Genomic DNA, 226840 nt, shown 5'->3' with positions numbered 1-226840 from the left:
GGTCACGCCGTCGAGATCGAGCGTGGTGACCGGCACCGGCGCGAACACCGCGCCGGTCGGGATCGTCGCGGTCAGATCATCGACGCCGAACCCGTGACGGCTAACGCTCGCCGCCCCGCGCAGCGGCCGCGGATCGGTCTCGGGCCCGGCCAGCACGATCCGCGCGCGCCCCGCGAGCAGCGGCAAGGGCGCGAGCCGGGCATGGAGGTCGCCGAGCGACAGTTCGCCGAACCGCGCATCGGTCAGCGTCGCGCCCCAGATCGTGCCCGTCACGCGGCGCGCGACGAGGCCGGCATCCTCGATCCCGACCCAGCCGAGCGCGGCGCGCATCGGCAAAAACACGATCAGCGCGAGCAGCAGCATGCCGCCGAACATCGCGGTCGGGCCGGTCCGCAACCGGATCCGCGTGACGCGGCGTGCGCCGACGCCCACGAAGCGTGCGCTGTCGCTCATGCGGCGCGCGCCTTCAACGTCATCGTCACGCTCACCGTACGGTCACCCTTGTCGGTCATGGTCAGTGCGTCGACCAGGATGCCCGCGCGCTCGAGCCGCGCCAGCCATGCGGTCAGCGCGCCCGGCCGCGCCGACGGCATCACGATCCGCACCCGGTCCGCGCCCTCCTGGTCGAGGCTGGTGATCGCGAACCCCGCCAGGTCCGCCTGGGTCCGCACGATGGCATCGAGCGATCCGGTCAGCGGCGTGGGCCGCGATCGCTGCGCGTCGCGGAGCAGCGCGACCATCGCCTGCGTCTCGCCGAGCCGGGTCACGGCATTGGCATGGCGTTCGCGCGCGCTCGACAGACCGTCGCCGACCGGGCGGATCACCGCGCCCCAGAGCAGCGTCAACACCGCGAGCGCCGCCATCACCAGCAACAGCCGCTTCTCGCGCAGCGATCGCCCCTCGAACCAGTGCCGCAACCCGGTCATGCGCCCTCGCTCCCGCCTGCACGGCCCGCCGTGATCGTGAATTCGCCCGACACGCGCCCCGCCGCCGCCTGGAAGACGCCCGCCTGTACCGCAAAGCCGGCACGCTCGAGCGCACTCCTGAGATCGGTCGCCAGCGCCTCGCGCTCGACCGCTACGCCCAGCCGGACGGTCCCGTTCGGCTGGAAGTCGAGCGCGGTGATTTCGCTGCCCGGCGTCGCCTGGACCACGGCGAAGATCGTGGCGGTGGTCGTGCTGAAGCCCAGCCCCGGCCCGCGCACGCGCGACAGCCGTTCGCCAAGCTGGCGCCCGGCATCGTTCACCGTCTCGCCGCGTGGCAGGCCGGAGCGGGCGACCTGTTCGGTCTGCGCCTCGATCATGTCCGCGCCGAAGCTGTATTTCGCGATCCGAACCAGCGTGATCGCCAGCGTCACCGCGAGGATCAGCCCCGACAGCACCGCCAGTCGCCGGATCAGCGCCCAGTCGAGCGCGAATCGCCGCCGCCGCGCGAACATCCCCTGCCGCAGGTCGAGCGGCCATGTCGCGACCGCCGCCGCCAGCGCCGCCTCGAGCGCGTCGGGCTCGACGGCCACCGGCGGCGTGTCGCCCGTCACCAGCGCGGTCAGCCCCGGCTCGTCGCCAAATCCGGTCGATGTCCCGCGCACGACGGGGTCGCCGGCAAGCTCGGCGCGGACATAGCCCTCGGCCGGGCGCGGCAGCAGCATCGGTGCGGGGAGCATCGCGACCGGGTCGACGCCGGCCGCCGCGAGCATCCGCAGCCAGCCCTGCATCGCCTCGATCCCGACCACGCCGATCGGCCGGTCGCCCTGCCCCTCGTCCCCGACCGCGACATGGAGTTCGCCGAGCGGCGCCGCGCTCGCCTCTGCCGCGAGCAGCCGGGCAGCGGCGGTCGCCTGTGCGGCGCTGCGCGACGGCAGTTCGGCCCAGTGCAAGGTCACCGCCTCTGCCGGCGCCACCGCGATGATGCCCGTGTCCGCGCCGAGGTCACTTCGATCATCGGCGGTCGGGATCCCCTCGCCCTGCGCGACGATGCGCTGGTCGGCGATCCGCATCCAGCGAAAGCCGGTCGCGCCGGAGGGAAGGAACAGGAGCGTGGTCATGATGGCTCGCCCCATTGCCGCGATACGAGCCGCGCGGGAAGCGTCGTCGCGTCCATCAGTGCCTGTTCCTGCAAAACCGTCGTCCCCACCGTCACGTCGATATCGAGCGTGAACCATTTCGACACCACTGCCGTCCCCCGTTCGCCGTCCGCATTGGAATTGCCCTGCAACGCCGCGCTCTTGAAGAACACGTCGGTGGTCGCGACCCCTTGCGGCGGGCGTTGCAGGATCATCTGGCGCGCGCCCGCGATCGACATCGTGTCGGGAAACAGCATCGCCAGGATCGGCGCCTGTTCGGGGAGCAGCGTGTTGACGTTGATCGGCGCGGCCTGCGCGACCGGCAATGTACAGATCCACGGCCTGAGCGTCGCATAGATTTGCGGCGTCATGCCGACCACCGCGCGGAGTTCGCTCGGGTCGGTCATCAGCGTGCCGGCGGTGCGATAGGGCGTCTCGCGGTTCAGATAGGCGCCGTCCTCCGCGCCCATCGCCTGCTGGTCCTGATCACTGTCGATCCAGTCGGCGGCGCCCGCGGCGATCTGCTCGCCGACCTGCGCGGGGATATCGAGCAGCCGCATCAACCGGACGAATTGCGGCCGCATCAGCGGGTCGGTGACATAGGCGCCGGCACGTCCGCTCACCAGGCTGTTGAGATTGAAGCAGTTTCCCCCGTCGCGAACGCGCGCGGTCGCAAAGCCGCCGCCGGGCAGCGGCATCCCGAACGGCTTGCCGCTCCAGTCGCCCTGCAACGTCACGCGTTTCACATTGGGGCCCAGCATCGCGTCGATCCGCGTCAGCGCGAGCGTCTCGGCGGCCAGCGCATAGGCGCGCGCCTGCTCCCCCGCCGCGGCATTGCCCGCCAGCCGCGTCGACAGCCGCAGCTTCTCGAGCGCCGCCCCCGCCATCACCGCGACGATCGCGACGAGCATGAGGACGGTCAGCAGCGCGGCGCCCCGCTCTTGTTCAGGGGGCTTCATTCTGGACCTCCCGCGCGGGCGGCGCATAGCCCGATCCGACGAGAAACAGCTGGCGATAGACCAGGCCGTCGGTGCGCTGGACGCTCAGCTCCATCGCCTCGGGCAAGGGCACGCCCTGCACGCCGTCCCAGCGGTCGCTCCACGCGCCGCCGAGCCGGTAGCGCAGCCGGACCTGGCGGACATTGGGCAGCAGCACGGCGGGCGGCAGCGGCGGCGCACCGTCGACCATCGGATAGGCGATCCGCTGCAGCGCGCCGTCCGCGACGCGGTACGCGACCTTCTGCGTGCTCGACCGGGCTGCGCCGTCGATATTGGTCCAGCCACCGCGGACGAGGCGGAGCATCGGTGCGACGTCCGACCCGCTTTCGCCGACGAAGGCGGGCACCGGGGCGCCGGATTCGTCGCGCGTGCCCCGCAGCGCCGCCTGGCCGAGATCGGCGGACAGGATCGACATCGTCCGCGTCAACGCGCCGAGATCGTCGAGCTTCGTCCCCGTCGCACTCTGCGCCTTCACGCTGAACGACAGGATCGCCACCCCCGCCGCCGCGATCATGCCGAAGATCAGCAGCGAGACCATCACCTCGACCAAAGTGAAGCCGTGTTCGGCGGAGCGCCTCACGGGGGTGAAGCCGTGTTCGGCGGAGCGCCTGCCCACTCCGTCATCCCGGGCTCGACCCGGGACCCAGAGCCCAGCAGCGCCGCGCCCGCGACCCTGGGTCCCGGCGTTCGCCGGGATGACGGCAAGAGAGATCACGCCCCCACCCACCCCGTCATGTGCCACTCGACCCGCGACCCCGAGCCTGACAGCGCGCCGCGCGGTCATGACGTCGTCACCGTCGTCGCGGACTGGCGCGGGGCGGGGCGGATCATCGTGAGGCGGCCGAGCACCGCGCCGCCGCGATCCGCGACCGCCACGTCGATCCGCAAGACGGACGATCCGCCCATCGCGCGCACCGAGCGCGTCCAGGCCCAGCGGCGCCCGCCATTGGTCTCGGCGCCGGTGACGGTGCCGGCGGTGGGCGGCTGCGCCTGCGTCACCGCGTCGATCGCGACGTTGCGCGCGACCATCTGGGCGACCAGCGTGTCGTCGAGGATCGACGCACCGCGGATCGTCGCGCTCTCCAGCCGGACGAGTGCCATCGCCGCGAGGCTGAACACCGCGAGCGCGACCATGATCTCGATGAGCGTGAACCCGCGATCGGTTTCAGCGCGCATCGGCGCGCATGTATGAGGATCAGCGCGCATCGGCGCGCACGGTGCCATCGGCGTCGATCGTCACGGTCGCGTTCGCCCCGCCGCGGCTGAGCGTCACGACCGCGGGCCGGTCGACCAGCCCGGTCGGGTCGAAGGTCACGCGGACGCGCCCGCTCATGTCGCCGATCACCGCGCGCGTGCCGTCGTTCCAGCGTTCGACGCGCATCGGTTTCTCGCTGATCGGCGTCCAGCCGCCCGCGAGCCGCTGGTCGAAGCCATAGCCGCCGCCGGTGATCCAGACGCTGACCGGGCGTGCCTCGACGATCGCCGAATCATGCGCCGCGCGCGTCCGCGCCGCGAACCGCGTCGCCTCGTCGAACACGCGGCCGCGCGGGTCGGGCATGACGAAGACCGCCACCGCCGATGCGAGCCCGATGATCGTCACCACGACCATCAGCTCTACCAGCGTGAAGCCGTGTTCGGCGTAACGCCTCGCGGGCGTGAAGCCGCGGTCGGCGTGACGCCAGGACCTACTGCCAGCTGCCAATATCGGCATCGATCCCCTCGCCGCCTTCCTTGCCATCGGCGCCGAAGGTCCAGACGTCGGCCTCGCCATGCGTGCCGGGCGAGGCATAGAGATACGGGCGACCCCAGGGGTCGTTCGGCAGCTTCTTCAGATACCCGCCACGCTGATAGCGCGACGGATCGGTCAGCCCGGCGGGTGCGGTGACGAGTGCATTCAGCCCCTGCGACGTGTTGGGGAAGGTCATGTTCTGCAGCTTGTAGAGCTCCAGCCCGCCCTCGATCTGCGCGATGTCGGCCTTCGCCTTCTGGATCCGCGCGGTATCGCCCGAGGGCAGCACGTTGAGCGCGACGATCGTCGCCAGCAGGCCGATGATGACGATGACCACCATCAGCTCGACGAGGGTAAAGCCGGCCTCGCGGCGCTTCTTCTTCTCTTCCGGACGCATACAAAACCTCATTGGCCTGCCAGCGTATTGAGCTGGAGGATCGGGAGCAGGATGGATAGCACGATCGTCGCGACGATGCCGCCCATCACGACGATGATCAGCGGTTCGAGCAGCGACAGAGCGGTAGCGGTGAAGCGGTCGAATTCGCGTTCGAGATAGTCGGCGGCGCGTTCGAGCATCTCGTCGAGCCGCCCCGCCGCCTCGCCCGACGCGGCGAGATAGGTCAGCAGCGGCGGGAACACGCCCGCACGCCGCATCGCCGCGGACAGGCTGCCGCCGCTGCGGATCGCGTCGACGATCTGGTCCGACGCGAGCCGCAGCCGACGGTTGTGGATCGTGCTGGCGGTCAGGTTAAGCCCTTCGAGCAGCGGCAAGCGGCTCGCGACCATCGTCCCCAGCGTCCGCGCCATCCGCGCCGCATGAAGGTCGCGCAGCAGTCGCCCGAGCATCGGGATCCTGAGCAGCCAGCTGTCGAAGGCGAGCCGGAAGCCCGGATCCTTCAGCGCGCGCCACAGGATCAGTCCCGACAGCAGCAGGACCAGCGCGATCACCCACCAATAGCCGACGAGGAAGGCCGAAAACGCCATCACCATCCGGGTCAGCAGCGGCAGCTCCTGCCCGACCGTGTCGAACTGTTCGACCACCTGCGGCACGACGAACATCATCAGCGCGGTGACCACCCCCATCGCGACGAGCGCGAGGATCGACGGATAGGCGAGCGCGGTGATCAGCTTGCCGCGGATCTCCGCCTGGCGTTCGAGCAAAGCGGCGAGCCGGTCGAGGATCGTCGGCAACGACCCCGAACTCTCGCCGGCCGCGACCATCGCGCGGTAGAGCGGCGGGAAGCTCTTGGGCTCGCGCGCCATCGCATCCGCCAGCCGCCGGCCCTCGACGACGCCCGCATGGACGTGCTGGACGATGGCGCGGACGCTGTCCTGTTCGGTCTGACGGGTGATCGTGCGCAGCGATTCCTCGAGCGGCGACACGCGGTTGAGCGTGGCGAGCTGGCGCGTGAACAGCGTCAGATTCTTGCCCGACATCTTGGGCTTGCCGAGCTGCAACCCGAACAGCGGCCGCCCCTTGGTCGCCTGCGGCGGCGCGCCCGGGCTGATCTTGACGACGTAGAATTTACGCGCGTCGAGCGTCGCGCGCGCGAGGTCGATGTCCGCCGCGGCGACATGGCCGCGGCGCTCGGCGCCCTTGGTGTCGATCGCGACATAGTCGAAATCAGCCATGCGGGTTGCCCGGTTGCCGCATTATCCCGTTCGTTTCGAGCGAAGTCGAGAAACCGTTGCCGCGCGCGCGGACAGGCGTTTCTCGACTGCGCTCGAAACGAACGGAAGGCCAGAGGGGCGTCATGCCGCCGCCACCTCGACGACTTCGGTCGTGTCGCGGCGCGAGACGCGGACCGCCTCCTCCGCCGTGGTCTGTCCCGACAGCACCAGTTCGCGCGCCGACTGTGCCATGTTCGGCGACTTGGCAAAGGCATGCGCGGTGATGTCGGATTCGGCGCCGTCGGTGTTGATCAGGCGACGGATCGTGTCGTCGATGCGGACCGCCTCGAACACGCCGATCCGGCCCTTGTAGCCCGTCTGGTTGCAGTCGTCGCACCCTTGCGCGACGTAGACCACCGCGTCCGGCGCGATGCCGAGCAACGGCGCGACGGTATCCGATGCCGGCACAGCCTTGCGACAGGTCGGACACAGCCGCCGCACCAGCCGCTGCGCGATCACCGCGCGCAGCGTCGAGGCGAGCAGGAAGCTTTCGACCTTCATGTCGCGCATTCTCGTGATCGCGCCGATCGCGTCGTTGGTGTGGACGGTCGACAGCACCAGATGCCCGGTCAACGACGCCTGCACCGCGATCTCGGCGGTTTCGCGGTCGCGGATTTCGCCGACCATCACCACGTCGGGATCCTGACGCAGGATCGCGCGCAGCCCCGCCGCAAACGTCAGCCCGACCTTCGGATTGACCTGGGTTTGTCCTACCCCGTCGACCGCGTACTCGACCGGATCCTCGACCGTCAGGATGTTGCGACTGCCGTCGTTGAGCAGGCGCAGCGCGGCGTAGAGCGAGGTCGTCTTGCCCGAGCCGGTCGGCCCGGTGACGAGGATGATACCGTTCGGCTCGCTCAGCGCCTCGTTCAGCAGCGCGAACAAGGCGGGCGGGAGGCCCAGCGCCTCGAGGTCGATGCCGGCATTTTCCTTGTCGAGGATACGCAGCACGACGCGCTCGCCCGCGCGGCTCGGCAGCGTCGAGACGCGGACGTCGAGCAGCTTGCCACCCAAAGTCAGCCCCATGCGGCCGTCCTGCGGCACGCGGCGCTCGGCGATGTCGAGCCGCGCCATGACCTTGATCCGGCTGACGACGACCGGCGCGACGTTGGGCGGCATACGCAACGTCTCGCGCAGCACGCCGTCGATGCGCATCCGTACGACGAGGCCGGTCTCGTACGGCTCGATATGGATGTCGGACACGCCGTTGCGCGCGGCGTCGGCGATGATCCCGTTGATCAGCCGGATCGCGGGCGCGTCGTCGGCGGTGTCGAGCAGATCCTCCGCGGTCGGCATGTCGCCTGCGAGCAGATCGAGCTCGTCGCCCATCCCGACCGCGGCGAGCGCATTGGCCTGGCCGTCCATCGCATAGACGTTGGAAAGCAGCCGGTCGAACGCGGGCGCCTCGACCGTGCCGATCGCGAACGGGCGGCCGAGATAGCGGCGCAGTTCGAGCAGCACCTTCGGGTCCGCGCCCGCGCGCATCGCGATCGTCAGCGGCGAATCGGGGTCGGTGTGGTCGACGACGACTCCGAACTTGCGTGCGAAGGCGTAGGGGATGGTGATCTGGGGGAGTGCGACCTCTTCGACCTCCGTTCCCCGGCGAAGGCCGGGGTCCAGTTGGGCAGCGGTCGCGATCGACGGGACAGGATCACCCAACTGGGCCCCGGCCTCCGCCGGGGAACGCGCAATGTCATGCCCCTCGCGGATGATCATTTCTTCACCGGCCGGAAGACCGTGCTCGTGCTGCGCACCGGTACCGCGATCCGCGGATCCTCGATGCTGCCGGGGATCGGCCCCGACGGGATCGGCGGCGCCGCGCCCATGTAGTCGCGCACCAGCTGGTCGATCGACGGCTCGCGCTCGGGCTCGGCGAGCCCCTGCTGCAAACGCAGATAGCCGTAACGCTGTTCGGTGATCCGCCGGCTGTCGCCCGCGGTACGCAGGATCGTCGGCCGGATGAAGATCATCAAATTGGTCTTCGACCGCTGCTTCGCCTTCGAGGTGAACAGGTGGCCGAGCACCGGCAGGTCGCCCAGCAGCGGGATCTTCTCGATCGTCCGGCGCTCGTTGTCGTCGAGCAGGCCGCTGATCACCGCGATCTGGCCGTCGTCGACGGTCCGCACCGTCTCGACCTCGCGCTTGTTGAGGATCAGGTCGCTATTGTCGCTCGACACCGGACCGGCGATCGAGCTGACCTCGAGCCGGAGGTTGAGCTTGACCGTCCCGCTCGAATTCACCTGCGGGCGGACGGTCAGCTCGATCCCGACATTCTGGCGCTGCGTGGTGCGGAACGCGTTGTCGAAATTGTTCGACAGCGCCTGCCCCGTGGTGATCGGGATCTCCTGCCCGACCAGGCTGTGCGCTTCCTGGTTGTCGAGCGTGACGAGGTGCGGGACCTGGAGCAGGTTGGACGTCGTGTCGCTCTTCACCGCGTTGATGATCGCGCCGAAAAAGGTGCTGCCGATCTTGCCGCCAAAGCCACCGAACCCGCCGGTCGCGGCGAGGATCGAGCTGATCGCGGATTGCTGGAGCGTGTCGGCGGCGCTGCTGGTGTTCTTCGTCACCGTCGTGCTGCCGTCGGTGTTCGTCGTCGTCGTGGTCGAGGTATTGAGCTGCGTCGCGCCGATCGCACCCGCAATCTGCAGGATGTTCGGCGCGGAGTTCGAAAAGGTCGACGCGCCGAACGCGCCGCCGCTGGGATCGCCGACGATGAACTGCGCACCCAGCGTCCGTGCGGTGGTGTCCGACACCTCGGCGACGATCGCCTCGACGAGCACCTGTTCGCGGCGCGTATCGAGCTGGCGGACCACCTCGGCGAGCTGACGCTGGATCTCGGCGGGCGCGGCGATGACGATCGCGTTGGCGCCGATGAAGCGCGTGACGACCGCGGCGGTGCGGCCCCCCGCGGCGGTGATCGCGGGCTGGCCAGAGCCCGATCCCGACGATCCGCCGCTCGACTGGACCGGCTGGCTCACCTGCGCCTGCTGGGTGCCGCCAAAGCCCGATCCGCCGCCATTGCTGCCACTGCTGCTGTTCGCGCCGAAATTGGAGCGCGACAGCGGCTGGCTGCTCGGCTGGGTCGGGGTCTGGCCGACCAGTTCCTGCAGCACCGGCAGCAATTGTTCGGCATCGGCGTTTTCGAGGAACACGACCTTGATCTCGGTGCCGTTGCGCGCCTTCTGGTCGAGGTCGGCGGCGACCTGCGCCAGCCGCGCGACCGTCGTCGGATCGCCGCGCAGCGCGACCGCGTTCGATCCCTCGACCGCGACCACCGACGCGGTCGGTCCCGATCCCGCGCCGCCGCCCTGCGCGCCGCCCGCGGCCCCGCCGGTGCCGATCAGGCCCTGCAGCGCGGTCGCGATGTCGCGCGCGCTCGCATTCTTGAGCGCGACGACGCGCGTCGACGAGGTGTCGGTGTCGACCCGGCGGATGACCTCGCGGATGCGGCGGATATTGTCGGCGAAATCGACCACCACCAGGCTGTTGCCGCCGCGGTTCGCGGTGACCGACCCCTGCGCGCTGACCAGCGGCCGGACGGTGTCGACCGCACTCGCCGCGTCGGTCGCGCGCAGCCGGATGATCTCGGTGACATAGCTGTTGCGCGCCGCCCCCGCGACGCCGATCCGGCTCGGCTGCGACGCGGCATTGTCGAGCGGCTGCACGCGGAACGCCCCGTTCGAGGTCGGCACCGCGACTAGCCCGTTGGCGCGCAGCGTGGAGAGGAACACCTCGAAATATTCGGACCGGCTGAGCGGCCGGTCGGTGACGACGGTCACCTTGCCCGACACCCGGTTGTCGATGATGAAGGTGCGCCCCGTGACCTTGGCGGCATCGGCGATGAACGCGCGGATATCGGCGTCGCGGACGTTGAGCGTCGTCTGCGCGCGCACTTCCGCCGCCAGCGTCAGCGCCAGCACCGGAGCAAGGACCGAGGCGAAAACCAGATTCTTCATTGCAGCCTTGGTCTTGGAAAGGGGAAGGGAAGCGAGAGCCATGCCGGAGATCATTGCGGAGGTGCGATCGTGATGGCGAGCGGCAGCGTGTCCTTGCCGCGTTCGACGGTGATGGGCACGTTGCCGCCCTGCGCGAAGTCGGCGGCGATGCGGTCGAGATCGCCCGGCCCGGTGACGGGACGCCCGCCGATCGAGGTGACGATGTCGCCGTCGCGCAGCCCCGCCTGGCGGAAGGCGTTGCCCGAGCCCTGCGACCGGACCGTCAGCCCGCTGACGCGGCCGCCGTCGATCCGCGGGATGAAGCCGATCTCGCTGCGCAACTGGCCGATCGCGATGCCCGCGCCGCCCGGCGGTGGCGCCGCGCCCGGCGCTGCGCCGGTCGGGGATACCGGCGCGACCGCGTCGGACTGGTCGAGGAACAGATCCTCGTCGACGCCGCCGCGATCGATCGTGACATGGTCGAACGCGACCGCCTTCAGCCGGACGCCGGGCTGGATCTCTTCGCCGACGACGATGCTGGTCTGGACATTGTCCGCGCCCGCGATGATCGCCGAGCTCCGACCGGTCGCATCGTCGATCCGCGTCCCGAACAGCGTCAACTGCAGCGCGGTGACGGTCGCGGGTCCGGCGCCGGCGGGCGCGCCCAGCCGGAAGAACGGATCGAAGCTGCGCAGGATGTCGCCATTCGCCCCCGCGGGTGCGATCGCTGCCGGGCGCCACGCGCCGAGCGGCGTCACCGGCGCCACCGCGACCCAGATCAGCCGCGCACACTGCACCGCCAGCCCCGCCATCAGCGCGAGCTCGGCGGCGGAATATACCGTGATCACGGGCAGCCGCCGCAGGATACGGCGCGCACGTGCGTCGATCGTCAATCGCATGAGCGAACCCCCTCCCGACGCGGTGCCGCCGCCATTGGCGCCCCCAATGGCGCTAGGCATGCCATGTTACAGTTACGCGTCAATCTGGCGATAGATTTATGCCGCGCTGGCGCAAGCGCGGATTGCCCGGCAAAACAGCATCATGGTCATTACCTCCGCCGACACGCCGCCCGCCCCCTCTCCGGTCTCACTCGGCAGCGGCCTGCCCGCCGAGCCGGTTGTCGCGCGGCTGACCGCGGCCCCCGGCGTCCAGCGCGTGCCGAGCCCCAAGCTGACGCTCTTCCTCAACCGCGGCTTCCTGTCGCCCGCGCTGTGCGCCGCGCTGCTCGAGCGGATCGACGCCGTCCGTCGCCCGTCGACAATTTCCGATTCGAACGGCGATGCGAGCTACCGCACGAGCGAGACGGGCGACCTCGACCCCGCCGATCCGGTGGTGATCGACGTCGAGGCGCGGATCGCTGCGCTGACCGGGCTCGACGGCATCTATGGCGAACCGCTCCAGGGGCAGCGTTATGCGGTGGGGCAGGAGTTCAAGGGACACACCGATTATTTCGAGCCGACCGGTGTCGACTATGACCGCTATTGCAGCGTCGCGGGCAATCGCACCTGGACCGTGATGGTCTATCTCAACCAGCCCGAGGCGGGCGGCGCGACGCGGTTCAAGGCGATCGACAAGATCGTCCAGCCCGAGACGGGCAAGCTGCTCGCCTGGAACAACCGCCGGCCCGACGGCACGCCCAACCCCGCGACGCTCCACCACGGCATGAAGGTCCGCAGCGGCGTCAAATACGTCATCACGAAATGGTACCGCGAGCGCCCCTGGAGGTAGCTACCCCTACCCCGGTACCCGGGATTCAGAGCCACGCAGCGGTCCGCCCGTGACCCTGGGTCCCGGCTTCCGCCGGGATGACGGGGCGGTGCTAGCCCCCCCGGCCCAGCCCCGCCGCCGCCCAGCTTCAGAACGTCGTGCTCAGCCCCAGCGTGAACACCCGGCCCAGATTATAGCGGTTGATGAACACCTGCGCGCCATTGTCGAAGGTCTGGCCCTCCTGGAACCGCGTGCCGGTCAGGTTGCGCGCTTCGGCCTTCAGTTCCCATTTGCCGCCGACGAGTTCGAAGCCCTGCCGTGCGACCAGGTCGAGGCGGATGCCGGGCTTTTCGATGATGTCGGGCTGGAAGCCGACGCCGCTGAGGTTCGACGGGCCGCGATTGGTCACGCGGTTGCTGGCATAGTTGAACAGCAGCGTGATCGCCGACAGCGACGCCGTATCCTCGAGCCCGACCTGGACGTTGACCAGATGGTCCGACTGGCCGGTCAGCGACGCGCCATCGCGGAACTGGAGCGAGGCCGGACCGAAGCCCGCCTGGCACCCGCCGAGCGTCTGGTTGAGCACGTTCGGGACGCAGCTATTGTCCGCGGTGATCGACGACTTCGAATAGGTGTAGTTGGCGATGAACAGCGCGCGGCGCGTCGCGAAGAAGTCCGAGTTGAGGAAATCGAGGTCGAAATATTTCTGGAGCTCGACCTCCGCGCCATAGAGCGTGGCCTCGGGCAGGTTGGTGAAGCCGGTCTGCAGCCGGTCGTCCGCGCCGGTGTAGAAGCCGACCTGCTCGACCGGGTTCTTGATCTCCTTGTAGAAGCCGCCGAGCGTGAAGCGCTGGTCGCGCGCGAAGAACCACTCGTAGCGGCCCTCGAGATTGTAGAGTTCCGAGTCCTTCAGCAGCGGGTTGCCGAAGAACAGACGATCCGATTCGGGATCGCGGAACTGCTGCGGCGCGAGCTCGCGGAACTGCGGGCGCGAGATCGTCTTCGATGCGCTTGCGCGCAGCTGCATGTTGTTCGCGAAGTTGTAGGTGAGCGTCGCGGCGGGCAGGAAATAATCGTTCTTCAACCGCGTCGTCGTCGTACCGATCGGCGTCACCTGCTCCTCGGCGGTCTCGTAGCGGACGCCGATCGTCGCGCGGACGCCGTCGGTCGCCTCGGCCTCGGCCTGGACATAGCCCGCATGGATGCGCAGCGACGCGTCATAGGCATAGGCGCCGAGCGGCGTGCTGAACTGCAGCTGGATCTGGTTCGCGTTGAGCGAATCGATCCCGAGCAGATAGTCGGGACGCAGCAGGTTGTAGGGATAGCCCGGCGCGGTGCCGCCGCCCGCTGCGGTCTGGTAGTTGAACTGGAGGCGCGTCGAATTGCGCTTCGTGTCCGAATAGAAATAGCCGGTCGACAGCGTCATCGGCCGCTCGGTGTCGAGTTTGTACGACAGGTCGCCCTGCCCGGTGTAGAGATCCTCGTTCAGTTCGCTGAAGATGATCGAGGCGAACGGCGTGAAGCGCTGGGTCACCTGATAGGCGCCGTTGCACTGCGCGCCGTCCGAGCCATTGGGTGCCTCGACGCTGATCGGCAGGCCGGTCGTGGTGGTTGCCGAGCACAGATAGTCGAACTGCCGCTCGTACGGCGCGTTGCGCTTCGAATTGGCATAGGCGCCGCGCGCGTCGAATTTCAGCACGTCGGTCAGCTTGAACTCGCCAACCAGCTGGCTCTCGAACAGCTGGCGTTCGAACCAGTTTGTGTTCTGCTGGAAACGCAGCCCGCTCGAATTGTTGTAGACGGTCGCCGACGATCCGCGCGCCTGCTTCAGCGTGTCGTGGATATAGACGGTGGTCGAGCGGATCGTGTTCGGGCCGAACTCGTAACCGAGCCCGATCAGCGCGTTGGTGACGATCCGGTTGTCGGTCAGCAGCGTCTGGAAATCGTTGCGCAGCGTGCCGTCGGTCGACACCGAATCCTGCTGCGTCGACGAGCGCGTGCGGAAGGTGTTGCTCGCGCTCAGCGATGCGATGATGCCCAGCCGGTCGGAGCCGAAGTCGAACACCGATCCGCCGCTCAGCTCGCCCGACCAGTTGGCCGGCAGCTGGTTGTTGCGCTGGAGCAGCGTCGTGTTGGCGTTCGTCAGCTGCGCGACCTGATCGGTCGGGATGATCCCGGTGCCGCCGGGCGCGTTCTTGATGAAGGCGGGCACCTTGCGCGCGCCGTCGTCGAAGCCGATCCAGTCCGCATCGCCGCCATAATAGGTATAGCCGAGCTCGCTGGTCGTCACGGTGTCGGCAGAGATCGACCCGCCGATGCTCAGGAAGTTCTTCTCCGGGATCGCCTTGGTCGTGAGGTTGATCACGCCGCCGCCGAATTCGCCGGGATAGTTCACCGAATAGGTCTTCTGGACCAGCGCCGAGCCGACGATCGCGGTCGGGAAGATGTCGAGCGGAACCGAGCGGCGGAGCGGCTCTGGGCTCGGCAAGGGCGAACCGTTGAGCAGCGACGACGAATAGCGATCGCCGAGGCCGCGGACATAGACGAAGCCGCCGCCGACGACGCTGAGGCCGGTGACGCGCGTCAGTGCGCCGGCGATGTCGCCCTCGCCCGTCCGCGCAATGTCCGCGCTCGACAGCACCGAGACGATCTGTGCGGTCGCGCGCACGGTGTTCGGGATGTTGCGCCCGACGACGACGATGTCCTCGCCCGCCGCGGCGTCATAGCCCGGGCTCGAGACCTCGACGCCGGCTTCGGGTGCGGCCTGTGGTGTGGCCTGCTGTGCGGTCTGCTCTTGGGCCGTCGTGCCCGGCGTCGCGGCATTGGTCTGGTCCGCCTCGGCCTGCGGCGTCGCGGCGGGCCGCGGCGGTGCGGCCGGCGCGGGCGCGGTCTGCGCGAGCGCGGCGGGCGCGACCAGCGTCGAGGTGAGGAGGAGCAGTGTTCCGTAGGCGCGGCGCTTGGACATGGCCTGTAATCCCGATTCGTAAAGTCATAGGCGAATGCCGGGCCGGTCCCCCAAGGACCGCCCCGGCATCACGGCGCATTCAAATGGCGCCCGCCTCAGCGGCCCTGGCAGGCGAAGTAGACCGAGCTGAACGCCGGCGGTCCGACGTCCTGCAGCGCTGCATCCGCCGGCCGGACCGTCGTGCGGCCGCCCGTCGTCTGTTCGCCCGCGATCATGTTGACGCAGGCAACGTTGGCCGGAGTCTTCACCACGCCGTTGACGAAGGTCATGTCGGCACCACCACGCAGACGGATCGCGGCCGGGGCCAGCGCGGTCTGGATGAAGGTGAAGTTGGCGTAGCGGCCGAACGTGCGCGGCAGCAGGTCCTCGGCATTGTTCGAATCGATCTCGGTCGAGAAGGAGTCGGCGGTCGCACCGAGCGTGCGCTGGGCGGCGATCATGAACTGGATGAAGCCGCGATAGCCATTGTCGATATCGAAGCCGTCATCGTCCGCGCCGGTGATCGCGATATACTTCAGGTTGCTCGTGCCGCCGAAGATCTCGATGCCGTCATCCGCCGAATTGTGGCTCTGGATGTGGTTGAGCGTGGTGCCCGAGCCGGTGCCGCCGAGCGTCAGGCCCTGCAGCTCGTTGCCGTCGCTGATCGCGATGCCGCTGTAGCGGATCTGGACGTACTGCATCGTGCCGCTGCTGTCGGCGGCCGTCGGGCCACCATAGAAGCGCCCGGTGACACCCTCGATCGCCTGCTGGCAGGTCGTGCTGCTGCCGGCGGCATTGTTCGGGCCGGTGCCCGTGGCGCAGACCGCGACCGGTGCGCGGCCGAGCATGACGATCCCGCCCCACTGGCCCTGCGTCGCGTCGCTGACGCCGTTCGACGCCAGGTTCTGCTGCGAGGTGAAGACGATCGGCGCGGTGGCGGTGCCGACTGCGTTGATCTTCGACCCGCGGTTGACGATCAGCAGGTCGTTGGTCGTCTCGCTCGAATCCGCTGCGATCACGACGCCGGCCTCGATGTTGAGGATCGCGCCATTGTCCGCACCGGTCGTGCCGACATCGGTGCCGATCTCGGTCTGGCCGCGCAGGCGATAGAAGACGCCCGCGATCTTCGGCAGCGTCAGCGTGCCGCTGATCACGGTCGGCAGGCGGCAGGCGCGGAACGTCGCGACCAGGCCGTCATCGGTCGTACCGGTCGGGCAGACGCTCGTCGCGGTGACCGCGCCAACCGAAGGCACTGCGGTGCAGCGTGCGCCCGAGCCGCCGAATTCGGCCGAGGTCGAGTTGCAGGTCCAGCCCTGGAACGCGGTGTCGGTCGGGCCGTTGAGCGCGCCGACGAAGTTGGTGCTGGTGAAGAAGCTGTTGAGCGTCGACGGATCCATCGGCGTGGTGAGCGACGTCGCCGAGGTCGGATACAGGCCGTTCAGGCCGGTGCTGACGCCGCTGACATTGTTGTTCGTGCCGGCGTTGACGACCGCGAGCTGCTCGTCAGGCGTGATCGTGATGGTGTTGACCGTGGTCGGGGCAGCGAACTGTGCCGCGGTGATCGCGCTGGGCGTCGGCGTCGGCGTGGGGGTCGGCGTCGGGGTCGGCGTTGCCGGCGGGATCACGATGGTGCCCGCACCCGGCGACGCGACGCTGTCCGCGCCTCCGCATGCCGACAGCGCCGCACAGGCGGTGCTGGTCAGCAGGATAAGGCCGATGCGCTTGAAGCTGGTCATTCACGGAACTCCCGGTCGATCATTGATTGCGTGGATCGACTCGGGTCCCCCTGCCGATCTCTCAACGGCGGTTAGGCGGCGTAGATGACAGCGAGATGCGGTTTCGATGACGGCCGGATGACGGCGGTGTTTCAGCAATGTGACACCCGGGCGGAGATGCGCGCGTTGAGCCGGGGCGGGACGACGACGGACGGTATCGCGGGGGCCCGGGGTGCATCACCCCGCTTTCGCTGCGCGGCACAATGATTTAAGGGGCACGGACGCTAGCAAGGCCCTTATCCGGGCAATCCCGCGGATTTCACCGCGATTACAGGAATTTTCGACGAGTATGGCCTCTTTCAAGGACCCCGGTTTTCAGGAACGTACCGCCTCTGCAAACGACGCGAAGCTGAAGGCGCTCGAGAAACTGCGCGCCAAGCCTGCGATCGATCCGGCGGTCGCCGCCGAGCGCGCCGCCGCTCGCGCCGCCAAGGAGGAGGCCGAGCGCGCCAAGCGCCAGGCCAAGCGCGATGCCGAAGAGGAGGCCAAGGCCGCCAAGAAGGCCGCCGCCGCCGAAGCCGCAGCCCGCGCGCTCGAGGCCGAAGCCAAGTCGCAAATGTCCGACGCCGACAAGAAGGCACTCCGCGACGCCAAATATGCGGCGCGCAAAGCCAAGAAGAAGTGAGGAAACGGCCGGGGAATTCCCCGGCCTTTTTCTTATACGCCGCCAAGATTTTCGGCCGCTGCCTCGCCTCACCGTCATCCTGACGAACGCGAGGATCCAGAGCCACAAGCGCCAACGCCTGCAACTCTGGATCCTGGATCAAGTCCAGGATGACGGAGGCGGGTGACGCTTACCCCACACACATCGTCGTCCTGACGAAAGTCAGGATCCAGAGCCACGGACGCCAGCGCGCGTGACCCTGGGTCCCGGATGACGGACGGGGGAGAAGCCCCCCGCCCTCAGGCTGCGAGCGCGTCCTGCTCTTCGGGCGCGAGCCGGATCATGTAGTCGAATGCCGCCAGCGCCGCCTTCGAGCCTTCGCCCATCGCGATCACGATCTGTTTGAACGGGACGGTCGTCACGTCGCCGCCCGCGAACACGCCGGGGATCGACGTCTCGCCGCGGTGATCGACCTCGATCTCGCCGCGCATCGTCAGCGCGACCGTGTCGGTCAGCCATTCGGTGTTCGGCACGAGCCCGATCTGGACGAAGATCCCCTCCAGCTCGACCTGATGCAGCGTGTCGTGGTTGCGATCCTTGTAGCTGAGCCCCGTCACCTGCTTGCCGTCGCCGAGCACCTCGGTGGTCATCGCCGAGGTGACGACCTTGACGTTGGGCAGGCTGGCGAGCTTGCGCTGGAGCACCGCGTCGGCGCGCAGATCGCTGTCGAACTCGATCAGCGTGACGTGCGCGACGAGGCCCGCCAGGTCGATCGCCGCCTCGACGCCGCTATTGCCGCCGCCGATCACCGCGACGCGCTTGCCCTTGAACAGCGGGCCGTCGCAATGCGGGCAATAGGTCACGCCCTTGTTGCGATACGCTTCCTCGCCCGGCACGTTCATCTGGCGCCAGCGCGCGCCGGTCGACAGGATCACGGTCCGCGCCTTCAGCGACGCGCCGCTCGCGAGCTGCACCTCGTGCAGGCCGCCGACCTGCGTCGCCGGGATCAGCTTGCTCGCGGTCTGCAAGTTCATCACGTCGACGCCATATTCGGCGACATGCTGCTCCATGTGCGCGACGAGCTTGGGCCCCTCGGTATGCGCGACCGAGATGAAATTCTCGATCGACATGGTGTCGAGCACCTGACCGCCGAAGCGCTCGGCGGCGATGCCGGTGCGGATGCCCTTTCGCGCGGCGTAGATCGCCGCTGCCGCGCCGGCGGGGCCGCCACCGACGACGAGCACGTCGAACGGATCCTTGCCCGCAATCTTCTCGGCCGCCCGCGCGGTGCTGCCCGTGTCGAGCTTCGCGACGACCTGCTCGACGCTCATCCGCCCTTGCGCGAACGGCTCGCCGTTGAGGAAGATCGCCGGCACCGACAGGATGTTGCGGTTCGTGACCTCGTCCTGGAACACGCCGCCCTCGATCGCGACATGGCTGATCCGCGGGTTGATCACGCTCATCAGGTTCAGCGCCTGCACCACCTCGGGGCAGTTCTGGCAGCTGAGCGAAAAATAGGTCTCGAACGCGAAATCGCCATCGAGCCCGCGGACCTGCTCGATCACCTCCTGTGTCAGCTTCGACGGATGCCCGCCGACCTGGAGCAGCGCGAGCACGAGCGAGGTGAACTCATGCCCCATCGGGATGCCGGCGAAGCGCACGCCGATATCGGTGCCGGCACGCCGGATCATGAACGACGGGCGACGCTTGTCGTCGTCCTTGCGAACCATCGTCACCGAATCGGACAGCGCCGCGATCTCGGTCAGCAGGCCCTCGAGTTCGCGCGACTTGGCGCCGTCGTCGAGCGAGGCGACGAGTTCGATCGGCTGGACGATATTCGCCAGATAGGTCTTGAGCTGCGCGGTAAGGTTCACATCGAGCACGGACGCTCTCCTGTCTGGTGAAAGGGACGCGCGGCAGACTGCCGTCGCAAAAATCGTCACCCCGGACCGGGTCCGGGGTCCACCGTGCCGCACGACATCGGGGCGTCATGCAGCAGGGTGGCTGCCAGACCGAAGTCCGGCAGGCCGGGGAAGGAGCGAACCCCTTCCCCTTGGGTGACGAAGCCGGGCGACCGGCTCTGTCAGTGGCTCAGATCTTGCCGACGAGATCGAGCGACGGGGCGAGCGTGGTCTCACCCTCTTCCCACTTGGCGGGGCAGACCTCGCCGGGGTGCGCTGCGATATACTGTGCGGCCTTGACCTTGCGCAGCAGCTCCATCGCGTTGCGGCCGACGCCTTCCGAGGTGATTTCCATCAGCTGGATCACACCCTGCGGGTCGACGACGAAGGTGCCGCGATCGGCCAGGCCCTGGCCTTCGCGCATCACGTCGAAGTTGCGCGTGATGGTGCCCGACGGATCGCCCAGCATCGTGTAATCGATCTTGCCGATCGCCGGCGACGTGTCGTGCCAGGCTTTGTGCGAGAAATGGGTGTCGGTCGACACGCTGTAGACCTCTACGCCCATCTTCTGGAACGCCGCATAATTGTCGGCCAGATCCTCGAGCTCGGTCGGGCAGACGAACGTGAAATCCGCGGGGTAGAAGAAGAAGACCGCCCACTTGCCCGTGACGTCGGCATCCGACACCTCGATGAACTTGCCCTGGCGATAGGCCTGGGTGGTGAACGGCTTCAGCTGCGTGCCGATGATCGACATGGGGTAGCTCCTTAGAATTGTGCGACGCATCATATATGGGATGCTGCGGCGCAGCGTGAAATGCAGAATGCCGATCTAGTACATTCACGCAGTCGATCACAGAGGCACCAAAGATCGAATAAGGCACTGAAACAACCCCGAAAACAGAAACGCCGGCCCGCTCGCAATGGAGAGGACCGGCGTAAATCTGGTGGGCGCGACAGGGATTGAACCTGTGACCCCACCCGTGTGAAGGGTGTGCTCTACCGCTGAGCTACGCGCCCGAAACTGGTTCGGAAGCGGGCCTTTAAGCGCGGCGTGCCGCGCTGTCCAGCCCTGTCGGTCATGATCGGTCGATCAGTTGACCGAATCCTTCAGCCCCTTGCCCGCCTTGAACTTGGGCTGGGTCGACGCCTTGATCGTCATCGGCTCGCCAGTGCGCGGGTTGCGTCCCGTCGAGGCCTTGCGCTTCGAGACCGAGAAGGTGCCGAACCCGACCAGCCGGACTTCCTCGCCCTTTTTCAGCGCGGCCGAAATCGCGTCGAAAACGGCTTCGACGGCCTTGACCGCATCGCCCTTGACCAGCCCCGACGTGTCCGCGACCGTCGCGATCAGTTCCTGCTTGTTCATACAGTTAATCCCCCAAACAAATACCGAATCGGCAGCGATGGAATCGCGGCGCCAATCTCCAGGCAGTAACGCGGCGGTATCGTCTGCTGTCAAACGAAACCGCCGCGCGACGCTCTAACCGCGCGGTTCGGTAACGGCCATCGTGACGCGGCGAAATACCGCGCCGGATGCGCTCAGTGGTGAAGACCGCCCCCGACCGGCGGGATCGGCGCGGGCGGCAAGGCCGCCAGTTCGTCCGCGTCGGTCCACTCGATCGCCTCGAGCGGCTCGGTCAGGGCAAGCCGCAACACCTCGTCGACATGGCTGACGGGGATGATCTTCAGCCCCTCCTTGATGTTCGCCGGAATGTCCGCGAGGTCCTTTTCATTCTCCTGCGGGATGAGCACGGTGGTGATCCCGCCGCGCAGCGCCGCGAGCAGCTTCTCCTTCAGCCCGCCGATCGGCAGCACGCGACCGCGCAGCGTCACCTCGCCGGTCATCGCCACCTCGCGCCGGACCGGCACGCCGGTCATCGTCGAGACGATCGACGTGACGATCCCGACACCCGCCGACGGTCCGTCCTTGGGCGTCGCGCCTTCCGGCAGATGGATGTGGATGTCCTTGCGGTTGAACAGCGACGGCTTGATGCCATAGCTCGGCGCACGCGCCTTGACGTAGCTGAACGCGGTCTCGATCGACTCCTTCATCACGTCGCCGAGCGTCCCCGTCAGCTTCGCCGCGCCCTTGCCCGACACGGTGACGCTTTCGATCGTCAGCAATTCGCCGCCGACCTCGGTCCAGGCGAGCCCGGTGACCGCGCCGATCTGATTCTCCGTCTCGGACAGGCCGTGGCGATATTTCTGCACGCCCGCGAATTCGGCGATGTTGTCGGGCGTGATCGTCACGCTCGTCGCCTTGCCCTCGAGGATCCGGCGCAGCGCCTTGCGCGCCAGCTTGGCGATCTCGCGCTCGAGCGTACGCACGCCCGCCTCGCGGGTGTACTGCTGGATCAGCGTACGCAGCCCCTCCTGCGTCAGGACGAACTCGCCGTCCTTCAGGCCATGCGCCTCGATCTGCTTGGCGATCAGATGCCGCTCGGCGATCTCGACCTTCTCGTCCTCGGTATAGCCCTCGAGACGGATGATCTCCATCCGGTCGAGCAGCGCCTGAGGCAGGTTGAGCGTGTTCGCGGTCGTCACGAACATCACGTCCGACAGATCGAGGTCGATCTCCAGATAATGATCCTGGAACTTGCCGTTCTGTTCGGGGTCGAGCACCTCGAGCAGCGCCGACGCCGGATCACCGCGGAAATCCTGGCCGAGCTTGTCGATCTCGTCGAGCAGGAACAGCGGGTTCGACGCCCCCGCCTTTTTCAGGTTGGTGACGATCTTGCCCGGCAGCGAGCCGATATAGGTGCGGCGATGCCCGCGGATCTCGGCTTCGTCACGCACGCCGCCCAGCGACTGGCGGATGAACTCGCGACCCGTCGCCTTGGCGATCGACTTGCCGAGCGAGGTCTTGCCGACGCCCGGCGGGCCGACGAGGCACAGGATCGGCCCCTTCAGCTTGTTGGTGCGCGCCTGGACGGCAAGATATTCGATGATCCGGTCCTTGACCTTCTCGAGCGCATAATGATCCTCGTCGAGCACCGCCTGTGCCGCCGAGATGTCCTTCTTGATCTTCGACTTCTTGCCCCAGGGAAGCCCGAGCAGCACGTCGAGATAATTGCGCACGACGGTCGCCTCGGCGCTCATCGGCGCCATCGTCTTCAGCTTCTTGAGCTCGGCGGTCGCCTTGGAGCGCGCTTCCTTGCTCATCTTGAGCGTCGCGATCTTCTGAGTCAGCTCGGCGATCTCGTCGCCTTCGCCTTCGTCACCCTCGTTACCGAGCTCGCGCTGGATCGCCTTCAACTGCTCGTTGAGGTAATATTCGCGCTGCGTCTTCTCCATCTGGCGCTTGACGCGGCTCTTGATCTTCTTCTCGACCTGCAGGACGCCGAGCTCGCCCTCCATCGCCGCAAACGCCATTTCGAGGCGCTTGGCGGGGTCGGTCTGCATCAGCATCGCCTGCTTGTCGGCGACCTTGATCTGGATGTTGGCGACTACGGCATCGGACAGCCGGGCGGCCTCGGTGATCTCGGACAGCTGGGTCGCGGTCTCGGCCGGCAGCTTGCGGTTGAGCTTGGCGTAATTCTCGAACTGGTCGACGACCGAGCGCATCAGCGCCGCGATCTCGGGACCCTCGACCTCGGCATCGGCCACCGTCGCGACTTCGGCGGTGAGGAAGTCGCCGCTCTCGTCGAGCGTCTCGAGCGTCGCGCGGACCTTGCCCTCGACCAGCACGCGTACCGTGCCGTCCGGCAGCTTGAGCAGCTGGAGCACGGTCGCGGTCACGCCCATCGTGTAGAGATCGTCGCGCGCGGGATCGTCCTCGGCCGGGTCGAGCTGCGCGACCAGGAAGATCTCCTTTTCTGCCGCCATCGCCGCCTCGAGCGCCGCGACCGATTTCTCGCGGCCGACGAACAGCGGAACGATCATGTGCGGAAACACGACGATGTCGCGCAACGGAAGAACGGGATAGTGGGTCATGCAAGCTCCGGTACCGGACCGAACAAGGTCGGCGTCAGCTCATTATATGGTGAGGATGGCGGATCCATCAATCGCCGGGCTACGTAATCGCCGAACCGCCCCCACACACCGTCCGGGACTCCGTCACACCGTGCCGTCCTATCACGGGTGCGCCTATCGCTCTTGTATCGATCCGAACGCCGCGCAACAACGCGCCGCATGATCCCGCGCCTCCTCCTCGCCGCCAGCTGCACCGCGCTGCTCGCCATCCCCCCGGCCTCCGCGCAACTGCCGCGCAAGGGCGAACCCGCGATCACCGCGCAGACGCAGCGTTCGGGGGGCGTGCTCACGCCCGAACAGACCGCGCTGCAGTTCGACCATGCCGATCTCGCCTTCGAGGTGCTGCCCGATGCGCAGCGGCTGAACGGCGTCGCGACGCTGCGCTTCACCGCGCGGGCGCCGGTCGCGCGGCTGCCGATCGATCTCGACCGCAACCTGCCGGTGAGCGCCATCGCGATCGACGGCGTCGCGCTGCCCGCCTCCGCCTGGACCAATCCGGAGGGGCGGCTGACGATCACCCTGCCCCGGCCGGTGCCGGCGGGCGGGAAGGTGACCGCGACGATCACTTATGGCGGCACGCCGCATGTCGCGGTGAAGGCGCCGTGGGACGACGGCATGGTCTGGTCGAAGACCCCCGACGGGCGCACCTGGTTCGCGACGACGGCGGAGGGCTATGGCTGCGACCTGTTCTGGCCGTGCCTCGATTTCCCGACCGGCGAACCTGCGTTGGTCGATCTTCACATCACCGTGCCCAAGGGGCTGAAGGCGCCGTCGAACGGCGTGCTGGTCGGCGTCGACACGTTCGCCGACGGCCGCACCACCTGGAACTGGCGCGCGAAGCACCCCAACACGTACGGCATCGCGCTGAATGTCGGGCCGTATGAGGAGGTCCGCGGCACCTATAAGAGCCGCTTCGGCAACAGCATCCCGATGTTCTACTGGTATCTGCCCGGCGAGAAGCCGCAGGCGGAAAAGCTGTTCGCCGAATTCGCCCCAACGCTCGACTTTTTCGAGAGCATGATCGGCCCCTACCCGTTCGGCGACGAGAAGCTGGGCGTCGTCGAGACCCCGCACAAGGGCATGGAGCACCAGACGATCAACGCCTACGGCAACGACTATGCCAAGGCGCCCGAGGGGTTCGACTGGCTGTTCCAGCACGAGTTCGCGCATGAATGGTTCGGCAACCAGCTGACCGCCGCCAACTGGGACGATTACTGGCTGCACGAGGGCTATGGCACCTATATGCAGCCGCTCTACGGCCAGTGGCGCGAGGGGCGCGCGCGCTATGCGACGATGCTGCAGGGTGAACGCGGGGCGATCATGAACCGCATGCCGATGACCCAGCAGCGGATCACCACCGAGGAGGAGGTGTACGAGCTCGACAAGGGCGGCGCCGGGCAGGACATCTACAACAAGGGGTCGTGGATGCTGCACACATTGCGCGGCCTGATCGGCGACACCGCCTTTTTCGACGTGACGCGCCGCGCGGTCTATGGCCGCCCCGATCCGAAGCCCGGCAACTTCACCCCCCGCTTCGGCTCGACCAAGGAGTATGAGGCGATCGTCCGCCGCGTTACCGGCAAGGATTATGGCTGGTTCTTCGACGTGTATCTCCGCCAGGCGGCACTGCCCGAGCTGATCGAGACACGCACCGGCACCACGCTGACGCTGGCGTGGAAGGTGCCGGGCAATGGCCGCTTCCCGCTGCCGGTCGAGGTGCAGATCGACGGCAAGACGCGGACGCTGCCGATGACGACGGGCACCGCGACGCTTGCCGTGCCGAAGGGCGCGCATGTCGTGATCGACCCCGATGCGCTGGTCCTGCGCCGGAGCATCGCCCTCGAGGCGGTGGCCGCATGGAAATCCGCACAGGCAGCGAAGGCGAAACCGCAATGACCGACGCACCCCCGGTCCCCCTCGAAGGCGGGGGCCCAGCAGCCACAAGCGTCGGCGCGCCTGACCCTGGGCTTCTGCGTGCGCAGGAGAACCTGTGGCCCGCCCGCGCCGCGGAAATGGCGGCGATCTTCATGGTCGGCGACGGGCTGCTCGGATTGCTCCAGCCTAGCCGCCACGTCGATCTGTGGAAGGACGACGCGCTCGGCACCGAGGCGCTGGTCCATCCGTTCGTCGACCGCCCGGGCCGCCGCCGCCTCTATGCCGTCGTCCAGATCGCGGCGGGCCTCGCGCTCGCCGCCCGGCAACGCGCGCGCTGACGCGACCGGCGGCGAAACTGGCGCGCGGTCTCAGGGGAGCGTGAAGCTGGTCGTCGTGATCCGGTGGAGCGTCGTCACGGGCCCGCGCGGCAGGCTGTGCTCGGTCATATCCTTGGCGGCGGCGGACAGCAGATAGCGGCCCTTCTCGACGAGCGGCGGCGTGATCGCACCCGCCGCATCGGTGACCAGTTCGGTCGAGACGCGCGTCGGCGAGATCAGCGTGACCTTCGCGCCCGCGACCGGCTTCCCCTCGCGCGTCAGGACGAAGCGCGTCCCGTTGGCGGTTGCCGGTGCGATCTCGAACGGCAATTTGGTGCGCGGATCGGCACGACCGGCGCGCGCGTAGTAGATGATGCCCTCGCGCTTGCCCGGATCACCCCAGGGCGCGAACACGTCGTCGTCCCAGACATGCACGTCGCCCGCGGGCAGCTGAGCCTCGAGGAACCCGGCCTTGCGAACCAGCGCAGGCGCGGCGGGCGCGACGATTCGCGGCGTCTTCAGATTGGCGAATTCGGGATCGCCGCCCGCGGGCATCGGTTCGGCAGGCTCGCCGAGATAGATCCGCGCGGGTCCTGTGCCGTCGCGTTCGACCCAGACCTCATGCGCATCCGCCGCGCCTGCTGCCATCAGCGCGAGCATCGCTGCGCCCATCCATGCCGTCTTCACATCCGCTCTCCCGCTTATTGGGTCGAAACCCGCTGAGGCGATGCTAATGCAAGTCACTCGCGGATACCACCCCAGCCGTCGTCCTGAAGAAAGTCAGGATGACGGAGTGGGTGACGGATACGCTTCCTAGGGCACGACCGTCGTGAACAGATAGGCGGCGAAGATCACGAGGTGGAGGACGCCCTGCAGCACGGTCGTGCGTCCGGTGCCGAGCGACAGCGTCGCCACGAAAAGCGACAGCGCGAGCAGCGTCATCCCCTTGGCGTCGATCCCCAGCGCAAGCGGCAGGTCGAGCACGAGTGAGACGATCGCGACGCTCGGAATCGTCAGCCCGATCGTCGCCAGCGCGGAGCCCAGTGCAAGATTGAGGCTGGTCTGCAACCGGTTGCGCCGCGCCGCCTTGTACGCGGCGAGGCTCTCGGGCGCGAGCACCAGCGCGGCGATCACCACCCCGACGACTGCGAGCGGCAGGCCCGCGCCGAGCACGGCGGCCTCGATCGTCGGTGACAGCGTCTTGGCAAGCAGGACGACCGACACCAGAGCCGCGAGCAGCATGCCGAACGCGATTCCCGTCGCGCGCTGTGATGGCGGGGCGGCGTGCGCGTGTGTCTCAAGGTCCTCGGCGGAGGGCAGGAAATAGTCGCGATGCCGGACCGTCTGGACCAGCACGAACGTACCGTAGAGCACCAGCGAGACGATCGCGACGAACACCAGCTGCGACGGCGCATAGGTCGGCCCGGTCGTCGACGAGGTGTAGTTGGGCAGGATGAGCGACAGCACCGACATCGCCGCCAGTACGCCCAGCGCCGCGCTCATCCCCTTCAACGTGAAACGCTGTTCGTGATGTCGCACCGCGCCCGCGAGCAGGCAGAGCCCGATGATGAAGTTGAGGATGATCATGATCGCGGCGAACACCGTGTCGCGCGCGAGCGCCGCGGCGTCCCCGGCATCCGACAGCATGAGCGACACAATCAGCGACACCTCGATCACCGTCACCGCGATCGCGAGCACGAGCGTGCCGAACGGCTCGCCGACCTTGTGCGCGATGACCTCGGCATGGTGAACCGCGGCGAGCACGCTGGCGATCAGCACCACGATCGCCGCCGCCGTCCCGATCGACCCCATCTTGGCGAGGCCGAAGAGCACCGCGACGAGCCCCAGGCCGGGTGCGATCAGCGTCCAGACCGGCAATGCCAGCCGGTCCGGCATCGTCTCCACCACCGTTACCTTCGGTTGTTCAGCCACTTCGATCGTCATGCGGTCTCCCTCGTTGCACTAAGACAACGAATGCCCGACGCCCCGATAAGGGTCCGTCCCGCTGACGATCCACCGCCCACGCGGCAGCGCGCCCCGTCATCCTGACGAAAGTCAGGACCCAGGATACCAAACGCGACGCTCAGCGGCTCTGGGTCCTGACGTTCGTCAGGATGACGGACAATGAAGCGCCGTAACGAAACAAAAAAAGGGCGCCGATCGCTCGACGCCCCTTCCTCACCAGTATCGCCGCGGATCAGGCCGCGTCGCCGGCCTTCTTCTTCTCGGCGTAGACGCGGATCGGTTCCTTGCGGCCCTCGATCACGTCCTTGTCGATCATCACCTCGTCGACGCCATCCATGCCGGGCAGGTCGAACATCGTGTCGAGCAAGATGCTCTCGAGGATCGAGCGAAGCCCGCGTGCACCGGTCTTGCGTTCGATGCCCTTCTTGGCGACCGAGACCAGCGCGTCGTCGGTGAAGCCGAGCGCGACGTCCTCCATCTCGAACAGCTTCTGGTACTGCTTGACCAGCGCGTTCTTCGGCTCCTTCAGGATCTTCACCAGCGCGTCGACGTCGAGATCCTCGAGCGTCGCGATCACCGGCAGACGACCGACGAACTCGGGGATGAGCCCGAACTTGAGCAGATCCTCAGGCTCGACCGACTTCAGCGTCTCGCCCGTCTTGCGCTCGTCCGGTCCGGCGACATAGGCGCCGAAGCCGATCGACTTGCCCTGCAGACGGTCGCCGATGATCTTCTCGAGACCCGAGAATGCACCGCCGCAGATGAACAGGATGTTGGTCGTATCGACCTGCAGGAATTCCTGCTGCGGATGCTTGCGACCACCCTGCGGCGGAACGCTCGCTGTCGTGCCTTCCATCAGCTTGAGAAGTGCCTGCTGAACGCCCTCGCCCGACACGTCGCGCGTGATCGAGGGGTTCTCCGCCTTGCGGCTGATCTTGTCGATCTCGTCGATATAGACGATCCCGCGCTGCGCCCGCTCGACATTATAGTCGGAGGCCTGGAGCAGCTTGAGGATGATGTTCTCGACATCCTCACCGACATAGCCGGCCTCGGTCAGCGTCGTCGCATCGGCCATCGTGAACGGCACGTCGAGGATGCGGGCGAGCGTCTGCGCGAGCAGCGTCTTGCCGCAACCCGTCGGCCCGACAAGCAGGATGTTCGACTTTGACAGCTCGACATCGGCACCCTTGGCGCCGTGGTTGAGCCGCTTGTAGTGATTGTGCACCGCGACCGACAGGACGCGCTTGGCGCGCTTCTGGCCGATCACATAATCGTCGAGGACGTCGCAGATCTCCTGCGGAGTCGGCACGCCGCCGTCCTTCTTGGACACCAGCGCCGACTTCGTTTCCTCACGGATGATGTCGTTGCATAGCTCGACGCACTCGTCGCAGATGAAGACCGTCGGCCCGGCGATCAGCTTGCGCACCTCGTGCTGCGACTTGCCGCAGAACGAGCAATAGAGGGTGCTCTTCGAGTCGCCACCGCTCAGCTTCGTCATTCAATCACCTCTCGCGCATGTCGGTGCGCGTGCCGTTTCCGGGGCGGTCATCGTAACGCACCCCGGATATCCTACAATCAAATAAACCCGCTAGGCTTACGATTCGCCTTATGCAGGCTTCGCCGCGTCGTCCGCGGGGGCGGGACGCTTGTCGAAAACCTCGTCGACCAGACCGAAATCCTTCGCTTCATTCGCTTCGAGGAACGTGTCGCGGTCCATGCGACGCTCGATCTCCTCGATCGGCTGACCGGTATACTGCGAATAGAGCTCGTTCATCCGCTTGCGGATGCGCAGGATCTCGCGCGCCTGGATCTCGATGTCGCTCGCCATGCCCTGTGCACCGCCCGATGGCTGATGGATCATGATCCGTGCGTTGGTCATCGCGACGCGCATGCCGGGCTCACCGCTCGCGAGCAGGAAGCTGCCCATCGAGGCGGCCTGGCCGATGCACACCGTGCCGACGCGCGGACGGATATACCGCATCGTGTCATGGATCGCCATGCCCGCCGTGACGACACCGCCCGGCGAGTTGATGTACATGAAGATGTCCTTCTTCGGGTTCTCGGACTCGAGGAAGAGGAGTTGCGCGGTGATCAGCGAGGCCATGCCGTCCTCGACGCCACCGGTCACGAAGATGATACGCTCGCGGAGCAGGCGCGAGAAAATGTCGAACGAGCGCTCACCGCGGTTCGACTGCTCGATAACGATGGGAACAAGGCCTGCTTGCGTCTGCTGCAGGCCGAGCCCGGCGCTGGCCAACGGGCTCGCGAAATCGCCGGTCTCGAACGGATTGTGCATGGAAATCTCTCTTATGCCCCAGTGAACCGCCAACATCGGCGCTCGCACGGGGGAGTTCAAGCCCTGCTACCCGTCAGGAGAACCACCTACCCCCCGCCCCTTCCGAGAGCGGGAGTCAGACGCCAGGCGCGGGGTAGGCCAGGTAGGCCAGCCGCCGTACCTCGCGGCGGCCGCGGACGACGGTGTCGAGGATCAGCCCCGTGAACACGTTCAAAGCCGCGAAGATACCGAGCCCGGTGATCAGGATCGCGGTCGGGAAGCGCGGCACCTGGTGGATTTCGAGATAGGTGAGCACCAGCGGGATGCCGAGCAGCAGCGCGAGCAGCGCGAACGCCCCGCCGATCGCGCCGAAGAACCACAAGGGCCGCTCGATCCGGTACAGCGTCATGATCGTCCGCAGGATCCGCCAGCCGTCGGCATAGGTGCTCAGCTTCGATTCGGACCCCTCGGGGCGCGCGAAATAGGGCGTCTCGACTTCGCCGATCGGCATCTTGAGCTCGAGCGCGTGGACGCTGATCTCGGTCTCGATCTCGAACCCCGCCGACAGCGACGGGAAGCTCTTCACGAACCGCCGCGAGAAGACGCGGTAGCCCGACAGGATATCGGTGAAGCTGCGCCCGAAGAGCCGCGCGAGCATGCCCGTGAGCAGCGCGTTGCCGAAGCGGTGTCCGCGGCGATAGCTTTCCTGGACCTGGCTGATCCGCGAGCCGACGACCATGTCGAGCTGCTCGTCGAGCACGCGCGCGACCAGCGCCGGCGCGGATGCCGCGTCATAGGTCGCGTCGCCGTCCGCCATGACGTAGATATCGGCATCGATGTCCGCGAACATCCGCCGGACGACCGCGCCCTTGCCCTGGATCCGTTCGGTCCGGACGACGGCCCCCGCCGCGCGGGCGACCGCGACCGTGCGGTCGGCGCTGTTGTTGTCGTAGACGTAGATCGTCGCGCCGGGCAGCGCGGCGCGGAATCCCGCCACCGTCTGCGCGATCGCGGCCTCTTCGTTGTAGCAGGGCAGCAGGACGGCGATTCTCGGTTCGGTCATGCCCTGCCCTGTACAGTCGAAGACGGCGTAACGATCAACGCGTCTTCCAATCAACGCAAATCCCCGGCGGCGGCAGGGGCCCAGTTGGGGAAGGTCCATAACGAAGCTTTGCGCGCCGTCACAGCAACCTTTCCAACTGGACCCCGGCCTCCGCCGGGGAAGTGGCCCGAAAACGGGGGGAGTGCCTCAGCGACGAGGCACTCCGATCGGCTTACGCCTCGGTCTTGGTCGGCGCCTTCTTGGCGCGCGGCTTCTTGGCCGGCGCGTCGGCAGCTTCGGTGCCCTCGGCATTTTCAGCCGCGGCCGGCGACGATTCCGTTACCGCCGTCTCGGCCTCGACCGGAGCCGCCTTCTTCTTGGCAGGAGCCTTCTTGGCAGGCTTGGCCTCGTCCGCGGCGTCCGAAGCGGGCGCCTCGTCCGTCACCGCTGCGTCGTCGGCAGGTGCTGCCTTCTTCTTGGCGGCGGCCTTCTTCTTCGGCTTGTGGTTGTCATGGTCGTGCACGTGCGTGCCGCTGGCGAAACCGTCCTCGCTCTCGATCGCGGCTTCCAGCTCCTCGCGGGTGGCTTCGCGGTCGGTGATCTCGGCCTTCTCGAACAGGAAGTCGACGACCTTGTCCTCGTACAGCGGGGCGCGCAGCTGAGCGGCGGCCATCGGCTCGGACTGGACATACTGCATGAACTGCTGGCGCTGCTCGGCGGGATACTGCTGCGCAGCCTGTGCGAGCAGACGCTGCATTTCCTGGTTGGACACCTCGACGCCGTTCGCCTGGCCGATCTCGGACAGGAGCAGGCCGAGGCGCACGCGACGCTCGGCGATCTTGCGGTAATCGTCGCGCTCGCCTTCCATCTCGGCCATCGCGGCCTCGGGATCGGCTTCGTGCGTGGCTTCATGCTGGAGCTGCGACCAGATCTGGTTGAACTCGGCTTCCACCATCGACGGCGGAACCTCGAAGTCGTGACCCTCGGCGAGCTGGTCGAGCAGCTTGCGCTTCATGTGCGTGCGCGTGAGCCCGTTATGCTCCTGCTCGATCTGGCCCTTGAGCAGGCCCGAAAGCTGCTCGAGGCTCTCGAGACCCAGCGACTTGGCAAGATCCTCGTCGATCTTGCTATCGCCCGCGGTCTTCACCGACTTGACGGTGATGTCGAACGTGGCCGGCTGACCCGCGAGCGACTTCTCCTGATACTCCTCGGGGAAGGTCACGTTCAGGACCTTCTCCTCGCCGGTCTTCACGCCGACGAGCTGATCCTCGAAACCGGGGATCAGACGCCCGGCACCGAGCTCGACGCCCATGTCGGTGCCCGTGCCGCCGTCGAACGCGACGCCATCGGCGGTCTTGCCGACGAAATCGACGGTGACGAGGTCGCCCATCGCCGCGACGTAATCGTCAGCGGCGTCGTCCCACTTCTTCTGCTGGTCGGCGAACTTCTGGAGCTGCTCGGTGACCGCCTCGTCGGCGACGGGCACGGTCAGGCGCTCGAGCTTCAGGCCGTCGATCGCGGGTGCGGGGACCTGCGGCAGGACCTCCATCTCGACCTTGACGACCGCGTCCTTGCCGAGGTCATAGCCGTCTTCCAGCTCGACCGAGGGCTGCATCGCGGGACGCAGCTGCTTTTCGGCGACGAGGCTCTGCACGCCTTCCTGGATCGCGGCGTTCAGCGCGTCCTGCGTCAGCGCGGGGCCGTGCATCTTGCGGATGAGGTTTGCCGGCACCTTGCCCGGACGGAAGCCCGGCATCTTCATCTGCGGCGCGAGGCGCTTCAGCTCGACATCGACCTTCGAATCGATATCCTTCGCAGTGATGGTGAGGGTGTAGGCGCGCTTGAGGCCCTCGTTCAACGTCTCGACAGTCTGCATGTCCGGCCTTTGTCTAAAAGAGCATTCGGGAAAAATTCATCTGGCGGTCGCCCCGCCAGTGCGGCGGAGTGGTGCGGGCGAAGGGACTCGAACCCCCACATCTTGCGATGGCAGGACCTAAACCTGCTGCGTCTACCAGTTCCGCCACGCCCGCACAGGACATCGCCGTAGCGGGCGCGTCTATACCAACGTTGTATCCCGGGGCAAGCACGCAAGGTAAGTCGGTGGGCAACTCGATACGATCGTGCGCGTTGATGCAGAAGAAGGAGAGAGCATCATGGCTACCCAACCCCCTGCAGAATTCCCGACGCCCTCGTCGCCTGCCGAGCCGACGACGCCGCCGCCCGAGTTCAATCCGCCCGCGCCGGACATCGACGTTCCCGATCCGGGCGCGCCCTCGACCGATCCCGCTCCCATCCAGCCAGAGTTCTGATCATGGCCGATCCCCATGCGGGCACCAATCCCGAAACCCGCCCCGAGGACCGTGACGCGGACACGCGCAGCGACATCGAGCAGGCGGTGCAGTCGCGCTCCGACGCGGTCGAACGCGGTGAAGGCGGCGACGAGCCCGAGACGTTCACCAAGACGGGCATGCCCGACGGCGTCGGCGGCACCGGCGGCGTGATCAAGAACCAGGATTCGGACGCGCAATAAGCCGCGCCGGTCAGCAACCATAAATACGGGGGTGGATAGCACAGGCTGTCCACCCCCTTCTTGCAGGAACCGCCCATTTCCACGCCCGCCAGCACCCCGCTTTTCGGGCTGCTCCCCGACCTGGCCCAGCATCCGACGCTGTACGTGGCACTCGGGGTCGCGGTGGTGGTCTTCGTCCTTGCGCAGCGGATCCCGATCCTGCGGACGGTCGTCAATCTCGTGATGACGCTGGCGCTGGTCGGCCTGCTGTTCGTCGCGATCGGCCAGCGCAGCCAGTTCGATCCCTATCTCGGCAAGATCGCCAAGCTGCTGCGGATTGAGGACCAGACGGTCGTCGGTGGCGAGGTGCGGATCCGCATGTCGCCCGACGGCCATTTCTGGGCGCGGGCGCGGATCGACGGGGTCGAGCGCCGGTTGCTGATCGACAGCGGTGCGACGATCACCGCGATTTCGACGAAGACGGCCGACGCCGCTGGGATCGATGCGCGGACGAGCGTGGTGCCGATCGTGCTCCAGACCGCGAATGGTGCGATTCCCGCGCAGTCGGGCCGGATCGGCGAACTGAAGCTCGGCGCGATCGTCGCGCGCGACCTTCAGGTGGTGGTGTCGCCGGCGTTCGGCGACACCAACGTGCTGGGGATGAACTTCCTGTCGCGACTCGCATCGTGGCGGGTCGAGGAGAATGTACTGATCCTGGTGCCGCACCATCCGCAGAAGGTGGCGGCGTAACGCTTCCGACCTGGGCTCATGCTCTCGCCCCTAGCCTCCCAATTATTACCACCACCCCGGCGAAGGCCGGGGTCCAGTTGGGAGGTCGAGGTAACGGAACGCAGCGCCTGATCAGCGACGTTTGCCAACTGGACCCCGGCCTTCGCCGGGGTGGTGCCGAGGGGGAAGTTACTCACTAGTTCATCGTTCCCCCGCGGAGGCGGGGGCCCAAGAGTCCAGCAGCGTCGCGCGCGGTTACCCTGGACTCCCGCCTTCGCGGGAGAACAGAGGCCGGGAGAATAGGGCTTACGGCGCCACCGACTCCCCAAGCGCGGTCTTCAGCACCTCGTTCACCACCGCCGGGTTCGCCTTGCCGCCCATCGCCTTCATCGTCTGCCCGACGAAGAACCCGAACAGCTTGTCCTTGCCGCCGCGGTAATCCGCGACCTTGTCCGCGTTCGCGGCCATCACCTCGGCGATGACCTTCTCGATCGCGCCGGTGTCGCTGGTCTGCTTCAGCCCGCGATCCTCGACGACCTTGGCCGCGCCGTCGCCGGTCTCGAGCATCACCTCGAACACCTGCTTGGCGAGACTGCCCGACAGCGTACCGTCGGCGATTAACCCGAGCAGTTCGGCTGCCTGCGCGGGCGACACCGGCGAGTTGGCGATGTCCCTGCCGGTCCGGTTGAGCGCACCGAACAGCTCCGACGTCGTCCAGTTCGCCGCCGCCGCCGGCTTCACGCCCGCATCGAGCAGCGTGTCGAACCAGCGCGCCGCCTCGACCTCGGCGGTCAGCACCGTCGCCTGATAGGCGGTGATGCCGAGCGCCTCATAGCGCGCGCGCTTTGCGTCGGGCAGTTCGGGCAGCGACGCCCGGCATTCCTCGAGGAACGCGTCGTCGAGCACCAGCGGCAACAGATCCGGATCGGGGAAGTAGCGGTAATCATGCGCGTCTTCCTTCGACCGCATCGACCGCGTCTCGTTGCGATCGGGATCGTAGAGCCGCGTCTCCTGGACGATCTTGCCACCGGCCTCGAGCACCTCCACCTGGCGCCTGGCCTCCTGCTCGACCACCGCCATCACGAAGCGCACCGAATTGACGTTCTTCGTCTCGGTCCGCGTGCCGAGTTCGTTGCCGGGCTTGCGGACGCTGACATTGACGTCGGCGCGCATCGAGCCCTCTTCCATGTTGCCGTCGCACGATCCGACATAACGCAGGATCGACCGCAACTTGCGCAGGTACGCGCCCGTCTCGGCCGGCGATGCGAGATCGGGCTTCGACACGATCTCCATCAGCGCGACGCCCGAGCGATTGAGATCGACATAGGACTGGGTCGGATGCTGGTCGTGCATCAGCTTGCCCGCATCCTGCTCGACATGGATGCGCTCGACGCCGATCCGCTTGCCGGCGGCATCGGGGTTCTTCTCGTCGAGGCTGATGTCGATCGCGCCCTCGCCGACGATCGGATGATAAAGCTGGCTGATCTGATAGCCCTGCGGCAGATCGGCGTAGAAATAATTCTTCCGGTCGAACCGCGACCATTTGTTGATCTGCGCTTCGATCGCCATGCCGGTACGCACCGCCTGGCGGATGCACTCGCGGTTCGGCACCGGCAGCATGCCGGGCATCGCCGCGTCGACGAGGCTGACCTGTGTGTTGGGCTCGGCCCCGAACGCGGTCGCCGCGCCCGAGAACAGCTTGGCGTTCGACGTCACCTGCGCATGGACTTCGAGGCCGATCACGACCTCCCACTCGCCCGTGTCGCCCTGAATGCGATAGTCGCTCATATCCGGTTCCGATGATGAATATAGTTGATCGCGGTCAGTGCCGCGTTGCTGCCGAGCAGGCCGACCACCCAGCACGCCGAAAGAATACGCAGGATCGCGCCCTCGAAACCGAGCACCAGCGCCTCGTGATGCGCGGCCGCGGCGGCACCGCCGGCCAGCACGAGGAACACCGCGCCCAGCCGGTAATCGCCGCGCAAAATCACGCTGTTGCCGACGCACAGGCACAGGATGAACACCGCGAGCCCGAGAAAGAAGCGTGCGAGTACGGCGTGATCGAACGGCCGGTTGTCGATCTCGGTCAGCGACACGCCGACATAGGCGCTGAGGATCGCCCCGAACGCGACGTTGAGCGCGTTCTGCGCTTCGCGCAGCACGGCGACGTTGCGCGTGACGAAGGCGCGATCGGTTACCACCACGCCTCGGGCCGGGCAGTGAACCCCGCCCGCTGCTCGATCGCGAGCCCGGCGTTCAGCACGCCCTGCTCGTCGAGCGGCTTGCCGATGATCTGAAGCCCAAGCGGCAGCCCCTGCTTGTCGAGACCACCCGGTACCGACATCGCGGGCAGACCCGCGAGCGACGACGGCACGGTGAAGACGTCGTTCAGATACATTGCGATCGGATCGGACGACTTTTCACCAAGCGCGAACGCCGCCGAGGGTGCGGTCGGGGTGAGCAGGACGTCGCACGTCTCCCACGCCTTTTCGAAATCGCGCGCGATCAGCGTCCGGATCTTCTGCGCCTGCGTATAATACGCGTCGTAATAGCCGGCCGACAGCACGTAGGTGCCGATCATGATGCGGCGCTTCACCTCGGGGCCGAAGCCGTCGGCGCGCGTCGCGGCGTACATGTCCTGCAGCCCCGAGCCGGCCGGCAGGTCGCGGATGCCGTAGCGCACGCCGTCATAGCGCGCGAGGTTCGACGACGCCTCGGCCGGCGCGATGATGTAATAGGCAGGCAGCGCGTATTTGGTGTGCGGGAGCGAGACCTCGACGATCGTCGCGCCGGCATCCTTCAGCCAGTCGATGCCCTTCTGCCAGAGCGCCTCGATTTCCTCGGGCATGCCGTCGACCCGGTATTCCTTGGGAATACCGACACGCAGGCCCGCGAGGCTCGCCGACAGACCCGCTTCCCACTTGGGCACGTCGAGCTGGAGCGAGGTGCCGTCCTTCGAATCGAACCCGGCCATCGCCTCGAGCAGGATCGCGCAGTCGCGGACGTCACGCGCCATCGGCCCCGCCTGGTCAAGCGACGAGGCGAACGCGATCGTCCCCCAGCGCGAGCAGCGGCCATAGGTCGGCTTGATGCCGCTGATGCCGGTGAAGGCGGCGGGCTGGCGGATCGAGCCGCCGGTGTCGGTGCCGGTCGCGCCGGGGCACAGCCGCGCGGCGACCGCCGACGAGGAGCCACCCGACGACCCGCCCGGCGCGAGCGAGGCGTTACCGCCGTCATTGCGCTTCCACGGCGAGATGACGTTGCCGAACGCGGACGTCTCGTTCGACGATCCCATCGCGAACTGGTCCATGTTCAGCTTGCCGAGCATCCCCGCACCCGCATCCCACAGATTCTGCGAGACGGTCGACTCATAGGTCGGCGTGAAGCCTTCGAGGATATGGCTCGCCGCGGTCGTCGTGACGCCCTTGGTGCAGAACAGATCCTTCATGCCGATCGGCACGCCGGCCAGCGGCTTGAGCGTCTCGCCAGCGGCGCGCGCGGTGTCGGCCGCGGTGGCGGCGGCGATCGCGTGGTCGGGCGTCTCGACCAGGAACGCGTTGAGCGCCTTGGCCTGGCTCACCTTGACGATGAACGCATCGGCGACGTCGCGCGCCGAAAAGCTGCCGTCGCGCACGCCGTCGCGGATGCCGGCGATGCCGAGATCGGTAAGGTCGGTCATTATTCGATCACCTTGGGCACGGCGAAGAAGCCGTGCTCTGCCACGGGGGCGTTGGCCAGGACCTGCTCGCGGATATTGCCGCCGGTCAGCGGATCGGCGTTGACGACGTCGTCGCGCAGCCGCAGCGTGTTGGGGATGACGGCGGTCATCGGCTCGACGCCGGTCGTATCGACCTCGCCCAGCATCTCGATCCAGCCAAGGATGTTTCCGAGTTCGGGCGCGATACGCGCGGCGTCCTCGTCGGTGATCGCGATGCGCGCAAGGCTCGCGATCCGCTTCACGGTTGCAGTATCTACGGACATGGCGCTCGGCTAGCACCGCGCGGCGCGAGCGCGCAACACCCTTCGTGTTCCCCCGCGGAAACGCACCCGTTGCAACCGCGCCGCGCATGCGGCACGGGGACGCCACCGCCTGCACGGAAGGTCCCGCTTGGCCCGCAAGTTTCTCTATTTCGTCACCGCGATGATCGTCCTCGCGATCGCCGCGCTGCTCGCCTATCGCCTGTACGGGACCGAGCTGATGCGGATCGCGATGGTCCCGAGCGAGACATTCCAGGCGCAACGCAAGGCGCCGGCGAACATTTATGCGCGCAAGATCCTCTGGCTCGCGCGCCCCGATCGTCCCGGTAACCCCGCGCTCTGGACACCCGAAGGCTATGCACCCGGCACCCCGGGAACGGGCGCGGCGATCTTCTTCATCCACCCGACCTCGTACATCAGCCGCGACCACTGGAACGCGCCGATCGACGATCCCGAGACCAATGCGCGCGCGGAACTGTTCCTGCGCGGCCAGGCGAGCGCGTTCAACGGTGCGGGCGACATCTGGGCGCCGCGCTATCGCCAGGCGACCTTCGGCGCGTTCCTGACCAGCGAGGCCGACAGCGAACGCGCGCTCGCGCTCGCGTACGGCGACGTCACCGCCGCGTTCGACCGGTTCCTCAAGGAAGCCGGCCCGACCCGCCCGATCATCCTCGCCGGACACAGCCAGGGCGCGCTCCACCTCACCCGACTGCTGCGTGACCGGATCGCGACCGACCCGAAACTGAAGGCGCGGATCGTCGCCGCCTATGTCGTCGGCTGGCCGGTCTCGCGCGTCACCGACCTGCCGCGGATGGGCCTGGCCGAATGCCGCAGCGCCGACCAGACCGGCTGCATCCTGTCATGGGAAAGCTTTTCCGAGCCCGCCGATCCGTCGCTGGTCGTCGAGACCTATGACCGGACCACGGGGTTCGACGGGCAACCGCGCAAGGGCACGCCGATGATCTGCACCAACCCGCTGACCGGCACCGCCGATGCGAGCGCGCCCGCGACCGCCAATCTCGGCACGCTCGTCCCGTCCGCCGACCTGTCGAGCGCGACGCTGTCGGTCGGCAACGTGCCCGCGCGCTGCGGCGACCGGGGTATCCTGCTGATCGGCGAGGGCCCCGATCTCGGGCCTTACGTGCTCCCCGGGAACAACTACCACGTGTACGACTATCCGCTGTTCTGGGCGAATGTGCGTGCGGACGCCAACCGCCGTCTTGCGGCGTTCACGCGATGATCACCCTCTCCCCCGCGCAGTTTCGTGATGCGCTCCCGAATGGCGGACGGCTGATCGGCCTCGACGTCGGTACCAAGACGATCGGCACCGCGCTGTGCGATGCCGGCTGGTCGTTCGCGAGCCCCGCGCTGCTGATCCGCCGCACCAAGTTCCAGAAGGACAAGGCCGCGCTTGCCGAGATGATCACGGCGCAGAAGGTCGTCGGGCTCGTCATCGGCCTGCCGATCAACCTCGACGGCAGCGAAAGCCCACGCTCGCAATCGACGCGGGCGTTCGCGCAGAACCTGAAGGACATGGGGTTGCCGATCCTGCTGCAGGACGAACGCTGGTCGACCGTCGCGGTCACCCGCACGCTGATCGAACAGGACGCCAGCCGCGCCAAGCGCGCCGAGCTGGTCGACAAGATGGCGGCGGCGTACATCCTCCAGGGCGCGATCGACGCGCTGGTGACCGCGCAAATCTAGCGGACGACGCGGTAGAGTGTCGACGTGCCGTTCGTCCACACGACGCGCAAGTCCGCGGCCTGCGCAGCCCCCGGTGGATACCCGATCGTCCAGACATGCGTGAACGCCGCGCGCGGGAAGCCGGCGATCGCTGCGCTGAAGTTGGACCCGATATCGGAACATTGGGCAGGAAAAACGCTCTGACTCGGATCGGCGAGATAGGGGGCGGCGGCCTGATGCCGGATGCTCAGCAGTTGCTGGCCCTCGATCACCCACTGAACGTTGGTGAAGACGTCGCGCCGGACGATCGCCAGCCCGGGCAGGTGATCGCGCCGCAGATCGGTCCATGCGCCAAAACAGGGCCGTGCGACCAGCGACAAAACCGCCGCGCCGCGCGGGATTGCAGCAATGGCGGAAAGCTCGCTCTGCTGCTCGGCAGAGCGCTCGACAAAACTCAATGTCGTGCCGCCCAGTCGGACAACGACAAACAGCATCGCCAGCCACGCGGTCATCCGCGTCGTCTTCCCGGTCACCGGCGGCGCGATCGCGATCAGCGCGAGCATTACCATGGCGGGCGCGATCCGCATGTCGACATAGGCGCCCCCCATCAGCAACCTTGGCAGTAAAGCGAACGCCCCCAGACACGCCAGCGCAGGCCAGCCGAGAATTTGCGAAAACCGCCAGTCATGGCTGCGCGCCGCGGCATAAAGGACGAGGACAGGCGGGATCAGCGACAGAAGGTCGAATGCCTGCCACCGGTCCCTGAAGATCGACAGGATCCACCCCGCCTTGGCAGGCATGTTGAACCAGTCCGACGCACCGAGCCCGGCTTCCCCGTGCCCAAACCCAAGCCCCGCTTGGAAGGCCATGATACCCAGCGGCCCCGCGAGCGGCAGGCACTGGACGATGGTCCCGCCGAGCGCTGCGCCCCAGCCCTTTCCCGCCGCCCGCAACCGCGCGAGTTCGGCGGCCGCCGCCATCAACCCGAACATCCCCCAGCCGAAGCTGTGCGCCACCCACAGCACGGGCGCGATCGCGGCGAATGCCACCGCGCGCACCGCAGACCGCCCCTCACGCCCCCAGCGGATCCACACGGCCAGCGCGCAAAAGGCCAGCGCCTGCGACAGCGCGAAATTGACGAACCCGAACTGGAACGGCCAGGCATAAACGAGCGGCACCGCAAGGATCGCGGTCGGCGGCACGCGCCCGTGCGCCTCGCGCGCGGTCCATAACAGGCCGGCGACCGTCACCACCGGAATCGCGATCACCGCCAGCTTCGTCGCGGACTCGAATCCGAAGATACGGGCGAGCGCAGGCACCAACAGGTCCATCCCCAGATTGGGGATCAGTGCCCAGTGAAACGTATAATAGCGCGTTAGATCGGGCGAATCCCCCAGCGCCATCGCGATGTGCCACCGCCCCATATGCCCCGGCAGATCGCCCAGCGGCGGCAGCGCGGGCCACAACAACGGCACCGCCGCCGCGACGACGAGCGCGACCAGAAACCAGCCCCGCTCCCACCACCGTGCACGCTGCGCGATCACGCTAGTCTTGTCATCCGTGCATACCATCCGCCCCTGATCGCAGGCCGCGCCTAAAACCGGGTTAACCACCCCGCGTCGAGCGACGAACCTTGCCCCCGCCGCCGCAGCCCACTACCCAGCGCGCTTGATGCAACGTTCAGATCACCGCCCCGCCACCCTCATCGAGGGCGGCGCCGTCTTCCCGCACCGGCACCTGACCGGGATCGACGGGCTCCAGCCGCACGAGATCGCGTTCCTGCTCGATGAGGCGGAAACCTGGGTCGAGGCGAACCGTACCCATGCGACGCCCGACAAGCGGCTCGCCGGGCTCACGCAGATCAACGCGTTCTTCGAGAACAGCACGCGGACTTTGCTGTCGTTCGAGATCGCGGGCAAGCGGCTCGGCGCCGACGTCGTCAACATGCACGCCGCGCAGTCGAGCGTGAAGAAGGGCGAGACGCTGATCGACACCGCGATGACGCTGAACGCGATGCGCGCCGACGTCATCGTCATCCGCCACATGGCGAGCGGTGCGGTGCGGCTGATCGCCGACAAGGTCGACTGCCCCGTCCTGAACGCAGGCGACGGCCGCCACGAACATCCGACCCAGGCGCTGCTCGACGCGCTGACGATCCGCCGCCGGCGCGGATCGATCGCGGGGCAGCGTGTCGTCATCTGTGGCGACGTGCTGCACAGCCGCGTCGCACGCTCGAACATCCTCGCACTCACCGCGCTCGCCGCCGAGGTCCGGGTCTGCGCACCCTCGACGCTGATGCCCGCGGCGATCCACAAGATGGGGGTCACCCCGTTTACCGATTTCGATGCCGCGCTGGAGGGCGCCGACGTGGTCATGATGTTGCGCCTGCAGAACGAGCGGATGGACGGCGCGTACGTGCCCTCCACGCGTGAATACCGGATGCGCTACGGCCTGACGCTCGAACGGCTCGCGCGCGCGGCGCCCGATGCGCTGGTGATGCACCCCGGGCCGATGAACCGCGGCGTCGAGATCGATTCGGCGGTCGCCGACCATGCCCGCTCGGCGATCACCGAGCAGGTCGAGATGGGCGTCGCGGTCCGCATGGCGTGCCTCGACGTACTGACCCGCCGGGCGCGCGGCGTGGAGGGCTGGGCATGATCCTCGCGCTCACCAATGCGACGCTCGTCTGCCCGGTCGGCGGGATCACCAAGGGCAATCTCCTGATCCGCGACGGCGTCGTCGTCGCGACCGGGCTGGTCGAGATCCCCGCCGATGCGCAGACGATCGACTGCGCGGGCAAGACGCTCGCCCCCGGCATCGTCGATCTGGGCGTGGCGCGGATCGACCGCGCCGCGTTCCGCGCAGGCGGGATCGTCCGCGTCGGGCTGATGCCCGACCAGTCGCCGGTGCTGGACGATCCCGGCATCGTCCAGCGCGCCGCGCTGATCGGCAAGCCCGACCTGTGGATCCACCCGATTGCCGCCGCGACGCAGGCGCTGGCCGGGCATGACCTTGCCGAGATGGCGGTCTGCCTGTCGGCGGGCGCGCGCGCGGTCGGCACCGGCAAGGGCTGGATCGCCGACAGCGGGGTCATGCACCGCGTACTCGCCTATGCGCGCGACCTCGACATCGCGGTCGTCACGCATGCCGAGGATGGCGGATTGACCGCGGGCGCCGTCGCGACCGCGGGCGAGACCGCGACCCGGCTCGGCCTGCCCGCCGCCCCCGCGATAGCCGAGGCGCTCGCGATCGCGCGCGACCTGATGCTGGCCGAGGACACCGGTGCGCGGCTTCACATCCGCCAGGTGACGACGGCGGCCGGCTTCGACCTGATCCGTGCAGCCAAGCGCCGCGGCGTGGCAGTGACCTGCGGCATCACGCCCGCGCATCTCCATTTGTCCGACATCGCGGTCAGCGACTTCCGCAGCTTCGCGCATCTCTCGCCCCCGCTCAGGAGCGAATCGGATCGCCAGGCGGCGCTGGCGGCGGTCGCCGACGGCACGATCGACGTGATCTGCTCGGCGCATGATCCGCGCGGGCCCGAGGAAAAGCGCCTGCCCTTCGCCGATTCGAGCGCCGGGATGGCGGGAGCCGAGACGCTGCTGCCGCTCGCGCTGATGCTGGTGCGCGACGAACGGGTCACGCTGTCCCGGCTGTTCGCGCTGCTGAGCCGCAACCCGGCCGCCGTGCTCGGGCTCGACACCGGGACGCTTGAGGTCGGCAAGCCCGCCGATCTCCTGCTGTTCGATGGTCAGGCGCCGTGGCAGATCACCGGCGACGCGTTCGCCGCCAGCGCGAACAACACGCCGTTCGACGGCCTGCCCGTGCAGGGCAAGGTACTGCGCGTCTGGAAAGGCGGCCGCGAGATCTGACGGGCATTGCGCGCCGGATTTCGCCTGTCATTCAGCGGGTCGCGACCTCGACGCCGCCGCCGCGCAGCCACTGCGCCATCTGGTCGCCGGCCCCCTGCCGGACGAAGCACGCGCCGCCGGTCGCGCGGTAGCGCCGGCAGACCTGGTCCGCCTCGTCGCGACCGAACCCGCCAACCGACAGGCGGTAATAGGCCTCGCCATTCGTCCTGAACGCCATGCCGTTGGGCTGGCGGCCGGAGAAGCCGTCGAAGCGACGCGTGGCCTGGCTCCAGGCGGCCTTGGCGACGCCGGCATTGTCATAGGCGCCGATCTGGACATACCAGTCGCCCGTCCCCGCCGGGATCGCGCGCGCGCCGCGTTGCGCACGCGCGGCTAGCACAGCGCCCTGGCTGCGGCTGGCGAGCATCGTCGGCGTGCCGCCGGGTAGGGCCTGGACGACCTCGCGCGGCGCGGCGAAGGTGATCCTCGACGGGGCCAGAGCCGATCCCGCTTCGGCCAGTGCGACGGGACGCGCGGTGCGTTCGACCGCGGCCAGCGCCTCGATCGGCGAGACCGTCGGCATGAGCGGTGCGCGGTTGAGCGCGAGCGCGGCGGGCTGGCCGGCATCGGCGATCGCGCGCACGCCGAGCAGGCCGGCGACCTGATCATACGACGTCGTCGGTTGTGCGAAACGGGCCCATTGTTCGAGCCTCGCATCGACCTCGGTCGGCGCGAGGTCGGCGGCGGCGACGACGCGCGCGGCCTGCCACTGGCCCGCCAGCGCGAGCGCGAGCGCGAGGTTCTGCCGGGCCTTCGCATTGCTCTCGGACGAGCGTGCGACCTCGGTCAGCAGCCCGATCGCGCCGCCTGCATCGCCCGCCAGCGCCAGCGCCAGGCCCCGATCGCTCGGCGGCATGATCGATGCGTTGCGTTCGAGCGTCTCCCGCGCGCCCTGCGTGTCGCCACCGGCGATCTGCGTCAGCGCCAGGTTGAGGGCCGCCTTCCCGTCCGCCGGCGACAGCGCCAGCACATCGGCAAACCCCTGCCGCGCCGAGGTGAACCGCCCCGCCTGGAGATAGCCCTGTGCGAGCAGCAGCCGATACGCCGCCGATTGCGGCATCATCGCCACCGCCGCCTCCGCGAAATAGACCGCGGCGCCGCCATCGTGCCGGGCCAGCGCGACCTCGGCACGGTGCGCGTTCACCGCGCCCGCCTTGGCCTCGAGATCGGCGTTGCGATCGCTCGCCGAGGCGAGACCGCGGCCGGTCTCGCCCGCACTGCACCCGACCATCGTGCCGCCCAGTACAAGGGCCGACAGCCCCATCGAAAGAAGGATTCGTGTCGTCATCGGCTATGATCCCACCGGTTCATTTCGGGGCCCTGGTCACGGGAAGCTGCGCAACGAGCGCGTCGACCTCGGGCAGATTTTGAAGAAAGGCATCGAGCGCGAGCGTCACGAGGTGCTGCGACGAATGCCGCGTCATCGCACTCGCCAGCCGCAGCCGGACATGCCGGTCGCTGTCGAGGCGGAGCGTGAAGGCGGCCTTGCCGTTGCGCGTTCTGGTTGCGCTCTCGCGCGCGATCCGGCGTGCGGCCGCAACCGTCACCGACGTGACAGAAGCAGCATCATCCTCGACCGCTACGACAGCGGCCGTACCAAGCGCGAGCGGCCGCATCGCCGGGCGGGCGTCGCCCTTGCGCGCCAGCAGCGACGCCGACAGCGAGCCCAGCGGCTTCGGCACGTCGGCCGATTCGGGATGCGACTGGACGGGCGGGCGGGCGGGCATCGCGCTCATCCGACCACCCGCCGGCCGAAGCCCGGCGCGGGCCCGCGCTGCCCGAACCCCGCGCCTGCATTGGGCACGCTGAACACCGTGCGCCGGAAATTCTTTTCGAGCCGGTCAGTGACATAGGTCCAGAGCGCTTCGATCTCCGCCGCGGACTTGCCCTTGGGATCGACCTCCATGACCGTGCGGCCGTCGATCATCGAGGCGGCGAAATCGGTGCGCTGGTGGATCGTCATCGGCGCGACGGTGCCGTGCTGAGAGAGCGCGACGATCGCCTCGGCCGTGATCCGCGCCTTGGGGGTCGCTGCATTGACGACGAAGATCAGCGGCTTGCCCGCGCGATCGCACAGATCGACGGTCGCGCCGACCGCGCGCAGGTCATGCGGGCTCGGCCGGGTCGGCACGACGATCAGCTCGGCGATCTGAATCACCGTCTGGATCGCGACCGTGATCGACGGCGGCGTGTCGATCACCGCCAGCTTGAACCCCTGCTGGCGAAGGATTTCGAGATCGGCAGCGAGTCGCGCGACCGTGGTCTGCGCCAGCGCCGGCGCCTCCGCCTCGCGCTCGTTCCACCAGTCGGTCAGCGACGCTTGCGGATCGATATCGATCAGCACGACCGGCCCCTGCCCGGCGCGCTCCGCCTGGACCGCGAGATGCCCGGACAGAGTCGTCTTTCCCGACCCGCCTTTCTGCGATGCCATCGCCAGAACGCGCATAAGCCCCCTTACGTCTCGTCAACCAAGGCCCGCGATGCCATGCCAGCGGATAAGAAGCGGTTAACGCGTGGTTCCCAAGCCGTTACGACGACGTGCCGCACCCCCGCACCCGACCGGCGCACGGCTTAACCCGATCTTTGCCTTCGCCGGGCTATCGCGACATGACGATCATCATTTGGCTTTAACGAGGTACTCGATGCGCAACCTGATTCTGGGCGCGGCGGCGACGATGGCGGCGCTGGGCGCGGTGCCGGCCGCGGCGGACGTGAAGGCCGGCGTCGATGCCTGGAGCCGCGGCGACTATGCGACCGCGATCGACCAGTGGCGTCCGCTCGCGATCGCGGGCGACGCCGATGCGCAGTTCAATCTCGCCCAGGCCTATAAGCTCGGCCGCGGCGTCACGCTCGACCCCGCGCTCGCCGAAAGCTGGTTCCGCAAGGCGGCGCTGCAGGGTCATGTCCAAGCGCAGGACAATTACGGCCTCGCGCTGTTCCAGGCCAACAAGAAGGCGGACGCGCTGCCCTGGCTCGAAAAGTCGGTGGCGCGCGGCGAACCGCGGACGCAGCTCGTGCTCGGGACGATGTTGTTCAACGGCGACGCGGTCCCCCGCGATTATCCGCGCGCCTATGCGCTGATGTCGCGCGCGAGCACGTCGGGATTGCAGTCGGCCTCGCAGACGCTGGCGCAGATGGACCAGTATATCTCCCCCGAAGACCGCCAGCGCGGCACGGCGCTCGCCGAGCGCTATGCCGCGCAGGAAAAAATTGCGCGGTCGGGCCTGTCGCCCGCGTCGCCGCCGCCGATCTCGGCCACCGGCCCTGCCCGGCCTACGCCCCGGCCGGTGACGCCGGTCGCGCGCACCACGGTCCCCGCCTCATCCGTGTCCCCCGCGCCGGTGCCCCCGCGCGCTGCGCCGGAGCGTGCTGCCTCGCAAGCCGCGACCAGACCCGCATCGGTCACCCCGCCCCGGCTCGCGTCCGCGCCCAAGCCGGCGCCGAAGCCCGTGCCGAAGCCAGCAGCGAAGCCGGTGGCCGGGTCGGGGAAATGGCGGATCCAGCTTGGCGCGTTCCGCGATCGCGGCAATGCCCAGACGCTGTGGGGCAAGGTCAAGGGCAGGCTGGGCGGCGCGCAGCCCAGCTATGTCACGGCGGGACCGGTGACTCGGCTGCAGGCGGGCGGGTTCGCCAGCCGGGCGGACGCGACGCGCGCCTGCGCCGCGTCAGGCCAGCCCTGCGTCATCGTCGCCCCCTGACGCATCCCGACACGCCCGGCGTTCAGCCGCGCCGGCTCGGGATCCAGCTCGTGTCGCGTTCCGGACTCTGCGGCAACGCGGCGAGGACCGCCAGCGCGTCGCGGTCGTCGATCGTGATGACCCCGCGCCGCCACGTCGCGATCCCCGAGGTCCGCAGCTGGCGCAGCGTCCGGTTGACATAGACCGGGGTCAGCCCGGTCATGTCGCCGATATCCTCCTGCGTCAGCGGCACCGGCACGACATTCTCGATCGTCGGGTCGTTGCGCCGCAGCCGGGTGCGCAGTTCGAGGATCAGCGCGGCGATCCGGCTCGCCGCGCTGGTCCGCCCGATCGACGCGAGCCGCTCCATCAGCAAAACGCGCTCCTGCTGCGAGACGAGGAACAGCAATGCCGCGAGCCGCGGGTTGCTGCTGAACACCTGCCCGATCGCTGCGGTCTCGATCACGCCGAGCTTCGCCGCCGAGACCGCTTCGATCGTGTCGCACGCGGTCGGGGCGGCAAGGCTCGGCATCCCGACCAGATCGCCGGGCAGATGAACCTTCACAATCTGCCGCGCGCTCTCGCCGACGATGATGCTGCACGCGACCCAGCCGCTCAGCAGCATATAGACCTGCGGGTCAGGCGAGCCCTGCATCCGCAGGGTATCACCACGCTTCAACCCGATCGTCGGCCCGGCGAGCCGCCGGAAGGTATCAATGTCGTCGTCGTCCGCACAGGTGAACGCCTTGAAGCGCTCATAATCCCAGCCAGCATCCATTCTTCTCAGCCAATCGATCGTAAGTCTTTGGCGCGACCCCTAAATTTTGCGCGTGACTTGGCAAGGTCAGATATGGTGCACGGCCTTAACCTGGATCACCAAAGTGGGACTCGGCGGCCTACGGACGCAATCGACGGGGGTTAATCGATTACCCACGCCGCCCGGGGCAGCCCTTGTGCGTAGAGCAGCGTGGTCAGATCGCCATGGTCGATCCTCGCCGCCGCCGCCGCCGCGACGATCGGCTTGGCGTGATACGCGACGCCCAGGCCGGCCGCTTCGATCATCGCCAGGTCGTTCGCGCCGTCGCCGACCGCCAGCGACTGTCCCTCGACCAGCTGCCCGTCAGCGATTGCCGCGCGCAGCGTCGTCAGCTTGGTCTGCGATCCGACGATCGGCTTTTCGACCGCCCCCGTCAGCACGCCGTGCTCGACCTTCAGGACATTGGCGATCGCGCGGTCGAAACCGATCTCGCGCGCGACCGGCTCAGCAAAACGCGTGAACCCGCCCGAGACGAGCACCGTCGCGGCCCCTTGGGCGCGCATCGTCCGCACCAGCGCCTTGGCGCCCGGCATGATCCGGACCCGTTCGGAAAGGCAGCGTTCGATGTCGCTCTCAGCCAGCCCCTCAAGCAGCGCGACGCGCGCATCGAGTGCCGCCTCGAAGTCCAGTTCGCCGCGCATCGCGCGCTCGGTGATCTCGGCGATCTGCGGCTTTATTCCCGCATAGTCGGCGAGCTCGTCGATGCACTCGACGGTGATCATCGTCGAATCCATGTCCGCGATCAGCAGCGTCTTGGTCCGGGTCAGGCTCGACTGCACGACCACATCGGTTTTGCCGAACGCCCCCTCGAGCGCGGTCCGCGCCGCGTCGGGCGCCATGCCGAAGATCAGGTCGGCGGCGTCGCCTTCGTCGATCCAGCCGCTCGCACCCGGCGCGCAGCCCGCATCGCGGAGCCGGTCCATCGCGGTCGAAATATCGCCTGCGGTCAGCGTGCCCGAGGCTATAAGCGTTGCCGTGAACATAGAACATCTCCCGAAGGTCGCGCTCATCGCAGGGCCGACCGCGAGCGGCAAGTCCGCGCTCGCGCTCGCCATTGCCGACGCCCATGACGGCGTCGTCATCAACGCCGATTCCGCGCAGGTCTATGCCGATCTCCGCATCCTCACCGCGCGTCCTTCGGCCGAAGAGGAAGCCAGCGCCCCGCACCGCCTGTTCGGCCATGTCGACGCCGCCGACGCGACCTATTCCGCCGCACGCTGGGCCGCCGAGGCGACGCGCGCAATCGACGAAGTGGTGGCGGAGCGCAGACTGCCGATCCTGGTCGGCGGCACCGGGCTCTATATCCGCACGCTGCTCGACGGCATCGCCCCCGTCCCCGCGATCGACCCCGACCTTCGCGAGCAGGTCCGCGCACTTCCCGTCGCCGAGGCGCATGCCGCCCTCGCTTTGCTCGACCCGCCCGCCGCCGCACGGCTCAACGCCGCCGATACCACACGCGTCGCGCGCGCACTGGAGGTGGTCCGCGGGACCGGCCGCACGCTCGCCGACTGGCAGACCGAACGGGTGGGTGGGATCGGCGACCGGCTGGACGTCCGCGCGCTGATCCTGATCCCCGACCGCGACTGGCTGAACGCGCGCATCGACCAGCGCTTCGCCGAGATGGCCGAGACCAGCCAAGCGGAAGTCACCGCACTCCTCGCCCGCACCGACATCCCGCAGGACGCGCCGATCCGCCGCGCGATCGGCGTTCCCGAGATCGCCGCGCTCGTTCGCGGAGAGATGTCGAAAACCGACGCGATCGCGGCGGGATCGCTTGCCACGCGGCACTATGCCAAGCGGCAATATACCTGGCTTCGCCACCAACCGCCGGCCGCCTGGACGCGCACGGACGCGCTCGATTTTTCAACGCGCTTGCAGCAATTTGAAACTATATTGCTAAAATGATGTTTGACACGCATCTTTTATATCGGTAGCCGCCCCCTCCACGAGGCGCTAAAGGCGGCGCATTCGAAAGGATTTTGACGTGATGACCGAGAAGAGTGGAGCCGATATCCTGATCGAGGCGCTGTGCGATCTCGGCGTGGAGGTCGTGTTCGGCTATCCGGGTGGCGCCGTGCTGCCGATCTACGACGCGCTGTTTCGCAGCGGCCGGATCAAGCACATCCTGGTGCGCCACGAACAGGCGGCGACGCATGCGGCGGAGGGCTATGCCCGCTCGACCGGAAAGCCCGGCGTGGTGCTCGTCACCTCGGGCCCCGGCGCGACCAATGCGGTCACCGGGATCACCGACGCGCTGATGGATTCGATTCCCATGGTCGTGATCACCGGACAGGTGCCGACCGCGCTGATCGGTACCGACGCGTTCCAGGAGGCCGATACCGTCGGCATCACGCGCCATTGTTCGAAGCACAATTATCTCGTGAAGGATCCGGCCAAGCTCGGCGGGGTGATCCACGAGGCGTTCCACATCGCCACCTCGGGTCGTCCGGGGCCGGTGGTCGTCGACATCCCCAAGGACGTGCAGGTCGCCACCGCGCGCTATGCGAAGCCCGGCCCGATCCAGCACAAGACCTATCGCCCGCAGGTGAAGGCAGACCAGTCGCAGATCGAGCAGCTGGTGGACATGCTCGCCGCGGCCGAACGCCCGATCCTGTACACCGGCGGCGGTATCATCAATTCCGGCCCGGCCGCGAGCCAGCTGCTGTGTGAGCTGGTCCGCATCACCGGCGCACCGGTGACGTCGACGCTGATGGGTCTCGGCGCCTATCCGGCGAGCGGCGAGCAGTGGCTCGGTATGCTCGGGATGCACGGCACCTATGAAGCCAACATGGCGATGAACCAGGCCGACCTCGTCGTTGCGCTCGGCAGTCGGTTCGACGACCGCGTGACCGGACGGCTCGACGCGTTCAGCCCGAATTCGCGGAAAGTGCACATCGACATCGATCGCTCGTCGGTGAACAAGACGGTGCGCGTCGATCTCGGGATCATCGCGGACGTCGGCCATGCTCTCGAGGACATGGTGCGGATCTGGAAGAGCCGTCAGCATCCCAAGCCCGACACCACCGACTGGCAGCGGCGGATCGCCGGCTGGCGTGCGGTCAAGTGCCTGGACTTCCCCGAGAACGACCCGAACGAGATCATGCCGCAGCGCGCGATCCGGGCGCTGTTCGACGCGACCAAGGCACGCAACCCGATCATCACGACCGAGGTCGGCCAGCACCAGATGTGGGCAGCACAGCATTTCGGGTTCGAAAAGCCGAACAAGTGGCTGACCAGCGGTGGTCTCGGCACGATGGGTTACGGCCTGCCCGCCGCGATCGGCGCGCAGCTCGGCAATCCGAACGCGCTGGTGATCGACATCGCCGGCGAAGCGTCGATCCAGATGAACATCCAGGAGCTGGCGACCGCCACCCAATACCGGTTGCCGGTGAAGATCTTCATCCTCAACAACCAGTATATGGGCATGGTCCGCCAGTGGCAGGAACTCACCTATGAGAGCCGCTACGCCGAGAGCTATTCGGATTCGCTGCCCGATTTCGTCCGGTTGGGCGAGGCTTATGGCTGGAAGGGCATCCTGATCGAGACGCGCGACCAGCTCGACAGCGGGATTGCGGAGATGCTGGCCCATGACGGCCCGGTGATCGTCGATTGCCGCGTGTCGCAGCTGACGAACTGCTTCCCGATGATCCCGAGCGGTGCGGCGCATACCGACATGATCCTTCAGGCGAACGAAGTGTCGGGCACGATGGACGACGAAGCGAAGGCGCTGGTTTGATGCATATTTCCCAGGAAAAGGCCGAGCGGCACACGCTCGCCGTGATCGTCGACAACGAGCCGGGCATCCTTGCCCGGATCGCCGGCCTGTTCACCGCGCGCGGCTATAATATCGAGAGCCTGACCGTGTCGGAGATCACCGCCGACAAGGCGGTCAGCCGCATCACGATCGTCACCAGCGCGTCGCCGGCGACGATGGAGCAGATCCTCGCACAGCTCGACCGGCTCGTCCCCGTCCACAAGGTCACCGACCTGACCGCGCAGGGCGCGCATGTCGAACGCGAGCTGGCGCTGGTCAAGGTGCGCGGCACCGGCGACCGCCGGATCGAGGCGCTGCGCCTGGCTGACGTCTATCGCGCCCGCGTCGTCGATGCGACGACGTCGAGCTTCGTGTTCGAGGTGACCGGCGGGATCGACAAGATCGACAAGTTCGTCGAACTCATGGGCGAAGTCGGCCTGATCGAAGTCGCCCGCACCGGTATCGTCGCGATCGCCCGCGGCAAAGAGCCGGCCTGAATTTACCTGTCATCCTGACGAACGTCAGGACCCAGAACCACGAACGGCGCCGCCTGGAACCCTGGGTTCCGGCGTTCGCCGGAATGACGAAAGAAGGAACAATATAATGCGTGTCTATTACGATCGCGACGCCGACCTGAACCTGATCACCGACAAGAAGATCGCGATCGTCGGTTACGGCTCGCAGGGCCATGCGCACGCGCAGAACCTGCGCGATTCGGGCGTCAAGGACGTCGCGATCGCGCTGCGCGAGGGCTCGCCGACCGCCAAGAAGGCGATCGAGGCGGGTTTCGCGGTCAAGTCGAACGCCGAGGCGGCCGCCTGGGCCGACATCGTCATGATCCTCGCCCCCGACGAGCATCAGGCCGCGATCTACGCGACCGACCTGCACGACAATCTGAAGCAGGGTGCAACGATCGCGTTCGCGCACGGCCTGAACGTCCATTTCGGCCTGATCGAGCCGCGCGCCGATCTCGACGTCATCATGATCGCACCCAAGGGCCCTGGCCACACCGTGCGCAGCGAATATGTCCGCGGCGGCGGCGTCCCCTGCCTGATCGCGATCGACCAGGACAAGTCGGGCAACGCGCACGACATCGCGCTCGCCTATGCATCGGGCGTCGGCGGCGGTCGCTCGGGGATCATCGAGACCAATTTCCGCGAGGAATGCGAGACCGATCTGTTCGGCGAGCAGGCGGTGCTCTGCGGGGGCATCACGCACCTGATCCAGGCCGGGTTCGAGACGCTGACCGAAGCCGGCTACGCCCCCGAAATGGCCTATTTCGAGTGCCTGCACGAGACCAAGCTGATCGTCGACCTGCTCTATGAGGGCGGGATCGCCAACATGCGCTATTCGATCTCGAACACCGCCGAATATGGCGACATCACCACGGGTCCGCGGATCATCACCTCGGAGACCAAGGCCGAGATGAAGCGCGTGCTGGCCGACATCCAGTCGGGCCGGTTCGTGAAGAACTTCATCCTCGACAACCGCGCCGGCCAGCCCGAGCTGAAGGCGGCGCGCAAGCAGGCGCTGGCGCATCCGATCGAAAAGATCGGCAGCGAGCTGCGCGGCATGATGCCGTGGATCGGGAAGAACGCGCTGGTGGATAAGGCGAAGAACTAAGCGCGAGCGCGGCCGGCACGACGGAGCCCGCCCATAGGGCGCGGCTTCGCCGTGGCCGACGGGCGGGCGTGGGGATTGCGCGTCGCTCGCCCCAACACCCCCTACCCCACCCCGGCGAAGGCCGGGGCCCAGTTGGGAAGGCCGGAGTAACGAAGCGCCGTCTTCCGGTATCACCGTCCCCCAACTGGGCCCCGGCCTTCGCCGGGGTGGTGGTGTTTAGGATAAGCTCTCCTCTTCCCCAGCCACCCGTTCCCCCGCGAAGGCGGGGGTCCAGGGTCTCGGGCAGTGTCCGTGGTTTAGCTGGGCCCCCGCGTCCGCGGGGGAACAGCAGCGAGTGTGCCTTCCCCCCACCCCCCACCGACCCAAATCCGAAACACAGCGTTGGCATAACGTCATTTGACGCGCTCCCTCCGCTCGGCCAGCATCGCGCGTTCAACAGGAGACCCCGCATGCGCCTAGTCCTAGCCACCATCCTCGCCCTCACCGCCGCTCCCGTATTGGCGCAGACTGCCGCCGTCCCCGGCGCCCCCGTCAAGGCGCGTGTCGCCGCGGGTACCTATGCGGTCGATGCCAACCACACGCAGGTGACGTGGCAGCTCAACCATATGGGCTTCTCGATGCTCGAGGGGCAGCTCGGCGCGTCGGGTGGCAGCATCACGATCGATCCGGCCAAGCCCAACGCGACCAAGGTCGAGGTCAATTTCGCGATCGACCAGTTGTCGGTCACGTCCGCGCCGTTCGCGGGCCATCTGAAGTCGAAGGACTTCTTCGACGCCGCGACCTACCCGACCGCCAAGTTCGTCGCGACCAAGGTCGTCGCGACCGGTGACAAGGCGACCATCACCGGTGATCTCACGCTCAAGGGCGTCACCAAGCCGGTCGTGCTGCAGGCGACGTTCGTCGGTGCGGGCGCGAACCCGATGAACAAGAAGCTGAACTTCGGCTTCCGCGCGACGACCTCGATTAAGCGCAGCGACTTCAACATCGGCGCCTATGCCCCCGTCGTGTCGGACAAGGTCGACCTGACGATCAACGCGGCGTTTGCTGCGCAATAATACGTACGCCGACCCTATCGCGCTGGACATTTACCGTGTCCGCGCGATAGGGAAGACGCAATGTCTCACGGTCGCCTCCTGCTGCTTCGACTTACGCGCCCTTAGGCGCGCCGATCGTTTGCGTGGTGGCCAGCCCCCGCGCCTCGCGCCTAAGGGCTGACCCGAACGCTCCCGATCACGAGAGACACGAGCCATGCTGCGCGACCCATCGACCAAATACCGACCCTTCCCGCAAATCGACCTGCCCGACCGCCAATGGCCGTCCAAGACGATCGTCAAGCCGCCGCGCTGGCTGTCGACCGATCTTCGCGACGGCAACCAGGCGCTGATCGACCCGATGGATGCCGAGAAGAAGACGCGGTTCTTCGACCTGCTCTGCAAGGTCGGCTTGAAGGAGATCGAGGTCGGCTTCCCGAGCGCCGGCGCGACCGAGTTCGATTTCATCTCAGGCCTGGTGAAGACCGGCCGCATCCCCGACGACGTGTCGATTCAGGTGCTGACCCAGTCGCGCCGCGACCTGATCGAGACGAGCTTTGCCAGCCTCGTCGGCGCGAAGACCGCGATCGTCCACCTCTACAATGCCGTATCGCCCGCATGGCGCAAGATCGTGTTCGGGATGGATCGCGCGCAGGTGAAGCAGATCGCGATCGACGGCGCCAAGGTGCTGCGCGACGAGGCCGCCAAGCAACCGAACGTCCACTGGCAGTTCGAATATTCCCCTGAGACCTTCTCGACCGCCGAGCTCGAGTTCAGCCTCGAGGTCTGCGAGGCGGTGATGGACGTCCTGATGCCGACGCCCGACAATCCGATCATCTTCAACCTGCCCGCCACCGTCGAGTGCGCGACGCCGAACATCTATGCCGACCAGATCGAATGGTTCGGCCGCAACATCCGCAACCGCGATGCGGTCGCGATCAGCCTGCACACGCATAACGACCGCGGCACCGGCGTCGCCGCGGCCGAGCTCGGCATGATGGCAGGCGCGGACCGGGTCGAGGGCTGCCTGCTCGGCAATGGCGAGCGGACGGGCAATTGCGATCTCGTGACCGTCGCGCTCAACATGTACACGCAAGGCGTCGACCCGAAGCTCGACCTGTCGGACATCGACGCGGTCGTGAACACGGTCAACTACTGCACCAACATCCCCGTCCATCCGCGCACGCCCTACGCGGGCGACCTCGTCTTCACGGCGTTTTCTGGCAGCCATCAGGATGCGATCAAGAAGGGATTCGCTGCGCAGGAGGCGAAGAACGACACATTGTGGGAGGTCCCCTACCTGCCGATCGACCCCGCCGATCTCGGTCGCAGCTACGAGGCGGTGATCCGCGTCAATTCGCAGTCGGGCAAGGGCGGCGTCGCCTGGGTGATCGAGCAGGACAAGGGGCTGAAGCTGCCCAAGCGTCTCCAGGCCGATTTCAGCCGCCATGTGCAGGCCTATGCCGACGAGACGAGCCGCGAACTGAATGCGGCAGATATCTGGAGCCTCTTCGAACGGACCTACCTGCCGCACGCCGACGATCGCGTGGAGCTGCGCGACTATGAGGAAAGCGGCACCGCGGGCCAACGCGTCTTCATCGGTCGCGTCGCGATCGATGGCGAGGAGCGGTCGATCTCGGGGCGCGGCAACGGGCTGATCTCGGGCGTGATCGCGGCGATCGCGGAGTCGACCGGGCCGACGCTCGATGTGGTGGACTATAACGAGCATGCGATCGGTCATGGCGCGGACGCGCAGGCGGCAGCCTATGTCGAATGCCGGACCGCGGCGGGCAAGACGGTGTTCGGCGTCGGCATGGACACCGACATCGCCACCGCCTCGGTTCGCGCCGTCCTCAGCGCCGCCAACCGCGCCTGACGCCCATAAAGGCGGCCACCGGCAGGGCCGGTGGCCGTTCTTTCAGGCGAGCTTCGCCAGCAGCATCTGTGCCGCCTTTTCCGACGAGGCGGGGTTCTGCCCGGTGATCAGCAGGCCATCCTCGACGACATGCACGCCCCAGTCGGCGGTCTTCGAATATGTGCCACCCTGCTGCGAGAGCATGTCCTCGACGAGGAACGGCACGATATCGCTGAGCCCGACCGCCGCCTCTTCGCTGTTGGTGAAGCCGGTGACCGTCTTCCCCTTCACCAGCGGCGAGCCATCGGCCGCCTTCACGTCGCGCAGCACGCCGGGCGCATGACAGACCAGCGCGACCGGCTTGCCCGCGCCGATGGTCGTCTCGATCAGCGCGATCGACGCCTTATCATTGGCCAGATCCCACAACGGGCCGTGTCCGCCCGGATAGAACACCGCGTCGAAATCGGCGATCTGCATCTCGGACAATTTCCGCGTGTCAGCGAGTGCGGCTGTGGCCTCGGCATCGCCCTCGAACCGGCGCGTCGCATCGGTCTGCGCGTCGGGCTTCGCGCTGCTCGGATCGAGCGGCGGCTGGCCACCGGCCGGCGAGGCCAGCGTGATGGTCGCGCCGGCATCCTTGAACACATAATAGGGGGCGGCAAGCTCTTCGAGCCAGAAGCCGGTCTTGCGGCCGGTATCGCCGAGATCGGCATGCGAGGTGAGGACGACGAGAATATTCACCATAAGTCTCCGAATGAGGGGGTTATGGGCAGGGAACGAGCCGGCTGCAGGATCGGCGCCGCTCATGGGCACCAAATGCGCCCGGTCGTGGGACTATTGCCTCCACTAGATCGCACGCTCCCGCACGATCCGGCACCCGATCGCGGCATCGGGGTAGATGTCGGTCTTCATCGTCTCGACCTCGACCCGCCTCACCCGCGCGTCACCCAGGCACAGCGCCGCGATCGCCTCGCACAGCGTCTCCTGCAACGCGAACGGACGCTCCGCCGCCATCGCCAGGATCCCGGCGCGGACGAAGTCGTAATCGAGCACCTCGCCGATCGCATCCTCGCCAAGCGGCCCCGGATACACGACCGTCATCTCGACCGAGACGACGACGCGTTGCGGCGCCACCTCGTGCGGATAAATGCCCAGCCGCATCATCACCTCGAGCCCGTCGAGGATCGTCGTGAACTCAGCCATTGCGCTCCCCATGATGCCGGTCGAACATCACGTCGCCGTCGCGCGCCAGAAACCGCTGCCCGCAATCGACGAACAGGTTCTGCCCGGTCACGCCCTTCGCACCCAGCAACCACGCGACCGCATCGGCGACCGCCTTCGCCCCGACCGGGCGCTGGAGCAGGTTGTCGCTCGCCACTGCCTCGAATTCCGCGGCGGTCTGGTCGCCGCTCGGCAGCGTCAGCCCCGGCGAGACCGCGTTGACGCTGATCCGGGGGCCCAGCGCCTGCGCCAGCATCACCGTCGCCCCCTCCAGCGCGATCTTGCCGCAGCTGTAGGAGAAGAAATCGGGGTTGAGGTTGGCGACCTTCTGGTCGAGCAGATTGACGACGGCGCCGTCACGGACATCCTCCTGCGACGCGAGCGCCGACGCGAGCAGCACCGGCGCGCCGCAGTTGATCGCGGCCAGCTCGGCGAACAGCACCGGGTCGACCGCGGGCGGCCGGTCGAACTCGAACTTCGATGCGCAGTTGACCAGCCCGTCGATCGGACCGCCGATCGCGCCCCGCGCTGCCGCGAACAGATCGCCGACCCCGTGCAGATCGCTCAGATCGCCCTCGACCGCCGCCGCGCGGCCGCCGATAGCGACGATCTCGTCGACCAGCGCCGCAGCCTCCCCGGGCGAGTGCCCCTGATGCACGACCACCGCATGCCCGTCCGCCGCCAGCCGCCGGACGATCGCGGCGCCCAAGCGCTTCGCCCCGCCGGTGACCAGGACGGTTCGGATCATGCGCGCGCGCCCATCAGCGACAGCACCTCCTTGCGGCTGCGCTCATCCTCGCGGAACACGCCCATCATCCGGCTGGTGACCATCGTCACCCCCGGCGTCCGCACGCCGCGCGCGGCCATGCAGGCATGCGTCGCCTCGATCACGACCGCGACACCCTGCGGCTTCAGCTGCTCCCAGATGCAGTCGGCCACCTCCGCGGTCAGCCGCTCCTGCACCTGCAACCGGCGGGCAAAGCCGTGCAGCACGCGCGCCAGCTTCGAGATGCCGACGACATGGTTGCGCGGCAGATAGGCGATGTGCGCCTTGCCGATGATCGGCGCCATGTGATGCTCGCAGTGCGACTGGAACGGAATATCCTTCAGCAGGACGATCTCGTCATAGCCGCCGACTTCCTCGAACACGCGTTCGAGATGCCGCGCCGGATCGTCGCCATAGCCCGCGCAATATTCCTTCCACGCACGTGCGACACGCCGCGGCGTATCGACCAATCCTTCGCGGGTCGGATCGTCGCCGGTCCAGCGGATCAGCGTCCGGATCGCCGCCTCGACCTCCTGCGGAACGATCAGCTTGCCATCCGGGCCGACGGCTGGCTCGGCATCGGCAAAAGGCGTTTCGGCGATCATCACAGCGCTCCATCATTCCGCCGCAGGCCGGCGTGCAAGGTACTCGGTACGAAAGCCCGACCGAGGTATCATAATATCGACAATATCGCAGCGGACTCCCGCCCGCCGCGCGCCATGCGGCCGTCCGCGGCCCGAACACAAGGGCCACATCATATCGCTTGCGTTACGGCGTGTCAGGCGCGCCGCAGCCGTTCCGCATGCCACGCGACATGATCCGGCATGAAGGTCGATATGAAATTATAGCTATGGTCGTATCCCGGCTGCATCCGCAACGTCAGGTCGATCCCCGCCGCCGCGCACGCCTCCGCCAGCAGCGCCGGCTTCAGCTGATCGTCGAGGAAGCCGTCGGCCTCCCCCTGATCGACGAGGATGTCGGCGACCCGTGCACCATCGGCGATCAGCGCGCAGGCGTCGTACGCCCGCCAGGCGGCACGGTCCGGCCCCAGATACCCCGTCAGCGCCTTCTCGCCCCAGGGGCAGTGCAGCGGCGCGACGATCGGCGCGAAGGCCGACACGCTGCGGAACCGGTCGGGATTGCGCAGCGCGATCGTCAGCGCGCCATGCCCGCCCATCGAATGCCCGGTGATCCCCTGCCGCGTCATGTCCGCCATCGGAAACTCCGCCGCGATCAATGCGGGGAGTTCGTCCTCGACATAGCGCTTCATGTTGAAGTTCGCAGCCCAGGGCTGCTCGGTCGCATCGACGTAGAAGCCCGCGCCCTGGCCGAAATCATAGGCGTCGTCGTCGGGAACCCCCTCTCCGCGCGGACTCGTGTCGGGGGCGATCAGGATCACGCCGTGCTCTGCGCAGGCGCGGCGATACTCGCCCTTGTCCATGACATTGGCATGCGTGCAGGTCAGTCCCGACAGGAACCACAGCACCGGCAAGCGCGCGTCCGGCGCGTGCGGCGGGACATAGACCGCAAAGGTCATGTCGGTGCCGGTCGCGGTCGACGCGTGGCGGTACACGCCCTGCGTGCCGCCAAACGCCGTGCTGGTCGATAGCGTCTCCATCATGCGATCCGGTGAGCGGCGCAGAGCTTGTTGCCCGACGGGTCGCGCAGATACGCCAGATACAGGGTGCGACCCGCGGTGCCGTGCCGCACGCCGGGCGGATCCTCGCAGGCGGTGCCGCCATACGCGAGCCCCGCGGCATGCCAGGCGTCGGCCGCCTCGGGCGAGGCCGCAACGAACCCCATCGTGCTGCCATTGCCGTGGCTGGCCGGCTGCCCGTCGAGCGGCTTGGTCAGCAGGAAGCGGCCGCCAGCGTGCGCATAGACGAGCCGGCCCCACTCATCGACGACGCCCTCGGGCACGCCAAGGGCACCCAGGCTCGCGTCGTAAAACGCTTTCGATGCCGCGATATCGTCGGCGCCGAGCATGACATGGCTAAACATGGCGTATTCCTCAGTAGATCACGACGGAGCGGATGCTCTCGCCGGCGTGCATCAGGTCGAACCCCTTGTTGATCTCGTCGAGCGACAGGCGGTGCGTGATCATCGGGTCGATCTCGATCTTGCCGTCCATATACCAGTCGACGATCTTGGGCGTGTCCGTACGTCCACGCGCACCGCCGAACGCGGTCCCGCGCCAGTTGCGCCCGGTGACGAGCTGGAACGGCCGCGTGCTGATCTCCTTGCCCGCCTCGGCGACGCCGATCACGATCGAGGTGCCCCAGCCGCGATGGCAGGCCTCGAGCGCCTGGCGCATGACGGTCGTGTTGCCGGTCGCGTCGAATGTGTAATCCGCGCCGCCGTCGGTCAGGGCGACGATATGCTGGACGATGTCGCCCACATCCTTGGGATTGGCGAAATGCGTCATGCCGAAGCGACGACCCCATTCCTCCCGGTCGGGATTGATGTCGACGCCGACGATCATCCCTGCGCCCGCCAGTCGCGCGCCCTGAATCACGTTCAGCCCGATCCCGCCGAGCCCGAACACCACGACCGTATCGCCGGGCTGCACCTTCGCGGTGTGGACGACCGCGCCGACGCCCGTCGTCACGCCGCAACCGACATAGCAGGAGGTGTCGAACGGCGCGTCGGGGCGGATCTTGGCCAGTGCGATCTCGGGCAGCACGGTGAAGTTCGAAAAGGTCGAGCAGCCCATGTAATGGAAGATCGGCTGGCCCTTGTAGCTGAACCGCGTCGTGCCGTCGGGCATCAGCCCTTTCCCTTGCGTCGCGCGGATCGCGGTGCACAGGTTGGTCTTCTGGCTCAGGCACGACTTACATTGGCGGCATTCGGGGGTGTAGAGCGGGATGACATGATCGCCGACCGCGACGCTGGTCACGCCCGCGCCGATCTCGCGGACGATGCCCGCCCCTTCATGCCCCAGCACGCTCGGGAAAAGGCCTTCCGAATCAAGTCCGTCGAGCGTGTACGCATCGGTATGACAGATGCCTGTGGCCATGATTTCGACCAGAACTTCGCCGGATTTGGGTCCCTCGAGGTCGAGCTCGACGATCTCGAGCGGTTTTTTCGCCTCGAAGGCTACGGCGGCGCGGGTCTTCATGCATGGGTCTCCTTGGTGGCGCATCAGATGAACCGCAGCCCCTGGGTCTGCAACCGCGGATCATGCAACAAAACCCGCACCTCTGCGCTTGATCGTTGAATATCAAGGAGATGGTGTGATGAAGGATCCGAAAAATGGCGACGAGGTCACCTGGAAATCCCCCGGCGGCACCGCGCACGGCACGGTCGAAAAGAAGCAGACCAGCGACACGACGATCAAGGGCCACACCGTCCGCGCGTCCAAGGACGAGCCGCAATTCATCGTAAAGAGTGACAATGGCGGCAAGGCAGCGCACAAGGCGGGCGCGCTCAACAAGGCGTGACCACGCGTGCAGTGCCTAACGCACGCATGCGAACAGGAAGGAATGCTTATGGCTACAGCTCCCAAGACCGGCGGCATCCACGCCCCCGTCCAGCCCTCTCCCGAACTCGGCGAGATCGTCGGCAACGACAAGCTCCCGCGCAGCGAAGTGATCAGCAAGGTCTGGGTCTATATCAAGGCCCACAATCTGCAGAACCCTGAGAACAAGCGCGAGATCCTCGCCGACGAGAAGCTGAAGAAGGTCTTCGGCCGTGACAAGTGCACCATGTTCGAGATGAACAAGTACATCTCGCAGCACGTCAAGGCCTAAGCCTGACCGGGACGCCAGGCGACGTTGCCACCTCCGCGGAGGGGTCAACGTCGCCTGATTGCTCCCCAACGCTGCGACCGGGCCGCGCCAGACGGCACCCCCTGTCGCCAGCCAATCTACATCCCTGACACGTGTCGCGATGCCCGCAGGCGGCGGATCGCTTGATAATGTCGGTGGTGGTGACCCCGAGTGGATTTGAACCACTGGCCCCCAGATTAGGAATCTGGTGCTCTATCCGGCTGAGCTACGGGGCCACGCACGCGACGTCCATACTAGCCCCATTCCCGTCGGTCCAGACTGCGCGCGTCCGCCGACGCAGGCGATCATGACAGCCAGACCCTAATCTGCGCGGCTGAAAGTCGGGCGAACGCTGGAGCGCGAACCTGTGCCCTGCCCAAACAGGCTAGGCCGTCGAAAAGGCGCATCATCCAAACCACCTATGCAACTGTTAACAAACGCATTACAGTTTTGTGACAGGGTAATTGGGGGCCGTGATGAAAAAAATGATCGCCACGGCTGCAAGACCCATGCTGATCGGCCTGGGGGTCATTCTAGCGATCGACCTTGTCATACTCGGGATGTTCCTGCGCTGGGCCTATGTCGAGCACGCGAATGTGACGGAGAGCATGCTCTATGGTCAGCTGCTCTACTCGTCCGTCGACGGATCGCTGATGGAGATCTGGGGATATCTCAAGGAACTGACGATCATCGGCCTCGCGCTTTATGCGTTCCTCCACACGAAAGAGCTTTTCTACGCGGCCTACGCGTTCCTGTTTCTGGTGGTACTCGCCGACGACTCGCTGCGGCTTCACGAGCATATCGGCGCGGTACTGTCCCAGTACGCCGTGATCGGACCTCATGGCGAAATCCTCGCACAGGCAATCTTGTCCGGCATTCCCCTGGCGCTGACCCTGTTGGGCATGGTCAGGCTTGCTCGCGATCGCATCGCCCCCGCACTCATGCTGCTCTTCGGCTTCTGCGTCACCGCGTTCTTCGCCGTGGTCGTCGACAAGCTTCATGAGATGATGATCGGCCCCGGGCATTTTCAAACGATCAGCACGCTCGTCGAAGATGGCGGCGAACTGATAAGTCTGACGCTCATTCTCGCCATATGGGGGATTTTCGGCCGCATAATCGTCCCGCACGTGACGGGTGACATGATGCCGCACGATGCGCTTGAGGTTGCTTAGCGACGACCGAACCGCTCCACGTCGCTGACGCCGGGACACCGCCGCCTGTCGCCAATCGCGCGATTTTTCGTGACGCAGCGTGGATTTGACCTGTCCCGTCTTGACCTTGGTTAGCTGCCTGCGGTGTCTTGCAATTCGAGCGGACGTCCGCTTAAGGCCCGTAAAGTACGCATTTGGCGGCTCAATCCAGGACTTCGAAGATGCCAAATAGCGTTTCGCCGACGAGCGCAGTTCCGATGAATACGCCTGAGATCTGCGTCGTGATCCCGGCTTATCGTGCGGCGCAGTTCATCGGCAAGGCGATCGACTCTGCCCTGTCCCAGACCGACGTCGCGCTCGAAGTGATCGTCGTCGACGATCATTGTCCTGATGACACGCACGCAGCCGTGACGGCGCGCTATGGTCATGTCGCAAACCTCTCCGTGATCCGGCTCGACCGGAACGGCGGACCATCGGCGGCACGCAATGCGGGATTTGCGGCGGCTCGGGCGCCCTGGATCGCCGTGCTCGATGCCGATGACGCGTTCGAACCCGGCCGGTTGCGGCACCTCCTCGACGTCGCCGGTGCGTTTGCCGCCGATATGGTTGCGGACAATGTGCGATTTCTGGACGAGGCCCAGGCAGCGTTGAGCCCGCCACAAATCCGCGCGATCCGGTCCGCCACGGAGATTGACCGCCACGCCTTCGTTGCGGCGGCCCGGCCGTTCAACCAGGACATGGACTATGGTTTGCTCAAACCGATGTTCCGCCGTCAGTTTCTCGAAGACCATGCCATTCGCTATGATCCGGCCATCCGTCATGGTGAAGACTTCAAGATGTATTTCGATGCCATGCTGTGCGGGGCTAAGTTCGTCATCACCCCGCAGCCCGGCTATGTCTGGACGCTGCGCACATCGGGCAAAAGCCAGACGACCGTCGATTATACGGCGCAGATCGCGATGAGCGCATCGCTAGCAAAACGCTCCGACGTTGCCGACGACGGCAAGCTGGTCGCGCTTTTGCACGATCGCAGGCAAGCGCTTGGCCGGCTCGAGACCTTGAACGGATTCCGCCACGCGGTGCAGTCAGGCAAGCGCGTCCAGGCCATCCGGCTGTTCCTTGGACATCCCTTCATCGTGCGGCAATATGCCGGGCGCGCGATCAGGAAGGTCGCACGACTGATCCGCTAGCGCCGCCGCGCATCGCGTGCGCGCATACCCCAAGCCGTATACTTCGCAACGACAGTGATAGAGTGAGCCCGAGACGATGCGTATGCGCAAGTCAATTGGATGGATGGCCGGTTCGCAGGCAATATATTTCATACTCCAGCTGGTCAGCTCGGTCGTATTGGCGCGCATCCTCACCCCGTACGAGGTCGGCATTTTCGCTGTCGCCTTTGCGGCCAGCGGACTGATCTCCATCATTCAGTCGCTCGGATTGAACAATTATCTCATCCGCGAGAAGAATCTCACGGCAGAATTGTCGTCGACCGTCTTCAGCATCAATCTCGGCGTCGCAATCGTCCTGGCCTTCATCATTGCCGGGTTCGGCCTGGTGAGCGGTGCGGTCTTCAACGAGCCTGCGGTCCGGCCCGTGTTGTTCTGTCTGGCGATAATCCCGATCATCACGGCCGCCGGCTTCATGCCCCTGACGTTGCTCGAGCGTGACGGCGATTTCAAAGCCGTGTCGATCATCAAGATGCTGGCGACGGCGTCGGGCACGATCGCCACCGTAGCCTTCGCGGTCGCGGGCCAGAGCTATATGAGCTTTGCCTATGGCCAGATCATCGCCGCCTTGATCAGCACCGCGATGGCGATCGGCCTTGCGCCGCATCATGCCAGGGTCAAGGTCGGGTTCGACAACTGGCGCGACGTGCATCGGTTCAGCATCAACGTGCTCGCCACGCTGGGCATTTCCCGCGTCTTTTCGCGGTTGCAGGATATGGCGCTTGGCCGCTTGCTGGGATTGGCCGCGCTTGGCCTATATTCCAGGTCCGGCAACATTTTCAGCATGCTGTGGGACAGCGTGTTCCTGGTGATCTGCCGCATCATGTTCGTCGATTTTGCCGCGGGGATCCGCGCCGGCTTGCCGATCGGGCCGCGCTATCAGAACGCGCTGGCCCTGTTCACCGCGCTGATGTGGCCGACTTTCCTGGGGCTTGGCGTGCTGTCGGGGCCGTTCGTGCTGCTCATCTATGGCGCGAAATGGGTATCGATCGCGATGTGCCTGTCGATCCTGTGCGTCGTCGGCGTGTTCAATACCGCCATCGCGATGGCGTGGGATCTGTTCATCATCGCCGACGAAACCGGCCGTCAGGCACGCTTCGAGTTCGTGCGCAGCATCGTCGGCTTCGTCGTATTTTCGGCAGCCTGCTTCATCAGCATCGAGGCTGCAGCGCTGGCGAAGGTCATCGATGCGATTTTTGCCTGCGTGCTCTACATGCCGCATATCCGCCGGATCACGGACAGCCAGTACCGGGACATGTTCGCCATCTATCTGCGCAGCGGGATCGCAACCAGCGCCGCGATCGCGCCGGCGATCATCGTCATGGCCTGGCATGGCTGGGCCGCGACGACGCCGCTGATCCCGATCGTCCTGGCCGTCGGCATCGGCATCGCCCTGTGGGGCATCGCGCTGCGGCTGCTGAAGCATCCATTGTTCTTCGAGATCAAGTCCGCGCTGAAACCAGTGCTCGCGCGCGTTACGCGGTAAGGCCGGGCGACCCCATCTTTAGTTGATCGTATCGGGTGGCGTGACCGGGAGGGGCAGCGGCAGCACGGCGACGCCGTCCTCGACCAGCGCCCTGGCCTCGGCGAGGCTCGCCTGGCCGTGGATCGGTTCGGGGGCCTCGTCGCCCAGGTGCATCGCGCGCGCGCGATCCGCGAAGGCGCCGCCGACCCACCGCGATGACGCGAGCAGTTCGGCCTGTTTCGATGCCAGCATCGTCAACATCGCCTTCATCCGCGCAGGCGTCGGCCCCTCGGGCACGCGGTTGCCCTTGCCCGAGACGGCCGGCGCCATCACCGCCTTGCCCACCTCGGCATCGCCGCAGAGCGGGCATTCGACCTGACGGGCTGCGCGCTGCGCCTCATAGGCCGCGCTCGAGCCGAACCACGCCTCGAACACATGCCCGGTGCCGCATTTCAGGTCGAAGACGATCACCGGATCACAGCCACGGAGGGGATCGGCCGCCGATGTTCGAGCGCCGGGATCCTGGCGCGGACGTCCGTCACGCTGTCGGGGCTGATCTCGGCATAGCCGAGCCCTGCCGCCTCACCCATGTCGAGCACGACCGTGCCCCAGGGATCGATGACCAGCGAATGGCCATAGGTCGCGCGACCATCGGCGTGGACGCCGGTCTGCGCCGCGGCGACGACGTAGGAGGCCGATTCGATCGCCCGGGCGCGGAGCAGGACATGCCAATGCGCGGCCCCCGTCGGCCTGGTGAACGCCGCCGGGACCGAAAGGACCGTCGCGCCGGCATCGCTCATTGCGCGGTACAGGTCGGGAAAGCGCAGGTCATAACAGATCGATGCGCCCAGCATGCCGATCGGCGTCTGCGTGACGATCGCCGCGTCCCCCGCGGCATAGGCCGCGGATTCACGCCAGCTTTCTCCCGTCGGCAGATCGACATCGAAGAGGTGGAGCTTGTCGTAGCGCGCGCGGATACTGCCCGCCGGATCGATCACGAACCCGCGATTGGCAAACCGGCCGTCTGCCCGGCGGACGGCGAGCGAGCCAAGATGCACCCAGATCGCCGCCTCGGCCGCAGCGGCGCAGACGCGAGCGAGCACAGGATCGTCGGCCTCGGCCACGATCGACGCGGCGGCCCGCGCGCGATCGCGGTCGATCAGACCCGACATTTCCGGGGTGAACAGCATCACCGCGCCCTGCCCTGCCGCCGACCGGATCGCAGCGATCAGCGTTGCAGCATTGACCGCGGGATCGATCCCGCTGGTCATCTGCAAAAGCGCGATGCGGGGCATCAGGCCAGGAGCGGGTCGAGCCCACCCCGGGCATCGAGTGCGGCAAGATCGTCAGACCCGCCGATATGCTTCCCGTCGATGAACACCTGCGGCATGGTCATGCGACCACCCGAGCGCTCGACCATCTCCTTCTTCTTCGGCCCGCCCATCGTCACGTCGAACGTTTCGGGTTCGACGCCCTTGGCGGCAAGGAGCTTCATCGCCCGCGTGCAATAGGGGCAGAATTGTTTGATGTAGATTTCAACTTTAGCCATTATTTTCAGGTGTGGTCTGACCGCGCGCTTGTCAATAATCGGTGTCGTCCAGAACACGCGCCCAGCACAGGATCGTCACCGATTCCGCCCCCGCCGCGAGCAGCGCGCCCGTGCACGCCGCGCTCGTCGCCCCGCTCGCATAGATGTCGTCGATCAGCACGACCGCCCTGCCGCGCAGCCGGTCGCGCCCGCCCGCCGCGACGGCGAAGGCGCCCGCCACCGCCCTGCCGCGCTGACGCCTGCCGAGCCCGCGCAGCACGGTCGTCTGCCGCGTCCGGACGAGGACATTCAGGTCGGCGGGCACGGTCGACAGGTTCGCGAGCGTCGTCGCGATGAGCGCCGCCTGGTTGAACCCGCGCGACCAGAGCCTCCAGCGGTGCAGCGGCACCGGCACGATCAGCGCTGCCTGCTCGGGCATCAACCGGTGCATGGCGCGCGCCATCGTCGCGGCGAACGCGGTTCGGCCACCATATTTCAGCCGCAGCGCCAGGCCGCGTGCCACCGGTCCATAGGCGACCGCGGCGCGGACGCCCGCGTGACGCGGCGGCTGAGTGAGGCACGCGGCGCACAATGCGCCGTCGCCGCGATCATGCGCAAAGGGCAGGTTGCATGCGGCACACCAGGGCGGACCGAGAAAGTGCAGGCCGTTCCAGCAGCGTGCGCAGAACCGATGGTCCGCCGCCACCGGACTGCCGCAGCCGGGGCAGCGCGGCGGCAGCGCCAGCCGGATCACCGCGCCAATCGGATCGAGCAACCGCATCCGCCCTTGTCGTCAAAGCATGCAGACGGCACAAGCGCGGCGTGCAGATCCCAGACTCCAGCCAAGGCAGCGCCCCGGAAATCTTCGACCGGGTCGCCCGCCGCCAGCGCCGCGACCGCGCGCGCGCTGCCTATGCCGACGCGGATTTCGTGCGCGCGACGATGCTCGACGGGATCGCCGAGCGGCTCGATGCGGTGACGCGGGACTTTGCCGACATTCTTGATCTCGGATGTTTCGACGGCGCGTTCGCCGCGCCCCCGGGCGCGCGGGTCGTACGCTGCGATGCAGGCCATGGCTTTGCCGCGCATGCGGGCGGCGTTCAGGCCGACGAGGACCGGCTGCCCTTTGCCGACGCATCGTTCGACCTCGTCGTCAGCGCGGGCGTGCTCGACCAGGTCAACGACCTGCCCGGCGCGCTGTCGCTGATCCGCCGCGTGCTGCGCCCGGATGGACTGTTCCTCGGCGCGTTCATCGGGGCCGGGAGCCTGCCGGCACTCCGCCAGGCGTTGCGGGTGGCGGAGGCGGAGCGACCCGCCGCACGGCTGCATCCGCAGATCGACGTGCGCTCGGCGGGCGATCTGCTGATGCGCGCGGGCTTCGCGCTGCCGGTGGCGGACATCGAGACGCTGAACGTCGGCTACCGCGATGTAGGGCGCCTGCTCGGCGATCTTCGCGGGATGGCGGCGACGAACGTGCTCGCGGGGCGCAGCGCGCTCGGCCGGCAGGCGCTGGCGGGTCTCGCACAGGCCTTTGCCGAGCTCGCCGACGCGGACGGACGGACCGCCGAACGATTCGAGATCATCTTCCTCACCGGCTGGTCCCCCGCCCCGTCACAGCCCAAGCCGGCGCGACGCGGCAGCGGTACCGCCTCGCTCAGCGATGCGCTGCGGACCCGGCCCCGCGACCCGGCCTGAGCCTAACGGGCGGGGTCGGCCGCTCGGCGACCCGGACCGAACGGGATGCGCAGCGTGACCACCGCCCCGGATCCGGTCGCCCCCGGCAGCGTGCTCTGGACCGCGTGGACATTGCCCGTCCCGCCGCCCGGCAGTCGGAACGTCATCGGCGCGTCGGGTGCGTTGACCGGCGGCGTGGGGAGCCGTGCAAGACGCTGGTCGCTCGGCCGGCCACAGACGACGATCTCGCCACCGGGCGGCGTCACGGGACAGGGGGTCGCCGCCCGGGCGACCGGGGGGCGAAGTTCGCGCGGCAGCGGAGGGCCAGCGACGGCCTGCAGTCCGATCAGCACCGCGATCATCTAGAACCTCCGTGCCACCCCCGCATAAAGCCGCGCATCGGGGGTATCATGGGTCAAGCCTGCCGCCCCAAAAATGTCAAACTGAAGATCGTCACGGACCATCCAGGCGAGCGACAGCGCAGCCAGTGCCTGGGTGCTGCGACCGGTCGGGTCATCGTCACGCAGCGCCTGCAGCTCGGCGTTCAGCGTCACCGCCTTGTCAAGCGTGAAGGCGAGGCCGACCGCGCTGCTATAGGCCAGGTGCCGGCCATGCCCGTCATCGTCGACCGCGGCATCGACTTCGGGTGTCAGGTCGAGCGACACCGTATCGGACATTTCGAATGTCACCGGCAGCAGCAACCCGCTGCCCCAGTCGCCATCACCGACCGGCGACCGGCCGACGGGCAGCGTCACGAACGGCAGGACGGCAATCGACAGGCCCTTGCCGTCGGGATGGCTCAGGCTGGCCTTCATGCTCAGTGACAGGTCGCCGATGCGGTCCGCGACGTCGACCCCCGTTTCGTCCCGCGTCCGGTCATGGCCGAACGGCGTCCATCCCACCCGCGCCTCGACCGTATCGCTGACCCCGACCCGCACGAGCGTATCGGCGATCAGGACGCTGTCCTCGCGCGAGCCCGCCCCGTCGTCGCGCGTCCAGTCGGCGAGCGCGGTCTCGACCGAGACACGGCCTTTTTCCATGGTGCAGGCGGGCGTATCGATCCCCGGGCGTTCGGGGCAATAGTCCCGCTCCTGCGCGCGAACCTGGGTCGAACAGGCCAGCAGCAGCGACGCCAGCACACCCGCGGCAAGCCGTGTCGCAGGCCGCCCCGCCGATGCGTTCATCGCAGGCGGACCCAGGTCGGGGCATGATCGCTCGCCTTCTCGCGCCCGCGATAGGCCTTGTCGACACCGGCATCGATCATCCGGTCGGCGGCCTGCGGGCTGAGCAGCAGATGATCGATGCGGAAGCCCGCGTCGCGCTGCCACGCGCCCGCCTGATAATCCCAGAAGGTCCACACGCCTCCCTTGGGAAACTGCGTTCGAAGGGCATCGGTCCAGCCCTGCCCGAGCAGCGCGCGATAGGCGCTTCGGCTCTCGGGCTGCATCAGCGCGTCGTCCTGCATCCGCGACACCGAAAACGTATCGTCGTCATTCGCGATCACGTTGTAATCGCCCGCGAGGATGGCGGGTACCTCCTCGGCCAGCAGCACACGCGCGCGCGCCGCGAGCCGCGTCATCCAGCGCAGCTTATAGTCGAACTTCGGGCCGGGCTGCGGATTGCCATTGGGCAAATACAGTGCGGCGATCGTCAGCCCTTCGACCTCGGCCTCGATATAGCGGCTGTGCTCGTCCTCGGGCTCGCCTTCGAGGCCGCGTTGCCGGACCCTGGGGGTCTGGCCCTTGGCGAGGATCGCCACGCCGTTCCAGGCCTTTTGCCCATGCCAGACAACGCCGTAACCCGCCGCCTCGATCTCCGCAGCCGGAAAGGTTTCGTCGCTGGTCTTGAGTTCCTGCAGACAGACGATTTCGGGCTGCTCTTCGGCAAGATACTCAAGCAGCCGCGGGAGACGGGCCTTGATCCCGTTGATGTTGTACGTGACGATCTTCACCGGGCGTCAGACCGAAAAGCTCGAGCCGCAACCGCAGCCCGAGGCTGCATTGGGGTTTTCCACGCGGAACGCCGCGCCGGCGAGCGACTCGACATAGTCGACCGCGCAACCGCGAACGAGATCGATGCTGACGCTGTCGACGACCAGCCGGACGCCGTCGCGTTCGGCGACCACGTCATCCGCCTCGGCCGCATCGGCGAAACCGAACTTGTACTGGAAACCCGAACAGCCGCCGCCATCGACCGAAAGGCGCAGGATCGCCGGCTTGCCCTGTCGGGCAGCAATAGCGGCGACGCGCGCCGCGGCGGAGGGGGTCAGGATGATGTCGGGAGCCAGGGTTGCCATGGTCCCGAGATAGGCGGTCCCGCTATCCGCGGCAACCTCGCCCTGCCGCGGAGGACCGCGAACAGGGCTTGATAGAAAACCGTGCGGCTCAGTCCTGCGCCGCCGGACCGTCCGTTGACACCGGGATCGCACCAACCGAGCGATCCTGCGCGGCGAGAAGGTAGTCGGCGGTCGTGAGGAACGGGATCGGGTTCACGGCATGACCGTCGATCCGGACCTCATAATGAAGATGCGGGCCAGTCGAGCGACCGGTCGAGCCCATCAGCGCGATCAGCTGGCCGCGCGTCACGCGAGCATTGTCGCCGACGAGGATCTTCGAGAGATGGCCGTACCGGGTCGCGATGCCCTTGCCATGATTGAGCTCGACGAGATTGCCATAGCCACCCTGACGACCGGCATGCGAGACGATACCGTCAGCCGTGGCGTAGATCGGCGTACCGACCGGACCCGGAATGTCGACGCCGGCATGCATCGCCGCGGTTCCGCGGAACGGATCCGAGCGGATGCCGAAATTGCTGGTGAAGGACAGCAGATGAACCGGCTGGACCGAAGGGATCGCGATCACCCCCTGCTGCAGCGTGTCGAGCTTCTTCCAGGTCTGGAACAGCGTGCGGAACTGGGCGTCGGCGCGGACATCGGCCAGCGCCTCGGGGCTGTCGGCGGCGACCAGCGGTCCGCCCATGGCGGCCTGCTTACTCGCCTGAGTGCGCTTGGCGGCAGCAGCGACGCGTTCGGGACGCAGGCCGAGCTTGCGCACGGTGTCCGTGGTGTCGGCATAGCGCTGGTCGAGAACCGTCTGCGCCGCGTCGGCGAGAACGCGCTGGCGGCCTTCGACCTTGACCAGCGGCTTGACGACATCGGCGGCCAGCGCGTCGGGCGCGGGGTCGATCGCCAGCGTCGCCAGCGCCATCGCCTTGGTGTCGCCCTTACCGGTCAGGGCGGCGGTGATCAGCTGCTGGCGCTGTTCGACGCGCGCGGCATGCGCTGCGGCGGTCTGGCGAATGGTCGCGACGCGCGCCTGCATCTGACCGATGCGGCGCTCCATCTGCGCGACCTGGAGTTCGGAATCGGGTGCGGCAACGACGCCGGTCGCGGCTGCGGCGCCATAGGCTGCCTGCGCGGCGCCATAGCCGGAAAAGCCGAGCGTCACGGCGCTGAGTGCCGCCATCGCCGCCTGCTTGCGGCTGCCCAGGCGAACCCGGCGGACCGAGTGGCCGTCGTGAACCGTCAGGTCCCGCGCGGCGAAAAGCGTCTTGATACGAAAGGCTGCGCGGTTGGCTAAGGCTGCAGCGGAAACGGTGATATCGACCATTGGTCCCCGACAAAAAACAGGAGCCGGATCGCAAACGGGCCCGGCGCCAAGACTCTGTCCTGAACCGCAGCCCCTCCGCGTCCCAGACAAGTCAGGATGTGTGCCGATTTGACCCACTTCGGCAAGAGCCGCGCCGCTAACTTGGGGTGGACCGGGACGCGCGTGCGTTGAGCCGTTGAAACCAAATGGTACCGGTAAAAAGGAATCACCCCGCCAGGGGACGCCGCGCCCTGCCCCGTGGAACGGTCTTTATTGCGGGGTCAGCGCCTTGGCGGCAGCAAGAACGGCTTCGGCATGGCCGGGGACCCGGACCTTGCGCCACGATGTCGCCAGTCGGCCGTCCGCGTCGAACAGGAAGGTCGCGCGCTCGATCCCCATATAATTGCGGCCGTACATCGCCTTCTCGACCCAAACCCCGAAGCCCTCGCAGACCGTGCCATCGACGTCGGTCGCCAGCGAGACGGTCAATCCGTGCTTGGTGCTGAACTTGGCATGTGCGGCGGGCGTGTCCTTGGACACGCCGAGCACGCCGACCCCGATCTCTGCGAAGGCCGACTCGAGCGCGGAAAAGTCCTGCGCCTCGCGCGTGCAGCCGGCGGTATCATCCTTGGGATAGAAATAGACGACCAGCGGCCGCGCCAGCGTCGTGAGCGCAACGGCCGTGCCATCGGGCATCGTCACCGCGACGTCCGGGATCATCGCACCGTCATCCATCCTGCTCTCCTGTCAGTTCGTGCCAGAACGCGGTCACCTGTTGCCGGACCTCGGCGAGGCCCGCAAGAACCGCTGGCCAGTCGCTCAGCCCGAGCGAGCGCGCGATCAACGCCTGGGTCGGCGGGCCGGGCGGCGCCGCGTCGGGCGCGACGAGCCGCAGCGTCACGAGCAGCCGCGTCAGGATATCATGCGCGACGAGCATCGTCGCGGGCATCCGCCCTTCGGCGACGAGCTGCGCGATCGCACGCCCCAGATTGGCATCGAAGCCGCTGCGCTCGACGAGCTGGACGACATGCGTCGCGAATTCCAGATCGACCAGACCACCCGGCAGAAGCTTCGCGTCGAGCGGCCCCTTGGCGGGCTTGTGCGCGGCCATGTCGGCGCGCATCCGCGTCGCATCGCCGACCACGTCGCGCTCGGTCCGCGCACCGGTCAGGACATCGGCGATCACCGCGGACAGCGCCGCTCTGGCGGGTTCCGATCCGAAGACCGGCCGCGCCCTGGTCAGCGCCATATGCTCCCACGTCCAGGCCTCCTCATGCTGATAGCGTGCGAAGCTGTCGAGCGTCACGACCAGCGGCCCCTGCGCCCCCGATGGCCGCAGCCGCGTATCGATCTGATAGAGCGGCCCGGCCGCGGTCGCGACCGACAAGGCCGCGGTGACGCGCTGCGCAAGCCGGTTGTAGTAGAGCGTCGCGCCAAGCGGCTTGGCGCCATCCGACTCGGCGGTGAAGTCGCCGGTGAAAAGGTAGACGAGGTCGAGATCGGACGCATGCGTCAGCATCGCGCCGCCCATCCGGCCGAGCGCGAGGATCACGAGTTCGCTGCCCGGCACCTGGCCATGGACCTCGGCAAAGCCGCGAATCGTCGCCTCGGCCAGCACCGCGATCGCCGCCTCCGCCACGCGCGCATAGCCCGCCGCGACATCGAGCGGATCCGACGTCCCGGCGACGATCTGCGCGCCGAGGGCAAAGCGCAGTTCGCCGACCACGCGCCGGACGTGATCGAGCAGCCCCTGATAATCGAGCCCCGCCTCGCCCGCGCGCATCCGGTCGATCAGCGCGTCGAGCGCCGCGACCGGGGCGAGCGCGGTCGCATCGATCAGCCCGTCGAGAAGCGCGGGGCGCCGCGCCAGATCCTCCGCCAGCGTCGGCGCGTGGCTCAGGATCGCCGCGAGCAGCGTGGCGAGTGCCGGCCGCGCTTCGAGCAGTCGGAATACGTTGATCGCGCTCGGCAGGCGCTCGAGCATCGAATCGAGTCTCAGCATCGCGGCCTGCGGCTCGGGCGCGGCGGCGAGCGCCGGGACGAGCGTCGGCAGGACCGCCTCGAGCGCCGCCTGCGCGGCACTGCTGCGCAGCGCGGGATAGGCCCCTGCCCGCCACGCGGCGATCCGCTGGCGCGCGGGTTCGGGTTCGGCAAACCCCGCCTCTGCCAGCTCGGCGTCGAGCCGCGTCGGATCATGCGAAAGCCCGGACGGCGCGCCATCGTCGAGCGCGTCGTAGATCCGCCCGGTCGCCGCCACATGCGGGGCGAGCAGCGCCAGCAACGCCGCGCTGCCGTCTAGCCCGTGTAGCCACGCCACCCGCTCGAGCGCATCGCCGGTCGGCAAGGCATGCGTCTGCCGGTCGTCGATCATCTGCACCCGGTGCTCGATCGTCCGCAGCAGCGTATAGCTGTCGATCAGCGCGCGCGCCTGGTCCGCGTCGATCCACCCCGCCTCCGCCAGCCGCGCAAGCGCGACGCGGGTGGCCGGCGCGCGGAGCGCGGGATCGCGACCGCCATGGATCAACTGATGGATCTGCGCGAAGAATTCGGCTTCGCGGATCCCGCCGCGGCCGCGCTTCAGATCATAGCCCGGCCCGAAGGCCTGACCTTGCGCATGATGATCGCGGATCCGTCGCGAGATGCCGCGAATCTCGCCGATCGCACCGAAATCGAGCGCGCGCCGCCAGACGAACGGGCGGACCGTGTCGAGGAACTGCCTGCCGAGCGCGATGTCGCCTGCCGCGGCGCGCGCCCTGATAAATGCGGCGCGCTCCCAGGGGAGCGCTTGCGCCTCGTAATAGCTGATCGCCGCATCGATCGGCAGCGCGATCGGCGTGATCTCGGGAGACGGCCGCAGGCGGAGGTCGACGCGCAGGACATAGCCGTCGCCGTGGCGTGCCTGAAGCAGTTCGACGACGCGCTTGCCGATCCGCACGGCGGCGGCTTCGGGTTCCTCGCGCGGGCGCAACGGCAGCGTTGCCGGATCGTAGATCAGGATCGGATCGATATCCGACGAGTAATTGAGTTCGCCGCTCCCCTGCTTACCGAGCGCGATCGCGGCGAACCCACACGCTTCGGCGCCGGGCGTGCGTTCTTCGATCGCGGTGCGGATCGCCGTGTCGAGCGCGTGGTCGGCAAACCGGGTGAGCTGCTGCGTCACGGCGCTGAGATCGAACACCCCCGCGAGGTCACCTATCGCGACCCTCAGCGCGAGCGCACGCCGTTCGAGGCGGAGGCGTCGTGCGACCGGCATGTCGAGATCGAGCGAAGCCGGGTCCGGATCCAGTCGCCCCTCCGCCAGCGCAGCGGCAAGGACAGGCTCGCGGTCGAGGAGCATGGCGAGGAAGGGGGACCAGCGTCGCGCGCGCTGCGTTGCGGCGATGATGTCCGACGCCCGATGCGCGTTATCCATGCCCCACCCCACAATTCTTTTATAAAGTCAAGCCAGGGTAGCAACAAAAGCTCTTGAGGCTCGTTGACCCTGCATGACCCATCTGCACCCGACTATTCGCCGTGACCAGACCGATCATCTGGTCGTTCGCGCGCCTCGCAAGACGGATGCGATCGGACGGTCGCTGCGCGGTGCGTTCGATCGTGATTCCGGAATGCCTGACGAGTTCATGTCGCTGCTGCGAGAACTCGACACCCTGTCGCCGCGACCGCACTGATCAAAACGCCAGCCGCGGCGTGATTTCAACGCCCGCGGCTCAGCTCCTCGACATCGCCCATGATCGAGTCGAGTGCAGTCTTCGTCGTATCGGTCTCATGATCGCGGCGCGACGGCAGCGACCCATCCGTGAGAATGGTTTCAAGCGCGACACGGCCACGCGCAACCCGGCTCTTGATCGTGCCGACCGCCACGTTGCAGATTTCCGCCGCCTCTTCATACGCAAACCCGCCCGCGCCGACCAGGATCAACGCCTCGCGCTGCGGCTGCGGCAGGTGCATCAATGCGCGCTGCATATCGCCCAGCTCGACATGCCGGTCCTGGCTCGCAGGCGCCGCAAGGATGCGATCCGCCACCAGATCGTCCCACTCGCCCTTGAAGCGGGCGCGACGCATCTGTGACAGATAGAGGTTGCGCAGGATGATGAACGTCCAGGCGCGCATGTTCGTACCGGCCTGAAAGCGCAGCCGTGCGGCCCACGCCTTCAGCAGCGTTTCCTGCACCAGGTCATCCGCAAGGTCGCGGCTGCCCGACAGCGAACGCCCGAACGCACGGAGATGCGGAATCACCTGGGCAAGCTGGACCTTGAACTCGGCATCGGAAAGCGAGACGTGCTCAACGGGCGCGACCTGAGGCTCGGCGCCGTCGACTTCGTCGTCACGCTGGGCGGGCTGTACCATGAAATTCCGATCGTTCCCGAATGACGATTGCCGCCCAGAGGACGGCGATCTTGAGCATACGGATCGGCATCGACCGGTCCGCTACGCCACGCATATGCTATCGAATGACGAGAAATGCAAAAATGGCGATAACCAGGACCAGTGATATCACAAGGATATAGCGGGTCATATGCGGTGTTGCGCCGGCGCGGGCGTCTTCGCCGGCGACGTGGATCTGCTCTTTTGGATCAACCATGAGACTGAAACCCCCGAACGCCGTTTTGGGTCCGTAACTATCAAAAACTTGATGCCGGCGTTGCTGACGATATCGTCGACGGCAACCCCGGCCCAAGTCTAGCGGCGCATCAGGCGCCCGGAACGGTCGTCTGATCGAAGAACAGTGCCTGGCTGATTGCCGCCTTCACTGTCGAGCGCTGGAACGGCTTGGTGATCAGGAAGGTCGGCTCGGGACGTTCACCGGTCAGGAGTCGTTCGGGGAACGCGGTGATGAAGATCACGGGAACCTCGAATTCGGCAAGGATGTCCTTGACCGCGTCGATACCCGAACTGTCGTCAGCCAGCTGAATATCAGCGAGCACGAGACCCGGACGCTCTTCCATCGCAAGGGCCACGGCCTCGTCGCGAGTCACTGCGACACCGGTCACGTCGTGACCCAGGTCGCGCACGATCGTCTCGATATCCATCGCGATGATCGGCTCGTCCTCGATAATCAGGACGCGCGCGCGGGTCTGACCTTCGATTTCCGCCAGTGCTGCGGCGACGAGCTCTTCGACCTCGTTCGCATCGACGTCGATCAGATAGGCCGCGTCCTCGGGCGTGAAACCCTCCATCGCGGTCAGCAGCAGCGCCTGACGCGACAGCGGAGTCATCCGCGACATACGTGCGCGGGCAACTGCGGCGTGGCCGTCGGTATCGCCGACACCCTCGTCGCCCATCTCGTCATAATTCGCCGACGACCAGATCGCCTGGAACATCCGATAAAGACCGAGACGCGGATCGACGTCCTTCGGGAATTCATCCGGCGCCGCGACGATCGCCTCGAGCGTCGCGCGAACATATTTGTCGCCATGACTCTGGCTGCCGGTCAGGGCCCGGCCGTAGCGCCGCAGAAAGGGAAGATGCGGTGCGAGTTGCTGTCCAAGCGACATGGGTATTGGTAACTCCCTGATCGTTACGCCGGCCCGGTGAGGACGACGATACTAGAATATGACGCGACCGACCGATTGCCAGACCCTCGGAACCTTTTGGCCCGACGCCCACGACAATATCGATTTTTCGCTCGAACAGGGAACTAACGAGAGGCTATTTGGTTTCACGGACAATCACCGCGAGTGTATGACGCAGGTCTAGCTGTGTCATGTGCCGCCCGCGGCCTATGGTAAACATCATCTTACGTGCGTCGTGCAGGGGGAAATTTTGAGTTTGGGCCACGACACGCAGAACGAAACTCCCGCCGGCACTCCCGCTGGCAAGGGCACCGGCAAGCCGCGCGACACGGCCCGCGATCGGCAGATGGGAACGGCATTGCGGTCGGTCTATCAGCAGACCGTCGAGGAAGCCGTTCCCGACGAGTTTCTGGCGCTGCTCGGCAAGCTGGACTGAGGGCGGGCCGCATGGCCTCGCCAACCGGCTTCGTGAACACGCCTCCCACCCCGTCACCTGCTACCCAGGGCTCTTCAGAGACCCCTACCGACATCACTCCTGATGCCGCTGGTGACACGGCGGTCCGTCCGGCGTCGGCGATTGCCACCGCGATCGGGCGGCTGCCCACCGGTGCCAAGCTCTTCCTGATCCTAAGCGCAGCGCTTCTGCCGCTTGCGCTGATTGCGATCTTCGCCACGTTGCAGACGACGCGTGTCGCCGATGCGGAAGCCCGTGCACGGTTGCGGGTCGCTGCGGCAGAAAGCGCGCGATCGATCGCCATCGAACTGATCGGCGACATGACCGCGTTGCGCGTCGCGGTGAACGCGCTGGGCTTCGACCCCGCCGACGCGCCGAGCTGCGCTCGCGCGCAGGGTGTGTTCGCGCAGCAGGCCTCCTCGGGTACGCGCTTCGTCATCACCGACCGCGCCGGCCGCGTGCTGTGCGGGCGCGCGCTGCCCGAAGCCGTCGCGCTCGATTCGACAAGCAATCCCGTTGCCGCCGCGATCGTCCCGAACCGCGGCCTGGTCCTCGCGATCACCGGCCCCGGCGGCGAGACATCGGCACGCGCCTATTTCCCGCAGCCCTTTCTCGAACGGATCGGCCGGCCTTCCAACCAGACGCTGGAGTTCAACAGCGCGCTGATGCTCGGACAGGACGCGCTGCTCCTCGAATCGATCGACGACGAAGCACCGCTTGACCGGCTGGAGACGATGCGCACCGATCTCGGCGTCGCGGGCCTTGCGCTGCGCACGAGCATCCGCAGCGCACCGATCACCTCGTCGCTGATCATCGCGCTGTTGCTGCCGCTGCTCATGTGGGCGGCCGCGGCGGGGATCGGCTGGTTCGTCGTGGATCGCCTGCTGATCCGTCCCTTGCGGCAATTGCGCGCCGCGGTCGCCGCGTTCACGCCGGGTGAGGTCATTGATACGGGCACCGTCCGCACCATGCCCGCACAGGAGATCCGCGAGCTCGGCGACACGTTCCAGGTCATCAGCCGGACCGTGGCGGCGCACGAAGCGGGCCTGGCGGCCGGGCTCGTGCGACAGACCAAGCTGACGCGCGAAGTGCATCACCGGGTGAAGAACAACCTCCAGGTGATCTCCAGCCTAATCAACTTCCACGCCCGCAGTGCACGCAGCGCCGACGCGACCGAGGCCTATTCGTCGATCCAGCGCCGGGTCGATGCGCTGGCGGTCGTGCACCGCAATCACTTTGCCGAGCTCGAGGAAAATCGCGGGCTCAACATGCGCACGATGCTCGGCGAGCTGTCCGCCAACATCCGCGCCACCGCCCCCGATCGCTCGCATGGCCTTGGCATCACGCTCGACGTCGCCCCGTTCCTCGTCAATCAGGACGTCGCCGTGGCGGTCGCGTTCCTTGCGACCGAAACGATCGAGCTGGCGATGACCTGCGATCCTTCGGCACAGATCCGCGTGTCGATCCAGCCCGGCGCCACGCCCGACCGCGCAGTGCTCCGCGTCGTCTCGCGGGCGCTGATCGAGAGCGACGCGCTCCGCGAGGCAGCAACACGCTATGGCCGTGTAATGGAAGGCCTTTCACGCCAGTTGCGCTCGGCGCTCCATCACGACCCGCTGGTCGGCGCGTATGAGATCGCCTTTGCCGTCATCGGTCGCGATTAGGCACGACGAAACACCTCGTCGAAAAAAACTTGAAAACGGCAGGAACCACCGTTCCCGAGCGCCGTTCTATAGTTCGGATAGCGACTTTATGCCCCCCCGCTCTCGCTATCCAAGTGACAGGCCCGGAAGCATCACCCTCCCCCCCCCCCGGTGACGCTTCCGGGCCTTTATCATTCCAAATCAGATGCGTGCCTGGTTGCACCAACGGAACGAAACCCGCGCCCGTACATTTCTCCCCTCGGTGGCATTCAAGCCCTTCTAGGAGGAAGTATTATGCGTAAGTTGGTTGGATTGGCCGTTGTGGCCAGCGCGCTCATCGTGTCGGCATGCAACACCGTCGAAGGCGCCGGCAAGGACGTGAGCTCGGCCGGCCGCACCGTGGCGAAGACCGCGAGCGACGCCAAGTAAGCCTTTGCGCTTGAGATACGAAAACGGGGCCCGGTACAGCTGCACCGGGCCCCGTTTTTACGTCTGGCGCCGTTCGCTCAGTGCGTTTCGGCGATATCGGTGGAGTCCGACGTCTCATCCTGCGCCTTGGCCTTCGCCCGGCTGCGCTCGGTAAACCAGATGCCGATCAGCGCAAATTCATAGAGGATGGTCAGCGGGATCGCGAGCAGCAGCTGCGACCCGATATCCGGGGGCGTCAGCACCGCGGCGATCGCGAACGCGGCGACGATGGCGTAGCGCCTCGCGCCGACCAGTTGCTTGCGCGTGACGATCCCGGCGCGCTCGAGCAGCATCAGCAGCACGGGCAGCAGGAAGGCGATCCCGAAGCCGAACAGGAACTGCATCGTGAACGACAGGTAATTGCCGATCGCCGGCAGCGCCTCGCGCTTCACGCCGCCGACCACGCCGTCGAACCCCAGCAGGAAGTGGAGCGCCATCGGGATCGCGACATAATAGGCCATGGCCGCGCCTGTGAGGAACAGGACGGGGGTCGCGAGAATGAACGGCAGGAGCGCGTTCTTCTCCTTCTTGTACAGACCGGGGGCAACGAACTGCCAGAGCTGGTTCGCTATGACCGGGAAGGACAGCATCATCGCCGCGAAGAACGCAACCTTCACCTGGACAAAGAACGCCTCGAACACTTCGGTGTAGATCACCGTGTCCTGCCCCGCCGCGAGCAGCGGGTGGACGAGGAAGCCGAAGATATCCTCGGCAAAATACATCGCCACGGCGAACGTCACGACCAGCGCGGCGATGCAATAGAGCAGCCGCCGCCGCAACTCGATCAGATGGTCGAGCAAGGGGGCCCGGCTCTCGTCGATCTCACTCATGACGCTATGCTCTCGGCAGTCTGGAAGTCGGTCACGACGACGCTACGTCGGACTTGCCCGTCCGCGCGTCGGACGGCGTGGCAGCCGGTACGGCGTGTTCGTGCCGATCCTGCCCGGGCGTCGCGTCGACGCTGTCCCGGTAATCCGGGGCCGGCGCTTCGATATCGAGGCCAGCCGGCGCCGGCTTATCCGCCGAGGGCCCGGATGCCGGGAGCACGGCGGGTTTCTCGACCATCACGGGTTCGGACGACGGCAGATCGTGATGGATGTCGGGTTCGGGCGAATGGACGATCTGTGCGGTGTCGGTCGGCGGGTGCTCACGCATGATCCGCTCATTCTCCGACGCCCAGCGCTTTTCCATTTCTTCGAGCTCCGCCTCGCGGACCATCGAGTCGAAGCCCGACCGGAATTGGCGCGCGACGCCGCGCGCCTTGCCGACCCAATAGCCGACGACGCGCATCGCCTTGGGCAGGTCCTTCGGACCGATCACGACGAGCGCGACGAATGCCACGAGCAGGAATTCGGACGGAGCGATATCGAACATTCAGGCGCGCCTATCTGGACCCGTCGAGTCTGGGAACGTCAAGCGGGGCTCAGCGGTCTTCGCGGACGCGATTGCCATCGCGATCGAAGGCCGGATCGGCGGTCTTCTGGGCTTCGATACGCGCGGATGGCTTGGCCGGCGTCTCGTCGTCAGGCTCGGCCATGCCCTTCTTGAAGTTCTTAACGCCCTTGGCAACGTCGCCCATCAGGCTGGAAAACCGACCGCCGCCCAGAAGGAGGATCGCGACGACCGCAAGAACGAGCAGATGGATCGGGCTAAATCCGCCCATGACAATTCTCCTGAAAACCTGCCTCTATCTAGGCGTCATCGTCACGCTTTGCCACAGTGCTTTCATGGCTGCCGCGATCTGTACGGTCCTCGACGTTGACATCGACCGGATCCAGCAGCCCCGCAGCGCGCAGATCGTCGATCCCTGGCAGGTCGCGACGGGTCTTCAGCCCGAAATGCACCAGGAACTCGGCGGTCGTGGCATAGAGCAAGGGTCGCCCCGGGACCTCGCGCCGCCCCGCGGGCCGGACCCAGTCCGCCTCCATCAGCACGTCGAGCACGCCCTTAGAGATCTGCACGCCGCGGATCGCCTCGATCTCGGCGCGGGTGACGGGCTCGTGATAGGCGATGATCGCCAGCGTCTCGATCCCCGCCCGGCTCAGTCGCCGCGGCTCTTCGGATTCGCGACGCAGCACATGGGCAAGGTCGGGCGCGGTCTGGAACTGCCACCGATCCCCGCGCCGGACGATATTGAAGCCGCGCCCCGTATAGTCCTCGACCAGCACCTCGATCGCGGCGCGGACGTCCCGCGCCGTCGCGATCGCCCCGACATGCGCGCGGATCGCATCGAGCGTCAGCGGCGTGTCGGCGGCGAACAGCACCGCTTCGACCGCGCGGACGAGCGTATCGGGCCGCGTCATGCCGGCGTGGCGCGCAAATAGAGCGGGGCAAAGGGCGCCGCCTGTCGCAGCTCGACACGCCCCTGCCGCGCCAGTTCGAGCGCCGCGACGAAACTCGACGCCAGGGCCGACCGACGAAACCGCTCCGCGCCGGGCACGACCGCGGATGCAGGCAGGAACGCCTCAATCCTGCTCCAGTCGAGCCGCTCGCCGACCATCATCGACACGCGCTCGAGCGCCGCCTCGAGCGTCATGACCGCGCGGTCCACCACCACGTGCATCACCGGCCGGGTGCGCCCCGATACACGCCCATAGGCCGCGATCAGGTCGAAGATCTCCGCCGTCCAGATCGCCTTGCGGACCGTCCGCAGCCCCTCGGGCGCGCCGCGAACGAACACGTCGCGCCCCGTCCTGTCGCATGCCATCAACCGCGCCCCCGCCTCGCGCATCGCATCGAGCCGCTCGAGCCGGTGCTGGAGCCGCCGCGCGAGGTCGTCCGGATCGGGCTCGACCGACGGATCGCGGGGCAGCAGCAGCGCCGACTTCAGATAGGCCAGCCACGCCGCCATCACGAGATAATCCGCGGCGAGTTCGAGTTTGAGCGTGTGCGCATCATCGACATAAGCGAGATATTGCTCGACCAGCGACAGGATCGAGATCTTCCGCAGATCGACCCGCTGCGCGCGCGCGAGCGACAGCAGCAGGTCGAGCGGTCCCTCCCATCCATCCAGATCCAGCGTCAGCTGTGCATCGTCCATCCGCGCTGCGTACAGCATCCGCGCATCCGTCGCAGCCCGCTCGTGAAGCGATCAGTCTCCGGTAGGGTCCTGCATGGCCCGGTCGAGCAGCGCATCCCGGGTCGCGATCAGATCGTCGAACCGTCCCTGTGCGGGGCCCACCGACGCCATCGCGCGATCGAGACGGGCTCGCGCCACCGCGGAGATCGGACCCAGCCGGCCGGCAATCTCGACCATCTCGTCCATGCGCGCCCAGCAGTCGAGGACGAGGTCGCACCCTGCTGCGATCGCGCCGGCTGCCTTGTCGCCCGCGGTGCCCGACAGCGCCTTCATGTCGATGTCGTCGGTCATCAGCAGGCCGTCGAAGCCGATGCGGTCGCGGATGATCCGGTCGATGACAATTGGCGACAGCGTCGCCGGGCGATCCGCATCCCACGCGTCGAAGACGATATGCGACGTCATGCCCATCGGCGCCTGGTTGAGCGTGCGGAACGGCTCGATATCGACCTCGAGCTCGGCATCGGTGGCGGTGACGGTGGGCAGGTGATGATGCGTGTCGACGCGCGCGCGGCCATGGCCGGGCATGTGCTTGACGACCCCGACAACACCGCCCGCGGCCAGCCCCTCCAGCGTGGCACGCCCGAGCGCTGCGACGCGCATCGGATCGGACCCAAACGCACGCGAGGCAACCGCCTCGGTCGTGTCGGGTTGCGCGACGTCGAGCAGCGGCAGGCAGTCGACCGTGATCCCGACCTCGCTCAGCATCACCCCGAGCGCCTGGGCGTTCGCGCGCGCCGCCTGGATCGCGGTCATCGGCGCGCGGTCATACGCCGCGTCGAATACCGGTCCCGCGGGAAAACTCGGCCATTCGGGTGGCCCCATCCGGGCGACGCGCCCGCCCTCCTGATCGATCAGGATCGCCAGATCGTCGCGCCCCGCCAGCGCACGGAGCGACTCCGTCAGCGCGCGCAGCTGGGCACGATCGACGACGTTGCGTTTGAACAGGATATATCCGGCCGGTACGCACTCGGCAAAGAATGCGCGTTCCTGCGGGGTGAGCACGGGGCCGGACAGGCCGAAGATGACGGGCTTCATGCGCCTCGCCTAGCGAACCGCCCCTGCGTCGTCACGTTCAACCTGCCGCAGCGCGACGATCAGCTGGCGACGAAGCAGGTCTCGCCGGCGACACGCAACCGTCCGCAGATATCAGCGGCCTGGTTCGCGCTGCCCGCATCGACGCGCAACCGGTACAGCGTGTTGCCACCGCGTGCGACCGGCTCGACGAACTTGTTCAGCGGCGCGAGATAGCTGAAGCGCTTGGCGAAGTTGGTCCATGCCGAATTGGCCACCGCAGCACTCGGAAAGGCACCGAGCTGGACGAGCGATCCGCTCGCGACGGGGCCCGCCGCTGCCGGCCGCGCCTGCAGCGGCGGGGCCGCGACCAGCCGGCCGCCCGATGCGGGCACCTGCGCCACCGCGTTGCGGCCGGCGGGATCGTCCGCCCCCGTCGACGTCGCTACTGCACGGCGACCGGCAACCGGCGCCTCGGGCACGCCCGTCAGGTCGATCGCACCATTGCCGGCACCCTTGCCCGCGCTGGTGGCGATCGCGCTGTCGCCTTCGCCATTGACCTTGAGGCCGCCGACCGCATCCGGCTTCACCTTGTACGGCGTCGCGGGCGCGGCGATCAGCTGGCCGTCGCCCGACGGCACGCGGTTCTGCAGCGTGTAGACCCCGAAGATGATCGCCGCGAGCAGACCCAGCCCCAGCACAACCAGCGCGACGACACGCGCGATCGGCGGGCCGTCACGATCGTCCGACTCGATCGTCTCCAGCCAGGGCAGTCGATCTTCCTCGCGCAGGTTCATCTCGTCGGCCATCAGTTCAACTCCGAAACCGCCTCGACGCCCATGATGGCAAGGCCGTTGCGGATGATCTGCCCGATTGCGTCCGCCAAGAAAAGCCGTGCCGCCGTGGCGCCGGGATCCTCGACCACCAGGAAGCGCCGCTCGGGCCGATCGTTGCCGACATTCCACAGCGCATGGAACGCTGCGGCCAAGTCGTAGAGATAGAACGCGATCCGGTGCGGCTCGCGCGCCGTAGCGGCGGTTTCGACGATTCGCGGGAACTGGCTGGCGAGCTTCATCAGCGCGAGCTCGTCCGTATCAAGCCGGGACAGGTCCGCCTCGATCGCGGCGATTCCCGCCTCGTCCGCGCGCCGGTGCAGCGACGCGATCCGTGCATGCGCATATTGGACGTAGAAGACCGGATTATCCTTCGACGCCTCGACCACCTTGGCAAAGTCGAAATCCATCTGCGCGTCCGACCGCCGCGTCAGCATCGTAAAGCGCACGACATCCTTGCCGACCTCGTTCACGACATCGGCCAGCGTGACGAAATTGCCCGACCGCTTCGACATCTTCACCGGCTCGCCGTTGCGCAGCAGCCGGACCATCTGGACCAGCTTGACGTCGAACCGAGTCTTGCCGCCGGTCAGCGCGGCCACGCCCGCGACGATCCGCTTGACCGTGCCACCGTGATCCGCGCCCCAGATGTCGATCAGCTGGTCGGCGGTCTGGCTCTTCTGGAAATGATAGGCGAGATCGGCACCGAAATAGGTCCACGACCCGTTCGACTTCTTGATCGGCCGATCCTGGTCGTCGCCGAACTGCGTCGAGCGGAACAGCGGCAGCTCGACCGGTTCCCAGTCGTCCGCCATCTCGCCCTTGGGCGCCTCAAGCACGCCGTCATAGACCAGATCGCGCGACCGCAACTCGGCCTCCGCGGCCTCGGGCTTGCCGAGCGCCTGCAGTTCGGCCTCCGACGAAAACACCTCATGCTCGATCCCGAGCAGCGCGAGATCGGCGCGGATCATCACCATCATCGCCGCGACCGCGCGCGTCCGGAACATCGCCAGCCAGTCGCTTTCGGGCGCGCCGACGAACCGGTCGCCATATTCGCTCGCCAGCGCCTGCCCGATCGGCACGAGGTAATCGCCGGGATACAGGCCCTCGGGGATCGTCACCGTCTCGCCCAGCGCCTCGCGGTACCGCAGGTGGACCGAGCGTGCGAGCACGTCGACCTGGCCGCCGGCATCGTTGACATAATATTCGCGGATCACCCGGTGGCCGGCGAATTCGAGCAGGCTGGCCAGCGCGTCGCCGACCACTGCGCCACGGCAATGCCCCATGTGCATCGGTCCGGTCGGGTTCGCCGACACATATTCGATGTTGACGGTGATCCCGTCGCCCAGCGTCGAGCGCCCGTAATCGGCGCCCGCGACCGGCACCGCGGCCAACTCGCCGCGCCAGGCATCGTCGGTCAGCTTCATGTTGATAAAGCCCGGTCCCGCCACGCTCGCGCTGTCGACGGACTCGATCTTGCCGAGTTCGACGACCAGCGCATCCGCCAGCACGCGCGGGTTGGTCTTGGCGGGCTTGGCCAGCACCATCGCCGCATTGGTCGCGAGATCGCCGTGGCTTGCATCGCGCGGCGGCTCGACCGTCACGTTTTTGCGGTCGAGCCCGGCCGGCAACAGTCCCGCCTCGGTCAGCGTGTCGAGCGCCGCATCGATATGCGCGGCGAAGCGGGTATAGAGCGTCATGACAATTCCGGTATCGTAAGGAAGCGGGGGCTCTAGCCCAAAGCAGGGCCGGGCTCAATTCATCCCGCACCGGCCCGGTCAGGTGCGGACCAGCCCCTCGATCGCCAGGGTCCGTGCGCTGGCCGGGAACAGCGTCGCCATCGCGCGGCCGGGCTCGACGCCGAAATGCGCGGCGACCGCACCGCCGATGAACGCGTCGAGCGCCATCGTCGGCCTGAGGTCGCGCCCGTCGTAAAGCGCCCCTGCCCCCAGCCCCGGCCAGTCAGCGATCACGCGCCCGCCCGCGACCCCGCCGCCCAGCACCATCGCCGACGCGCCCGTCCCGTGATCGGTGCCGCCGGTCCCGTTGACCGCGACGGTCCGCCCGAACTCGGTCGCGACAAGCACCATCGTCTCCGCCCATAGCGGCCCAAGCCCCGTCTGCAACGCGCCGATCATCGCATCGAGGCCCTTCAGTTGAGCCGCGAGACGTCCGCGCTGGCCGGCATGCGTGTCCCAGCCGCCGGTCTCGATCATCGCGATCCGTGCGCCGTTCTCGGGCACGATCAGGCGCGCGGCGAGCGTGCCCGTCGCCGCCGCATTCTGGCCGTTCGCCGCGGCGAGGTCGCTGGTCAACGTCCGTGTCGCCATCGCCTCGCTCCACAGGCCATGAAGCTGCGCGTCGCCCTGATACAGCATCGCGACGCGCTGGAGCAGGTCATCGGACGCATCGGGCAGGTTGGACGGCGCATAGGAGGCGACCTCCCGGCGGCCGCGCAGCGCCATCGGCACGGTCGCGGCGACCGCGATGCCACGCGCCGAATCCGCTGGCAGCAGGTCGAGCAAGCGATTGAGCCACCCGTCCTTGACCTGATAGGCGGTGGCGCCGCCCGTCTCGAGGACGTTCTGCCCATCGAAGTGCGATCGATCGCGATAGGGGGACGCGATCGCATGCGCGAACACCGCCTCCTTGCGCGCATAGAGGCTAGCGGTCGTCGCGAGCGCGGGATGCAAAGTGAACAAGCCGTCGAGCCTGGTGCCGGACGCGAAGTCCGCGGCGAGATCGCCGCGAACGCCTGCAAAGGCCGGGTCGCCGACCGCACCGATCGTCCCCAGCCCGTCGGCCGCGCCACGCTGGATGATGAAGACGAACCGCTTGGCGGTGGCGGCGCGGGCAAAGGCCATGCGCGGTGCAAAGGCGCTGGCGAGGCCGCCGAGCATGGCGGAGGTGATGACGTGACGACGGTCGAGCATGGCTTATCTCCGCATCGATTCGGGTGCGACGAGCAGCAGCGCGAGCGCCTGCCCGGGGCTTTCGGCGCGCGCCAGCGCCTCGGTCGTGGCGGCGCTCACCGATCCGGGGAACAGCGTCGCTGCCAGTCTGCGGGCATCGATCGCCCCGCCCGCGCGCGACGCGAACCGCTCCGCCGCCTCGACCCGGCGCATTATCGCATCGGGCCCCGCCCAGCTCGCGGCGATATCGTCATAGCCGGCCGGCTGCCCGGGCTTCCACACCGGCTGGCCAAGCTGCGTCAGCAGGCCGGCGATCGCCCCCGGCTGAACACTGGTCATGCCCAGCGCGCGCATCGCCGCGATCGACCATTCCCAGGGCGTCTTGAATTTCACCGGCGTCTCGATCCAGGCCTCGGGCGATGCGATCAGCGCGCGGTACACGCTCGGCAGGTCGCCGCCGGTTTCGAGGAACACCGCACGCAAGCGTGCGACCATCGCCGGCGGCGGCACGTCACCGGCGAAATGCCGGGCGAGCTTGGTCGCGACGTGCATCGCGGTCGCCGGGTTCACTGCGAGGTCGCGCAAGACAGCCCCCGCCTGATCCTCGCCATCCTCGGCATAATGTTTTCCCAGCACGGTTCGCACGCCGGGTTCGTGGACCGCCGCCGCGAACCGGAACCGCCCCGCCGGGCCCTGATCCCGCCCGCCGCCACGTCCCAGGCCCGCCACCGTCCACCCCGTCATCGCTCGAGCGAGTTCGGTGACGTCGCCCTGGCCATAGCCGGTGCGCACCCCCAGTGTGTGCAGCTCGAGGATTTCGCGGGCGAGGTTTTCGTTCAGCCCGACCTTGCGCCCGCCCCGCGCCGCGACCCGCATGCCGAGTGCGCTGCTCGGGCCGACCGATACCGCCTGGTCGAGATAGAGCAGCATCGCCGGGTGCCGTTCGACCGCCGCCAGCATGTCACCGAACCGGCCCAGCACGTGCGGCCGGATTGCCTCGAACTCGAGCGTCCCCGCCAGCCCGACCACCGTCAGCCGGTCGGCCGACACCGCAAAGTGATTCGCCCAGAAATGCACCAGCCGCTCGACGAACGGAGTCTGCGTGGTGAGCGCGGCGATCGCGCGCGCGGCAACCGCAGCACCGTAATCGTCCCGCGCCTGCTTCCCAATCGCCTGCCGTGCGGCCCGCACCGGGTCGCTGCGCACCGGCGGTGTCGCCGGCGCGGTGCGCATGGCATCCGGCGGCGGTGCGGCCGCGCGAGCCGCACGTTGCGCTTGCTGATAGCTGGCGAGATCGGTTGCAACGCGCGCGCTGTCAGGGGCGGCGGCAATCGCCGGCGGGCGGATCGCAAACGCCGGCATCTGCGCCGATAGCCAGTCCCTGCCGTTACCGACCACGTCATCGGGTCGCGCACCAATTCCGAACCGGTTCAATGCGATGCTCGCCTGCGTCATCCGTCATCTCCTGCAGTCTCGTCCTAGCCCGGGAGTGTCGCAGGATTATGCCAATCGCGGCGCCAATGGTTGCCGTGCACGCCGTGCAAGTGCGACGGACTCCTTTGCAATTGCTGCTTATGCTGCACCGCAATATCTTCTGGGCATCAAAGCTGGGTGACCACCCGATTGCGCCCGGTACGATCTTTCACTGCGGAGCACATATCATGCGCAAGACCGTATACGTCCTCGCCGCCGCGGCGGCCGCCCTCACCTCGACGATCGGCATGGCCAAGGAAGCCAAGCAGTCCTTCGAGTATGAAGGCAGCACCTATGTCTACACCAGCAGCGTCGAGAACGGCCGCCAGGTCATCAACGGCCGCCGCTTCCCGTCGGGCCAGGCGTTTCACCTGATCGTGCGCGGCGACCGCGTGTCGGGTACGGCGGGCGGCGTGCCGGTCGCCTTCGCGACGACCGAAGCATCGGGCGCGGCCGGCGGTATCGCCGCCGTCGCACGCTAAGACGCTGACGGCTGAGCCGATTTCGCGTGGACATTGATCCCGCGAAATCGGCCGGGCTTCAGAACCCCTCGGGCAGATCGATCGGCCCGACCAGCTCGCGATAGCGCGAGATGGCATAGCGATCGGTCATGCCGGCGATGAAGTCGGCGATGTGCCGGCTGCGATCCGGATCCGCCTCGGGCAGGCGCTCGCGCCACTCCGCGGGGATCGTGCCGGGATCGTTCTTGTAGACCGCGAACAGCCCGGTCACGATCCCGTGCGCGGCATCGGCCGCGGCGATCTGGCGCGGATGGTGATAGAGGTTCGCGTACATGAACCGCTTCAGATCGCGCTCTTCCTCGCGCATCGCATCGGAAAATCCGACAAGGCATTCGCCCGCGTCGCGCACGTCCTCGACGCTGGTGACGCCGCTCGCCGCGATCCGGCGACGCGTTTCGGCGATCAGGTCGTTGGCCATCGTGCCGATCTGCGAGCGCACCAGTTCACCCATCAGTCGCTTCGGCTCGACATCGGGGAAGCGCGCGCAGGTATCGTCCCAGCCGCGCGCGATCAGCGGGACCGCCATCAACTGATCGAGCGTCAGCAATCCCGCGCGCAGCCCGTCGTCAATGTCGTGATTGTCATAGGCGATGTCGTCGGCGATCGCCGCGACCTGTGCCTCGAGCGACGAGAAGCTCGTGAGCGCAAGATCGAACGCCGAGTCCGCCACGCGCAGCGCCCAGCCGGGGTGGCGGACCGGCCCGTTATGCTTGGCCAGCCCCTCGAGCGTTTCCCAGGTCAGGTTCAGCCCATTCCAGCGCGGATAGGGGCGCTCGATCTCGGTGAGCGTCCGCAGCGTGTGGCCATTATGGTCGAACCCGCCCTGCCCGGTCAGCGCGATCTTCAGCGCATCCTCGCCGGCATGACCGAAGGGCGGATGGCCGATGTCGTGCGCCAGACACAGCGCCTCGGTCAGATCCTCGTTGAGCGCGAGCGTGCGGGCGACTGCACGGCCGATCTGCGCGACTTCGAGACTATGGGTCAGCCTGACGCGAAAATGATCGCCGTCGGGCGCCATGAAGACCTGCGTCTTGTGGCGCAGCCGGCGGAAGCTGATCGAGTGGATGATCCGGTCGCGATCACGCTGGAACGCGTCACGCGGCCCGCGGACGGTCCCGTTCTGTTCCTCGTGAAGCCGACCTTTGCTCCGCGCCGGGTCCGAGGCCCAGGGCGCACGCGCGCTCACTTGGCGGGCAACTTCGTAACCACCTGACCGGCATCGCTGGTGAAGGAGAAGGTCGAGACGCCCTCCTTGGCGAGCGCATTGACGAAGGTCCGCGCCTCCGCGGCGGTCTTGAACGGCCCTGCCAGCACGCGGTTCGTCGCGCCCCACGGCGCCGTCCAGCCGCCACGCGTTCCGACGACGGTCGGCGCCTTCGCCTTCACGCCCTTCCACGCCTTGGGCAGGTCACCCTCGGTCGCGCCGGTCGACACCTGGACCCAGATGCGCTCGGGGTTGGCGCGCGCGATCCGCTTCTCTTCTGCCGCTGCCTTGTCGGCGATCGCCTTCTTCTCGGCGGCGGCCTTCTTCTCGGCGGCAATCTTCTTGTCGGCGATCGCCTTGCGGTCGGCGATCTTCTTGTCCGCCGCCAGCTTCGCGCGCGCCGCCTTCGCATCGGCGAGCCGGGTCGCGGCAAGCGCCTCCGCCTCGGCTGCGGTATCGCGCTCCGCCTTGGCCTTCGCGTCGGCGAGCGCACGTGCGCCGGCGTCGTCGCCCGCGCCGACCCCGGCGGTCGTTGCCGGCACCACGGGTGCAGCCCGAGCGATCGGCGCGACGCCGAGTTCGGATGCCGGGATCGACAGCCCGGCAATGATTCGTGCGAGGATCGAATCCTCGCTGACGGGGATGGTCCGCCCGGTCACAGCAGGCGTGGCGGCGACCGCGACCTGCGTCGGGGTCGACGCGATGCCGGGCACAGCGGCGGGTGTCGTGGTCGGAACGGTCGTAGCGACGACACCCGATGCCGCTGGCGTGGTCGGGACAGCCGTCGATACCGGGGCCGTCGTAGTTCGCGGCATCACCGGCGGCGTCGTTCCGGCGGTCGTCGCCGGAGCGGTCGGCAACGCCGCCATCTGCGCGACAATCGCAGAGGGCAGCGCACCGGGCGTATCGGACGCGCGGGTCGGCGAAGACGCCGCCATGCTTGCCTGCGACGCACGGTTCGCGTCCGCGGCCGCGACCGACGTCGTCCGGGCCGGCAGGGGCTGGACAAAGGTCGATGTCGGCGCGGACGGGGCGAGCGTCGAAGCGGCGGCAGGAACGGTCGGCCGCTGGACCGGCTGTGCCGATGCCAGCAGCGCCGGCGGTTTCGGCAGCGGCTGGACCATGACCATCGGTGCGGACGCCTGCACGGTTGCCGCCGGGCGGACGGGCGAAGGCGTCGGGGCCGGAGTCGGCGCAGGGGTCGGCGTCGGCGTCACAGCGGCGACTTCGACGCGACCCGACCGTGCGGTCTTGTCGCGGCGTGCGGCCGATCGATCGGCGGCCGCCTTGGCACGGCCCGTCGGCTGGGGGGCGGGCTGCGGCTCGGCCGCCGCGAGCATCACCGGCGCGGTCGGATCGGCACCCAGTTGCGGCAGGACCGGCGCCATCCGCGCATCGGCGATCCGCTGCGGAGTCGCATGCACTTCGCCAAAATGCACCGCAAAGGCGCGATCTGCGGGTGCTAGCAACGGCAGACGCTGGAAGAAGGGCTGCAGACCGCGCGCCGCAGCCCCGGGCATCATCGTCGTGACGATCGTCTCTGCGCCGCGCACGTCGTTGTTCATCGCCAGGATGAACGCGCGCGCGCGCCACGCCCCACGGTCCTTCTTGAGGACCAGCGGGTCGAGCTGCTGCAGTGCCAGATCACGCTTGCCGGATATGCCGAGTGACAGGGCGTAACGCCGGACAGTCTCGTCATCGGGGGCATCGCGCAACGCGACACGATAGTCGCGCTGCGCCCGGTCCTGTTCGCCGATCAGGTCATAGGCCAGCCCGCGATCCGCGGCATAATAGCGCGGCTGGAGCCCGAACGCCTCGGCCTGCGCGAAATAGCGCAGCGCCTCGCCCGGTCGCTCGGAGCGGACCAGGATAGAGGCCATACCGGCCTTCACCCGCCCGTTGCGCGGATCGACCTTCTCGGCGCGCGCGAACAGCGCCGCGGCACCGCTCAGATCGCCGAGCCCGATCGACAGATCCCCCGCGCGGACCAGTGCATCGACGTTGCGGGGGTTTGACGCGAGCTGCCGCATCGTATCGCCGAGGCGATCCGCGTCGGTCGTTCCGGGCAGGGGCTGGACGACTTCCTGCGCCCGCGCGCCGCTTGGTACGGTGACCAGGACCAGCGCGAGCGCCGCGGTCAGGAGATGATGGGTCGGGAAGATCATGGGTGCCCGTAGCTAGACCCGAGCGCGCGGGAACGGGCAACATGTCGCAGCGCGCTACGCGCCAGGACGGGGCGCGCCGGCGACGAACCGGCGCGCCCCTTTGTGCAGGCCGTTACTGGTTGTTCTGGCGGTGCAGGAAGCGCGGAATGTCGAGCGGATCGGTCGGAGCCGTCTCGCCGTCTTCCTTGGCCGCGCCGCGCGCCGCATTCGACATGCGCTCGAACAGTGTACCACCGAGCTTGACGCGCGGCGTCGCCGGTGTGGCGGCCTCGGGCGCAGCTTCCGCACCCGGGGCGAGCCAGCGACGGCGTGCACCACCCTCGTCCGCAGCCGGCATCGGCGCCGGGGCCGCGGGCGTGGGAGCGGCATAACGATCGTCCGCGTAGGAGCGCGGCGGAGCCTGATAGGCAGGCGCCTGGGGCGTGCGCGCGGTCGGCTGCGGCGCAGGCTGAGCTTGGACCGGCGGCTGCACCGGGGCGGGTGCGGGCGCAGCCTGGGTCGGCGCGGGGGCATAGGACTGCGGTGCGGCCGGTGCGGCGGGGACCATCTTGTCCTGGCCCAGGACGAGTTCCTCGTCACCGGTGCCGGACTGTACCGCGTCCGCGCTCGACAGGTCGAGCGGGTCGTCGCCCGTGCCAGTCGTGCCGGTCGGTGCCGCGGGCTCGCTCGGACGGAACGACGTCGATTCGTCGTTCTTGCGGCCCATGCCGAAGCTGAACGAGCGCGTCGGTTCGGGCGCGACGGCGGGCTTTGCGTCCGCATCGATCCCGGTCGCGACGACCGAGACGCGGATCTTGCCTTCCAGCTCCTGGTTGAACGCCGAACCCCAGATGATGTTGGCATCGGGATCGACCAGGTCGCGGATGTGATTCGCGGCTTCGTCGACTTCGAGCAGGCGCATATCGTCGCCGCCGGTGATCGAGATGATCACGCCCTTGGCACCCTGCATGCTGACGCCGTCGAGCAGCGGGTTCGAGATCGCCTTCTGTGCCGCCTCTAGCGCGCGGTTGTCGCCGCTCGCCTCGCCGGTGCCCATCATCGCCTTGCCCATTTCCTGCATCACCGAACGGACGTCGGCGAAGTCGAGGTTGATGAGGCCGGGCATGACCATCAGGTCGGTGATGCTGCGGACGCCCTGCTGGAGGACCTCGTCCGCCATCGAGAACGCTTCCTTGAAGGTCGTGTTCGCGTTGGCGATCAGGAACAGGTTCTGGTTCGGGATGACGATCAGCGTATCGACGTACTTCTGCAGTTCCTCGATGCCGCCATCCGCCGACTTGGCGCGACGATTGCCCTCGAACGCGAACGGCTTGGTGACCACGCCGACGGTTAGGATGCCCATGTCGCGCGCCGCCTTGGCGATAACCGGGGCAGCACCCGTGCCCGTGCCGCCGCCCATGCCCGCGGTGATGAAGCACATGTGTGCGCCTTCGAGCATCTTGGCGAGCTGGTCGATCGTCTCCTCGGCGGCCGCGCGGCCGATCTCGGGACGGCTGCCGGCACCGAGGCCCTGCGTGATCTTGGTGCCCAGCTGGATCCGCTGCGGCGCGGTCGACTGCTTGAGCGCCTGCGCGTCGGTGTTGGCGACGAGGAAGTCGACGCCCTGGACGTCGGCCCTCATCATGTTCGCGATCGCGTTACCGCCCGCGCCACCGACCCCGATCACCGCGATGCGGGGGGCCAGCTCGTCCACTTCGGGACTCAGAAATTCGATGCTCATCGCCTGCTTCTCCGCCCATCCCGGTGATACGCTACGGCCGGGCCCCTGATTAACCTGTGTGCACCAACGCTACCGGCTGTTCCAGCCGAAATAGCGTCAGCCGTTTCGAAACTCTCAATAATTCGCGCGTGCCGCCTGAATCAACTTGCGGACCATGCCGATTCCCTTCGGCCGGTGAACGATCGTCCGCTGCGGTGCAATACCGCGCAGGTCGATCGGATCGGTCGCCGCATAGAAGGCCAACCCCGCTAGCGTCGCAAATGCCGGTCCGCCATGCGCCTCGGGCAGAGCGGTCAATCCGCGCGGTCGGCCGATCCGGACCGACCGCCCCAGCGCCTGTTGCGCGTAATCGGCGATGCCCTTCAGTTCCGCGCCGCCGCCGGTCAGCACGACCTGGCGCCCCACCGGCCCCTCGAATTTGAGCGTGCTCAGCGCATTGCGCACCTCGCCCATCTGATGTTCGAGCCGCTGGCGGATGACGCTGATCAGCTGCGCCTTGGTGATCTGCGCGCCCTCGCCCGCACCATCCTCGGCCGAAATCGGCATGACCGGGATCATGTCGTGATTGTCGCGCGGGGAGGCATTGGCCGAACCGTGGAAGCACTTCATCCGCTCGGCATTCTGCCGCCGCGTCCCGAACGCACTGGCGATGTCGTCGGTGATGTCCTGCGCACCGATCGGGATCGAGGTCAGTCCGACGAGCATGCCGCCCGCGAACAGCGAGACATTGGTGATCCCCGCCCCCATCTCGACCAGCGCCACGCCCAGCTCACGCTCCTCGTCGCTGAGGCACGCGAGCCCCGTCGCGACCGGCGACGCGATGATCGACTTCACCTCGAGATGCGCCGAACGCACGCACAGATCGAGATTGCGGACCGGCGATCCGTCTGCGGCCACGACATGGATATGCACGCCAAGCCGGTCGGCATGCAGCCCGAGCGGCGTCTTCACGCCCGTCAGCCCGTCGAGCGTGTAGAGCGCAGGCTGCGCGTGCAGCACCATTCGCCCCTGCGGATCGATCGAGTTGCGCCCGGCGGCGAGCAACGCATCGATATCCTGCTGCTCGACGCGGTGGCCGCCCAGTTCGAACTCGACCTCGGCGACGTCGGACACCAGCCCGCCGGCCGAGAAGCCGACCCAGACATTCTCGATATTGATCCCGGCGATCCGCTCGGCCTGCTCGACCGCTTCGCGTACCGCGGCCTCGGTCGTCGCCATGTCGGCGATATAGCCGCGCTTGACGCCGCGGCTCTCGCGCTGGCCGGTGCCCAGCACGATCAACTCGCCGCCGTCCCCCTTTTGCGCGATCATCGCCGAAACCTTCGACGACCCGATATCGAGCGCCGTGATCAGCCCTTCCGGTGCCACCTTCGCCATGTCATCCCTCCCCGCCCGTTACGTTCGCGTCCGCCGTCTGCGACGGTATAGTCGTCTGTGGCTCGCTGGATACCGGCGCGGGCACGTCGACGTTGTGCGCCAGGCTCGCACCCGGCTTGCGCGCGACCAGCTTGGTCGGGTCGCGCATGTCGAAGCGGATCCAGCCACGGCCGAGCAGCGGCCGTGCGCCATCGAGCTCGGCAAACTTCACCAGCGCCCGCGGCGCCCCGTCCTCGGGCAATGCTAGCGTCTCGCCGCTCTCGAAGGTCAGGTCCCAGCGCCGGTTGCCGACCCAGGTCGCCGCCTTCACGCGCGGCTTGAGCGCGGGGGCGGCGGCGAGCAGCGCCTGGTAGGACGCTTCCTGCCGGTCCGCGCCGGGCCCAATCACCAGCGGCAGGTTCGGGATCGCATCGGGCTGCACCGGTTCGAGCAGCACGCCCGACGCATCGATCAGCGTCAGATTGCCATTGTCCTGCCACACCGCCGCGGGCGTCCGCTCGACGATGTCGACCAGCAACGTGTCGGGCAGCCGCCGCGACACATGCGCGTCCGCGATCCAGCCATAGCGCAGCAATTTCTGGCGCACCGCCTCGAGATCGACGAGCGGCATCGCGCGGCTCTGCTGATCGAGCGCGACCGCATAGACCGACATGCGGTCCATCCGCTTCAGGCCGGTGACCTCGATCTGGTCGACCTTGAACCCCGCGCGCCCGGCGCCTTCGGCCATCGCGCCGCCGATCATGCCGGGGATGCCGATCCAGGTCGCCGCCGCGATCACCACCGCGCCGCCCGCGCCGAGGATCGACCAGGTCGCGATCTTCTTCAGCGTCTCCTCGCTGACCGGGAGCATCCCGACCAGCCGGTCGAGCACGGACACCTTCTTGACCGCGACCTTGCGCCGCGGGGCGGGCCGCTTGGGTGGCGGGCCGCGCTTGATTGTCCGGCTCATGGCGCCCCGCCCGGCGCCAGCGGGTGATCCGACAGCGCCTCGTCGACGATCGCCTGGACGAGCTCGGCATAGCTCATGCCGATGTGCCGCGCCTGTTCAGGCACGAGGCTGAGCGGGGTCATGCCCGGCTGCGTGTTGACCTCGAGCAGGAACAGCCCGTCGACGCCGCGCTCGTCGTCCCAGCGGAAGTCGGAGCGCGATGCGCCGTTGCAGCCGAGCAGCCGGTGCGCCTCGAGCGCGAGGCTCTTGCACGCGTCGGCGATCTCGTCGGGAATGTCCGCCGGGCAGACATGCTCGGTCATCCCGTCGGTATATTTCGCGTCGTAATCATACCAGCCGCTCTTGGGCTTGAGTTCGGTGACGCCGAGCGCGCGACCGCCGAGCACCGCGGTCGTCAGCTCACGCCCGCGGATATACGGCTCGGCGAGCAGCTCGTCGAAGTCGATCCATGGCCCGACCGCGTCGCGCGCGATCGGATTGCCGTAATTGCCGCTGTCGGTGACGATCGCCACGCCGACCGACGACCCCTCGTTGACGGGCTTGAGCACATAGGGGCGTGCCATCGGATCCCCCTCGAACAGGTCGACCGAGCGGACGATCCGCCCACCCGGCATCGGCACACCCGCCGGGACGAGCAGCAGCTTGGTCAGCACCTTGTCAATCGCGATCACCGAGGTCGCAAGACCCGAATGCGTGTAGCGGAGCCCCATCAGGTCGAGCAGCCCCTGCACCGAGCCATCTTCGCCGGGCGTCCCGTGCAGCGCGTTGAACACGAGATCGGGCCTGGCTTCCGCGAGCCGGGCGGCGACGTCGCGTCCCATGTCGATCCGCGTGACGCGGTGACCGAGCGATTCGAGCGCATCGGCGCAGCCATTGCCCGACAGCAGCGAGACCTCACGCTCCGCCGACCAGCCGCCCATCAGCACGGCGATGTGAAGAGCGCCGCTCATTTCGCCACCCCGACCCGCTGGATTTCCCATTCCAACGTCACTCCAGAATGCGCCTTCACCTTGGTCCGTACCTCTTCGCCCAGCGCCTCGATCTCCGCGCTCGACGCGGACCCGAGGTTCAGCAGGAAATTGCAATGCTTCTCGCTGACCTGCGCGTCGCCGCGCGTCAGCCCTCGGCACCCGGCCGCGTCGATCAGCGCCCAGGCCTTGTGCCCCTCGGGATTCTTGAACGTCGATCCGCCGGTGCGCGACCGCAACGGCTGCGACGCCTCGCGCTCCGCGGCGATCCGGTCCATCTCAGCCCCGATGACAGCCGGTTCGCCGGGCGTGCCCGAAAACACCGCCTCGACCACGACCGCGCCCGCGGGCAGGTCCGAATGCCGGTACACATAACCGAACCGCGCCGCGGGCCATGTCTCGACCGCGCCGTCGCGCGTGACGACGGTCGCCTCGATCAGGATATCGCTGACGTCGCGCCCATAGGCACCCGCGTTCATCCGCACCGCGCCGCCCACCGTCCCCGGGATCCCGCGCAGAAACTCAAGCCCGGCGATCCCCGCATCGCGTGCCGCGCTGGCGACGGTAATCCCCATAGCCCCCGCCCCTGCGCGAACGCGACCGTCCTCAACCGACACCTTCGCCATTGCCTTGGGCAGCCGCACCACGACCCCCGGCACACCCCCGTCGCGGACGATCAGGTTGGAACCGACGCCCACCGGCAGGACCGGCGTCGACGGATCGAGGGTCTTCAACAACCCGGCCAGATCCTCGACATCTGCCGGCCGCACAAGCCATTCGGCAGGCCCGCCGGTACGAAACCAGATGAAGTCCGCAAGTGACCCACCGGCCTCGACGCTCCCCCTGATGGTCTCCCGCGAAGGCGGGAACCCAGTCTGGGTCGCCGCATTCGCGGGGACGCAAGGTGTCGCAGCGTTCACGCCGGCACCTTCGAACGCTCGACCGCGATCGCATCGGCCAGCCCGGCCGCCCATTTCGTGATGTCGCCCGCGCCGAGGCAGACGACCATGTCATCCGCCTCGATCGTCGCCGCCAGCTCGGCCGCCAGTGCATTCGCATCCGCGACCACGCCCGCAAACCGGTGGCCGCGCCGCTTCAGCCCCTCGACCAGAGCCGCCGCGTCGACGCCCTCGACCGGCGTCTCGCCCGCCGCATAGACCGGCGTCACCAGCACCCGGTCCGCGTCGTTGAACGCGGTCTGGAAATCCTCCATCAGATTGCCGAGCCGTGAATAGCGATGCGGCTGCACGACCGCGATCACCCGCCCCTTCGCCCCCTCGCGCGCGGCGGCCAGCACCGCGCGGATCTCGACCGGATGATGTCCGTAATCGTCGATGATCGCGACACCGCCACCCTCGACCGGAACCTCGCCCACCTTGGTAAAGCGCCGCTTCACGCCGCCGAACTTGGCAAAGCCCTGCTGGATCGTCGCATCCTCGATCCCCAGCTCGAGCGCGACGCCGATCGCGGCCAGCGCGTTCTGGACGTTGTGCCGCCCGGGCATCGGCATCTCGATTCCCGCAATCGTCCGCGTCGCGCCGTCGCGCGTCCGCACCACGCAGTCGAAGCGGTTGCCGCCCGGGATCGGCGTCACCTCGACCCCGCGGACGTCCGCCTGCGCCGAGAAGCCATAGGTCACGATCCGCCGGTCGCGCACGCGCGGCAGGATCCCCTGCACCTCGGGATGATCAAGGCACAGCAACGCCGCGCCGTAAAAGGGCACGTTCTCGACGAACTCGACGAACGCATCCTTTACCGCGTCGAACGATCCGTAATGATCGAGATGCTCGGGATCGATGTTGGTGACGACCGCGATCGTCCCGTCGAGCCGCAGGAAGCTGCCGTCGCTCTCGTCCGCCTCGACCACCATCCAGTCGCTCGCACCCAGTCGCGCGTTCGAGCCGTAGCTGTTGATGATCCCACCATTGATGACGGTCGGATCCACGCCGCCGGCATCGAGCAACGCCGCCACCATCGACGTCGTCGTCGTCTTGCCGTGCGTGCCGGCAACCGCGACGGTCGACTTCAGCCGCATCAGTTCGGCGAGCATCTCCGCACGCCGTACCACGGGCACGCGCGCATTGAGCGCCGCCTCGACCTCGGGGTTCGACCGAACGATTGCGGTCGAGACGACCACGACTGCCGCGTCACCAATATTCTCCGCGGCATGGCCGATCGCGACCGGAATGCCCTTGTCGCGCAGGCCCTGCACGACATAGCCCTCGGCCACGTCAGAGCCCTGCACGCGGTAGCCGAGATTCTTCATCACCTCGGCGATGCCCGACATGCCGATCCCGCCGATGCCGACGAAATGGATCGTGCCGATATCGGTCGCTACACCCTTCATGCAAATTGTACCTTTGGCTTGGATGGGCGCCCGACCGGCAGTCGCGACACCGGCGCATCGAGGCTTTCGACCAGATCGGCCAGATCGCTTGCCGCATTGGGCCTGCCGCAGCTGCGCGCGCGTCCCGCGGCGTTCTGCAGCGCGGCGGGGTCGAGCCCGAGCTTCTGCATCTGCTTGGCGAGTTCGACCGCGGTGAAGTCGCCCTGCCGGATCGTCCGTGCGCCGCCGGCGCGGGTGATCTCGCGGGCGTTGACCGTCTGGTGATCGTCGGTCGCGCCCGGCAGCGGCACCAGGATCGCCGGCCGCCCCGCCGCGGTCAGCTCCGCGATCGTCGATGCGCCCGCGCGCGCGATCACCAGATGCGCCCAGGCGAGCTGTTCGGGCATGTCGGGCAGATAGGTGGCGAGCTCGGCCGGGATGTGATGCTCGGCATATTGCGCGCGCACCGCGTCGATATCCTCGATCCGCGCCTGATGCGTGACCTGCAGACGGCGCCGGAACGTCACCGGCAGCATCGCCAGCCCATCCGGGACGACCTGAGACAGGATGCTTGCGCCCTGGCTGCCACCGGTCACGAGCACGCGGAAGATGCCATCCTCCTCGAGCAGCGGATAGGGCCTGGCGCGTAGCGCGAGTACCGCCTCGCGCACCGGATTGCCGACGAGATGCGTCTTGGCGAGGAGCCCGGACGCGAGCCGTTCGGTCGGTTCGGACGAGGTTGCGATCGCGTCGACGCGGCGCGCCACGAGCCGGTTCACCCGCCCCAGCACCGCGTTCTGCTCGTGCACCGCGGTTGGGATCCGATTCGCGAACGCCGCCAGTAGCGCGGGCAGCGCGGGATAGCCGCCAAAGCCGATCACCGCCGCCGGCTTGAACGTGCGATAGAGTTCGCGCGCCATCATCCGCCCCCGCCACATCGATCGCGTCGCCTTGGCCCAGCCCAGCGGTCCGCCGGTGAAGCGCCCGGCGGGAAGGACATGCGTCTGGATTCCCTCGAACAATCCAGGGAAGCGCACGCCGCGCTCGTCGCTGACCAGCGCGACGCGGTGGCCACGCCTCGTCAGCTCAGCGGCAAGCGCCGCCGCCGGCACCATGTGACCGCCGGTCCCGCCTGCCGCGAGCACGAAATGCCGGGGACGTTGATTCACAGTCATTCACCACTCCAGCGGACGACATAGGGGCTCCGCGTGAGAAACGGATTGCGCCGGGTAAACGCCAGCAGCAACCCCATGCCGACCGACAAGGCGATCATCGACGACCCGCCATAGCTGATGAACGGCAGCGTCATGCCTTTGGACGGTGCGAGCCCGGTGTTCACCGCCATGCTGACCAGTGCCTGTGCGCCGAACTGCGTCGCCAGCCCCGCCGAGGCCAGCAGCTTGAATTCATCCTGTTCGTCCAGCAGCTTGACGAACACGCGCACGACGATCGCAAGGAAGATCACTGCGATCACCGAACAGGCGATCAGCCCGAATTCCTCGCCGATCACCGAGAAGATGTAATCGGTATGCGCCTCGGGCAGCCCGAACTTGGCGATGCCGCCGCCGGGCCCCGTGCCGGTCCAGCCGCCCGCGGTCAGCGTGTTGTGGGCCGCATTGGTCTGGAAATGATCCGATGCGCCCTCGCCTTCGATTCCCGGGAACAGGAACGCGTCGATCCGCGACCGCGCCGTGCCGTAGAACATATAGGCGGCCACCAGCCCGACCGGCACGCAGCCGACCAGCCCCGCCATCACGCGCATCGGCGTTCCCGCGATCATCAACAACGCCATCCACACGGTGCAGTAGATGATCGTCTGGCCGAAATCGGGCTGCAGCATCAGCATCACCGCGATCGTGCCGGTCAGCCCGCCCGTGATCAGCACGGTCGGCAGTTCGGGATCCTTCGCGCGCAGCGACAGGAGCCAGGCGACGGTAACGATGAAGACCGGCTTCAGAAACTCGGACGGCTGGAATTGGGCAAAGCCATAGCCGATCCAGCGGCGCGCACCGTTGACCTCGGATCCGACGAATGGCGTCACCGCCAGGATCAGCAGCAGCACCGCCGCCGCGGTCAGCGCCATGCGCCGCGCCATCGCGACGGGCATCATCGACACCCCGAACAGCACCGGCATCGAGACGCCGACCCACATCAGCTGACGCCAGAAATAATAGAGCGGCGTCAGTTTGTGATGCTCGCCCGAATAGCGCACCGCGGTCGCGGGCGACGCCGCGGCCACCGCGATCAGCCCGATCGCGATCAGGAACAACGTCAGCAACAGCAGCATCCGGTCGATATCCCAGAACCACGTGCCGAGCGGCGACTGATCGCCACGCCCGCCGCGCCGCTTCATCTTCGCGACGATCCCGGTCTTCTGCCCTGCGCTTATCATCGGTGTCCGCATATCGCTCATGCCAGCGACTCGACCGCCGCGCGGAAGGCCGCGCCGCGCGCTTCGTAATCGGCGAACTGGTCGAAGCTCGCACAGGCGGGGGACAGCAGGATCGTGTCGCCGGGCCGGGCATTGGCCGCCGCGCTGCGGACGGCCGCGTCGAGCGTGCCGACATCGTCGACCGGCATCGACCCGGCCAGGATCTCGGCGAACCGCGGCCCGGCCTCGCCGATCGTATAGGCGTGAACGACATGGCCGAAGCCGGGCCTGCACGCATCGAGGTCATCCCCCTTGGCGCGCCCGCCGACGATCCAATGGACCCGCTCGAACGCGGCCAGCGCGGGCGCTGCGCTCTCCGGATTGGTCGCCTTGCTGTCGTCGACATAGGCGACGCCGTCATAGGAGGCGATCTGCTGCATGCGGTGCGGCAGGCCGGTAAAGCTGACCAGCCCGCGATCGATATCGACCTCGCTCACACCGAGCGCGCGCGCGACCCCCACGGCGGCACGCGCGTTCAGCGCGTTGTGCGGCCCCTGGAGCGACGGCCAGCCGGCCTGGTCGCCGATGTCGATATGGTCGATGAACTCGACCGGAAGGTCAGCGGGCGCATCACCCAGAAGACGATGCTCCGCCTCTGCGCCGTGGTCGACGATCGCGAGATGCGGCGCCGTCTGCATCGCGAACAGCCGTGCCTTCGACGCCGCATAGCCGGCAAAGCCGTCATAGCGATCGAGATGGTCGGGGGTAATGTTGAGCAGCACCGCGACGTCGCAGTCGAGCGTCTGAGTCAGGTCGATCTGATAGCTCGACAGTTCGAGCACATAGACGCCGCCCTCGGGCAACGGATCCTGCCCCAGAATCGGCAGCCCGATATTGCCCCCCATCAGCGTCGGCACGCCCGCGGTCCGCAGGATATGATGCACGAGCGCGGTCGTGGTCGACTTGCCGTTCGTGCCCGTGATCCCGACGACCTTGTGCGACGGCAGGTCGCCCCGCGCCTGTGCGAACAGTTCGATGTCGCCGATGACAGGAACGCCCGCCGCATGCGCGGCAGCGGCAAGCGGATGCGTGTTGAGCGGCACCCCCGGCGAAACGACGAGCGCGTCGAACGCCGCTAGGTCGTCCAACGGATCAAACTGGAGATCCACGTCATCGAGGGTGACCGACAGGTCTTGAATGCTCTCGGCGAGAGCCTCGCGCTTCGTTTCGTCGGAGTCCCACGCGACCACGCTCGCGCCGCCCGCCACCAGCGCCTGCACCGTCGCCGCACCCGACCGCGCCAGCCCCAGCACCGCAAAGCGTTTTCCGCGCCAGGCCTCAGCGACGATCACCGCAGCTTCAACGTCGACAGGCCGACCAGCGCCAGGACCAGTGCGATGATCCAGAAGCGGATCACGACGGTCGGCTCGCTCCAGCCGAGCTGTTCGAAATGATGGTGGATCGGCGCCATCCGGAACACCCGCTTGCCGGTCCGCTTGTAGAAAAACACCTGGATGATCACGCTCATCGCCTCGGCGACGAACAGCCCGCCGATGATCCCGAGCACGATCTCGTGATGCGCGACGACGGCGATGGTGCCGAGCGCGCCACCGAGCGCGAGGCTGCCGGTGTCGCCCATGAACACCGCCGCGGGCGGCGCGTTGAACCACAGGAACGCCAGACCGCCGCCGACGACCGCGCCGCAGAAAATGGCGAGTTCGCCTGCGCCGGGAACGTGCGGGATGCCGAGATAGTCGGCGAACTTCACATTGCCCGCGAGATAGACGATCACCATGAACGCGACGCTCGCGATGATCACCGGCATCGTCGCCAGCCCGTCGAGCCCGTCGGTCAGGTTCACGGCGTTGCCGAACGAGACGATGGTGAAGGCGGCGAAGACGGGGAAGAACCAGCCGAGATCGATATACATGCGCGACGTGAACGGCAGGTAGAGATGCGGCCCGTTCTGCGACATGATGATCGTCGCGGCGATCCCGGCGATCGCGAATTCGAGCAACAGCCGCGTGCGGCCCGAAATGCCCGCGGTGCTCGCCTTCCGCACCTTGTCGTAATCATCCATGAACCCGATCGTGCCGAACCCCAGTGTCACGAACAGACACGACCAGACATAGGGGTTGCTCAGGTCCATCCAGAGCAGGATCGCCAGCGTCATGCTGGTCAGGATCATCAGCCCGCCCATCGTCGGCGTGCCGCGCTTGGCGAGATGCGTCTGCGGGCCGTCGGCGCGGATCGGCTGCCCCTTGCCCTGACGCACGCGCAGCCAGCCGATGAAGCGCGGCCCGATGATCAGGCCGATGATCAGCGCAGTCGCGACCGCCCCGCCCGTCCGCGTCGACTGATAGCGGAGCAGGTTCAATATCCCCGGGAAACCCAGATGTGCGGCGATCCAGTACAGCATTTACGTCTTCCCGCCCCCGAGACTCGTCACGACCCGCGCGAGCCCTACACCGTTCGATCCCTTGATGAGAACCGCATCGCCCGGCGCCAGGATCGTCCGTAACGACGTCAGCGCGGCCGCAGCGTCGCCCACATGGACGGTTTCGACTTTACCCTCAAGCGCTTGCGCAAGCGGCGCCATCGCTTCACCGACCAGCAGCGCCATTTCGACGTTTGCCGCGAGGATCGGCTCGGCGAGCCCGGCATGATAGTCGGCCGAGCCATCGCCCAGCTCGCGCATCTCGCCGAGCACGGCGATGTGCCGCCCCAGCTCCTTGGCCAGCACGGCCAGCGTCGCACGCATCGACGCGGGGTTTGCATTATAGCTTTCGTCGATCACGAGCGCCTGCCCGTCCGCCAGCGTCGTCATGAACCGCGCACCGCGTCCCTGCAGCCCGCCGAGTTCGGCGAGCGCCAGTCCCGCCAGCCCGAGATCCGCGCCCGCCGCCTCGACGCACGCGATCACCGCCAGCGCGTTCGAAACCCAGTGCATTCCCGGCTGCGCCATCGTGAAGCTCAGCTCGTGGCCGTCCTGCTGGACCGTCACGAACGTCGCGCCGGTCGCCAGCCGGACCGTCTCGATCGCGCGGACATCGGCACCCTTCGCGATTCCGAAGGTCACGATCCGCGCCGCATGCGGCGTCGCCGCCGCGGTCAGCCGGTCGCGATGCGGGCTGTCGAAGGGGATGATCGCGACGCCGTCCGGCTCGAGCCCGGCGAAGATCTCGCCCTTGGCATCGGCGATCGCGCTTTCGTCGCGGAAGAATTCGGTATGCGCCGGCGCGATCGCGGTCACCACGGCGATATGCGGACGGACGATCTGCGTCAGCGCGGCCAGCTCACCCGCATGGTTCATCCCCATCTCGAACACGCCGAAACGCGCGTCGCGCGGCATCCGCGCGAGGCTCAGCGGGACGCCGGTATGGTTGTTGTAGCTCTTGACCGAACGATGCACCGCCCCCGGTGCGCCGCGATCGAGCGCCGCGAACAGCGCTTCCTTCGCGCTTGTCTTGCCGACCGATCCGGTGACGCCGATGATCGTCGCGCCGCTGCGCACCCGGCTTGCGCGCCCGAGCATCTGCAACGCGGTGAAGCTGTCGGCGACCAGCACATGCGGATGCGCGCAGGGTTCGGAGACGATCGCCCCCGCGGCGCCCTGCGCGAACGCCTGGTCGAGATACAGATGGCCGTCGCTCGCCTCGCCCTTCATCGCGACGAACAGGTCGCCCGGACCGACCTCGCGCGAATCGAATGCCACGCCCGTCACGGCAAACTCGGCCGATGCCACCCCGCCGGTCGCGGCAGCGATCTCGGCAGACGTCCACAGGGGCACCGCATTGTTCATGCCGCACACTCGCGTGCGACGCCGACATCGTCGAACGGCAACACCATGTCGCCGACGATCTGGCCCTGTTCGTGGCCCTTGCCCGCGATCAGCACGATGTCGTCGCTGCCCGCCTCGTCGATCGCCGCCTGGATCGCCGCGCGCCGGTCGCCGATCTCGATCGCGCCGGGCGCGCCCTTCAGCACGTCGCGGCGGATCGCGGCGGGATCCTCGGTGCGCGGATTGTCGTCGGTGACGATCACGCGGTCGGCGTAATGCATCGCGACCTGCCCCATCGTCTCGCGCTTGCCGGTATCGCGGTCGCCGCCCGCGCCGAACACGACGATCAGCCGGCCGCCCGCATGCGGCTTGAGCGCGGCGATCGCCGCCTCCAGCGCGTCGGGGGTATGCGCATAATCAACATAGACCGGCGCACCCGAGCGCGCGATAACCGCACGCTCGAGCCGCCCGCGTACGGGCTGCAATCGCGCCAGATTGGCGATGGTCGTCGCGATATCGCCCCCGGTCGCGATCACCAGCCCGGCCGACACCAGCGCGTTCGCTGCCTGATATCCGCCGATCAGCGGCAGCGTCACGCGGTAGGTCTGGCCCCCCGCCTCAATCGTCAGCCCCTGCCCCAGCAATGTCGGATCGCGATCGACCAGTCGCAGCGTATCGCCGCGCGTGCCGACGGTCACGAGCCGATTGCCCCGCTCCCGCGCGAGGTCGATGACGCGCGCCGCCTGCGGATCATCGGCCCACACCACCGCCGCCCCATCCGGGCCGAGTACTTCAGAAAACAGGCGGATCTTGGCGGTGAAATAGGCCGCCATGTCGCCGTGATAATCGAGATGATCACGGCTGAGATTGGTGAAGGCGGCCGCCGATACGGGCAGTCCCTCGGTGCGATACTGGGTCAGCCCGTGGCTCGACGCCTCGAAGGCGAGATGCGTCACGCCTTCGCGCTCGAGCCCGGCGACGTTCGACAGGAAGGTGACGACGTCTGGCGTCGTGAGGCCCGTGGTGACGCGTTCGTCGGCGGTCGTGACGCCCAGCGTCCCGATCGACGCGGCGTGATGGCCGGCCATCCGCCACAATTGGCGGGTCATCTCGACACAGCTCGTCTTGCCGTTGGTGCCCGTGATCGCGACCGTTGTCGCAGGAAAGGGAGCGAAGAACGTCGCCGCGAGCTGCGCGAACCGTTCGCGCGGGGTCTCGTCGGCGATGTACGCTGCACCCTCGACCGCGAGGCCCGGCCGCGCGACGATGCCGATCGCCCCTGCGCGGATCGCGTCGGCGATATAATCCTCGCCATTGACGCGCGCGCCCTCGAATGCCCCGAAGATCGTCCCCGGTGCGACCTTGCGATGGTCGATCGCGAAGCCCGTGACGTTGCCGTCATACGCCTCGCGCGTTGCAGATCCGTGCACTGATGCCCCGCCATCGCTGACGGGGCCCTTACCGATCAGCGTTGCCAGTTTCATGCACCGATCCTCATGTATCGCCCCTCATTCCGCACCGGACGTCGGCTTTGCGCCAAAGGCCGGCGTGCCCGGCGCATGCCACAACAGCGGCAACAAGTCGCTTTCGTCAATGTCGCGGTTCGCGTCCGGAATGACGCCGAGCATCGATCCGGTCCGGCTGATCACGCGCGATACCACCGGCGCCGCGGTCCAGGCCGCGGTGGTGAAGCCATAGGATTCCTTGTTACCCTTGGCGGAATCAAGGGTAACCACAACGACGTAGCGCGGCGCGTCCATCGGAAACGCGGCGGCAAAGGTCGAGACGTTGGTGTGCTTGTTATAGCCACCCGCCTGCGCGATCTCGGCCGTACCGGTCTTGCCGCCAACGCGGTAGCCGGGCGCCTCGCCCTTGCGGCCCGTGCCATATTGCACGACCAGGCGCAGCAGCTGCCGCATCCGCGCGCTCGTCGTCGTGCTGATCACGCGTCGCCCGGCGGGGATATGCGCCGGATCGATCTTCAGCAGCGTCGTCGGTCGCCAGATCCCGCCATTCACCAACGTCGCATAGGCGTTGGCGAGGTGCAGCGGGGTCACCGCGATCCCGTGGCCATAGGCCGACGTCATCAATGTGGTGCGCGCCCAGAAGGTCGGCCAGATCGGCCGGCCCTTCTCGCGCAGTTCGATATCGGGCTTGGTGTCGAAGCCGAGCTTGCGGAACATGTTCTGCATTCCGGCCGCACCGATCTGGTCGGCGATCCGCGCGGTCGCAATGTTCGACGAATAGATCAGCGTCTCGGGGATGTTCAGCCAGCGCTTTTCTTCATCGCCCGGATCGTCGTGGATCGTGTAGCCGCCGACGCGCAGCGGGACGGTCGCGTCGAAGCGCCGCGCCATCGAGGTGACGGTGCCCGAATCGATCGCCGCCGCCATCGCGATCGGCTTGAACACCGACCCCAGCTCGTACACGCTCTGCGTAGCCATGTTGCGCAGTTGCTCGGTGCCCGCCATGCCGACCCGGTTGGGGTTGAAGACCGGCATCGACGTCATCGCGATCACTTCGCCGGTGTCGACGTCGAGGACGATGCCCGCCGCGCTCTTGGCCTGGAACGACGCGACCGCACGCGCGAGTTCGCTTTCCATCGCCGCCTGGACGCGCGTGTCGATCGACAGCGCGACCGGCGCGCCGTTCAGCGCGGGGTTGGTCAGCCGCTCGTCGAGGACGCGCTCCATCCCCGACATGCCGTGGCCGTCGGTCGACAGGAACCCCAGCGCATGCGCCGCCATGGTCGATTGCGGATACAGGCGCTGCGTCTCGCGCGCGAACACGATCGCGGGTTCGCCGATCGCGTTGACCTGCTCGACCAGCGCAGGCGACGCGCGGCGTTGCAGGTAGCTGAAATTCACATCCTTGGTCAGCAGACCGTAGAAGAAGGCCTGGTTGCCGCGATCGGGCATCAGCGCCGCCAGCCGCGCGGCGATCTCGGTCGGATCGCCGATCATTTTCTTGGGATGAACCGCGATCGTCCATGCGTCGATCGTCCTGGCCAGCGGCGCGCCGTTACGGTCGACGATATCGCCGCGCGCCGCGATCGCCGCGGCGCGTGCACCGGGATCGCTCAGCGACGACTGGATCGCGAGCACGCCGAGCCGGCCGATCACGACCAGCACCGCGGCCCCGAACAGGAACATCAACATCATCAGGCGCGTGTGCGCGGTCGCGACCAGCGCGTGGCGCTGCGTTGCGGTACGCCGCTCGGAAACCGGCCGGGCGACGAGGGTGGTCAACGCAGACGCCCTGCCTCGGCCCGCGCGCCGCTCAGGATCGAACCCAGCGTGTTGTCGGACAGCAGCTTGCGGTCGAGCATTGCGACTGCCTGCGGACGGACCTTGGCAACCGCGGCGAGGCGCTCGGGGGCGGCCGCGCGGACGATCGCCGTGTCGGTGGCACGGGCGGTCTGGACGGTGGCGCGGACGGTGACGGGCTTGAGCGGCGCTGCGGCAGCGACGGCCTGCACGGCGACGTCGACCGCCTGCGGTGCCGCGGCGGCGGCAGCAACCGGCAGCGACGGCACGAGCAGCTGCGCGGTCTGGACGGCGGCGCCCGCGGGCCCGCCGATCTGATTCACGTCGAGGCTGGCGAGGGCCGACTCGCTTGCGACGAACTGCCCGGCGGTCGGCGCGGACAGCGCCAGCGTATCGCCGTTCCAGCGCTCGAGCTGCGCGAGGTTCGCACGCGTGTCGAATTCGGTCTCAAGCGCGCGGATATCGCGCTCGGCCGACCGGATCTGGCCGTTGACGGTCTCAAGCTTCTTGCGCTCGGCGGCCACCTGCAGCGAAACGAGGTAAAAGCCGAGCACGACGGCAACGCAGCCACCGAACCAGCCCACACCCTTCAACCGATACGCCGCCGTCATGTCGTCACCTCTTCCGTCCAAGGTTGCGCGGAGGTCCGCCGCGCCGTTCGTAAAGTCGCAGAGCGCGCGCGCGGATTGCGCGCCAGCTCGTCCTCGCCGGCGCGCACGGGGCGGCCGACATCGGTAAAACTCGGTTCTACCACGGTTTTTGCCTGTGGAAGATGACGGGAACCTGAAGGCGCACTGCCCGACCGCGTGCGCAGGAACCGCTTCACCATGCGATCCTCCAGACTGTGGAAGGTCACGATGGCGAGCCGTCCGCCGGGCTTGAGCGCACGCTCCGCCGCCAGCAGGCCATCGGCGAGCTCGCCGAGTTCGCGGTTGATATGGATTCGGATCGCCTGGAACGCGCGCGTCGCGGGGTCCTTCTTGTCGTGCGCCTTATACCCCAGCGCGCGACGGACGACATGCGCGAGCTCGCCGGTACGCGTCATCGGTCGTGCGGCAACGATCGCCCGCGCGACGCGACGCGACTTGGGCTCGTCGCCAAAATGATAGAGGACGTCGGCGATCTCGTCCTCATCGGCCTCGTTGACGAAATCGGCGGCGGTCATGCCCGCCTGCGCCATCCGCATGTCGAGCGGTCCGTCCGACTGAAACGAAAAGCCGCGCTCGGCCTGGTCGAGCTGCATCGACGAAACGCCGATGTCGAGCGTGATGCCGTCGACGGGCAACGCGTCGCGTACCTCGAGTTCGGCGACCATCGCGGAAAAGTCGGCGGCAACCAGCGTCAGCCGCTCCTCGCCATCGGCCCAGTCCTGACCCGCCGCGATCGCGTCGGGGTCACGGTCGAAGGCGATGACGCAGGCGCCACGCGACAGCAGCGCCCGCGTATAGCCGCCCGCGCCGAACGTCCCGTCGACGATCGTCTCGCCGGGCGCGGGGGCCAGCGCGGCGATCACCTCGTCGAGCAGGACCGGAATGTGCGGGGCGGCGGGGATCGTGTCGCTCACAGCGAAATCCCCTTTTCGGCCATGTAGAAGCGCGCCATTTCCTTGACGACGGGGGGCATGTCGTCGGTCGCGACCAGCGCCGCCGGGTCCCAGATCTCGATATAGTCTAGGACGCCGTAGAAGAACGCGTGGCCCTTGATCCCGGCATAGAAGCGCGGGAAGGCGGGCATGATGAAGCGCCCCGAGCCATCGAACGGCACGGCCTCGCCCGACGCCGCGCGACGCTTGATGTTGTAATCATATTCGCCGTCTTCACGGGTATTCTCGGCCTCGCGACGGTCGAGCTTTTCGGCGAGCAGCGCGACATAACCCGGATCATAGGCGACCAGGCAGCGATTCTTCTGGTGTGCGCCGATGATGATGGTTCCGCCGTCCTTGCCGTTCGCCTTGGGGGCATTTGCCGACAAGATCGTCCGAAGGGCGGAAGGGATGGCTACCCGGCCCTTGTCGTCGACAAGGCCGATGCCATCTCCTTGATATCGCCCTCGATCCGACACGCCAATATCCCGCGAATGGCGCGCACGTCTTCCCGCCTCGAACCGCAGCCTTCGCCGCGGCCCGGCCGCGCAATCGCGAACGGTGAACGTGCCCCTGTGTTAATCTCCGTCTATCACAGCGGAACGGGGACGCAACGGGATATTTGGGGATTTCCGGGAATCAAGCGCTGTATTGCCCTTGATCCGGGACCATGTGCCCTGCCGGGACGACGCGGCGCGCACATTGATCCACAGCAAGGTCGAGTCGCGCCTGGCATGCGGACGCGCTGCACGTCAGCGTGATCCCGTGATTTCCCCGGCGCGGCAGCGACGGAAAGCTCGGATCAGTTCGGAGTAGCGGGTGCCTGTGCGTTGACGCTGGGTGCGAGGCCCATTTCCGCGAGTGGCTCGTCAGAGCCATCGGCGGCGGCGGTCGTATTCAACACGGCCATGTTCGCGACAACATCGGCCTGCGCCGAGCCGGCGGCGACCACGGGTCGTTCGCGCGTCGCCGACCCGATGATCGCGCTGGCGAGCCCGATGAAGATCACCACTGCGGCGAGCCCGATCATGCCGACCTTGATCCGCTGCATGGTTTGCGAAGGTGCGCGTTGCGTCTGCATCTTGTCGCGCGCATCTACCCGATCATCGCGCACTTGTCGAATTTCACCATCCCGCGGCGCGCCGCCGCCCTCGCTCACACCAGGCCCTTGGCCGCGCGCCATTCAGGATTGTACAGCGTCGAGAGGTAGCGGAACCCCGTATCGCACAGGATCGTCGCGATCCGCTTGCCCGGTCCGAGCTGCCGCGCCAGCGCGACCGCGCCCGCGACGTTGATCCCGGACGACAGGCCGAGGCACAGCCCCTCCTCGTCGAGCAACTGCCGGGTCCAGGCATAGCCTTCCGCGTCCGAGATCCGGAACTGCGTATCGATCGGCGCGCCATCGAGATTGGCGGTGATCCGCCCCTGCCCGATGCCTTCCGCAACCGAGGACCCTTCGGACTTCAGCTCGCCATGCGCGTAATAGTTATACAGCGCAGCGCCATGCGGATCGGTCAGCGCGATGCAGATCGCCTCGTCCTTCGCCTTCAGACCCAGGCCGACACCGGCGATCGTCCCGCCCGTCCCCGCCGCGCAGGTGAAGCCGTCGATCCGCTCGTCCATCTGCCGCCAGAGCTCCTCGGCGGTCCCGATAATATGCGCGTGGCGATTGGCGGTGTTGTCGAACTGGTTCGCCCAGATCGCGCCGGGCGTCTCCTCGGCGATGCGCCGCGACGTGTGCACGAAATGACACGGGTTGGAAAAGGCGGCGGCGGGCACCAGCACGAGTTCGGCACCCAGCGCGCGCAACGTGTCCATCTTCTCGCGGCTCTGCGTCTCGGGCATCACGATGATCGTCTTGTAGCCCTTGGCGTTGGCGACCAGTGCCAGGCCGATCCCGGTATTGCCCGCGGTCCCCTCGACGATCGTCCCGCCCGGCTGGAGCAGGCCGCGCGCCTCGGCGTCCTCGACGATGAACAGCGCAGCGCGATCCTTGATCGACGCGCCCGGATTGGTGAATTCGCACTTGCCGAAGATATCGCACCCCGTCGCGTCGCTCGGCCCCTTCAGTCGCACCAGCGGCGTATTCCCGATCAGGGCAAGCGTATCGGGGGCGGTCAGCGTATCGGATCTCATCTGCATCGCCTGTAGATGGCGCCACTGCCGGTCCGCCACAAGCGCGCTAAAACTATCCACCGGACAAGCCGGCGCACCAAGCCCCGTCAGGCCGCCCCGCTCACGCCGCGTCGCGCCTCACCGTTTCGATGCGGGCCTGAACGCAATCCAGCGCGTCGGACAATTTGGCGCCGAGCAGCAATTCGCCCCCCTCGTCGGCCAGGCAGAGCGCCTGGGTGATGAGCGTCGATATCGCCGACAGGCGCTCGGCGACAGGAATTTGGCCCGGCATGCAACGTCCTCTTACAACGGTTCCGTGAAATATAGTGGCAGATGCGTGACATCGGACGACCCCGGTGCCTTTATTCCCGCGTCGCCACTGCCCGAATGTGGTGGCGCAACACTGCCGGGCGCCATCGCCAATGCGACGAACCGGCGCATCCCGGGGATGACCCGTCCCGCCACGGGCGCATCGCGGCCGCTACGGCTTGACGCGATTTGCTGCATGCGCGAAGCCCCGACGATATGAAGAAGACGCTCCCCCTCACCGCCGTCGCCGCGCTGCTTGCGCTGGCTGCCTGCAACTCCAAACCGGCTGCACCCGAGGTGGTCGACACCAATCCCGATCCGATGGCGAACCAGCTCGCCAATGCGGCGCCGGTCGAGCTGCCGCCGTCGATCAAGTCGGAGCAGACGATGCGCTGCAAGGACAACAGCCTGGCCTATGTGACCTTCTTCCAGGGGGGCAAGCAGGCCGTGGTTCGTCTCAAGGAAGGCGGTCCGGCCACGACGCTCAAGGCGCCTGCCGAGGGTGAGCCACTGGTCGCCGACGGCGGCTGGTCGATGACGGGCACCGAGAAGTCGATCGAGCTGACCCAGCCGGGCAAGCCCGGCCAGACCTGCCACACCTGATCCTTCAGCCGGCCACGGCCGGATGATCCCGCGCCCCGGACGACCGCCAGCGTCGCCCGGGGCGTAGTTTTGCCGCGATGCCTTGCCATCGGCGGCGCGCACCGGCACGCTGGCCGGCATGGCAACCATCGCGATATACAGCCTGAAGGGCGGCGTCGGTAAGACGACGCTGGCGGTCAATCTCGCCTGGTGTTCGGCAACCCGGTCGGCACGCCGCACGATTCTCTGGGACCTCGACCCGCAGGCCGCGAGCAGTTTCCTGCTGCACGGTACCGCCGGGCGGGATCAGGCCCAGGCGATGTTCTCCCGCGATATCAGCGTCGCCAAACGGGCTCAGCCGACGCCGGTCGCGAAGCTCGACTTGATCACCGCCGACGCCTCGCTCCGCGGTCTCGACCAGCTGTTTCACACGCTCGACAAGAAAAAGAGGCTCGGCAAGCTGATCGGGGCGCTGACCGATTATGATCGCGTCCTGCTCGACTGCCCGCCGGGACTTACCGAAACCGCCGATCAGGTGATGCGCGCCGCCGATCTGATCGTCGTCCCCGTCATCCCCTCGCCGCTGTCGCAACGTGCCTATGAGGAGGTGATCCGCCATCTCGGCGGCAAGGTGCCCGTGCTGCCCGTCCATGCGATGGTCGATCGCCGGCGGCGGCTGCATGCCGACGCGCTGGTCGCCAACCCCGACTGGCCGGTCATTCCGATGAGCAGCGTGATCGAGGCGATGACCGTACAACGCGCGGCGGTCGGGGCCTTTGCGCCGCGCTCGACCGCCGCGGCGGCGTTCGATCAGCTGTGGCGGACGATCGAACACCGGCTGGCGGCGGGGTCGGCAGCGGGCTAAGGCGCGACCGATGGACATTCTCGATCCGCGCCTCGTGCTTGGCGGCTATGCGGCCGGCGTCTTCCCGATGGCCGACAGCCGCGACGCGATCGACGTCTACTGGGTCGAGCCGCGCCAGCGCGCCGTCCTGCCGCTCGACGGGTTCCGGCTCTCGCGCTCGCTGCGCAAGACCATCGTCGCGGACCGCTTCCGCGTCACCGTCGACACTGCGTTCGGCCAGATCCTCGCGCTCTGTGCCGAAAGCGTCGAGGGCCGGCCCGAGACGTGGATCAATGCGGGGATCGAGCGGGTCTTCCACACGCTGCATCTGATGGGCTTTGCGCATTCGGTCGAATGCTGGGACGGCGACCGGCTGGTCGGCGGGCTATACGGGCTGGCGCTCGGGCGGGCCTTTTTTGGCGAAAGCATGGTCAGCCGCGCGACCGACGCGTCGAAGGTCGCGCTGGCGCATCTCGTCGCGCGGCTGAAGGCCGGCGGCTTCGATCTGCTTGATTGCCAGTTCCAGACCTCGCATCTCGAATCGCTCGGCGCGATCGAGATCGAGCGTGCCGATTATATCGCGTTGCTCGCCGCGGCGCTCGATGGGGTGGTCGGCTCGACCGGCTCGTCCGGTGCGGCTGCATCATTGGTCGCCACCGGGGATTTCTTCGCACTCGACCGCGCTGCCGCGGGTGCGCCGGACGATGCCGTATCCGGCCCGGTCGCGGGGAAGGTCATCGCGCAGCTTTTGGTCCAGACGTCGTAGATCGGATGCTGCACCGCGTTCAGCGCGGGGCGCTCCTTGTACAACCAGCCCGAAAATGTCCGCCGCCATTTCTTGTCGACGCCGCGGACGATCACCTGGACAAAGGCCCCCGTCAGCTGTTCGGGCTCCCAGGGGGCGGTCTGTTCGCAGGCGCGCAGGCGGAGGACGACGTCGCCCATCCGGGTTGCCTGTCCTGGCTTCAGCATGACGTCGCGCGTCACGCCGTTCCGCTTGTTGAGCAGGCCGATCACCGCAACGCGCTCTGCCATCGGCGTCCCGCCATTGGCGAGCGCCGCGCCGCCCGTGTCGATCGTCTCGACCGACCCGTCACCGGCCTGATCGCCGCCCGGCAGATCCTGCTGGACCACGACGGTCGTATCGGCCTTGCGGTTCGTCCAGACGCGATAGCCGAACCAGCCACCGAGCGCGAGAACCACGACCAGGATCGCCGCAGCGATCCGGCGCTGCATCACTCAGGCACCCACGCTTCGTAATCGCCGGTCGCCGCGGCGCGCTGGCCACCCTTTTCCATCGCGCCCGTCGGGCGATAGGCGAGTGCAGTACCCGTCAGGTTGGGCAGCGCCGGCTTTTGCCAGGGGCGGACCGGCGGCAGGGCACGATCGGGCACGTCAGCGACCTGATGGTGCAGCCAGCTGAACCAGGCGGGCGGTACCCGGCTGGCGTCGGTCGCACCCTGATAGATCACCCAGCGGCGCGGATTACCCGCGGTATCCTTGCCGCCTTCATAATAGACGTTGCCGAGCGCGTCCTCGCCCATCCGCGTCTTGCCACGGAGCCCGAATTTGGTGCCGAGCGTGGCGCCGTTCCACCAGGTGAAGGTCGATGCGAGAAATCCCATAGCCGCCGCTTAGCGGGTGGACGCCGCGCCATCAACCTCGAACGCAGTGTGAGCGCCATGGCAAGACGGCGCTGTGTCGTGGATATGGCGGTTCAGCCCGACGCGCCCGGCCATTCGACGCGGTCACCCTCGGCGATGCCGAGTTCCCCGGCACGCCCGCCCATGATCTCGAGCACCGCGCCGACGGGTTCGCCCGACGGGATCTGCGCTTCGGAGAAGGGTATCGTGTTCTCGGCGATCCGCGCGATCGTCCGGTCGGCGCGGATATAGATGATGTCGAGCGGGCTCGGCGTGTTCTTCATCCAGAAACTCGCCTCGCGCGGCCCGCTGCCGTCGGTCGGATAGGGCCAGAACAGCATGCCCCGATTCGGCTTGAGGTCGGTCCGGTACATCAGCCCACGGGCCTGTTCCGCCTCTGTCTTGGCGCTCTCGACGGTGAACACATGCGCGCCGTTCGCGCTGTGGATCGTCACGGCCAGCGTCGCGGCAGCCTGACCCGGTGCAGCACCGGTGCCCGTGCCGGTCGCAGTGCCCGCGACGGTAGCGTCTGGGGCGGCGGCGTCGCCCCCCCGGGCGTCGCCGTTCGAACACGCGCAGAGGCCGAGCGCCAGAAGCGCGGCGAAGACGGTCTTGCTCATTACATATATCCCCGGTTGCGGCGGGCCGGTTACCACGCCGGCGCGGATCGCTCCACCGTAACGGCCAGCGGCCCCTTGCGACCGGTCACGATTCGGGCCTGCAACGGCTGATCCGGCTCGACGACGTCAATCCCCGCCCGCCGCAGCGTTTCCATATGGATGAACACGTCACTGTCGTCGCTTGCCCGTACCAGGAAGCCATAGCCCTTGAGCCGGTTGAACCACTTGACGACGACGGGTTCGAACGGGCCTGCGGCATCGATCAGCGCGACCGGATCGATCCGGTCTACCGGCGCCGCCGTGCCAGGTCGTACCGCCGTCTCCTCGACCGCGCCGCTCAGATCGATCGACAGGACCTCGCGCGCCTGGAAGCCCCGCCCGCGCTGCACCGCGACCACGTCGACCCGCGCGCCCTCTGGCAGGCTGCGCCGGCCATGCGGCTGGAGCACCGAGAAATGGATCAGGATATCGCCGATTGCCGTATCGTCAGCGACCGCGAAGCCGAAACCGCGCGTCACATCGAACCATTTGATGACCCCGCCGAGGACGGACGGCTCCGCGATAGCCTGTGCAGCCGCTTGTACAGCGGGCTGATCGACGCCTTGATCGATGTCCGGCACTGCGCGCGGTCCAGCAGCCGCCACCGCGTCCGGTACCGTGGCCGGCCTGTCCCCGTCATATTGCGCTTCACTACGCATCGTTACGCACCCCTGCACCTTGCTAGCACGCTTCGTCGCAGCCGCAACAACCTGCAATGCGTCTTCACTCAAAATCTGTCGTGTCGATTGTTTCAGACGGGGACGCGGCAAGAATTTTGCGTGCCAGATCGAAACCGTGGCCGGCGCGCACCATCGCGCTGAGCTGCTTTTGCCGCAGCGCACGATTCTCGGCCCCGCCCCCGTCGCTATCGTCCGACCTCGCAAATGGACCCAGCCGCTTGCGCTTCGCATAGGCCAGCGCCGCATCGACGTCGCGCGCCGCGATTTCAGGCGCGAGCGCATCGGCATCGGCCTCGTCAATCCCCGCCTCGCGAAACGCTCCCGCGACGCGCCGCGCACCCAGGCCGCGGCGCTGCATCGCTGCCGCCCGCGCCTCGGCAAAGCCGCGATCGTCGATATAGCCGAGATCCGCCAGTTTTTGCGCCAGCCCTTCGGGATCGGCGGGCGGCACCGCCGGGCCGGTTTCGGGCGCCTCGACCCAGCCGCGCTCACGTACCTTGCGCCGTAGATAATCGCTCAGGCGGCCACGCGTGGTCGCGAATCGCTCGACATAGCGCAGCGCCAACCCCTCAAGTCCCGCGGCATCCAGCGGTTTTGGCGGGCGTTTCTCCTGTCTTTCTCGGCGGCGATCCTGGGTCACGCCATCATTGTGCCACACTGGGATAGGATTTTGAACGTCACGACCGTGCATGGCTGGCCTTTGCACGGTCTCAAGCGGCGGATGTCCCCGGACAGGCCGCGACGTGGAAGACAGGACGCACATGACGATCGACACCTTTCAGACGACGGCGACGAACGGGCTGCTAAAGCCTGCGGTCGCACCGTCGGCCGATCCGATGCCGGCGCAGCGCACGGCGACCCCCACCGCGGACACGCTGCCGCGCCGCTTCGCCGACTTCGCGACACTTGGCGAGGCGCTCGACTATGCGGCGACGGGGCAGCGCGGCCTCAACTTCCATGACGCGCGCGGTACGCTCAGCCAGCCCTATCCCTATGCGACGCTGCGTCGTGACGCGCTGGCGATGGCGGATCGCCTGATCGCCGCCGGCGTCGCCCCCGCCGACCGCATCGCGCTGGTCGCCGAGACCGGCCCAGAATTTGCCGCGCTGTTCTTCGGTGTCGTCTATGCGGGCGCCTGGCCGGTGCCGCTGCCCCTGCCGACATCGTTCGGCGGCCGCGATTCCTATATCGAACAGCTCCGCGTCCAGCTTTCGAGCTGCGATCCCAAGATGCTGATCTTCCCGCCTGAACTCGCGCAGATGGCGAGCGAGGCGGCGCGCCTGGCGGGCACGCACGGGATCGACTGGTCCGAATTCGCGACCCGCGAAGCCCCCGCCGCCACGCTGCCCGAGGCACGTCCCGACGATATCGCCTATCTGCAATATTCGAGCGGCTCGACGCGGTTCCCGCACGGCGTCGTCATCACGCACGAGGCGTTGCTCAACAATCTCGCCGCGCACAGCCACGGCATGGAGATTTGCGACACCGATCGCTGCGTCTCCTGGCTGCCCTGGTATCACGACATGGGGCTGGTCGGCTGCTTCCTGTCGCCGATCGCCAACCAGGTCTCGACCGATTACCTCAAGACCGAGGATTTCGCGCGCCGTCCGCTCGCCTGGCTGGATCTCATCAGCCGCAACACCGGCACGACGCTCAGCTATTCGCCGACCTTCGGCTATGACATCTGTGCGCGGCGCATGTCGTCGCAGACCAAGGCGAGCGACCGGTTCGACCTGTCGCGCTGGCGCGTCGCGGGCAATGGCGCCGACATGATCCGTCCCGACGTGATGCAGTCGTTCGTCGACGCCTTTGCCGATGCCGGGTTCCAGGCCTCCGCCTTCCTGCCCAGCTACGGCCTTGCCGAGGCGACGCTGGCGGTATCGCTGATGCCGCCGGGCGAGGGGATCCGTGTCGAGCTGGTCGAGGAAACCCAGTTGTCGGGCGGCGCGCGCGGCGAGGACCGCCCGCAGCGCTACCGGGCGATCGTCAATTGCGGCAAGCCGGTGCGCGACATGACGATCGAGATCCGCGAAGAGGACGGCACCCCCCTCCCCGAGCGCGCTATCGGCAAGGTGTGGTGCAAGGGCAAGTCGGTGATGGTCGGCTATTTCCGCGACGATGCCGCCACCGCGGCGTGCATGTCCGACGGCTGGCTCGATACCGGCGACATGGGCTATATGTCCGACGGCTATATCTACATCGTCGGCCGGGCGAAGGACATGATCATCGTCAACGGCAAGAACCACTGGCCGCAGGACATTGAATGGGCGGTCGAGCAGCTGCCCGGGTTCAAGGCGGGCGACATCGCCGCATTCGCGATCACGACCCCGGGGGGCGAGGAAACGCCCGCCGTCCTCGTCCAGTGCCGCAGCTCCGACGAGGGCGAACGCCTGCGCCTGCGCGACGAGATCCGCGAACGCGTCCGATCGGTGACGGGCATGAACTGCGTGATCGAGCTGATCCCTCCCCGCACGTTGCCGCGCACCTCGTCGGGCAAGCTCAGCCGCGCCAAGGCGCGCAACCTGTACCTGAGCGGCGACATCAAGCCCTATGACATCGCCGCCTGACGACGCCTGCCCCGCCGCACCGTCCCGCCAGTGCGGCGGGACGGTCGCGGCCCCTGCCCCCGACCCGGTTATTTTTCACAACGCGGGGGATGGGAACGTTGCGATAACCAACGTGCATTAAGCCCGGCGGTGTGAACAGCCAGTCGCCTTCCGGATCCGATACGCCCCCGCCAACCATGCCGGCGCGTACACGAATGTCGACGCATCACATGCCCATCGACATGCGCGCGCTTCTCGCGCTGTCGGAAGGGTGCGATCCCAGGGAATGGGGCCGGCTTCGCGCGGCGCAGCTCGACGCCGGCCGGCAACTCGCCTGGTTCGCCCTCGCCGCCAACCTGCTCGCGACAGCCGTCTGTGCCGCATTGCTCTATCCCCGGATGCCGTTCTGGCAGGTCGCGTCATGGTCGACGCTCCTGATCGCGGGGACCGTGTTGGTGACCGTCCGCCGCCGCCTCGCTCCCTCGCGCGCTGCCGGGCATGGCGGCAGGACGGATATCCGGGCAACCTTGTGGGAGGGGGGCAGCCTCGCTCTGGCCTGGTCGGTCATCCCGGTTTTCTTCTGCCCGCAGGTCCCGGTCGCAACGAGCATCGGGCTCGGCCTCACGCTGATGATCGTGATGACGGGGGCAGCCTTCGCGATGGCGCCGCTGCCGCTCGCCACGCTCATGTTCATCGGCACACTCGGGTTCGTATCGTGCGTCCAGCTCATGCTGATGCACGCGAGTGGAATCGCCGGGGGGGTGCTCGCCTTCACCCTGTTGCTGATGACCGCCTGCCTCAGCCGGACGCGCGCGCTGGTCACGATCCACAATGCGCAGGCGGTGCTCGACGAACGCGACGAGACGATCAGCGTGCTCCTGCTCGAATTCGAGGAGAGCGCTGCCGAATGGCTGTGGGAGACCGACGCGACACGACGCGTGATCCGGCCCAGCGCCCGTTTCGCGCGGGCGTGCGGTCGCGCGCCGGCGGATATCGACGGCATGCCGATCCTCCAGCTGCTCGCCGGACCATCCTGGGACAGCGGCACGTTCGCGGCAGGCCTGCGCGCGCTTGCCGAAAAGCTGCGCAACCGGGACAGCTTCGTCAACCTGAGACTGCCGATCCGCTTCACCGAACAGGAGCGCTGGTGGCAGCTGGCCGCCGCGCCGCGATACGACGACCGCGGGATATTCTGCGGTTTCCGCGGCGTCGGCGCGGATGTCACGGACCAGCGCGCCTCCGCGGACAAGATCAACCGCATGGCGCGGTTCGACACGTTGACCGGGCTGCCCAACCGTCGGCTGATCACCGAGACGCTGTCCGACGCGATGATCGCGGCAGAGGCCTGTGGCGGACGCTGCGCGTTCATGATGCTCGATCTCGACCGGTTCAAGGCGGTCAACGACACGCTCGGCCACCCGGTCGGCGACCGGCTGCTGTGCCAGGTCGCGGAACGGCTCGGCCATATGATGAGTGCGAACGAATCCTGCGGGCGGCTTGGCGGCGACGAGTTCGCACTCGTCGTCCGCGACGCCAGCGATACGGGCGCGGTCGAGGAGCTCGCCCGACGCATCATCACCGCATTGTCGCGGCCCTATGACGTCGATCACTATACGCTGCCTATCGGCGCCAGCATCGGGCTCGCCTTCGGGCCGCGCGACGGGCGCACGTCGGAGATGCTGATCCGATCCGCCGATCTGGCGCTCTATCGCGCCAAGGATGCCGGTCGCGGCGTGTTTCGCGTCTACGAGCCAGCGCTTTACGTCCAGGCGGAGGAGCGGCGGGTGCTCGAGATCGCGCTGCGCGGCGCACTCGATCGAGGTGAGATGTCCCTCGCCTATCAGCCGATCATCGACACGCAGGGCGGCATGCTGCGCGGCTTCGAGGCGCTGCTGCGCTGGGAAAGCCCGGAGTTCGGCACGGTCCCGCCGTCCCGCTTCATCCCGCTCGCCGAAGACGCACGGATCATCGCGCAGATCGGCGCCTGGGTCCTGCGTACCGCCTGCGCCGAAGCCGCGAGCTGGCCGGAAGGTCTGCGCATCGCCGTCAACGTGTCGCCGGTCCAGCTGCAGAATGACGGTTTCGTCACGACCGTCGCGACCGTGCTTGCCGACAGCGGACTGTCCGCCGACCGGCTCGAGCTCGAGGTTACCGAGGGTGTCTTCCTCCGCGAGGATCGTGGCGCGACGACGACCCTCGCGCGTATCCTCGACCTTGGCGTCCGCCTGAGCCTCGACGATTTCGGCATTGGCCACTCGTCGCTGGGCTATCTCAGCCGCACCCGCTTCTCCTCGATCAAGATCGACGGCAGCTTCGTCCGTGCCGCAGCGCGCGGCGGCCGGGAGGCGTTGGCGATCATCCGCGCGGTGGTCGCGCTCGCGCAAAGCCTCGACATCGCGACCATCGCGGAAGGGGTGGAGACGCAGGACGAGCGTCAGCTTGTCGCGGCGCTTGGCTGTACGCACGCGCAAGGCGATCTGTTCGGCCGCGCCCTCCCCGTCACCGAAACCCGCACGCTGGCAGAGCGCGACTGGACCGATTCAGCCGCGGCCTGACGTCGCAATGACGCGTCAGCCGAGCATCCCGGCATAGCTTTGCAGCGGCGGCGGCAGGATCAGCCGGGCGAGGCCACCCCCGACAACGACGACCATCGCGCACAGGCTGATCTGCATCGACCTGCGCCGGTCGTAAACCCGATCAGCGCCAGAAGGCTTTCCGGTCGAGCAGCGCCGAGTGCGCCGCGGCAGCGCGGTCGAGCCGCTTGGCGTGTTTGCGATCGTCGACCAGCGCTGCTTCATTATCCTCCATCCCCAGCCGGGCGAGGATCGCGGGCACCGTTGCCGCGTCGTTCAGCGTGCCGAGCCGGTCCTGCAGCGTTTCGAGCGTCGAGACGAACTTGGCCTGCCGCTTTTGCTGCGCCGTATCGGCGAACAGGTCCGCGAAGAATTCCGTCGCATAGCGCAGCGTCTTGGCGTCCTTGCGGATCGCATGACGCTCGTCGTCCGTCAGCAGCGCGAGCGATGGCGCGTCGATCTTGAGCGCCTTGCGTCGCTTGCGGAGCGCCGCCGCTGCAAACGCGCTGGCGGGCGCCTCGCGCACCGCCCGCGTCGCGTCCGCCGTCGACCAGTCGCCGACCGCGAGCCACTGCGTCAGATCGAGCATCACCGCCCGCACGCGCGACGACTCCAGCGCCACATCGACCTCGTCATAGGCCAGACCGCGCGCCGCCTCGATCCGGTCAAAGACGTTCCCCGCGCCCAGCTTCGCCGCCGCCATGTCCGCCAGCACGTCGAGATCGCGCGCCTGCCCCAGCGTCTGGGCCAGCCAGCGCAGCTCGGACCGGAAATGTGCCGTCTGCTCGCGTCCCAGCACGCGCTTGAAGAGCCCAAGCGCGGCGCGCGTCCGCCGCAACGCGACACGCGCCTGGTGCAGCGCTTCCGGCGCGCGCGTTTCCAGCAGGATCGTCTCGTTCAGCCGATAATGCCGCAGGCAGGCGCCAATAACCGTCCGGAGCGCCTCGATCGTCGTCGCGTCGTCATCGAGCGACACCGGCTCGGCCTTGAAGGCGCGACGCACTGGCCCGGTCAGGCCGTAACCGCGCTCGGACTTGGTCACGACGCCGAGCCGCAGCGGCACCATATCCGCGATCCGGCGGGCCAGCGTGAACAGCGCGGTCGGGTCGCCGCGCTTAAGTTCGATCTCGACTTCGCAGACCGGCGACTGCCGCTCGCCAACCCGGACCATCCCACGGTCCAGCACGAGCTCGATCTCCGCCCCGTTCTCGCTGATCTCCCAGCTGCGTCGTTCGACCGACACGGTGAAGGCCGGCGCGAGCCGTTCGGTGGTCCCGTCGAGCAGCGCGAAGACCGGCGTGGTGTCGTCGAGACGCGGACGATCGTCCGTGACCGGCCGTTCCCATTCGGGGCGTGAAAACAGCCCGGCGCCCTTTGCCGGGTCGATCTTGATCGTCTGGATCCGCGTATCGCCCGCGCGCCGGATCCGCAGCGACGCGCCGTGCCCCCGCAGCGTTTGCTCGGGCGTGTCGAAATAGATCGCCTCGAGCATCGTGGTACGGGTCGCGTCATCCGACGGCAGTTCGCGCGCGACCTGGTCCGCGGCGTCCGCCGTCAGGACGAGCTTCAATTCGACTTCCTGCATCACCCGCGTATCCGATCTGCGTCACACCTAGACATAACGCATATCGGCGATCGAAGGGCCAACCGGATGTGCCCGCTGCGGCTAGCTTGTCAGCTCGTCGCGGCGGCCACGGCCGTCATGGACGGTGCGGATGATGCTGCTGACACTGACCGGGGGCGTCGGGATGTGCAGCGCCTGGGTCGGCGTGCCAATGACCGCCGCGCGGGCGCGCAGGCTGGATTTCAGGAACAGCGTCTCCGATGCGAGGAAACGGCGCGGCGTCGTGCCGAGGAACGTCGTCGCGTCGCGCAGGAAATGGGAGGCGTCGAAATAGCTGCTGTCGATCGCCGAATAATCGACATGGCCATCGGGCCGGATCAGCCGGATGAACGACCGCAGGAAGCGCGCGCGCCGCAACAGCATCTTGGGCAGCATGCCGAAATGGCGGGTGGCGAGCCGCCTGAGCGCGTGCGTCTCGATCCCCAGCCGGTCGGCGACATCCTGCATCTCGATCACCCCGTCGGTCACCGTCAGCGCGGCGAACGCACGGATCAGTTCCTCCTGCGGGTGCCGGCGCTGAAACAGCGGTTCCAGCACGTCGTCGAGGAACGGCTTGATCATGGCATCGTCGGACAGCGCGTCGAGCCCCGTCGTCAGCCGGCGCGACACCTCCGGACCGAGCAGCGTCTCGAGCGGCACGATGCGGTTGCGGAAGTCGCCCGCCAGCCGCGACGTCATCCGGGACCAGCCGATCGCGCTGATTCCGATCCCGACCGCGACGCCGCCATGTGTGACGGTGCGAAACGCGCGGCTGGTCGGGCCGTAGAGACTGGCGCGCTCGAGCGGCCCGAACCGGTGATTGCCGATCGCCACGGTGATCGGCCCCGCATCCGCCAGAATAGAAATCATAACTGGTGCAGGTAGATACCAGTTGACGAGCGGGTTGCGATCACTGGCCGAATAGATCGCATATCCGGTTAGGCATTCGGCAAGGCTTGCCTGGGGCAAGTCATACCGCATCCGCATTCCCGGTGGCATCGCAAATTTTTCCGGCGATACACCCGGAGAGTGTGTTCCACCAAAAACTTGATCTAAGTTCATACCATCCACTCGTTTCTGTACGGAAGTATCCGCGCGATTGCGGCCTATGGCTATACTGCTTTGCAGCGAAACGCTAGTTGTCCTATCATTTCTCCTAGTATTGATTTGCTTCAATACTTTGCCCGTTCTTCGCCGGGTCTCGACATTGAAGACCGGCCCCCGCCGCCGCCGTCCCGATGATGGACGTCGCGCTCGCGCCGCCTCGCGCGGCACAGCAGGGATGCGGGATTGATGGGGTTGACACTGGTATCGGCATCGCTTCTCGGTGCCGCCGAACCCATCAGGAAAGAACAGCGATGACAGTGATCGTAACCGGCGCCGCCGGCTTCATCGGCATGCATGTCGCGGACGCGTTGCTGGCACGTGGCGAAACGGTGTTCGGCATCGACGAATGCAACGCCTATTACGACCCCGCGCTCAAGGCGGCGCGGCTCGCCTATCTGCGTGACCGGCACGGCGCGGCCTTCACCTTCGCCAAGCTCGATTTCGCGGACACGCCCGCGCTCGACGCGGCGGTGGCAGGCCTCGACATCGACCGGATCGTCCATCTCGGTGCGCAGGCCGGCGTCCGCTATTCGATCGAGAATCCGATGGCCTATGCCCGGGCCAATCTGGTCGGGCATCTCAACATCCTCGAACTCGCGCGCGCACGGCAGGTCCGGCACCTGGTCTACGCCTCGTCCTCGTCGGTCTATGGCGGCAATGACAGCGTGCCCTTCCGCGTCGAGGATCGCACCGACCGCCCGCTGTCGCTCTATGCCGCGACGAAGAAGTCGAACGAACTGATGAGCGAAAGCTACGCGCATCTCTATCGTCTGCCACAGACCGGGCTGCGCTTCTTCACCGTCTACGGCCCCTGGGGTCGTCCCGACATGATGATGTGGATCTTCACCAAGGCGATCCTCGCCGGCGAGCCCATTCCGGTGTTCAATGCAGGCCGGATGGAGCGCGACTTCACCTATATCGACGACATCGTTGCCGGCATCGTCGCCGCGCTGGATGCGCCGCCCGCGGATGACGGCCAGGCGAAGCCCGGCGGCAGCATGGGGCCGCATCGCGTCTACAATATCGGCAACAGTCGCGCCGAACAGCTCGGCGAGGTCATCGACGTGCTCGAGCAGGCGATCGGTCGCAAGGCGATCCGCCAGGACCTGCCGATGCAGGCGGGCGATGTCGTGCGCACCTGCGCCGATGTCAGCGCGATCGGCAACGATCTCGGCTTCGCCCCCACCACCAGCATCACCGAGGGCGTGCCACGCTTCATCCGATGGTATCGCGACTATCACGGCGTCTAGGCGTTAGGATTGCCGAGACCGAACCCCGAGTCCACCCTTTCGATGCACGGAGCAGCCCGATGACCGACGCCCCGACCTATACCCCCCCGGCAATCTGGACCTGGAACCGCGACAATGGCGGCCGGTTCGCCGCGATCAACCGGCCGGTCGCCGGATCGACGCATGACAAGGATCTGCCGGTCGGGCGGCACCCGCTGCAGCTCTATTCGCTCGGCACGCCGAACGGGGTGAAGGTCACGATCATGCTCGAGGAGCTGCTGGCGCTCGGCCATGCCGGCGCCGAATATGACGCCTGGCTGATCCGGATCAACGAAGGCGACCAGTTCGGCAGCGGCTTTGTCGAGATCAATCCCAATTCCAAGATCCCGGCGCTCATGGATCGCAGCGGCACGACGCCGCTGCCGATCTTCGAATCCGGCGCGATCCTGATGCATCTCGCGGAGAAGTTCGGCGCGTTCCTGCCAACCGAACCCGCGGCGCGCGCGACCTGCCTGTCCTGGCTGTTCTGGCAGGTCGGCAGCGGCCCGTTCGTCGGCGGCGGCTTCGGCCATTTCTACGCCTATGCGCCGGTCAAGATCGAGTATGCGATCGACCGGTTCGCGATGGAGGCCAAGCGCCAGCTCGACGTGCTCGACCGCCGGCTCGCCGACAGCGCGTATCTGGCCGGCGCCGCCTATACGATCGCCGACATGGCCGCCTGGCCCTGGTACGGGGCGCTGGTCCAAGGGCAGCTCTACGACGCCGGTGAGTTCCTCCAGGTCCAGGACTATCCGAACGTGAAGCGCTGGGCGGATGCGATCGGCGCACGCCCCGCGGTCCAGCGTGGCCGCATGGTCAACCGCGTCATGGGCGATCCCGCGAGCCAACTCCACGAACGCCATGACGCCACGGATTTTGCGACCCGTACACAGGACAAGTTAAGCCCGCCATCATGAATGGCGCTATAAATGCTGTGGTGCAGCATTACTGAAAACATTGCGCGCGATTAGTGTAATTGGGGAAGTTTGCCTAAGTATTCCATTTATTTGCAACTTTATCTCCCAGCTCCCGTTCCTTGAACCGTTGTGCACACAGGATCGCCCGCCAGAGGCGATCGAGGCCGACCGTGTGCCGACGTGCCTGGTTCAGGGAGATGAAGCCAATGACCCAATCAACCCATCTGATCGATGTCCTCGATGCCCGTGTCGAACGGCGCAACGACCGGCGCGAGTTCTTCAAAAACGCACTTGGTGCGGCTGCGATGACGGCAGCCGGAGCGACCGCTCTGTCCCTCTCGAGCGCCGCCGCGGCACAGTCGGTAACCGACGCCGACGTCCTGAACTTCGCGCTCAACCTCGAATATCTCGAGGCGCAATTCTACTCCTATGCAGCCTATGGCACCGGACTCGACAACGCTCTGCTGACCGGCAGCGGTACGCAGGGTGCGGTTCGCGGCGGCCGCAAGGTCGCGTTCACTGATCCCATCGTCGAGCAATACGCGCGCGAGATCGCACAGGACGAGATCGCGCATGTCAGGTTCTTGCGCACTGCGCTCGGCAGCTCGACCGTGTCGCAGCCGGTGATCGACGTCAGCGTCTCGCCGACCAGCGCCTTCTCGGTCGCCGCACAGGCCGCCGGGCTCGTGCCTGCCGGCACCGCCTTCGATCCCTATGGCTCGGACGAGGCGTTCCTGCTCGGTGCGTTCATCTTCGAGGACGTCGGCGTCACCGCCTACAAGGGTGCCGCCCCCTTGCTCACGAACAAGACGTTTCTCGATGCCGCGGCCGGCCTGCTCGCGGTCGAGGCCTATCATGCCGCGATCGTCCGCACGACGCTGTACGGCAAGGGTATCGACGTGCCGTCGTTGCGGACCTCCGCCGATGCCATTTCGCGCGCGCGCGACAGCCTCGACGGCGGTGGCGCCAACACGACGATCTTCGGCGCAAACGATATCGATCAGGGCATCTCGTCCTACAGCGCGACGCCGATCAACCTGTCCGCCACCCAGGCGGCGGTGACCGTGTCGAACATCGTGCCGCTCGACGCCGACGGTGTCGCCTATAGCCGCTCGGTGAGCCAGGTGCTTAACATCGTGTACCTGAACAGTGGTGCAGTGGCCGCGGGCGGGTTCTTCCCGGCAGGCATGAACGGCAACATCAAGACGAGCACCGCAGCAGCCTGAACCGCTTCAGCTCTGCCGTAAGCTTTCTTTGCTATTCAGGGGATTAACCCAATGACCGACCTCAATACCAAGCTCGAAATATTCGACGCCATCGCCGCCCGGCGCAACGAACGCCGCGGCTTCCTGCGCTTTGCCGGTGGCAGCGCGCTTGCCGTCGGCGGTGCGTCGCTGCTCGCGGCCTGCGGCAACGACGATGCCGATCTCGCACCGTCGCCGACGCCCACGCCGACACCCGCGACGGGGTCCGCCATCACCGATGCCGACGTGCTGAACTTCGCGCTCAACCTCGAATATCTCGAGGCGCAGTTCTACGCATTCGCGACGTTCGGCGTTGGCCTCAACGCCAGCCTGCTGACCGGTACCGGGACTCAGGGCGCCGTGACGGGTGGCCGACAGGTGCCGTTCCAGGACGCGATCGTCCGTGAATATGCGCGCGAAATCGCCATCGACGAAGTCGCGCACGTTGCCTTCCTGCGCCGGGCACTCGGCACTGCCGCAGTCGCACAGCCTGCACTGGACATCTCTGCCGGCACCGCGGCTGCGCCGGGCGCCTTCACCTTGGCCGCACGTGCGGCACGTGTCGTTCCGGATACGGGCGTGTTCGATCCGTATGCCGACGACAACAGCTTCCTGCTCGGCGCGTTCATCTTCGAGGATGTCGGCGTCTCGGCGTACAAGGGCGGCGCAACGCTGATCGGCAACAAGACCTATCTCGAGGCGGCCGCCGGCATCCTCGCGGCAGAGGCGTATCACGCCGGCCTGATCCGCACGATCCTGTATCGCAAGGGTCTGCAGACGCCGTCGCTGCGTACCGCCGCAAACCAGATCAGCGACGCGCGCGACAGCCTGGACGGCACCGTCACCAACGCCACGACGGGCATCATCGGCGACATCGATCAGGGCATCACCGGCACCGATCCAACCGTGTCGAACATCGTCCCGACCGACGCCAACGGCCTGGCGTTCAGCCGGTCGGTCGCACAGGTGCACAACATCGCCTATCTGACCAACACCGCACGGATCGGCGGGGGCTTCTTCCCCAACGGCACCAACAACCGCACCGATGCACTGCGGACCAGCGGCGCCAACGCGTGATCGTCGTCACGAACTGAAACAGGACAACCTGGGCCGCGGCGCACATTGGGAGCGTCGCGGCCCCTCGTTTGGGGAACGACCATGAAGCATTCCATGAAACTGACCACGCTCGCCGGCCTCGCCGTTGCGGGCCTTTCTGCCGCTCCGGCCGCCGCGCAGGAAACCACCGAAGATCGTCCGTTCTCGGGCGTCTATATCGGCGCCGCGGGCGGCTATGACGTGCAGGGCAATGACGTCGGCTCGTCGATCCTGTTCGATCGCAACGGCGACGGCGCTTTCAACGACAGCGTCAACACCATCACCGGCGCCAACGCCTTCTCGCCGGGCTTCTGCAACGGCTCGGCGCGTACCGGTGCCGCGGCTTCCGGCTGCCGTAACGACGACGATGGTTGGGCCTATTACGGTCGTGCAGGCCTCGACGTTCAGCGCGGCAACATCGTCGTCGGTGTCGTCGGCGAATTCGGCACGAGCGACATCACCGACAGCACTTCGGGCTTCTCGACCACGCCTGCGAGCTACACGATGGCGCGCAAGCTGAAGTGGGAAGCGTCCGCCCGCGGCCGTCTGGGCTACGCGGTCAACACCACGCTGTTCTACGGCACGTTCGGTGCAGGCTATGCCAAGATCGACAATCTGTTCTTCACGACGAACACGGCGAACGCGTTTTCGGCGACCGGTTCGAAGAACCAGTGGGGCATTCTCGGCGGCGGCGGCATCGAGCAGAAGCTGACCAAGAACATCTCGATCGGCATGGAGTATATGTTCCACCAGTATCAGGATGACGACGCGCGCGTTCGCGTGACGGCGGGCACGGCACTGGCCGGCAGCCCGGTTCTGCTGGCGAACAATCCGTTCCTGATCGCGCCAAACACCAGCGGCACCGATTTCCGCCGCAGCGACGAGAAGTTCCGCTGGCACAGCCTGCGCGCCACGGCGGCGTTCCGGTTCTGAGCCTATGCGCTGCCAGCATCGCATGATGCTGGCAGCGTAGAGCGTCCGGCGAGCCTAGAGCCCCTCGCCGCCGACCCACTGTGCATTCGACAGGCGTCGTGCCAGATCCCAGCTCTGCTGCCGGATATCGGGGACCGCGACGACCTCCCACAGCCCCCCGCGGGTCATCGGCCCGATACAGTGAAGCCGCTGTTCGGCATGCCCGTCGCGGCCGATCGCCTGCGACTGCGCATCGACATCGACCCCGAGACGAAGCGGATCGGGCCGGATCGCCCCGTCCGCGATCAAATGCCGGATCAGCGGCTCGCTCGATCGCATCAGGTCGCCCTGCGGCCCGGTACAGTTTACGATCCGCGCCGCCCGCGTGACGACCGCCTGGTCCGTGCCGCGGGGCCGCCAGCTGAGGTCGACCGCGTCATCCGCCGCGACGGCGGACACGATCTTTCCCGCCGCGAACCGCAGCCGCCCGATCGAGACCAGCGCATCGACCCGGTCCGCGACCTCCGGCGCCAGCCGATGCCGGTGGACGTCCCAATAGGGCCGTGCGTGCCGCAGGAACCGTGCGCGCTGCGATGTCGGGGCGGCGGCCCAGAGCATCTGGGTCACGGGGCGAAGCTCGTCGACCGCCGCGCGCCAGCCATCCGCCTTGGCACGATCGCGGACGTGCCGGACGATCGCCGACAAATCCCCCTGCGGCTTGTCGAGGACCCGCGCGGGCGGCGCGCCATCGACATGCCGCCGCGGTGAGAGCCCGCGCCGCGACACCGCCAGGATCTGTCCCGAAAACCCGCCGGCATCGAGCAGCAGCGCGGCGTCGATCGCGGTCAACCCGGTCCCGACCAGCACGACCGTGTCGTCCGGCCCGAGCCCCTCGCCAATGTCCGACGCCCAGGGATCCGCGCTATAGCGTCCGGGCGGAAGGTCGTCGGGGTTGAGCCCCGGCGGCGTGTGCGGCGGCAGGTTGCCGAGCGCGAGCACCGCACTGTCCGCGGCAATCGCGCTGCCATCCGCCATCGTCACCGCAAGCCTGTCGGTGCTGGCGAAGTCGATCGCGCAGACCTCGCCTTGCGCAAGCACCAGCCGTCCCGCCGATTGCGCGATCGTCGCGTCGAGCATCTCGCGCAGATACAGGCCGTAGGTCGTGCGCGGCACGAACGTCTTGCGGTCGCCGTCGCCGCGCGCTTCGAGCCAGCGGACGAAATGGTCGGGATCGTCGGGGAGCGCGCTCATGTTGCCCGCGCGCACGTTGAGCAGGTGGCTCGGATGCGCCGCGCTATACGCGACGCCGCGTGCGAGCTGGCGCTGGCGCCGCTCGACCAAAGTCGCGCGCGGTCCGCCGTGCCGCATCAGGTTGATCGCCAGCAACGTGCCCGAAAAACCGCCCCCGACGATGACGACATGATCGTCCGGTCCCGCGATACGTGTCATCCTGCCCCCATTTGCCGCAAAATCATCGTGCCCGCTCGATAGGCGCAAAGCGGCCCGACGCACAGCCGGCACGCGCAACGCACGGGGAACATAGAAGGATTGCACAAACGACAGCGCTGTTGCACTTTCTCGTCCATGGCCTGCCGGTCCCGGTCTGGCCCTCCCCCGGAGATCGCCCTGTGAAATCGAAGTTCGCCGTTCTTGTCTCGCTGATCGCCATCGCCGCCGCCACGCCCGCCACCGCGCAGGACCTTCACGCCTGTATCGACGAGGCGTGTACGCTCGAATCGATCCTGCCGCAGGACGCGGCATCGGGCACGCCCGCAGCCGATGCGGCGGCCGCGACGCGCTATGGCCGCTGGGGCTTCGACCTTGCCGGCATGGACAAGAGCGTGAAGCCCGGCAACGACTGGTTCGACTATGTGAACGGCAGCTGGGTCAAGAGAACGCAGATCCCGGCGGACCGCTCGTCCTACGGCGCCTTCGCGGTACTGCGCGACCTGTCCGAGGCACGCATGCGCACGCTGGTCGAGGGCTATAAGCCCGGCGACGCCGCCAACCCCGATCGCGCCAAGGTCGCGACGCTCTACCAAGGCTTCATGGACGAAGCCGCGATCGAACGCGCTGACGCTGCACCGCTGTTGCAGCGGCTCGCCCCGGTCAAGGCCGCGACGACGAAGGACGATGTCGCGGTGCTGATGGGCAAGTCGATGGGCGGGTTCGGCGCCAGCTTCTTCGGTCCCGGCGTCAACGACGACGCGAAGCAGCCCGACGTCTATGCGCTGTATCTGCGCCAGTCGGGCCTGGGGCTCGGCGACCGCGACCTGTATCTTGATCCGAAATTCGCGCCGCAGGTCGTGCGCTACCAGGCCTATGTCGCGCAGATGCTCGGCATGGCGAACTGGCCGGACGCGCAGGCCGCCGCGGCAAAGATCGTCGCGATGGAGACGCGGATCGCGCAGGCGCACTGGACCCGCGCGCAGAGCCGCGACCGCGACAAGACCTACAACCCGATGACGCTCGCGCAGCTTCAGGCGCAGGCGCCGGGCTTCCCCTGGGCCAAGTTCTGGACTGCCGCGGGCATCGACAAGGCCAACCGCGCGATCGTCGCGCAGAACACCGCCTTTCCGAAGATCGCCGAGGTCTTCGCCACCACCGACCTCGACACGCTGAAGGCCTGGCAGGCGTTCCGCACCGCCGACGACATCGCGCCCCTGCTGTCGAAGCGGTTCGTCGACGCCAATTTCGACTTCCGCTCGAAATTCCTCAACGGCCAGCCGCAGCAGCGCGATCGCTGGAAGCGCGGGATCGGCGTTACCGAACGCGCGCTGGGCGAGGCGATCGGCCGCGATTACGTCGCGCTCTATTTCCCGCCGGCTTCGAAGACCAAGATGGACGAACTCGTCGGCAACCTGCGGATCGCACTGCGCGGGCGGATCGACGGTCTGCCCTGGATGGGTGCCGCGACCAAGCAGGAGGCGCAGGCCAAGCTCGCCAATTTCAGCGTGAAGGTCGGCTATCCCGACAAATGGCGTGACTATAGCGCGCTGCAGATCACCCCGGGCGACCTGATCGGCAATGTCGAGCGCGCCGGGCGGTTCGAATGGGACTATCGCCGCAACCGCATGGGCGGCCCGGTCGACAAGGCCGAATGGGGCATGACCCCGCAGACCGTGAACGCCTATTACAACTCGGTGAAGAACGAGATCGTCTTCCCCGCAGCGATCCTCCAGCCGCCGTTCTTCGATCCGGATGCCGATCCCGCGGTCAATTACGGCGGCATCGGCGGCGTGATCGGGCACGAGATCAGCCACGGCTTCGACGATCAGGGTCGCAAGTCCGACGGCAAGGGCGTGCTGCGCGACTGGTGGACCGCGCAGGATGCCGCCAAGTTCGAGGCACAGGCGGTCAAGCTCGGCGCGCAGTACGAGGCCTATACCTTCGAAGGCCTGCCCGGCGTGAAGATCAACGGCCGCGCCTCGATGGGCGAGAATATCGGCGATCTCGGGGGCGTGCTGATCTCGCTTGACGCCTATCACACCTCGCTCGGCGGCAAGCCTGCGCCGGTGCTCGACGGCTATAGTGGCGACCAGCGCTTCTTCCTCGGCTGGGGTCAGGTCTGGCGCACGCTGTTCCGCACCGAGGCGCTGCGCCAGCAGCTCGTCAGCGATCCCCATTCGCCGGGGCAGATCCGTGCGATCAACCCGCTGCGCAACGTCGACGCCTGGTACAAGGCGTTCGACGTGAAGCCCGGGGACGCGCAATATCTCGCGCCCGCGGACCGCGTCCGGATCTGGTAAGGCCGCAAGCCCGCCGCCGGACACAAAAAATCCGGCGGCGGGCCAAGGTCGGGGCGGCGGGGCTCCGTCCTGTCAACGAGGGTGGCGGTGTTCCTGCTCGTCCGTCGTCATCCTCGCCCCCCGACCGTCGACGGCCGGGACGCGGTCAGCGCATCGCCTGGTTCAGGAATGCCACGCTGTCCGAGAGTACCGGCGCCTTGCCGCGGAACGGCTTGGACAGCGCCATCGCCACATCCTCGTGGCTGAGCCCCGGATAGTCGACATGCCGCACCGGGGCGCCGAGCGCGGTCAGCTTCGCCGTCAGATTGTCGGCATTGTGCGCCTTCACCTGCGTGTCGTCGCCCGCCGACACCAGCAACATCGGTGGCGCATCGCGTCGCGCGAAGTGGATCGGCTGGGTCATCACGGGATCCGCCGCCCCCTGCATCGCGTCGATCGCGCGCCTGGCGGTGAACGGGTAGAAGTCATAGGGCCCGCACAACCCGACCGCGGCCTTGATGATCCGCGGGTCGACACCTTCCGCACGCAACCAGCGCGGGTCGAGCGTCAGCATCGCGACCGTATACGCCCCCGCGGAGTGACCCGCGACCGCGATCCGGTTCGGGTCGCCGCCCGACGCCTCGATATGATCGCGCGTCCACTTCACCGCCCCGGCGCCATCCTGCAGGAAGGCGGGGAAGCGCACCTCGGGAACCTTGCGGTAATCGGGCATGACGACGACATAGCCCGCCTTCGCATAGGCGCGCGCGGCAAACGCATAGGCGCTGCGCGACCCGTGCACCCAGCCGCCGCCATACCAGAAGATCAGCACTGGCAGCCCCGTCTTCGCGCCGCCCGATGGCCGCCACACGTCGAGTTTCTGGCCATGCGTGCCGAACGGAACGCCTTCCCGTACCCGTGCGGTGCCGCGGCCGCCGCCCATTATCCCATCGAGCACGCTGAGCGTCCCCGGCCCCGCGGTGAACGCCGTGCCCGCAATCAGGATCACGATCAGCGCGATGACAATGGCAACGCGGCGCATCAGCGACGGAAATCTGCGATAATCGATCCGCTGGCTGCCAGTTCGGCCTCGTGCCCTGCCTCGCGCCACGTCTCGGCAAGCGCGGCGTCTTCCCATTCGCGCATCGCCGGATGCGCGATGATCCGCTCGACCCACGCTAGGCCCTGCGGACCGACATCGATCCCGTAGGTGCGGACGCGAAACGCAACAGGCGCATAAAAGGCGTCGACGGCGGTGAACTCGGCGCCTGCGAGCCAGGGCCCGCCGAAGCGGCCGAGACCTTCCGCCCAGAGTTCGGTGACGCGCGCGACGTTGCGGTCGAGCGCGTCACTGCCGCGGACCGGATCGACGCGGACGCCGACGTTCATCGTCCGCTCGTTGCGCAGCGCCGCGAACCCGCCATGCATCTCTGCCGCCGCGCAGACCGCCCAGGCGCGCGCGTCGCCATCGGACGGCCAGACGCCATCGTGCCGCTCGGCGAGGTAAAGCGCGATCCCCAGCGAATCCCACACCGTCCGCTCGCCATCGATCAACACCGGCACCTGCCCGGTCGGCGAGAACATCCGGAACGCATCGTAATTCTCGGGCGCGAGGAAGGGTTCGATCCGATCCTCGAACGCGATCCCCAGCGCCCGCATCAACACCCACGGCCGAAGCTACCAGCTGGAATAATTCCGGTTCGCGGTAACAAGCGTATAGCCCATCAGGTGGTGTAGCGCGCGGTGGTCTTCGCCGCTACCTCGTCCGCGGTCACGCCGGGCGCGAGTTCGACGAGCCTGAACGGCGACTCATGGTCGCCGCGCTGGAACACCGCCAGGTCGGTGACGATCATGTCCACCACGTTCTTGCCAGTCAGCGGCAGCGAGCAGGACGGAATGAACTTCGGCGTCCCGTCCTTGGCGGTGTGATCCATGACGACGATGATCTGCTTGACGCCCGCGACCAGATCCATCGCGCCGCCCATGCCCTTGATCATCTTGCCCGGGATCATCCAGTTGGCGATGTCGCCGTCTTCGCTGACCTCCATCGCGCCGAGTACCGTCAGGTCGATATGCCCGCCGCGGATCATCGCGAAGCTGTCGGACGAGCTGAAATAGACCGACGAGGGCAGCTCGCTGATCGTCTGCTTGCCCGCGTTGATCAGGTCGGCATCTTCTTCGCCCGCATAGGGGAACGGCCCGATCCCGAGCATCCCGTTCTCCGACTGGAGCGTGACGGTCATGCCGTCGGGAATGTTGTTCGCGACGAGCGTCGGGATGCCGATGCCGAGATTGACGTAATAGCCGTCCTTCAGTTCCTGTGCGGCCCGCGCCGCCATCTGGTTGCGATCCCACGGCATCAGTTGAGCGTTCCTTCCTGGATGGTGGTGATGGTCGTGACCTGGTCGCGCAGTTCGGCGCTGACGCCGTCGACGATCGCCTGCAGCGCGGCATCCTCGGCGATGCCCCAGGTGCCCGCATAGGCGCGGGCGGCGTGACGGATCGTGTCGGCGAGGAGGTAGCCGAACACCGTCGGATCCTCGAGGATGCCCGCGTCGATCAGCACGTTGCTGCCCGCATTGTTGGTGATCCAGATCCGCGCGACCTCGACCGATTCGTCCGTCAACGCGGCGCCGGGATCGAGCTTGATCGCGTTGGGGTGGTCGGTCATCAGTGGATTCCCTGTGTCGGCGCCCAGTGGATCGCGGGCGGAAAGACCTCGTCACGGCTACCTTTCAGCGCGGTGCCGTAGACGGGGTTCGGCAGCACGAACCACCCTGCCCCCCATTTCGCCGTGATCGCGGGCGACTGCACCACCGCACGCCGCGCGGCGGGGGTCTGGCCTGCGTTGAACAGGTCGCTGAAATCGCCGAGCTGGTCGCCGCCCATCGCGACGACGCAATAGCGCGCGGCGATCGTCGCGCGGCGGCCGTCCTTCTTTGATCCGGTCGCGTCGTCGCCGGCGAGGAACAGGGTCTCGCCATGGCGGGCGGGGCCAAGTCCCGCGGCTTCGATCGCCGCCTGCGTCTGTGCGGCGTTGGCGGCGGCGCGGTTGGAGTTGAAGACCACCGTCACGCCCAACGCCCGCAACTGCGTCAGTGCGGCGAGCGCGCCGGGAACGGGCGCGACCTGCTTGATGCCGGTGCGCTCCCACTCCTGCCAGCGCGGTTCGGACCAGGGCCGCCCCGTCGACGCATCATATTCGAAGCCGAGATTGAGCAACACGGTCTCGTCGACGTCGAACACCGCGGCCTTCGGCTTGCTACCACATCCGGTCCAGCTGGGCGCGGCGAGCGTCGCGCCTGGCGCAAGTACGACCGATGTCGGCGTACGCTGCGCACGGACATAGCCGACGAGCGCGTTCCATGCCTGGATGCTGGCGGCTGCGGCCTCGCCCGAGGCGTAGAGATACTGCATGCCCGCGGGGACGCCGTCGACGGTCACCGGTGCGGCGACGATCGCGGTCGGCGAGGTCACGCTGACGCACCCTTGCAGAACCAGTGCTCCTGCGAGCGCAGCGGTCCAGGGAAAATGGCCGCGTTTGCGGCACATTATCGGGCTTGGTTTCACGCGGAGACCCGCTCGCGAACGGTGCGGAATTCGATCTTCTTGTCGTAGGGTGCGCCGACGATCATCCGCTTCACATAGATCCCCGGCAGGTGGATCGTATCGGGATCGAGGCTGCCAACGGGAACGATCTCCTCGACCTCGGCGACGCAGATCTTGCCCGCGGTCGCCATCGGCTGGTTGAAGTTGCGCGCGGTCTTGCGGAAGATGAGATTCCCGCTCTCGTCCGCCTTCCAGCCCTTGATGATGCTCAGGTCCGCACGGATGCCGCGTTCGAGGATATAATCCTGCCCGTCGAAGCTCTTCACCTCCTTGCCCTCCGCCACCAAAGTGCCGACGCCGGTCTTGGTGTAGAAGCCGGGAATACCCGCGCCGCCCGCGCGGCAGCGCTCGGCAAGCGTACCCTGCGGGCAGAACTCGACCTCGAGCTCGCCGCTCAGATATTGCCGCTCGAATTCCTTGTTCTCGCCGACATAGGACGAGATCATCTTCTTCACCTGGCGCGAACGGAGCAGCTTGCCGAGACCCTGCCCGTCGATCCCGGCATTGTTGCTCGCGATCGTCAGGTCCTTGACGCCCGACGCCTCGATCGCGTCGATCAGCCGCTCGGGGATGCCGCACAGCCCGAACCCGCCCGCGCAGATCGTCATCCCGTCGAACAGCACGCCCTCGAGTGCCGCCGCCGCGTCGGTGTAGCGCTTGTTCGCCATGCATCCTCCTATCGTCTTTACCGCGGCATAATGCGCCGGGCAGTGGACGGCAATGTCGGGCGGGCGTTCTCGACTTGGTGACGATTGCCGGGCTACGGTGCCGACAGGAGATTGTCATGACCCAGCGTACCGGCGGCCAAATTCTCGTCGACCAACTCGTCGCACAAGGCTGCGACCGTATTTTCACCGTACCCGGCGAAAGCTTCCTCGCAGTGCTCGACGCGTTGCACGACACGCCCGCCATCGAGACGGTGGTATGCCGGCAGGAAGGCGGCGTGGCGTTCATGGCCTGCGCGGACGGCACGCTGACGCACCGCCCCGGTATCGCCTTCGTCACGCGCGGGCCCGGTGCGACCAACGCATCGATCGGCGTGCATGTCGCGATGCAGGACTCCCAGCCGATGATCCTGTTCGTCGGCGATATCGACCGCGGCACGCGTGACCGCGAGGCGTTCCAGGAGATTGATTTTCAGGCGATGTTCGCGCCCATCGCCAAATGGGCGGCGCGGATCGACGATGCCCGGCGGATCCCCGAATATGTGGCGCGCGCCTATGCGACCGCGATGTCGGGCCGGCCCGGGCCGGTGGTGCTCGCACTGCCCGAAGACATGCTGCTGGACATGGTCGAGGCGGTCGATCGGCCGCGGGTCGAGCGCGTCGCGCAGGCGTGCGACGCGGACATGATGGACCTGCTCGCGGATCTGCTGACGACCGCCGAACGGCCGGTGGCGATCGTCGGTGGCGCAGGCTGGGATGCGGCCGCGTCGGGGGCGTTCTCGACCTGGGCGGATCGCAACGGCATTCCCGTCGCGGCGGCGTTCCGGCGACAGGATGCGATCCCGAACGCCTGCCCGGTCTGGGCGGGCAACCTCGGCTATGGCCCCAATCCCAAGCTCGTTGAGCGGGTGAAGGCAGCCGACCTGCTGCTCGTCGTCGGCCCCCGGCTCGGCGAGGCGACGACCGATGGCTACGCGCTGGTGACGCCCGATCATCCGGGGCAGCGGATCGTCCATGTCCATCCCGATCCCAATGAGCTGAACCGCACCTATCACGCCGACGTCGCGGTGTGCGCGGGGATGGCCGAATTCGCCGAGGCACTGCTTGCGGTCGACCTGCCGCCGCGGACCGCGGGTCAGGAGGCGCATGCTGAGTGGCGCGCCTGGTCGACGCCGGCGCCGCGCGATCTGGTCATGGACCTGGGGCCGTGCGTCGCGGCGATGCGCGAGCGACTGCCCGCGGATGCGATCCTCTGCAACGGCGCGGGAAATTATTCGGGCTGGTGGCATCGCTACTGGGCCTATGCCGGGCCGGGAACGCAGCTTGCCCCGACCGCCGGGGCGATGGGCTACGGCGTACCCGCCGCGGTCACCGCGTCCCTGAGGCATCCCGAACGAACCGTGGTCGCGCTGGCGGGTGACGGCTGCTTCCTGATGAACGGGCAGGAGCTGGCGACCGCGGTCGCGCAGCGCGCGGACATGCTGGTGCTGGTCGTCGACAATGGCGGCTACGGTACGATCCGGATGCATCAGGAGCGCGAATATCCGGGGCGGGTGTCGGGAACCGCGCTGCGCAATCCCGACTTCGCCGCGCTGGGCCGGGCCTATGGGTGCTGGGCGGAAACGGTCACCAAGACCGAGGATTTCGCCGCGGCGCTCGACCGGGCGATGTCGCGGTCCGGGGTGCGGTTGCTGCATCTAGTGACGGATATCGAGGCGATTACCGCCGGGACGACGCTGGCGGCGATGCGCGGGGCGGCGTGATCCTTATTGGGTGAGGGCGCGACCGGCACACCTCATGCCCCACCCCGGCGAAGGCCGGGGCCCAGTTGGGGGACGGCAATAACGGGGGACGGTACTCTGTTACCTCGGCCTTCCCAACTGGGCCCCGGCTTTCGCCGGGGTGGCGTGGAGATATTTGACAACTTTCTTCTCACCGTTCCCCCGCGAAGGCGGGGGCCCGGGGTAGCGCACGCTACCGGTACTTAGCTGGGCCCCCGCGTCCGCGGGGGACCGGCCCAGAGCAAAAGCCCCTTAGCCCGCCAGCTTCGCCCGCACCGCCGCAACCGCATCCGCTGCCTTGTCGCCATCAGGCCCACCACCCTGAGCCATGTCGGGACGGCCGCCGCCACCCTGCCCGCCGAGCGCGGTGACCGCGATCTTCAGCAGGTCGACCGCATTGTGGCTCGCGACCAGATCCGCGGTCACACCGACCGCGACCGAGGCGCGGCCGTCGTTGATTGCGACGAGCATCGCGATCCCCGACCCCAGCCGCTGCTTGGCCTCGTCGACCGCGCCGCGCAGGCCCTTCGCCTCGAAGTCGTTCAGCACCTGCCCGATAAAGGCCACGCCGCCGACCTGCTCGGGTCCCGCCGCCTCACCGGAACCGCCGCCGCCAAGCGCCAGCGCCTTCTTCGCATCGGCCAGCTCACGCTCGAGCCGCCGGCGATCCTCGATCAGCGCTGCGACGCGCGCGGGCACTTCGTCGGGAGTCGATTTCAGCGCCGCCGCCGCCTCGCGCAGGCGATCGTCACGCCCGGTCAGATAGGCGCGCGCGGCCTCGCCGGTCAGCGCCTCGACGCGGCGCACACCGCTCGACACCGCGCCTTCGCCGACGACCTTGAACAGCCCGATATCGCCGAGTGCGGTGACGTGCGTGCCGCCGCATAGCTCGATCGAATAGGTGCCCTCGTCCGTGGCCCCCATCGACACAACGCGGACCTCGTCGCCATATTTCTCGCCGAACAGCGCCATTGCGCCCATCGCGATCGCGTCGTCGGGGGTCATCAGCAGCGTCGTCACCGCGCCATTGCCGCGGACCTGTGCGTTCACATCGGCCTCGACCTGCGCGATGTCGGCGGGCGTCATCGCGACCGGCTGCGAGAAGTCGAAGCGAAGGCGATCGGGCGCGACTAGGCTCCCCTTCTGCGCGACATGCTTGCCGAGGCGCTCCCGCAAGGCCTCATGCAACAGATGCGTAGCGGAGTGGTTGGCACGGATCTGTGCTCGGCGCGCGACGTCGATCTGCAGCTTGACGGTATCGCCGACCTTGATCCCGCCCGACTCGACCATCGCATGATGGACGAACACGCGGCCGAGCTGCTTCGACGTCTCGGTGACGGTCGCGCGCAGCCCGGTGTCGGTCGAGATGTGCCCGGCATCGCCGACCTGCCCGCCGCTCTCGCCGTAAAAGGGCGTCTGGTTGACGACGATCGACACCGTATCACCCGTCGTCGCATGGTCGACGCGCGCGCCGTCCTTGACGAGCGCGACGACCTCACCTTCGCCGGTGTCCGAGGCGTAGCCAAGGAACTCGGTGCCGCCGCTCTGCTCGACGATGTCGAACCAGATATCGTCCGAGGCCTTTGCGCCCGAGCCCTTCCACGCGGCCCGCGCCGCGCGCTTCTGCTCGGCCATCGCGGTGTCGAAGCCTTCGCGGTCGACCGCGAGCCCGCGTTCGCGCAGCGCGTCCTCGGTCAGGTCGTACGGGAAGCCATAGGTGTCGTAGAGCTTGAACGCGACGTCACCGGCCAGCGTACCCTCGGTCATGTCCGCGGTCGCCTCATCGAGCAGCTTCAGCCCCTTGTCGAGCGTCTGGCGGAACCGCGTCTCCTCCTGCTGCAGCGTCGCCTCGATCAGCGGCTGCGCCCGGAACAGCTCGGGATAGGCCGCGCCCATTTCGGTGACGAGCGACGGCACCAGCCGGTGCATCAACGGCTCCTTCGCGCCCAGGATGTGCGCGTGGCGCATCGCGCGGCGCATGATCCGGCGCAGCACATAGCCGCGACCCTCGTTCGCCGGCAGCACGCCGTCCGCGACCAGGAAGCCCGCGGTGCGCAGGTGGTCGGCGATAACGCGGTGGCTCGCGGTGTTCGCGCCGTCGGTCGCGGTATGCGTCAGCGCGCCGGAGGCTGCGATCAGCGCCTTGAACGTGTCGGTGTCGTAATTGTCGGTGACGCCCTGCATGACTGCGGCGATGCGCTCGAGCCCCATGCCGGTGTCGATCGAGGGCTTGGGCAGATTGCCGACGATCTCGGCATTTTCCTGCTCATATTGCATGAACACGAGGTTCCAGATCTCCACGAAGCGATCGCCGTCCTCGTCGGGGCTGCCGGGAGGGCCACCGGGGATGTGATCGCCGTGGTCGTAGAAGATCTCCGAGCACGGCCCGCACGGCCCGTTGTCGCCCATCGACCAGAAATTGTCCTTGGTCGGGATGCGGATGATGCGGTGCTCAGGGAGGCCCGCGATCTTCTTCCAGAGGTCGAACGCCTCGTCGTCAGTGTGATAGACGGTCGCGGTCAGCTTGTCCGGCGACAGGCCCCAGTCCTTGGTCAGCAGCGTCCACGCATGCGTGATCGCCTGTTCCTTAAAATAATCGCCGAACGAGAAATTGCCGAGCATTTCGAAGAAGGTGTGATGCCGCGCGGTGTAGCCGACATTGTCGAGATCATTGTGCTTGCCGCCCGCGCGGACGCACTTCTGGCTGGACGTCGCGGTCGTATAGGGGCGCGATTCGAGGCCGGTGAAGACGTTCTTGAACGGCACCATCCCCGCATTGACGAACATCAGCGTCGGGTCGTTCTGCGGCACGAGCGGCGCAGAGGGCACGATCTGGTGTCCCTGCGAACCAAAATAGTCGAGGAAGCCGCGGCGGATGTCGTTCGTCGATGTCATGCCGCCGACTTAGGCGAGCAACCGGGTTCGCTCAAGTGACCGCGTTACGCGGATTGTGGCAGGGCCGCCGCCAGCCAGTCATCGGCGTGAAGCCCGTAGATCAGGCTGTCGCGCAGCCCCATATGCGTCTCCCATTCGCCCCGCAGCAGCCGTTCGCGCCGGAACCCCAGCCGTTCGAGCAACAGGATCGACGCGCGGTTCTCGCTGTCGGCATCGGCGAACACGCGGTGCTGCCCCTCGGCAAACAGCTGATCGAGCACCGCCGATACCGCCTCGCTAGCCAGGCCGCGGCCCCAGTGCGCGCGCGCGAGGATGAAGCCGATCTCGGTCACCCCCTGCCCGCGCATCCGCCCGCCCGACACCCAGCCGATCGCCCGGTCGTCGCCGTGCCGGGTGATCGCCCAGGCGCGCCAGTTCACGTCGGCGGCATCCTCGACCAGATAGAGCCGCGTCGCCTCGATCGACGTCAGAGGACCATCCGCGGAATAGGTCATCAGGTCCGCGTCGGCGAGCGTCGGGTGCAACGCGACCGCGTCCGCCTGAACGAGCCGACGCAACCGGAGCCGCGGCGTCACCAGCACCGGATGGGGCAGCGCGCGACGCCTCAAGCGATCAGCGCATCGACGAGCGCGCGCACTTTCTTCTGGCGCCACTGCGGCAGCGGCGCGACGAGCCAATAGCCGCCGCGCGACGGCTGCGCGTCGCCGATGATCCGGACCAGCCCCGCCTCGAGCCCGCGCCGCGCCAGCAGTTCGGGCACGGTCGCCCGCCCGAGCCCCGCCGCCGCCGCATCGATCGCAAGCCCTGCATCACCGACGCGGACGAGCGCCGTGGCATCTCCCGCCGCCGGGTCCAGCGCGGGTGCGCCCGGCCAGGCGATGATCGCCTCGGACGCGCTGCCGGTCGCCGCGATCGTGACGAGCCCTTCGGATTCGAGCGCCTCGCCCTCATTCTCGCCCGGGCCATCGCCCCAGCGGATCGCAAGGTCCAGATTGGCCTCGGTAAAGTCGACCGTCTCGTCCGCGGTGATCAGGACGAAGCGCAGGTCGGGATCCGCCGCAGCAATCTCGGCGAGCCGCGGCATCAGCCATTTCTCGGTCAGGTCGCGCGGCGCGGCGATCGTCAGCGACTTGGACGTCTGCCCCGCCTGCATCGCGCGGACCGCTTCCTCGAACTGGAGGAAGCCGTTGCGCAAGGGCCCGAGCCCCGCTTCGGCCTCGGGCGTCAGTTCGAGCCCGCGCGTGGTACGCCGGAACAGCACGACGCCCAGCGTGTCCTCGAGCGCGCGGATCTGCTGCCCGACCGCGGCGGGGGTGACTGCGAGCTCGTCGGCGGCACGCGTGAACGACAGGTGGCGCGCCGCCGCATCGAGCACGCGCAGCCCGTTCAGCGGAAGGTGCGTACGCTTCACGAAATCACCGCCGGGGCGCTGAGCGAGAAATGCGGGATCGCCACCTCGAACACCGCACCGGTGTCGTCGACCATCCGGTAGGATCCGCGCATCGCGCCCGTCGGCGTCGCGAGCGGGCAGCCCGAGACATAGTCAAAGCTCGCGCCCTGCTCGATCAGCGGCTGTTCGCCGACGACACCCTCACCCTCGACGGTGTGACGCGCGCCATGCCCGTCGGTGATGATCCAGTGTCGCGTCAGCAGCTGGACCGCGCCGGGCCCGTCATTTTCCAACCGGATATGATAGGCCCAGAACCAGCGCCCGCGCTGCGGCTCGGACTGTTCGGGCAGATAGCTGACCGAGACGCGCACCGTCACCCCGCGCGTCGTCGCCGCACTGGGGAACAGCGCCTTCACAGCCCGACCTTGCCCAATGCCCGGTCGAGATCGTCGATCACGTCGCGCACGTCCTCAAGCCCGACATTGAGCCGCAACAGCCCCTCGGTCACGCCCATCTCAGCCTGCTTGTCGGGCGAGACGCTGGCGTGCGTGGTCGAGGCAGGATGCGTCATCAGCGACCGCGAGTCGCCGATATTGTTCGAGATATCGACCAGCTCCAGCGCATCGAGCAGGCCATGCGCCTGTTCGCGCCCCTCGACCTCGAACGCGAAGATCGGGCCGCACGCGTCCATCTGACGCATCGCGAGCTCGTGCTGCGGATGGCTGGCGAGGCCCGGATGCAGGATCCGCGGCACGCGCGCTTCCAGAAACGCGCCGACCTTCTGCGCATTCTCCGACTGGCGACGGATACGCAGATCGAGCGTCTCGAGCCCCTTGAGCACGACCCACGCATTGAACGGCGACAGCGTCGGCCCGGTGTTGCGCGTGAAGGGCAGCAGCGTGTTGGTGATGAAATCCTCTGTCCCGCACACCGCACCCGCGAGCACGCGACCCTGCCCGTCCATCATCTTGGTCGCGCTGTACGCGATGACGTCCGCGCCGAACTCCATCGGCCGCTGCAACGCCGGTGTCGCGAACGCATTGTCGACGACGGTCGTGATGCCGCGCTCGCGCGCGATGTCGCACACCGCCTTCAGGTCGACGATGTCCATCGTCGGGTTGGCGGGCGTCTCGAAGAAGAAGACCTTGGTCTCGGGTCGGACCGCGTCGAGAAACGCCTGCGGGTCGCGTGCGTCGACGATCGTCGTCGCGATCCCGAACTTGGGCAGCAGCGTATCGGTCAGCCAGCGGCACGATCCGAATGCCGCGCGGCCGCCGACCAGGTGATCGCCGCTCTGCAACTGGCACAGCAGCGCCGCGGTCATCGCCGCCATGCCCGTCGCCATCGACCGGCACGCCTCGGCCCCCTCGAGCAGCGCGATCCGCTCCTCGAGCATCTGCACCGTCGGGTTCTGGAGCCGGGAATAGGTCATCCCGTCCTGCTCGCCGGCAAAGCGCGCCGCCGCGTCACCGGCCTTGTCGTAGCAATAGCCCGAGGTAAGGAAGAGGGCCTCCGACGTTTCGCCATATTCGCTGCGGGCGGTGCCGCCGCGGATGGCCTGCGTCTGCGGACGCCAGTTCTGGGTGATCGAACGATCTTGGCCGGTCTTGCGCTTCATGGCGACGCTTTGCCGGGGGCGGGCGGTGATGACAACCCCTGCGGAGGGTCGCGCGCGCTAGTAGCGCCCCCAGGTAAACCTGGATGACAGCGCATAATTCCACACCGCCCCGACCAGCACGCCGATCATCGCCGACACCGCCCAGGCGTCGTTGCGCACGTCGTGCATGAACGCCGCGATCCCGACATTGGCGATCGCGCCGACCGAACAGATCAGCGCGAACGATACCCAGCCATCGGCGAGCTGCCGCCACCCCTTCAGACGCCGGTCGCGATAGGTCAGCGCGTTGTTCAGGAAGAAGTTCATCGTCAGCGCGGCCAGCGTTGCGCCGATCTGCCCGATCAGGAACGACGTCCCGATCCCCAGGAACAGCGCGCTGAGCACCGTCATATGCACGCCGATGCCGAGCACGCCGATCGCCGAAAACATCGCGAACCGCACCGGCACGAACCGCCCGAACATCCGGTCGTACAGCGCAATCAGATATTCCAGCGCGACGACGTGATCGAGCTTGCTCTCCCCCTCGGTCCGGCAACGGAAAGTATAGGGCAGCTCGGCGAACCGCAGCGGCTCGGGCGCGGCGGTCAGCAGGTCGAGCAGGATCTTGAACCCGATCGCCGACAGTCTGGGCGCAAGCGCGCGCGCAACGTCGGTACGGATCGCGAAGAAGCCGCTCATCGGATCGCTCAGATCCGCCTTGAGCACGCGCCGCGACAGCCGTGTGGCGAGCGCGGACTTGGCGACGCGGTCGCGATCCCAGTCGCCGGTCCCGCCGCCGCTGACGAAGCGCGACCCGATCACGACGTCGTGCTCGCCGGTCTGCAACAGGTCGAGCATCTTCGGCAACAGCGTCTCGTCATGCTGCAGATCGCCGTCGATCACCGCGACGACGGGCGCGGCGGTCGCGCACAGCCCCTCGATACAGGCCGAGGACAGCCCCCGCCGGCCGATCCGCTGGATCACGCGGACGCGCATGTCGCTGCGCCCGAGCACGCGCGCCGCCTCGGCAGTGCCGTCCGGGCTGTCGTCGTCGACGAAGATCGCTTCCCAGCGCCGCCCCGCCAGTGCCTGGTCGAGCTTGGCGATCAACGCGGCGACGTTCGCCTTCTCGTTGAACGTCGGGATGACGACCGCGATCTCGAGCGTGTCCGGCCCCGCGCCCTTCACCGGGTCCAGGTCGACCGGACTCACCCGAGCGATGCGATCACCGCGTCGCCCATCGCGCGCGTCGTCAGCGTGCCGCCGAGGTCAGGGGTCCGCGCGCCGCCCAGGATCGCCGCAGCCACCGCCGCCTCGATCCGGTCGGCCGCATCGGCCTTGTCGAGCGAATGGCGCAGCATCATCGCCGCGGACAGGATCGCGGCACAGGGGTTCGCCTTGCCCTGCCCGGCAATGTCGGGCGCGCTGCCATGGATCGGTTCGTACAGACCGTGACCCTGGCCATCGAGCGCGGCGGACGGCAGCATGCCGATCGATCCCGCGCACATCGATGCCTGATCGGACAAGATGTCGCCGAACAGATTGCCGGTGACGACGACGTCGAACTGGCCGGGATCGCGCACCAGCTGCATCGCCGCGTTGTCGACATACATGTGGCTGAGCGCGACGTCGGGATAGTCAGCCGAGACCTCGATCACGACGTCGCGCCACAGCTGCGACGTCTCCAAGACATTGGCCTTGTCGACCGACAGCAGCTTGCTCTTGCGGGTGCGGGCGGTCTCGAACCCGACGCGCGCGATCCGGGCGATCTCCGCCTCGTCGTAACGCATCTCGTCATGGCCTTCGCGCAGGCCATCGGCCGTCGTCCGGATGCCCTTGGCACCGAAATACACGTCGCCGGTCAGCTCGCGGACGATCACCATATCGATCGTGCGTGCGATTTCGGGGCGCAGCGACGACGCATCCTCCAGCCCCGCGAACAGCTTGGCCGGACGCAAATTGGCGAACAGCCCGAGTTCCTTGCGCAGGCCCAGAATCGCCTGTTCTGGTCGCAGATGCCGCTCGAGCCGGTCGCAATCGGGGTCGCCGACCGCACCGAACAGCACGGCGTCCGCGCGCCGCGCAAGCGCCAGCGTCTCGGGCGGCAGCGGATGCCCCGCCGCCTTGTACGCCGCACCACCGACCAGCGCCTCGTCGAAGCTCAGATCGAGGTCGAGCCGGTCGAGCACGCGACGTGCCTCGGCAGTCACTTCGGGTCCGATGCCGTCACCGGCCAGTATCGCGATCAGGGGCATGTGCGTTCCTCCGCCGCCGCCCTTGCCGGGCAAGCCGCGCTCACGCAACCGCCCTTTTAAGCCGATCGACGAGGCGAGCCCGCGCTGCGAGCGGTTCGGCGCGGCGTTCGACCAGAACATCGCGCGTCAAAAAATGCTCGGTCAGCCGCAGCCCGTCGAAGATGTCCGGCCACCCCGCCTCGCCGCCAGCGGTGAGAAACGCGGGCAGCGGCAACAGCTTGGCCTCATAGCCCTGCGCCGCACCGCGCGACACCGCCGCCCCGCTTCGCGGGCTGACGAATGCGAGGTCGTCGACCGCACCACTCGCGACGCACTGGTCGAGATCGAGACCAAAACCGAGCTCTGCGAGCAGCAGCAGTTCGTACCGCACCAGCGCCGCCGCCCAGCCGCGCGCCGACGGCGCCGCCTCGATCGCGCCGAGGACGCCGTCGAGCGCGTCGTGAATATGCGGATAGGGCTGCGCCTCCGGCAGCGCGACCGCGGCCAGCGCCGTCGCCCATTCGAGCGCCCCCGCCGCGAGCGGCTCACCGTGCAGCGTTGCGCGGCTGTGGATCAACTCGGCGGTCAGCGCGGCGAGCTGGTCACCGGTCCGCGCGCGCCATTCGCCCTGGATCACGTTCGCCGCGAGCAGCACCGGCCGCATCGCCCGCGACCGCCCGCCGCGCACATAGCCCGGCTGTACGCCGTCCTCGCGCGTCAACGCCCGCACGATCGCGCCATGCTCGCCATGCTGGCGAACGGCGACGACGATGGCGGATGCGCGAAGGTGCATCGCCCGTTCTTACGCGTGCGTCGTGACGAACGGGAGCCTCGAAAACTCCGCTTGTTCCAGATCCGCCGGCCAAGCGCGCTCAGCGCCGGATCCCGCGCATCACGCGCGCGAGTCGCGGATGCGACAGCGTACGCTTTGCCCAGCCCGCCGCGCCATCGAACGCCCCCAGCGCAGCCACCGTCGCGCGGTTTGCCAGCGTCGGTCGCAACAGCAGCAGATCGACGCAGGGCGTCCCCGCCGTCGAGAACTGCCGCTTGTGCTGTCCCTCCCCCTCGGTGAAGTCGAACCAGGCGAAGCGGTCGTCGAACAGCTGCCGCATCGCCTCGACCTGCAACACAGCGCCCGGCGACAGCGCGTTATCGGCCGGGTCATGCCCGACATGGTCATAGCGCAGCGTCCCGCCCTGCGCGGTACAGCAGAGATAGGCGATCGGCCGGCCCTCGACGAACAGCAGCCAGGCCCGCACCCGGTCCGCCGCGGCGAGCGCCTTGAAACCCTGCAGCGCCGCCTCGCCATCGGGCAGCCCCGATCCCAGCAGCCGCTCCTGATAGGTCGTCGCCGACACCGTCCGCGCCAGCGGGTGAAACACCGCAATCTCGGCGGGGGTTCTATAGCCACGGATGTCGAGCGCCCCGCCCGACAACGCTGCCAGCCGCTTCGTCTTGCGCTTCAGCCCCGACCGCGCACTGCCCGACAGCATCGCAAGCCATGCCGCCTCGCCGATCCGCAGGTCTGCGTGATACCGGACATAACGCTGCCGGACGACGTTCAGCAGACCATGCGTGTCCAGTGCGTCCACCCGGTCCGCGGGCAACGAGGTGACCACATAGCCATCGGCCTGAGTCGGCAGCGCGGGCAGGATCGGTACATCGCCCGCCAGCACAGCGTCGAGCGACAGCGCAACGCGAACCAGCCGGCGCGGGATCGTCGCCAGCGTGCGCGCGCCGAGCTGGAATTTCAGGCGGACACTGACCGCGGTCATCAGGCGCGTTCTTCGACCCAGTTCGACCAGAGCTGCTCGGCCTGGCGCAGGCCCCGCCGGATCGGATCGCGCGCCAGCGGCCGGTCGTGCCGGCCAAGGACCAGCGGCGGGCGATCGCGGAAATGCCGGGTTGGCAAATCCGTGCGCAGCTCCGCCAGCGTCGCGCACAGCGCCTCGAACCGGCGGACATGGACCGCGTTCGCGCGCGTGCCCTGCCGATTCGCCAGCTCGAAACCATGGCTGACGATCGTCGCGGCGACATGCCCCCGGGCCGCGGCGTGCTCGAGCGCATCGCGGCTTTCGTTCGCGGACAGGGCGCAGAGCTGCAGTGTGCGCAACTGGCCCGGCCGATCCTCGATGACGGTCACCGGGATCTCGATCAGGCCCTGCGCAGCGACCGGCGCGATCTGACGCGGCGACAGCGAGATCCTGCTCGCATCGCATGACGCCGCACCGTTATGGCTGCTGTCATAGGCGAAGCCCAGCGCAGCGAGCGCGGCGAGCGTATCGTCGTTCGCGGCATAGCTGCCCGCGCGAAACGCGATCGGGTCGGGCGCACCCGCGTCGATCAGCAGTTCGGTGGCGCGCAGGATCAGCGCGTATTGTTCGGCCAGCGGATAGTCGGACAGGTCGAACTTCGCGTGATTCGCGCCGCGGTCCCGGGCAATTGCGGCGGTCCAGGCGGGATGGAGATGCAGCTGAACTTCCTGCCCCGCGTCGAGGATCGTCGCGACCATCCGCCGGACCGGCTCGATCCCGAAGGTCAGCGCGGGCATCGGGTCGACGAAGAAACAGGCCTTCAGCCCGTACCGCGCCAGCTTGTCGAGCTGATAGCTGATCCCGACCCCCGCGGGCTCGACCGACCGGTGGTAGATCGCATCGCTACAAAGCCCCTCGCGATGGTGCCGCCAGGCAAATTCGGTGTCGATCGTCAGGAAAACTGCCGTGGTCACGTCACTGGCCTAGTGTCCCGTGGTGAAGATAAGGTTTCCGCCTACGAGACAGGCGTGACCCGACCTCCGCAATCTATCGGCCCCAGCTGAAGATTGATCAACATTATTAAACTAAATTATCTTGAATGGTAAAAGTCGTACACCTGCTGTGCGACCGCTGCGGACACGCCCGGCGCCTGCTGCAGATCCTGCAGGCTGGCATTGCGTACCGCGCGGCCGGTGCCGAAATGCATCAGCAGCGCCTTCTTGCGCGCGGGGCCGATGCCGGGGACCTCGTCGAGCGGGCTCGCACCGATCGCCTTGCTGCGCTTGTCGCGGTGGACGCCGATCGCGAAACGGTGGACCTCGTCGCGCAGCCTCTGGAGGTAGAACAGCACCGGCGCGTTGACGGGCAGCTGGAATTCGCGGCCGTCGAGCATGTGGAACACCTCGCGCCCGTCACGGCCATGCTGCGGCCCCTTCGCGATCCCGACGAGGCACACGTCCTCGACGCCTAGCTCCTCGAGCGCGGCCTTCACCGTATTGAGCTGCCCCTTGCCGCCGTCGATCAGCACCAGGTCAGGCCATTCGCCCGAGTCGCGGTCGGGATCCTCCGCCTGCGCGCGCGCGAACCGCCGGGTGAAGACCTCACGCATCATCCCGAAATCGTCGCCCGGGATGGTGTCCTTGTTCTTGATGTTGAACTTGCGATACTGGCCCTTGCGGAAGCCTTCGGGGCCGGCGACCACCATCGCGCCGGTCGCGGCAGTGCCCTGGATATGGCTGTTGTCGTAAATCTCGATCCGCTGCGGCGGCTCGGCCAGGTCGAACAGGTCGGCGACCTCGCGCAGCAGCTTGGCCTGAGTCGTCGACTCGGCCTGACGTCGCTCGATCGCCTCGACCGCGTTGCGCTTGGCCTGATCCATCAGGCGACGGCGATCGCCGCGCTGCGGCACCTGCACCGCAACCTTGTAACCCGCGCGCTCGCCCAGCGCCTCGACCAGCAGCGCGCCTTCGGGAAGCTCGCGGTCGAGCAGGATCTGCCGTGCGGGCGGCACGTCCTCGTAGAACTGGCCGAGGAAACTGGTCAGCACCTCGTCCTCGGGCACGTCGTTGGTGTGCTGCGGGAAGAAGCTGCGATGCCCCCAGTTCTGGCCGCCGCGGATGAAGAAGGCCTGGATGCCGATCAGCCCGTCCTTGCACGCCATCGCGAAGATGTCGGCGTCGCCCACGCCTTCCGCGTTGATCGCCTGCGTGCCCTGGATGAACGTCAGCGCCTTCAACCGGTCGCGCAGCAGCGCGGCGAGTTCGAAGTCCATGTTTTCGGCCGCAGCCTGCATCTGTGCGCCGAGCTTGGCCTGCACGCCGGTCGACTTGCCCGCGAGGAAGCTCTTCGCATCCTCGACCAGCTCCTTGTACGCACCCTCGTCGATCCGGCCGACGCACGGCGCGGAGCAGCGCTTGATCTGGTAGAGCAGGCACGGCCGGTCGCGCGTCTTGAAGAAGCTGTCGGTGCAGCTGCGCAACAGGAACAGCTTCTGAAGCGCGTTGAGCGTGTTGTTGACCGACCCCGCGCTGGCGAAGGGGCCGTAATAATTACCCTTGGCGCGCCGGGCGCCGCGGTGCTTCTGGACGCGCGGGAAATCATGGTCGTCGCGCAGCAGGATGAACGGGAAGCTCTTATCGTCGCGCAACAGCACGTTGTACGCGGGGCGATAGCGCTTGATGAGCTGCGATTCGAGCAGCAGCGCCTCGGCCTCGTTGTTGGTCGTGACGATCGTCATCGACCGGGTTTGCGACACCATCCGCTGGAGCCGCTTGGTCAGGCGTTCGACCTGGACATAATTCGCGACACGGTTCCTGAGCGCGCGCGCCTTGCCGACATAGAGCACGTCGCCGCGCGCATCCTGCATCCGGTAGACGCCGGGGCGGATCGGCAGCGTGTCGAGCACGTTGCGGATCGCCGCGACGCCCGCCGCAAGATCGGGCGCCTCGCCGCCGCCGCGGACGGCGAAGGTGGATTTATCTTCGTTGAAACGGTCTGGGGAATTGGGGGAGGACATCGCTGGGGAATCTAGGGAGTCGGAGGGGGTTATGCCAGCCGAGGACATTGATGTTCACGCGAAGGCGCGACGGCGCGAAGAGAAGAAGGATGGTTCACGCGGAGACGCGGAGGTGCGGAGAGAAGATTGGGGAGAGCGGCGCCCGTTCTCAAATCGCCGAAGGCTTAAACTCACCCGGCACTGGCCAAGACGCCAGCCCGGCATGCAGCACCTCCGCGTCTCCGCGCCTCCGCGCGAACCATCCTTCTCTTCGCGCCGTAGCGCCTTCGCGTGAACGAACCTTCTGAACGCCCTGCGGGCAAAGGCAGAAGCTCAGGCCTGCGCGAACACCTTGGTGCCGACGATACCGACTACGGTCAGTGCCATGAAACAGGCCTGGACCCCGCTGACCTTGTCGCCGAAAAGAATCACGCCACCGATGATCACGCCGATCGCCCCAGCGCCGGTCCAGATCGCATAGGCGGTTCCAGCAGGCAGGCCGCGCATTGCGAGCGCGAGCAGGCCCATGTTGACGAAGCTCAGGACGATCGGAACCGAAGACGCCTGCCACGTGGCAACGGTCGCTGCCCATTTGAGGCTGAGCGCCCAGGTGATTTCAGTGATCACGGCGACGCCGAGGATGAGCCAGGACATAAGGGTATCTCCAACGGGCTCAGATTGGAGACGCAGCCGCCGGAAACCCGGGAAGAGACGGCCGCCTGTGAAAAACGAAAAAGGCGCCAAGCGAACGACCGTTCCCCCGTCGAAGCGGGGGTCCAGAGTTGCGGGCGCTGTGTCGTGAGAACCTGCCCCCCGCTTTCGCGGGGGAACAGACGATTAGTTCAGGCGGCTAAGCCCCGAGATCGACCGATCGACCATCGCGCGGTCGGCGGCGGCATCGTGATGCTCGGCGATCAGGATACCGGCTGCCTTGGCAGCGGCGTCGGCGGCCCGCGCACGGACCTCGGCGATCGCGGCGCGCTCGGCGGCGGCAATCTTGTCCTCCGCCATCTTGGCGCGACGCGTCATCAAATCCTCGGCACCCGCCTTGGCCTTGGCGATGATCGCCGCGGCTTCGGTATGCGCATGCGCCTTCATCGCTTCGGCTTCGAGATACGCGGTCTTGGCCTTGGCCTCATACTCCGCGCGGATCGCCTCGGCCTCGGCGCGCAGCGCCTTGGCCTCGTCGAGCTGCGTGCGGATCCCGGCGATCTTGGCGTCGAGCGACCGCCCGATCATGCCGGGGACCTTCTTCCACACCATCAGCGCCAGCACGATGATCATTGCGATCGCGACCCAGCCGGTCGAGTTGACGCCGAGCGCGGTCGGGTCGACGACATGCTCGACGGTCCCAGGCGCGACGGTGTGACCCTGCAACCCCTGATTGTCGATCGAGCCTTCGGGCGCCATGCCCTCGGCCGAGATCACCTTGGCCGGTGCGTCCGGGTTGGCGGCGGGGGTATTAGCCATGAGCCATCGTCCTGCGTACCGCGTCGCTCGCCGAGTCCAGGCTCACCTGAAGTCCGGCAACCTTGTCGGCCAGTTGCTGTGCCGCTTCGGCTGCGACATTCTGAAGATTGGCGAGGGCCTGCGCCTTCGCATTCGCCACGGCGAGATCGTGATGACCCAGACGCTCGGCGATGTCGGCGTCGGCCGCATGGACCTGCTGCTCGAAAGCCGTTGCCGCCCGCTTGGCTGCGGCCGCGGTCTCGGCCTGTGCCGCGACGCGGGCCGCATCCATTTCGGCCTGCCAGGTCGCCTGGACCGTATCGGCCTGCGCCCGTGCAGCGACTGCCGCTGCCAGATCGCCCGCGATTCGGCCTTCACGCGCGTCCACGGTCGACACGATCTTAGGCACCATCCCCTTGCCGATCCCGAAATACAGGATCCCGAAGGTGAGGAGCAGCCAGAAGATCTGTGAAGCGTAGGTGGCGGCTATCTGGGCAATCTGGGGCATGGCAGTCCTTCGTGATACGGCCGGACGGGATATCGCCCGACCAGATCAGCGCATGTTAGGCGACGAACACCAGGATGATCATCGTGACGAATGCGAGCAGACCGAGAAGCTCGGCAGCCGCGAAGCCGATGAACAGACGGCCCTGCTGGCTGTCGGCAGCGCCCGGATTGCGCAGCGCGCCGGCGAGGAACTGGGCGAAGACGTTACCCACGCCGAGTGCGGCGAGGCCCATGCCGATCGCTGCGAGGCCGGCACCGATCATCTTTGCTGCGTTGACGTCCATGTTAAAACTCCCTTGGAAAATCAGTAGTGGTTCGAAAGAAAACTTAGTGAAGGTTGACCGCGTCGTTCAGATAGACCGACGTCAGCAGCGCGAACACATAGGCCTGGATCGCGGCGACCAGCAGCTCGAGCAGCGTGATGCCGATCATCAGCAGCATGCTCGGCGCGGTCACCAGACCGATATAGACGCCGCCTAGGTTGATGCCGTTGATCACGAACGCCGCCAGCACCTTGAGCAGGATATGCCCCGCGGTCATCGCCACGAACAGTCGCAGGCCGAGCGAGAACGGACGCACCAGGAACGACATCAGCTCGACGACGAAGATCAGCGGGATCATCAGCGCGGGCGTGCCGCTCGGCACGAACAGCGAGAAGAAGTGGAAGCCGTGCTTGCCGAAGCCGACGATCAGGACGATCGCAAAGCTGATCAGCGCCAGCACGCCGGTGACGGTCATGTGGCTGGTCACGGTGAACGGGTGAACACCCGGCACGATACCGAACGGCATCAGGCCGATGATGTTCGCGAACAGGATGAACATGAAGAGCGAGAAGACGTAGGGAATGAAGCGCTTGCCGCCGGGCCCGACATTCTGCTCGAGCATGCCCGAGATGAAGCCCGTAAAGCCCTCGACCGCGGCCTGCCAGCGACCGGGGACGAGCTCGCGCTTCATCCCGCCGATCATGAAGGCCCAAAGTGCGACCAGCGTCACCACCATCCACATCGCGGAATTGGTGAAGGACAGGTCGTAACCACCTACGATCCAGTGCGAGCCGAACGCCGGCTCGATCAGGAACTGGTGCATCGGATCGATCTTGCCGCCCTGTTCTGCCGCCACGTGGAATCCCTGCCGTCTTGAAACGACAAACGCCCGGCTACTCCGGGCGTTCGCCTGAAATTCGAATGATTTGCCTGAACGCGACCGCGATTCCGAGGAACAGCAACACGATCAGACCCCAAGGCCCAGTGCCGACCCAATGGTCAATCAACCATCCGATCAGCGCACTGCCGACGAGACTCCCGATCAGGGCGGAGATGACCCGATTGCCCTGCGAGTATCCCCGCTCAGCATCCGGCCCTCCCTGCCCCTTTTTCAGCGTCTCCCGAGCCTTGACCTCCCTCAATCGCTCATCGAGCGCGGAAAGTCGCAGATCTTCAACACCGTAGGGGTCCTGTCCGGGTTCGATCTCCGCCACGACATGCTCTCCACCTGATACGACACCGGGGAGATATACGCAGCGACGAGCGATCCCGCCAAGGCGCGGTCCGTTTAGAAAAGGGGGGGGGCCAAGTCAACCGGTGTGACAGTATCGTCATCAATGTGGTGACTGCGGGGCGCGTTACGCCCTCTCCCATCCGTCATCCTGGCGAAAGTCAGGATCCAGAGCTGCAGGCGGACCATGTACAGCTCTGGATCCTAGGTCGAGCCCAGGATGACGGAGGGCATCAGGACAGCATGCTCAGACGCAACGCGAATCACGCTCGGGTGCGGCCGCGGTGCGCGTCTTCCACACACCACCCGGCGTCTTGTACTTCTCGCCCGGATTGGTCCCCGCGATAAGGTTGCAACCGCTGGTGAACGCCAGCTGCTCGACCGTCGCGCCGCTCGCCTGCGCCTTGGCGGTATAGGCCGACTTGCGCTGAATGTTGATGCTGTTGACCAGCGCGCGCAAATCGCCGCTCGCCGCGCCGACCAGCCCGAGATAGCCGTCGGGCTGCTCGCCGACCTCGCCGCCCGCGCGCGCTGCGGCATAGGCGGGGTCACGCTGCGCCGACGCGGCGACCGACAGGCCGCCAAGCACAGCCACCGCTGCGATCATCGTCAAAGCCTTGATCTTCATCTCAGAATATCCCCGGATTCTGCTGGATCAGCGATTTCGCCTCGCCATCGAGACGATAGACCACTTCCTGCGTCACATTGATGTTGAGGTTGATCTCGATCGGCTTGTCCGGCGCCGACACGTTGATGCAGCCCGGCAGGGCGGCGGCGGTCGTGACCAGAAAGACGATCGTCCTCATCCTGTGCAAGATCGGTCTTTGCTCCAGCTTGTTCAATCCTGTTTCGGTCATGGCACGATCCTGCTTTCGGCGGGCTGAATGGATGGGGCTGCCGGGACGGCAGACCCGGGGGATGACGGCGCGGACTGCTGCTGGATCAGCGCGGGCAGGTTGCGTTCGATCAGCCGCTTCGGATCATAGAAGCTCTGCGCCGAATCGAGCAGTCCGCGAAACGGCGCCTTGATCCGGATGTTGAACACGAAGGGCAGTTTCTGCAGCCGGCGGACGATGAAGTTCGATTTCGCCCCCTCGCCCTGGCTTATCCCAGCGAAGCGCACGTCGGTCACCATCTCGCCCGCCAGCGGCCCGTTCATGCCCACGCGGAGCGACTGATAGCGCAGCGACTTGAGCGCCTGGAAGGCGATGTTCGCCCAGATGCCGAGATCCTTCTGGCTGAGATCGCCGACATAGGCGAGCGTCCCTCCGCCCGGCCGGACGCGCAGGTCGCCGCCCTCGATCCGACCGCCCGTCTCGTCGAAGATCATCGGCAGCACGCCGTCGAAGATCCCCGTCGCGTCGAGATTCTTGAAATCGAACTGCTGCAGGAACTGGTCCGCGGCCATGTTGGCGATGTGGAACGTCATCCGCCGCTCGCTCTGCGCGGAGAAATCGAGCAGCGTCGGGTCAAGCGTCAGCGATCCGCCCGCAAACGGCCACGCCCCGCCCTCGACCTGGACGCGCGCACCCGGCAGGGTCTGATAGCGGATCGTCCCGTCGCTGACCGGAATGCCGGGGTTGAGCGTCCGGATCGTCGCGACCTGCCCCGGTGCGCTTTGCAGATTGAGCAGGTCGGTGAAGCGGATCTCGGTCGCGATCCCGGTCACCGGGCCGAACGCGGCGGCAAGGTCGGTGCCCGCGGTTCGGAACACCCCGGTGCTCGTCACGCCGTCAGGCGTCCACGCGATGTGCCCGTCGCCGCTGACCGAACCGTTGACGTCGGCGATCACGCCGAACGTCAATGGCGTCAGCGCCTCGGGTTGCAGCGCGTCCTTGGCGAACACGATCCCCGGCACCAGCAGGTCAGCGCGGCCGATGCCCGTGCTCAGTGCGTGGACAAGCGTGACGTCGGCGACCTTGGTGCTGCTGACCGGTTCGAACAGCGTTCCGGCCGCAGTGATCGTGCCGCCGACCAGCGACAGCGTCACGCCGCGCGCCGCGACCGGCTTGAACCGCGCGGTGGCGGCGGCGTCGCTGACACCCATCGTGCCTTCGAGCGCCAGCGCACCGCCGATCAGCGTCCAGTCGCCCGCCGCCTCGTTCAACAGCAGCGGCACAGTGCCGATCTGCCCTGCCCCGCCGGTGAACGCGCCGGCGATTCCCTGCGCTGTCATCCGCCCGGTGATCGTCGCGAAGTCGAGCCGCGTGACCCGCTCGGGCGCGCCGATCCGGGTCTGCACGCCGTCGATCGCAAAGCCCCGGTCGGCCAGCCGCAGCGTCGCTCCGCTCGCGTTCAGCGTAAGCGGCGTCCGCCCCAGCCGCCCCGACAGCGCGGCCGCGGCGATCCGCGCACCGCCGCGCAGACGTCCGCGATCGGTCTGCACCAGCGCTCCGTCGATCGGGCATAGCGACAGCCGCGCAGGGTCGAGCACCAGCCCCGACACCGCCAACCGCTGAACCGCTAGCGGCGTGCAGCCAGTGTTGACGACGAGCCGCGTGTTACCGTCCCAGCGGGCATCGATCGGCATCGACAGGCCTTCGACCCGGTCCTTGCCGCCGCTGCCGATCGGACCGTCGAGTGTCACCCGCGTCGTGATCGCGGTCGCCCCGCCGGGCGTCGCGCTGAACCGCACCGGGGTCAACACCAGCCGCGCGCCGTCCACGACATAAGGCGCGACCGTCGCGACGCCGCGGACGGGCGCACCCGGCCGGGCCTGGGCTAGCGCGATGCGCGCCTGCGGCAACCCGCCACCCTGCGTCGCAAGAGTCGTATCGAGCGTGACGCCTCCGCCAGACGCACCGCGTCCGGGCCATGCGAACCGGAGCCCCTCCCCGCCATCAAGCGAGATCCTCGCGCCGCTCGCCGATGCGAGCGCGAGGCGTGACAGCACGGCCTCGCCGCGCCCGCCGCGCTGCCGCACCGCGATCACCGCATCGGCGGCAAAGCCCTTTGCGGCCCGCGTCACGGCCTGCACCGCGGCGTCCATGAGGGGCGCGACCGGCGACCCGGCTGCCGATCCCTGCAACGCCTCCACCCCGGCAAGCCGACGTGGGGCGATCGCGGCACCCGCCGCGCGAACGCGACCTTCGAACGCGATCGTCTCGCCGAGCCGGTAGGATCCTGCGATCGACACGCGACGTGCGCGGCCCTCGGCCGTCCGCACGGTATCCGCTGCGATATCCGCCTTGCCCGAGGTTCCCGCAGCAGTGCCCGCGAAGGCGACGTCGCCCTTGGCCGCGGCGAACGTCGCTCCGGGCAGGACGGCCGGTCCGGTCGCCAGCGCGGCCCGCCCCTGCCAGCGATCGGGCGCCGCACCGAGCGTCAGGTCGAGCGTCGCGACCACGCTGTCCGCGCGCGAATCGCCGCACGCCAGCCGCCCCAGCCGCACGGGGCCCTTCAGGATCGGTTTCGCCTCGTCGATCCGCACGCGTACCGTCGCGGCAAGGCGGTCACCCGTACAGCCGCCGACGCTCAGCCGGTCGCTGACCGCAGCAAGCGAGCCCCTGAAACCGTTATCGAGCTTCCCCGTCCCGGTGAGTTTCAACCCGACCAGCCCGTAAGGCGTCTCCAGCCGCATCCGCGCATCGTCGACGGTCGCGTCGAGCGCGGGCAGCGCGAACGGCTTGCCCGAGGGTGCAGGCAGGAGGCGGTCGATCGCCCCCAGCGACAACCGTCCACCGACCAGCCGCCCGCGCAGCCGCACCCGCCCCGCGCGCACCGCCTCCAGATACGGTCCCGACAGCCCGATCCCGGTCCGCGTCTCGACCCAGTCTGCGACCAGATCGGGATCGGCCGGATCGCCGAGCACGACATTGGTCAGCCTTTGCCCGCCAAGCGCCAGATCGGCGATCTCGTAGCGCGCAGGCACCTCGGCACGCGCGAGTTCGCGATCGATGAAGCCCGTAGCGATCTGCTTCCGGAGTACCCAGACTCCGATGAGCAGGGCGAGCAGGAGGAGCGCTACGACCAGCACGATTCGCTGAATCCGCGCGAGCCCGCCGCGACGGCGAGCCGGCGCGTGACGGCGAGGGTCGGGCCCTGTCTCGCTCGTCTCCGTCAACCGCTTACTCCGTCACGCTTTCCCGGCCTGCATAGGCGGTAGCGGGGGCGTCATGCAATTGCGGCTGGATGTGCTAGCATCCGGCCATGGCGGGGGCAGACGATATAGTCGACGAGCGCAAGGGGCACCGGGCGCGGCTGCGCAAGCGGCTGTTCGAGGGTGGCGGAGAGGCGCTGCTCGATCACGAGCTGATCGAATATCTCCTCGCCGTCGCGATTCCCCGTGCCGACACCAAGGCGCTCGCCAAGGCGCTGATGCGCGAATTCGGCGGGATCGGCGGGGTGCTGACCGCGGATCCGGCGGCGCTCACGCGCGTCGATGGCATGGGCGAGATTTCGACCGCCGCGGTCAAGATCGCGCACGCCGCCGCGCTTCGCCTGTTGCAGGCACGCGTCGGCGAGCGGCCGGTGCTCGCCAACTGGCAGGCGCTGCTGGACTATCTGCGCGCGGACATGGCGCACCACGTCATCGAACGGTTCCGCGTGCTGCATCTCAACACGCGCAACATGCTGATCCGCGACGAGGTGATGAGCGAGGGTTCGATCGACCAGGCCGCGGTCTATGTCCGCGAGGTGATCCGCCGCGCGATCGATCTCGGCTCGGCCTCGATCATCCTTGTCCACAATCATCCCAGCGGCGACCCCTCCCCCAGTCGCGCGGACATCGAGATCACCCGCACGATCGCGGAGGCGGGCAAGCGGCTGGGAGTCGCCGTACACGATCACATCGTCATCGGCACCGCCGGCCATGTGAGCCTCCGCGCGCAGGGACTGATTTAAGGAACGATTGACGCAAAAAGGCCGCCGGGGTCAGCCGGCGACCTTGATGTCGCGAGGGTCCTCCCGCGCGTTTGGTTCAGCCGGCCTGAGTCAGGAACCTGGTCAACTCGGTCTTGGTCAGCATCTTGTTCTTGTCGGCATCCGCCTGCGCGAACGCACCATCGACCCATTTGCGCGTCTCGGGCGCGGCCGCGACCGTGGTCGGGTCCGACTGCGTCTTCAGGGCGACCATCCAGGCGCCGAATTCGGACGTACTCAGCAGATTGTCGCCATTCTTGTCATATCCCGGAAATTCCGCATCGACGACCTGCGCCACCTGCGCCCCCGTCACCGGCTGCTGCGCAGTCGCTCCCGCAGGATTGCCCTGCATCGTCGAAGATGACGGCGACTGCGGCGAAGATTCCGTCTGCGCCATGGGCTGCGCCGGTGAATTGGGCGTGCCGCCGGACATGGTTTGCGCGGATGTCGGCGTCGCAAGAGCGATAGCACCGATAAGTAGAGTGAATTTCAGCATGTCTTCTCTCCTGCTGCGACCTTCATGGCAACTTCTCAGTCGCGAAGGTCGTTCGTTCGGATAGTAGGCGCAACCAATGCATGACTGCCGTTGATGGTTCCGCCGGCATCGCCCGATCGCCCCGGGGCTGGATTTGAACCTTGCCGTCCGGCCTGCTACCGCGCGAGCGATCGCCGCCGTGGGTCCCGCCGGGGCGCGCGTCGCGCCTCCTCTCCCCAGCCACAGGAAATCCCGATGGTCCCCCGCTATTCCCGCCCCGACATGGTCGCGATCTGGACGCCCGAAGCGCGCTTCAAGATCTGGTTCGAAATCGAGGCGCACGCCACCGACGCGCTCGCCGAACTCGGCGTCGTGCCGAAAGAGGCCGCGGCCGCGATCTGGGAAAAGGGCGCGTTCGAAGTCGACCGGATCGACGAGATCGAGCGCGAGACCAAGCATGACGTCATCGCCTTCCTGACCAACGTCGCCGAGCATGTCGGCCCCGAGGCGCGCTTCATGCACCAGGGCATGACCTCGTCCGACGTGCTCGACACCTGCCTCGCGGTCCAGCTCGCCAAGGCGAGCGACATCCTGATCGCCGACCTCGACGCGCTGCTGGTCGTGCTCGAACGCCGCGCGCGCGCGCACAAGATGACGCCGACGATCGGCCGCAGCCACGGCATCCATGCCGAGCCCGTCACCTTCGGCCTCAAGATGGCGCAGGCGCATGCCGAGTTCGCGCGCAACCGCGCTCGGCTGGTGGCGGCGCGCGCCGACGTCGCGACCTGCGCGATCTCGGGCGCGGTGGGCACGTTCGCCAACATCGACCCGTTCGTCGAGGACTATGTCGCGGGCAAGCTCGGCCTGTCGGTCGAGCCCGTCTCGACCCAGGTGATCCCGCGCGATCGCCACGCGATGTTCTTTGCGACATTGGGCGTGATCGCCAGCTCGATCGAGCGGCTCGCGACCGAGATCCGCCATCTCCAGCGCACCGAAGTGCTCGAGGCGGAGGAATATTTCTCGCCTGGCCAGAAGGGCTCGTCGGCGATGCCGCACAAGCGCAACCCGGTCCTGACCGAGAACCTCACCGGCCTCGCGCGCATGGTCCGCGGCTATGTCACCCCCGCGCTCGAGAATGTCGCGCTGTGGCATGAGCGCGACATCTCGCACTCGTCGGTCGAGCGCTATATCGGCCCCGACGCGACGATCACGCTCGACTTCGCGCTCGCGCGGCTCACCGGGGTGATGGACAAGCTCGTCGTCTATCCGGCACGAATGGAGAAGAACCTCAACAAGATGGGCGGGCTCGTCCATTCGCAGCGCGTCCTCCTCGCGCTGACGCAGGCCGGGGTGAGCCGCGAGGACGCCTATCGCCTCGTCCAGCGCAACGCGATGAAGGTGTGGGATTCGGACGGCGCCCTCTCGCTGCTCGACCTGCTCAAGGCCGATCCGGAAGTTACGCTGAGCGATGCCGAGCTCGAGGACAAGTTCGACCTTGGCTATCACCTGAAGCACGTCGACACGATTTTCGCCCGAGTGTTCGGCGCGGCGTAACGGCACGGCATTAGCCCCCGCCCGTCATCCTGACGTTCGTCAGGATGACGGTGGGTGGATGAGGGGATGCTGCCGACCACCTCTAAAGTGCACGCAACGCAATTACGATTTCATGTTACAAAATTGCGACAGCTCGTAACTATCGCCATATCACCGATGCCGGATATTACTCCGGCGTCGGAGACCTACCCATGCGCATGTTCGAAACCGTGACCAGCTCGATGCTGGCGATCGCGGCTCAAGCGCTGGTGGTCGGGGTGGTCATTTCCACCCTCTGATCCATCGGCCCGCCCGCCCCTCCAAGGAGGGGCGCGGCTAGGGTCGCAGGCTCCCGCCTTCAGGCTGCTACCGATACACCCCGTCGATGATCGTCATCGTTGGCGCCACTAGGCGCGTCGGGTTTGCGCACGCGTATCGCACGGCGGTTTGCACCCACCGGCCGCCCACGTCGTAGAACCGCCGCCAGCCGCGCCGGCAAACTCCGGCCCCGCAGGCTCGACGCAGCGCCGATCACCCCGATCGCGACGTCCAGATACGCCGACACTTCGAACGATGTCAGCCAGATCGCGATGTCGGGCGCGCCCATCATGGCAACCCGGACCCTGTCGCCGTCATCGGCGAACATCATGACGCACGCTGCCGCAATCACCACCAGACCGACCGCGACGTCGCCGCGCGTAAGCCGCGCCACCCGCCTGACCAGCGCCTCGACCAGAAGCGCGCGGAGGAACCGCGACAGGGGGATCGTGGGCGCGGCTATCATCAGCAACCAGCAAGCGAGAAACGTCAGACCGATTGCCGCCACACTATCCCCCTGTCACTCGCGCCAAGCAGCGCGGCCTATTCCGCCGCGAAGACGCCCTTCAGTTTCGCAAAGAACCCCTGGCTGTCGGGGCATTCGTCGCCGGTCTCGGTCTCGCGGAACATCTCGAGCAGTTCCTTCTGCCGGTTCGACAGACGGGTCGGGGTCTCGACGTCGATCTGCACGACCAGATCGCCATGACCGCGGCCCTGCAATACCGGCATGCCCGCACCGCGCTGACGAAGCTGCTTGCCCGACTGGATACCCGCCGGGATCTTCACTTCGTGCGTGCGCCCGTCGAGGCCGGGGATCGACAGCGATCCGCCGAGTGCCGCGACCGTGAAGCTGATCGGTGCGCGCGCGAACAGCGTCGTACCCTCACGCTCGAACAGATTATGCTTGGTGACGTGGAGGAAGATATAGAGGTCGCCTGCCGGTGCACCGCGTGCGCCGGCCTCGCCCTCGCCCGTCATTCGGATTCGCGTGCCTTCATCAACACCGGGCGGCACGTTGATGCTGAGCGTCTTGGTCTTCTCGACCCGGCCCTCGCCGCGGCAATCGGGGCATGGATCGGCGATCACCTGACCCGCGCCGTTGCAGACCGGGCAGGCGCGCTCGACCACGAAGAAGCCCTGCTGTGCACGGACCTTGCCGTGACCGCCGCAATGCTGGCAGGTCTTGGCGCGCGTGCCGGCCTTCGCGCCCGACCCGTCGCAGGTGTCGCACACCGCCGAGACGTCGACGGTGATCTCGGTCGCCTTGCCGTGGAAAGCCTCTTCCAAGCTGACTTCCATGTCGTACCGCAAATCCGCGCCGCGACGTGCCGACGATCGGCCACCGCCGCCGCGCTGCGCGCCGCCCATGAATTCGCCGAAGACGCTTTCGAAAATGTCGCTGAAGCCGCCGAAATCCTGCGCGCCGCCGCCATGACCGCCGCCGCCGCCATTCTGGAACGCGGCATGGCCGAAGCGATCATAGGCCGCACGCTTCTGGGGATCCTTGAGGCAGTCATACGCCTCACTGACCGCCTTGAATTGTGCTTCCGAATCCTTGCAGCCGGCATTCTTGTCCGGGTGATATTTCATCGCGAGCTTGCGGTAGGACGACTTGATCGTCCCCGCATCCGCGGTCCGCTCGATCTCGAGCAATTCGTAATAGTCTGTCTGGGTACTCATAGCGGCCCTCTTAGCCCTCTCCCCTCCGGGGAGAGGGTTGGGTGAGGGGTCGTTCCGGGCGACAGCGCGCGGAACTGCCCCTCACCCCGGCCCTCTCCCCGACCGGGCACCCATGAAAATATTACTTTCATGGGACCCTGGGGAGAGGGAGTTTCAGTTACGCCTTCGGGTTCTCGTCGACTTCCGAGAATTCGGCGTCGACGACGTCGTCGTCCTTCTTCGCCGCATCGCCATCAGCCGACGGCGAGGCATCCGCCTGAGCCTGCTTCTCATAGATCGCCTGGCCGAGCTTCATCGCGACCTGGGCGAGCGCGGTGCTCTTCTCGGTCATCGCGTCCGCATCGCCGCCCTCGACCGCTGCCTTGGTCGCGTCGATCGCGGCCTGGATCTCGGTCTTGAGCGCGTCGTCGACCTTGTCGCCGTTATCGGCAAGCTGACGCTCGGTCGTGTGGATCAGGCTCTCGGCGTTGTTCTTCGCCTCGGCGCCCGCACGACGCTTCTTGTCTTCCTCGGCGAAGGTCTCGGCATCGCGGACCATCTGGTCGATGTCGCTGTCCGAAAGACCACCCGAGGCCTGGATGCGGATCTGCTGCTCCTTGCCGGTGCCCTTGTCCTTGGCCGAGACGCTGACGAGGCCGTTGGCGTCGATGTCAAACGTGACCTCGATCTGCGGCACGCCGCGCGGTGCCGGCGGGATGCCGACGAGATCGAAATTGCCGAGCATCTTGTTGTCGGCCGCCATCTCGCGCTCGCCCTGGAACACGCGGATCGTGACCGCGCCCTGGTTGTCGTCCGCGGTCGAATAGGTCTGCGACTTCTTGGTCGGGATCGTCGTGTTGCGATCGATCATCCGGGTGAACACGCCACCCAGCGTCTCGATGCCGAGCGACAGCGGCGTCACGTCGAGCAGCAGCACGTCCTTGACGTCGCCCTGCAGCACGCCGGCCTGGATCGCGGCGCCCATCGCGACGACCTCGTCCGGGTTGACGCCTGTGTGCGGCTCCTTGCCGAAGAACTGCTTCACGACTTCACGCACGCGCGGCATGCGCGTCATGCCGCCGACCAGCACGACCTCGGAGATGTCGTCGGCCTTCAGGCCGGCGTCGGCGAGTGCCTTCTTGCAGGGGTCGAGCGTCCGCTTGACCAGATCCTCGACCATCCGCTCCAGATCGGCGCGGGTGATCGACTTCACCAGATGCTTCGGCCCGTTCTGGTCCGCGGTGATGAAGGGCAGGTTGACCTCGGTCGACTGTGCCGAGCTGAGCTCGATCTTCGCCTTCTCGGCCGCTTCCTTCAGACGCTGCAGCGCCAGCTTGTCCTTGGCGAGGTCGATGCCCTCTGCCTTTTTGAACTCGTCAGCGAGGAACTGGACGATCTTGTTGTCGAAATCCTCACCGCCGAGGAAGGTGTCGCCGTTGGTCGCCTTCACCTCGAACACGCCGTCGCCGATCTCGAGGATCGAGATGTCGAACGTGCCGCCGCCGAGATCGTAGACCGCGATCGTCTTGCCGTCCTGCTTGTCGAGGCCGTAGGCCAGCGCCGCCGCGGTCGGCTCGTTGATGATGCGCAGCACTTCGAGGCCGGCGATCTGGCCGGCGTCCTTGGTCGCCTGGCGCTGTGCGTCGTTGAAGTAGGCTGGAACGGTGATGACTGCCTGCGTGACCGTCTCGCCGAGATACGACTCCGCGGTTTCCTTCATCTTCTGCAGCGTGAACGCCGAGATCTGCGAGGGCGAGTAATCCTTGCCGCCGGCCGAGACCCATGCGTCGCCGTTCGGCCCGCGCGAGATCTTGTACGGGACCAGCTCGGTGTCCTTCTTGGTGATCGGATCGTCGAAACGACGGCCGATCAGGCGCTTCACCGCAAAGATGGTATTGTCGCCGTTGGTCACTGCCTGGCGCTTGGCCGGCTGGCCGACCAGTCGCTCGCCGTCCTTGGCGAATGCGACGATCGACGGCGTGGTGCGCGCGCCTTCGGAATTCTCGATGACCTTGGGCTTGCCGCCTTCCATGACGGAAACGCAGCTGTTGGTCGTGCCGAGATCGATACCGATTACTTTAGCCATGAGTTTAAATAGCCCCTCACACATCGTGAAAAAGTCTCGGGCTCCACCCCGTTACGGCAGTGGAACCTTTCGATTGATGGGCGCGATATAGGTTGGCTCGCGCTTGCCGCAAGATTGTACGGCTCGTAGAGATCGCAAGAGGGGTATGAAGTGGCGATGATGACGATGCGTGGTATTTTTGCCGTGACGGCCCTGGTCGGGGTGGCGGCCTGTGCACAGCCGCAACAGCTGTCCGTCGAGAAGGCGTGGGTCCGCCTCGCGGCGGTCAAGGGCGGACCGGCGGCAGGCTATTTCACGATCCATGGCGGGCCGACCGATGCGACGCTGATCAACGTCACCACCGACGTCGCGATCCGGAGCGAGATGCACGAGAGCATGTCGGCCGGCGGCGTGTCGTCGATGAAACCGATCGCGCGCGTCGAGATCCCGGCCAAGACCGATGTCGTGTTCGCGCCGGGAGGCCGTCACGTGATGCTGTTCGACGTAAATCCCGGCATCAAGCCCGGTGAACGCACCATCACCTTCACCCTCACCTTCGCCGACGGCACCAGAATCCTGCAGAACGCAGCCGTCGTCGGCGCCGGCGACACCGGAACCAAGTGAGCGTTCGCGATCGGTCGACGCGAGCGCTGACCCCGGCCGAGACGAGGCTCGCGGCGTCGGTCTTCGGCGATGCGATCGACTATGCGCCGGTGCGGCTGGCACGCCGCAAATGGGCGTTCTTCCAGCCGCGCGACACGGTGATGGCGCCGCGCGGGTGCATCCATTTCCACCCCAAGGGCGATCTGTGGTGCGACGATTTCGCGCATGCCCATCTGACGCTGCAGGGGCTGTTCATCCACGAGATGACGCATATCTGGCAACACCAGCGCGGTATCTTCCTCCCGCTCGTACGGCATCCGTGGTGCCGCTACGACTATGCACTGCGTCCCGGCGTCGCGCTGCACCGCTACGGTATCGAGCAGCAGGGCGAGATCGTCCGCCACGCCTTCCTGCTGCGTGCCGGCGCGACGATCGCAGGCGCCCCGCCGCTCGCGCAGTACGAGACGCTGCTGCCGTTCAAGCCGCGGGTGTCGGCCTAGTCCGCCACTCCCCAAACCGTCACCCCAGCGAACGCTGGGATGACGTGGGCTAGGACGATATCAGAGCCAGCTGCGCCCATCCGGTCCCGCACAGCCATAAGGCGGCAACTGCCCGAAGAACCGTTCCTGCATCTTGTGACAGCCCCAGGCGCGCAGCGGCGCGGGCGCATAGCCGTTCAGCGCGATGCCGACCTCGTCATACGGGGTCTCGCCGCGCGCCACATACATGTACCAGCGCCCGCCGAACATGACCGCCGCCGCGACCAGCACGACACACACGACCTGAAGAATCTTCTGCATTTCCGCCCTTTTCGTGATGAAGGGCGCCCCGTTGCAGATAACATGGATTAATATCAACCACCGGAAGGCGAGCCCAGCCGGTGGCGATTCCGATCCTACAATGCGTCGAAATCGATAGCTTGTGTTCTATCAAGCGCTTGCGGCGCTTCGGGCATCGGATATTTCAGTCCGGTCGCACAATTAAAAAGTACGACGCGGTCGTCTTCGTCGACCAGACCGGTGTTCAGCGCCTGTCGATAGGCCGCGAGCGTCGCGCCGCCTTCCGGGCACAGCAGCAGGCCGTCCTGCTTGGCCGCTGCCTCGACCGCCTTGAGGATCGCGGGATCGCCGACCGCCATCGCCTGCCCGCCGCTCTCGCGGACCGCGCGCAGGATCAGGAAATCGCCGACCGCCTTCGGCACACGAATGCCCGCTGCGACGGTGCTCGCATCCTCCCAGCGCTCGGCATGCTCCTCGCCCGCCTCGAACGCGCGGACGATCGGCGCGCAGCCGCTCGCCTGCACCGCGAACATCTTGGGCCGCTCCGACCCGATCCAGCCGAGCTGCTCAAGCTCGTCGAACGCCTTCCACATGCCGATCAGACCCGTGCCGCCACCGGTCGGGTAGAAGATCGCATCGGGCAGTTTCCAGCCGAACTGCGCGGCCAGTTCCAGTCCCATCGTCTTCTTGCCCTCGATTCGATAGGGCTCCTTCAGCGTCGAGAAGTCGAACCAGCGCCCCTCGGCGGCGCCCTTGCCGACGATCGCGCCGCAATCGTCGATCAGCCCGTTGACGCGCCAGACGCGCGCGCCCTGCATCGCGATCTCGCGGACGTTGATCTCGGGCGTGTCGTCGGGACACAGCACGATCGTCTCGATCCCGCAGCGAGTGGCGTAGGCGGCCAGCGCCGCGCCCGCATTGCCGTTGGTCGGCATCGCGATCCTGGTGACGCCCAGCTCCTTCGCCATCGCCACCGCCATGACCAGCCCGCGCGCCTTGAAGCTCCCGGTCGGCAGACGCCCTTCGTCCTTCACGAGGACATTGGGGCCACCGGACCTGGGGATCGGCACCAACGGCGTCTCGATCTCGCCGAGGCTGACGATATTGGACGTCTCCCGCACGGGCAGCAGTTCGCGCCACCGCCACAGATCGGTTGGCCGCGCCTCGATCGTGTCGCGCGAAATCGCCGACCGCACCGCGCCGAGATCGTAGCGGACGAGCAACGGCCTGCCCGCACGTGAAAGGCCATGAAGCTGGTCCGCCTCATAGCGTTCGCCGGTGATCGAACATTCGAGATGCGTGACGAACGTCTCGCGATCGGTGGTCAGATTCTCGTTCATGGCGTCATCCCGGCGAGGCAGAAAGTTGAGCGCCGCCTCCTGCCGTTCCCCCGCGAAGGCGGGGGCCCAGGGTCACAGGCGACAGCGTTTGAAACCCTGGGCTTCCGCCTTCGCGGGAGAACACCAGGCCGACAGGCTCACCCCGCCTTGGCGACGCCCACCATCGCAGGCCGCAGCAGGCGATCCTTGATCATGTAGCCCGCCTGCATTTCCTGGACGATCGTGCCGGCCGGCTGGTCGCTCGGGATCTCCAGCATCGCCTGATGCTTGTTCGGGTCGAGCATCTGGCCCTCGGCAGCGATCTTGGTGATGCCGTGGCGCTGGAACACGCTCTCCAGCTCGCGACCGGTGGCTTCGAGCCCGGTGACGAGGCCCTTCATCTTGTCGTCTGCACGCAGGTCCGCCGGGATCGCCGACAGGCCGCGCGCAAGGTTGTCGGCAACCGACAGCACGTCGCGCGCGAACGCGGTGGCGGCATAGGCGCGCGCGTCCTGCGCTTCCTTCTCGGCGCGGCGGCGGACATTCTGCACCTCGGCCTGCGCATAGAGGACATTCTGCTTGGCCTCGGCAAGCTGGTTCTCCAGCTCGGCGACGCGATCGTTCGAGGCCACTTCGGGTGCGGCTTCGGCGGTCTCTTCGCGCAGGTCGGCAGGCGTGTTCTGATCGATATCGGACATTGTTTTCCCTATAAGTTGGGCCGGCTCAACCCATCAACCGGGCGAGCGTTGCAGCCGTGAAATCCACCATGGGCACGACGCGCGCATAGTTCAACCGCGTGGGGCCGATCACGCCCACCACGCCGACCACCCGCCCGTCCAATCCGCGGAACGGTCGCGCGATCACCGACGAGCCGGACAGGGCGAATAATTTGGTCTCCGCACCGATGAAGATCCGCGTCGAATCGCCCGCCCGCGCGCTGTCGAGCAGCGATGCGACCTCCTGCTTTCCCTCGAGGTCGTCGAGCAGGTCGCGGACCCGGTCGAGATCGGCGGCGGCGGCGGCATCGATCAGCCGCCCCTGCCCGCGCACGATCAGCACCGGGCGGCGATCCGCATCCTCGCTCCACACCGCGATCCCGCCCTCGACCAGCATCCGTGCTGCACCGTCGAGCGCCGCCTGCCCGTCCGCCAGTTCGCGCTCGATCCGCAGCCGCGCCTCGGCCAGCGTCAGCCCGCCGAGCGTCGCCGACATGTAATTGCCCGCCTCGACCAGGGTCGACGGCGACATGCCCTTGGGCAGTGCGATCACGCGGTTCTCGACCGAGCCATCCTCGCTGACCAGCACCGCGAGCGCCTGATCGGGCGACAGCGCGACGAACGCGATCTGGCGCAGCGTCATCTCGCGTTTCGGCACCATCACCAGCCCCGCGCACGCCGAAAGCCCCGACAGCGCAAGCGTGGTGGCGGCGAGCGCCTCCTCGACCGGACCACCGACGCCGGCGCGCGCCTCGATCGTCTGGCGCTCCTCGAACGACGGCTCCATCGCCTGCATCATCCCGTCGACGAACAGCCGCAGGCCGCGATCGGTCGGCATCCGCCCCGCGCTCGTATGCGGACTGGCGAGCAACCCCAGCCCCTCCAGCTCCCCCATCACCCCGCGAATCGAGGCGGGCGACAGGCTGAGCCCGGCCAGCTGCGCGATCGTCTTCGACCCCACCGGCGTGCCGCTAGCGAGATAGCTGTCGACGACCGCACGAAAAATATCGCGCGCGCGGTCGGTCAGTTCGGTGACGGGGGGCGTGGCCATGCGGCTGATCTAGGCTGGCGAGCCGGAATGCGAAAGGCTAGGCAGCGCTTATTGCCCACCACCCGTTCGTCCTGAGTAGGGACTGAGCGAAGTCGAAAGCCCGTATCGAAGGATGTGCCCCAAGCGGGCCGATCCTTCGATACGCCGCTTCGACGAGCTCAGCAGCTACTCAGGACGAACGGAAGAAGTTTAGGAATACACCATGCGCCCATCCGGCCGTGCCCCAGACCAGATGCGCAGCATCACGATCGAACCCCGCTTCACCAAGCACGCCGAAGGCTCCGTGCTGATCGGCTTCGGCGACACCAAGGTGCTTGTCACCGCCAGCATCGAGGAAAAGGTCCCGCCGTTCCTGCGCGGCAAGGGCGAAGGCTGGGTGACCGCCGAATACGGCATGCTCCCGCGCTCGACCAACACGCGCAACAACCGTGAAGCGGCCAAGGGCAAGCAGTCGGGCCGCACGCAGGAAATCCAGCGCCTGATCGGCCGTTCGCTCCGCGCCGTCACCGACCTGAAGCTGCTCGGCGAGCGCCAGATCGTCCTCGACTGCGACGTGCTTCAGGCCGACGGCGGCACGCGCACAGCGTCGATCTCGGGCGCCTGGGTCGCGCTGCGGCTCGCGATCGACGGGCTTCTGGACAGCGGCAAACTGACCGCCGATCCGCTGACGCAGAAGGTCGCCGCGATCAGCTGCGGCATCTATCAGGGCAACCCCGTGCTCGACCTCGACTATATCGAGGATTCGGGTGCGGACGCGGATGCGAATTTCGTCCTGCTCGAAAACGGCAACATCGCCGAAGCGCAGGCGACCGCCGAGGGCGCGACCTATGACGAGGAGGCGCTGCTCCGCCTGTTGCGGCTCGCCCGGATCGGCTGCGCGGATATCTTCGCGGCACAGGCCAAGGCTGTCGCCAAGTGAGCGGCGAAGGCAGCACCCCCCAGGCGATCCGCAAGCTCCAGCCCGGCAAGCTCGTCATCGCAAGCCACAACAAGGGCAAGGTCCGCGAGATCGCCGACCTGCTCGCAGGGCGCGGGTTCGACGTCGTGTCGGCGGCGGATCTCGACCTGCCCGAGCCGGTCGAGACGGGGACGACCTTCTTCGCCAATGCCGAACTGAAGGCACGCTCCGCCGCCGACCTGTCGGGCTATCCCGCGCTCGCCGACGACAGCGGGCTGTGTGTCGATGCGCTGGGTGGCGATCCGGGCGTGTACACCGCCGACTGGGCGGAGACGCCGAACGGTCGCGACTGGTCGATGGCGATGCAGAAGGTCGAGGACGCGCTCGCCGCCAAGGGTCCCGACGCGACCCGCGGCGCGCATTTCGTCAGCGTACTCGCGCTCGCCTGGCCCGACGGCCATGTCGAATGGTTCGAGGGCCGCGCCGAGGGCACGCTGGTCTGGCCGCCGCGCGGCAAGGTCGGCTTCGGCTATGACCCGATGTTCGTGCCGCTGGGCCATGACCAGACCTATGCGGAACTGCCGCACGAGACGAAGAACGCGATCAGCCACAGGAACGAGGCGTTCGAACTGCTGAAGGCCGCCGTGTTCTGAAACGCCGCCGGACCGCCACCCCCCGGTCACGGTCCGGCGATCTCGGCTGCCTAGTAGCTACGCTCGCCCACCACATTGCCCGGCGGCGAATAGCGGCACACCAGATAATCGTCGCGTTCGTTGCTCGCCATCGCGCATCCCACCGCGGTCGAATTGCGCCAGACGATCTGCGTGTAGTGCGCGACATCCTCATATTTGCCGGTGCGGCTGAACGCGGGCGTCACGCCGTTGACGAAGTCCTTCCGTTCGGCAACCCAGTGGCCGATCATCTCGGGATAGGCATAGGCATAGCGCGTGCCGGTCCACAGATTCTCGCCCTCGCGGCCGGGCCCCTGAACCTGATGCGCGTGCGCAAATTTGCGCGTGTTGGCCATTTCCTCGGCATAGGCGCGCGCGGTGGTCGCCAGCGTATCGCTCCATACCAGCGGCGGAACACCCACCGCCGCCCGCGCGGCATTATGCCCGTCCATCATCGCCGCCTTGAGAAGCGCAGGCCCGCGGGGCGCCGGCGCCTGCGTCTCGCGCCGCTCCACGACGCGTTCCGGCCCCTGCGCGCAGCCTGCGGCAAGCAACGCCGCCGCAACTGCCAGACCCAACCGAACCGTCATTACGCTTCCTTCTGTCGCTCCGTGCGACCATATGCGCGAGATAATGCCCCCGATCGAAACGCCAAGCCCCGCCCCGCCGCCCTCGGGGGACCTCGCGCTCTACGTCCATTGGCCGTTCTGCGTGTCGAAATGCCCCTATTGCGACTTCAACAGCCATGTCCGCGAGGGCGTCGACCAGGCGGCCTGGCGCGCGGCGCTGCTCACCGACCTCGCGCACGAAGCGTCGGTCCTGCCGGGACGCAAGCTTCAGTCGATCTTCTTCGGCGGCGGCACGCCCTCGCTGATGCCGCCCGCAACGGTCGCCGCGATCCTCGACGCCGCCGAACGCGCCTGGGGCTTTGCCGAGGGGATCGAGATCACGCTCGAGGCCAATCCCTCGTCGGTCGAGGCCGCGCGCTTCGCCGACCTGGCCAGTGCGGGCGTCAACCGCGTGTCGCTGGGATTGCAGTCGCTCGACGATCAGGCGCTGAAATTTCTCGGCCGCGCGCATGACGTGAACGAGGGGCAGGCCGCGCTGGCAACCGCGCAGAGCGTCTTTCCGCGCGTGAGTTTCGACCTGATCTATGCGCTCCCCGGCCAGCGGCTTGCCGACTGGCGCGCCGAACTCGCGCGCGCGCTGAGCTTCGGGACCGAGCATCTGTCGCTCTATCAGCTGACGATCGAGCCCGGCACGCGGTTCGCGACCGAGGCACTGGCGGGCCGCATCGTCATTCCCGACGGCGACAGCGCGGCGGACCTGTTCGAGGCGACACGCGCCGACACCGAAGCCGCCGGGCTCCCCGCCTATGAAACCTCGAACCACGCGCGGCCGGGGTCGGAGAGCCGCCACAATCTCGCCTATTGGCGCTACCAGGATTATGCCGGGATCGGCCCCGGCGCGCATGGCCGCCGCGGTGGGCTGGCGACGGTGCGTCGCAAGAAGCCCGAAAACTGGCTCGCGGCGATCGAGCGCAACGGCCACGGGATGGAGGTCGAGGACCCGCTCACCCCCTCGACGCGCGCGACCGAGGCACTGCTGATGGGGCTGCGCCTGGCCGAGGGAGTCGATCTCGACCGGATCACGCGGCTCAACGCCGGCGTTATGCCGGTGGATCTCGCCGCGGTGGCGCGGCTCGAAGCGCTCGGGCTGATCGCCCACACGCCGGGCCGGCTGCGCGTGACCGATGCGGGTGCGCTCCTGCTGGACGCGATCCTGCCGGAGATCGTGACGGCGTAACGCCCCCACCCATGTCATTCCCGCGGAGGCGGGAACCCAGACTGGCTAGCCGCGCGACTCGAATCGCAACCGATCATCCGTATGGATCCCCGCCTCCGCGGGGATGACGAACGGAGTCGGCCTCAGCCGCCGAAGCCGCTCGGCGCGGGCGAGACAACAGTGGTGGTCCCCCCGCGGATTTCCTTCACCTCCAGCGCGCGCTCGGCGACATTGTCACGGCCGAAGCGAAACGCACCGTCGATGCCCGAAAAGCCGTCGCCATCGCGCAGCCGCGACACGGGGAACGCCGTCCCCGGCTTCCAGTCGCGCGCGATCCGCACCGTCAGCAGCACCGAATCATAGCCGAGGCTCGACAGGCGGTACGGTCCGCTGCCGAAGCGTGCGCGGTATTTGGCGGCATATTGCCGGTACAGCGTATCCGACACGCTCGCATACCAGGCGCCGTTCAACGCCGGCTTGGCGGCGACGCTCGATTCGGAATTCCACAGCTCGGTGCCGAGGATCCGGGTCGATGCGCCCGCGCCGCGCTTCACCAGCGCCGCCGCCGACGCCGCGGTCGAACCGCTGTCGGCGATCAGCACAGCGTCATAGGGTGCCTTCGCGGCGAGCCGCGTGACCGCGCCCGACACACCACCGGCGGTCCGGCCATAGGTCTGGAGCGACACGACCTGACCGCCCGCCCCCTCGACCGCACGGAGGAATGCGGTCGAGGCGCGCTCCCCGTACAGTCCGTTCGGGACCAGCCCGGCAAAGTTCGACACGCCGCGCTCGCGCGCGAAATCGACAACGCGCGAAATCGACTGGGTCGGCACATAGCCCATCAGATAGGCGCCGTTGCCAGCCACCCCGAGATCGTTCGAGAAGCTCAGCACCGGCACGCCCGCCGCGCGCGCGATCGGCGCGACCGTCCGCACGTCCTCGGACAGTAGCGGCCCGAGGATCAGCTGCGCACCTTCCGCGATCGCGCGCTGGGCCGCGGCAGCGGCACCCGTCGCGGTATCGTAATTGGTGATCCGCACACGCTGGTTCTGCGTGTCGAGCAGCGCCATCATCGTCGCATTGGCGATCGACGTACCGACCCCCGCATTGCTTCCCGACAGCGGCACGAGCAGCGCGACGCGGTTGCGCTCGGCATCGCGCGGGATGCCGGTCTCGACCCCGATCGTCGGCGTGTCGGCAGGACGGGTGGTCGGGCGCTGCTGCGACGGCTCGACGGGACCGCGCGGGACGATCGTCTGGCACGCGCCCAGCAGGCAGGCCATCGTGAGCGCGGCCGAGCGCCCAAACGCGCGCATCCGGTGCCGGGCCGATTGCCCTATCGTCGCTGCGTCTGCCATGACAATCCCCATGAACCCTGAAACTCCACTGAACCCCGGCCTTTACATCGTCGCAACGCCGATCGGCAATCTCGGTGATCTGTCGCCGCGTGCCGCCGATATCCTCGCGCGTGCCGACGTCGTCGCGGTCGAGGACAGCCGTGTCACCGCCGGTCTGCTCCGCCATGTCGGTACCAAGACGCCGATGGTCCCCTATCATGATCACAGCGCCGAGGGCGTCCGCCCAGCGCTGATCGCGCGGATGGCGACAGAGGCGGTGGCGCTGGTGTCGGACGCGGGCACGCCGCTGATTTCCGATCCCGGATTCAAGCTGGTGCGCGACGCGCGCGCGGCGGGGCATCTCGTGGTGACGATCCCCGGCCCCTGCGCCGCAGTCGCCGCGCTCACGCTGGCTGGCCTGCCGACCGATCGCTTCCTGTTCGTCGGCTTCCTGCCGTCCAAGGCGCATGCCCGGTCGGAGGCGATCGCCGAGATCGCCACGATCCGCGCGACGCTGGTGCTCTACGAATCGGGTCCGCGTCTCGGTGCCAGCCTTGCCGCGCTCGCCGAAGGGCTCGGCGACCGTGAGGCGGCGGTCACACGTGAAATCACCAAGCGGTTCGAGGAGGCGGTGACCGGCACGCTGACGACCCTCGCCACCCGCTACGCCGACGCGCCGCCGCGCGGCGAGATCGTCATCGTCATCGCGCCGCCCGGCGACGCCCCCCCGGCCAGCGCGGCGGATGCCGACACGGCGCTGGCCGATGCCCTCACCCGCCTCTCCACCGGCCAGGCCGCGAGCGAGGTTGCGAAGGCACTCGGGCTCGACCGCAAGACGCTCTACGCCCGCGCGCTCGAATTGAAGGCGAAGGGGTGACCCTCCCCGCCCCGCGCCCCTCCCGCAGGCGGACGGCGAGCACTGCCGATCGACAGGTCGCGGAAGCTGCGGGGCGGCGCGGGGAGCGGCTGGCCGGCTGGTGGCTGCGACTGAAGGGCTGGAGCATCCTCGACCGTCGCGTCCGGACGCCTGCGGGCGAGGTCGACATCGTCGCGCGCAAGGGGACGCTGGTCGCGTTCGTCGAGGTCAAGACGCGCGCGACCGCCGCCGAACTCGACTTCGCGATCGACGAGCGGCGGCTCGCGCGGGTCGCTGCGGCGGCGGAGTTTTTAATGCCGCGCTATGCCGGGCCCGGCGACGACATCCGCGTCGACGTCATCCTGCTCGCGCCCGGCACGCGCCCCCGCCATATCGAGAATGCATGGATCGGCTGAGCGGGTTGGGTGACTTGCGGCCCGCGCGCACCTACATGCGCTCGACCGCATAGAAGGAAGACGCATGAGCCTCACCGTCGCCGTCCAGATGGACCCGCTCGACAGCATCAATATCGCGGGCGATTCGACCTTCGCGCTGATGCTTTCCGCACAGGACCGCGGGCACCGCCTGTTCCACTACGCGGCGGAGGATCTCAACTACCGCGACGGCCGGGTCTGGGCGAAGGTGCACCCCGTCACCGTGCAGCGCGTGACCGGCGATCACTTCAGCGTCGGCGAGCCGGTGAACCTCGATCTCGGCGACGAGGCCGACGTCGTGCTCATGCGGCAGGACCCGCCCTTCGATCTCGGCTACATCACCGCGACGCATCTGCTCGAGCGGATCGCCGGCAAGACGCTGGTCGTGAACGACCCCGCACAGGTCCGCAACGCACCCGAAAAGGTGTTCGTGCTCGACTATCCGCAGTTCATGCCGCCGACGCTCGTCACGCGCAGTCTCGACGAGGCGCGCGCCTTCCTGGCCGAGCACGGCGCGATCGTGATCAAGCCGCTCCACGGCAATGGCGGCAAGGCGATCTTCAAGGTCGAATTGGACGGTGCCAACCTGTCCGCGCTGATCGAGGTGTTCAACATGACGTGGCGCGAGCCGCACATGGTCCAGGCGTTCCTTCCCGACGTGGCCAAGGGCGACAAGCGCATCGTGCTGGTCGACGGCGAAGTCGCCGGCGCGATCAACCGCCTGCCGGGTGAGGGCGAGATCCGCTCCAACCTCGCGGTCGGCGGCTCGGCGGAAAAGACCGAGCTGACCCCGACCGAGCGCGAGATCTGCGCGGTCCTCGGGCCTGAACTCAAGAAGCGCGGGCTGCTGTTCGTCGGCATCGACGTGATCGGCGGCAAGTGGCTGACCGAGATCAACGTGACCTCGCCCACCGGCATCGTCGCGATCGAGCGGTTCGACGGCACCGACGTCTCCGCGATGATCTGGGACGCGATCGAGGCGAAGGTCGCGGCGCGGTAGGAAAACCACCATCCTGGCTCAGGCCGGGATGGTGCGACCATACTGTCGAGGGAACACATGCGGCCCCCCGGAAGTATCGGTTAGCCATGACCGAATTCATCATCAACCTGATCGCCTGGGGCGGCTATTTCGGCATCTTCCTGCTGATGGCGCTCGAGAATATTGTGCCCCCCGTGCCGTCCGAGGTGATCATGGGGCTCGGCGGCATTGCCGTCGCGCGCGGCCATATGGCGGTCGTGCCGCTGATCGTCGCGGGCACGGTCGGATCGGTCGCGGGCAATTACTTCTGGTATTATATCGGCCGGAACATCGGCTACGAGCGCTTCCGCCCGTTCGTCGAGCGGCATGGCCGCTGGCTGACGATCGAATGGTCGGATATCGAGAAGGTCCACCGCTTCTTCGTGAAGCGCGGCGGCTGGGTGATCTTCGTCTTCCGCTTCATGCCGACCTTCCGGACGATCATCTCGCTCCCAGCCGGCATGACGTACATGCCGTTGTGGAAGTTCGTGATCTGGACCGCTGCGGGCAGCGCGATCTGGAACACCGTGCTCGCCTATGCCGGCATCCTGCTCGGCTCGCGGTTCCAGCAGCTCGACCGCTATGTCGGCCCTGTCTCGGTCGCGACGTTCGTCATCATCGCGCTGGCCTATGGCTGGCGCGTGCTGACATGGAAGCCGAAAGGCTGACCCTGCGCTACGCCCGCGGATGCGCGTTGCGGTACACGTCCATCAGATGCGCGGCGTCGACCTGCGTATAGATCTGCGTCGAACTGAGGCTCGCATGGCCGAGCAGCTCCTGCAGCGCGCGCAGGTCCGCCCCGCGTCCCAGCAGATGCGTCGCAAAACTGTGGCGCAGTGCGTGCGGCGTCGTCCGCTCGCCAAGCCCGAGCCGCCCGCGTGCCCCGCGGACCGCGCGGCGCACGATCGCGGGGGCGAGCGGGCCACCCTTCGCGCCCCGGAACAGCGGCTCCCCCGGCACCAGCGCCCAGGGGCACGTTGCGACATAGGCCTCGACCGCGGTCCGGACCTGCGGCAACAGCGGCACGATCCGCGTCTTGGCGCGCTTGCCGGTTACCGACAGCGTCTCGCCGAGCGGCAGGATCGCCGGCGTCAGCAGCAGCGCCTCACCGATTCGCAGCCCCGCGCCGTACAGCAGCATCAGCACCGCCCAGTCGCGCGCGCCGATCCACGGCTCGGCAGCGTCGTCGGCGACCTCCCCGGCCAGCGCCACCGCTTCGGCCGGCGAGATCGGGCGCGGCACGCCGCGCTGGACCCGCGGCCCCTTCAGCCGCGGCGGTTCGGCATCCGCATTCGCCCAAGCGAGGAAACCGCGCACCGCGGACAGCTCGCGCGCCGCCGATGCATTCCCCAGCCCCTGCCCGCGCCGATAGGCCAGATAGGCGCGAAGATCCGCCGTGCTCGTCCGACCCAGCGCCGCGCGGTCGACCGCCCCCGCCCAGTGCCCGACGAGGAACGCCGTCAACCGCTCGGCGACTGCGCGATAGGCGCGCACCGTGTGCACCGACCGCATCCGGTCCCGCGCCAGATGCGTCGCCCAAAGCATCGACGGGGGAAGCGTGTCGGGTGAGGTCATTCCTGCATGCTAGAGCGTTTGAACGACAAAGAAAATTAACTAACGCAGGCCTATTCGAAGACATGTCGCTCCCCGAGTCCGCCCCTCGCGAAATGCCCGGATCACCATCGCGTTTTGCCTCGGCCGACGAGGAACGCCGGGTGGCGACGCTCAACGCGCTCGCGCTGCTCGATACCGAACCGGAACGCGAATTCGACGCGCTCGTCGCGCTGGCAGCCGAAATGCTCGACTGCCCCAGCGCGATGATGACGCTGATCGATCGCGACCGCTTGTGGATCAAGGCCGCCAATGACGGTGAACGCGGCGAGATCGCGCGCGACGTGACGATGTGCAACGTCACCATTCAGGGCTCGGCGCCGCTGGTCGTGGAGGACCTGTCGGGTGATTCGCGATTCGCTGCCAACCCCCTGGTTGCCGCATCCGACGGGGTGCGATTCTATGCCGGTGCCCCGATCCACGCGATCGCCGACGACGGTCGACGTCACCCGATCGGCGCGCTGTGCGTGCTCGACACCCATCCGCGCAGCCTGAACGCGGCGGGGCGGAAAGCGCTTGTGCATCTCGCCACGCTTGCCGAGGCTGCGATCGCCGCGCGGACCGCGGCAATGCAGGCGCTGGCGATCGCGGTGACCGCGGATCGCCAGTCGTCCGTTCTCGCTCGCCAGGACCGCATCTTCCGCCAGGCCGAGCGGATGGCGGCGATCGGATCGTGGCGGGTGCTGTGGCCCGACGGTCCGCTCGAATGGTCCGACGGAGTCTTCCGGATCCACGAGCTGCCGCTGGGCGCGCAACCCGACCCGTCGAAGGCGATCGATCACTATCCCCCCCATGCCCGCGAACAGATCGCGCGGGCGCTCACCGACGTCATCCGCACCGGCGTCCCGATCGATCTCGAACTCGACTTCACCACTGCGCTGGGCAATTCACGACGCGTGCGCGTGCAGGGCGAGCTCGAACATGCGGCCCAGCGGAACGTGGACGGTCCCGTCGCGATCGTCGGTATCTTCCAGGACGTGACAGAGCGTCACGCGCTCGAACTCACGCTGCGACGCACGGCCGAAACCGATGCGCTCACCGGCCTCGCCAACCGGGCCGCGTTTGACCGGGCGCTCGACGCGGCAATCACGCGCGCGCGTACAGCGGCCACGCCGTTGCTGCTCGCGCTGGTCGATCTCGACGGGTTCAAGGCGATCAACGACACGCTTGGCCACAACGCGGGCGACGACGTGCTGCGCGGCGTCGGCCAGATCCTGCAGGCGCCATGGCTTCGCGGCAGCCTCGCCGCGCGGCTTGGCGGTGACGAATTCGCGGTAATCGTCGACGACCCGGCGCTGGTCGGTGCACCCGAAGAGATCGTCAGCCGCCTGCAGGAGGCGTTGCAGGTGCCGGTCTCGGTCGACGGCCTGGCGATGATCAGCGCGGGCACCGTCGGCATCGCCGCGCTCGAAACCGATTGCCAGACGGTCCGTGATTTCGTCCACCGCGTCGACATCGTCCTCTACCGCGCCAAGCGCGAACGGATCGGCGAACGGCGCCGCGCCGCCTGATCGGGTTCACCCCGATGGGCGCCGCGACGACGATCACACGCCGCTAAAAGGTTTCCGTCGAGTCGATCTGCCCCCATATGCGTCGGCCATGTCGTCGCGCGCCCGTGTCCTGATCCTCAACGCCGCCCTTGGGCCGCTCGACTATCGCGTGCCTGCGGGCATGGACGTCGCGCCCGGCTCGATCGTCGTCGCGCCGCTCGGCCCGCGCCAGCTGCTCGGCGTGGTATGGGAGGCGGAGCGGATGCCGTCCGATGCGGAGGTCGGCGACAACCGCCTGCGCAATCTGCTCGCGGTCGCGGACGTACCGCCGCTCGGTGCGGCGCTTCGCCGGCTGATCGAATGGACCGCCGATTATTATCTGGCGCCCCCCGCCTCGGTGCTGCGGATGTCGCTCGCCTCGACTTCCGCGCTCGAGGGCGCGCGCACCGCGACCGAATATCGCGCGACCGGCACGATCCCCCCGCGCCTGACGCCGCAACGCGAACAGGCGCTCGAACGGATCGGCGATCGCCAGGGCCTGATCCGTGAACTGGCGCAGCTCGCCGAGGTGAGCGACGCGGTCATTCGCGGCCTCGTCAAGGTCGGCGGGATCGAGGCGGTCGAGGTGGACATCGACAGCCCTTACCCTGTCCCCGACCCGCTGCATCACGTCCCCGTGCTGTCGCCCGATCAGCGCGCAGCGGCGGACTCGCTCGTCAAAGGCGTCGCCGACCACATCTTCACGCCGACATTGCTCGACGGCGTGACCGGTTCGGGCAAGACAGAGGTCTATTTCGAGGCGGTCGCGCAGGCGATCCGCGACGGCCGCCAGACGCTGGTGCTGCTGCCCGAGATCGCATTGACCGAGCCCTTCCTCAAGCGTTTCCACGACCGGTTCGGCTGCGAGCCGATCGCGTGGCATTCGGGGCTGCGGTCCACGCAGCGACGCCGCGCCTGGCGTGCGATCGCGAGCGGCGAGGCGCTGGTGACGGTCGGTGCACGCTCCGCGCTGTTCCTGCCCTATCGCGATCTCGGCCTGATCGTCGTCGACGAGGCGCACGAGACCAGCTTCAAGCAGGAGGAAGGCGTGCATTATCATGCGCGCGACGTCGCGGTGATGCGCGGCAAGTTCGAGGGATGCCCGGTCATCCTCGCCTCCGCCACGCCCGCGATTGAGACCCGCCAGCAGGTCGCGACCGGCCGTTATGCCGAACTGAAGCTGCCCGGCCGGTTCGGCGTGGCGGAGATGCCGACGATCGAACCGATCGACCTGATCAAGGAGCCGCCCGAGCGCGGTCGCTGGCTCGCCCCGCGGCTGGTCCAGGCGATGCAGGCGACACTGGAGAAGCGCGAACAGGCGCTGCTGTTCCTTAACCGCCGCGGCTATGCACCGCTGACGCTGTGCCGCACCTGCGGGCACCGGTTCCAGTGTCCCAACTGCACCGCGTGGATGGTCGAGCACCGGCTGACGCGGCGGCTCGCCTGCCATCATTGCGGCCATGCCGAGCCGACCCCACGCGTCTGTCCCGAATGCCAGGGCGAGGATACGCTCGTCGCCTGCGGTCCCGGCGTCGAGCGGATCGCGGACGAGGTCGCCGCGCTGTTTCCCGAGGCGAAGACCGCGGTCGTCACCTCCGACACGATCTGGTCGCCCGCCAAGGCAGCGGAATTCGTCGACCGGATGGAGGCGGGCGATATCGACATCGTCGTCGGCACGCAGCTGGTGACCAAGGGCTATCACTTCCCCAATCTGACGCTGGTCGGCGTGGTCGATGCGGATCTGGGGCTCGACGGCGGCGACCTGCGCGCGGCCGAGCGCACCTTCCAGCAGATTCGCCAAGTGTCGGGGCGTGCCGGGCGCGGCGAGAAGCCCGGCCATGTCTTCATCCAGACGCACAGCCCCGCCGCGCAGGTGATGCAGGCGCTGATCACCGGCGACGCCGACGCCTTTTACGCGGCCGAGACCGAGGCGCGCAAGGATGCGGGCGCGCCGCCCTTCGGTCGTTATGCCGCGATCGTCGTCTCGTCCGAGGATCAGCGTTGCGCGCACGACACCGCCAATCTCGTCGGGCGAAGCGCACCGCAGGTCGAGGGGATGCATGTCTACGGCCCCGCGCCCGCACCGCTTGCGATGCTGCGCGGCCGGCACCGCTACCGCCTGCTCGTCCATGCGAAGCGCGCGCTCGACGTGCAGGACGTCATCCGTGCATGGCTCGGCACGCTCGACTGGCCGTCCAAGGTGCGCGTCACCGTCGACGTCGATCCCTATAATTTTCTCTGATACGACAGCAACCGAAGCTTAACCGCTAGCACGCTATCCAGGGTGGATGTCGGCGCAGCGTGTCACCCCGGTCCAATGGCTGCGCGCGCTCGCCGCGACGATGGTCGTTGCCGCGCATGCAGCGAACCTGGTCGATGCGGGTCCGGTCCGGATCACCGGCGCGTTCATCCCGTCGGTGCCCAATCTCTCCGTGGTCGGCATCAGCGGCGTCGATCTCTTCTTCGTCATCAGCGGCTTCGTCATGGCGCAGTCGCTCGCGACCGCACCACGCGATCCCTGGGGTTTTCTCGTCCAGCGCTGGCGCCGCATCGTCCCGCTCTTCGCGCTCGCCAGCATCGCCTATATCCTCGTCGCGACCGAGCCGCAGCCGGTCGAGGCGATGCTGATGTCGATCACCGTCCTCCCGCTGCTCGATGGCGCCGACTATCATCAGCCTTCGCTCTATGTCGGCTGGACGCTGGGGTTCGAATTCGCCTTCTACGCGCTCGTCGCGCTCGCGATGACTGCCCGCCATCACAGGATCCGGTGGCTGCTGGTCGCGACGCTGGCCGTTGCGCTGATCGGCTGCATCGTTCAGCCCGGCTGGGCGCCGGCGCGGCTGCTCTTCAACCCGATGCAGCTGGAATTCGCGTTTGGCCTGCTTGTCTGGATCGCCTGGCGACGGGGCATCACCGCACCCGTCGCGGCGATGGCCACGGTTCTGGGGATCGCGCTGCTCGCCATCGGCATCGCCGTCGGGCTGGGTCCCGCGGTCTCGGGCGATGTCCAGGCGGCGGTCGCCGGCATCTCCGGTCTCGCCCGCAGCTGGACCTGGGGGCTGCCTTGGGCACTCGTCCTGCTCGGGGTGATCGACACGCCGGGTGGCGGCCGGTTCGACCGGATCGTCGCGCGGATCGGCGACGCCTCCTATTCGACCTATCTCGTCCACCCCTGCCTGATCGCGCTGCTGTGGCGCATCGGCGGGGTCCTGCCGGACTGCCCGGCGGGTGTCTTCGTCGCGCTCTTCGTGATGCTGTCGACGGTCGCGGGGCTCATCGTCCACCGCTGGATCGAACGGCCGCTGCTGCAGGTCCTAGCCCGGCAGCGCAAGGCGGCGGCGCCCGTCGCTACCGACGCGGCGCTCGCCTGAGGCGGTTTACTCGCCCGCCCGCTCGGCGAGGATCGTCAGGCCCTTGGCGTTGACCTCGGCGAAACCACCGCGGATCGCGATCGTCTCGGACGTGCCGTTCTGCGTCCGGTACACCTGCACGCTTCCGTCGCGGACGGTCGACATGAACGGCGCATGGCCTTCCAGCACGCCGAAGTCGCCTTCGGTGCCGGGGACGACGACCATATAGACCTCCTCCGACCGGACGAGCTTTTCTGGCGTGACGAGTTCGAAATGCAGCATNCGCTCGTGGCGGCCCCTCACCCCAACCCTCTCCCCCGAGGGGAGAGGGAGCAGCAGAAGCTTACGCCTCCGCAGCCATCTTCTCGGCCTTGGCGACCGCTTCGTCGATGCCGCCGACCATGTAGAAGGCGCTCTCGGGCAGGTGATCATACTCACCCTCGACCACCGCCTTGAACGAACGGACGGTATCCTCGAGCTGGACGAACTTGCCGCTGATGCCGGTGAAGACCTCGGCGACGTGGAACGGCTGGCTCAGGAACTTCTGGATCTTGCGCGCACGCTGCACGGTGAGCTTATCCTCCTCGGACAGCTCGTCCATGCCGAGAATCGCGATGATGTCCTGCAGCGACTTGTACTTCTGCAGCGTCGACTGGACCGCACGGGCGGTGTCGTAATGCTCCTGGCCGACGACGCGTGGCTCGAGCAGACGCGAGGTCGAGTCGAGCGGATCGACTGCCGGGTAGATGCCCAGCTCCGAGATCGCACGGTTGAGGTTGGTCGTCGCATCGAGATGCGCGAACGACGTTGCCGGTGCCGGATCGGTAAGATCGTCCGCGGGAACGTACACGGCCTGCACCGAGGTGATCGACCCCTTGTTGGTCGAGGTGATGCGCTCCTGCAGCGCGCCCATGTCGGTCGACAGCGTCGGCTGATAGCCCACGGCCGACGGAATGCGGCCGAGCAGCGCCGAAACCTCTGCGCCCGCCTGCGTGAAGCGGAAGATGTTGTCGACGAAGAACAGCACATCCTGGCCTTCGACGTCGCGGAAATACTCGGCGATCGTCAGGCCCGACAGAGCGACGCGTGCGCGTGCGCCCGGCGGCTCGTTCATCTGGCCGAATACCAGCGCGACCTTCGAGCCTTCCGACTGCGGATTGCCGTCTGCATCCTTGGCGATGACGCCTGCGTCGAGGAACTCGTGGTACAGATCGTTACCCTCACGGGTACGCTCGCCGACGCCGGCGAACACCGAGGTGCCGCCGTGACCCTTGGCGATGTTGTTGATCAGTTCCTGGATCAGCACGGTCTTGCCGACGCCGGCGCCGCCGAACAGGCCGATCTTGCCGCCCTTTGCATAGGGTGCGAGCAGATCGATGACCTTGATGCCCGTGACCAGGATCGCGCTCTCGGTCGACTGGTCGACGAACAGCGGTGCCGATGCATGGATCGGGGCGGTCTGCTCTGCGCCGACGGGGCCACGCTCGTCGATCGGCTCGCCGATGACGTTGAGGATGCGGCCGAGCGTCTTCGGGCCGACGGGCACGCGGATCTGCGAGCCGGTGTCGGTGACGGTCTGGCCGCGGGTCAGACCCTCGGTCGCGTCCATCGCGATCGTGCGGACGGTATTCTCGCCGAGATGCTGCGCGACTTCGAGCACGAGCCGGTTGCCGTTATTGTCGGTTTCGAGCGCCGACAGAATCGCGGGCAGGTTGTCGGGGAAATGCACGTCGACGACCGCGCCGATCACCTGCGAGATGCGACCCGTGTTGTTCGTTGCCGCCACTGGGGCGATGGTCTCTGGGGCGGTTGCCATTATCTGCTTCCTTGGGCTTACTTGAGCGCTTCGGCGCCCGAGATGATTTCGACCAGCTCGGTCGTGATCGCGGCTTGGCGTGTACGGTTATACTGGATCGAGAGGCGCGTGATCATGTCGCCCGCGTTGCGCGTGGCGTTGTCCATCGCGTTCATACGGCTGCCCTGCTCCGACGCCGCGTTTTCGAGCAGCGCGCGGAAGATCTGGATCGCGACGTTGCGCGGCAGCAGATCGGCGAGGATCGCTTCCTCGTCGGGCTCGTACTCGACCACGGCTTCCGCAGGTGCGTTCGGCTTGGCCTCGGCACCGGGGATGGTCGAAAGCGGCACGGGGACGATCTGGATGCCGGTCGGCACCTGCACCAGCGCCGAGACGAACTTGGCGTAGAACAGATGCGCGACGTCGAACTGACCCTCGCCGAAGCGCTTGATCAGGTCTTCGGAGATCGCCTGCGCGTCGCTGAACGCGAGCTTCTTGATCCCGCCCATCTCGTGATCGGCGAGAATGTCGTTCGGGAAGAAACGCTTGATCACGCGGCCCTTCTTGCCGGCGACATAGAATTTCACGGTCTTGCCGGCCGCGATCAGCTCCTCGGCCTTGCGACGTGCCGCGCGGACGATGTTGGTGTTGAACGCACCCGCCAGACCACGCTCCGACGTCGCGATGACGATCAGATGGACCTGGTCCTTGCCGGTCCCGGCCAGCAGGGGCGATGCGCCCGGCGCGATGCCGACGCGCCCGGCAAGGCTCGCCATCACCGCTTCGAGCCGCTCGGCATAGGGCCGGCCGGCGACCGCCGCGTCCTGCGCACGGCGCAGTTTCGCAGCGGCGACCATCTTCATCGCCTTGGTGATCTTCTGCGTCGACTTCACCGAGCCGATACGGATCTTGAGTGCCTTGAGGCTCGCCATCTACGTCCCTTTGTTCCCCCGCGACAGCGGAGGCCCAGCCTGCCCCCGCATCAGCGGGGGCATGTTCTACTTATGCAAACGTCTTGGCGAACGCCTCGAGCGCTGCCTTCAGCTTGTCCTTCGCCTCGTTACCCAGATCGCGGGTATCGCGGATCAGCTTGAGCACATCGGCATGGTTCGCACGCATGTCGGCCAGCAGTGCCTGCTCGTAACGGGTCACGTCGGCGACGGGCACCTTGTCGAGGAAACCGCTGGTGCCAGCGAAGATCGAAACGGTCTGCTCCTCGAACGGCAGCGGCGAGAACTGCGCCTGCTTGAGCAGCTCGGTCAGACGCGCACCGCGGTTGAGCAGCTTCTGCGTCGACGCATCGAGATCCGACCCGAACTGCGCGAACGCCGCCATCTCGCGGTACTGCGCGAGCTCGAGCTTGATCGAGCCCGACACCTTCTTCATCGCCTTGGTCTGTGCGGCCGAGCCGACGCGGCTGACCGACAGACCGACGTTGATCGCCGGGCGCACGCCCGAGAAGAACAGGTCGGTTTCGAGGAAGATCTGGCCGTCGGTGATCGAGATCACGTTGGTCGGGATGTACGCCGAAACGTCGCCCGCCTGGGTCTCGATGATCGGCAGCGCGGTCAGCGAGCCGCCGCCGTTCGCGTCCGACATCTTGGCCGCACGCTCGAGCAGACGGCTGTGGAGATAGAACACGTCGCCGGGATAGGCTTCACGGCCCGGCGGACGACGCAGCAGCAGCGACATCTGGCGGTAGGCGACGGCCTGCTTCGACAGATCGTCGTAGCAGATCAGCGCGTGCATGCCGCGGTCGCGGAAATACTCGCCCATCGCGACGCCGGTATAGGGCGCGAGATACTGGAGCGGTGCCGGATCCGACGCGGTGGCTGCGACGACGATGGAATATTCCATCGCGCCATTCTCTTCGAGCGTCTTGACGAGCTGCGCGACGGTCGAGCGCTTCTGGCCGATCGCGACATACACGCAATACAGCTTCTTCGACTCGTCGTCGCCCGCGTTCGCGGTCTTCTGGTTGATGAACGCGTCGATCGCGACGGCCGACTTGCCGGTCTGGCGATCGCCGATGATCAGCTCGCGCTGGCCACGGCCGACGGGAACGAGTGCGTCGATCGCCTTGAGACCGGTCTGGACCGGCTCGCTGACCGACTGGCGCGGGATGATGCCCGGCGCCTTGACCTCGACGCGGCTGCGCTCGGTCGTGTGGATCGGGCCCTTGCCGTCGATCGGGTTGCCGAGACCGTCGACCACGCGGCCGAGCAGCTCCTTGCCGATCGGCACGTCGACGATCGTGCCGGTGCGCTTGACGATGTCGCCTTCCTTGATCTCCGAGTCAGACCCGAAGATCACGACGCCGACATTGTCGGCCTCGAGGTTGAGCGCCATGCCCTGCACGCCGTTCGAGAATTCGACCATCTCGCCGGCCTGGACGTTGTCGAGGCCGAAGATGCGCGCGATGCCGTCGCCGACGCTCAGCACCTGGCCGGTCTCGCTGACCTGGGCCTCGGTGCCGAAATTGGCGATCTGATCCTTGATGATCTTCGAGATTTCTGCGGCGCGGATATCCATGGTCAGCCTTTCATCGCCTGCGCGAGCGTGTTCAAACGGGTGCGGATCGACGAATCGATCATCTGGCTGCCGACGCGGACGACAAGTCCGCCCAGCAGCGATGGGTCGACGTTGAGGTCGACGGAAACTTCACGGCCGACCCGCTGGCGGAGCTGATGCTTCAGCTCGATCACCTGCTCTTCGGACAGCGGATGCGCAGAGGTCACTTCGGCTGCGATCTCGCCGCGATGCTGCGCGGCAAGCGTGCGATACGCCTTGATGATCTTGGCCAGCGCGCCGAGCCGGTGGTTCTCGGCCAGCACGCCCAGGAAATTCTTCGTGGTCGCATCGACGCCGAGTTCGTCGGCGACGGCGGAGATCGCCTTCACCGCCGCGCCGCGCGATACCATCGGGCTCGTCGTGAGGTCGCGGAGCGTGTCGGACTGCGCCAGCGCGTCGCGCACGGTCGACAGGCTCTGCTCGACCGCGTCGATCGTCTTGGCGTCACGCGCCAGTTCGAACAGGGCGAGCGCATAACGCCCACCTAAGCTCGCCTGGATAGCGCCGCCGCCGTTACCGGGAAGTGTCTCCACGGACCTGTCAATCCTCGTCTGAAACCGAATGTCGCCGTCCCACAAGGGAAGAGGGCGCGAAAGCACCTCTACCGGGACGCGGCGCGGGTAGCATCGGGTTCCACCATTGGCAAGCCGGGCGGGCGGCCGAGACGACTGGTTTGTGACTGTTTTGTCATCGGCAGATGGTTGGAAGGCCCCACCTCGCCCTCTTCATCATACCCGCGCAGGCGGGGATCCATATCCTCCGGACCCAGCGTATTCATCGCAGGGCCTGCCACTATGGGCTCCCGCCTCCGCGGGAATGACGATAATGGCCCGAACAGGATCACACGACAAGGAATCGGAATGACCGGCACGATGGAAACGATGACCATGTCCGACGGCGCGACGATCGCGGTCTATCATGCGCAGCCGACGGGAGACCGTCGCGGCGGTCTCGTCCTCGTGCAAGAGATCTTCGGCGTCACCGACCATATCCGCGATCTGTGCGACGACTATGCGGCCGATGGCTATGATGTGCTGGCACCCGCCCTGTTCGACCGCGAGCATCCGGGCTTCGAGGCGGACTATTCGGGTGACGGCCTCGCCCGCGGGATCGAGCTTGCGCGGCAGCTCCATCCGTTCGAACTGTCGCTGACCGACGTTCAGACCTGCATCGACTCGCTCGCCCCCGCCGGGCCCGTGTTCGTCGTCGGCTATTGCTATGGGGGGTCGGTCGCGTGGTTCGCCGCTACCCGCCTCACCGGCGTGGCCGCCGCGAGCGGCTATTATGGCAGCATGATCCCGGCGGCGGCCGACGAAGAGCCCAAGGTCCCCGTCATCCTCCATTTCGGCCGCCGCGATCACGGCATTCCGATGGAGGGCGTCGAGCAGGTGATCGCCAAGGACTGGCCGAACGCGACGGTCCATGTCTACGAGGCGGGCCACGGCTTCAACTCGGATCGCCGCAAGGATTATCACGAGCCGAGCGCCGATCTTGCGAAGGCACGCACGCTTGCGCTGTTCCACGCGAACGGCGGCTGAGAAGCGCGGGCGTCTGCTCCCCGGTTTGACCGCAAGCCGCGGGATGCAGCGCCCTGACCGACGCGCTACACCCTGTCCATGACACACACCGCCCCAGATCCGGACACCGCCTGGACCGCCTTTGCCAACCGGGACCGGGCGTGGGACGGTCGGTTCATCGTCGCGGTGAAGACCACCGGTATCTATTGCAAGCCGAGCTGTCCGGCTCGCCATCCCAGACGCGAGAATGTCGTCTTCCATGATGACCCGGCCAGCGCCCGAGCGGCCGGGTTCCGGGCCTGCCTTCGCTGTACCCCGGACACGGTGGGGCGCGACCGGATCGCGGTCGCCGCCGCCGTCGCGTTGCTCGAAGCCACGGACGACCGCCTTTCGCTCGACCGACTCGCGGCGCAGGCGGGCTATGCGCCGCATCATTTCCACCGACTGTTCAAGCGCGCGACCGGGGTCACGCCAGCCGCCTACGCCCGCGGCCTGCGCAGCGCACGCGCCGCCGACGCGCTGACCCGGGAGGCCCACGTCGCAGCCGCGATCTACGATGCGGGCTATGCCGCTCCGAGTCGCTTCTATGCCGGCGCCGCGTCGCGCATGGGGATGCCGCCGAGCGTCTGGGCGCGCGGCGGCGACGGGGTCCGGATCCGCTGGACGGTCGTCGCGACCAGCCTCGGGCCGCTGCTGATCGCCGCGACCGATACGGGGCTGTGCCGCGTGGCGTTCGACGAGGACGCGGCCGCCCTCGTCGAACGCTTTCCCCGCGCGATCGTCACGCCCGGCGATACGGCACTCGCCGATCTCGCGGCGCGCGTCGTCGCCAGCGTCGAATCACCCGAGCGCCAGCACGACCTTCCGCTCGACGTCCGCGGCACCGCGTTCCAGGAGGCGGTCTGGCAGGCACTCGCCTGCATCCCCGCGGGCGAGACGCGCACCTATACGCAACTCGCCGCTGCCGCCGGCACCCCGGCCGCGGTCCGCGCAGTCGGCAGCGCGTGCGGCGCCAATCCGATCGCCATCCTCATCCCCTGCCACCGCGCGCTTCGCACCGACGGGACACTCGGCGGCTACGCCTATGGGCTCGACCGCAAACGTGCGCTGCTGGCGAAAGAGGCGCCGCGCGAACCCGCCCTGTCGCCCGCACATTCAGGCGATCCCCGACCGTCGACATCGTGACGAGGGTCGGGGTCCGCGCCCTCGCCGCTAATTCGCCGGTGTCGGCCCAGACGGCGTCGCCGCCACCGTCTCCCCCCGTGCCTTTGCAAGCGCGAGCATCGCCGCGGGCCCCGTCACGCCGGTATCGAGGATCGCGATCAGCCGCGCCGCCGGGTTGTCTGCCGACTGGTGCGGGTCATAGGCGAGCGGGCGCAGTGCGCGTCGGGCAGCATCGGTCTGACCATCCATGATCGCCTGCGCCGCGACCTTGAAGCGTAGCGCCGGGTCCTGCGGCACCAGCTCGAGCGCGCGACCGATCCCCAGGATCGCGGCCGCGCTGGGAGCCTCGCCCGCCGCGGCGAAGCTGTCATAATAGAGCGACAGCGCCTCGGCATCGTCGGGCGCCTGGCGATTGGCCGTGACGATCCAGCGCCGCGCCGCACCCCATGCTGAAGCGTCGCGCGGCGTCGACGCAGCGGCGCGCCGCATCATCACCTGCGCCTTGTACAGCATCGCCTGGCGCGACGTCGGATCGGCGGCGAGCGCGCGGTCGGCAGCAGCCAGTGCCGCATCGTCCTGCCCCGCATCATACGCCATCTCCGCCAACCAGCCCTGCGCCAGCGCATCATCGGGAAAGGCCGCCGCGATCCGGGCGGCGCGCGCGAAGATCGGTGCGGCGGTGGCACGATTGACGCCGCGCTCCGACTGCATCCGCAGCTCGACCATCGCCGCGGCGCCCGGCGACAACGGCGTCACGACCACCGGCGCGACGGGCAGCTTATCATACGCGATTCGCAGCCCCGGGATGCGCGACTGGCGCAGATACGCATCGAGCGCCTTGTCGAGCGTGCGCAAGTCGCCGAACGCCGCAGTGGCCGCAGCAACGCTCGGCGTCCCCGCGTTCAGCGCGGTCAGATACTGCTGGAACTGCCGGCCGCGCGCCGCGTCGAACATCAGATAGTGCGTCAGCAACCAGCCGCGCCCGTACATCACCCCGCGCTGCTCGTCGGTCAGCTTCTGCCCGGTCGCGAACAAGGTCGCCGCAGGCACCAGCTTCGCCGCGAGCAGGCTGTACGCCCGGTGCTGCGCCGCGCCGCCGAGCTGGACATACTCCTTCTCGAACGCGGCGGTCGAGACGAACTCGGCATAGCCCTCGGAGAACCATGCCGGATAGGCGGCGGCGTAATTGCCCAGCAGGAAGTGATGCGCATATTCGTGGAACAGGACGATCTGCGGAATCCCGCCGCCGCGCGTCGAACGACTACCGTCCCCGCCCTCGTCGATCCGCGGGGTGAAGGCGACCGACCCGGTCGCGCGCGGCAGGTAGAATCCGGCGATGCCGCGATCGCCCGACAATCGGCGGATCGCCGCGACGTCGTTCGCGACATAGACGGTGACGCGGTTCGCGCCCTTCGCACCGGTGCCCTCCGGCGTGCGGTGGAGATGCCGGATCGCCCCGTCGAACTGCTCGAGCCGCGTCGCCATCGTCGTGAGCGCGGCGGGCGACATGTCGGCATAGATCTCGAAATGATCGGAGGTCGCGTGCGCCCATTTCGCCGCTGCCGGCGTCCAGGCCGCGACCAGTCCCGCCATGATCGTAACGCTCCACGCCACCCCATGCCTAACTCTGTGCATTACCCGCATCGCCATCCCCCTCGACACCGCCATCCTGCCATGCGGATCAGCGCGTGCCGAGGGGGTAAACGAGGTCGCGATCAGTCTGCCGACGCGCAAGAATAGACGAGCTTCTCGTTGGGCAGCGGCGGCAGCGTGGCCCGGACTGCCGACTGCTGGCCGACCAGCCGGGTGATCGCCGCCGGATCGGTCGTGCACTGCCCCGGCGTGTCGCCACGCGCCGCCCGCGCCGAGGTCATCCCCGCCGCCGACATCAGATAGCGCGTATTGGCGTAGGTGCGCGTCGCCGGGTCGAACGATAGTAGCGACACCGTCTGCTCTGCCTCGGGCACCAGCACGCGTTCCCACCGGCCATTGCCCGCGACATATTGGGTCTTGCCGTTGACGCAGCCACCCGCGCCCCAGCTGAGCGGCACGTCTTCGCTCGACGAGATCGTGATCCGGCTCCGTTCGGGGATCAGCCGGCACACCAGCCGGCCGAGCGCCTTATCCGCGACCACCGGCCCCGAGCGCGCGACGGACGCCGCGGGAAGGTCGACCGCGCCCGACGGCCTGGCCATGAACACGACGATCGCCGCGACCACCGCGACGCCACCGCCTGCTGCCGTCCAGATCGCCGCACGCCGCCGGCCGCGCGATTCGAGCAGCCCCGCCGCACCGATCCCGAGCGCGCCTGCGACCAGCAGCAGCCCCGCGATCGCCATGACGTTCTCGCGCCGGCGCTCCGCCTCGATACGCGCCTGTTCCAGCGCGCGTTCACGCGACAGCGCCGCCTGCGTCGCCACATCACGCCGCGCCGCCGCCGCATCGGCCGCCGCGCGCACGTCTGCGTCGCTGTCCTGCCGCAAGCGCTCCTCTATCGAGGTGCACGGCGTTCCGACCGCAGTATAGGGCTGCTTCGACTCGCGCAGGAACGCGGCGAGTTCGGTATCCGCAATCGCGAAACCGAACGTCGAATCACCCTCCTCGCCGCGGGTGATCGCGGAATTGACGCCGATCACCCGCCCGCACCGGTCGAGCAGCGGTCCGCCCGAATTGCCGCGCGCGATATTGGCGGTGTGCAACAGCACCTCGACATCGCTCAGACTGCGCCGGCCCGAGAACACGCCCTCCGACCGCACCGGGCTGGTCGGCCGGATATAGTCCGCGGCCGAGCGCGCGGTGGCAAGGTCGACGTTGCCGGGAAAGCCCAGCGACACCACCGCCCCGCCCTCATCGATCGGCCCCGTATACAGCGCGGTCTGCGGCAGGCGCGCGCCGGTGAACTCGATCAGCGCCAGATCGCGCTGCACGTCATAGGCAATCACCTTGCCCTGATAGGATTTGTCCCCCTCAGTCGGCACAACGCCGACGACGACATTGTCGGGATAGCGTTCCGCCAGCTCGACGACATGCGCGTTGGTGACGATCCGGTTGGGCGCGACTGCGAAGCCGCTGCCATGACCGAAGCCGACGACCTGATCGTCGACCACCGCGATCGTCACGACACGCACGACCCCTCGCCCGGTCGCGCTGATGTCGTCGGCGCTGGCGGGGGCGGCGATGCCGATGAGCGCGGCGAGCGGGAGGACGAGCAGGGATAGCAGGCGGATCAGCATGCGCCCCCCTTATCCGCCCGCGCGCCGCGGCAGAACCCGTTTCCGGACGCCGCGCGGTCGCCGACCGATTGGTTAGCGAATTGGCAAGGCTTCGCCGGTAACCCCGGCATTAACGATCGAGGGACTGGTGCATGAGCGCGTTCGGACGACGCAGTGGGATGAGTGGCGGAACGGCAGCGCGGCCCGCGTTCGGCGTCGCGCGACCGATGCAGGGCGGCGGCCCCGCCCCGCGACCCGATCCCGAAGGCGGCGCGCAGTTCCCTGCGCTCGACACCCTCCTGCCGATGCCCGGCGAGACCGAGGGCGGCGTGCCGATCGGCCAGGTCGACGCGATGCAGCGACTCGCCGATCGCCAGGCCGCGTCGGGCGACGCGGGCGCGAGCAAGGTCGAGGGCTTCGAACAGTCGATCCACAAGATCAAGGAACAGGTGCTCCCCCGCCTGCTCGAACGCGTCGATCCCGAGGCTGCGGCAACGCTCGGCAAGGACGAGCTGGCGGAGGAATTCCGCCCGATCATCGGCGAGGTGCTCGCCGAGCTGAAGCTGACGCTCAACCGCCGCGAACAGTTCGCTCTCGAAAAGGTATTGGTCGACGAGCTGCTCGGGCTCGGGCCGCTCGAGGAATTACTGGCGGATCCGAACATCACCGACATCATGGTGAACGGCCCCGAACAGACCTATGTCGAGCGCAAGGGCAAGCTCGAGCTCGCGCCGATCCAGTTCCGCGACGAGGAGCATCTGTTCCAGATCGCGCAGCGGATCGTGAACTCGGTCGGCCGCCGCGTCGACCAGACCACGCCGCTCGCCGACGCCCGCCTCAAGGACGGCAGCCGCGTCAACGTGATCGTGCCGCCGCTGAGCTTGCGCGGCACCGCGATCTCGATTCGTAAGTTTTCGGCCAAGCCGATCACGCTCGACATGATGGCCGGGTTCGGCAGCATGAGCCCCAAGATGGCGACCGCGCTGAAGATCGCCGGTGCCTCGCGGTTCAACGTCGTCATTTCGGGCGGTACCGGCTCGGGTAAGACGACGATGCTCAACGCGCTGTCGAAGATGATCGACCCGGGCGAGCGCGTGCTGACGATCGAGGACGCCGCCGAGCTTCGCCTGCAGCAGCCGCACTGGCTGCCGCTCGAAACCCGCCCCGCCAATCTGGAGGGCCAGGGCGAGATCAGCATCCGCGATCTCGTCAAGAACGCGCTGCGTATGCGCCCCGACCGAATCATCCTGGGCGAAATCCGTGGCTCCGAGTGTTTCGACATGCTCGCGGCGATGAACACCGGTCACGACGGCTCGATGTGCACGCTCCACGCCAACTCCCCGCGCGAGGCGCTCGCGCGTATGGAGAACATGGTGATGATGTCGGACATCAAGGTGCCCAAGGAGGCGATCTCGCGTCAGATCGCCGATTCGGTCGAGCTGATCATCCAGGTGAAGCGCCTGCGCGACGGCTCGCGCCGCGTCACCAACATCACCGAAGTCATCGGCATGGAGGGCCCCGTGATCGTCACGCAGGAGTTGTTCAAGTTCGAATATCTCGACGAGAGCGCGGACGGCAAGATCCTCGGCGAATACCGCTCGATGGGCCTGCGTCCTTACACGCTCGACAAGGCCAAGCAGTTCGGTTTCGATCAGGCCTATCTCGAAGCCTGTCTCTGATCCCTGCTGACCGCATAAAGGACAGGTGGTTGAGACCGTGCTAGAAATGCCATTCTGTGTGTGCCCAGTTCCGGACATTCAGGTCGTCTGCGCGACTACCCAACTATTGTCGTTTATTGATTTTAATCTGATGAACTTGTTCGAGTTGTTTTACCCGTCCTCCGAACGGTGATTGTAAAGCGAGCGGCGGACCGTCCGGCCCAAGAGCGCGCCAGCGTTATCAGCGTCGATATGCACCACCAACCTCCATCCAGCTTAGCTTTTCTCGTTCGTCACCGAATGGTGTTGTTGTGTGCACTGTTGATCGTGCTGGGCTTGGCCGAACGGCTTGCATTTTTGCCGGTGCGCACGTCGGACATGGGGATCTATCAAACGCCATGGTTGCAGGCTGCCGAACGGGCAGGCGGAAGCTATCTGCGACACAAGTTCACTAACTACACGCCATTCTATGAACATTGCATGGCGCTCATGGCGCTGTTTCCCGGAACCGCGGTCCTGCGGATCAAGATCTCTGGAGTATTGTTTGACGGGATGCTGGCATTTACCGTCACGCGTCTCGTGCCGCGAGGCAGACGACTGCTCGCCGCGGCAGTTACGCTGGCGCTGCCGACCATCGCGATGAATTCGGCCCTGCTCGCCCAGTCCGATGCGATCTATGGGGCCATGGTCGCTGCTTGCATCGCCGCTGCTCTGCGAAAGAAGCCGGTATGGGCAATGCTTGCCTTCTCGGCTGCCATTGCGGTCAAACTGCAGGCGCTTTTGGTCGCACCGTTGCTTGTGCTGCTGTGGCTGGACCGTCGCCAACCTTTATGTTCGTTTGCGCTTGTCCCGCTCACGTACGTGCTGTTCGCGCTGCCCATGGCCATGGCGGGCCGTTCAGCGATCGAGATCTTTGGCGTCTACAGCCAGCAATACGACTTTTTTGCAATCCTGTCCGTCAATGCGCCGAATGTCTGGCAGGTCGGGCAGAGCATGATGAGTTACGAACGCGGCCTGATGCTGGGCCTGCCCTGCGCGGTGATGCTGACGGGTACTGCCATTCTGCTGCTATGGCGCGCAGGCACGCTGCATGCGCGCAACGGGCTTCTGTTGGCTGCGGCGATCCTGCTGATCATTGTCCCCTACGTCACACCTAAAATGCATGATCGATACTTCTATCTGGTCGATCCGGTTATGGTAGCGCTGGCTTGCCGTGACCGTCGTTTCCTTGCACCCATGCTCCTCGCCCAAACAGCGTCTCTCCTGTCCTATGTGCCATTCATTGCCGACAGCTACATCGCGTTTGACCCGGTATGGGGCCGCGCCGGCGAGGTCGCGCAGGTAACCAGGCTCAATTACGGGATACTGCCCCTGTTCGGCGCCGTTGCGATGGGGGCTGCGCTGATCCTGTTGATGGGTGAGGCGTACCGGTGTGCCAAATGGGACACCGGCATTCTACGACGCTGGCCTTTGGGGGGGCGGTTTTCAGGCTTATCGCTTCGCGGACGACGGGCGGCACTCGCTGTCGGGTAGGCGGTAGGCGTCTGACGGACAACGCCGCCGTCGTCAGGAGCGACGGGACAAGCGTCGGACCATTGCAATGGAAGCGTAAGACAGCTGCAGGAAGGGCAGACAGCGCACTCTTACGTGCGAGCGGCGCACCAGTCTGGATGAACGGCGCCGACAAACTGCGGCTTCACCAGACGCCGCCCGGCCGGTTTCCTCTCTAGCCTACCTGCCCCCGAGGGAGGTGCAGCTTGTAAGGCCCCGCCAACGCGCTAGGGACGGGTGCACATGCGTATGCTTACCCTCGCCATCGTCCCGCTATTGGCGGTTCTGAGCGTTTCGGCGCGGCAGCCGGCATCGCAGGCCGTGCCCGAGGCCAATCCGTCCGGTTCCACCCCCGGCACATCCCCCGGCCCCGCCACTTCCCCCGCCGACCGCGACCAGGGCGTCGCCCGGCTCGCCGCCGATACCGAGACACGCTGGGTGCCGTTCGACCTGACGCCGGGCAATCAGATCCGGTTCGCGATGCAGATCGACGGGCGCAGCATCACCGCGATCCTCGATACGGGGGTCAGTTATACTTTGCTTGCCGACACCTCCCCCGCGGTGGTCCGCCGCGCGCTGAAGCCCGGCGGGCGGGCGAGCGCGATCGGCGGGTCGGTCGCGCTGCGCTGGATGCCGACGCGGTCGATCGCGCTCGGCGGTCTGACGCGCAGCGGCGGCGGTGTGAGCGTCGCCGCCCTCCCTGCGCTCGCGACCGGCAGCGCGACCGCGGTCGACCTGCTGGTCGGGCGCGACCTGCTCGCCGCGCACGCGCTCGACATCGATTATGCCGCGCGCCGCTTCCGGCTGATCCCGACCGGGCGGCTGCCCTTTGCGGGCGAGACCGCGCCGCTGACGATCTCGTCCGATCGACGCGTCTATGAAAGCGCGATCCGGATTGGCACGCACGCGCTGGCGCCGATCGTCGTCGATACCGGCGATGGATCGGCGATCACCGTGACCGCGGCGGGCTGGCGCCGCGCCGCACCGCCGGGGCTGCCGACCACCACCGCGATCGCCTATGGGCTCGGCGGCTCGGTCGTCAGCGGCCTCGCGATCGCCCCCGAGATCCGCGTCGGCACGCTCGTCGCGCGCGACACCGAGGTGCGGATCGAACCCGAGGCGGGCTTTTCGCAGTCGATCGGCGCCGCCGGGCGGCTCGGCTCGGGGTTTCTCCAGCATTATCGCGTGCTGCTCGACCCGAGCGCGGCGCGGATGGTCCTGCGCCGCGGCGACGTCGCCGATCCCCGCCCGATCCGATCGACCAGCGGTCTGCTCATGGGGGTCGAAAGCAACCGGCTGAAGGTCCTGCACGTGATGCGCGGCGGCCCGGCCGAGGCGACCGGGTGGCAGGTCGGCGACCTGATCTGTTCGATCGACGGCCAGCCCATTCCCCGCGACTATCCAGCCAGCCCGCTGGCGAACTGGACTATCCGCCCGCCCGGCAGCGTCGTCCGGCTCGGGCTGTGCGACGGTACGACGCGCACACTGACGCTCAGGACTTTCTACTGATGACATCGGCCACGACTGCATCGTCCGGATCCCGCTGGACGCCCGCGCTGATCCTGCTGATGATCGCGCTGGCGATCCGCGCCTGGGATTTCGGCAATCCGGTGATTGCCGTCGACGAGCAATATTATCTGCTGGTCGGCGACCGGATGCTGCACGGCGCGATCCCCTTTGTCGACATCTGGGATCGCAAGCCGATCGGGCTGTTCCTGCTGTTCGCGGCGATCCGCCTGCTCCCCGGCGACGGAATCCTCGCCTATCAGCTCGTCGCGACCGGCTGCGCCTGGCTGACTGCGGTCCTCGTTCATCACGGCGCGATGCGGATCGGCGCGACGCGGCGTGGTGCGCTGGCGGCGGGAGCGACCTATCTGGCCGGGCTGTCGCTGCTCAGCGGCGGCGGCGGACAGGCGCCGGTCTTCTACAATCTGCCGATCGCCATCGCCGCGCTGCTGACCTTCCGCCTGCCCGCACTCGCAGCGGCGAACGACCGCCGCGCGATCGTGCGTGGCGGCGCGCTGGCCTGCCTGCTCGCAGGGATCGCGATCCAGATGAAATACACGCCCGCCTTCGAAGGCGCGTTCTTCGGGCTGGCGCATCTCTGGTTCCACCGCCGCACCGGCGCGCCGGTCTCAGCGACGCTGGGCGCGGCGCTGCTGTGGATCGCCGTCGGGCTCGCGCCGTCGCTCGCCGCGCTCGGCTGGTACACCGCGCACGACCTGTTCGCGACCTTCTGGTTCTCCAACGTCACCTCGATCTTCCTGCGCCCCGGCTATCCGCTCGCGCAGGTGGTGATGCGACTGCTCGGCATCCTCATCCAGCTGCTGCCGCTGATCGCCGCCGCCGCGATCACCTGGCATCGCCGCGCGCATCTCGGGATCGACCGTGCGGTCGCGCGGCTCGCCTTTGGCTGGCTGATCGCGGCGTCGCTCGGCTTTCTCGCGATCGGAACCTTCTTCGATCATTACGGCCTGCCGCTGGTCGCGCCGCTGGCGATCGCCGCCGCGCCCGCGCTGTCACGCCATGCCAAGCTGCTCGCGATCGCGCTGATCGTCCCCTTTACGATCCTCGCGGTCGAACGCGTCGTCCGGCGCGACGACGCCGACGGCGCCTATGCGCTGGCCCGCATCGTCCAGGCGAACAGCGGCGACGAATGCCCCTATGTGTTCCGCGGCGACACCGTCACCTATCTGCTCGCACGGACCTGCGTACCGACGCCCTACGCCTTTCCCAACCTGCTCAGCCTGTCGACCGAGCAAGGCGCGACCGGGATCGACGAGGCGGCCGAGGTGCGCCGCATCCTCGCCAACCGTCCGCCGGTGATCGTCACCTCGACGCGCCGCCTGTCGATCTGGAACGTCGGCAGCCTGCGCGCGCTGAAGGCGACGCTCGCGAGCGACTATCGCCTCGTCTTTACCACGCGCCGGCTGAAGGATCGCAGCGCCGTCTATCTGCGCAACGACCGCGTGTTCGTCGCGCCCGGTCAGCGGGCCCCGTCGAGTCCGGTGCCCACCGCCGCCGACGGCAGGTAACGCGGCGCGGTCCGCGCCTTGGCCCGCTGTTCATAGGCATAGCCTGCGTTCAGCACCGTGCCGTCGCCGTAGCGTGTCGCGATGAACGACAGCCCGACCGGCAGTCCGCGGACCAGCCCCATCGGCACGGTCAGGTTGGGATAGCCGGCGACCGCGGGCAGTTCGCTCGCGCTCGGCCCGCCATATTGGTCGCCGTACACTGGCTCGCTGAGCCAGGCGGGACCATAGGTCGGCTCGACCAGCACCGTCGCCCGTGCGGCCTTCAGCATCGCGTCGATCCCCTCGGCGCCCGCCAGCCGGAGCGATTTCGTACGTGCCGCCTTATAGGCCGGGTCGTCGAGCCCCTTGGTCTTGGCCGCCGCCTCGAACGTCTCCTGCGCGAAGAACGGCATCTCCGCTGCTTCATTGGCGCGATTGAACGCGATCACCTGGTCGAGCGTCCGGGTCCGCACCGCCGCGGGGGTGGTCGCGAGATAGGTGTCGAGATCGGCCTTCAGCTCGGTCTGGAGTACCAGCAGCTCCGCCTCGCCGATCCCGTCGAGCTTGGGCTGCTTGACCTCGACGAGCACCGCGCCCGCGGCCTTGAGCACGCCCAGCGCGACCTCGTACCGCGCCGCGACGTCCGCGGTCATCTCGGGCCGGACGACCCCGATCCGCAACCCCGACAGCGCGCTCGTCGACAGGGCGGCGGCATAGTCGCGCTTGTACGCGCCCGCCCCCGCGGTCGCGGCATCCGCCGGATCCGCCGCGATCATCGCCGAGAACATCGTCGCCACGTCGCGCACGCTGCGCGCCATCGGCCCCGGCGTGTCCTGGCTATGGCTGATCGGCACGACATGCGTGCGACTGACCAGCCCGATCGTCGGCTTCAGCCCGACCAGCCCGTTGATCGATGACGGGCACACGACCGAGCCATCGGTTTCCGTGCCGATCGCGGCCGCAGCAAAGCTCGCCGCGATCGCTGCGCCCGACCCGCTCGACGATCCGCATGCGGTCCGATCGAGCGCATAGGGATTGCGGACCAGCCCGCCGACCGCGCTCCACCCGCTCATCGACCGGGTCGAGCGGATGTTCGCCCATTCGCTGAGGTTGGTCTTGCCGAGAATCACCGCCCCCGCCGCGCGCAGCTGCGCGACCACCGGCGCGTCGCGGCGCGTCATATTGTCCTTGAGCGCCAGGCTGCCCGCGGTGGTCGGCATCGCGTCGGCGGTCTCGACATTGTCCTTGATCAGCACCGGCACGCCGTGCAGCGGCCCGCGCACCCGCCCCGCCCGACGCTCGGCGTCGAGCGCCTTGGCCTGGGCCAGCGCGTCGGGATTGAGCGCGATCACGCTGCGCAGCATCGGCCCCTTGCGGTCCATCGCCGCGATCCGCGCGAGATATGCCCGGACCAGATCGACGCTGCTCGCCGTCCTCGCCGTCATGCTCGCCTGGAGCTGATCGATCGAGCGTTCCTCGACCGCGACGGTCCTAGCCACCGCCGCCATTGGCATGGCGGCGGTGGCGAGCAGGATTCCGGTGGTGATATGGCGCATTTTCAGTCCCCCTTTGGCCTGACGCTATCGGGGATCGGGCGGCGCGCCAAGCGCCCTGCCGGGTCAGCCGACGAAGGCGCGCTCGATCACGAAAGTACCGGGCTTGGAATTCGCGCCCTCCTCGAAGCCCTGCGCCTCGAGCATCACCGCGAATTCCTTGATCATCTCGGTCGATCCGCACAGCATCGCTCGGTCGGTCTCGGGGTTCAGCTTCTGGTCACCGCGCACCGGATGACCGAACAGCGACGCGTCCTCGATCAGCGCACCGATCCGCCGCGTGGTGCGGAAGGGCTCGCGCGTCACGGTCGGGATGTAGTGGAACTGGGTGGCCGCCTCCTCGGCGATCAGCGGATCCTCGGCGAGCAAGGCGACCATCTCGTCGTGATAGGCAAGGTCGCTGACGCGGCGCACGCTGTGCACGACGATCACCTGCTCATACGCCGAATAGACATCGGGATCGCGCATCAGGCTGAGGAACGGGGCGAGGCCGGTGCCGGTCGAGAACATGAACAACCGCTTGCCCGGGAGCAGCGCGTCGAGCACCAAAGTGCCCGTCGGCTTCTTGCCCAGATACAGTTCGTCGCCCGGCTGGATCAGCTGGAGCTTCGAGGTCAGCGGGCCGTCCTCGACCTTGATCGATAGGAATTCGAGCTCTTCCGAATAATGCGGGCTCGCGATCGAATAGGCGCGCATGATCGGCTTGCCACCGTCCTGGGGGAGGCCGATCATCACGAATTCGCCCGAGCGGAAGCGGAAGGTCGACGGGCGCTCGATCGCGAAACTAAACAGATGCTCGTTCCAGTGGCGCACCCAGAGGACCTTGGCGTTGAGAAACGCGGGCGTTTCGGGGATCAGCGCGGGCGCGCGCGTTTCGGCGACGATAGGGGCGGTCATGCGTTTTCCTTGGCCTGCGCGGGGGGGCGTTGGCGGATCGATGGCTTGCGAAACGATCGCATTATTGGCGCGCGGGGTATGGGTCAACAACAGCAAAGCTTGGGGGGGCACAAAGCACGCCGCAACAAAACGCTCGTCATTCCCGCGCAGGCGGGAATCCAGACTGGCAACGCTCTCCCTTAAATTGCTGACAGCGTAGGTTATGGATCCCCGCCTGCGCGGGGATGACGAGTGGTTAGTGGAATGATGGAGCATCTAACGACGTTGCCGTCGCCGCGTCTGTTCCCCATATTCCCGCTCGATGGCCATCCAGATCCGCACCAGCCTCGCCGAACCCGAAACCGGCGACACCTTCGTCCCGCACCGCCCGACCGCGCGCCCCGCAAAGGTCGAGGGTGGCAAGCGGTTCAAGCTCGTCAGCGACTACGCCCCTGCGGGCGACCAGCCGACCGCGATCGCCGAACTCGTCTCGGCGATCGGCGAGGGCGAGAAGGACCAGGTGCTGCTCGGCGTCACCGGCTCGGGCAAGACCTTTACGATGGCGAGCGTGATCGAACGCGTGCAGCGGCCTGCGCTGATCCTCGCGCCGAACAAGATCCTTGCGGCGCAGCTCTACGGCGAGATGAAGTCGTTTTTTCCCGACAACGCGGTCGAATATTTCGTCAGCTATTACGATTATTACCAGCCCGAAGCGTATGTCGCGCGGTCGGACACCTATATCGAGAAGGAGTCCTCGACCAACGAGTCGATCGACCGGATGCGGCATTCGGCGACGCGCGCGCTGCTCGAACGTGACGACGTGATTATCGTCGCGTCGGTATCGTGCCTGTACGGCATCGGCTCGGTCGAGACCTATTCGGCGATGATCTTCGACTTGAAAAAGGGCACGACGGTCGACCAGCGCGAGATCGTGCGCAAGCTCGTCGCGCTTCAGTACAAGCGCAACGACGCGGCGTTCCAGCGCGGCAATTTTCGCGTGAAGGGCGACACGCTCGAGATCTTCCCGTCGCATTACGAGGACAGCGCGTGGCGCATCTCGTTCTTCGGCGACGATATCGAGGAGATCACCGAGTTCGACCCGCTGACCGGCAAGAAGGTCGCGTCGCTCAACTCGGTGCGCGTCTATGCGAACTCGCACTACGTGACCCCCGGCCCGACGCTGAAACAGGCGGGCGAGGCGATCAAGCATGAGCTGGCCGAGCGGCTGAAGGAACTGGTGCTCGAGGGCAAGCTGCTCGAGGCGCAGCGTCTGGAGCAGCGGACGAACTTCGACCTCGAGATGATCGCGGCGACGGGCAGCTGTGCGGGGATCGAGAATTACAGCCGCTTCCTCACCGGCCGCATGCCGGGTGAGCCGCCACCTACGCTATTCGAATATCTGCCCGACAACGCGCTGCTGTTCGTCGATGAGAGCCATGTAACGATCGGCCAGATCAACGGGATGTCGCGGGGCGATCACCGCCGCAAGCTGACGCTGGCCGAATATGGCTTCCGCCTGCCGTCGGCGATCGACAACCGGCCGCTCAGGTTCAACGAATGGGACGCGATGCGCCCGCCGACGACCTATGTCTCGGCGACGCCGGGCAGCTGGGAGATGGAGCAGACCGGCGGCGTGTTCGCGGAACAGGTCATCCGCCCGACCGGGCTGATCGATCCGCCCGTCGAGATCAAACCAGTCGAGGAGCAGGTGCAGGACCTGATCGTCGAGGTCGGGAAGACGACGGCTCTAGGGTATCGCACGCTCGTCACGACGCTGACCAAGCGGATGGCAGAGGATCTGACCGAGTATATGCATGAGGCGGGGATCAAGGTCCGCTACATGCACAGCGACGTCGAGACGCTCGAGCGTATCGAGTTGATCCGCGACCTGCGGCTCGGCGTGTACGACGTGCTGATCGGCATCAACCTGCTGCGCGAGGGGTTGGACATTCCCGAATGCGGGCTGGTCGCGATCCTCGATGCGGACAAGGAGGGGTTCCTTCGGTCCGAAACCTCACTGATCCAGACGATTGGGCGCGCGGCGCGGAACGTCGACGGGCGCGTAATCCTGTACGCCGACCGCGTCACGGGCTCTATGGAGCGCGCGATGAACGAGACGGCTCGGCGCCGCGAGAAGCAGGTCGCGTACAACACCGAGCACGGCATCACGCCGACGACGATCCGCCGCAACATCGGCGACATCATCGCGCACGTGGCGAGCCAGGATCAGGTCACCGTCCCGATAGACGAGGACCGCCCGCACATGGTCGGACATAACCTGCGTGCGTATATCGAGGATCTTGAGAAGCAGATGCGCAAGGCCGCGTCGGATCTGGAGTTCGAGACCGCCGGGCGGCTGCGCGACGAAATCCGGCAGCTGGAGAACGAGGAACTTGGCCTGCCGGTGGACCAGCAAAAGGCGCCGGTCATGGGCCGCTCGAACGAAGGCAAGCCGGGCACGCGCAAGACGCGCTACGGGAAGAGCCAGAAGATGCGAATGGGTGGCTCGCGCTCGCGTTAAACCGCCTACCTCCGTTTTCGTCACCCTGACGAAAGTCAGGGCCCAGACGCCGCGGATACTGCGGTCAGTAACTCTGGGTCCTGACTTTCGTCAGGATGACGGAGGGGTCGAACCGTGCGCGGGTCAGCCGACGACCAGATCCTCGCTGCTCGACCCGTAATAGCTCGCCACCCGATCGGCATAGGCCTGGTCGAAGACCGGCGCATTGTTCGACCAGCTCGGCCCGCCCTCAAGCACGCGCTTGTCGATCGTCACCACATACAGATCACGCACAGCGTCGAACTGAAGCAGCGCGAACGGCAGCGGGTAGAAGCTCTTGCCCATGCCCAGGAACCCGCCGAGGCTCAGCACGGCATGCGTCGCGCGCCCGGTACCCTTGTGCACCATGAAGGCATAGACGGTCCCCACCGCGTCGCCATCGCGGCTCTCGACCTTCATCGTCCCCGAAATATTGGCCTGCACGAGCAGCTGGGTTGGGGTCTGGGCAACGGTATCGGACATGGATCGTCTCCTGATTTACAGTGTTCCGTCGCTGAACCGGTAGCAGCGTGCGCCGGTTCCCACGCGATCGCCGTCCTCGCGCCTTGAGCGGTCGCCGGGCGTGCCGCATAGCGGGTCATGCGCGCCCACACCCCTATCGCCGCCGGCTGGCCTATCGCCGCCGGCCTCGCCACGCTGACGCTGATCGCCGGTTGCGTCGCGCCGCCCCGCGCCGAACCGCCGCCGCCGCCACCGCGCGTCGAAGCGCCCGCCCCCGCCCCACGCCCCGCCCCGCTCGCGGCGGACTGGCGCGACTGGCCCTATACCCCGGGAAGCTGGACCTATCGCCGCGATCCGCGCGGATCGGTGGCGAGCTTCGGAACGCAGGCGGCGCTGCCAGCGCTGACATTGCAGTGCGATACCGGCACGCGACAAATCCATCTATCGCGTACTGCGGCGGCCGCCACGCCGATGACGATCCGCACGTCGAGCGTCACCCGCGCGCTGTCGGTCCAGCCCGGCAGCACGCCCGGAACCATGACGGCGACGCTGCCGGCCAGCGATCCGTTGCTCGAAGCGATGGGGTTCAGCCGCGGTCGGTTCGTGATCGACCAGCAGGGTCAGCCCGCTCTCGTCATCCCCTCATGGGCGGAGATCGAACGCGTGACCGAGGATTGTCGCGGGTAAGGGCGGGCATTCGCCCAGCGTGCCGCACAGCCTTTGAGGATTGCGCGAAATCTTCTGCAAAACAAGACTTGTATCAACCGGGCACCCGGCACACATTGCGGTTGCGGTCAGGCTTGGCCGCGTTTTTTCAACAAGCGAAAGGAGGTGATCCGATGTCTCATGGTTCAGCAGTGAGTTCGGTTCGGTTCGTTCGGGGGACGCGCTACTGATATCCGACGGCATGTGCGGGAGGTATCGCCCTCCAATCAACGCGCATGGCACAGGATGAGGTGGTACGCATGGTCCTCCGGGCTGGAGCTCTCCGGCCGCTGACCATGTTAGGAGGTTGTCGGGTCGTCGTGAGACGCCCCGGCAACCTCTTTTCATTTCTGGGTGCTTTTGGTTTGGGAATGCGGGCGTCGCCCCGCATCGGCGAGATGAACCGCCCTAGGCCCACCCACGCCGTCATCCTGACGAAAGTCAGGATCCAGAGCCACGCAGGTTGCCCCTAATTACCCTGGATCCTGACTTTCGTCAGGATGACGGGACGGGCGACGGCTAGCCGCCCTAGCGCACGCGCCGGTTACAGAAACGCCTTGGCCCGGTTGAGCACGAGGCTGCACATCTTCGTCTTCACCTGTCCGCCGAGATTGTCGAGCGACAGCCCCTGACCGTTCGGCGCCTGAAGCTCCCCCGCCTGTCCCGCAGCAAAGCCGGGCGACGTCCGCACGCCCTGCCGCCCGGTCAACCGCTGCAGGATCGACTGCGCGCCTGCCGCCTGGCCCGTCGCGGGGGACTGCGTCCGGGTCTGGGGCGCCGTTTGCCGCCCCGTTAACGCGCCTAGTGCGCCGCCCTGACCGAGCAGGTTGTTCTTGAGGCAATAGCCTAACAGACCTGCCGCATTGCCCGCACCGATCGAACCGATGCCCGACGCGCCACCGCCAAGCAGGCCACCCAATCCGCCACCCAGTCCGCCGCCGAGCCCGCCAAGACTGTCACCCAGGCTACCGAGGCCCCCGCTGGACGTACGGGGCGCGGGCGCGGGTGCCCCGCTCTGGGCAACGGCGCTCGTCGTCATCAATGTTGCGACCGCGATCGCGACGACGGGGTTGGCGGGCTTGAACATACGAAACTCCTCTGGTTCGCAAGCTCAACGGAAGGGCCGCCCTCCCCGTTCCACGTCATCAGGACGAGCAGTCACGCCGGCGCGAGCAACCGCTCCCGTGCGATCTTCTCGCGCCAGACGAGTGGCGCCAGCTGGTGGACGTTCTCTCCCGCCGAATCGACCGCGACGGTCACCGGGAAATCGGCGACCTCGAATTCGTAGATCGCTTCCATGCCGAGATCCTCGAAGCCGACGACCTTCGATCCCTTGATCGCGCGCGCGACGAGATAGGCCGCACCGCCGACCGCCATCAAATAGGCCGACTTGGCCTCGGCGATCGCCTTGGTCGCATCGCCGCCGCGCTCGGCCTTGCCGACCATCGCGAGCAGGCCCTGGTCGAGCATCATGCGCGTGAACTTGTCCATCCGCGTCGCGGTGGTGGGACCGGCTGGCCCGACCACCTCGTCACCGACCGGATCGACGGGTCCGACATAATAGATCACGCGACCGCGGAAATCGACGGGAAGTTCCTCGCCCCTGGCGAGCATGTCGGCGATCCGCTTGTGCGCGGCGTCGCGCCCGGTCAGCATCTTGCCGTTCAGCAGCAGGCGGTCGCCATGTTTCCACGTCTGCACGACCTCGGGCGTCAGCGTGTCGAGATCGACGCGGATCGCGGCCTTGTCCGGCGTCCAGTTGACGTCGGGCCACTCCTCGAGCTTCGGCGCCTCCAGATACACCGGCCCCGACCCGTCGAGCACGAAATGCGCGTGGCGCGTGGCGGCGCAGTTGGGGATCATCGCAACCGGCTTCGACGCGGCATGCGTCGGCCAGTCGAAGATCTTCACGTCGAGGATGGTGGAGAGCCCGCCCAGCCCCTGCGCGCCGATACCCAGCGCGTTGACCTTGTCGTAGATCTCGATCCGCAGCGCCTCGATGTCGTTCCTGGGCCCCCGCTCCTTCAGCTGCGCCATGTCGATCGCGCCCATCAGCGACTGCTTGGCGAGGATCATCGACTTTTCCGCGGTGCCGCCGATGCCGATGCCGAGCATCCCCGGCGGGCACCAGCCCGCGCCCATCTGCGGGATCATCTCGAGCACCCAGTCGACGATCGAGTCGCTCGGGTTCATCATCTTGAACTTGGACTTGTTCTCGCTGCCGCCGCCCTTGGCCGCGACGTCGATCGACACCGTGTTGCCGGGCACCATCTCGACATGCATCACGCTCGGCGTGTTGTCCTTGGTGTTGCGGCGCGTGAAGGCGGGATCGGCGAGGATCGAGGCGCGCAGCTTGTTCTCGGGGTTGAGATACGCCTTGCGGACGCCTTCATCGACGACCTCCTGCAGGCTGCGGGTTGAATCGAGACGGCAGTCCTGGCCCCATTTCACGAAGATCGTGACGATGCCGGTATCCTGGCAGATCGGGCGGTGGCCTTCTGCGCACATCCGGCTGTTCGTCAGGATCTGCGCGATCGCATCCTTGGCGGCGGGGCTCTTCTCGGCCTCGTACGCGACGCCCAGCGCACGGATGTAATCCATCGGGTGGTAGTAGCTGATGAACTGGAGCGCGTCGGCGACGCTTTCGATCAGGTCGGCTTCGGTGATGACGGTCATGCAGCGCCTTTACGGATACGAGTTTGCAGGCGTCTTAGCGGCGATCGGGTGATTTATGAAGATAGGGTCGGCCGGGCGATCGCCGCGCGACGCGCCACGACGTCCGCGCATGCACGAGGTCCGACGTGTAAGGTTCTCCAAACAAACGGGGCTGGAGTGGACACATCACCACTCCAGCCCCTCAGGCTGTGATTACGTGCAGCAGTCTTACATCGGCGGCGTCAGGCCATCCTTGCCGACCGCGACGGACCTCGCCCCCGACGCGCCGGCCAAGGTGATCGCGAACAGCTTCTGGCCCTTTGCGAGGATCGAACGCTCAGCCGGCTCGAACCGGACAATCGGCGTGCCGACGGGCACGACGACCTGCGCCTTGCCGCCCTTGTACGAGATGCTGAGCTTGGTTTCGCCGGCCTTGCCCGCGCCGCCGGTTACCGTCCCGTTGGTCATCCCGCTCTGTTGGTCAACGGTGCCGTTGGTCATTGCACTCTGCCCGTCGACGGTGCCGTTGGTCATTGCACTCTGCCCATCGGCCGCGCCGCCGCCGGCAGCCGCGACCACGCCAGGAACGTCCCAGGGATAATGGCCCTCGCCGGTCCCGCGCATCGCCTCGGGGAAGATGACGAGCTCGACCGCGCGCAGTGCGTCGTCGGGACCAGTCGTCGCGGTGCCGATGAAGTCGCCGTCCTTCAGCGTCGACAGATCGGACTTCACCACCCAGGCGACCTTGGTCTTGGCGTCGAGCGGAACGCTGACCGACTTGCCGTCATAGGTCTGGACGGTCACCGCGTCGGCGCCGACCGCGGTGATCACGCCGCGAACGCGGGTGACGTCGGACGCTGCGCTTGCCGCCGCGCTGGTATTGACGGTGGCAGTGTTGGCGCCGGTCGATGTCGTGTCGCCACAGCCGCCAAGGACCGCGATCACGCCGCTCAACAGCATCAGTTTTTTCGTCACCATCGCATTGGATCCTTCGAATATCATGGCGCGCGGTGCCAAGACGGCATCGGCGATCGTTTAGCGCGCGGCCATGAAGACATGGTCGGTTCGGCTCAACGCCGGAACCGAGCAACCGGACGCATCGCGTCGACGCAGCGCGTGGATGGGCGCGATATCGGCACGACTTTGGCTATCGCGGCGACAGCGCCGTCCGTAGACTATGCCCATGAAGGATATACGGAACATCGTCGTTCTGACGGGCGCGGGCATCTCCGCGGAAAGCGGGATCGCCACGTTCCGCGGGCCGGGTGGCTTGTGGGAAGGACACCGGGTCGAGGATGTCTGCACGCCCGAGGCGCTCGCGGCGGATCCGGAACTGGTACACCGATTCTACAATCTGCGCCGGGCGGCGCTGGCGACGGTCGAGCCCAATGCCGCGCACCGTGCGCTGGCGCGGCTGGACGAAGCGTGGGGCGGCGGATTGCTGATCGTCACGCAGAATGTCGACCACCTGCATGAGCGGGCGGGCGCGACGCGGATGCTGCACATGCATGGCGAACTGCTGTCCGCGCTATGTGCCGTCTGCGGCGCGCGCGAGTCCTGGGCGGGCAGCTTGCCGGAGGGGTCGATATGCGGCGCCTGCGGGTCGGCGGCGCTGCGGCCTGACATCGTGTTCTTCGGCGAGATGCCGTACCAGATGGAGCGGATCGAGGCGGCGCTGGCGCAGGCCGATCTGTTCGTGTCGATCGGAACGTCGGGCGCGGTGTATCCGGCGGCCGGCTTTGTGCAGACCGCGGCCTATCACGGCGCCGCTACCTTGGAGCTGAACCTCGACCCCTCGATGGGGAGCGTGTTTTTCGAGGAGACGCGGATCGGCGCGGCCGGGGTGCTGGTGCCGGCCTGGGTCGATGAGGTCCTGGGGCGATAGTCACGGGGTAGGGACGGCCGCGACGCGCGCGCGCTTGAACGACCGGACGTAGAACCAGATGCCGGCGCCGATCATCGGCACGCTCAGCGTCTGCCCCATCGTCAGCCCCCACCACAGATGGTCGAGCCCGGCATCGGGCTGGCGGACGAATTCGAGCAGGAAGCGCGCGGTGCCGTACAGGATCAGCCCCGCCCCGAGCAGATGGCCGGGTCGAAGCCGCGCGTCGGTGCGCCAGAACAGATAGGCCAGCACGATCATGCTGAGACCGCCCTCGAGTGCGGCTTCGTAGAGCTGGCTCGGGTGTCTGGGAATGCCGTCATGCGTGCCCGGAAAGATCACCGCCCAGGGAAGCGAGCTTGGCCGACCCCACAACTCCCCGTTCACGAAATTGGCGATCCGCACCAGCATGAGGCCGAACGGGGTTGCACACGCGACGTAATCGCACACCCGGAGCAGCGACAGCCGGTGGCGCCGCGTGAACAGGACCAGGCTGACGATCACCCCCAGGAATCCGCCATGCAGCGACATGCCGCCCTGCCAGAGCTTCAGCACATCGAGCGGCGCGCGCCAGATCTCGGGGCGGTAGAATATGCAATAGCCGAGCCGACCACCGATGATGATGCCCAGCGTCAGGTAGAAGACGAGATCGTCGACATGCCCCGCCGTCATCGGCGCACCGGACCGGCGGAGCATTCTCCGCAGATACCACCAGCCCAGCGCGATCATCGCGATATAGCTGAGCGCGTACCATCGGATCTGGAACAGGCCGAAATCGAGCGCCACCGGGGACAGATGCAACTGGTCGTAGCGGATCGCGGACGTCGCATCGATCAGGGTTAGCATCGCGTGATCCTCGTCCGGATTCTCGGGCGAGGTCTACGGTAGCATCAATAGATTTCAGGAGGTCGCGGGTTTGGTACAATAGGCGTGGGCGTGACGCATTGCCGAGCCGAACTCTGTCATCCGCTCGAACGCTACCACCCCGGCGAAGGCCGGGGCCCAGTTGGGAAGGCCTGAGTAACGGCGCGCTGTCCGTCGTGACGACCGTCCCCCAACTGGGCCCCGGCCTTCGCCGGGGTGGAGTGTGGTGGTCGTGGTCGCGGGTCAGTCGACCCAGTCTAGCCCGATATCGCGGTACACTTCGCGGTCCTCGTCCCAGCCCGGCTTCACCTTGACGTGCAGGTACAAATGCACCGGCTTGCCCGTGATCGAGGCGAGTTCGATGCGCGAGCGCGCGCCGATTTCCTTGATCCGCACGCCGCCCTTGCCGAGCACGATCGCGCGCTGCGTCGGGCGTTCGACGAGGATCTGCTGGTGGATCTCCAACGACCCGTCCTGGCGCTCGATATATTGCTCGGTCTCGATCGTGCTCGCATAGGGCAGTTCGGCGTGGAGCTGGAGATAGAGCTGCTCGCGCGTGACCTCGGACGCGAGCGCGCGCTCGGTCGAGTCGGATACCTGGTCTTCGGGATAATGCCACGGACCTTCGGGCATCGCCTTGGCAAGCTGCGTCTTGAAGTGCGCGAGGCCGTCGCCGGTGCCTGCGCTGATGAAGAACGTCTCGGCGAAGGGAAGCAGCGCGTTCAGCTTTTCCGCGTGGATCAGCAGCTTGGTCTTGTCGGCGAGATCGACCTTGTTGAGGATCAGCCAGATCGGCTCAGGTCGGCCGACCAGCGACTCGACGATCGTCGTGACCTTGCCGCCGATCCCGCCCTTGGCGTCGACGACCAGCGCGATGATGTCCGACCCTTCCGCGCCACCCCAGGCGGCGGCGACCATCGCGCGGTCGAACCGGCGCTTGGGCTCGAAGATGCCGGGCGTGTCGACCAGCAGGATCTGCGTGTCGCCTTCGATCGCGACGCCCATCAGCTTGGCGCGGGTGGTCTGCGCCTTGGGGCTGACGATCGCGACCTTCTGGCCGACGAGCGCGTTGACGAGCGTCGACTTGCCTGCGTTCGGGGCGCCGACGATGGCGACGAGGCCGCAATGCTTGGTATTGGGCGTGGTATTCGTTTCAGTCACATATGCTCTTTTCGAACTGGTGTTGTGCGCACCTGTACAGGGAAAACGGCTGTCCGTCATCGCGTCGCGGATACTTCGAGAAAGGGAGTTTGTTCGCGCGGAGCCGCGGAGGACGCGGAGGTGGTGCGATCGGGGCAAGGTCGTGCCCAACGAGACACCGAGATATTCGGCGGCGCGTGATCGCAGCGGCCGCGAGCCTCATTCGCAGCATCTCCGCGTCCTCTGCGCCTCCGCGCGAACAAAACTTTTTTAGCCCAGCTTCTCCAGCAACGCCTTGGCCGCCGCGGTTTCGGCTTCCTGTTTGCTCGATCCCATCGCGGTCGCTTCGGCGAGCTTGCCGATCGAGACGAGGATCGTGAATTTGGGGGCGTGGCCGGGGCCGGAGCGTTCGACGACTGTGTATTCGGGGGGCTTGCGGTTATTCGCGGCTGCCCATTCCTGAAGCGCGGACTTGGGGTGCTGCGGCGCCTTGGCACCGGCCTGGACGCGGTCCCCCCAGGCGCCGCGGACGAACGCACGTGCGGCGTCGAGCCCTGCCTCCTGGTACCAGGCGCCGATCAGTGCCTCCATCACGTCGCCCAGCACATTGTCGCTGTCGCTGGCGCCGTCGTCGCGCGCCTGCTTGCCGAGCTTCAGATGCGCGCGCACTCCGAGCTCACGCGCCACCTCGGCGCAGACCGGCCCGGTGACGAGCGCGTTCAGGCGTTTCGACAGCGACCCTTCGGGATCGGTCGCGAACAGTTCGTACAACCATTCGGCAACGATTAGCCCCAGGACGCGGTCGCCGAGAAATTCGAGCCGCTCGTAATTCGCCTTCGCCTGGCTGCCATGCGTCAGTGCGCGCTCATAGGGTGCCAGATCGCGCGGCCGGCGACCGAACACGCCCGCCAGCCAGTCGCCGAGATCGCTCAAAAGCCTTCCCCGATCCGCTCCCAGCGCGCGGCGCTGACCCAGGTCCAGGGTTTCAGCCATTCGGCATTGCCGTCGGTCGAGAAGAAGCTGACGACCGCCTTGCCCTCGACATTCTCGAGCGGGACATAGCCCATCCCGCTTGGTGCGGGGAACCGGCTGTCACCGCTGTCGTCGCGGTTGTCGCCCATCACGAAGATATGGCCGGCGGGCACCGTATAGACACCCGTGTCGTCGCGATCGGGCAGCTGCGCCTGGTCGAGCACGGAATAGCTGCGGCCGCCGGGCAGCGTCTCGCGGTAGCGCGGATAGCGACAGATCTGGACGCCGTCGGCGACGTCGACGAACGGCGCGCCGCATTTCTCCGCATCGAAATTGGCGGTCAGCGGGATCGTGAAGTCGGCGATCCGCGCCTTGGGGATCGCGGTGCCGTTCAGGTACAGCGTCCCCTGCCGCATCTGCACCGTCTCGCCGGGCAGGCCGATCACGCGCTTGATGACGTCGTGATCGAGCACTTCGGGGGCGCGGAAGACGACGACGTCGCCGCGCGTCGGCGTGCTGCCGAAGATCCGTCCGGGGATCAACGGCACGCCACCCGGCAGCGACCAGCGCGAATAGCCGTAGCTCCACTTCGACACGAACAGATAATCACCGATCAGCAGCCGGGGCAGCATGGATTCGGACGGAATGCTGAACGGCGCGAAGATGAAGCTGCGCAGGATCAATACGACCACCGCCAGCTTCAGCAGGAAGCGGAACGTCTCTGCGGTTTCGGATCGGGCCGGTTTGGTCTTCGCGTCTTTTGCCATGGCCGCGGGTTTGCTCAACCGGCGCGCGCCGTCAAGCATATGCAGCATCCGCCATGTCCGGATACGATCCGGACACCCCCGGAGACCCAATCGCCTCCCGGGACGTTATGGTGTTCTTGCTCGCGTCGCCGTATCGGTGCGCACGAATTCCAAATCGGAGACTTTGCATGACCGCCGACTGGTCCAAAATCGAAGCCCTGCCCGCCGCCAAACTCACCGACCTGTTCGCCGCCGACTCTGAGCGGTTGTCCAAGCTGAGCCTCGACGTCGCAGGCATCCACTTCGACTGGTCGAAGACTCACCTGACCGCGGACATGATCAGCGCGTTCGAGGAGATGGCCAAGGCGCAGGACCTGTCGGGCAAGCGCCAGGCGATGTTCGCGGGCGAGATCGTCAACGTCACCGAAGGTCGCGCGGTCGAGCACACCGCCGAGCGCGGTGAGGGCAAGCCCGAGAGCGTTGCGATCGCACAGGCCAGCCATTCGCGGATGCGCACGCTGATCGACGCGATCGAGGCGGATGCGCTCGGCCCCGTGCGGCATATCCTGCATGTCGGCATCGGCGGGTCCGCGCTGGGGCCGCAATTGCTGGTCGACTCGCTCGGGCGCGACGACAAGCGTTATGATGTCGGGATCGTCGCCAATGTCGACGGCGTCGCGCTGGAGGACGTGTTCGAACGCTTCGATCCGGCCGCGACGTTGCTGGTGGTCGCGTCGAAGACCTTCACCACGACCGAAACGCTGATGAACGCCGAAGCGGTGCTTCAGTGGATGAACGAGCATAATGTCGACGATCCTTACGGCCGCGTGATCGCGCTGACCGCGGCGCCCGAAAAGGCGATGGAATGGGGCGTCGACGAGACGCGGATCCTGCCGTTCGCCGAGAGCGTCGGCGGGCGCTACTCGCTCTGGTCGACGATAGGTTTTCCCGCCGCGATCGCGCTCGGCTGGGACCGGTTCGAGGAGCTGCTCGAGGGGGCGGCCGAGATGGATCGCCATTTCCGCCTCGCCGCGCTGCACGAGAATGCGCCGGTGCTCGCGGCGTTCGCCGATCTTTATTACACGCAGATCCGCCATGCCGAGACGCGCGCGACCTTCGCCTATGACGAACGGTTGCGGCTGCTGCCGAGCTATCTCCAGCAGTTGGAGATGGAGTCGAACGGCAAGTCGGTGACCGCGGATGGCCAGCCGCTCGGGCGGCCGTCGGCGGCGATCACCTGGGGTGGCGTCGGCACCGAGGCGCAGCATGCGGTGTTCCAGTTGCTCCACCAGGGCACGCACCTGGTGCCGGTCGAGTTCGTCGCGTCGATCGAGCCGGGCGATACGCTGCCCGAGGAGCATCATAAGGCGCTGTTGCTCAACGCGTTCGCACAGGGTGCGGCGTTGATGGCGGGCAAGCAGGTCGAGGATCCGGCGCGCAGCTATTCGGGTGATCGGCCGTCGTCGACGCTGCTGCTCGACGATCTCGACGCGCGCACGCTCGGGGCGCTGATCGCGTTCTACGAGCACCGCGTGTTCGTGAACGGCGTGCTGCTGGGGATCAACTCGTTCGACCAGTTCGGGGTCGAGCTGGGCAAGGAGATGGCGAAGGCGGCGGAGAAGGGCGGGCAGACGTTCGATCCTTCGACCGACGATCTGATAAAGCGCGCCTTCGGGTGATTTTTGGGGTGGGCGTGCGCTGAGTGCGCCCCACCCCACTCCGCCACCCCGGCAAAGGCCGGGGTCCAGTTGGGCGAACCCCAATTTATCACAGTGAGGCCTTCCCAACTGGGCCCCGGCCTTCGCCGGGGTGGTATTGGGGGGACCGTGCGCGTACCTCGAGCGTTACCGCGCTATGCCCATCCTCCTCGCCGTAGCGCTCGCCGCCTCTCCCACCCTCGCGCAGATGCGATGGGAGCGCCGCGTGTTGATCGTTGCGGCCCCCTCCCCGCAGGACCCGGAACTCGCCGAGCAGCGCCGCATCCTCGACAATTGGGCCACGAAACGCGACGAGCGCGACCTCACCGTCGTCGAAATCGTCGGCGATCAGGTCCGCGGTGCCGGGGGCAGCGCCCCCGCGCTGCGCCGCAAGTTCCGCCTTCCCGCCACCTTCACCGCGATCCTCATCGGCAAGGATGGCGGCGAGAAACTGCGCAGCGCACACCCCTTCCCCGCCGTCGTGCTGGAGCGGACGATCGACGCGATGCCGATGCGGAGGGCGGGTCGGCGATAGAGCCAGCCGATCACCCTGATCGCCGCATCGGTCTTGTCCGCGCATCCCCCCTGCCCCAGATGGCATCCAAAGCCGCAGCGCGACGTACAAGGATAGCCCGTGACCGATACCCAATTCGACTATGACCTCTTCGTCATCGGCGCCGGCTCGGGCGGCACGCGTGCATCGCGCGTTGCCGCCGCGCATGGCGCGCGCGTCGCGGTTGCCGAGGAATATCGCGTCGGCGGCACCTGCGTCATCCGCGGCTGCGTGCCCAAGAAGCTGCTGATCTACGGCGCGCATTTCGCCGAGGATCTGAAGGACGCCAAGCGCTTCGGCTGGCAGGTGCCCGACGACTGCGCGTTCAGCTGGCCGACGCTGCGCGACAACGTCATGGAGGAGGTCGACCGGATCAACGGCGCCTACACCCAGACGCTCGAGAACAACCATGTCGACATCATCCACCAGCGCGCGGTCGTCTCTGCCCCCAACGAAGTCACGCTCGCCGACGGCAGCAAGAAGACCGCGGCGAAGATCCTGATCGCGGTCGGCGCGCACCCGCTGGTGCCGGACTGCCCCGGTGCCGAGCACGGCATCACCTCGAACGAGGTGTTCCATCTCGACGATGTGCCGAAGCGCGTGCTGATCGCTGGCGCAGGCTATATCGCCAACGAATTCGCCGGCATCTTCCATCAGTTCGGCGCGCACGTCACGCTGATCAACCGCACCGACGTGATCCTGCGCGGCTATGACGAATCGATCCGCGACCGGCTGCTCCAGATCTCGATGAGCAAGGGCATCGACTTCCGCTTCAACGCGGCGTTCCAGGGAATCGACAAGGGCGAGGACGGTTGCCTGACCGTGCACACCAGCGGGCACGAGCCGATCGTCGTCGATCTCGTCCTGTTCGCGACCGGCCGCCTGCCGAACACCAAGGGCCTCGGGCTCGAGACGGCCGGGGTCGAACTCGACGCGGCGGGCGCGGTGGTCGTTGACGAGGACAACCGGTCGAGCTGCGACAGCATCTTCGCGGTCGGCGACGTCACCAACCGCATCCAGCTGACCCCGGTCGCGATCCGCGAGGGACAGGCGTTTGCTGACACGTTCTTCGGCAACAAGCCGACCCGCGTCGACTACGCCAACGTCCCCGCCGCGGTGTTCAGCCACCCGCCGATGGCCGGCGTCGGCATGACCGAATCGCAGGCCAAGCAGGCGCTGGGCTCGGTGAAGGTCTACACCTCGGACTTCCGGCCGATGAAGAACGTGCTGGCAGGGCGCAACGAGCGCTCGCTCTACAAGATGATCTGCGACGGCGAGACCGACCGCGTTGTCGGCATCCACATGATCGGCCCCGACTGCCCCGAGATCCTCCAGTCCGCCGCGGTGGCGGTGAAGGCGGGGCTCAGCAAGGCCGATTTCGACGCGACCGTCGCGCTGCACCCGACGATGGCGGAAGAGCTCGTCCTGATGAAGTAGCGCCTAGTCGACGAACACCGCCGCGCGCTTTTCGAGATTGGCGCGGACCTGTTCGATCTGATTGGGCTTGCGCATCACCTGCCCCTGCGCGTCGCTTTCGGCGCGCAGGATCGCCGCCGAGTCCGCATCGGCGGCGAGCGTGTAGAGCGCCTTCGCCCCCCGGATCGCCTGCGGATTCTTCGCGGCGATCGCACGGGCCATCGTCATCGCGGCGGCATGGGGATCGTCGTCGAGCCGCGTAACAAAGCCGTGATGCAGCGCCTCCGCCCCGTCGAATTCGCGCGCGGTGTACGTCAGCTCGCGCAGCACGTCGTCGCGCGCCAGCGTCCGCCACAGCGCGATCCCCGCCATGTCGGGCACCAGCCCCCAATGCGTCTCGCGGATCGCGAACCGCGCCTGCGGATGAGCGATGCGGATATCCGCGCCCGACATGATCTGGAACCCGCCGCCGAACGCGACGCCGTGGACCGCGGCGATCACGGGCATCGGCAACGTCCGCCAGCCCCAGGCGACCTGCTGCACCAGATTGGCATCGCCATACGTCCGATCGTCGAGCGACAGGCCCGACCCGCCGCCCGCCATCGACGCCATGTCGAGCCCGGCGCAGAACGCACGACCCTCGCCCGACAGCACGACGACGCGCACCTCGGCCATCCCCGCCAACCGGTCGATCGCAGCGGCGATCCCCTCGAACATCGCCGGGTCGATCGCGTTCATCTTGTCCGCGCGGGTGAGGCGGACATCGGCGATCCCGTCCGCGACGGCGATGGTGACCCGGTCGTTCATGGCGATCCTCTCTCCTGATCTCGTTGCGCGCGATGCTAGCCCCGCCCCGCATGTGCGGCAATGTTGCGTGGCGGTCGCTGGCGTGTAGAGGTCGGGGCATGGATGGCTTCGACGCAGAGCGGTTTACACGACATGGGTTCGGCGGGCACGGCGCCGCGCTCGGGATGCGCTATCATGCGCATGGCGCGGACTGGGCGGAGCTCGCGCTGCCCTATGACGAAAAGCTGATCGGCGATCCGGCCAGCGGCGTGATCGCGTCGGGACCGATCATCACGATGATGGACATGGCCGCCAGCATCGCCATCTGGATCCGCCGCGCGGCGTTCGTGCCGCATGCGACGCTCGACCTGCGCGTCGATTATCTGCGCCCGGCGACGCCCGGCAAGACGGTGATCGGACACGGCGAATGCTACCGCATCACCCGGTCGATCGCGTTCGTCCGCGGCCAGGCGCATGACGGCGATCCCGCCGATCCGCTTGCGCATGTCGCGGGCACGTTCATGGTGCTCGGGTCATGGTGAGCACGCTGCCACCCTATGCCGCGACGCTGGGCGTCGAGATCGAACGCGACGCGGAGGGTCGGCCGGTGCTGCTGATGCCGTTCGGCGACGACGTGATCGGCCGCCCCGGGTTCCTCCACGGCGGCGCGATCGCGGGGCTGCTCGAGGTCGCGGCGATCGCGGCGCTCTACCATGCGATCAAGACCGAGGGGCCTGACGACGCCAGCGTACGGATCAAGCCGGTGACCGTCACCGTCGATTTCATGCGCGGCGGCCGCGACAAGCCGACGCGCGCGGCAGGCGTGGTCACCCGGCTCGGCACGCGCGTGGCCAATGTCGAGGCGACCGCGTGGCAGGACGACCGCGACAAGCCGATCGCGGCCGCGCGGATGAATTACCTGATCGTCCGCGACTGACCCCGCCTCCCGCCCGCGGGCAGGAGGCAGCGCAGTCTTACCGCGCCGTCAGCTTGATCAGACGCCCCTGCGATTCGCCGCCGTCCTCCAGCACCCAGATCGCGCCGTCGGGGCCCTGTTCCACTTCGCGAATACGCGCGCCCATGTCCCACTGGTCGCCCTTGGCGGCATTGGTGCCGTTCAGGTCGACGCGGACGAGTGATTTCGACGACAGCCCGCCGATGAACGCATCCCCCTTCCACTGCGGGAACATGCTGCCGGAATAGATCATCAACCCGCCGGGCGAGATCACTGGGTTCCACGACACCTTGGGCGCCGCATAGCCGTCGCCGGGCATGTGGTCGGGAATGTCGCGCCCGTCATAATGGCTGCCGTTCGACGCGTTGGGCCAGCCGTAATTCTGGCCGGGCGTGATCAGATTGACCTCGTCGCCGCCCTTCGGCCCCATCTCCTGCTCCCAGAGATTGCCCTGCGCGTCGAATGCGATGCCGAGCAGGTTGCGGTGGCCATAGCTCCAGATCTCGGGTGCGAAGCCCTTGGCCGCGAGCGGATTGCCAGGCGCGGGCTTGCCGTCGAGCGTCAGGCGAAGGACCTTGCCAAGCGTGACCTTGGGATCCTGCGCCGGGGTAAATTTCTGGCGGTCGCCATTGGTGAAGAACAAATATTTGCCGTCGGGCGAAAACGCGATGCGACCCGAATAATGGCCATTGCCCTCGACGAACGGCCGCGCGCTGAAGACCACCTCGATCTCGCCGAGCCGCTCGCCCTCACCACCGTCAGGCCGCAACCGACCCCGCGCGAGAACCACGCCCTTGCCGCCAGCACCCGCCGAGGAATAGCTGAAATACACGCGGTTGCTCGTCGCGAAGTCGGGCGCGAGGACGACGTCCATCAACCCGCCCTGCCCCGCCGAATCGACCGTGATCGTCGCGACCGTCTGACGCTGCTTCCCATCGGCCGAAACGAGGAGTATTTCACCGGCCTTCTCCGTCACCAGCATCCGCCCGTCGGGCAGCACCGTCATCGCCCAGGGTGACTCGAAATCGGCGACGACCGTTTCGCTGAACGGCTTTTCCCCCGGCGCGGGCTGTGCGGAACAGGCAGCGGCGGCGAGCAAAGTGGCGGATATCAGGCCGGTGGCGGCCAATGTGCGACGGATCATGATCTTCTCCCGGAAATCCCTGCGCCAACGCGGCGTGACGAACGAAGGTTGCTCCCGCTTGCGAAGCGTTGCCATCGCGGGTATGGAGATCCTACTTTCTCTACATCGCCAGATGAAGAGGCTGCGGGGTTCGCTCCGCGGCGCTGATCACCTGTGCTTTGGCCCTGTTTGGAATTGCGATGGCGAATATCGCCCTGTTGACCGAATTGATCGAACCCGAAGCCAAGGCGCTCGGCCTCAGCCTCGTGCGCGTGCGCATGCAGGGCGGCAAGTCCGATCCGACGCTGCAGGTGATGGCCGAGCGGCCCGACACCCGCCAGCTCGTGATCGAGGATTGCGCCGAGCTGTCGCGCCGCATCTCGGACAAGTTCGATGCGCTCGAAGCCGAAGGCAAGGACCCGGTCGGCGAGGACGCCTATCGTCTCGAGGTGTCGAGCCCCGGTATCGACCGCCCGCTGACCCGGCTCCAGGACTTTGCCGATTGGGAAGGCCAGGAGGCGCGCATCCGCCTCGTCGAGCCGTTCGAGGATCGCAAGCAGATCTCGGGCAATCTGATGGGCGTCGAGGGCACCAAGATCACCGTCGACGTGAACAAGCACAAGATCATGACGATCGACTTCAGCCAAGTCGCCGACGCCAAGCTCGTCATGACCGACCGACTCATCGCCGCGACCGCGCCGCTTTCGACCGAAGGCGCGGACGAGGTTTTCTATCAAGATACGTCCGATGAGCCTGATGCTCGCGGCGTCGAGACCGAAGAAGGACAGCATTGATGGCCACGGCAGTCACCGCAAACCGCGCGGAACTGATCGCGATCGCGAATTCGGTCGCGTCGGAGAAGATGATCGACAAGGCGATCGTGATCGAGGCGATGGAGGACGCGATCCAGCGCGCCGCCCGCTCGCGCTACGGCGCCGAGAACGACATCCGCGCCAAGCTCGACCCGAACACCGGCGATCTGCGCTTGTGGCGCGTCGTCGAAGTGGTCGAGGCGGTCGATGACTATTTCAAGCAGGTCGACGTCAAGGGCGCGCAGAAGCTCCAGAAGGACGCGGCGCTCGGTGACTTCATCGTCGATCCGCTGCCCCCGATCGAGTTCGGCCGCATCGCCGCCCAGGCCGCCAAGCAGGTCATCTTCCAGAAGGTCCGCGACGCCGAGCGCGAGCGCCAGTTCGAAGAATATAAGGACCGCGCGGGCGAGATCATCACCGGCGTCGTCAAGCGCGTCGAGTTCGGCCATGTCGTCGTCGACCTGGGCCGCGCCGAGGGCGTTATCCGCCGTGATGCGCAGATCCCGCGCGAAGTGGTGCGCGTCAACGACCGCATCCGCTCGCTGATCCTGAACGTCCGCCGCGAGAACCGCGGGCCCCAGATCTTCCTCAGCCGCGCACACCCCGACTTCATGAAGAAGCTGTTCGCGCAGGAAGTCCCCGAAATCTACGACGGCATCATCGAGATCAAGGCCGCGGCCCGCGATCCCGGTTCGCGCGCCAAGATCGGCGTCATCAGCCATGATTCGTCGATCGATCCGGTCGGCGCGTGCGTCGGCATGAAGGGGTCGCGAGTTCAGGCCGTCGTGCAGGAAATGCAGGGCGAGAAGATCGACATCATCCCCTGGTCGCCCGACATCGCGACCTTCGTTGTCAACGCACTGCAGCCGGCCTCGGTCAGCCGCGTCGTGATCGACGAAGAGGAAGAGCGCATCGAGGTGGTGGTTCCCGACGATCAGCTGTCGCTGGCGATCGGCCGTCGTGGCCAGAACGTGCGGCTCGCGTCGCAGCTGACCGGCAAGGCGATCGACATCCTCACCGAGGCCGATGCCTCCGAGAAGCGCCAGAAGGACTTTGTCGAGCGCTCGGCGATGTTCGAGAAGGAGCTCGATGTCGACGAGACGCTCGCACAGCTGCTGGTCGCCGAAGGGTTCACCAGCCTCGAGGAGGTCGCCTATGTCGAGGTCGAGGAGATCGCCGGCATCGAGGGCTTCGACGAGGATCTGGCGGGCGAGTTGCAGAAC

General features: G+C 67.4%; 219 protein-coding genes, 3 tRNA genes and 1 pseudogene (2 of these 223 cut by a window edge). 71 read left to right on the top strand and 152 right to left on the bottom strand.

The genetic code is table 11. The features are described from left to right. The 12 genes from gspN to IFT71_RS07090 all read right to left on the bottom strand — a co-directional run. Positions 1 to 453, bottom strand: partial view of a type II secretion system protein N gene (gene gspN, locus IFT71_RS07145; protein ID WP_192139902.1) — the 5' portion only. The gene continues 312 nt to the left of window position 1, outside the view; the window shows 453 of its 765 coding nt (coding positions 1–453); it begins with the start codon at positions 451 to 453; its stop codon lies off the left edge, out of view. After that, positions 450 to 926 carry a type II secretion system protein GspM gene (gene gspM / locus IFT71_RS07140; RefSeq protein ID WP_037532937.1) on the bottom strand — a complete coding sequence of 159 codons (477 nt, stop codon included), beginning with the start codon at positions 924 to 926 and terminating at the stop codon, positions 450 to 452. Before gspM ends, gspN begins: the two co-directional genes overlap by 4 nt. Further along, positions 923 to 2044, bottom strand: coding sequence for a type II secretion system protein GspL (gene gspL, locus IFT71_RS07135; protein WP_192139900.1), 1122 nt, complete (start codon positions 2042 to 2044; stop codon positions 923 to 925). The genes gspM and gspL overlap by 4 nt, the downstream gene beginning before the upstream one ends. Beyond that, entirely contained in the window at positions 2041 to 3021 is a 981-nt protein-coding gene (gspK, locus tag IFT71_RS07130; protein ID WP_159511153.1) for a type II secretion system minor pseudopilin GspK, read from the bottom strand. The genes gspL and gspK overlap by 4 nt, the downstream gene beginning before the upstream one ends. Continuing rightward, positions 3008 to 3676 carry a type II secretion system minor pseudopilin GspJ gene (gene gspJ, locus IFT71_RS07125; protein WP_342212611.1) on the bottom strand — a complete coding sequence of 223 codons (669 nt, stop codon included), beginning with the start codon at positions 3674 to 3676 and terminating at the stop codon, positions 3008 to 3010. Before gspJ ends, gspK begins: the two co-directional genes overlap by 14 nt. A gap of 164 nt (positions 3677 to 3840) precedes the next feature. Beyond that, the gene (gspI, locus tag IFT71_RS07120) at positions 3841 to 4236 is read right to left on the bottom strand and encodes a type II secretion system minor pseudopilin GspI (protein WP_192070149.1); all 396 of its coding nucleotides are present in this window, start codon (positions 4234 to 4236) and stop codon (positions 3841 to 3843) included. Positions 4237 to 4255: 19 nt separating this feature from the next. After that, on the bottom strand, positions 4256 to 4771 hold the full coding sequence (locus IFT71_RS07115; protein WP_192139896.1) for a GspH/FimT family pseudopilin: 516 nt from the start codon (positions 4769 to 4771) through the stop codon (positions 4256 to 4258). Beyond that, a complete protein-coding gene (gene gspG, locus IFT71_RS07110) occupies positions 4746 to 5186 on the bottom strand; it encodes a type II secretion system major pseudopilin GspG (RefSeq protein WP_031395041.1) in 441 nt (146 codons plus the stop codon). Before gspG ends, IFT71_RS07115 begins: the two co-directional genes overlap by 26 nt. An 8-nt stretch (positions 5187 to 5194) precedes the next feature. Further along, entirely contained in the window at positions 5195 to 6421 is a 1227-nt protein-coding gene (gene gspF / locus IFT71_RS07105; protein ID WP_192139894.1) for a type II secretion system inner membrane protein GspF, read from the bottom strand. A gap of 120 nt (positions 6422 to 6541) precedes the next feature. Further along, complete coding sequence (locus IFT71_RS07100) at positions 6542 to 8176, bottom strand: ATPase, T2SS/T4P/T4SS family (RefSeq protein ID WP_192139892.1); 1635 nt, start codon at positions 8174 to 8176, stop codon at positions 6542 to 6544. Then, positions 8173 to 10416 (bottom strand): type II secretion system secretin GspD, encoded by a 2244-nt coding sequence (gene gspD / locus IFT71_RS07095; protein WP_192139890.1) that lies wholly within the window; start codon positions 10414 to 10416, stop codon positions 8173 to 8175. Before gspD ends, IFT71_RS07100 begins: the two co-directional genes overlap by 4 nt. Positions 10417 to 10466: 50 nt before the next feature. Next, entirely contained in the window at positions 10467 to 11294 is an 828-nt protein-coding gene (locus IFT71_RS07090) for a type II secretion system protein N (protein WP_107046005.1), read from the bottom strand. A gap of 142 nt (positions 11295 to 11436) precedes the next feature. Between IFT71_RS07090 and IFT71_RS07085 the strand changes: the two genes are divergently transcribed. Beyond that, on the top strand, positions 11437 to 12123 hold the full coding sequence (locus IFT71_RS07085) for a prolyl hydroxylase family protein (RefSeq protein ID WP_192139888.1): 687 nt from the start codon (positions 11437 to 11439) through the stop codon (positions 12121 to 12123). 127 nt (positions 12124 to 12250) lie between these two features. Here the strand turns inward: IFT71_RS07085 and IFT71_RS07080 are convergent, their stop codons facing one another. Both IFT71_RS07080 and IFT71_RS07075 read right to left on the bottom strand, forming a co-directional pair. Continuing rightward, positions 12251 to 15067, bottom strand: coding sequence for a TonB-dependent receptor domain-containing protein (locus IFT71_RS07080; RefSeq protein WP_192139886.1), 2817 nt, complete (start codon positions 15065 to 15067; stop codon positions 12251 to 12253). A 95-nt stretch (positions 15068 to 15162) separates the two neighbouring features. Then, positions 15163 to 16782, bottom strand: coding sequence for a hypothetical protein (locus IFT71_RS07075; protein WP_031438961.1), 1620 nt, complete (start codon positions 16780 to 16782; stop codon positions 15163 to 15165). Between the two features lie 328 nt (positions 16783 to 17110). Between IFT71_RS07075 and IFT71_RS07070 the strand changes: the two genes are divergently transcribed. Beyond that, positions 17111 to 17446: a DUF6481 family protein gene (locus IFT71_RS07070; protein ID WP_031396424.1), complete on the top strand. Its 336-nt coding sequence runs from the start codon at positions 17111 to 17113 to the stop codon at positions 17444 to 17446. Between the two features lie 278 nt (positions 17447 to 17724). Here the strand turns inward: IFT71_RS07070 and ahpF are convergent, their stop codons facing one another. The 5 genes from ahpF to lon all read right to left on the bottom strand — a co-directional run bounded on the left by ahpF (position 17725) and on the right by lon (position 23256). Next, positions 17725 to 19308: an alkyl hydroperoxide reductase subunit F gene (gene ahpF, locus IFT71_RS07065; protein ID WP_107932362.1), complete on the bottom strand. Its 1584-nt coding sequence runs from the start codon at positions 19306 to 19308 to the stop codon at positions 17725 to 17727. Positions 19309 to 19516: 208 nt separating this feature from the next. After that, positions 19517 to 20080 (bottom strand): alkyl hydroperoxide reductase subunit C, encoded by a 564-nt coding sequence (ahpC, locus tag IFT71_RS07060; protein WP_031396422.1) that lies wholly within the window; start codon positions 20078 to 20080, stop codon positions 19517 to 19519. Between the two features lie 188 nt (positions 20081 to 20268). Beyond that, positions 20269 to 20343: transfer RNA gene (locus IFT71_RS07055), tRNA-Val, on the bottom strand. A gap of 73 nt (positions 20344 to 20416) precedes the next feature. Next, on the bottom strand, positions 20417 to 20689 hold the full coding sequence (locus IFT71_RS07050) for an HU family DNA-binding protein (RefSeq protein WP_031438963.1): 273 nt from the start codon (positions 20687 to 20689) through the stop codon (positions 20417 to 20419). A 173-nt stretch (positions 20690 to 20862) separates the two neighbouring features. Beyond that, positions 20863 to 23256 (bottom strand): endopeptidase La, encoded by a 2394-nt coding sequence (gene lon, locus IFT71_RS07045; RefSeq protein WP_031438964.1) that lies wholly within the window; start codon positions 23254 to 23256, stop codon positions 20863 to 20865. Between the two features lie 198 nt (positions 23257 to 23454). On the opposite strand from lon, the gene IFT71_RS07040 reads away from it, so the two are divergent. Then, positions 23455 to 25191, top strand: a complete 1737-nt coding sequence (locus IFT71_RS07040) for a M1 family metallopeptidase (protein WP_192139885.1) — start codon at positions 23455 to 23457, stop codon at positions 25189 to 25191. Next, complete coding sequence (locus IFT71_RS21390) at positions 25188 to 25508, top strand: hypothetical protein (RefSeq protein WP_244654793.1); 321 nt, start codon at positions 25188 to 25190, stop codon at positions 25506 to 25508. The genes IFT71_RS07040 and IFT71_RS21390 overlap by 4 nt, the downstream gene beginning before the upstream one ends. A 30-nt stretch (positions 25509 to 25538) precedes the next feature. Here the strand turns inward: IFT71_RS21390 and IFT71_RS07030 are convergent, their stop codons facing one another. The 7 genes from IFT71_RS07030 to IFT71_RS07000 form a co-directional block, all read right to left on the bottom strand. Further along, positions 25539 to 26174, bottom strand: a complete 636-nt coding sequence (locus IFT71_RS07030) for a DUF4198 domain-containing protein (protein ID WP_342212610.1) — start codon at positions 26172 to 26174, stop codon at positions 25539 to 25541. 126 nt (positions 26175 to 26300) lie between these two features. Next, the gene (locus IFT71_RS07025) at positions 26301 to 27431 is read right to left on the bottom strand and encodes a calcium:proton antiporter (RefSeq protein WP_197975092.1); all 1131 of its coding nucleotides are present in this window, start codon (positions 27429 to 27431) and stop codon (positions 26301 to 26303) included. A 253-nt stretch (positions 27432 to 27684) separates the two neighbouring features. After that, positions 27685 to 28950 carry an ATP-dependent Clp protease ATP-binding subunit ClpX gene (clpX, locus tag IFT71_RS07020; protein ID WP_031396414.1) on the bottom strand — a complete coding sequence of 422 codons (1266 nt, stop codon included), beginning with the start codon at positions 28948 to 28950 and terminating at the stop codon, positions 27685 to 27687. A gap of 108 nt (positions 28951 to 29058) precedes the next feature. Further along, positions 29059 to 29748: an ATP-dependent Clp protease proteolytic subunit gene (locus tag IFT71_RS07015; protein ID WP_031396413.1), complete on the bottom strand. Its 690-nt coding sequence runs from the start codon at positions 29746 to 29748 to the stop codon at positions 29059 to 29061. A 115-nt stretch (positions 29749 to 29863) separates the two neighbouring features. Continuing rightward, positions 29864 to 30790 (bottom strand): glycosyltransferase family 2 protein, encoded by a 927-nt coding sequence (locus tag IFT71_RS07010; RefSeq protein ID WP_107932352.1) that lies wholly within the window; start codon positions 30788 to 30790, stop codon positions 29864 to 29866. A gap of 211 nt (positions 30791 to 31001) precedes the next feature. Continuing rightward, positions 31002 to 32645: a trigger factor gene (tig, locus tag IFT71_RS07005; protein ID WP_192139883.1), complete on the bottom strand. Its 1644-nt coding sequence runs from the start codon at positions 32643 to 32645 to the stop codon at positions 31002 to 31004. Positions 32646 to 32714: 69 nt separating this feature from the next. Next, positions 32715 to 32799: transfer RNA gene (locus IFT71_RS07000), tRNA-Leu, on the bottom strand. A gap of 123 nt (positions 32800 to 32922) precedes the next feature. Here IFT71_RS07000 and IFT71_RS06995 point away from each other — a divergent pair. Genes IFT71_RS06995 through IFT71_RS06985 form a run of 3 tightly spaced genes read left to right on the top strand, consistent with a single transcriptional unit; the run spans position 32923 to position 34028 of the window. Continuing rightward, positions 32923 to 33078, top strand: a complete 156-nt coding sequence (locus IFT71_RS06995; protein ID WP_166747620.1) for a hypothetical protein — start codon at positions 32923 to 32925, stop codon at positions 33076 to 33078. A gap of 2 nt (positions 33079 to 33080) precedes the next feature. After that, entirely contained in the window at positions 33081 to 33299 is a 219-nt protein-coding gene (locus IFT71_RS06990; RefSeq protein ID WP_031438971.1) for a hypothetical protein, read from the top strand. A 60-nt stretch (positions 33300 to 33359) separates the two neighbouring features. Next, positions 33360 to 34028, top strand: a complete 669-nt coding sequence (locus IFT71_RS06985) for a retropepsin-like aspartic protease family protein (protein ID WP_244654792.1) — start codon at positions 33360 to 33362, stop codon at positions 34026 to 34028. A 285-nt stretch (positions 34029 to 34313) separates the two neighbouring features. On the opposite strand, the gene gatB is transcribed toward IFT71_RS06985, so the two are convergent. Genes gatB through gatC form a run of 4 tightly spaced genes read right to left on the bottom strand, consistent with a single transcriptional unit; the run spans position 34314 to position 37988 of the window. Further along, the gene (gene gatB / locus IFT71_RS06980; RefSeq protein WP_192139881.1) at positions 34314 to 35795 is read right to left on the bottom strand and encodes an Asp-tRNA(Asn)/Glu-tRNA(Gln) amidotransferase subunit GatB; all 1482 of its coding nucleotides are present in this window, start codon (positions 35793 to 35795) and stop codon (positions 34314 to 34316) included. Next, positions 35792 to 36208 (bottom strand): hypothetical protein, encoded by a 417-nt coding sequence (locus IFT71_RS06975; RefSeq protein WP_235188237.1) that lies wholly within the window; start codon positions 36206 to 36208, stop codon positions 35792 to 35794. Before IFT71_RS06975 ends, gatB begins: the two co-directional genes overlap by 4 nt. Beyond that, positions 36202 to 37686, bottom strand: coding sequence for an Asp-tRNA(Asn)/Glu-tRNA(Gln) amidotransferase subunit GatA (gatA, locus tag IFT71_RS06970; RefSeq protein ID WP_192139879.1), 1485 nt, complete (start codon positions 37684 to 37686; stop codon positions 36202 to 36204). Before gatA ends, IFT71_RS06975 begins: the two co-directional genes overlap by 7 nt. Then, positions 37686 to 37988, bottom strand: a complete 303-nt coding sequence (gene gatC / locus IFT71_RS06965; protein ID WP_031438976.1) for an Asp-tRNA(Asn)/Glu-tRNA(Gln) amidotransferase subunit GatC — start codon at positions 37986 to 37988, stop codon at positions 37686 to 37688. Before gatC ends, gatA begins: the two co-directional genes overlap by 1 nt. Before the next feature lie 127 nt (positions 37989 to 38115). Here gatC and IFT71_RS06960 point away from each other — a divergent pair, with 127 nt between their 5' ends. Together IFT71_RS06960 and ruvX are read left to right on the top strand one after the other, a co-directional pair. Next, entirely contained in the window at positions 38116 to 39225 is a 1110-nt protein-coding gene (locus IFT71_RS06960; RefSeq protein WP_166747617.1) for a DUF3089 domain-containing protein, read from the top strand. Next, entirely contained in the window at positions 39222 to 39689 is a 468-nt protein-coding gene (gene ruvX / locus IFT71_RS06955) for a Holliday junction resolvase RuvX (protein WP_107932342.1), read from the top strand. The genes IFT71_RS06960 and ruvX overlap by 4 nt, the downstream gene beginning before the upstream one ends. Here ruvX and IFT71_RS06950 read toward each other — a convergent pair. Next, the gene (locus IFT71_RS06950) at positions 39686 to 41212 is read right to left on the bottom strand and encodes a hypothetical protein (protein WP_192139877.1); all 1527 of its coding nucleotides are present in this window, start codon (positions 41210 to 41212) and stop codon (positions 39686 to 39688) included. The genes ruvX and IFT71_RS06950 overlap by 4 nt on opposite strands. 127 nt (positions 41213 to 41339) lie before the next feature. On the opposite strand from IFT71_RS06950, the gene IFT71_RS06945 reads away from it, so the two are divergent. Together IFT71_RS06945 and IFT71_RS06940 are read left to right on the top strand one after the other, a co-directional pair. Beyond that, on the top strand, positions 41340 to 42326 hold the full coding sequence (locus IFT71_RS06945) for an aspartate carbamoyltransferase catalytic subunit (protein WP_056680280.1): 987 nt from the start codon (positions 41340 to 41342) through the stop codon (positions 42324 to 42326). Next, positions 42323 to 43540 (top strand): dihydroorotase, encoded by a 1218-nt coding sequence (locus IFT71_RS06940; RefSeq protein ID WP_192139875.1) that lies wholly within the window; start codon positions 42323 to 42325, stop codon positions 43538 to 43540. The genes IFT71_RS06945 and IFT71_RS06940 overlap by 4 nt, the downstream gene beginning before the upstream one ends. A gap of 31 nt (positions 43541 to 43571) precedes the next feature. On the opposite strand, the gene IFT71_RS06935 is transcribed toward IFT71_RS06940, so the two are convergent. From IFT71_RS06935 to IFT71_RS06925, 3 genes are read right to left on the bottom strand one after another with little or no spacing between them, the layout of a single operon-like run. After that, positions 43572 to 44867 carry an SPOR domain-containing protein gene (locus tag IFT71_RS06935; RefSeq protein WP_192139873.1) on the bottom strand — a complete coding sequence of 432 codons (1296 nt, stop codon included), beginning with the start codon at positions 44865 to 44867 and terminating at the stop codon, positions 43572 to 43574. A 19-nt stretch (positions 44868 to 44886) separates the two neighbouring features. Then, positions 44887 to 45315, bottom strand: coding sequence for a hypothetical protein (locus IFT71_RS06930; protein ID WP_446740754.1), 429 nt, complete (start codon positions 45313 to 45315; stop codon positions 44887 to 44889). Next, positions 45312 to 46025, bottom strand: coding sequence for a ParA family protein (locus IFT71_RS06925; RefSeq protein ID WP_031441008.1), 714 nt, complete (start codon positions 46023 to 46025; stop codon positions 45312 to 45314). The genes IFT71_RS06930 and IFT71_RS06925 overlap by 4 nt, the downstream gene beginning before the upstream one ends. Positions 46026 to 46221: 196 nt before the next feature. On the opposite strand from IFT71_RS06925, the gene IFT71_RS06920 reads away from it, so the two are divergent. Next, positions 46222 to 47277 (top strand): SPOR domain-containing protein, encoded by a 1056-nt coding sequence (locus IFT71_RS06920; RefSeq protein ID WP_192139871.1) that lies wholly within the window; start codon positions 46222 to 46224, stop codon positions 47275 to 47277. A 22-nt stretch (positions 47278 to 47299) separates the two neighbouring features. On the opposite strand, the gene IFT71_RS06915 is transcribed toward IFT71_RS06920, so the two are convergent. Next, positions 47300 to 48034, bottom strand: coding sequence for a Crp/Fnr family transcriptional regulator (locus IFT71_RS06915; RefSeq protein WP_192139869.1), 735 nt, complete (start codon positions 48032 to 48034; stop codon positions 47300 to 47302). A 140-nt stretch (positions 48035 to 48174) separates the two neighbouring features. Next, complete coding sequence (gene serB, locus IFT71_RS06910; RefSeq protein WP_192139867.1) at positions 48175 to 49056, bottom strand: phosphoserine phosphatase SerB; 882 nt, start codon at positions 49054 to 49056, stop codon at positions 48175 to 48177. Between serB and miaA the strand changes: the two genes are divergently transcribed. The 6 genes from miaA to leuA all read left to right on the top strand — a co-directional run bounded on the left by miaA (position 49049) and on the right by leuA (position 56357). Then, on the top strand, positions 49049 to 49978 hold the full coding sequence (gene miaA, locus IFT71_RS06905) for a tRNA (adenosine(37)-N6)-dimethylallyltransferase MiaA (RefSeq protein ID WP_192139865.1): 930 nt from the start codon (positions 49049 to 49051) through the stop codon (positions 49976 to 49978). The genes serB and miaA overlap by 8 nt on opposite strands. 82 nt (positions 49979 to 50060) lie before the next feature. Beyond that, positions 50061 to 51809 (top strand): acetolactate synthase 3 large subunit, encoded by a 1749-nt coding sequence (locus IFT71_RS06900; protein ID WP_037530175.1) that lies wholly within the window; start codon positions 50061 to 50063, stop codon positions 51807 to 51809. Then, positions 51809 to 52324 (top strand): acetolactate synthase small subunit, encoded by a 516-nt coding sequence (ilvN, locus tag IFT71_RS06895; protein ID WP_192139863.1) that lies wholly within the window; start codon positions 51809 to 51811, stop codon positions 52322 to 52324. The genes IFT71_RS06900 and ilvN overlap by 1 nt, the downstream gene beginning before the upstream one ends. Positions 52325 to 52430: 106 nt before the next feature. Beyond that, positions 52431 to 53450 (top strand): ketol-acid reductoisomerase, encoded by a 1020-nt coding sequence (gene ilvC / locus IFT71_RS06890; protein ID WP_031439771.1) that lies wholly within the window; start codon positions 52431 to 52433, stop codon positions 53448 to 53450. A 449-nt stretch (positions 53451 to 53899) separates the two neighbouring features. Beyond that, complete coding sequence (locus tag IFT71_RS06885) at positions 53900 to 54505, top strand: YceI family protein (RefSeq protein WP_192139861.1); 606 nt, start codon at positions 53900 to 53902, stop codon at positions 54503 to 54505. A 193-nt stretch (positions 54506 to 54698) separates the two neighbouring features. Further along, positions 54699 to 56357 (top strand): 2-isopropylmalate synthase, encoded by a 1659-nt coding sequence (leuA, locus tag IFT71_RS06880; protein ID WP_192139859.1) that lies wholly within the window; start codon positions 54699 to 54701, stop codon positions 56355 to 56357. 42 nt (positions 56358 to 56399) lie between these two features. Here leuA and IFT71_RS06875 read toward each other — a convergent pair whose 3' ends face one another. The 7 genes from IFT71_RS06875 to IFT71_RS06845 form a co-directional block, all read right to left on the bottom strand. Beyond that, positions 56400 to 57077, bottom strand: coding sequence for a DJ-1/PfpI family protein (locus IFT71_RS06875; RefSeq protein ID WP_192139857.1), 678 nt, complete (start codon positions 57075 to 57077; stop codon positions 56400 to 56402). 105 nt (positions 57078 to 57182) lie between these two features. After that, entirely contained in the window at positions 57183 to 57539 is a 357-nt protein-coding gene (locus tag IFT71_RS06870) for a dihydroneopterin aldolase (protein ID WP_031395191.1), read from the bottom strand. Beyond that, complete coding sequence (locus tag IFT71_RS06865) at positions 57532 to 58305, bottom strand: SDR family NAD(P)-dependent oxidoreductase (RefSeq protein ID WP_192139855.1); 774 nt, start codon at positions 58303 to 58305, stop codon at positions 57532 to 57534. The genes IFT71_RS06870 and IFT71_RS06865 overlap by 8 nt, the downstream gene beginning before the upstream one ends. Continuing rightward, positions 58302 to 58928: a GTP cyclohydrolase I FolE gene (folE, locus tag IFT71_RS06860; protein WP_081874053.1), complete on the bottom strand. Its 627-nt coding sequence runs from the start codon at positions 58926 to 58928 to the stop codon at positions 58302 to 58304. The genes IFT71_RS06865 and folE overlap by 4 nt, the downstream gene beginning before the upstream one ends. 173 nt (positions 58929 to 59101) lie before the next feature. Next, on the bottom strand, positions 59102 to 59941 hold the full coding sequence (gene fghA / locus IFT71_RS06855; RefSeq protein ID WP_192139853.1) for an S-formylglutathione hydrolase: 840 nt from the start codon (positions 59939 to 59941) through the stop codon (positions 59102 to 59104). After that, the gene (locus tag IFT71_RS06850) at positions 59941 to 60324 is read right to left on the bottom strand and encodes a VOC family protein (protein WP_192069980.1); all 384 of its coding nucleotides are present in this window, start codon (positions 60322 to 60324) and stop codon (positions 59941 to 59943) included. The genes fghA and IFT71_RS06850 overlap by 1 nt, the downstream gene beginning before the upstream one ends. 10 nt (positions 60325 to 60334) lie before the next feature. Beyond that, positions 60335 to 61441, bottom strand: a complete 1107-nt coding sequence (locus IFT71_RS06845) for an S-(hydroxymethyl)glutathione dehydrogenase/class III alcohol dehydrogenase (RefSeq protein WP_183935256.1) — start codon at positions 61439 to 61441, stop codon at positions 60335 to 60337. A gap of 118 nt (positions 61442 to 61559) precedes the next feature. Here IFT71_RS06845 and IFT71_RS06840 point away from each other — a divergent pair, with 118 nt between their 5' ends. Continuing rightward, positions 61560 to 61763, top strand: coding sequence for a DUF2945 domain-containing protein (locus tag IFT71_RS06840; RefSeq protein WP_192139851.1), 204 nt, complete (start codon positions 61560 to 61562; stop codon positions 61761 to 61763). A gap of 48 nt (positions 61764 to 61811) precedes the next feature. Next, a complete protein-coding gene (locus tag IFT71_RS06835) occupies positions 61812 to 62072 on the top strand; it encodes an SWIB/MDM2 domain-containing protein (RefSeq protein ID WP_031394799.1) in 261 nt (86 codons plus the stop codon). A gap of 177 nt (positions 62073 to 62249) precedes the next feature. Here IFT71_RS06835 and IFT71_RS06830 read toward each other — a convergent pair. After that, positions 62250 to 62326: transfer RNA gene (locus IFT71_RS06830), tRNA-Arg, on the bottom strand. A 240-nt stretch (positions 62327 to 62566) separates the two neighbouring features. Between IFT71_RS06830 and IFT71_RS06825 the strand changes: the two genes are divergently transcribed. The 3 genes from IFT71_RS06825 to IFT71_RS06815 all read left to right on the top strand — a co-directional run bounded on the left by IFT71_RS06825 (position 62567) and on the right by IFT71_RS06815 (position 65953). After that, the gene (locus IFT71_RS06825) at positions 62567 to 63262 is read left to right on the top strand and encodes a hypothetical protein (RefSeq protein WP_192139849.1); all 696 of its coding nucleotides are present in this window, start codon (positions 62567 to 62569) and stop codon (positions 63260 to 63262) included. A 236-nt stretch (positions 63263 to 63498) separates the two neighbouring features. Continuing rightward, on the top strand, positions 63499 to 64431 hold the full coding sequence (locus IFT71_RS06820) for a glycosyltransferase family 2 protein (RefSeq protein ID WP_192139847.1): 933 nt from the start codon (positions 63499 to 63501) through the stop codon (positions 64429 to 64431). Positions 64432 to 64513: 82 nt separating this feature from the next. After that, positions 64514 to 65953 carry an oligosaccharide flippase family protein gene (locus IFT71_RS06815; protein ID WP_192139845.1) on the top strand — a complete coding sequence of 480 codons (1440 nt, stop codon included), beginning with the start codon at positions 64514 to 64516 and terminating at the stop codon, positions 65951 to 65953. 18 nt (positions 65954 to 65971) lie between these two features. Here the strand turns inward: IFT71_RS06815 and IFT71_RS06810 are convergent, their stop codons facing one another. The 4 genes from IFT71_RS06810 to IFT71_RS06795 are packed head-to-tail and all read right to left on the bottom strand — an operon-like array spanning position 65972 to position 68241. Next, complete coding sequence (locus IFT71_RS06810; protein ID WP_192139844.1) at positions 65972 to 66403, bottom strand: DUF1178 family protein; 432 nt, start codon at positions 66401 to 66403, stop codon at positions 65972 to 65974. Beyond that, positions 66400 to 67227, bottom strand: a complete 828-nt coding sequence (locus IFT71_RS06805) for a carbon-nitrogen hydrolase family protein (protein ID WP_192139842.1) — start codon at positions 67225 to 67227, stop codon at positions 66400 to 66402. Before IFT71_RS06805 ends, IFT71_RS06810 begins: the two co-directional genes overlap by 4 nt. Further along, a complete protein-coding gene (gene grxC / locus IFT71_RS06800) occupies positions 67227 to 67481 on the bottom strand; it encodes a glutaredoxin 3 (protein ID WP_031396302.1) in 255 nt (84 codons plus the stop codon). Before grxC ends, IFT71_RS06805 begins: the two co-directional genes overlap by 1 nt. 31 nt (positions 67482 to 67512) lie before the next feature. After that, positions 67513 to 68241: a ComF family protein gene (locus tag IFT71_RS06795; RefSeq protein ID WP_244654791.1), complete on the bottom strand. Its 729-nt coding sequence runs from the start codon at positions 68239 to 68241 to the stop codon at positions 67513 to 67515. 41 nt (positions 68242 to 68282) lie between these two features. On the opposite strand from IFT71_RS06795, the gene IFT71_RS06790 reads away from it, so the two are divergent. Continuing rightward, a complete protein-coding gene (locus IFT71_RS06790; protein WP_192140293.1) occupies positions 68283 to 69155 on the top strand; it encodes a methyltransferase domain-containing protein in 873 nt (290 codons plus the stop codon). Positions 69156 to 69157: 2 nt separating this feature from the next. Here IFT71_RS06790 and IFT71_RS06785 read toward each other — a convergent pair whose 3' ends face one another. The 7 genes from IFT71_RS06785 to IFT71_RS06755 form a co-directional block, all read right to left on the bottom strand. After that, the gene (locus IFT71_RS06785; RefSeq protein WP_192139840.1) at positions 69158 to 69496 is read right to left on the bottom strand and encodes a hypothetical protein; all 339 of its coding nucleotides are present in this window, start codon (positions 69494 to 69496) and stop codon (positions 69158 to 69160) included. Beyond that, the gene (locus IFT71_RS06780) at positions 69497 to 70318 is read right to left on the bottom strand and encodes a transporter (RefSeq protein ID WP_192139838.1); all 822 of its coding nucleotides are present in this window, start codon (positions 70316 to 70318) and stop codon (positions 69497 to 69499) included. Then, entirely contained in the window at positions 70315 to 71085 is a 771-nt protein-coding gene (xth, locus tag IFT71_RS06775) for an exodeoxyribonuclease III (RefSeq protein WP_192139836.1), read from the bottom strand. Before xth ends, IFT71_RS06780 begins: the two co-directional genes overlap by 4 nt. A 6-nt stretch (positions 71086 to 71091) precedes the next feature. Further along, positions 71092 to 71430: an iron-sulfur cluster insertion protein ErpA gene (erpA, locus tag IFT71_RS06770; RefSeq protein ID WP_031394554.1), complete on the bottom strand. Its 339-nt coding sequence runs from the start codon at positions 71428 to 71430 to the stop codon at positions 71092 to 71094. An 88-nt stretch (positions 71431 to 71518) separates the two neighbouring features. Continuing rightward, positions 71519 to 72742: a M23 family metallopeptidase gene (locus IFT71_RS06765; protein ID WP_192069967.1), complete on the bottom strand. Its 1224-nt coding sequence runs from the start codon at positions 72740 to 72742 to the stop codon at positions 71519 to 71521. A gap of 249 nt (positions 72743 to 72991) precedes the next feature. Then, positions 72992 to 73456 carry a peroxiredoxin gene (locus IFT71_RS06760; protein WP_192139834.1) on the bottom strand — a complete coding sequence of 155 codons (465 nt, stop codon included), beginning with the start codon at positions 73454 to 73456 and terminating at the stop codon, positions 72992 to 72994. Further along, positions 73449 to 76133, bottom strand: coding sequence for a bifunctional [glutamine synthetase] adenylyltransferase/[glutamine synthetase]-adenylyl-L-tyrosine phosphorylase (locus IFT71_RS06755; RefSeq protein ID WP_192139832.1), 2685 nt, complete (start codon positions 76131 to 76133; stop codon positions 73449 to 73451). The genes IFT71_RS06760 and IFT71_RS06755 overlap by 8 nt, the downstream gene beginning before the upstream one ends. Positions 76134 to 76206: 73 nt before the next feature. Between IFT71_RS06755 and IFT71_RS06750 the strand changes: the two genes are divergently transcribed. Next, complete coding sequence (locus tag IFT71_RS06750; RefSeq protein ID WP_192139830.1) at positions 76207 to 76389, top strand: hypothetical protein; 183 nt, start codon at positions 76207 to 76209, stop codon at positions 76387 to 76389. 25 nt (positions 76390 to 76414) lie between these two features. Here IFT71_RS06750 and IFT71_RS06745 read toward each other — a convergent pair whose 3' ends face one another. Together IFT71_RS06745 and IFT71_RS06740 are read right to left on the bottom strand one after the other, a co-directional pair. Continuing rightward, a complete protein-coding gene (locus tag IFT71_RS06745) occupies positions 76415 to 77068 on the bottom strand; it encodes a sigma-70 family RNA polymerase sigma factor (protein ID WP_031439350.1) in 654 nt (217 codons plus the stop codon). A gap of 344 nt (positions 77069 to 77412) precedes the next feature. After that, positions 77413 to 78216 carry a response regulator gene (locus tag IFT71_RS06740; protein WP_031394883.1) on the bottom strand — a complete coding sequence of 268 codons (804 nt, stop codon included), beginning with the start codon at positions 78214 to 78216 and terminating at the stop codon, positions 77413 to 77415. Between the two features lie 268 nt (positions 78217 to 78484). Here IFT71_RS06740 and IFT71_RS21385 point away from each other — a divergent pair, with 268 nt between their 5' ends. From IFT71_RS21385 to IFT71_RS06725, 3 genes are all read left to right on the top strand, one after another. Further along, on the top strand, positions 78485 to 78670 hold the full coding sequence (locus IFT71_RS21385) for a NepR family anti-sigma factor (RefSeq protein ID WP_146163677.1): 186 nt from the start codon (positions 78485 to 78487) through the stop codon (positions 78668 to 78670). 11 nt (positions 78671 to 78681) lie between these two features. Then, entirely contained in the window at positions 78682 to 80352 is a 1671-nt protein-coding gene (locus tag IFT71_RS06730; RefSeq protein ID WP_192139828.1) for a sensor histidine kinase, read from the top strand. Between the two features lie 273 nt (positions 80353 to 80625). Continuing rightward, positions 80626 to 80760: an entericidin A/B family lipoprotein gene (locus tag IFT71_RS06725; protein ID WP_031394885.1), complete on the top strand. Its 135-nt coding sequence runs from the start codon at positions 80626 to 80628 to the stop codon at positions 80758 to 80760. Positions 80761 to 80837: 77 nt separating this feature from the next. Here the strand turns inward: IFT71_RS06725 and tatC are convergent, their stop codons facing one another. The 10 genes from tatC to IFT71_RS06675 all read right to left on the bottom strand — a co-directional run bounded on the left by tatC (position 80838) and on the right by IFT71_RS06675 (position 90089). Then, positions 80838 to 81629, bottom strand: coding sequence for a twin-arginine translocase subunit TatC (tatC, locus tag IFT71_RS06720; RefSeq protein WP_031394886.1), 792 nt, complete (start codon positions 81627 to 81629; stop codon positions 80838 to 80840). A gap of 31 nt (positions 81630 to 81660) precedes the next feature. Then, entirely contained in the window at positions 81661 to 82173 is a 513-nt protein-coding gene (tatB, locus tag IFT71_RS06715) for a Sec-independent protein translocase protein TatB (RefSeq protein ID WP_192139826.1), read from the bottom strand. Between the two features lie 49 nt (positions 82174 to 82222). Further along, positions 82223 to 82462: a twin-arginine translocase TatA/TatE family subunit gene (locus tag IFT71_RS06710; protein WP_031394888.1), complete on the bottom strand. Its 240-nt coding sequence runs from the start codon at positions 82460 to 82462 to the stop codon at positions 82223 to 82225. Between the two features lie 28 nt (positions 82463 to 82490). Beyond that, the gene (gene scpB, locus IFT71_RS06705) at positions 82491 to 83102 is read right to left on the bottom strand and encodes an SMC-Scp complex subunit ScpB (RefSeq protein ID WP_192139824.1); all 612 of its coding nucleotides are present in this window, start codon (positions 83100 to 83102) and stop codon (positions 82491 to 82493) included. Continuing rightward, positions 83099 to 83857 (bottom strand): segregation and condensation protein A, encoded by a 759-nt coding sequence (locus IFT71_RS06700; protein WP_244654790.1) that lies wholly within the window; start codon positions 83855 to 83857, stop codon positions 83099 to 83101. The genes scpB and IFT71_RS06700 overlap by 4 nt, the downstream gene beginning before the upstream one ends. Positions 83858 to 83890: 33 nt before the next feature. After that, positions 83891 to 84913, bottom strand: a complete 1023-nt coding sequence (locus IFT71_RS06695; RefSeq protein WP_192139822.1) for a glycoside hydrolase family 3 protein — start codon at positions 84911 to 84913, stop codon at positions 83891 to 83893. 59 nt (positions 84914 to 84972) lie between these two features. Further along, positions 84973 to 85698 carry an SPOR domain-containing protein gene (locus IFT71_RS06690; protein ID WP_107045989.1) on the bottom strand — a complete coding sequence of 242 codons (726 nt, stop codon included), beginning with the start codon at positions 85696 to 85698 and terminating at the stop codon, positions 84973 to 84975. Continuing rightward, positions 85698 to 87422: an arginine--tRNA ligase gene (gene argS / locus IFT71_RS06685; protein ID WP_037530972.1), complete on the bottom strand. Its 1725-nt coding sequence runs from the start codon at positions 87420 to 87422 to the stop codon at positions 85698 to 85700. Before argS ends, IFT71_RS06690 begins: the two co-directional genes overlap by 1 nt. A 78-nt stretch (positions 87423 to 87500) precedes the next feature. Continuing rightward, positions 87501 to 88655 carry a DUF1501 domain-containing protein gene (locus tag IFT71_RS06680; protein WP_192139820.1) on the bottom strand — a complete coding sequence of 385 codons (1155 nt, stop codon included), beginning with the start codon at positions 88653 to 88655 and terminating at the stop codon, positions 87501 to 87503. Positions 88656 to 88658: 3 nt separating this feature from the next. Then, complete coding sequence (locus IFT71_RS06675; protein ID WP_192139818.1) at positions 88659 to 90089, bottom strand: DUF1800 domain-containing protein; 1431 nt, start codon at positions 90087 to 90089, stop codon at positions 88659 to 88661. A gap of 206 nt (positions 90090 to 90295) precedes the next feature. Between IFT71_RS06675 and IFT71_RS06670 the strand changes: the two genes are divergently transcribed. Then, positions 90296 to 90589: a hypothetical protein gene (locus IFT71_RS06670; protein WP_037531548.1), complete on the top strand. Its 294-nt coding sequence runs from the start codon at positions 90296 to 90298 to the stop codon at positions 90587 to 90589. Between the two features lie 58 nt (positions 90590 to 90647). Here IFT71_RS06670 and IFT71_RS06665 read toward each other — a convergent pair whose 3' ends face one another. From IFT71_RS06665 to IFT71_RS06565, 21 genes are all read right to left on the bottom strand, one after another. After that, complete coding sequence (locus IFT71_RS06665; RefSeq protein WP_192139816.1) at positions 90648 to 91814, bottom strand: deoxyguanosinetriphosphate triphosphohydrolase; 1167 nt, start codon at positions 91812 to 91814, stop codon at positions 90648 to 90650. Beyond that, entirely contained in the window at positions 91811 to 93997 is a 2187-nt protein-coding gene (locus IFT71_RS21380) for an SPOR domain-containing protein (RefSeq protein WP_192139813.1), read from the bottom strand. Before IFT71_RS21380 ends, IFT71_RS06665 begins: the two co-directional genes overlap by 4 nt. A gap of 112 nt (positions 93998 to 94109) precedes the next feature. After that, positions 94110 to 95717 (bottom strand): cell division protein FtsZ, encoded by a 1608-nt coding sequence (gene ftsZ / locus IFT71_RS06655; RefSeq protein WP_192139811.1) that lies wholly within the window; start codon positions 95715 to 95717, stop codon positions 94110 to 94112. A gap of 114 nt (positions 95718 to 95831) precedes the next feature. Continuing rightward, positions 95832 to 97094 (bottom strand): cell division protein FtsA, encoded by a 1263-nt coding sequence (gene ftsA / locus IFT71_RS06650; RefSeq protein ID WP_031393123.1) that lies wholly within the window; start codon positions 97092 to 97094, stop codon positions 95832 to 95834. A gap of 1 nt (position 97095) precedes the next feature. Then, positions 97096 to 98043, bottom strand: coding sequence for a cell division protein FtsQ/DivIB (locus IFT71_RS06645; RefSeq protein ID WP_192139809.1), 948 nt, complete (start codon positions 98041 to 98043; stop codon positions 97096 to 97098). Continuing rightward, positions 98040 to 98993, bottom strand: a complete 954-nt coding sequence (locus IFT71_RS06640; protein ID WP_159511654.1) for a D-alanine--D-alanine ligase — start codon at positions 98991 to 98993, stop codon at positions 98040 to 98042. Before IFT71_RS06640 ends, IFT71_RS06645 begins: the two co-directional genes overlap by 4 nt. Continuing rightward, on the bottom strand, positions 98990 to 99985 hold the full coding sequence (gene murB / locus IFT71_RS06635; RefSeq protein WP_107932272.1) for a UDP-N-acetylmuramate dehydrogenase: 996 nt from the start codon (positions 99983 to 99985) through the stop codon (positions 98990 to 98992). The genes IFT71_RS06640 and murB overlap by 4 nt, the downstream gene beginning before the upstream one ends. Further along, a complete protein-coding gene (gene murC / locus IFT71_RS06630) occupies positions 99928 to 101358 on the bottom strand; it encodes a UDP-N-acetylmuramate--L-alanine ligase (protein WP_037528407.1) in 1431 nt (476 codons plus the stop codon). The genes murB and murC overlap by 58 nt, the downstream gene beginning before the upstream one ends. Then, on the bottom strand, positions 101355 to 102512 hold the full coding sequence (murG, locus tag IFT71_RS06625) for an undecaprenyldiphospho-muramoylpentapeptide beta-N-acetylglucosaminyltransferase (protein WP_031395403.1): 1158 nt from the start codon (positions 102510 to 102512) through the stop codon (positions 101355 to 101357). The genes murC and murG overlap by 4 nt, the downstream gene beginning before the upstream one ends. Beyond that, positions 102509 to 103741: an FtsW/RodA/SpoVE family cell cycle protein gene (locus tag IFT71_RS06620; RefSeq protein WP_244654829.1), complete on the bottom strand. Its 1233-nt coding sequence runs from the start codon at positions 103739 to 103741 to the stop codon at positions 102509 to 102511. The genes murG and IFT71_RS06620 overlap by 4 nt, the downstream gene beginning before the upstream one ends. A gap of 5 nt (positions 103742 to 103746) precedes the next feature. Continuing rightward, entirely contained in the window at positions 103747 to 105060 is a 1314-nt protein-coding gene (gene murD / locus IFT71_RS06615) for a UDP-N-acetylmuramoyl-L-alanine--D-glutamate ligase (RefSeq protein WP_192139807.1), read from the bottom strand. After that, positions 105057 to 106127: a phospho-N-acetylmuramoyl-pentapeptide-transferase gene (gene mraY / locus IFT71_RS06610; protein ID WP_031395401.1), complete on the bottom strand. Its 1071-nt coding sequence runs from the start codon at positions 106125 to 106127 to the stop codon at positions 105057 to 105059. The genes murD and mraY overlap by 4 nt, the downstream gene beginning before the upstream one ends. After that, a complete protein-coding gene (locus tag IFT71_RS06605) occupies positions 106128 to 107510 on the bottom strand; it encodes a UDP-N-acetylmuramoyl-tripeptide--D-alanyl-D-alanine ligase (protein WP_192139805.1) in 1383 nt (460 codons plus the stop codon). Continuing rightward, positions 107507 to 108973: a UDP-N-acetylmuramoyl-L-alanyl-D-glutamate--2,6-diaminopimelate ligase gene (locus IFT71_RS06600; protein ID WP_192139803.1), complete on the bottom strand. Its 1467-nt coding sequence runs from the start codon at positions 108971 to 108973 to the stop codon at positions 107507 to 107509. The genes IFT71_RS06605 and IFT71_RS06600 overlap by 4 nt, the downstream gene beginning before the upstream one ends. 24 nt (positions 108974 to 108997) lie before the next feature. Continuing rightward, positions 108998 to 110737: a peptidoglycan D,D-transpeptidase FtsI family protein gene (locus IFT71_RS06595; protein ID WP_192139801.1), complete on the bottom strand. Its 1740-nt coding sequence runs from the start codon at positions 110735 to 110737 to the stop codon at positions 108998 to 109000. Continuing rightward, entirely contained in the window at positions 110734 to 111366 is a 633-nt protein-coding gene (locus IFT71_RS06590) for a hypothetical protein (protein ID WP_056405388.1), read from the bottom strand. Before IFT71_RS06590 ends, IFT71_RS06595 begins: the two co-directional genes overlap by 4 nt. Further along, the gene (rsmH, locus tag IFT71_RS06585) at positions 111363 to 112319 is read right to left on the bottom strand and encodes a 16S rRNA (cytosine(1402)-N(4))-methyltransferase RsmH (protein WP_342212609.1); all 957 of its coding nucleotides are present in this window, start codon (positions 112317 to 112319) and stop codon (positions 111363 to 111365) included. Before rsmH ends, IFT71_RS06590 begins: the two co-directional genes overlap by 4 nt. Then, positions 112316 to 112726 (bottom strand): MraZ C-terminal domain-containing protein, encoded by a 411-nt coding sequence (locus IFT71_RS06580; protein ID WP_320481608.1) that lies wholly within the window; start codon positions 112724 to 112726, stop codon positions 112316 to 112318. The genes rsmH and IFT71_RS06580 overlap by 4 nt, the downstream gene beginning before the upstream one ends. 413 nt (positions 112727 to 113139) lie before the next feature. Further along, complete coding sequence (locus IFT71_RS06575) at positions 113140 to 113496, bottom strand: hypothetical protein (protein ID WP_342212608.1); 357 nt, start codon at positions 113494 to 113496, stop codon at positions 113140 to 113142. Beyond that, complete coding sequence (locus IFT71_RS06570) at positions 113493 to 114473, bottom strand: cysteine synthase A (protein ID WP_107932811.1); 981 nt, start codon at positions 114471 to 114473, stop codon at positions 113493 to 113495. Before IFT71_RS06570 ends, IFT71_RS06575 begins: the two co-directional genes overlap by 4 nt. A 100-nt stretch (positions 114474 to 114573) precedes the next feature. Beyond that, entirely contained in the window at positions 114574 to 114744 is a 171-nt protein-coding gene (locus IFT71_RS06565) for a hypothetical protein (protein WP_192139799.1), read from the bottom strand. Positions 114745 to 114977: 233 nt separating this feature from the next. Here IFT71_RS06565 and IFT71_RS06560 point away from each other — a divergent pair, with 233 nt between their 5' ends. The 3 genes from IFT71_RS06560 (at position 114978) to aat (ending at position 116953) form a co-directional block, all read left to right on the top strand. Beyond that, the gene (locus IFT71_RS06560; protein ID WP_192139797.1) at positions 114978 to 115364 is read left to right on the top strand and encodes a hypothetical protein; all 387 of its coding nucleotides are present in this window, start codon (positions 114978 to 114980) and stop codon (positions 115362 to 115364) included. 118 nt (positions 115365 to 115482) lie between these two features. Beyond that, a complete protein-coding gene (locus IFT71_RS06555; RefSeq protein ID WP_192139795.1) occupies positions 115483 to 116208 on the top strand; it encodes a ParA family protein in 726 nt (241 codons plus the stop codon). Positions 116209 to 116218: 10 nt separating this feature from the next. Next, on the top strand, positions 116219 to 116953 hold the full coding sequence (gene aat, locus IFT71_RS06550) for a leucyl/phenylalanyl-tRNA--protein transferase (RefSeq protein ID WP_056405386.1): 735 nt from the start codon (positions 116219 to 116221) through the stop codon (positions 116951 to 116953). Positions 116954 to 116988: 35 nt separating this feature from the next. Here the strand turns inward: aat and IFT71_RS21985 are convergent. The 5 genes and pseudogenes from IFT71_RS21985 to IFT71_RS06525 all read right to left on the bottom strand — a co-directional run. After that, positions 116989 to 117159 (bottom strand): annotated as a pseudogene (locus IFT71_RS21985) (DUF2155 domain-containing protein); the annotation flags it as partial. 263 nt (positions 117160 to 117422) lie between these two features. Beyond that, the gene (locus IFT71_RS06540) at positions 117423 to 117812 is read right to left on the bottom strand and encodes an NADH:ubiquinone oxidoreductase subunit NDUFA12 (protein ID WP_031395586.1); all 390 of its coding nucleotides are present in this window, start codon (positions 117810 to 117812) and stop codon (positions 117423 to 117425) included. Positions 117813 to 117904: 92 nt separating this feature from the next. Beyond that, entirely contained in the window at positions 117905 to 118450 is a 546-nt protein-coding gene (locus IFT71_RS06535) for a DUF192 domain-containing protein (RefSeq protein ID WP_192139793.1), read from the bottom strand. 29 nt (positions 118451 to 118479) lie between these two features. Then, a complete protein-coding gene (locus IFT71_RS06530; RefSeq protein ID WP_192139791.1) occupies positions 118480 to 119148 on the bottom strand; it encodes a cold shock domain-containing protein in 669 nt (222 codons plus the stop codon). Positions 119149 to 119212: 64 nt separating this feature from the next. Next, positions 119213 to 119944 (bottom strand): regulatory protein RecX, encoded by a 732-nt coding sequence (locus IFT71_RS06525; RefSeq protein ID WP_342212607.1) that lies wholly within the window; start codon positions 119942 to 119944, stop codon positions 119213 to 119215. Between the two features lie 61 nt (positions 119945 to 120005). Between IFT71_RS06525 and IFT71_RS06520 the strand changes: the two genes are divergently transcribed. Next, positions 120006 to 121736 (top strand): fatty acyl-AMP ligase, encoded by a 1731-nt coding sequence (locus IFT71_RS06520; RefSeq protein ID WP_056405660.1) that lies wholly within the window; start codon positions 120006 to 120008, stop codon positions 121734 to 121736. A 209-nt stretch (positions 121737 to 121945) separates the two neighbouring features. Next, positions 121946 to 124270, top strand: a complete 2325-nt coding sequence (locus IFT71_RS06515) for a putative bifunctional diguanylate cyclase/phosphodiesterase (protein ID WP_244654789.1) — start codon at positions 121946 to 121948, stop codon at positions 124268 to 124270. A 142-nt stretch (positions 124271 to 124412) separates the two neighbouring features. Here the strand turns inward: IFT71_RS06515 and IFT71_RS06510 are convergent, their stop codons facing one another. Then, positions 124413 to 125873, bottom strand: coding sequence for a CYTH and CHAD domain-containing protein (locus tag IFT71_RS06510; RefSeq protein ID WP_197976086.1), 1461 nt, complete (start codon positions 125871 to 125873; stop codon positions 124413 to 124415). Positions 125874 to 125954: 81 nt separating this feature from the next. Next, the gene (locus IFT71_RS06505) at positions 125955 to 126872 is read right to left on the bottom strand and encodes a helix-turn-helix domain-containing protein (RefSeq protein WP_159043707.1); all 918 of its coding nucleotides are present in this window, start codon (positions 126870 to 126872) and stop codon (positions 125955 to 125957) included. 377 nt (positions 126873 to 127249) lie between these two features. Here IFT71_RS06505 and IFT71_RS06500 point away from each other — a divergent pair, with 377 nt between their 5' ends. The 5 genes from IFT71_RS06500 (at position 127250) to IFT71_RS06480 (ending at position 132455) form a co-directional block, all read left to right on the top strand. Then, entirely contained in the window at positions 127250 to 128248 is a 999-nt protein-coding gene (locus IFT71_RS06500) for an NAD-dependent epimerase/dehydratase family protein (RefSeq protein ID WP_037528139.1), read from the top strand. Positions 128249 to 128307: 59 nt separating this feature from the next. After that, entirely contained in the window at positions 128308 to 129183 is an 876-nt protein-coding gene (gene yghU / locus IFT71_RS06495) for a glutathione-dependent disulfide-bond oxidoreductase (protein WP_031395473.1), read from the top strand. Between the two features lie 206 nt (positions 129184 to 129389). Then, positions 129390 to 130409 (top strand): ferritin-like domain-containing protein, encoded by a 1020-nt coding sequence (locus IFT71_RS06490; protein WP_192139785.1) that lies wholly within the window; start codon positions 129390 to 129392, stop codon positions 130407 to 130409. Positions 130410 to 130460: 51 nt separating this feature from the next. Then, positions 130461 to 131504: a ferritin-like domain-containing protein gene (locus IFT71_RS06485; RefSeq protein ID WP_192139783.1), complete on the top strand. Its 1044-nt coding sequence runs from the start codon at positions 130461 to 130463 to the stop codon at positions 131502 to 131504. Between the two features lie 81 nt (positions 131505 to 131585). Continuing rightward, a complete protein-coding gene (locus tag IFT71_RS06480; protein WP_244654788.1) occupies positions 131586 to 132455 on the top strand; it encodes an outer membrane protein in 870 nt (289 codons plus the stop codon). Positions 132456 to 132509: 54 nt separating this feature from the next. On the opposite strand, the gene IFT71_RS06475 is transcribed toward IFT71_RS06480, so the two are convergent. Further along, on the bottom strand, positions 132510 to 133883 hold the full coding sequence (locus IFT71_RS06475; RefSeq protein WP_192139781.1) for an FAD/NAD(P)-binding protein: 1374 nt from the start codon (positions 133881 to 133883) through the stop codon (positions 132510 to 132512). A gap of 179 nt (positions 133884 to 134062) precedes the next feature. On the opposite strand from IFT71_RS06475, the gene IFT71_RS06470 reads away from it, so the two are divergent. Next, positions 134063 to 136183 carry a M13-type metalloendopeptidase gene (locus IFT71_RS06470; RefSeq protein ID WP_192139779.1) on the top strand — a complete coding sequence of 707 codons (2121 nt, stop codon included), beginning with the start codon at positions 134063 to 134065 and terminating at the stop codon, positions 136181 to 136183. A 145-nt stretch (positions 136184 to 136328) separates the two neighbouring features. On the opposite strand, the gene IFT71_RS06465 is transcribed toward IFT71_RS06470, so the two are convergent. The 6 genes from IFT71_RS06465 to IFT71_RS06440 are packed head-to-tail and all read right to left on the bottom strand — an operon-like array spanning position 136329 to position 140439. Continuing rightward, positions 136329 to 137204 carry an alpha/beta hydrolase gene (locus IFT71_RS06465; RefSeq protein WP_192139777.1) on the bottom strand — a complete coding sequence of 292 codons (876 nt, stop codon included), beginning with the start codon at positions 137202 to 137204 and terminating at the stop codon, positions 136329 to 136331. Continuing rightward, entirely contained in the window at positions 137204 to 137827 is a 624-nt protein-coding gene (locus IFT71_RS06460; protein ID WP_342212606.1) for a glutathione S-transferase, read from the bottom strand. The genes IFT71_RS06465 and IFT71_RS06460 overlap by 1 nt, the downstream gene beginning before the upstream one ends. Positions 137828 to 137886: 59 nt before the next feature. Then, on the bottom strand, positions 137887 to 138522 hold the full coding sequence (locus tag IFT71_RS06455; RefSeq protein ID WP_192139775.1) for a 3-oxoacid CoA-transferase subunit B: 636 nt from the start codon (positions 138520 to 138522) through the stop codon (positions 137887 to 137889). Further along, entirely contained in the window at positions 138522 to 138833 is a 312-nt protein-coding gene (locus IFT71_RS06450) for a DUF5076 domain-containing protein (RefSeq protein WP_042467134.1), read from the bottom strand. Before IFT71_RS06450 ends, IFT71_RS06455 begins: the two co-directional genes overlap by 1 nt. After that, positions 138833 to 139714, bottom strand: a complete 882-nt coding sequence (locus tag IFT71_RS06445; RefSeq protein WP_192139773.1) for an HAD family acid phosphatase — start codon at positions 139712 to 139714, stop codon at positions 138833 to 138835. The genes IFT71_RS06450 and IFT71_RS06445 overlap by 1 nt, the downstream gene beginning before the upstream one ends. A 14-nt stretch (positions 139715 to 139728) precedes the next feature. Beyond that, on the bottom strand, positions 139729 to 140439 hold the full coding sequence (locus IFT71_RS06440; RefSeq protein ID WP_031440773.1) for a CoA transferase subunit A: 711 nt from the start codon (positions 140437 to 140439) through the stop codon (positions 139729 to 139731). A 116-nt stretch (positions 140440 to 140555) separates the two neighbouring features. On the opposite strand from IFT71_RS06440, the gene IFT71_RS06435 reads away from it, so the two are divergent. Further along, positions 140556 to 142199 (top strand): thiamine pyrophosphate-binding protein, encoded by a 1644-nt coding sequence (locus tag IFT71_RS06435; protein WP_192139771.1) that lies wholly within the window; start codon positions 140556 to 140558, stop codon positions 142197 to 142199. 270 nt (positions 142200 to 142469) lie between these two features. Here the strand turns inward: IFT71_RS06435 and alaS are convergent, their stop codons facing one another. From alaS to IFT71_RS06335, 20 genes are all read right to left on the bottom strand, one after another. After that, positions 142470 to 145112, bottom strand: coding sequence for an alanine--tRNA ligase (gene alaS / locus IFT71_RS06430; RefSeq protein WP_192139769.1), 2643 nt, complete (start codon positions 145110 to 145112; stop codon positions 142470 to 142472). A gap of 44 nt (positions 145113 to 145156) precedes the next feature. Beyond that, positions 145157 to 145720, bottom strand: a complete 564-nt coding sequence (locus tag IFT71_RS06425) for a GNAT family N-acetyltransferase (protein WP_183935213.1) — start codon at positions 145718 to 145720, stop codon at positions 145157 to 145159. Further along, entirely contained in the window at positions 145717 to 146523 is an 807-nt protein-coding gene (locus IFT71_RS06420) for a LysR family transcriptional regulator (RefSeq protein ID WP_192069930.1), read from the bottom strand. The genes IFT71_RS06425 and IFT71_RS06420 overlap by 4 nt, the downstream gene beginning before the upstream one ends. Continuing rightward, positions 146520 to 146918 (bottom strand): Co2+/Mg2+ efflux protein ApaG, encoded by a 399-nt coding sequence (apaG, locus tag IFT71_RS06415; protein WP_031393907.1) that lies wholly within the window; start codon positions 146916 to 146918, stop codon positions 146520 to 146522. The genes IFT71_RS06420 and apaG overlap by 4 nt, the downstream gene beginning before the upstream one ends. Next, complete coding sequence (locus IFT71_RS06410; protein WP_192099618.1) at positions 146915 to 148120, bottom strand: trans-sulfuration enzyme family protein; 1206 nt, start codon at positions 148118 to 148120, stop codon at positions 146915 to 146917. Before IFT71_RS06410 ends, apaG begins: the two co-directional genes overlap by 4 nt. A 57-nt stretch (positions 148121 to 148177) precedes the next feature. Continuing rightward, entirely contained in the window at positions 148178 to 149311 is a 1134-nt protein-coding gene (locus IFT71_RS06405; RefSeq protein WP_342212605.1) for a glycosyltransferase family 2 protein, read from the bottom strand. After that, a complete protein-coding gene (gene leuB, locus IFT71_RS06400; RefSeq protein ID WP_192139767.1) occupies positions 149308 to 150354 on the bottom strand; it encodes a 3-isopropylmalate dehydrogenase in 1047 nt (348 codons plus the stop codon). The genes IFT71_RS06405 and leuB overlap by 4 nt, the downstream gene beginning before the upstream one ends. Positions 150355 to 150394: 40 nt before the next feature. Continuing rightward, positions 150395 to 151126: a DNA repair protein RecO gene (gene recO, locus IFT71_RS06395; RefSeq protein WP_107932224.1), complete on the bottom strand. Its 732-nt coding sequence runs from the start codon at positions 151124 to 151126 to the stop codon at positions 150395 to 150397. 79 nt (positions 151127 to 151205) lie between these two features. After that, positions 151206 to 152108: a GNAT family N-acetyltransferase gene (locus IFT71_RS06390; RefSeq protein WP_192139765.1), complete on the bottom strand. Its 903-nt coding sequence runs from the start codon at positions 152106 to 152108 to the stop codon at positions 151206 to 151208. Beyond that, a complete protein-coding gene (locus IFT71_RS06385) occupies positions 152108 to 153061 on the bottom strand; it encodes a polysaccharide deacetylase family protein (protein ID WP_031394305.1) in 954 nt (317 codons plus the stop codon). Before IFT71_RS06385 ends, IFT71_RS06390 begins: the two co-directional genes overlap by 1 nt. Before the next feature lie 116 nt (positions 153062 to 153177). Continuing rightward, entirely contained in the window at positions 153178 to 155103 is a 1926-nt protein-coding gene (uvrC, locus tag IFT71_RS06380) for an excinuclease ABC subunit UvrC (RefSeq protein WP_192139763.1), read from the bottom strand. Between the two features lie 312 nt (positions 155104 to 155415). Continuing rightward, the gene (locus tag IFT71_RS06375; protein WP_056405346.1) at positions 155416 to 155736 is read right to left on the bottom strand and encodes a DMT family transporter; all 321 of its coding nucleotides are present in this window, start codon (positions 155734 to 155736) and stop codon (positions 155416 to 155418) included. 183 nt (positions 155737 to 155919) lie between these two features. After that, positions 155920 to 156552: a F0F1 ATP synthase subunit B family protein gene (locus IFT71_RS06370; RefSeq protein ID WP_192139761.1), complete on the bottom strand. Its 633-nt coding sequence runs from the start codon at positions 156550 to 156552 to the stop codon at positions 155920 to 155922. Then, positions 156545 to 157039 (bottom strand): F0F1 ATP synthase subunit B family protein, encoded by a 495-nt coding sequence (locus IFT71_RS06365; protein WP_192069925.1) that lies wholly within the window; start codon positions 157037 to 157039, stop codon positions 156545 to 156547. The genes IFT71_RS06370 and IFT71_RS06365 overlap by 8 nt, the downstream gene beginning before the upstream one ends. A gap of 55 nt (positions 157040 to 157094) precedes the next feature. Further along, on the bottom strand, positions 157095 to 157322 hold the full coding sequence (locus tag IFT71_RS06360) for a F0F1 ATP synthase subunit C (RefSeq protein ID WP_031394300.1): 228 nt from the start codon (positions 157320 to 157322) through the stop codon (positions 157095 to 157097). Positions 157323 to 157365: 43 nt separating this feature from the next. Next, positions 157366 to 158124 carry a F0F1 ATP synthase subunit A gene (locus IFT71_RS06355; RefSeq protein ID WP_031394299.1) on the bottom strand — a complete coding sequence of 253 codons (759 nt, stop codon included), beginning with the start codon at positions 158122 to 158124 and terminating at the stop codon, positions 157366 to 157368. Between the two features lie 70 nt (positions 158125 to 158194). Next, positions 158195 to 158515, bottom strand: a complete 321-nt coding sequence (locus tag IFT71_RS06350) for an AtpZ/AtpI family protein (protein WP_192139759.1) — start codon at positions 158513 to 158515, stop codon at positions 158195 to 158197. A gap of 264 nt (positions 158516 to 158779) precedes the next feature. Next, positions 158780 to 159160, bottom strand: a complete 381-nt coding sequence (locus IFT71_RS06345; RefSeq protein WP_031439562.1) for a YdbL family protein — start codon at positions 159158 to 159160, stop codon at positions 158780 to 158782. 1 nt (position 159161) lies between these two features. Further along, on the bottom strand, positions 159162 to 159338 hold the full coding sequence (locus tag IFT71_RS06340) for a YnbE family lipoprotein (RefSeq protein ID WP_081874129.1): 177 nt from the start codon (positions 159336 to 159338) through the stop codon (positions 159162 to 159164). 47 nt (positions 159339 to 159385) lie between these two features. Then, a complete protein-coding gene (locus IFT71_RS06335) occupies positions 159386 to 162508 on the bottom strand; it encodes a YdbH domain-containing protein (RefSeq protein WP_342212604.1) in 3123 nt (1040 codons plus the stop codon). A gap of 173 nt (positions 162509 to 162681) precedes the next feature. On the opposite strand from IFT71_RS06335, the gene radC reads away from it, so the two are divergent. After that, entirely contained in the window at positions 162682 to 163374 is a 693-nt protein-coding gene (radC, locus tag IFT71_RS06330; RefSeq protein ID WP_192139755.1) for a RadC family protein, read from the top strand. Between the two features lie 76 nt (positions 163375 to 163450). Here radC and IFT71_RS06325 read toward each other — a convergent pair whose 3' ends face one another. Further along, a complete protein-coding gene (locus IFT71_RS06325; RefSeq protein ID WP_192139753.1) occupies positions 163451 to 163888 on the bottom strand; it encodes an EF-hand domain-containing protein in 438 nt (145 codons plus the stop codon). Positions 163889 to 164122: 234 nt separating this feature from the next. On the opposite strand from IFT71_RS06325, the gene purB reads away from it, so the two are divergent. Further along, a complete protein-coding gene (gene purB, locus IFT71_RS06320) occupies positions 164123 to 165421 on the top strand; it encodes an adenylosuccinate lyase (RefSeq protein ID WP_192139751.1) in 1299 nt (432 codons plus the stop codon). Positions 165422 to 165758: 337 nt separating this feature from the next. Here purB and IFT71_RS06315 read toward each other — a convergent pair whose 3' ends face one another. The 3 genes from IFT71_RS06315 to dnaK form a co-directional block, all read right to left on the bottom strand. After that, on the bottom strand, positions 165759 to 166226 hold the full coding sequence (locus IFT71_RS06315; protein WP_192139749.1) for a hypothetical protein: 468 nt from the start codon (positions 166224 to 166226) through the stop codon (positions 165759 to 165761). Between the two features lie 35 nt (positions 166227 to 166261). Further along, the gene (gene dnaJ, locus IFT71_RS06310) at positions 166262 to 167398 is read right to left on the bottom strand and encodes a molecular chaperone DnaJ (protein WP_031394651.1); all 1137 of its coding nucleotides are present in this window, start codon (positions 167396 to 167398) and stop codon (positions 166262 to 166264) included. Positions 167399 to 167555: 157 nt separating this feature from the next. Continuing rightward, positions 167556 to 169463: a molecular chaperone DnaK gene (gene dnaK / locus IFT71_RS06305; protein WP_031441499.1), complete on the bottom strand. Its 1908-nt coding sequence runs from the start codon at positions 169461 to 169463 to the stop codon at positions 167556 to 167558. A gap of 156 nt (positions 169464 to 169619) precedes the next feature. On the opposite strand from dnaK, the gene IFT71_RS06300 reads away from it, so the two are divergent. Further along, on the top strand, positions 169620 to 170066 hold the full coding sequence (locus IFT71_RS06300; RefSeq protein WP_235516273.1) for a copper chaperone PCu(A)C: 447 nt from the start codon (positions 169620 to 169622) through the stop codon (positions 170064 to 170066). Continuing rightward, on the top strand, positions 170063 to 170545 hold the full coding sequence (locus IFT71_RS06295; protein ID WP_192139747.1) for a vgr related protein: 483 nt from the start codon (positions 170063 to 170065) through the stop codon (positions 170543 to 170545). Before IFT71_RS06300 ends, IFT71_RS06295 begins: the two co-directional genes overlap by 4 nt. A gap of 60 nt (positions 170546 to 170605) precedes the next feature. Here the strand turns inward: IFT71_RS06295 and IFT71_RS06290 are convergent, their stop codons facing one another. The 4 genes from IFT71_RS06290 to hrcA form a co-directional block, all read right to left on the bottom strand. Beyond that, on the bottom strand, positions 170606 to 170845 hold the full coding sequence (locus tag IFT71_RS06290) for a hypothetical protein (RefSeq protein ID WP_031394647.1): 240 nt from the start codon (positions 170843 to 170845) through the stop codon (positions 170606 to 170608). A gap of 95 nt (positions 170846 to 170940) precedes the next feature. Further along, positions 170941 to 172164: a threonine synthase gene (locus IFT71_RS06285; RefSeq protein WP_192139745.1), complete on the bottom strand. Its 1224-nt coding sequence runs from the start codon at positions 172162 to 172164 to the stop codon at positions 170941 to 170943. A gap of 137 nt (positions 172165 to 172301) precedes the next feature. Then, entirely contained in the window at positions 172302 to 172841 is a 540-nt protein-coding gene (gene grpE, locus IFT71_RS06280) for a nucleotide exchange factor GrpE (protein ID WP_031394645.1), read from the bottom strand. 25 nt (positions 172842 to 172866) lie between these two features. After that, positions 172867 to 173910, bottom strand: a complete 1044-nt coding sequence (gene hrcA, locus IFT71_RS06275) for a heat-inducible transcriptional repressor HrcA (RefSeq protein ID WP_031441504.1) — start codon at positions 173908 to 173910, stop codon at positions 172867 to 172869. A 202-nt stretch (positions 173911 to 174112) separates the two neighbouring features. Between hrcA and rph the strand changes: the two genes are divergently transcribed. Together rph and rdgB are read left to right on the top strand one after the other, a co-directional pair. Continuing rightward, positions 174113 to 174829: a ribonuclease PH gene (gene rph / locus IFT71_RS06270; RefSeq protein WP_031441505.1), complete on the top strand. Its 717-nt coding sequence runs from the start codon at positions 174113 to 174115 to the stop codon at positions 174827 to 174829. Then, the gene (gene rdgB / locus IFT71_RS06265; protein WP_056680058.1) at positions 174826 to 175461 is read left to right on the top strand and encodes an RdgB/HAM1 family non-canonical purine NTP pyrophosphatase; all 636 of its coding nucleotides are present in this window, start codon (positions 174826 to 174828) and stop codon (positions 175459 to 175461) included. The genes rph and rdgB overlap by 4 nt, the downstream gene beginning before the upstream one ends. A 50-nt stretch (positions 175462 to 175511) precedes the next feature. Here rdgB and IFT71_RS06260 read toward each other — a convergent pair whose 3' ends face one another. After that, on the bottom strand, positions 175512 to 176069 hold the full coding sequence (locus IFT71_RS06260; RefSeq protein WP_192099629.1) for a CAP domain-containing protein: 558 nt from the start codon (positions 176067 to 176069) through the stop codon (positions 175512 to 175514). Positions 176070 to 176112: 43 nt separating this feature from the next. On the opposite strand from IFT71_RS06260, the gene hemW reads away from it, so the two are divergent. Continuing rightward, the gene (gene hemW / locus IFT71_RS06255) at positions 176113 to 177285 is read left to right on the top strand and encodes a radical SAM family heme chaperone HemW (RefSeq protein ID WP_192139743.1); all 1173 of its coding nucleotides are present in this window, start codon (positions 176113 to 176115) and stop codon (positions 177283 to 177285) included. A 122-nt stretch (positions 177286 to 177407) separates the two neighbouring features. On the opposite strand, the gene IFT71_RS06250 is transcribed toward hemW, so the two are convergent. Next, positions 177408 to 178622, bottom strand: coding sequence for a penicillin-binding protein activator (locus IFT71_RS06250; RefSeq protein WP_192069861.1), 1215 nt, complete (start codon positions 178620 to 178622; stop codon positions 177408 to 177410). 10 nt (positions 178623 to 178632) lie between these two features. Here IFT71_RS06250 and rsmI point away from each other — a divergent pair, with 10 nt between their 5' ends. The 4 genes from rsmI (at position 178633) to IFT71_RS06230 (ending at position 181577) form a co-directional block, all read left to right on the top strand. After that, the gene (rsmI, locus tag IFT71_RS06245; RefSeq protein WP_236701844.1) at positions 178633 to 179478 is read left to right on the top strand and encodes a 16S rRNA (cytidine(1402)-2'-O)-methyltransferase; all 846 of its coding nucleotides are present in this window, start codon (positions 178633 to 178635) and stop codon (positions 179476 to 179478) included. After that, a complete protein-coding gene (locus tag IFT71_RS06240) occupies positions 179475 to 179873 on the top strand; it encodes a YraN family protein (RefSeq protein WP_052149316.1) in 399 nt (132 codons plus the stop codon). The genes rsmI and IFT71_RS06240 overlap by 4 nt, the downstream gene beginning before the upstream one ends. Positions 179874 to 179937: 64 nt before the next feature. Then, the gene (gshB, locus tag IFT71_RS06235) at positions 179938 to 180891 is read left to right on the top strand and encodes a glutathione synthase (protein ID WP_192139741.1); all 954 of its coding nucleotides are present in this window, start codon (positions 179938 to 179940) and stop codon (positions 180889 to 180891) included. Between the two features lie 86 nt (positions 180892 to 180977). Beyond that, a complete protein-coding gene (locus IFT71_RS06230; RefSeq protein WP_031441513.1) occupies positions 180978 to 181577 on the top strand; it encodes a DedA family protein in 600 nt (199 codons plus the stop codon). A 7-nt stretch (positions 181578 to 181584) separates the two neighbouring features. Here IFT71_RS06230 and IFT71_RS06225 read toward each other — a convergent pair whose 3' ends face one another. After that, a complete protein-coding gene (locus tag IFT71_RS06225) occupies positions 181585 to 182484 on the bottom strand; it encodes a tyrosine recombinase XerC (protein ID WP_244654786.1) in 900 nt (299 codons plus the stop codon). A 140-nt stretch (positions 182485 to 182624) separates the two neighbouring features. Between IFT71_RS06225 and IFT71_RS06220 the strand changes: the two genes are divergently transcribed. The 3 genes from IFT71_RS06220 (at position 182625) to IFT71_RS06210 (ending at position 187420) form a co-directional block, all read left to right on the top strand. After that, positions 182625 to 184031 (top strand): sensor domain-containing diguanylate cyclase, encoded by a 1407-nt coding sequence (locus IFT71_RS06220; protein WP_342212603.1) that lies wholly within the window; start codon positions 182625 to 182627, stop codon positions 184029 to 184031. Positions 184032 to 184119: 88 nt separating this feature from the next. Next, complete coding sequence (locus IFT71_RS06215; RefSeq protein WP_192139739.1) at positions 184120 to 186291, top strand: primosomal protein N'; 2172 nt, start codon at positions 184120 to 184122, stop codon at positions 186289 to 186291. Between the two features lie 46 nt (positions 186292 to 186337). Further along, positions 186338 to 187420, top strand: a complete 1083-nt coding sequence (locus IFT71_RS06210; protein WP_192139737.1) for an acyltransferase family protein — start codon at positions 186338 to 186340, stop codon at positions 187418 to 187420. A 6-nt stretch (positions 187421 to 187426) separates the two neighbouring features. Here IFT71_RS06210 and IFT71_RS06205 read toward each other — a convergent pair whose 3' ends face one another. The 5 genes from IFT71_RS06205 to IFT71_RS06185 form a co-directional block, all read right to left on the bottom strand. Beyond that, entirely contained in the window at positions 187427 to 187681 is a 255-nt protein-coding gene (locus tag IFT71_RS06205; protein ID WP_192139735.1) for an ATP synthase F1 subunit epsilon, read from the bottom strand. 61 nt (positions 187682 to 187742) lie between these two features. Next, complete coding sequence (atpD, locus tag IFT71_RS06200) at positions 187743 to 189215, bottom strand: F0F1 ATP synthase subunit beta (RefSeq protein ID WP_037530472.1); 1473 nt, start codon at positions 189213 to 189215, stop codon at positions 187743 to 187745. 17 nt (positions 189216 to 189232) lie between these two features. Then, complete coding sequence (locus IFT71_RS06195) at positions 189233 to 190126, bottom strand: F0F1 ATP synthase subunit gamma (RefSeq protein WP_056405313.1); 894 nt, start codon at positions 190124 to 190126, stop codon at positions 189233 to 189235. Positions 190127 to 190196: 70 nt separating this feature from the next. After that, positions 190197 to 191726: a F0F1 ATP synthase subunit alpha gene (gene atpA / locus IFT71_RS06190; RefSeq protein ID WP_031394432.1), complete on the bottom strand. Its 1530-nt coding sequence runs from the start codon at positions 191724 to 191726 to the stop codon at positions 190197 to 190199. Positions 191727 to 191728: 2 nt separating this feature from the next. Continuing rightward, positions 191729 to 192298 carry a F0F1 ATP synthase subunit delta gene (locus tag IFT71_RS06185; RefSeq protein WP_031394433.1) on the bottom strand — a complete coding sequence of 190 codons (570 nt, stop codon included), beginning with the start codon at positions 192296 to 192298 and terminating at the stop codon, positions 191729 to 191731. 327 nt (positions 192299 to 192625) lie between these two features. Between IFT71_RS06185 and IFT71_RS06180 the strand changes: the two genes are divergently transcribed. Both IFT71_RS06180 and IFT71_RS06175 read left to right on the top strand, forming a co-directional pair. Continuing rightward, positions 192626 to 193303 carry a dienelactone hydrolase family protein gene (locus IFT71_RS06180; RefSeq protein ID WP_192139733.1) on the top strand — a complete coding sequence of 226 codons (678 nt, stop codon included), beginning with the start codon at positions 192626 to 192628 and terminating at the stop codon, positions 193301 to 193303. Positions 193304 to 193381: 78 nt separating this feature from the next. Then, positions 193382 to 194467 (top strand): bifunctional transcriptional activator/DNA repair enzyme AdaA, encoded by a 1086-nt coding sequence (locus IFT71_RS06175; protein ID WP_192139731.1) that lies wholly within the window; start codon positions 193382 to 193384, stop codon positions 194465 to 194467. Positions 194468 to 194494: 27 nt separating this feature from the next. Here IFT71_RS06175 and IFT71_RS06170 read toward each other — a convergent pair whose 3' ends face one another. Then, entirely contained in the window at positions 194495 to 196039 is a 1545-nt protein-coding gene (locus IFT71_RS06170; RefSeq protein WP_192139729.1) for a hypothetical protein, read from the bottom strand. Positions 196040 to 196161: 122 nt separating this feature from the next. Continuing rightward, the gene (locus IFT71_RS06165) at positions 196162 to 197679 is read right to left on the bottom strand and encodes a S1C family serine protease (protein WP_192139727.1); all 1518 of its coding nucleotides are present in this window, start codon (positions 197677 to 197679) and stop codon (positions 196162 to 196164) included. A 131-nt stretch (positions 197680 to 197810) separates the two neighbouring features. On the opposite strand from IFT71_RS06165, the gene IFT71_RS06160 reads away from it, so the two are divergent. The 4 genes from IFT71_RS06160 (at position 197811) to IFT71_RS06145 (ending at position 203902) form a co-directional block, all read left to right on the top strand. Then, positions 197811 to 199337, top strand: a complete 1527-nt coding sequence (locus IFT71_RS06160; protein ID WP_166746812.1) for a CpaF family protein — start codon at positions 197811 to 197813, stop codon at positions 199335 to 199337. A 306-nt stretch (positions 199338 to 199643) separates the two neighbouring features. Further along, a complete protein-coding gene (locus IFT71_RS06155; protein ID WP_342212621.1) occupies positions 199644 to 200849 on the top strand; it encodes a glycosyltransferase 87 family protein in 1206 nt (401 codons plus the stop codon). Positions 200850 to 201110: 261 nt separating this feature from the next. After that, positions 201111 to 202376 carry a PDZ domain-containing protein gene (locus tag IFT71_RS06150; RefSeq protein ID WP_244654785.1) on the top strand — a complete coding sequence of 422 codons (1266 nt, stop codon included), beginning with the start codon at positions 201111 to 201113 and terminating at the stop codon, positions 202374 to 202376. Beyond that, positions 202376 to 203902 (top strand): hypothetical protein, encoded by a 1527-nt coding sequence (locus tag IFT71_RS06145; RefSeq protein WP_192139723.1) that lies wholly within the window; start codon positions 202376 to 202378, stop codon positions 203900 to 203902. Before IFT71_RS06150 ends, IFT71_RS06145 begins: the two co-directional genes overlap by 1 nt. Here IFT71_RS06145 and IFT71_RS06140 read toward each other — a convergent pair. Both IFT71_RS06140 and IFT71_RS06135 read right to left on the bottom strand, forming a co-directional pair. Continuing rightward, positions 203854 to 205437 carry an amidase gene (locus IFT71_RS06140; protein WP_192139721.1) on the bottom strand — a complete coding sequence of 528 codons (1584 nt, stop codon included), beginning with the start codon at positions 205435 to 205437 and terminating at the stop codon, positions 203854 to 203856. The genes IFT71_RS06145 and IFT71_RS06140 overlap by 49 nt on opposite strands. 63 nt (positions 205438 to 205500) lie before the next feature. Continuing rightward, on the bottom strand, positions 205501 to 206331 hold the full coding sequence (locus IFT71_RS06135) for a ferredoxin--NADP reductase (protein WP_192139719.1): 831 nt from the start codon (positions 206329 to 206331) through the stop codon (positions 205501 to 205503). Positions 206332 to 206632: 301 nt separating this feature from the next. On the opposite strand from IFT71_RS06135, the gene uvrB reads away from it, so the two are divergent. Next, positions 206633 to 208831: an excinuclease ABC subunit UvrB gene (gene uvrB / locus IFT71_RS06130; protein WP_031395810.1), complete on the top strand. Its 2199-nt coding sequence runs from the start codon at positions 206633 to 206635 to the stop codon at positions 208829 to 208831. A gap of 123 nt (positions 208832 to 208954) precedes the next feature. Here uvrB and IFT71_RS06125 read toward each other — a convergent pair whose 3' ends face one another. Continuing rightward, positions 208955 to 209332: a PRC-barrel domain-containing protein gene (locus tag IFT71_RS06125; protein WP_031395809.1), complete on the bottom strand. Its 378-nt coding sequence runs from the start codon at positions 209330 to 209332 to the stop codon at positions 208955 to 208957. A gap of 117 nt (positions 209333 to 209449) precedes the next feature. On the opposite strand from IFT71_RS06125, the gene IFT71_RS06120 reads away from it, so the two are divergent. Continuing rightward, complete coding sequence (locus IFT71_RS06120) at positions 209450 to 209998, top strand: hypothetical protein (protein WP_192139717.1); 549 nt, start codon at positions 209450 to 209452, stop codon at positions 209996 to 209998. Positions 209999 to 210560: 562 nt separating this feature from the next. On the opposite strand, the gene IFT71_RS06115 is transcribed toward IFT71_RS06120, so the two are convergent. The 3 genes from IFT71_RS06115 to IFT71_RS06105 all read right to left on the bottom strand — a co-directional run bounded on the left by IFT71_RS06115 (position 210561) and on the right by IFT71_RS06105 (position 213649). Next, positions 210561 to 211103, bottom strand: a complete 543-nt coding sequence (locus IFT71_RS06115) for a DUF2501 domain-containing protein (protein ID WP_052380873.1) — start codon at positions 211101 to 211103, stop codon at positions 210561 to 210563. A 71-nt stretch (positions 211104 to 211174) separates the two neighbouring features. Beyond that, positions 211175 to 212692, bottom strand: a complete 1518-nt coding sequence (locus IFT71_RS06110; protein ID WP_192139715.1) for a fumarate hydratase — start codon at positions 212690 to 212692, stop codon at positions 211175 to 211177. Positions 212693 to 212899: 207 nt separating this feature from the next. Then, positions 212900 to 213649 carry a hypothetical protein gene (locus IFT71_RS06105; protein WP_192139713.1) on the bottom strand — a complete coding sequence of 250 codons (750 nt, stop codon included), beginning with the start codon at positions 213647 to 213649 and terminating at the stop codon, positions 212900 to 212902. A 205-nt stretch (positions 213650 to 213854) separates the two neighbouring features. On the opposite strand from IFT71_RS06105, the gene IFT71_RS06100 reads away from it, so the two are divergent. Continuing rightward, positions 213855 to 214556, top strand: a complete 702-nt coding sequence (locus IFT71_RS06100) for an NAD-dependent deacylase (RefSeq protein ID WP_192139711.1) — start codon at positions 213855 to 213857, stop codon at positions 214554 to 214556. Here IFT71_RS06100 and lgt read toward each other — a convergent pair whose 3' ends face one another. From lgt to lepB, 4 genes are all read right to left on the bottom strand, one after another. Continuing rightward, on the bottom strand, positions 214557 to 215399 hold the full coding sequence (lgt, locus tag IFT71_RS06095; protein WP_192139709.1) for a prolipoprotein diacylglyceryl transferase: 843 nt from the start codon (positions 215397 to 215399) through the stop codon (positions 214557 to 214559). 261 nt (positions 215400 to 215660) lie between these two features. Then, positions 215661 to 216578, bottom strand: a complete 918-nt coding sequence (gene era / locus IFT71_RS06090) for a GTPase Era (RefSeq protein ID WP_311723250.1) — start codon at positions 216576 to 216578, stop codon at positions 215661 to 215663. Between the two features lie 249 nt (positions 216579 to 216827). After that, entirely contained in the window at positions 216828 to 217490 is a 663-nt protein-coding gene (gene rnc / locus IFT71_RS06085) for a ribonuclease III (RefSeq protein WP_446740753.1), read from the bottom strand. After that, complete coding sequence (gene lepB / locus IFT71_RS06080; RefSeq protein WP_031395171.1) at positions 217487 to 218296, bottom strand: signal peptidase I; 810 nt, start codon at positions 218294 to 218296, stop codon at positions 217487 to 217489. Before lepB ends, rnc begins: the two co-directional genes overlap by 4 nt. Positions 218297 to 218463: 167 nt before the next feature. Here lepB and pgi point away from each other — a divergent pair, with 167 nt between their 5' ends. From pgi to gorA, 3 genes are all read left to right on the top strand, one after another. After that, complete coding sequence (pgi, locus tag IFT71_RS06075) at positions 218464 to 219954, top strand: glucose-6-phosphate isomerase (RefSeq protein WP_192139705.1); 1491 nt, start codon at positions 218464 to 218466, stop codon at positions 219952 to 219954. 175 nt (positions 219955 to 220129) lie between these two features. Further along, positions 220130 to 220507, top strand: a complete 378-nt coding sequence (locus tag IFT71_RS06070) for a DUF4174 domain-containing protein (protein WP_192139703.1) — start codon at positions 220130 to 220132, stop codon at positions 220505 to 220507. A 99-nt stretch (positions 220508 to 220606) separates the two neighbouring features. Beyond that, the gene (gorA, locus tag IFT71_RS06065) at positions 220607 to 221962 is read left to right on the top strand and encodes a glutathione-disulfide reductase (RefSeq protein WP_183935174.1); all 1356 of its coding nucleotides are present in this window, start codon (positions 220607 to 220609) and stop codon (positions 221960 to 221962) included. Positions 221963 to 221965: 3 nt separating this feature from the next. On the opposite strand, the gene IFT71_RS06060 is transcribed toward gorA, so the two are convergent. Continuing rightward, the gene (locus tag IFT71_RS06060) at positions 221966 to 222748 is read right to left on the bottom strand and encodes a crotonase/enoyl-CoA hydratase family protein (RefSeq protein WP_192139701.1); all 783 of its coding nucleotides are present in this window, start codon (positions 222746 to 222748) and stop codon (positions 221966 to 221968) included. A gap of 98 nt (positions 222749 to 222846) precedes the next feature. On the opposite strand from IFT71_RS06060, the gene IFT71_RS06055 reads away from it, so the two are divergent. Then, positions 222847 to 223269, top strand: coding sequence for a PaaI family thioesterase (locus tag IFT71_RS06055; RefSeq protein ID WP_192139699.1), 423 nt, complete (start codon positions 222847 to 222849; stop codon positions 223267 to 223269). After that, positions 223263 to 223664 carry a PaaI family thioesterase gene (locus tag IFT71_RS06050; RefSeq protein WP_192139697.1) on the top strand — a complete coding sequence of 134 codons (402 nt, stop codon included), beginning with the start codon at positions 223263 to 223265 and terminating at the stop codon, positions 223662 to 223664. The genes IFT71_RS06055 and IFT71_RS06050 overlap by 7 nt, the downstream gene beginning before the upstream one ends. Positions 223665 to 223701: 37 nt before the next feature. Here the strand turns inward: IFT71_RS06050 and IFT71_RS06045 are convergent, their stop codons facing one another. Continuing rightward, positions 223702 to 224826, bottom strand: coding sequence for a PQQ-dependent sugar dehydrogenase (locus IFT71_RS06045; protein ID WP_192139695.1), 1125 nt, complete (start codon positions 224824 to 224826; stop codon positions 223702 to 223704). Positions 224827 to 225005: 179 nt separating this feature from the next. On the opposite strand from IFT71_RS06045, the gene rimP reads away from it, so the two are divergent. Both rimP and nusA read left to right on the top strand, forming a co-directional pair. After that, positions 225006 to 225599 (top strand): ribosome maturation protein RimP, encoded by a 594-nt coding sequence (rimP, locus tag IFT71_RS06040; protein ID WP_159511724.1) that lies wholly within the window; start codon positions 225006 to 225008, stop codon positions 225597 to 225599. Next, positions 225599 to 226840 carry the 5' portion of a transcription termination factor NusA gene (gene nusA, locus IFT71_RS06035; protein WP_192139693.1) on the top strand. 474 nt of this gene lie beyond the right edge of the window, so only the first 1242 of its 1716 coding nucleotides appear in the window; the start codon lies at positions 225599 to 225601; its stop codon lies beyond the right edge, outside the window. The genes rimP and nusA overlap by 1 nt, the downstream gene beginning before the upstream one ends.

The organism is Sphingomonas sp. CFBP 13733 (genome assembly GCF_014841795.1).
Classification (GTDB): Bacteria; Pseudomonadota; Alphaproteobacteria; order Sphingomonadales; family Sphingomonadaceae; genus Sphingomonas; species Sphingomonas aerolata.
This window is presented reverse-complemented; position numbering and strand designations above follow the sequence as displayed.

Bases quoted from the DNA above. Each gene is read 5' to 3' on its own strand.
- rsmI (WP_236701844.1), top strand. From the start codon at position 178,633: ATGAACCCTGAAACTCCACTGAACCCCGGCCTTTACATCGTCGCAACG.
- dnaJ (WP_031394651.1), bottom strand. From the start codon at position 167,398: ATGAGTACCCAGACAGACTATTACGAATTGCTCGAGATCGAGCGGACC.
- IFT71_RS06070 (WP_192139703.1), top strand. From the start codon at position 220,130: ATGCCCATCCTCCTCGCCGTAGCGCTCGCCGCCTCTCCCACCCTCGCG.
- IFT71_RS06100 (WP_192139711.1), top strand. From the start codon at position 213,855: ATGAAGGATATACGGAACATCGTCGTTCTGACGGGCGCGGGCATCTCC.
- serB (WP_192139867.1), bottom strand. From the start codon at position 49,056: ATGTTCACGGCAACGCTTATAGCCTCGGGCACGCTGACCGCAGGCGAT.
- gatB (WP_192139881.1), bottom strand. From the start codon at position 35,795: ATGAGCGACTATCGCATTCAGGGCGACACGGGCGAGTGGGAGGTCGTG.
- ahpC (WP_031396422.1), bottom strand. From the start codon at position 20,080: ATGTCGATCATCGGCACGCAGCTGAAGCCGTTCACCACCCAGGCCTAT.
- murG (WP_031395403.1), bottom strand. From the start codon at position 102,512: ATGACTGTGAATCAACGTCCCCGGCATTTCGTGCTCGCGGCAGGCGGG.
- gspF (WP_192139894.1), bottom strand. From the start codon at position 6,421: ATGGCTGATTTCGACTATGTCGCGATCGACACCAAGGGCGCCGAGCGC.
- IFT71_RS06060 (WP_192139701.1), bottom strand. From the start codon at position 222,748: ATGAACGACCGGGTCACCATCGCCGTCGCGGACGGGATCGCCGATGTC.
- folE (WP_081874053.1), bottom strand. From the start codon at position 58,928: ATGATCGCCGAAACGCCTTTTGCCGATGCCGAGCCAGCCGTCGGCCCG.
- IFT71_RS06680 (WP_192139820.1), bottom strand. From the start codon at position 88,655: ATGCTCGACCGTCGTCACGTCATCACCTCCGCCATGCTCGGCGGCCTC.
- IFT71_RS06515 (WP_244654789.1), top strand. From the start codon at position 121,946: ATGCCCATCGACATGCGCGCGCTTCTCGCGCTGTCGGAAGGGTGCGAT.
- IFT71_RS06795 (WP_244654791.1), bottom strand. From the start codon at position 68,241: ATGCGGTTGCTCGATCCGATTGGCGCGGTGATCCGGCTGGCGCTGCCG.
- fghA (WP_192139853.1), bottom strand. From the start codon at position 59,941: ATGGAGACGCTATCGACCAGCACGGCGTTTGGCGGCACGCAGGGCGTG.
- IFT71_RS06355 (WP_031394299.1), bottom strand. From the start codon at position 158,124: ATGCACCAGTTCCTGATCGAGCCGGCGTTCGGCTCGCACTGGATCGTA.
- IFT71_RS06740 (WP_031394883.1), bottom strand. From the start codon at position 78,216: ATGTCGCTTGGACAGCAACTCGCACCGCATCTTCCCTTTCTGCGGCGC.
- IFT71_RS06490 (WP_192139785.1), top strand. From the start codon at position 129,390: ATGACCCAATCAACCCATCTGATCGATGTCCTCGATGCCCGTGTCGAA.
- IFT71_RS06215 (WP_192139739.1), top strand. From the start codon at position 184,120: ATGTCGTCGCGCGCCCGTGTCCTGATCCTCAACGCCGCCCTTGGGCCG.
- murB (WP_107932272.1), bottom strand. From the start codon at position 99,985: ATGGGCGGCCGGGCTGGCCGATGCGATCGCGGTCGAGCGTTCGAAGGT.
- IFT71_RS06365 (WP_192069925.1), bottom strand. From the start codon at position 157,039: ATGCCCCAGATTGCCCAGATAGCCGCCACCTACGCTTCACAGATCTTC.
- clpX (WP_031396414.1), bottom strand. From the start codon at position 28,950: ATGACGAAGCTGAGCGGTGGCGACTCGAAGAGCACCCTCTATTGCTCG.
- IFT71_RS06340 (WP_081874129.1), bottom strand. From the start codon at position 159,338: ATGAGGACGATCGTCTTTCTGGTCACGACCGCCGCCGCCCTGCCGGGC.
- IFT71_RS06055 (WP_192139699.1), top strand. From the start codon at position 222,847: ATGGATGGCTTCGACGCAGAGCGGTTTACACGACATGGGTTCGGCGGG.
- leuB (WP_192139767.1), bottom strand. From the start codon at position 150,354: ATGCCCCTGATCGCGATACTGGCCGGTGACGGCATCGGACCCGAAGTG.
- IFT71_RS06445 (WP_192139773.1), bottom strand. From the start codon at position 139,714: ATGTGCCGCAAACGCGGCCATTTTCCCTGGACCGCTGCGCTCGCAGGA.
- IFT71_RS06825 (WP_192139849.1), top strand. From the start codon at position 62,567: ATGAAAAAAATGATCGCCACGGCTGCAAGACCCATGCTGATCGGCCTG.
- IFT71_RS06115 (WP_052380873.1), bottom strand. From the start codon at position 211,103: ATGTTCAAGCCCGCCAACCCCGTCGTCGCGATCGCGGTCGCAACATTG.
- IFT71_RS06835 (WP_031394799.1), top strand. From the start codon at position 61,812: ATGGCTACAGCTCCCAAGACCGGCGGCATCCACGCCCCCGTCCAGCCC.
- IFT71_RS06725 (WP_031394885.1), top strand. From the start codon at position 80,626: ATGCGTAAGTTGGTTGGATTGGCCGTTGTGGCCAGCGCGCTCATCGTG.
- IFT71_RS06785 (WP_192139840.1), bottom strand. From the start codon at position 69,496: ATGATCGCGGTGCTGATCGGACTGCAGGCCGTCGCTGGCCCTCCGCTG.
- IFT71_RS06230 (WP_031441513.1), top strand. From the start codon at position 180,978: ATGACCGAATTCATCATCAACCTGATCGCCTGGGGCGGCTATTTCGGC.
- IFT71_RS06930 (WP_446740754.1), bottom strand. From the start codon at position 45,315: ATGAGCGCGATGCCCGCCCGCCCGCCCGTCCAGTCGCATCCCGAATCG.
- IFT71_RS06695 (WP_192139822.1), bottom strand. From the start codon at position 84,913: ATGAAGCCCGTCATCTTCGGCCTGTCCGGCCCCGTGCTCACCCCGCAG.
- IFT71_RS06745 (WP_031439350.1), bottom strand. From the start codon at position 77,068: ATGGTACAGCCCGCCCAGCGTGACGACGAAGTCGACGGCGCCGAGCCT.
- grxC (WP_031396302.1), bottom strand. From the start codon at position 67,481: ATGGCTAAAGTTGAAATCTACATCAAACAATTCTGCCCCTATTGCACG.
- IFT71_RS06205 (WP_192139735.1), bottom strand. From the start codon at position 187,681: ATGCTGCATTTCGAACTCGTCACGCCAGAAAAGCTCGTCCGGTCGGAG.
- IFT71_RS06940 (WP_192139875.1), top strand. From the start codon at position 42,323: ATGATCCTCGCGCTCACCAATGCGACGCTCGTCTGCCCGGTCGGCGGG.
- gspL (WP_192139900.1), bottom strand. From the start codon at position 2,044: ATGACCACGCTCCTGTTCCTTCCCTCCGGCGCGACCGGCTTTCGCTGG.
- purB (WP_192139751.1), top strand. From the start codon at position 164,123: ATGGTCCCCCGCTATTCCCGCCCCGACATGGTCGCGATCTGGACGCCC.
- IFT71_RS06300 (WP_235516273.1), top strand. From the start codon at position 169,620: ATGATGACGATGCGTGGTATTTTTGCCGTGACGGCCCTGGTCGGGGTG.
- IFT71_RS06160 (WP_166746812.1), top strand. From the start codon at position 197,811: ATGAGCGCGTTCGGACGACGCAGTGGGATGAGTGGCGGAACGGCAGCG.
- atpA (WP_031394432.1), bottom strand. From the start codon at position 191,726: ATGGATATCCGCGCCGCAGAAATCTCGAAGATCATCAAGGATCAGATC.
- IFT71_RS07075 (WP_031438961.1), bottom strand. From the start codon at position 16,782: ATGACCAGCTTCAAGCGCATCGGCCTTATCCTGCTGACCAGCACCGCC.
- IFT71_RS06820 (WP_192139847.1), top strand. From the start codon at position 63,499: ATGAATACGCCTGAGATCTGCGTCGTGATCCCGGCTTATCGTGCGGCG.
- IFT71_RS07100 (WP_192139892.1), bottom strand. From the start codon at position 8,176: ATGATCATCCGCGAGGGGCATGACATTGCGCGTTCCCCGGCGGAGGCC.
- leuA (WP_192139859.1), top strand. From the start codon at position 54,699: ATGCTGCGCGACCCATCGACCAAATACCGACCCTTCCCGCAAATCGAC.
- IFT71_RS06765 (WP_192069967.1), bottom strand. From the start codon at position 72,742: ATGGTCGATATCACCGTTTCCGCTGCAGCCTTAGCCAACCGCGCAGCC.
- IFT71_RS06570 (WP_107932811.1), bottom strand. From the start codon at position 114,473: ATGAGATCCGATACGCTGACCGCCCCCGATACGCTTGCCCTGATCGGG.
- IFT71_RS06225 (WP_244654786.1), bottom strand. From the start codon at position 182,484: ATGACCTCACCCGACACGCTTCCCCCGTCGATGCTTTGGGCGACGCAT.
- IFT71_RS06900 (WP_037530175.1), top strand. From the start codon at position 50,061: ATGACCGAGAAGAGTGGAGCCGATATCCTGATCGAGGCGCTGTGCGAT.
- mraY (WP_031395401.1), bottom strand. From the start codon at position 106,127: ATGCTGTACTGGATCGCCGCACATCTGGGTTTCCCGGGGATATTGAAC.
- tig (WP_192139883.1), bottom strand. From the start codon at position 32,645: ATGCAGACTGTCGAGACGTTGAACGAGGGCCTCAAGCGCGCCTACACC.
- tatC (WP_031394886.1), bottom strand. From the start codon at position 81,629: ATGAGTGAGATCGACGAGAGCCGGGCCCCCTTGCTCGACCATCTGATC.
- ftsA (WP_031393123.1), bottom strand. From the start codon at position 97,094: ATGGCGAAGGTGGCACCGGAAGGGCTGATCACGGCGCTCGATATCGGG.
- IFT71_RS06345 (WP_031439562.1), bottom strand. From the start codon at position 159,160: ATGAAGATCAAGGCTTTGACGATGATCGCAGCGGTGGCTGTGCTTGGC.
- gspI (WP_192070149.1), bottom strand. From the start codon at position 4,236: ATGCGCGCTGAAACCGATCGCGGGTTCACGCTCATCGAGATCATGGTC.
- IFT71_RS06195 (WP_056405313.1), bottom strand. From the start codon at position 190,126: ATGGCGAGCCTCAAGGCACTCAAGATCCGTATCGGCTCGGTGAAGTCG.
- gspM (WP_037532937.1), bottom strand. From the start codon at position 926: ATGACCGGGTTGCGGCACTGGTTCGAGGGGCGATCGCTGCGCGAGAAG.
- atpD (WP_037530472.1), bottom strand. From the start codon at position 189,215: ATGGCAACCGCCCCAGAGACCATCGCCCCAGTGGCGGCAACGAACAAC.
- IFT71_RS06450 (WP_042467134.1), bottom strand. From the start codon at position 138,833: ATGACCGACCACCCCAACGCGATCAAGCTCGATCCCGGCGCCGCGTTG.
- ilvN (WP_192139863.1), top strand. From the start codon at position 51,809: ATGCATATTTCCCAGGAAAAGGCCGAGCGGCACACGCTCGCCGTGATC.
- IFT71_RS06805 (WP_192139842.1), bottom strand. From the start codon at position 67,227: ATGCCCCGCATCGCGCTTTTGCAGATGACCAGCGGGATCGATCCCGCG.
- IFT71_RS06150 (WP_244654785.1), top strand. From the start codon at position 201,111: ATGCGTATGCTTACCCTCGCCATCGTCCCGCTATTGGCGGTTCTGAGC.
- IFT71_RS06640 (WP_159511654.1), bottom strand. From the start codon at position 98,993: ATGAGCGGCGCTCTTCACATCGCCGTGCTGATGGGCGGCTGGTCGGCG.
- IFT71_RS07115 (WP_192139896.1), bottom strand. From the start codon at position 4,771: ATGCCGATATTGGCAGCTGGCAGTAGGTCCTGGCGTCACGCCGACCGC.
- scpB (WP_192139824.1), bottom strand. From the start codon at position 83,102: ATGACGCGGCCCGATACGCTCGTCCGCGCGGTCGAAGCGGTGCTGTTC.
- IFT71_RS06175 (WP_192139731.1), top strand. From the start codon at position 193,382: ATGACACACACCGCCCCAGATCCGGACACCGCCTGGACCGCCTTTGCC.
- IFT71_RS06700 (WP_244654790.1), bottom strand. From the start codon at position 83,857: ATGCTGTACGCAGCGCGGATGGACGATGCACAGCTGACGCTGGATCTG.
- IFT71_RS06105 (WP_192139713.1), bottom strand. From the start codon at position 213,649: ATGGTGACGAAAAAACTGATGCTGTTGAGCGGCGTGATCGCGGTCCTT.
- hrcA (WP_031441504.1), bottom strand. From the start codon at position 173,910: ATGGCCACGCCCCCCGTCACCGAACTGACCGACCGCGCGCGCGATATT.
- IFT71_RS06840 (WP_192139851.1), top strand. From the start codon at position 61,560: ATGAAGGATCCGAAAAATGGCGACGAGGTCACCTGGAAATCCCCCGGC.
- yghU (WP_031395473.1), top strand. From the start codon at position 128,308: ATGACCGACGCCCCGACCTATACCCCCCCGGCAATCTGGACCTGGAAC.
- IFT71_RS06760 (WP_192139834.1), bottom strand. From the start codon at position 73,456: ATGGATGACGGTGCGATGATCCCGGACGTCGCGGTGACGATGCCCGAT.
- argS (WP_037530972.1), bottom strand. From the start codon at position 87,422: ATGACGCTCTATACCCGCTTCGCCGCGCATATCGATGCGGCGCTCGAC.
- uvrC (WP_192139763.1), bottom strand. From the start codon at position 155,103: ATGTCCTCCCCCAATTCCCCAGACCGTTTCAACGAAGATAAATCCACC.
- IFT71_RS07015 (WP_031396413.1), bottom strand. From the start codon at position 29,748: ATGCACAATCCGTTCGAGACCGGCGATTTCGCGAGCCCGTTGGCCAGC.
- IFT71_RS06435 (WP_192139771.1), top strand. From the start codon at position 140,556: ATGACCCAGCGTACCGGCGGCCAAATTCTCGTCGACCAACTCGTCGCA.
- ruvX (WP_107932342.1), top strand. From the start codon at position 39,222: ATGATCACCCTCTCCCCCGCGCAGTTTCGTGATGCGCTCCCGAATGGC.
- IFT71_RS06915 (WP_192139869.1), bottom strand. From the start codon at position 48,034: ATGGATGCTGGCTGGGATTATGAGCGCTTCAAGGCGTTCACCTGTGCG.
- IFT71_RS06145 (WP_192139723.1), top strand. From the start codon at position 202,376: ATGACATCGGCCACGACTGCATCGTCCGGATCCCGCTGGACGCCCGCG.
- radC (WP_192139755.1), top strand. From the start codon at position 162,682: ATGGCGGGGGCAGACGATATAGTCGACGAGCGCAAGGGGCACCGGGCG.
- aat (WP_056405386.1), top strand. From the start codon at position 116,219: ATGGACATTCTCGATCCGCGCCTCGTGCTTGGCGGCTATGCGGCCGGC.
- IFT71_RS06600 (WP_192139803.1), bottom strand. From the start codon at position 108,973: ATGAAACTGGCAACGCTGATCGGTAAGGGCCCCGTCAGCGATGGCGGG.
- IFT71_RS21380 (WP_192139813.1), bottom strand. From the start codon at position 93,997: ATGATCTTCCCGACCCATCATCTCCTGACCGCGGCGCTCGCGCTGGTC.
- IFT71_RS06845 (WP_183935256.1), bottom strand. From the start codon at position 61,441: ATGAAGACCCGCGCCGCCGTAGCCTTCGAGGCGAAAAAACCGCTCGAG.
- IFT71_RS06690 (WP_107045989.1), bottom strand. From the start codon at position 85,698: ATGGCCGACGAGATGAACCTGCGCGAGGAAGATCGACTGCCCTGGCTG.
- IFT71_RS06110 (WP_192139715.1), bottom strand. From the start codon at position 212,692: ATGACCGTCATCACCGAAGCCGACCTGATCGAAAGCGTCGCCGACGCG.
- IFT71_RS06710 (WP_031394888.1), bottom strand. From the start codon at position 82,462: ATGGGCGGATTTAGCCCGATCCATCTGCTCGTTCTTGCGGTCGTCGCG.
- IFT71_RS06885 (WP_192139861.1), top strand. From the start codon at position 53,900: ATGCGCCTAGTCCTAGCCACCATCCTCGCCCTCACCGCCGCTCCCGTA.
- dnaK (WP_031441499.1), bottom strand. From the start codon at position 169,463: ATGGCTAAAGTAATCGGTATCGATCTCGGCACGACCAACAGCTGCGTT.
- IFT71_RS06465 (WP_192139777.1), bottom strand. From the start codon at position 137,204: ATGCGCCGCGTTGCCATTGTCATCGCGCTGATCGTGATCCTGATTGCG.
- IFT71_RS06670 (WP_037531548.1), top strand. From the start codon at position 90,296: ATGCGCAAGACCGTATACGTCCTCGCCGCCGCGGCGGCCGCCCTCACC.
- gspK (WP_159511153.1), bottom strand. From the start codon at position 3,021: ATGAAGCCCCCTGAACAAGAGCGGGGCGCCGCGCTGCTGACCGTCCTC.
- IFT71_RS06555 (WP_192139795.1), top strand. From the start codon at position 115,483: ATGGCAACCATCGCGATATACAGCCTGAAGGGCGGCGTCGGTAAGACG.
- IFT71_RS07090 (WP_107046005.1), bottom strand. From the start codon at position 11,294: ATGCGATTGACGATCGACGCACGTGCGCGCCGTATCCTGCGGCGGCTG.
- IFT71_RS06455 (WP_192139775.1), bottom strand. From the start codon at position 138,522: ATGCCGTGGGATCGCAACCAGATGGCGGCGCGGGCCGCACAGGAACTG.
- IFT71_RS06510 (WP_197976086.1), bottom strand. From the start codon at position 125,873: ATGCAGGAAGTCGAATTGAAGCTCGTCCTGACGGCGGACGCCGCGGAC.
- IFT71_RS06125 (WP_031395809.1), bottom strand. From the start codon at position 209,332: ATGTCCGATACCGTTGCCCAGACCCCAACCCAGCTGCTCGTGCAGGCC.
- IFT71_RS06260 (WP_192099629.1), bottom strand. From the start codon at position 176,069: ATGACGGTTCGGTTGGGTCTGGCAGTTGCGGCGGCGTTGCTTGCCGCA.
- gspD (WP_192139890.1), bottom strand. From the start codon at position 10,416: ATGAAGAATCTGGTTTTCGCCTCGGTCCTTGCTCCGGTGCTGGCGCTG.
- IFT71_RS06995 (WP_166747620.1), top strand. From the start codon at position 32,923: ATGGCTACCCAACCCCCTGCAGAATTCCCGACGCCCTCGTCGCCTGCC.
- pgi (WP_192139705.1), top strand. From the start codon at position 218,464: ATGACCGCCGACTGGTCCAAAATCGAAGCCCTGCCCGCCGCCAAACTC.
- IFT71_RS06325 (WP_192139753.1), bottom strand. From the start codon at position 163,888: ATGCTGAAATTCACTCTACTTATCGGTGCTATCGCTCTTGCGACGCCG.
- erpA (WP_031394554.1), bottom strand. From the start codon at position 71,430: ATGGCAACCCTGGCTCCCGACATCATCCTGACCCCCTCCGCCGCGGCG.
- IFT71_RS06645 (WP_192139809.1), bottom strand. From the start codon at position 98,043: ATGAGCCGGACAATCAAGCGCGGCCCGCCACCCAAGCGGCCCGCCCCG.
- IFT71_RS06250 (WP_192069861.1), bottom strand. From the start codon at position 178,622: ATGGCAGACGCAGCGACGATAGGGCAATCGGCCCGGCACCGGATGCGC.
- IFT71_RS06560 (WP_192139797.1), top strand. From the start codon at position 114,978: ATGAAGAAGACGCTCCCCCTCACCGCCGTCGCCGCGCTGCTTGCGCTG.
- IFT71_RS07025 (WP_197975092.1), bottom strand. From the start codon at position 27,431: ATGACGATCGAAGTGGCTGAACAACCGAAGGTAACGGTGGTGGAGACG.
- IFT71_RS06210 (WP_192139737.1), top strand. From the start codon at position 186,338: ATGTCGGCGCAGCGTGTCACCCCGGTCCAATGGCTGCGCGCGCTCGCC.
- IFT71_RS07070 (WP_031396424.1), top strand. From the start codon at position 17,111: ATGGCCTCTTTCAAGGACCCCGGTTTTCAGGAACGTACCGCCTCTGCA.
- IFT71_RS06485 (WP_192139783.1), top strand. From the start codon at position 130,461: ATGACCGACCTCAATACCAAGCTCGAAATATTCGACGCCATCGCCGCC.
- IFT71_RS06865 (WP_192139855.1), bottom strand. From the start codon at position 58,305: ATGATCCGAACCGTCCTGGTCACCGGCGGGGCGAAGCGCTTGGGCGCC.
- IFT71_RS07085 (WP_192139888.1), top strand. From the start codon at position 11,437: ATGGTCATTACCTCCGCCGACACGCCGCCCGCCCCCTCTCCGGTCTCA.
- gspG (WP_031395041.1), bottom strand. From the start codon at position 5,186: ATGCGTCCGGAAGAGAAGAAGAAGCGCCGCGAGGCCGGCTTTACCCTC.
- tatB (WP_192139826.1), bottom strand. From the start codon at position 82,173: ATGTTCGATATCGCTCCGTCCGAATTCCTGCTCGTGGCATTCGTCGCG.
- hemW (WP_192139743.1), top strand. From the start codon at position 176,113: ATGCCCCCGATCGAAACGCCAAGCCCCGCCCCGCCGCCCTCGGGGGAC.
- IFT71_RS06410 (WP_192099618.1), bottom strand. From the start codon at position 148,120: ATGAAGCGCAAGACCGGCCAAGATCGTTCGATCACCCAGAACTGGCGT.
- IFT71_RS06290 (WP_031394647.1), bottom strand. From the start codon at position 170,845: ATGCAGAAGATTCTTCAGGTCGTGTGTGTCGTGCTGGTCGCGGCGGCG.
- IFT71_RS06565 (WP_192139799.1), bottom strand. From the start codon at position 114,744: ATGCCGGGCCAAATTCCTGTCGCCGAGCGCCTGTCGGCGATATCGACG.
- IFT71_RS06780 (WP_192139838.1), bottom strand. From the start codon at position 70,318: ATGAACGCATCGGCGGGGCGGCCTGCGACACGGCTTGCCGCGGGTGTG.
- lepB (WP_031395171.1), bottom strand. From the start codon at position 218,296: ATGGCAAAAGACGCGAAGACCAAACCGGCCCGATCCGAAACCGCAGAG.
- IFT71_RS07050 (WP_031438963.1), bottom strand. From the start codon at position 20,689: ATGAACAAGCAGGAACTGATCGCGACGGTCGCGGACACGTCGGGGCTG.
- gatA (WP_192139879.1), bottom strand. From the start codon at position 37,686: ATGACCGACCTTACCGATCTCGGCATCGCCGGCATCCGCGACGGCGTG.
- IFT71_RS06935 (WP_192139873.1), bottom strand. From the start codon at position 44,867: ATGACGACACGAATCCTTCTTTCGATGGGGCTGTCGGCCCTTGTACTG.
- IFT71_RS06390 (WP_192139765.1), bottom strand. From the start codon at position 152,108: ATGACCGCGGTCAGTGTCCGCCTGAAATTCCAGCTCGGCGCGCGCACG.
- gatC (WP_031438976.1), bottom strand. From the start codon at position 37,988: ATGTCCGTAGATACTGCAACCGTGAAGCGGATCGCGAGCCTTGCGCGC.
- IFT71_RS06520 (WP_056405660.1), top strand. From the start codon at position 120,006: ATGCCGGCGCAGCGCACGGCGACCCCCACCGCGGACACGCTGCCGCGC.
- uvrB (WP_031395810.1), top strand. From the start codon at position 206,633: ATGGCCATCCAGATCCGCACCAGCCTCGCCGAACCCGAAACCGGCGAC.
- IFT71_RS06165 (WP_192139727.1), bottom strand. From the start codon at position 197,679: ATGCTGATCCGCCTGCTATCCCTGCTCGTCCTCCCGCTCGCCGCGCTC.
- grpE (WP_031394645.1), bottom strand. From the start codon at position 172,841: ATGTCCGATATCGATCAGAACACGCCTGCCGACCTGCGCGAAGAGACC.
- recO (WP_107932224.1), bottom strand. From the start codon at position 151,126: ATGCACCTTCGCGCATCCGCCATCGTCGTCGCCGTTCGCCAGCATGGC.
- IFT71_RS06920 (WP_192139871.1), top strand. From the start codon at position 46,222: ATGCGCAACCTGATTCTGGGCGCGGCGGCGACGATGGCGGCGCTGGGC.
- IFT71_RS06590 (WP_056405388.1), bottom strand. From the start codon at position 111,366: ATGACGGCGGCGTATCGGTTGAAGGGTGTGGGCTGGTTCGGTGGCTGC.
- IFT71_RS06180 (WP_192139733.1), top strand. From the start codon at position 192,626: ATGACCGGCACGATGGAAACGATGACCATGTCCGACGGCGCGACGATC.
- IFT71_RS06475 (WP_192139781.1), bottom strand. From the start codon at position 133,883: ATGACACGTATCGCGGGACCGGACGATCATGTCGTCATCGTCGGGGGC.
- IFT71_RS06505 (WP_159043707.1), bottom strand. From the start codon at position 126,872: ATGCGGTATGACTTGCCCCAGGCAAGCCTTGCCGAATGCCTAACCGGA.
- IFT71_RS06620 (WP_244654829.1), bottom strand. From the start codon at position 103,741: ATGCGGACACCGATGATAAGCGCAGGGCAGAAGACCGGGATCGTCGCG.
- IFT71_RS06815 (WP_192139845.1), top strand. From the start codon at position 64,514: ATGCGCAAGTCAATTGGATGGATGGCCGGTTCGCAGGCAATATATTTC.
- murC (WP_037528407.1), bottom strand. From the start codon at position 101,358: ATGAAGGGTGTAGCGACCGATATCGGCACGATCCATTTCGTCGGCATC.
- ilvC (WP_031439771.1), top strand. From the start codon at position 52,431: ATGCGTGTCTATTACGATCGCGACGCCGACCTGAACCTGATCACCGAC.
- lon (WP_031438964.1), bottom strand. From the start codon at position 23,256: ATGACCCACTATCCCGTTCTTCCGTTGCGCGACATCGTCGTGTTTCCG.
- IFT71_RS06870 (WP_031395191.1), bottom strand. From the start codon at position 57,539: ATGGCTGAGTTCACGACGATCCTCGACGGGCTCGAGGTGATGATGCGG.
- IFT71_RS06750 (WP_192139830.1), top strand. From the start codon at position 76,207: ATGACCCATCTGCACCCGACTATTCGCCGTGACCAGACCGATCATCTG.
- IFT71_RS06925 (WP_031441008.1), bottom strand. From the start codon at position 46,025: ATGCGCGTTCTGGCGATGGCATCGCAGAAAGGCGGGTCGGGAAAGACG.
- IFT71_RS06120 (WP_192139717.1), top strand. From the start codon at position 209,450: ATGCGCGCCCACACCCCTATCGCCGCCGGCTGGCCTATCGCCGCCGGC.
- IFT71_RS06370 (WP_192139761.1), bottom strand. From the start codon at position 156,552: ATGGCTAATACCCCCGCCGCCAACCCGGACGCACCGGCCAAGGTGATC.
- IFT71_RS06945 (WP_056680280.1), top strand. From the start codon at position 41,340: ATGCAACGTTCAGATCACCGCCCCGCCACCCTCATCGAGGGCGGCGCC.
- IFT71_RS06535 (WP_192139793.1), bottom strand. From the start codon at position 118,450: ATGAGCAAGACCGTCTTCGCCGCGCTTCTGGCGCTCGGCCTCTGCGCG.
- IFT71_RS06360 (WP_031394300.1), bottom strand. From the start codon at position 157,322: ATGGACGTCAACGCAGCAAAGATGATCGGTGCCGGCCTCGCAGCGATC.
- IFT71_RS06675 (WP_192139818.1), bottom strand. From the start codon at position 90,089: ATGACGCAGGCGAGCATCGCATTGAACCGGTTCGGAATTGGTGCGCGA.
- IFT71_RS07080 (WP_192139886.1), bottom strand. From the start codon at position 15,067: ATGTCCAAGCGCCGCGCCTACGGAACACTGCTCCTCCTCACCTCGACG.
- IFT71_RS06990 (WP_031438971.1), top strand. From the start codon at position 33,081: ATGGCCGATCCCCATGCGGGCACCAATCCCGAAACCCGCCCCGAGGAC.
- IFT71_RS06605 (WP_192139805.1), bottom strand. From the start codon at position 107,510: ATGAACAATGCGGTGCCCCTGTGGACGTCTGCCGAGATCGCTGCCGCG.
- IFT71_RS07010 (WP_107932352.1), bottom strand. From the start codon at position 30,790: ATGACCGAACCGAGAATCGCCGTCCTGCTGCCCTGCTACAACGAAGAG.
- IFT71_RS06755 (WP_192139832.1), bottom strand. From the start codon at position 76,133: ATGGATAACGCGCATCGGGCGTCGGACATCATCGCCGCAACGCAGCGC.
- IFT71_RS06135 (WP_192139719.1), bottom strand. From the start codon at position 206,331: ATGACCGCCCCTATCGTCGCCGAAACGCGCGCGCCCGCGCTGATCCCC.
- IFT71_RS06170 (WP_192139729.1), bottom strand. From the start codon at position 196,039: ATGGCGGGACTGGTCGCGGCCTGGACGCCGGCAGCGGCGAAATGGGCG.
- IFT71_RS06730 (WP_192139828.1), top strand. From the start codon at position 78,682: ATGGCCTCGCCAACCGGCTTCGTGAACACGCCTCCCACCCCGTCACCT.
- IFT71_RS21390 (WP_244654793.1), top strand. From the start codon at position 25,188: ATGACCGACGCACCCCCGGTCCCCCTCGAAGGCGGGGGCCCAGCAGCC.
- IFT71_RS06540 (WP_031395586.1), bottom strand. From the start codon at position 117,812: ATGGGATTTCTCGCATCGACCTTCACCTGGTGGAACGGCGCCACGCTC.
- lgt (WP_192139709.1), bottom strand. From the start codon at position 215,399: ATGCTAACCCTGATCGATGCGACGTCCGCGATCCGCTACGACCAGTTG.
- IFT71_RS06045 (WP_192139695.1), bottom strand. From the start codon at position 224,826: ATGATCCGTCGCACATTGGCCGCCACCGGCCTGATATCCGCCACTTTG.
- IFT71_RS06440 (WP_031440773.1), bottom strand. From the start codon at position 140,439: ATGGCGAACAAGCGCTACACCGACGCGGCGGCGGCACTCGAGGGCGTG.
- IFT71_RS06500 (WP_037528139.1), top strand. From the start codon at position 127,250: ATGACAGTGATCGTAACCGGCGCCGCCGGCTTCATCGGCATGCATGTC.
- IFT71_RS06140 (WP_192139721.1), bottom strand. From the start codon at position 205,437: ATGCGCCATATCACCACCGGAATCCTGCTCGCCACCGCCGCCATGCCA.
- IFT71_RS06285 (WP_192139745.1), bottom strand. From the start codon at position 172,164: ATGAACGAGAATCTGACCACCGATCGCGAGACGTTCGTCACGCATCTC.
- alaS (WP_192139769.1), bottom strand. From the start codon at position 145,112: ATGACATCGACGAACGACATCCGCCGCGGCTTCCTCGACTATTTTGGT.
- IFT71_RS06850 (WP_192069980.1), bottom strand. From the start codon at position 60,324: ATGTTTAGCCATGTCATGCTCGGCGCCGACGATATCGCGGCATCGAAA.
- ftsZ (WP_192139811.1), bottom strand. From the start codon at position 95,717: ATGAGCATCGAATTTCTGAGTCCCGAAGTGGACGAGCTGGCCCCCCGC.
- rph (WP_031441505.1), top strand. From the start codon at position 174,113: ATGCGCCCATCCGGCCGTGCCCCAGACCAGATGCGCAGCATCACGATC.
- IFT71_RS06375 (WP_056405346.1), bottom strand. From the start codon at position 155,736: ATGTCCTGGCTCATCCTCGGCGTCGCCGTGATCACTGAAATCACCTGG.
- IFT71_RS06050 (WP_192139697.1), top strand. From the start codon at position 223,263: ATGGTGAGCACGCTGCCACCCTATGCCGCGACGCTGGGCGTCGAGATC.
- rimP (WP_159511724.1), top strand. From the start codon at position 225,006: ATGGCGAATATCGCCCTGTTGACCGAATTGATCGAACCCGAAGCCAAG.
- gshB (WP_192139741.1), top strand. From the start codon at position 179,938: ATGAGCCTCACCGTCGCCGTCCAGATGGACCCGCTCGACAGCATCAAT.
- IFT71_RS06530 (WP_192139791.1), bottom strand. From the start codon at position 119,148: ATGCGTAGTGAAGCGCAATATGACGGGGACAGGCCGGCCACGGTACCG.
- IFT71_RS06480 (WP_244654788.1), top strand. From the start codon at position 131,586: ATGAAGCATTCCATGAAACTGACCACGCTCGCCGGCCTCGCCGTTGCG.
- IFT71_RS07040 (WP_192139885.1), top strand. From the start codon at position 23,455: ATGATCCCGCGCCTCCTCCTCGCCGCCAGCTGCACCGCGCTGCTCGCC.